The 229,541-nt window shown below is 66.8% G+C and carries 206 protein-coding genes, 1 CRISPR repeat array and 1 riboswitch (1 of these 208 cut by a window edge); of the genes, 100 read left to right on the forward strand and 106 right to left on the reverse strand.

The window, feature by feature from the left end:
• Nucleotides 1-204: 204 nt before the first annotated feature.
• The 13 genes from NET02_RS07270 to NET02_RS07325 all read right to left on the reverse strand — a co-directional run bounded on the left by NET02_RS07270 (nt 205) and on the right by NET02_RS07325 (nt 16,727).
• Nucleotides 205-1,551 carry a hypothetical protein gene (locus NET02_RS07270; protein WP_284056721.1) on the reverse strand — a complete coding sequence of 449 codons (1,347 nt, stop codon included), beginning with the start codon at nt 1,549-1,551 and terminating at the stop codon, nt 205-207.
• Nucleotides 1,552-2,083: 532 nt separating this feature from the next.
• Nucleotides 2,084-3,172, reverse strand: coding sequence for a L,D-transpeptidase family protein (locus NET02_RS07275; protein WP_284056722.1), 1,089 nt, complete (start codon nt 3,170-3,172; stop codon nt 2,084-2,086).
• A 447-nt stretch (nt 3,173-3,619) separates the two neighbouring features.
• Nucleotides 3,620-4,246 carry an orotate phosphoribosyltransferase gene (gene pyrE / locus NET02_RS07280; protein WP_284056723.1) on the reverse strand — a complete coding sequence of 209 codons (627 nt, stop codon included), beginning with the start codon at nt 4,244-4,246 and terminating at the stop codon, nt 3,620-3,622.
• Between the two features lie 51 nt (nt 4,247-4,297).
• Nucleotides 4,298-5,344 carry a calcium/proton exchanger gene (gene cax / locus NET02_RS07285; RefSeq protein WP_284056724.1) on the reverse strand — a complete coding sequence of 349 codons (1,047 nt, stop codon included), beginning with the start codon at nt 5,342-5,344 and terminating at the stop codon, nt 4,298-4,300.
• Between the two features lie 11 nt (nt 5,345-5,355).
• Nucleotides 5,356-8,601, reverse strand: a complete 3,246-nt coding sequence (carB, locus tag NET02_RS07290) for a carbamoyl-phosphate synthase large subunit (RefSeq protein ID WP_284056725.1) — start codon at nt 8,599-8,601, stop codon at nt 5,356-5,358.
• Nucleotides 8,602-8,603: 2 nt separating this feature from the next.
• Complete coding sequence (carA, locus tag NET02_RS07295; protein WP_284056726.1) at nt 8,604-9,773, reverse strand: glutamine-hydrolyzing carbamoyl-phosphate synthase small subunit; 1,170 nt, start codon at nt 9,771-9,773, stop codon at nt 8,604-8,606.
• The gene (locus tag NET02_RS07300; RefSeq protein ID WP_284056727.1) at nt 9,733-11,175 is read right to left on the reverse strand and encodes a dihydroorotase; all 1,443 of its coding nucleotides are present in this window, start codon (nt 11,173-11,175) and stop codon (nt 9,733-9,735) included. The genes carA and NET02_RS07300 overlap by 41 nt, the downstream gene beginning before the upstream one ends.
• 100 nt (nt 11,176-11,275) lie before the next feature.
• On the reverse strand, nt 11,276-11,617 hold the full coding sequence (locus NET02_RS16570) for a 4Fe-4S dicluster domain-containing protein (RefSeq protein WP_347711014.1): 342 nt from the start codon (nt 11,615-11,617) through the stop codon (nt 11,276-11,278).
• Nucleotides 11,596-13,353, reverse strand: a complete 1,758-nt coding sequence (locus NET02_RS07305) for an FAD-dependent oxidoreductase (RefSeq protein ID WP_284056728.1) — start codon at nt 13,351-13,353, stop codon at nt 11,596-11,598. The genes NET02_RS16570 and NET02_RS07305 overlap by 22 nt, the downstream gene beginning before the upstream one ends.
• Nucleotides 13,350-14,174: an ABC transporter permease gene (locus tag NET02_RS07310; protein ID WP_284056729.1), complete on the reverse strand. Its 825-nt coding sequence runs from the start codon at nt 14,172-14,174 to the stop codon at nt 13,350-13,352. The genes NET02_RS07305 and NET02_RS07310 overlap by 4 nt, the downstream gene beginning before the upstream one ends.
• Nucleotides 14,164-15,249 (reverse strand): ABC transporter substrate-binding protein, encoded by a 1,086-nt coding sequence (locus tag NET02_RS07315; protein ID WP_284056730.1) that lies wholly within the window; start codon nt 15,247-15,249, stop codon nt 14,164-14,166. The genes NET02_RS07310 and NET02_RS07315 overlap by 11 nt, the downstream gene beginning before the upstream one ends.
• Nucleotides 15,250-15,419: 170 nt before the next feature.
• Nucleotides 15,420-16,181, reverse strand: a complete 762-nt coding sequence (locus NET02_RS07320; RefSeq protein WP_284056731.1) for an ABC transporter ATP-binding protein — start codon at nt 16,179-16,181, stop codon at nt 15,420-15,422.
• Nucleotides 16,182-16,196: 15 nt separating this feature from the next.
• Nucleotides 16,197-16,727, reverse strand: a complete 531-nt coding sequence (locus NET02_RS07325) for a DUF4242 domain-containing protein (RefSeq protein WP_284056732.1) — start codon at nt 16,725-16,727, stop codon at nt 16,197-16,199.
• 712 nt (nt 16,728-17,439) lie between these two features.
• On the opposite strand from NET02_RS07325, the gene NET02_RS07330 reads away from it, so the two are divergent.
• A complete protein-coding gene (locus NET02_RS07330) occupies nt 17,440-18,495 on the forward strand; it encodes a M42 family metallopeptidase (RefSeq protein ID WP_284056733.1) in 1,056 nt (351 codons plus the stop codon).
• On the opposite strand, the gene NET02_RS07335 is transcribed toward NET02_RS07330, so the two are convergent.
• Nucleotides 18,480-19,190, reverse strand: a complete 711-nt coding sequence (locus NET02_RS07335; RefSeq protein WP_284056734.1) for an SDR family oxidoreductase — start codon at nt 19,188-19,190, stop codon at nt 18,480-18,482. The two genes, NET02_RS07330 and NET02_RS07335, sit on opposite strands and share 16 nt — an antisense overlap.
• A 171-nt stretch (nt 19,191-19,361) precedes the next feature.
• Between NET02_RS07335 and NET02_RS07340 the strand changes: the two genes are divergently transcribed.
• The gene (locus tag NET02_RS07340; protein ID WP_284056735.1) at nt 19,362-20,438 is read left to right on the forward strand and encodes an ArsR/SmtB family transcription factor; all 1,077 of its coding nucleotides are present in this window, start codon (nt 19,362-19,364) and stop codon (nt 20,436-20,438) included.
• Between the two features lie 344 nt (nt 20,439-20,782).
• On the opposite strand, the gene NET02_RS07345 is transcribed toward NET02_RS07340, so the two are convergent.
• A complete protein-coding gene (locus tag NET02_RS07345; RefSeq protein ID WP_284056736.1) occupies nt 20,783-21,424 on the reverse strand; it encodes a cysteine dioxygenase family protein in 642 nt (213 codons plus the stop codon).
• A gap of 121 nt (nt 21,425-21,545) precedes the next feature.
• Complete coding sequence (locus NET02_RS07350) at nt 21,546-21,773, reverse strand: hypothetical protein (RefSeq protein ID WP_284056737.1); 228 nt, start codon at nt 21,771-21,773, stop codon at nt 21,546-21,548.
• 579 nt (nt 21,774-22,352) lie between these two features.
• Between NET02_RS07350 and NET02_RS07355 the strand changes: the two genes are divergently transcribed.
• The 3 genes from NET02_RS07355 (at nt 22,353) to NET02_RS07365 (ending at nt 24,494) form a co-directional block, all read left to right on the forward strand.
• Nucleotides 22,353-23,306 carry an acetylxylan esterase gene (locus tag NET02_RS07355; RefSeq protein WP_284056738.1) on the forward strand — a complete coding sequence of 318 codons (954 nt, stop codon included), beginning with the start codon at nt 22,353-22,355 and terminating at the stop codon, nt 23,304-23,306.
• A gap of 104 nt (nt 23,307-23,410) precedes the next feature.
• A complete protein-coding gene (locus tag NET02_RS07360) occupies nt 23,411-24,355 on the forward strand; it encodes an acetylxylan esterase (protein WP_284056739.1) in 945 nt (314 codons plus the stop codon).
• The gene (locus tag NET02_RS07365) at nt 24,336-24,494 is read left to right on the forward strand and encodes a hypothetical protein (protein ID WP_284056740.1); all 159 of its coding nucleotides are present in this window, start codon (nt 24,336-24,338) and stop codon (nt 24,492-24,494) included. Before NET02_RS07360 ends, NET02_RS07365 begins: the two co-directional genes overlap by 20 nt.
• 89 nt (nt 24,495-24,583) lie before the next feature.
• Here the strand turns inward: NET02_RS07365 and NET02_RS07370 are convergent, their stop codons facing one another.
• The 7 genes from NET02_RS07370 to NET02_RS07400 all read right to left on the reverse strand — a co-directional run bounded on the left by NET02_RS07370 (nt 24,584) and on the right by NET02_RS07400 (nt 27,334).
• Nucleotides 24,584-24,898: an SPW repeat protein gene (locus tag NET02_RS07370; RefSeq protein ID WP_347711021.1), complete on the reverse strand. Its 315-nt coding sequence runs from the start codon at nt 24,896-24,898 to the stop codon at nt 24,584-24,586.
• Between the two features lie 84 nt (nt 24,899-24,982).
• Nucleotides 24,983-25,186 carry a hypothetical protein gene (locus NET02_RS07375; RefSeq protein ID WP_284056741.1) on the reverse strand — a complete coding sequence of 68 codons (204 nt, stop codon included), beginning with the start codon at nt 25,184-25,186 and terminating at the stop codon, nt 24,983-24,985.
• Nucleotides 25,183-25,350 (reverse strand): hypothetical protein, encoded by a 168-nt coding sequence (locus tag NET02_RS07380; protein WP_284056742.1) that lies wholly within the window; start codon nt 25,348-25,350, stop codon nt 25,183-25,185. Before NET02_RS07380 ends, NET02_RS07375 begins: the two co-directional genes overlap by 4 nt.
• A 76-nt stretch (nt 25,351-25,426) precedes the next feature.
• Nucleotides 25,427-26,002, reverse strand: coding sequence for a TetR/AcrR family transcriptional regulator (locus tag NET02_RS07385; RefSeq protein WP_284056743.1), 576 nt, complete (start codon nt 26,000-26,002; stop codon nt 25,427-25,429).
• Between the two features lie 213 nt (nt 26,003-26,215).
• Nucleotides 26,216-26,881: an MFS transporter gene (locus tag NET02_RS07390; RefSeq protein ID WP_284056744.1), complete on the reverse strand. Its 666-nt coding sequence runs from the start codon at nt 26,879-26,881 to the stop codon at nt 26,216-26,218.
• A 6-nt stretch (nt 26,882-26,887) separates the two neighbouring features.
• Nucleotides 26,888-27,139, reverse strand: a complete 252-nt coding sequence (locus tag NET02_RS07395) for a hypothetical protein (protein WP_284056745.1) — start codon at nt 27,137-27,139, stop codon at nt 26,888-26,890.
• 3 nt (nt 27,140-27,142) lie between these two features.
• The gene (locus NET02_RS07400; RefSeq protein WP_284056746.1) at nt 27,143-27,334 is read right to left on the reverse strand and encodes a hypothetical protein; all 192 of its coding nucleotides are present in this window, start codon (nt 27,332-27,334) and stop codon (nt 27,143-27,145) included.
• A gap of 258 nt (nt 27,335-27,592) precedes the next feature.
• Between NET02_RS07400 and NET02_RS07405 the strand changes: the two genes are divergently transcribed.
• The gene (locus NET02_RS07405; protein ID WP_284056747.1) at nt 27,593-28,528 is read left to right on the forward strand and encodes an LLM class flavin-dependent oxidoreductase; all 936 of its coding nucleotides are present in this window, start codon (nt 27,593-27,595) and stop codon (nt 28,526-28,528) included.
• Between the two features lie 680 nt (nt 28,529-29,208).
• Nucleotides 29,209-31,071, forward strand: coding sequence for a peptide ABC transporter substrate-binding protein (locus NET02_RS07410; RefSeq protein ID WP_284056748.1), 1,863 nt, complete (start codon nt 29,209-29,211; stop codon nt 31,069-31,071).
• Nucleotides 31,072-31,306: 235 nt separating this feature from the next.
• Here NET02_RS07410 and NET02_RS07415 read toward each other — a convergent pair whose 3' ends face one another.
• The 3 genes from NET02_RS07415 to NET02_RS07425 form a co-directional block, all read right to left on the reverse strand.
• On the reverse strand, nt 31,307-31,597 hold the full coding sequence (locus NET02_RS07415; RefSeq protein ID WP_284056749.1) for an antibiotic biosynthesis monooxygenase family protein: 291 nt from the start codon (nt 31,595-31,597) through the stop codon (nt 31,307-31,309).
• A 242-nt stretch (nt 31,598-31,839) separates the two neighbouring features.
• Nucleotides 31,840-32,703, reverse strand: coding sequence for a dTDP-4-dehydrorhamnose reductase (rfbD, locus tag NET02_RS07420; RefSeq protein WP_284056750.1), 864 nt, complete (start codon nt 32,701-32,703; stop codon nt 31,840-31,842).
• A gap of 303 nt (nt 32,704-33,006) precedes the next feature.
• Nucleotides 33,007-33,480, reverse strand: coding sequence for a YggT family protein (locus NET02_RS07425; protein WP_284056751.1), 474 nt, complete (start codon nt 33,478-33,480; stop codon nt 33,007-33,009).
• A 284-nt stretch (nt 33,481-33,764) separates the two neighbouring features.
• On the opposite strand from NET02_RS07425, the gene NET02_RS07430 reads away from it, so the two are divergent.
• From NET02_RS07430 to ada, 3 genes are all read left to right on the forward strand, one after another.
• Nucleotides 33,765-34,160: an arsenate reductase family protein gene (locus tag NET02_RS07430; protein WP_347711015.1), complete on the forward strand. Its 396-nt coding sequence runs from the start codon at nt 33,765-33,767 to the stop codon at nt 34,158-34,160.
• A 113-nt stretch (nt 34,161-34,273) separates the two neighbouring features.
• Nucleotides 34,274-35,143, forward strand: a complete 870-nt coding sequence (locus NET02_RS07435) for a deoxyribonuclease IV (protein ID WP_430981074.1) — start codon at nt 34,274-34,276, stop codon at nt 35,141-35,143.
• A 111-nt stretch (nt 35,144-35,254) separates the two neighbouring features.
• On the forward strand, nt 35,255-36,487 hold the full coding sequence (ada, locus tag NET02_RS07440) for a bifunctional DNA-binding transcriptional regulator/O6-methylguanine-DNA methyltransferase Ada (RefSeq protein WP_284056753.1): 1,233 nt from the start codon (nt 35,255-35,257) through the stop codon (nt 36,485-36,487).
• Here the strand turns inward: ada and NET02_RS07445 are convergent.
• The 12 genes from NET02_RS07445 to NET02_RS07500 form a co-directional block, all read right to left on the reverse strand.
• Entirely contained in the window at nt 36,464-37,498 is a 1,035-nt protein-coding gene (locus tag NET02_RS07445) for a dimethylarginine dimethylaminohydrolase family protein (RefSeq protein ID WP_284056754.1), read from the reverse strand. The two genes, ada and NET02_RS07445, sit on opposite strands and share 24 nt — an antisense overlap.
• Nucleotides 37,499-37,614: 116 nt before the next feature.
• Entirely contained in the window at nt 37,615-39,054 is a 1,440-nt protein-coding gene (locus NET02_RS07450; RefSeq protein ID WP_284056755.1) for an aldehyde dehydrogenase family protein, read from the reverse strand.
• 69 nt (nt 39,055-39,123) lie between these two features.
• Nucleotides 39,124-40,539, reverse strand: coding sequence for an aspartate ammonia-lyase (locus tag NET02_RS07455; protein WP_284056756.1), 1,416 nt, complete (start codon nt 40,537-40,539; stop codon nt 39,124-39,126).
• A gap of 170 nt (nt 40,540-40,709) precedes the next feature.
• Nucleotides 40,710-41,141: a NuoI/complex I 23 kDa subunit family protein gene (locus NET02_RS07460; RefSeq protein ID WP_284056757.1), complete on the reverse strand. Its 432-nt coding sequence runs from the start codon at nt 41,139-41,141 to the stop codon at nt 40,710-40,712.
• Between the two features lies 1 nt (nt 41,142).
• Nucleotides 41,143-43,635: a molybdopterin-dependent oxidoreductase gene (locus NET02_RS07465; protein WP_284056758.1), complete on the reverse strand. Its 2,493-nt coding sequence runs from the start codon at nt 43,633-43,635 to the stop codon at nt 41,143-41,145.
• Nucleotides 43,636-43,964: 329 nt separating this feature from the next.
• Nucleotides 43,965-44,549 carry an HDIG domain-containing metalloprotein gene (locus NET02_RS07470; RefSeq protein ID WP_284056759.1) on the reverse strand — a complete coding sequence of 195 codons (585 nt, stop codon included), beginning with the start codon at nt 44,547-44,549 and terminating at the stop codon, nt 43,965-43,967.
• A gap of 213 nt (nt 44,550-44,762) precedes the next feature.
• Complete coding sequence (locus NET02_RS07475; protein ID WP_284056760.1) at nt 44,763-45,449, reverse strand: metal-dependent hydrolase; 687 nt, start codon at nt 45,447-45,449, stop codon at nt 44,763-44,765.
• 30 nt (nt 45,450-45,479) lie between these two features.
• The gene (locus NET02_RS07480; protein WP_284056761.1) at nt 45,480-47,075 is read right to left on the reverse strand and encodes an amidohydrolase; all 1,596 of its coding nucleotides are present in this window, start codon (nt 47,073-47,075) and stop codon (nt 45,480-45,482) included.
• A 62-nt stretch (nt 47,076-47,137) separates the two neighbouring features.
• Nucleotides 47,138-48,748, reverse strand: coding sequence for an amidohydrolase (locus tag NET02_RS07485; RefSeq protein ID WP_284056762.1), 1,611 nt, complete (start codon nt 48,746-48,748; stop codon nt 47,138-47,140).
• Nucleotides 48,749-48,751: 3 nt separating this feature from the next.
• On the reverse strand, nt 48,752-49,156 hold the full coding sequence (locus NET02_RS07490; RefSeq protein WP_284056763.1) for a DUF4267 domain-containing protein: 405 nt from the start codon (nt 49,154-49,156) through the stop codon (nt 48,752-48,754).
• A 114-nt stretch (nt 49,157-49,270) separates the two neighbouring features.
• On the reverse strand, nt 49,271-50,500 hold the full coding sequence (locus NET02_RS07495) for a C39 family peptidase (RefSeq protein ID WP_284056764.1): 1,230 nt from the start codon (nt 50,498-50,500) through the stop codon (nt 49,271-49,273).
• Nucleotides 50,501-50,639: 139 nt separating this feature from the next.
• Entirely contained in the window at nt 50,640-51,512 is an 873-nt protein-coding gene (locus NET02_RS07500; RefSeq protein ID WP_284056765.1) for a polysaccharide deacetylase family protein, read from the reverse strand.
• Nucleotides 51,513-52,083: 571 nt separating this feature from the next.
• Between NET02_RS07500 and NET02_RS07505 the strand changes: the two genes are divergently transcribed.
• Entirely contained in the window at nt 52,084-52,590 is a 507-nt protein-coding gene (locus NET02_RS07505) for a DinB family protein (protein ID WP_284056766.1), read from the forward strand.
• A gap of 262 nt (nt 52,591-52,852) precedes the next feature.
• Here NET02_RS07505 and NET02_RS07510 read toward each other — a convergent pair whose 3' ends face one another.
• The 3 genes from NET02_RS07510 to NET02_RS07520 form a co-directional block, all read right to left on the reverse strand.
• Nucleotides 52,853-54,031: an aminotransferase class V-fold PLP-dependent enzyme gene (locus NET02_RS07510; protein ID WP_284056767.1), complete on the reverse strand. Its 1,179-nt coding sequence runs from the start codon at nt 54,029-54,031 to the stop codon at nt 52,853-52,855.
• An 84-nt stretch (nt 54,032-54,115) separates the two neighbouring features.
• On the reverse strand, nt 54,116-55,321 hold the full coding sequence (locus NET02_RS07515; protein WP_284056768.1) for a trans-sulfuration enzyme family protein: 1,206 nt from the start codon (nt 55,319-55,321) through the stop codon (nt 54,116-54,118).
• Between the two features lie 186 nt (nt 55,322-55,507).
• Nucleotides 55,508-56,347: an LLM class flavin-dependent oxidoreductase gene (locus tag NET02_RS07520; RefSeq protein ID WP_284056769.1), complete on the reverse strand. Its 840-nt coding sequence runs from the start codon at nt 56,345-56,347 to the stop codon at nt 55,508-55,510.
• Nucleotides 56,348-56,483: 136 nt separating this feature from the next.
• Between NET02_RS07520 and NET02_RS07525 the strand changes: the two genes are divergently transcribed.
• Nucleotides 56,484-57,200, forward strand: a complete 717-nt coding sequence (locus NET02_RS07525; RefSeq protein ID WP_430981076.1) for an endonuclease III domain-containing protein — start codon at nt 56,484-56,486, stop codon at nt 57,198-57,200.
• Between the two features lie 100 nt (nt 57,201-57,300).
• Here NET02_RS07525 and NET02_RS07530 read toward each other — a convergent pair whose 3' ends face one another.
• Entirely contained in the window at nt 57,301-59,352 is a 2,052-nt protein-coding gene (locus NET02_RS07530; protein WP_284056771.1) for an Ig-like domain-containing protein, read from the reverse strand.
• Between the two features lie 334 nt (nt 59,353-59,686).
• Here NET02_RS07530 and NET02_RS07535 point away from each other — a divergent pair, with 334 nt between their 5' ends.
• Nucleotides 59,687-60,067 carry a hypothetical protein gene (locus NET02_RS07535; protein ID WP_284056772.1) on the forward strand — a complete coding sequence of 127 codons (381 nt, stop codon included), beginning with the start codon at nt 59,687-59,689 and terminating at the stop codon, nt 60,065-60,067.
• Nucleotides 60,068-60,093: 26 nt separating this feature from the next.
• On the opposite strand, the gene NET02_RS07540 is transcribed toward NET02_RS07535, so the two are convergent.
• Entirely contained in the window at nt 60,094-60,597 is a 504-nt protein-coding gene (locus NET02_RS07540) for an iron-sulfur cluster assembly scaffold protein (RefSeq protein ID WP_284056773.1), read from the reverse strand.
• Between the two features lie 121 nt (nt 60,598-60,718).
• On the opposite strand from NET02_RS07540, the gene NET02_RS07545 reads away from it, so the two are divergent.
• The 13 genes from NET02_RS07545 to NET02_RS07605 all read left to right on the forward strand — a co-directional run bounded on the left by NET02_RS07545 (nt 60,719) and on the right by NET02_RS07605 (nt 71,547).
• A complete protein-coding gene (locus NET02_RS07545) occupies nt 60,719-61,126 on the forward strand; it encodes a Fur family transcriptional regulator (RefSeq protein WP_284056774.1) in 408 nt (135 codons plus the stop codon).
• Between the two features lie 128 nt (nt 61,127-61,254).
• On the forward strand, nt 61,255-62,043 hold the full coding sequence (gene sufC, locus NET02_RS07550; RefSeq protein WP_284056775.1) for a Fe-S cluster assembly ATPase SufC: 789 nt from the start codon (nt 61,255-61,257) through the stop codon (nt 62,041-62,043).
• A 52-nt stretch (nt 62,044-62,095) separates the two neighbouring features.
• On the forward strand, nt 62,096-63,508 hold the full coding sequence (sufB, locus tag NET02_RS07555) for a Fe-S cluster assembly protein SufB (RefSeq protein ID WP_284056776.1): 1,413 nt from the start codon (nt 62,096-62,098) through the stop codon (nt 63,506-63,508).
• A gap of 90 nt (nt 63,509-63,598) precedes the next feature.
• Nucleotides 63,599-64,936 (forward strand): Fe-S cluster assembly protein SufD, encoded by a 1,338-nt coding sequence (gene sufD / locus NET02_RS07560; RefSeq protein WP_284056777.1) that lies wholly within the window; start codon nt 63,599-63,601, stop codon nt 64,934-64,936.
• Entirely contained in the window at nt 64,933-66,195 is a 1,263-nt protein-coding gene (locus tag NET02_RS07565) for a cysteine desulfurase (protein ID WP_284056778.1), read from the forward strand. Before sufD ends, NET02_RS07565 begins: the two co-directional genes overlap by 4 nt.
• Before the next feature lie 16 nt (nt 66,196-66,211).
• A complete protein-coding gene (gene sufU / locus NET02_RS07570; RefSeq protein ID WP_284056779.1) occupies nt 66,212-66,592 on the forward strand; it encodes a Fe-S cluster assembly sulfur transfer protein SufU in 381 nt (126 codons plus the stop codon).
• Between the two features lie 13 nt (nt 66,593-66,605).
• Nucleotides 66,606-66,923 (forward strand): metal-sulfur cluster assembly factor, encoded by a 318-nt coding sequence (locus NET02_RS07575; RefSeq protein WP_284056780.1) that lies wholly within the window; start codon nt 66,606-66,608, stop codon nt 66,921-66,923.
• 397 nt (nt 66,924-67,320) lie between these two features.
• A complete protein-coding gene (locus tag NET02_RS07580; RefSeq protein ID WP_284056781.1) occupies nt 67,321-67,947 on the forward strand; it encodes a polysaccharide deacetylase family protein in 627 nt (208 codons plus the stop codon).
• A gap of 354 nt (nt 67,948-68,301) precedes the next feature.
• Entirely contained in the window at nt 68,302-68,742 is a 441-nt protein-coding gene (locus NET02_RS07585; RefSeq protein ID WP_284056782.1) for a cupredoxin domain-containing protein, read from the forward strand.
• Nucleotides 68,743-68,998: 256 nt separating this feature from the next.
• Complete coding sequence (locus tag NET02_RS07590) at nt 68,999-69,847, forward strand: TIGR03560 family F420-dependent LLM class oxidoreductase (RefSeq protein WP_284056783.1); 849 nt, start codon at nt 68,999-69,001, stop codon at nt 69,845-69,847.
• An 87-nt stretch (nt 69,848-69,934) separates the two neighbouring features.
• Nucleotides 69,935-70,585 (forward strand): thioredoxin family protein, encoded by a 651-nt coding sequence (locus NET02_RS07595; RefSeq protein WP_284056784.1) that lies wholly within the window; start codon nt 69,935-69,937, stop codon nt 70,583-70,585.
• Between the two features lie 179 nt (nt 70,586-70,764).
• The gene (locus NET02_RS07600) at nt 70,765-71,271 is read left to right on the forward strand and encodes a hypothetical protein (protein ID WP_284056785.1); all 507 of its coding nucleotides are present in this window, start codon (nt 70,765-70,767) and stop codon (nt 71,269-71,271) included.
• Between the two features lie 3 nt (nt 71,272-71,274).
• Entirely contained in the window at nt 71,275-71,547 is a 273-nt protein-coding gene (locus NET02_RS07605) for a hypothetical protein (protein ID WP_284056786.1), read from the forward strand.
• Nucleotides 71,548-72,266: 719 nt separating this feature from the next.
• Here NET02_RS07605 and NET02_RS07610 read toward each other — a convergent pair.
• The gene (locus tag NET02_RS07610) at nt 72,267-72,944 is read right to left on the reverse strand and encodes a cyclase family protein (RefSeq protein WP_284056787.1); all 678 of its coding nucleotides are present in this window, start codon (nt 72,942-72,944) and stop codon (nt 72,267-72,269) included.
• A gap of 103 nt (nt 72,945-73,047) precedes the next feature.
• On the opposite strand from NET02_RS07610, the gene NET02_RS07615 reads away from it, so the two are divergent.
• The 6 genes from NET02_RS07615 (at nt 73,048) to NET02_RS07640 (ending at nt 79,528) form a co-directional block, all read left to right on the forward strand.
• Nucleotides 73,048-74,328 carry an MFS transporter gene (locus tag NET02_RS07615; protein ID WP_284056788.1) on the forward strand — a complete coding sequence of 427 codons (1,281 nt, stop codon included), beginning with the start codon at nt 73,048-73,050 and terminating at the stop codon, nt 74,326-74,328.
• Between the two features lie 72 nt (nt 74,329-74,400).
• Entirely contained in the window at nt 74,401-75,633 is a 1,233-nt protein-coding gene (locus NET02_RS07620; RefSeq protein ID WP_284056789.1) for a hypothetical protein, read from the forward strand.
• Nucleotides 75,634-75,814: 181 nt separating this feature from the next.
• The gene (locus tag NET02_RS07625; RefSeq protein WP_284056790.1) at nt 75,815-76,264 is read left to right on the forward strand and encodes an arsenate reductase/protein-tyrosine-phosphatase family protein; all 450 of its coding nucleotides are present in this window, start codon (nt 75,815-75,817) and stop codon (nt 76,262-76,264) included.
• Nucleotides 76,265-76,386: 122 nt separating this feature from the next.
• Complete coding sequence (locus tag NET02_RS07630; protein ID WP_284056791.1) at nt 76,387-76,875, forward strand: SRPBCC family protein; 489 nt, start codon at nt 76,387-76,389, stop codon at nt 76,873-76,875.
• A 400-nt stretch (nt 76,876-77,275) separates the two neighbouring features.
• Entirely contained in the window at nt 77,276-79,102 is a 1,827-nt protein-coding gene (gene recN / locus NET02_RS07635) for a DNA repair protein RecN (RefSeq protein ID WP_284056792.1), read from the forward strand.
• Between the two features lie 117 nt (nt 79,103-79,219).
• On the forward strand, nt 79,220-79,528 hold the full coding sequence (locus tag NET02_RS07640; RefSeq protein ID WP_284056793.1) for a YbaB/EbfC family nucleoid-associated protein: 309 nt from the start codon (nt 79,220-79,222) through the stop codon (nt 79,526-79,528).
• Here NET02_RS07640 and NET02_RS07645 read toward each other — a convergent pair.
• Entirely contained in the window at nt 79,488-80,348 is an 861-nt protein-coding gene (locus NET02_RS07645; RefSeq protein ID WP_284056794.1) for a serine hydrolase, read from the reverse strand. The genes NET02_RS07640 and NET02_RS07645 overlap by 41 nt on opposite strands.
• 847 nt (nt 80,349-81,195) lie before the next feature.
• On the opposite strand from NET02_RS07645, the gene NET02_RS07650 reads away from it, so the two are divergent.
• Nucleotides 81,196-81,546, forward strand: coding sequence for a hypothetical protein (locus tag NET02_RS07650; protein WP_284056795.1), 351 nt, complete (start codon nt 81,196-81,198; stop codon nt 81,544-81,546).
• 61 nt (nt 81,547-81,607) lie between these two features.
• Here the strand turns inward: NET02_RS07650 and NET02_RS07655 are convergent, their stop codons facing one another.
• Both NET02_RS07655 and rlmD read right to left on the reverse strand, forming a co-directional pair.
• Nucleotides 81,608-82,276, reverse strand: coding sequence for a Maf family protein (locus NET02_RS07655; protein ID WP_284056796.1), 669 nt, complete (start codon nt 82,274-82,276; stop codon nt 81,608-81,610).
• Nucleotides 82,273-83,463, reverse strand: a complete 1,191-nt coding sequence (gene rlmD / locus NET02_RS07660) for a 23S rRNA (uracil(1939)-C(5))-methyltransferase RlmD (RefSeq protein ID WP_284056797.1) — start codon at nt 83,461-83,463, stop codon at nt 82,273-82,275. Before rlmD ends, NET02_RS07655 begins: the two co-directional genes overlap by 4 nt.
• Before the next feature lie 144 nt (nt 83,464-83,607).
• Here rlmD and corA point away from each other — a divergent pair, with 144 nt between their 5' ends.
• From corA to NET02_RS07760, 20 genes are all read left to right on the forward strand, one after another.
• A complete protein-coding gene (gene corA / locus NET02_RS07665) occupies nt 83,608-84,585 on the forward strand; it encodes a magnesium/cobalt transporter CorA (protein ID WP_284056798.1) in 978 nt (325 codons plus the stop codon).
• A gap of 250 nt (nt 84,586-84,835) precedes the next feature.
• Entirely contained in the window at nt 84,836-86,131 is a 1,296-nt protein-coding gene (locus tag NET02_RS07670) for a hydroxyacid-oxoacid transhydrogenase (RefSeq protein WP_284056799.1), read from the forward strand.
• 106 nt (nt 86,132-86,237) lie between these two features.
• Entirely contained in the window at nt 86,238-86,675 is a 438-nt protein-coding gene (locus NET02_RS07675) for a hypothetical protein (protein ID WP_284056800.1), read from the forward strand.
• 683 nt (nt 86,676-87,358) lie between these two features.
• A complete protein-coding gene (locus NET02_RS07680; RefSeq protein WP_347711022.1) occupies nt 87,359-88,900 on the forward strand; it encodes an acyl-CoA carboxylase subunit beta in 1,542 nt (513 codons plus the stop codon).
• Nucleotides 88,901-89,270: 370 nt separating this feature from the next.
• On the forward strand, nt 89,271-91,058 hold the full coding sequence (locus NET02_RS07685) for an acetyl/propionyl/methylcrotonyl-CoA carboxylase subunit alpha (RefSeq protein WP_347711016.1): 1,788 nt from the start codon (nt 89,271-89,273) through the stop codon (nt 91,056-91,058).
• 533 nt (nt 91,059-91,591) lie between these two features.
• Nucleotides 91,592-92,020, forward strand: a complete 429-nt coding sequence (mraZ, locus tag NET02_RS07690) for a division/cell wall cluster transcriptional repressor MraZ (protein WP_284056803.1) — start codon at nt 91,592-91,594, stop codon at nt 92,018-92,020.
• A gap of 70 nt (nt 92,021-92,090) precedes the next feature.
• Nucleotides 92,091-93,077, forward strand: coding sequence for a 16S rRNA (cytosine(1402)-N(4))-methyltransferase RsmH (gene rsmH, locus NET02_RS07695; protein ID WP_284056804.1), 987 nt, complete (start codon nt 92,091-92,093; stop codon nt 93,075-93,077).
• Nucleotides 93,078-93,181: 104 nt separating this feature from the next.
• Nucleotides 93,182-93,583, forward strand: coding sequence for an FtsB family cell division protein (locus NET02_RS07700; RefSeq protein WP_284056805.1), 402 nt, complete (start codon nt 93,182-93,184; stop codon nt 93,581-93,583).
• Nucleotides 93,583-95,313 (forward strand): peptidoglycan D,D-transpeptidase FtsI family protein, encoded by a 1,731-nt coding sequence (locus NET02_RS07705; RefSeq protein ID WP_284056806.1) that lies wholly within the window; start codon nt 93,583-93,585, stop codon nt 95,311-95,313. Before NET02_RS07700 ends, NET02_RS07705 begins: the two co-directional genes overlap by 1 nt.
• 93 nt (nt 95,314-95,406) lie before the next feature.
• A complete protein-coding gene (locus NET02_RS07710) occupies nt 95,407-96,810 on the forward strand; it encodes a UDP-N-acetylmuramoyl-tripeptide--D-alanyl-D-alanine ligase (RefSeq protein ID WP_284056807.1) in 1,404 nt (467 codons plus the stop codon).
• Nucleotides 96,807-97,847 carry a phospho-N-acetylmuramoyl-pentapeptide-transferase gene (gene mraY / locus NET02_RS07715; protein ID WP_284056808.1) on the forward strand — a complete coding sequence of 347 codons (1,041 nt, stop codon included), beginning with the start codon at nt 96,807-96,809 and terminating at the stop codon, nt 97,845-97,847. The genes NET02_RS07710 and mraY overlap by 4 nt, the downstream gene beginning before the upstream one ends.
• A gap of 9 nt (nt 97,848-97,856) precedes the next feature.
• Nucleotides 97,857-99,278: a UDP-N-acetylmuramoyl-L-alanine--D-glutamate ligase gene (gene murD / locus NET02_RS07720; RefSeq protein WP_284056809.1), complete on the forward strand. Its 1,422-nt coding sequence runs from the start codon at nt 97,857-97,859 to the stop codon at nt 99,276-99,278.
• Between the two features lie 2 nt (nt 99,279-99,280).
• The gene (gene ftsW / locus NET02_RS07725) at nt 99,281-100,636 is read left to right on the forward strand and encodes a putative lipid II flippase FtsW (protein ID WP_284056810.1); all 1,356 of its coding nucleotides are present in this window, start codon (nt 99,281-99,283) and stop codon (nt 100,634-100,636) included.
• Nucleotides 100,633-102,024, forward strand: a complete 1,392-nt coding sequence (gene murC, locus NET02_RS07730; protein ID WP_284056811.1) for a UDP-N-acetylmuramate--L-alanine ligase — start codon at nt 100,633-100,635, stop codon at nt 102,022-102,024. Before ftsW ends, murC begins: the two co-directional genes overlap by 4 nt.
• On the forward strand, nt 102,021-102,962 hold the full coding sequence (murB, locus tag NET02_RS07735) for a UDP-N-acetylmuramate dehydrogenase (RefSeq protein WP_284056812.1): 942 nt from the start codon (nt 102,021-102,023) through the stop codon (nt 102,960-102,962). Before murC ends, murB begins: the two co-directional genes overlap by 4 nt.
• Nucleotide 102,963: 1 nt before the next feature.
• Nucleotides 102,964-104,082, forward strand: coding sequence for a D-alanine--D-alanine ligase (locus NET02_RS07740; RefSeq protein WP_284056813.1), 1,119 nt, complete (start codon nt 102,964-102,966; stop codon nt 104,080-104,082).
• A complete protein-coding gene (locus NET02_RS07745) occupies nt 104,073-104,816 on the forward strand; it encodes a cell division protein FtsQ/DivIB (protein ID WP_284056814.1) in 744 nt (247 codons plus the stop codon). The genes NET02_RS07740 and NET02_RS07745 overlap by 10 nt, the downstream gene beginning before the upstream one ends.
• Before the next feature lie 379 nt (nt 104,817-105,195).
• Nucleotides 105,196-106,299 (forward strand): cell division protein FtsZ, encoded by a 1,104-nt coding sequence (ftsZ, locus tag NET02_RS07750; RefSeq protein ID WP_284056815.1) that lies wholly within the window; start codon nt 105,196-105,198, stop codon nt 106,297-106,299.
• 82 nt (nt 106,300-106,381) lie between these two features.
• On the forward strand, nt 106,382-106,855 hold the full coding sequence (nrdR, locus tag NET02_RS07755; RefSeq protein ID WP_284056816.1) for a transcriptional regulator NrdR: 474 nt from the start codon (nt 106,382-106,384) through the stop codon (nt 106,853-106,855).
• A gap of 4 nt (nt 106,856-106,859) precedes the next feature.
• A complete protein-coding gene (locus NET02_RS07760; RefSeq protein WP_284056817.1) occupies nt 106,860-108,005 on the forward strand; it encodes a hypothetical protein in 1,146 nt (381 codons plus the stop codon).
• A gap of 53 nt (nt 108,006-108,058) precedes the next feature.
• Here NET02_RS07760 and trxA read toward each other — a convergent pair whose 3' ends face one another.
• Nucleotides 108,059-108,385 carry a thioredoxin gene (gene trxA / locus NET02_RS07765; protein ID WP_284056818.1) on the reverse strand — a complete coding sequence of 109 codons (327 nt, stop codon included), beginning with the start codon at nt 108,383-108,385 and terminating at the stop codon, nt 108,059-108,061.
• Nucleotides 108,386-108,874: 489 nt separating this feature from the next.
• Between trxA and NET02_RS07770 the strand changes: the two genes are divergently transcribed.
• Genes NET02_RS07770 through NET02_RS07780 form a run of 3 tightly spaced genes read left to right on the forward strand, consistent with a single transcriptional unit; the run spans nt 108,875 to nt 111,768 of the window.
• Nucleotides 108,875-110,023, forward strand: coding sequence for a glycosyltransferase family 4 protein (locus tag NET02_RS07770; protein ID WP_284056819.1), 1,149 nt, complete (start codon nt 108,875-108,877; stop codon nt 110,021-110,023).
• The gene (locus NET02_RS07775) at nt 110,020-111,159 is read left to right on the forward strand and encodes a glycosyltransferase (protein WP_284056820.1); all 1,140 of its coding nucleotides are present in this window, start codon (nt 110,020-110,022) and stop codon (nt 111,157-111,159) included. The genes NET02_RS07770 and NET02_RS07775 overlap by 4 nt, the downstream gene beginning before the upstream one ends.
• A 30-nt stretch (nt 111,160-111,189) precedes the next feature.
• On the forward strand, nt 111,190-111,768 hold the full coding sequence (locus NET02_RS07780; protein WP_284056821.1) for a flavin reductase family protein: 579 nt from the start codon (nt 111,190-111,192) through the stop codon (nt 111,766-111,768).
• Nucleotides 111,769-111,804: 36 nt separating this feature from the next.
• On the opposite strand, the gene NET02_RS07785 is transcribed toward NET02_RS07780, so the two are convergent.
• Complete coding sequence (locus NET02_RS07785; RefSeq protein WP_284056822.1) at nt 111,805-112,593, reverse strand: MqnA/MqnD/SBP family protein; 789 nt, start codon at nt 112,591-112,593, stop codon at nt 111,805-111,807.
• A gap of 89 nt (nt 112,594-112,682) precedes the next feature.
• The gene (recG, locus tag NET02_RS07790; RefSeq protein ID WP_284056823.1) at nt 112,683-115,163 is read right to left on the reverse strand and encodes an ATP-dependent DNA helicase RecG; all 2,481 of its coding nucleotides are present in this window, start codon (nt 115,161-115,163) and stop codon (nt 112,683-112,685) included.
• Nucleotides 115,164-115,546: 383 nt separating this feature from the next.
• Between recG and NET02_RS07795 the strand changes: the two genes are divergently transcribed.
• Nucleotides 115,547-115,999, forward strand: a complete 453-nt coding sequence (locus tag NET02_RS07795; RefSeq protein WP_284056824.1) for a low affinity iron permease family protein — start codon at nt 115,547-115,549, stop codon at nt 115,997-115,999.
• 7 nt (nt 116,000-116,006) lie between these two features.
• On the opposite strand, the gene NET02_RS07800 is transcribed toward NET02_RS07795, so the two are convergent.
• From NET02_RS07800 to NET02_RS07810, 3 genes are read right to left on the reverse strand one after another with little or no spacing between them, the layout of a single operon-like run.
• A complete protein-coding gene (locus tag NET02_RS07800) occupies nt 116,007-116,876 on the reverse strand; it encodes a DegV family protein (protein WP_284056825.1) in 870 nt (289 codons plus the stop codon).
• Entirely contained in the window at nt 116,821-117,726 is a 906-nt protein-coding gene (locus NET02_RS07805) for a DegV family protein (protein ID WP_284056826.1), read from the reverse strand. Before NET02_RS07805 ends, NET02_RS07800 begins: the two co-directional genes overlap by 56 nt.
• A 9-nt stretch (nt 117,727-117,735) precedes the next feature.
• A complete protein-coding gene (locus NET02_RS07810) occupies nt 117,736-119,436 on the reverse strand; it encodes a DAK2 domain-containing protein (RefSeq protein ID WP_284056827.1) in 1,701 nt (566 codons plus the stop codon).
• A 264-nt stretch (nt 119,437-119,700) separates the two neighbouring features.
• On the opposite strand from NET02_RS07810, the gene rpmB reads away from it, so the two are divergent.
• On the forward strand, nt 119,701-119,892 hold the full coding sequence (gene rpmB, locus NET02_RS07815) for a 50S ribosomal protein L28 (protein WP_284056828.1): 192 nt from the start codon (nt 119,701-119,703) through the stop codon (nt 119,890-119,892).
• 154 nt (nt 119,893-120,046) lie between these two features.
• Here rpmB and prmC read toward each other — a convergent pair whose 3' ends face one another.
• The 4 genes from prmC to thpR form a co-directional block, all read right to left on the reverse strand.
• Complete coding sequence (gene prmC / locus NET02_RS07820) at nt 120,047-120,898, reverse strand: peptide chain release factor N(5)-glutamine methyltransferase (RefSeq protein ID WP_284056829.1); 852 nt, start codon at nt 120,896-120,898, stop codon at nt 120,047-120,049.
• A gap of 3 nt (nt 120,899-120,901) precedes the next feature.
• Nucleotides 120,902-121,990 (reverse strand): peptide chain release factor 1, encoded by a 1,089-nt coding sequence (gene prfA, locus NET02_RS07825; protein ID WP_284056830.1) that lies wholly within the window; start codon nt 121,988-121,990, stop codon nt 120,902-120,904.
• Nucleotides 121,991-122,112: 122 nt separating this feature from the next.
• Nucleotides 122,113-122,601, reverse strand: coding sequence for a TIGR00725 family protein (locus NET02_RS07830; RefSeq protein WP_347711023.1), 489 nt, complete (start codon nt 122,599-122,601; stop codon nt 122,113-122,115).
• Entirely contained in the window at nt 122,601-123,185 is a 585-nt protein-coding gene (thpR, locus tag NET02_RS07835; RefSeq protein ID WP_284056832.1) for an RNA 2',3'-cyclic phosphodiesterase, read from the reverse strand. The genes NET02_RS07830 and thpR overlap by 1 nt, the downstream gene beginning before the upstream one ends.
• A 338-nt stretch (nt 123,186-123,523) precedes the next feature.
• On the opposite strand from thpR, the gene NET02_RS07840 reads away from it, so the two are divergent.
• The 8 genes from NET02_RS07840 to NET02_RS07875 all read left to right on the forward strand — a co-directional run bounded on the left by NET02_RS07840 (nt 123,524) and on the right by NET02_RS07875 (nt 131,710).
• Complete coding sequence (locus NET02_RS07840) at nt 123,524-124,459, forward strand: CBS domain-containing protein (protein ID WP_284056833.1); 936 nt, start codon at nt 123,524-123,526, stop codon at nt 124,457-124,459.
• Between the two features lie 449 nt (nt 124,460-124,908).
• A complete protein-coding gene (gene pheA / locus NET02_RS07845) occupies nt 124,909-125,769 on the forward strand; it encodes a prephenate dehydratase (RefSeq protein WP_284056834.1) in 861 nt (286 codons plus the stop codon).
• Between the two features lie 37 nt (nt 125,770-125,806).
• Nucleotides 125,807-126,397, forward strand: coding sequence for a 16S rRNA (guanine(966)-N(2))-methyltransferase RsmD (gene rsmD, locus NET02_RS07850; RefSeq protein WP_284056835.1), 591 nt, complete (start codon nt 125,807-125,809; stop codon nt 126,395-126,397).
• Nucleotides 126,394-126,903: a pantetheine-phosphate adenylyltransferase gene (coaD, locus tag NET02_RS07855; protein ID WP_284056836.1), complete on the forward strand. Its 510-nt coding sequence runs from the start codon at nt 126,394-126,396 to the stop codon at nt 126,901-126,903. The genes rsmD and coaD overlap by 4 nt, the downstream gene beginning before the upstream one ends.
• Nucleotides 126,904-126,909: 6 nt before the next feature.
• Complete coding sequence (locus tag NET02_RS07860; protein ID WP_284056837.1) at nt 126,910-127,404, forward strand: ATP synthase subunit B family protein; 495 nt, start codon at nt 126,910-126,912, stop codon at nt 127,402-127,404.
• A 505-nt stretch (nt 127,405-127,909) separates the two neighbouring features.
• On the forward strand, nt 127,910-129,694 hold the full coding sequence (locus tag NET02_RS07865; RefSeq protein WP_284056838.1) for an ABC transporter substrate-binding protein: 1,785 nt from the start codon (nt 127,910-127,912) through the stop codon (nt 129,692-129,694).
• A gap of 199 nt (nt 129,695-129,893) precedes the next feature.
• Nucleotides 129,894-130,835, forward strand: coding sequence for an ABC transporter permease (locus NET02_RS07870; RefSeq protein ID WP_284056839.1), 942 nt, complete (start codon nt 129,894-129,896; stop codon nt 130,833-130,835).
• Nucleotides 130,835-131,710 carry an ABC transporter permease gene (locus NET02_RS07875; protein WP_284056840.1) on the forward strand — a complete coding sequence of 292 codons (876 nt, stop codon included), beginning with the start codon at nt 130,835-130,837 and terminating at the stop codon, nt 131,708-131,710. Before NET02_RS07870 ends, NET02_RS07875 begins: the two co-directional genes overlap by 1 nt.
• A gap of 48 nt (nt 131,711-131,758) precedes the next feature.
• Here the strand turns inward: NET02_RS07875 and NET02_RS07880 are convergent, their stop codons facing one another.
• Nucleotides 131,759-132,613: an MBL fold metallo-hydrolase gene (locus tag NET02_RS07880; RefSeq protein ID WP_284056841.1), complete on the reverse strand. Its 855-nt coding sequence runs from the start codon at nt 132,611-132,613 to the stop codon at nt 131,759-131,761.
• 171 nt (nt 132,614-132,784) lie between these two features.
• Complete coding sequence (locus tag NET02_RS07885) at nt 132,785-134,638, reverse strand: protein kinase domain-containing protein (RefSeq protein WP_284056842.1); 1,854 nt, start codon at nt 134,636-134,638, stop codon at nt 132,785-132,787.
• A gap of 390 nt (nt 134,639-135,028) precedes the next feature.
• Between NET02_RS07885 and NET02_RS07890 the strand changes: the two genes are divergently transcribed.
• The 5 genes from NET02_RS07890 (at nt 135,029) to NET02_RS07910 (ending at nt 139,552) form a co-directional block, all read left to right on the forward strand.
• Nucleotides 135,029-135,958: a PLP-dependent cysteine synthase family protein gene (locus tag NET02_RS07890; RefSeq protein ID WP_347711024.1), complete on the forward strand. Its 930-nt coding sequence runs from the start codon at nt 135,029-135,031 to the stop codon at nt 135,956-135,958.
• A gap of 31 nt (nt 135,959-135,989) precedes the next feature.
• A complete protein-coding gene (locus tag NET02_RS07895) occupies nt 135,990-136,268 on the forward strand; it encodes a ubiquitin-like small modifier protein 1 (RefSeq protein WP_284056844.1) in 279 nt (92 codons plus the stop codon).
• Nucleotides 136,265-136,762 (forward strand): M67 family metallopeptidase, encoded by a 498-nt coding sequence (locus NET02_RS07900; protein ID WP_284056845.1) that lies wholly within the window; start codon nt 136,265-136,267, stop codon nt 136,760-136,762. The genes NET02_RS07895 and NET02_RS07900 overlap by 4 nt, the downstream gene beginning before the upstream one ends.
• Nucleotides 136,763-137,072: 310 nt before the next feature.
• Nucleotides 137,073-138,473 (forward strand): GTPase ObgE, encoded by a 1,401-nt coding sequence (gene obgE / locus NET02_RS07905; RefSeq protein ID WP_284056846.1) that lies wholly within the window; start codon nt 137,073-137,075, stop codon nt 138,471-138,473.
• A gap of 41 nt (nt 138,474-138,514) precedes the next feature.
• Nucleotides 138,515-139,552, forward strand: coding sequence for a zinc-dependent alcohol dehydrogenase (locus NET02_RS07910; RefSeq protein ID WP_284056847.1), 1,038 nt, complete (start codon nt 138,515-138,517; stop codon nt 139,550-139,552).
• Between the two features lie 309 nt (nt 139,553-139,861).
• Here the strand turns inward: NET02_RS07910 and guaB are convergent, their stop codons facing one another.
• The 3 genes from guaB to NET02_RS07925 form a co-directional block, all read right to left on the reverse strand.
• Complete coding sequence (guaB, locus tag NET02_RS07915) at nt 139,862-141,397, reverse strand: IMP dehydrogenase (RefSeq protein ID WP_284056848.1); 1,536 nt, start codon at nt 141,395-141,397, stop codon at nt 139,862-139,864.
• Between the two features lie 91 nt (nt 141,398-141,488).
• Nucleotides 141,489-142,292 carry a ParA family protein gene (locus NET02_RS07920; RefSeq protein ID WP_284056849.1) on the reverse strand — a complete coding sequence of 268 codons (804 nt, stop codon included), beginning with the start codon at nt 142,290-142,292 and terminating at the stop codon, nt 141,489-141,491.
• A 476-nt stretch (nt 142,293-142,768) separates the two neighbouring features.
• Nucleotides 142,769-143,731, reverse strand: coding sequence for a mechanosensitive ion channel family protein (locus NET02_RS07925; RefSeq protein WP_284056850.1), 963 nt, complete (start codon nt 143,729-143,731; stop codon nt 142,769-142,771).
• Nucleotides 143,732-143,933: 202 nt separating this feature from the next.
• Between NET02_RS07925 and NET02_RS07930 the strand changes: the two genes are divergently transcribed.
• The 3 genes from NET02_RS07930 (at nt 143,934) to speE (ending at nt 146,793) form a co-directional block, all read left to right on the forward strand.
• Nucleotides 143,934-145,298 (forward strand): NAD(P)/FAD-dependent oxidoreductase, encoded by a 1,365-nt coding sequence (locus NET02_RS07930; RefSeq protein WP_284056851.1) that lies wholly within the window; start codon nt 143,934-143,936, stop codon nt 145,296-145,298.
• A 210-nt stretch (nt 145,299-145,508) separates the two neighbouring features.
• Nucleotides 145,509-145,859 carry an adenosylmethionine decarboxylase gene (speD, locus tag NET02_RS07935; RefSeq protein ID WP_284056852.1) on the forward strand — a complete coding sequence of 117 codons (351 nt, stop codon included), beginning with the start codon at nt 145,509-145,511 and terminating at the stop codon, nt 145,857-145,859.
• Nucleotides 145,852-146,793, forward strand: a complete 942-nt coding sequence (speE, locus tag NET02_RS07940) for a polyamine aminopropyltransferase (RefSeq protein ID WP_284056853.1) — start codon at nt 145,852-145,854, stop codon at nt 146,791-146,793. Before speD ends, speE begins: the two co-directional genes overlap by 8 nt.
• 158 nt (nt 146,794-146,951) lie before the next feature.
• Here the strand turns inward: speE and NET02_RS07945 are convergent, their stop codons facing one another.
• The 3 genes from NET02_RS07945 to NET02_RS07955 all read right to left on the reverse strand — a co-directional run bounded on the left by NET02_RS07945 (nt 146,952) and on the right by NET02_RS07955 (nt 151,671).
• Nucleotides 146,952-148,226 (reverse strand): ATP-binding protein, encoded by a 1,275-nt coding sequence (locus tag NET02_RS07945; RefSeq protein ID WP_284056854.1) that lies wholly within the window; start codon nt 148,224-148,226, stop codon nt 146,952-146,954.
• 132 nt (nt 148,227-148,358) lie between these two features.
• Nucleotides 148,359-149,336 carry an efflux RND transporter periplasmic adaptor subunit gene (locus NET02_RS07950; protein ID WP_284056855.1) on the reverse strand — a complete coding sequence of 326 codons (978 nt, stop codon included), beginning with the start codon at nt 149,334-149,336 and terminating at the stop codon, nt 148,359-148,361.
• Nucleotides 149,329-151,671 (reverse strand): ABC transporter permease, encoded by a 2,343-nt coding sequence (locus tag NET02_RS07955; RefSeq protein ID WP_284056856.1) that lies wholly within the window; start codon nt 151,669-151,671, stop codon nt 149,329-149,331. The genes NET02_RS07950 and NET02_RS07955 overlap by 8 nt, the downstream gene beginning before the upstream one ends.
• 359 nt (nt 151,672-152,030) lie before the next feature.
• Here NET02_RS07955 and NET02_RS07960 point away from each other — a divergent pair, with 359 nt between their 5' ends.
• Together NET02_RS07960 and NET02_RS07965 are read left to right on the forward strand one after the other, a co-directional pair.
• A complete protein-coding gene (locus NET02_RS07960) occupies nt 152,031-153,026 on the forward strand; it encodes a TerC family protein (RefSeq protein WP_284056857.1) in 996 nt (331 codons plus the stop codon).
• Between the two features lie 77 nt (nt 153,027-153,103).
• Nucleotides 153,104-153,991: a universal stress protein gene (locus tag NET02_RS07965; RefSeq protein ID WP_284056858.1), complete on the forward strand. Its 888-nt coding sequence runs from the start codon at nt 153,104-153,106 to the stop codon at nt 153,989-153,991.
• Nucleotides 153,992-154,001: 10 nt separating this feature from the next.
• Here NET02_RS07965 and NET02_RS07970 read toward each other — a convergent pair whose 3' ends face one another.
• Nucleotides 154,002-156,026, reverse strand: a complete 2,025-nt coding sequence (locus NET02_RS07970; RefSeq protein WP_284056859.1) for an APC family permease — start codon at nt 156,024-156,026, stop codon at nt 154,002-154,004.
• 181 nt (nt 156,027-156,207) lie between these two features.
• Here NET02_RS07970 and NET02_RS07975 point away from each other — a divergent pair, with 181 nt between their 5' ends.
• On the forward strand, nt 156,208-157,095 hold the full coding sequence (locus tag NET02_RS07975; RefSeq protein ID WP_284056860.1) for a cytochrome c oxidase assembly protein: 888 nt from the start codon (nt 156,208-156,210) through the stop codon (nt 157,093-157,095).
• A 45-nt stretch (nt 157,096-157,140) separates the two neighbouring features.
• Here the strand turns inward: NET02_RS07975 and NET02_RS07980 are convergent, their stop codons facing one another.
• The 3 genes from NET02_RS07980 to NET02_RS16575 form a co-directional block, all read right to left on the reverse strand.
• Nucleotides 157,141-157,473 carry a DUF5615 family PIN-like protein gene (locus NET02_RS07980; RefSeq protein WP_284056861.1) on the reverse strand — a complete coding sequence of 111 codons (333 nt, stop codon included), beginning with the start codon at nt 157,471-157,473 and terminating at the stop codon, nt 157,141-157,143.
• Entirely contained in the window at nt 157,466-157,762 is a 297-nt protein-coding gene (locus NET02_RS07985; RefSeq protein WP_284056862.1) for a DUF433 domain-containing protein, read from the reverse strand. The genes NET02_RS07980 and NET02_RS07985 overlap by 8 nt, the downstream gene beginning before the upstream one ends.
• A 177-nt stretch (nt 157,763-157,939) precedes the next feature.
• Nucleotides 157,940-158,119, reverse strand: coding sequence for a protein NO VEIN domain-containing protein (locus NET02_RS16575; RefSeq protein WP_347711017.1), 180 nt, complete (start codon nt 158,117-158,119; stop codon nt 157,940-157,942).
• Nucleotide 158,120: 1 nt separating this feature from the next.
• Between NET02_RS16575 and NET02_RS07990 the strand changes: the two genes are divergently transcribed.
• Entirely contained in the window at nt 158,121-158,381 is a 261-nt protein-coding gene (locus NET02_RS07990; protein ID WP_284056863.1) for a DUF4383 domain-containing protein, read from the forward strand.
• A gap of 433 nt (nt 158,382-158,814) precedes the next feature.
• Here the strand turns inward: NET02_RS07990 and NET02_RS07995 are convergent, their stop codons facing one another.
• Together NET02_RS07995 and NET02_RS08000 are read right to left on the reverse strand one after the other, a co-directional pair.
• Nucleotides 158,815-160,167 (reverse strand): FAD-dependent oxidoreductase, encoded by a 1,353-nt coding sequence (locus NET02_RS07995; protein WP_284056864.1) that lies wholly within the window; start codon nt 160,165-160,167, stop codon nt 158,815-158,817.
• Between the two features lie 243 nt (nt 160,168-160,410).
• Complete coding sequence (locus tag NET02_RS08000; RefSeq protein WP_284056865.1) at nt 160,411-160,752, reverse strand: ArsR/SmtB family transcription factor; 342 nt, start codon at nt 160,750-160,752, stop codon at nt 160,411-160,413.
• A 282-nt stretch (nt 160,753-161,034) separates the two neighbouring features.
• Between NET02_RS08000 and NET02_RS08005 the strand changes: the two genes are divergently transcribed.
• From NET02_RS08005 to NET02_RS08015, 3 genes are all read left to right on the forward strand, one after another.
• Nucleotides 161,035-161,940 carry a PHP domain-containing protein gene (locus tag NET02_RS08005; protein ID WP_284056866.1) on the forward strand — a complete coding sequence of 302 codons (906 nt, stop codon included), beginning with the start codon at nt 161,035-161,037 and terminating at the stop codon, nt 161,938-161,940.
• Nucleotides 161,941-162,228: 288 nt separating this feature from the next.
• On the forward strand, nt 162,229-163,863 hold the full coding sequence (locus NET02_RS08010; protein ID WP_284056867.1) for a thiamine pyrophosphate-dependent enzyme: 1,635 nt from the start codon (nt 162,229-162,231) through the stop codon (nt 163,861-163,863).
• A 273-nt stretch (nt 163,864-164,136) separates the two neighbouring features.
• Complete coding sequence (locus NET02_RS08015) at nt 164,137-164,358, forward strand: hypothetical protein (protein ID WP_284056868.1); 222 nt, start codon at nt 164,137-164,139, stop codon at nt 164,356-164,358.
• 124 nt (nt 164,359-164,482) lie between these two features.
• Here NET02_RS08015 and NET02_RS08020 read toward each other — a convergent pair whose 3' ends face one another.
• From NET02_RS08020 to cas3, 13 genes are all read right to left on the reverse strand, one after another.
• Nucleotides 164,483-166,165 carry a cbb3-type cytochrome c oxidase subunit I gene (locus tag NET02_RS08020; RefSeq protein ID WP_284056869.1) on the reverse strand — a complete coding sequence of 561 codons (1,683 nt, stop codon included), beginning with the start codon at nt 166,163-166,165 and terminating at the stop codon, nt 164,483-164,485.
• A complete protein-coding gene (locus NET02_RS08025) occupies nt 166,162-166,629 on the reverse strand; it encodes a cytochrome c oxidase subunit II (RefSeq protein ID WP_284056870.1) in 468 nt (155 codons plus the stop codon). The genes NET02_RS08020 and NET02_RS08025 overlap by 4 nt, the downstream gene beginning before the upstream one ends.
• A 2-nt stretch (nt 166,630-166,631) precedes the next feature.
• Nucleotides 166,632-166,799, reverse strand: a complete 168-nt coding sequence (locus tag NET02_RS08030; protein WP_284056871.1) for a hypothetical protein — start codon at nt 166,797-166,799, stop codon at nt 166,632-166,634.
• A 3-nt stretch (nt 166,800-166,802) separates the two neighbouring features.
• Complete coding sequence (locus tag NET02_RS08035) at nt 166,803-167,243, reverse strand: hypothetical protein (protein ID WP_284056872.1); 441 nt, start codon at nt 167,241-167,243, stop codon at nt 166,803-166,805.
• Between the two features lie 249 nt (nt 167,244-167,492).
• Complete coding sequence (locus tag NET02_RS08040) at nt 167,493-168,002, reverse strand: hypothetical protein (RefSeq protein ID WP_284056873.1); 510 nt, start codon at nt 168,000-168,002, stop codon at nt 167,493-167,495.
• Nucleotides 168,003-168,238: 236 nt separating this feature from the next.
• A CRISPR array of direct repeats spans nt 168,239-171,072; the repeat unit is 29 nt; unit sequence CGGTCCACCCCCACGTGCGTGGGGATGAT.
• A 73-nt stretch (nt 171,073-171,145) separates the two neighbouring features.
• Entirely contained in the window at nt 171,146-171,454 is a 309-nt protein-coding gene (cas2e, locus tag NET02_RS08045; RefSeq protein WP_284056874.1) for a type I-E CRISPR-associated endoribonuclease Cas2e, read from the reverse strand.
• The gene (gene cas1e, locus NET02_RS08050) at nt 171,451-172,401 is read right to left on the reverse strand and encodes a type I-E CRISPR-associated endonuclease Cas1e (RefSeq protein WP_284056875.1); all 951 of its coding nucleotides are present in this window, start codon (nt 172,399-172,401) and stop codon (nt 171,451-171,453) included. Before cas1e ends, cas2e begins: the two co-directional genes overlap by 4 nt.
• A 4-nt stretch (nt 172,402-172,405) precedes the next feature.
• Nucleotides 172,406-173,140, reverse strand: coding sequence for a type I-E CRISPR-associated protein Cas6/Cse3/CasE (cas6e, locus tag NET02_RS08055; protein WP_284056876.1), 735 nt, complete (start codon nt 173,138-173,140; stop codon nt 172,406-172,408).
• The gene (gene cas5e, locus NET02_RS08060; protein WP_284056877.1) at nt 173,100-173,870 is read right to left on the reverse strand and encodes a type I-E CRISPR-associated protein Cas5/CasD; all 771 of its coding nucleotides are present in this window, start codon (nt 173,868-173,870) and stop codon (nt 173,100-173,102) included. Before cas5e ends, cas6e begins: the two co-directional genes overlap by 41 nt.
• A complete protein-coding gene (cas7e, locus tag NET02_RS08065) occupies nt 173,867-175,054 on the reverse strand; it encodes a type I-E CRISPR-associated protein Cas7/Cse4/CasC (protein WP_284056878.1) in 1,188 nt (395 codons plus the stop codon). The genes cas5e and cas7e overlap by 4 nt, the downstream gene beginning before the upstream one ends.
• Nucleotides 175,055-175,108: 54 nt before the next feature.
• Nucleotides 175,109-175,663 carry a type I-E CRISPR-associated protein Cse2/CasB gene (gene casB / locus NET02_RS08070; RefSeq protein ID WP_284056879.1) on the reverse strand — a complete coding sequence of 185 codons (555 nt, stop codon included), beginning with the start codon at nt 175,661-175,663 and terminating at the stop codon, nt 175,109-175,111.
• Nucleotides 175,656-177,236, reverse strand: coding sequence for a type I-E CRISPR-associated protein Cse1/CasA (gene casA, locus NET02_RS08075; RefSeq protein ID WP_284056880.1), 1,581 nt, complete (start codon nt 177,234-177,236; stop codon nt 175,656-175,658). The genes casB and casA overlap by 8 nt, the downstream gene beginning before the upstream one ends.
• Complete coding sequence (gene cas3, locus NET02_RS08080; RefSeq protein ID WP_284056881.1) at nt 177,223-180,096, reverse strand: CRISPR-associated helicase Cas3'; 2,874 nt, start codon at nt 180,094-180,096, stop codon at nt 177,223-177,225. The genes casA and cas3 overlap by 14 nt, the downstream gene beginning before the upstream one ends.
• 291 nt (nt 180,097-180,387) lie before the next feature.
• On the opposite strand from cas3, the gene NET02_RS08085 reads away from it, so the two are divergent.
• Both NET02_RS08085 and NET02_RS08090 read left to right on the forward strand, forming a co-directional pair.
• Nucleotides 180,388-180,921, forward strand: a complete 534-nt coding sequence (locus tag NET02_RS08085; protein ID WP_284056882.1) for an NAD(P)-dependent oxidoreductase — start codon at nt 180,388-180,390, stop codon at nt 180,919-180,921.
• Nucleotides 180,922-180,927: 6 nt separating this feature from the next.
• Nucleotides 180,928-181,299: an NAD-binding protein gene (locus NET02_RS08090; protein WP_284056883.1), complete on the forward strand. Its 372-nt coding sequence runs from the start codon at nt 180,928-180,930 to the stop codon at nt 181,297-181,299.
• Nucleotides 181,300-181,360: 61 nt separating this feature from the next.
• On the opposite strand, the gene NET02_RS08095 is transcribed toward NET02_RS08090, so the two are convergent.
• The 3 genes from NET02_RS08095 to NET02_RS08105 all read right to left on the reverse strand — a co-directional run bounded on the left by NET02_RS08095 (nt 181,361) and on the right by NET02_RS08105 (nt 186,156).
• Complete coding sequence (locus NET02_RS08095) at nt 181,361-183,280, reverse strand: S8 family serine peptidase (protein ID WP_284056884.1); 1,920 nt, start codon at nt 183,278-183,280, stop codon at nt 181,361-181,363.
• A gap of 173 nt (nt 183,281-183,453) precedes the next feature.
• Complete coding sequence (locus tag NET02_RS08100) at nt 183,454-185,322, reverse strand: nitric oxide reductase activation protein NorD (protein WP_284056885.1); 1,869 nt, start codon at nt 185,320-185,322, stop codon at nt 183,454-183,456.
• A gap of 3 nt (nt 185,323-185,325) precedes the next feature.
• Nucleotides 185,326-186,156: a CbbQ/NirQ/NorQ/GpvN family protein gene (locus NET02_RS08105; RefSeq protein WP_284056886.1), complete on the reverse strand. Its 831-nt coding sequence runs from the start codon at nt 186,154-186,156 to the stop codon at nt 185,326-185,328.
• Between the two features lie 139 nt (nt 186,157-186,295).
• On the opposite strand from NET02_RS08105, the gene hemW reads away from it, so the two are divergent.
• The 4 genes from hemW (at nt 186,296) to NET02_RS08125 (ending at nt 191,010) form a co-directional block, all read left to right on the forward strand.
• A complete protein-coding gene (hemW, locus tag NET02_RS08110; RefSeq protein ID WP_284056887.1) occupies nt 186,296-187,486 on the forward strand; it encodes a radical SAM family heme chaperone HemW in 1,191 nt (396 codons plus the stop codon).
• A gap of 17 nt (nt 187,487-187,503) precedes the next feature.
• Entirely contained in the window at nt 187,504-188,619 is a 1,116-nt protein-coding gene (locus NET02_RS08115; RefSeq protein ID WP_284056888.1) for a cation diffusion facilitator family transporter, read from the forward strand.
• 319 nt (nt 188,620-188,938) lie between these two features.
• Entirely contained in the window at nt 188,939-190,108 is a 1,170-nt protein-coding gene (locus NET02_RS08120) for a baeRF10 domain-containing protein (protein ID WP_284056889.1), read from the forward strand.
• A complete protein-coding gene (locus NET02_RS08125) occupies nt 190,105-191,010 on the forward strand; it encodes a diacylglycerol/lipid kinase family protein (protein ID WP_284056890.1) in 906 nt (301 codons plus the stop codon). Before NET02_RS08120 ends, NET02_RS08125 begins: the two co-directional genes overlap by 4 nt.
• A gap of 32 nt (nt 191,011-191,042) precedes the next feature.
• Here the strand turns inward: NET02_RS08125 and NET02_RS08130 are convergent, their stop codons facing one another.
• Both NET02_RS08130 and NET02_RS08135 read right to left on the reverse strand, forming a co-directional pair.
• Nucleotides 191,043-191,897, reverse strand: a complete 855-nt coding sequence (locus NET02_RS08130; protein WP_284056891.1) for a helix-turn-helix domain-containing protein — start codon at nt 191,895-191,897, stop codon at nt 191,043-191,045.
• A gap of 45 nt (nt 191,898-191,942) precedes the next feature.
• The gene (locus NET02_RS08135) at nt 191,943-192,908 is read right to left on the reverse strand and encodes a hypothetical protein (RefSeq protein WP_284056892.1); all 966 of its coding nucleotides are present in this window, start codon (nt 192,906-192,908) and stop codon (nt 191,943-191,945) included.
• 469 nt (nt 192,909-193,377) lie between these two features.
• Between NET02_RS08135 and miaB the strand changes: the two genes are divergently transcribed.
• Both miaB and NET02_RS08145 read left to right on the forward strand, forming a co-directional pair.
• Nucleotides 193,378-194,730, forward strand: coding sequence for a tRNA (N6-isopentenyl adenosine(37)-C2)-methylthiotransferase MiaB (gene miaB / locus NET02_RS08140; RefSeq protein WP_284056893.1), 1,353 nt, complete (start codon nt 193,378-193,380; stop codon nt 194,728-194,730).
• Nucleotides 194,731-194,914: 184 nt separating this feature from the next.
• A complete protein-coding gene (locus NET02_RS08145; protein WP_284056894.1) occupies nt 194,915-195,814 on the forward strand; it encodes a tetratricopeptide repeat protein in 900 nt (299 codons plus the stop codon).
• A 191-nt stretch (nt 195,815-196,005) separates the two neighbouring features.
• Here NET02_RS08145 and NET02_RS08150 read toward each other — a convergent pair whose 3' ends face one another.
• From NET02_RS08150 to mobA, 4 genes are all read right to left on the reverse strand, one after another.
• The gene (locus NET02_RS08150; RefSeq protein ID WP_284056895.1) at nt 196,006-196,266 is read right to left on the reverse strand and encodes a hypothetical protein; all 261 of its coding nucleotides are present in this window, start codon (nt 196,264-196,266) and stop codon (nt 196,006-196,008) included.
• A 133-nt stretch (nt 196,267-196,399) separates the two neighbouring features.
• Nucleotides 196,400-197,215: an SAM hydrolase/SAM-dependent halogenase family protein gene (locus NET02_RS08155; protein ID WP_284056896.1), complete on the reverse strand. Its 816-nt coding sequence runs from the start codon at nt 197,213-197,215 to the stop codon at nt 196,400-196,402.
• A gap of 33 nt (nt 197,216-197,248) precedes the next feature.
• Entirely contained in the window at nt 197,249-198,880 is a 1,632-nt protein-coding gene (gene ggt / locus NET02_RS08160; protein WP_284056897.1) for a gamma-glutamyltransferase, read from the reverse strand.
• 37 nt (nt 198,881-198,917) lie between these two features.
• Nucleotides 198,918-199,556 (reverse strand): molybdenum cofactor guanylyltransferase, encoded by a 639-nt coding sequence (mobA, locus tag NET02_RS08165; RefSeq protein ID WP_284056898.1) that lies wholly within the window; start codon nt 199,554-199,556, stop codon nt 198,918-198,920.
• A gap of 310 nt (nt 199,557-199,866) precedes the next feature.
• On the opposite strand from mobA, the gene NET02_RS08170 reads away from it, so the two are divergent.
• Entirely contained in the window at nt 199,867-200,139 is a 273-nt protein-coding gene (locus NET02_RS08170) for a hypothetical protein (RefSeq protein WP_284056899.1), read from the forward strand.
• A gap of 278 nt (nt 200,140-200,417) precedes the next feature.
• Nucleotides 200,418-201,203 (forward strand): class I SAM-dependent methyltransferase, encoded by a 786-nt coding sequence (locus NET02_RS08175; protein WP_284056900.1) that lies wholly within the window; start codon nt 200,418-200,420, stop codon nt 201,201-201,203.
• A gap of 7 nt (nt 201,204-201,210) precedes the next feature.
• On the opposite strand, the gene NET02_RS08180 is transcribed toward NET02_RS08175, so the two are convergent.
• Nucleotides 201,211-201,474, reverse strand: coding sequence for a hypothetical protein (locus NET02_RS08180; RefSeq protein ID WP_284056901.1), 264 nt, complete (start codon nt 201,472-201,474; stop codon nt 201,211-201,213).
• A gap of 8 nt (nt 201,475-201,482) precedes the next feature.
• Nucleotides 201,483-201,812, reverse strand: coding sequence for a cyclic-di-AMP receptor (locus tag NET02_RS08185; RefSeq protein WP_284056902.1), 330 nt, complete (start codon nt 201,810-201,812; stop codon nt 201,483-201,485).
• A 160-nt stretch (nt 201,813-201,972) separates the two neighbouring features.
• Between NET02_RS08185 and NET02_RS08190 the strand changes: the two genes are divergently transcribed.
• The 3 genes from NET02_RS08190 to NET02_RS08200 are packed head-to-tail and all read left to right on the forward strand — an operon-like array spanning nt 201,973 to nt 205,213.
• Nucleotides 201,973-202,779, forward strand: a complete 807-nt coding sequence (locus NET02_RS08190) for a creatininase family protein (RefSeq protein WP_284056903.1) — start codon at nt 201,973-201,975, stop codon at nt 202,777-202,779.
• 41 nt (nt 202,780-202,820) lie between these two features.
• A complete protein-coding gene (locus NET02_RS08195; RefSeq protein WP_284056904.1) occupies nt 202,821-203,468 on the forward strand; it encodes an MBL fold metallo-hydrolase in 648 nt (215 codons plus the stop codon).
• 23 nt (nt 203,469-203,491) lie between these two features.
• Complete coding sequence (locus NET02_RS08200) at nt 203,492-205,213, forward strand: CapA family protein (RefSeq protein ID WP_284056905.1); 1,722 nt, start codon at nt 203,492-203,494, stop codon at nt 205,211-205,213.
• 72 nt (nt 205,214-205,285) lie between these two features.
• Here NET02_RS08200 and NET02_RS08205 read toward each other — a convergent pair whose 3' ends face one another.
• On the reverse strand, nt 205,286-206,650 hold the full coding sequence (locus NET02_RS08205) for a polysaccharide deacetylase family protein (RefSeq protein WP_284056906.1): 1,365 nt from the start codon (nt 206,648-206,650) through the stop codon (nt 205,286-205,288).
• 334 nt (nt 206,651-206,984) lie between these two features.
• On the opposite strand from NET02_RS08205, the gene NET02_RS08210 reads away from it, so the two are divergent.
• The 3 genes from NET02_RS08210 to NET02_RS08220 all read left to right on the forward strand — a co-directional run bounded on the left by NET02_RS08210 (nt 206,985) and on the right by NET02_RS08220 (nt 213,068).
• Nucleotides 206,985-208,595 (forward strand): thiamine pyrophosphate-binding protein, encoded by a 1,611-nt coding sequence (locus NET02_RS08210; protein WP_284056907.1) that lies wholly within the window; start codon nt 206,985-206,987, stop codon nt 208,593-208,595.
• A gap of 512 nt (nt 208,596-209,107) precedes the next feature.
• Nucleotides 209,108-210,718: a citramalate synthase gene (gene cimA, locus NET02_RS08215; protein WP_284056908.1), complete on the forward strand. Its 1,611-nt coding sequence runs from the start codon at nt 209,108-209,110 to the stop codon at nt 210,716-210,718.
• Between the two features lie 466 nt (nt 210,719-211,184).
• A complete protein-coding gene (locus tag NET02_RS08220) occupies nt 211,185-213,068 on the forward strand; it encodes a peptide ABC transporter substrate-binding protein (RefSeq protein WP_284056909.1) in 1,884 nt (627 codons plus the stop codon).
• Nucleotides 213,069-213,160: 92 nt separating this feature from the next.
• On the opposite strand, the gene asd is transcribed toward NET02_RS08220, so the two are convergent.
• A complete protein-coding gene (gene asd / locus NET02_RS08225) occupies nt 213,161-214,216 on the reverse strand; it encodes an aspartate-semialdehyde dehydrogenase (RefSeq protein ID WP_284056910.1) in 1,056 nt (351 codons plus the stop codon).
• A 309-nt stretch (nt 214,217-214,525) separates the two neighbouring features.
• Between asd and NET02_RS08230 the strand changes: the two genes are divergently transcribed.
• The gene (locus NET02_RS08230) at nt 214,526-215,527 is read left to right on the forward strand and encodes a homoserine dehydrogenase (protein ID WP_284056911.1); all 1,002 of its coding nucleotides are present in this window, start codon (nt 214,526-214,528) and stop codon (nt 215,525-215,527) included.
• 26 nt (nt 215,528-215,553) lie between these two features.
• On the opposite strand, the gene metX is transcribed toward NET02_RS08230, so the two are convergent.
• The 3 genes from metX to fusA form a co-directional block, all read right to left on the reverse strand.
• A complete protein-coding gene (gene metX / locus NET02_RS08235; RefSeq protein WP_284056912.1) occupies nt 215,554-216,669 on the reverse strand; it encodes a homoserine O-acetyltransferase MetX in 1,116 nt (371 codons plus the stop codon).
• A 186-nt stretch (nt 216,670-216,855) separates the two neighbouring features.
• Nucleotides 216,856-216,958, reverse strand: a riboswitch (SAM riboswitch).
• 293 nt (nt 216,959-217,251) lie between these two features.
• Complete coding sequence (locus NET02_RS08240; protein WP_284056913.1) at nt 217,252-217,674, reverse strand: reverse transcriptase-like protein; 423 nt, start codon at nt 217,672-217,674, stop codon at nt 217,252-217,254.
• Between the two features lie 108 nt (nt 217,675-217,782).
• The gene (gene fusA, locus NET02_RS08245; RefSeq protein WP_284056914.1) at nt 217,783-219,858 is read right to left on the reverse strand and encodes an elongation factor G; all 2,076 of its coding nucleotides are present in this window, start codon (nt 219,856-219,858) and stop codon (nt 217,783-217,785) included.
• Between the two features lie 168 nt (nt 219,859-220,026).
• On the opposite strand from fusA, the gene NET02_RS08250 reads away from it, so the two are divergent.
• Nucleotides 220,027-221,142, forward strand: coding sequence for a M42 family metallopeptidase (locus NET02_RS08250; protein WP_284056915.1), 1,116 nt, complete (start codon nt 220,027-220,029; stop codon nt 221,140-221,142).
• Nucleotides 221,143-221,147: 5 nt separating this feature from the next.
• Here NET02_RS08250 and NET02_RS08255 read toward each other — a convergent pair whose 3' ends face one another.
• Entirely contained in the window at nt 221,148-221,885 is a 738-nt protein-coding gene (locus NET02_RS08255) for a metallophosphoesterase family protein (RefSeq protein ID WP_284056916.1), read from the reverse strand.
• A 70-nt stretch (nt 221,886-221,955) separates the two neighbouring features.
• Nucleotides 221,956-222,756 (reverse strand): type III pantothenate kinase, encoded by an 801-nt coding sequence (locus NET02_RS08260; protein WP_284056917.1) that lies wholly within the window; start codon nt 222,754-222,756, stop codon nt 221,956-221,958.
• A 291-nt stretch (nt 222,757-223,047) separates the two neighbouring features.
• On the opposite strand from NET02_RS08260, the gene ppc reads away from it, so the two are divergent.
• On the forward strand, nt 223,048-225,819 hold the full coding sequence (ppc, locus tag NET02_RS08265; RefSeq protein WP_284056918.1) for a phosphoenolpyruvate carboxylase: 2,772 nt from the start codon (nt 223,048-223,050) through the stop codon (nt 225,817-225,819).
• Between the two features lie 53 nt (nt 225,820-225,872).
• Here the strand turns inward: ppc and queG are convergent, their stop codons facing one another.
• From queG to rseP, 4 genes are all read right to left on the reverse strand, one after another.
• The gene (gene queG, locus NET02_RS08270) at nt 225,873-227,090 is read right to left on the reverse strand and encodes a tRNA epoxyqueuosine(34) reductase QueG (protein WP_284056919.1); all 1,218 of its coding nucleotides are present in this window, start codon (nt 227,088-227,090) and stop codon (nt 225,873-225,875) included.
• On the reverse strand, nt 227,087-228,061 hold the full coding sequence (locus NET02_RS08275) for a carbohydrate kinase family protein (protein WP_284056920.1): 975 nt from the start codon (nt 228,059-228,061) through the stop codon (nt 227,087-227,089). The genes queG and NET02_RS08275 overlap by 4 nt, the downstream gene beginning before the upstream one ends.
• Before the next feature lie 26 nt (nt 228,062-228,087).
• The gene (ispG, locus tag NET02_RS08280) at nt 228,088-229,248 is read right to left on the reverse strand and encodes a flavodoxin-dependent (E)-4-hydroxy-3-methylbut-2-enyl-diphosphate synthase (RefSeq protein ID WP_284056921.1); all 1,161 of its coding nucleotides are present in this window, start codon (nt 229,246-229,248) and stop codon (nt 228,088-228,090) included.
• Nucleotides 229,249-229,373: 125 nt separating this feature from the next.
• Nucleotides 229,374-229,541, reverse strand: partial view of an RIP metalloprotease RseP gene (gene rseP, locus NET02_RS08285; protein ID WP_284056922.1) — the final stretch only. The gene runs 1,158 nt beyond the window's last position; only the last 168 of its 1,326 coding nucleotides appear in the window; its start codon lies off the right edge, out of view; it ends in the stop codon at nt 229,374-229,376.

Below are 229,541 nucleotides of genomic sequence, written 5' to 3' on the forward strand. Positions count from 1 at the left end.
ATGCGGACATCTGCTCAGAACACAGCGTGAAAGGCTATTTGCGATTTTAATGTCATATGGTGACCATGTCAAGCGGTTTTGTAACATAAGACAGCCCATGCTGGCGATCCATCGTAGCCTCACGCGACTTGGACGCTGGATTGCGTGTGCGGCCCTGCCTTCTGAACTCTTACCCGGAGACGCTGAAACTACGTGCCTTTGCTACTACGGGGCTGTAGTGGGACTCTCCTGCGTGAAGGCCTGGGCGAGGGCCAGCAGATCCTCCTGCGACCAGCTCCCCGGCTCGGCCTCCAGGACGACCAGGTGGTAGCGGCGCCGCCCATCGTCCCAGACCGCCGCCTGCGGCCACCCTCCCCGCGGGTCGTCCTGCCAGCACATCGGCCCGATGCCCGCTGCGCCCTCGACGCACCGGGTTGCCCCGGCCAGCTCTAGGGGTCCGGGGCCTGAGAGGCCCACGCTCAGCCGGATGACGAGCGACTCGTTCCACAAGGCCAGGCGTACCTGGTCAGCACCGGCGCGAAATGCCGAGAGGACGATCAGCCCGCGCGGCAGGCTCTCCTGGGGGGGCAAGGGGAGCACGTCATCGGGTGTGCCAGAGATCGCCTGGAACACGATCACCTGCTGAAAGTCGGCACCATCGATCTGGATGGCGTAGCAGCCAGGGCCGGGAACGATGACCGCGACCGGCCAGGTGGTCCACCCGGCGGCGTCGGTCGTCGCTTCGCCCTCGAGCGCCGGTGGCAGAAGCAGCTCGTCCCTCGCCGCGCTCGATTTATCGTCTGCCAGGAGCAGGGTGCCCGAGCCGTCGATCTGGCGGCCGCGAATCAGCAACGGACCGCTGTAGTCAGGGCCGACGAACCAGGAGGCGCTCCAGCGGGAAGTGCCGTCTTCCTGCTCGGAGGCCATCGGCCCACCGAGATTGACCACGCTGTCAGGCCCGATCGTAACGTAGACCGGGCCTTCGCCGATCGTTAATCCAAACGCCCAGGACGACCGCGGGCAATCATCGTTCGGCTCCAGCTCGGGCAGCCGGAGCGGACGCTGGCGTAGTGCCCCTTCGAGCACGCCGGTGGGATCCTCCGGGATGACGTTGGGGGCCGAGTCTCCGACGCTGAGACCGAGGATCAGTCGATCTGGGCAGGAGAGTCGGAACTGGGCCAGCACTGGGCGCGCCAGGAGATCTCGGGCCTGCCGAAGCAGCGCGACGGTCACCGAGACCTGTTCGCCGCCGGTACGCGCGGTTCCGAGCGCGTGGATATCGACGAGCTCCAGCGGCTCCAATCGTTCCTCTTGCGCGTGTCGCTGAGCGACATAGCGGAGATAGTCTTCAGGCGTGGTCGCAAAGGTGCCGGTGGTGACACCAGCCTCGTCACGTGCGACCACCGCGTACCAGGAGGTGGTCGTGGGCGTTCCAGCGCTCGCAAACAGCCGGCGCAGGCGGTCTACATCTCCCAGATTGAACGACGAGAGATACTCGTCGAGAAGCCGGCTCACCTCCTCGACCGAGCAACCGGCCGGCAGGGCGACTGGGGTCAACGATGGAGTCGGCATCGGATAGATCGTCGGGGTGGGCGACGGGATAGGCGTGGCGGTCTCGGCTGAACGCGCAGGCGGGGTCGGTGCCGGTGCAGGGAGTTGCGTCCCTGGTCCCGGCTCATCTCGGGACGGACAGGCGATGGCGATAGTCGTCAAAACGATGAGCGCGATCAGGATGCGAACTCGGCGGGCCACGCGTTCCTCCGGGCCATGCGTGCGGCACGACCTGCCGGGCGACAGCCTACTACATCCCGTTCATTTCAGAGGGCTCGCTCCGGCGCGATCGGCCTGCGATGCCACCTCGAAATAGGCGAGCGGGACGCGGAGGCGCAATTCCGTTGTCCCCGGCAGAAGATCGACGTGTTCCGGTTGGAGAGGGTTCGGGGAGCCGATCGAGTCCGGCAGCGTTGTCCCCGGCGAGAATGTGCCCATCGTAGCCCGTAAGCATTCAGGGATGCCGGCTGGCCCGACATCCCAGGCTGTCGCGCACCTGCGCCGGGGGCTGCTCTGCCGGGCGCCGCGTGAGACTGGCCATGCGCTGACTCGCTTACGGGTGGATCCAGACCAAGGTCCCGACGGGCGCCCAGCTATACATCCACTCCGCTGCTCCCAGCGGCAGGTTGACACAGCCGTGGCTCATCACTCTCCCGAAGTTCTTGTGCCAGTACGCGCCGTGGATGGCATAGCCTCCGTAGAAGTACATCGTATGCGGCACGTTGGGCAGATCGTAGTAATCGATGCCAGGGGTGCCGCCGCGCATGCGCTCGTAGCGCAGCTTCGCGTAGATCCGGTAGGTGCCGGGCGGCGTCGCGTACTGGGGCAAGCCCGTCGAGACGTACGTCCCGAAGACAAGCCGGTTGTTCTCCCAGGCCCGTAGATACTGGTCCGAGAGGTCTACCTCGATCCACTTCGACTCGTGGACAGGTGCGCCCGCCAGCGGTGACGTGACGCTGGCTGGACCGATCTGCTGCCAGAGTCCGGGATCGTAGTTCGGGACGCCGGGGACCGGAGCCAGCGGCGCCCGGTCGACCCCCGCGGTCTCTGCGACAGCCAGGCCCAGGTGGCCGAGCTGCACCTCGTAGGGGGTGCCAGCGTGCTCGGGGTGATACTCGAAACGCGCCCGCTCGAAATACTGGACGATGAAGCCGTCCTCGACAAATTCCTCGCTCAGCGGGTAGCCGAAGATTCGCAGGCCACCGTGCTGTTCCCAGTATGCCCGGAAGCCGTTGCACAGACGGTGCCCGGTCTCCGGAAAGAACGTGCAGTGAGCGTCGCTCGACGCGTCGATGCGCCGGAAGGCCAGCGCGTTGGAGCCGCTCCCGGCCAGCTCGGCCCCCAACCGTCGGAGCTGCACTTTCCAGCCGTCAGGCGCATCGGGGCGCCACTCGAACACCGCGCGCTCGAAGTACTGGACGGTCACACCGTTCTCGGTCAACTCCTCGGAGATCGGGTAGCCGAAGATCGCCAGGCCACCGTTGTGCCGCCAGTAATCGAGAAAGGCGTTGCTCAGGTAATGGCCGGTTTCGGGGAAGTAGACCCGCGTGGGACCTGTGTCATGGTCGGCGCGAGCAAGCTCGGGCGTGCCGAGCGCCAGCGTAACCAGCGCGAAGAGTACCACCAGAACTCGATACCACATAGTCCCTCCCATCTACGATCGCTCGCGAGGTCTGTGGATTTCGCGCCGGTTCGCGTCTCCAATACCCCCATCACCTGAGTGGGGCCAACCAAACCGTAGGCGAATGATCGGTAGGATCTCGGCGAACGATGCGCTCTCCTGCTCGTCAGCTCCCTAGTAAATGTTGTACTCTCGATGATTGGGTTCTAACGAGACCATTCTCGCCCGATGCGGGCGATGTGTCAAGACGCTCCGGTAGCCGGCTACCCGTGCCTGAACGCCGGGTTCCGGAACGGCTGGCCTATTTGAAACAGACCGCGGACGCGCGGCCCGTAATCAACGACGCTGGAGATGGCTGATAGGTTCCCACTCGCACCCCACGATGCCAGGGAAGCGAAACCCGGCTACGATTCCGCGCGCGATGCCGGATACGAGAGCCACCCGAGCAGGAGGGCGAGTGCGGGAACGCTACGGCCTCTCGGGCGATGTGCCTGCGCGCTGGCTCGCTGCGCGTTCCGGAGCTGAGGTACCCGGCTTGACCAGCGGCGTCCCCCGCTGGCACAGGGGGCACTCGGCGGCGTCCCAGCTCGCGATCTCGAGCCGGGCCAGCGCGATCAACGGCACACCGAGGTCTACCGGGGTTGTGCTCCGATCGACCAGCACGGCCGCGCCCAGAACGGCGACAGGGTATCCCCGCAGCGCTGCCAGCGTCTCGCGTACCGAACCGCCGGTCGTGAGGATGTCGTCGACGACCAGCACCCGCGCGCCTTCTGGGAACGTCGTGCCCCGGCGGAACACGCGCTGCGCCGCTCCGGCCTCCGCCCGCTCGGCGTAGGCCGCTCGCACGCCGAGTTGGCGTGCGAGCTCGTAGGCCAGCAGAATGCCACCGGTCGTCGGGCCCGCGACGACATCGATCTCCCGCCAGGGCAGCCGGCGGAGCAGCTCGGCACAGGCCGCTTCGACCAGCCTCGGACGGCGCAGCAGCTCGAACTTTTCCACGTAGCGATCGCTGTGACGGCCGGAGGCGAGCAGGAAATGCCCGCTCCGTAGCGCGCCGATCTCCTCGAGTACCGGTTCCAGCATGAACTCGCTCACCTCGCGAACCTCCCGCACCGCTGGTGGCGTTGTCGGACAACCACCGAGCTATCAGGGTAGGAAGAAGAACCCCAGCCCGAGGGCGATGTAGACGACCAGGAGCTGTGCGCCCTCGAGCCAGTTCGATTCCCCATCTGCCGCGATCAGCGACGAGATGAGCGCCGCGCCGACCAGGGCGATCAGCTCGTACATGTTGAAGACCAGCGTCATCGGCTGCCCGAGCGCGAGACTGCCGAAGACCAGCAGCGGCGCCACCAGCAGCGCGATTTGCAGGCTCGATCCGTAAGCGATGCCCAGGCTGAGATCCATCTTATTATCGGCTGCCACTTGCACGGCAACGAAGTGCTCGGCGACGTTGCCGACCAGCGGAATCAGCATCACCCCGAGGAAGAACTCGGAGATGCCGGTGGCGGCGATGACCGGCTCGACGGCCGCGACGAGCAGCTCGCTCATGATCACGACGCCGATCGTGGACCCGATGAGGACTGCCAGTGCGGTCCTCGGGCGCCAGTGGACGCCCGCCTCCTCGGCCGGAGCCGCATGCGGTACCTCTTGCTGATGGCGAATGCTGTAGAGCAAATAGAGCCCGTAGATGACGATCAGCACTGCGGAGACGGTCAAGCTCAGGAACTCCACTGAGGCACCCTGGATCGGTTGGGGCCCGAGGATGAACAGCCCGGGAACCACCAGCACGATCACTGCGAGCGTCATCATGGTGGCGGAGACGCCGGCGATATGGGGATTGAACCGCTGGCGTCCGTGTCGTAGGCCGCCAACGAGCAGGCTGGCGCCGAGGATCAGCAGCAGGTTGCCTAGGATCGACCCCGAGATGCTGGCCTTCACCAGTTCCGGTAAACCGGCCCGGATGCCAGCGAAGGCAATGATCAGCTCCGCGGCATTGCCGAGCGTCGAGTTCAGCAACGCGCCGACCCAAGCCCCAGCGTGCGCCGCGAGCGCCTCCGTAGCCCGGCCGAGGAGGGCAGCCAGCGGGATCAATGCCACTGCTGAGACGATGAGAATCAGCAGCGGGCTGGCGTGTAGGAACTCGAGCGCGATGGCCAGCGGGATGAGTGCCAGGAGCGGCACGATCCAGCGCATGGCGGCCGTCCTCAGCCGGTGATTGGGGCCGGCACCGCCCGGCGGTACAGCGGCAGTGGCTGGACGGTGAATGTGTCGCCGCCGAGGCTCGCGGCCTTGACGACGGCCCTCGCGGTGTCGAGCGAGGTGATGCACGGGATGCCGCGCTCTACCGCTGCCCGGCGAATCTTGAAGCCGTCCTGAACCGTATAGTCATCTCGCCCTGGGGTGTTGATCACTGCCCGGACCGTACCGTCGAGGATCAGATCCAGCACGTTCGGGGAGCCCTGGCCGATACGCTTGGGCACCATCTGGACCGGGAGACCCTGCCGCTCGATGGCCGTTGCCGTCCCCTCGGTCGCGTAGATGCGGTGACCCATCTGCACGAGCGTTTCCACGATATCCATCGCGGCAGCCTTGTCTTGGTCGGCCAAACTCACCAGCACGCCGCAGCGCGGCGGCAGCGCCAGCCCGGCCGCGATCAGTGCCTTGTACAGCGCCGGCGCAAAGCTGCGATCGATACCCATCGCCTCACCGGTGGACTTCATCTCGGGTCCCAGATAGACCTCGGCGCCGCGCAGCTTGGACATCGAGAAGACCGGTGCCTTGACCGCGACCAGAGGCTGGCGTGGCCAGAGCCCACCTTCGTATCCCTGCTCCCGTAGGGAGCGGCCCAGCAGCACGTTGGTCGCCACCGGCACCATCGGCACCCCAGTCACCTTGCTCAGGAACGGGACTGTCCGGCTGGCGCGGGGGTTGACCTCCAGCACGTGGATACGCCCGCAGTGGATCACGAACTGGATGTTGATGAGCCCGATCGCTCCTAAGGCCAGCGCGATCCGGGTAGTGTATTCGACCAGCTCATCGACCTCTGACGGGTCGAGATGGACTCCGGGATAGACCGCGAAGCTGTCGCCGGAGTGGACTCCAGCGCGCTCGATGTGCTCCATCACGCCGGGGATCAACACCTCTCGCCCGTCGCAGATGGCGTCGACTTCGACCTCCTTGCCCTCCAGGTACTTATCGATCAGCACTGGACGGCCGTTGGCGAAGGCGCCCGATGTCATCAGGTAGCGCTCGAGGTACTCCGGGCTGTGGACGACCTCCATCGCGCGCCCGCCGAGCACGTACGAGGGTCGTGCCAGAACTGGGTACCCGATACGCTCGGCTGCCTCCAACGCCTCGCGCAGCGAGGTCACGCCGGCGCCCGGAGGCTGGGGGATCCCTAGCTCTGCCAGGAACCGCTCGAACCGGCGACGATCCTCCGCGATATCGATCACCTCGTCCGAGGTGCCCAGGATCGGCACCCCGAGCCGCGCCAGCGGTTGTGCCAGGTTGATCGCCGTCTGCCCGCCGAACTGGAGGATTACCGGGGGGAGCGCGGCAGGAACCTGGCCACGGGTCTCGTGGCGCAAGACCTCGTAGACGCTCTCCTCGTCCAGTGGCTCGACATAAAGACGATCCGAGGCGTCGAAATCGGTCGAGACCGTCTCCGGGTTGTTGTTGAGCATGATGGCGGCAACGCCCGCCTCGTGGAGCGCTTGGGCGGCTTTGACGCTACAGTAGTCGAACTCGATCCCCTGGCCGATCCGGATGGGCCCGGAGCCGATCACTGCCGCCTTCGGGCCGGGGAGCGGTGACGCTTCGTCCTCGTCCTCGTAGGTGCTGTAGAAGTACGGGGTGGCGGCCTCGAACTCAGCGGCGCAGGTGTCCACCATCTTGTAGACCGGCACGAAGCCTGCTTGCCAGCGCCGGTGCCGGATCTCTTCCAAAGGGACGCCGCTGAGCGCGCTCATCGTGTGGTCGGCGAAGCCGGCCCGCTTGGCTTCCCAGAGGAGCGCATCGCTCAGCGGCTCTTCGGCGATCCGTCGCTCCAGGGCGACGATGTTGCGGAGCTTGCGCGTAAACCAGGGATCGATGCCGCTCAGCTCGCTCAGCTCCTCTGGCGTGTAGCCGCGCCGGAGCGCGGCCGCCAGGGCCCAGAGCCGGAGATCGTTCGGGCGCCGCACGGACTCGAGCAGCCGCTCGGGGTCGTCCCAGGCAGAATCTTCCCACAAGAGATCACGCTGGTCGGTCTCGAGCGAGCGCACAGCCTTCTGCAGGGCAGCCTCGAAGGAGCGGTCGATCGCCATCACCTCGCCGGTGGCCTTCATCTGGCTTCCCAGCGTGCGGTCGGCCTGGCGGAACTTGTCGAAGGGCCAGCGCGGGATCTTGACGACACAGTAGTCGAGCGCTGGCTCGAACGCGGCCGACGTCTGGCCGGTCACCGAGTTCATCAGCTCGTCCAGCGTGCGGCCGACCGCGATCTTGGCCGCCACGCGAGCGATCGGGTAGCCGGTGGCCTTGGAGGCCAAGGCCGAGCTGCGGCTGACGCGCGGGTTTACCTCGATCACGTAGTACTGCGACGACTTGGGATCGAGCGCGAACTGGATGTTGCACCCACCCTCGATCCCGAGCGCGCGGATGATCTTGAGCGCCGCCGAGCGCAGCATCTGGTAGTCGCGGTCGCTGAGCGTCTGGCTGGGCGCTACCACGATGCTGTCACCGGTGTGGACGCCCATCGGGTCGAAGTTCTCCATGTTGCAGATGGTGATGCAGGTATCGTTGCTGTCCCGCATCACCTCGTACTCGATCTCCTTCCAGCCCAGCAGCGAGCGCTCGACCAGCACCTGGCCGATCGGGCTGGCATTGATGCCACTGCGGACGAGGGCCTCGAGCTCCTCCAGGGTCGTCGCGACACCCCCGCCGGTGCCCCCGAGTGTATAGGCCGGGCGGACAATGAGCGGGAGCGGTACCTGGCGGGCGAAGCGGCGCGCCTCCTCGAACGAGTAGGCGATCACGCTCTCGACCACCGGCTCGCCGATCTCGATCAGGAGTTCCTTGAAGAGCTGTCGATCCTCGGCCTTGCGGATCGCGTCCAGTGGCGTGCCCAGCACGCGCACCCCGTAGCGGTCGAGGATACCGGCCTCGGCGAGCTGCACGGCCAGGTTGAGCCCCGTCTGCCCGCCGAGCGTGGGCAGCAGCCCGTCAGGCCGCTCGCGAGCGATCACCCGGTGCAGCACCTCAACGGTGAGCGGCTCGATGTAGACCACATCCGCGACGTCCTCGTCGGTCATGATGGTAGCCGGGTTGGAGTTGACGAGGATCGAGCGGACGCCTTCCTCGCGCAGGGCCCGCAGGGCCTGAGACCCAGAGTAGTCGAACTCGGCTGCTTGGCCGATGACGATCGGCCCGGAGCCGATGACGAGGACGTTCGAGACGTTCGCCCGGGAGCCCACGGCTACTCACTCCCTCCGGTGGATGCCTGGGCGGCCAGGCCCACGCTCGCGGCCGGCTGGCGTCGCTCCCAGTGTGCCCTGACGAGCGCGAGGAACTCGTCGAAGAGGTACTGGTTGTCCTGCGGCCCCGGAGACCCTTCCGGGTGGTACTGCACCGACATGACCGGCAAGCGCTGGTGCCGCAAGCCCTCAACAGTGCCGTCGTTGACGTTGACCATCCAGATCTGCCAGCCCTGGTCTACCGGCAGGCTCTCCGCATCCACCTGGTAGCCGTGGTTCTGCGAGGTCATGTGCACCTGGCCGCTGAGCAGGTCTTTGACCGGGTGGTTCCCCCCGCGGTGACCGAACTTGAGCTTGCTCGTCTGCGCGCCGGCCGCCAGCGCTAGAAGCTGGTGACCGAGACAGATGCCGAAGAACGGGAGACCGCTTCGCGCCAAGTCACGGACGGTGAAGACCGCGGCGGCTGCGTTGACCGGGTCGCCCGGCCCCGGCGAGGTCACCACGCCGTCGGGGCCCAGCGCGAGGATCGCCTTCGCCGTTGTGCCGTAGGGCACGACGGTGACCCGTACCTCCCGCCGGAGCAGTGACTCGATGATGTGCTCCTTGACGCCGAGGTCGATGAGGACAACGTGCGGGGCGTCCTTCGGCCCCAGCGCGCGGAAATCGCCGGCTACAGCCGGCACGACATCGGCAGTGTTCGGCGTCCAGGCCTTCCCAGCCAGCTCGCGCAGCTCATCGTCGCTGCGGCCGGCGCGGTCAGAAACCAGCACCGCCCGCATCACCCCGCGGGTGCGGAGGTGCCGGGTCAAAGCCCGGGTATCGACCGAGTGGAGCGCCGGGATGCCGTGGCGCGCGAGGTACTCGCCGAGCGTGCCGGTCGAGCGCCAGTGGCTCGGCTCGTCGCAGTACTCCCGTACGACCATGCCGGCGATCCAGGGCCGGCGCGACTGGTCGTCTTCTGGGCAGACCCCGTAGTTTCCGATCAGCGGGTAGGTCATGCAGACGATCTGCCCGTAAAACGAGGGATCGGTGGCGACTTCCTGATAGCCTGTCATCACAGTGGTGAAGACCGCTTCCCCCTCGGCATCGGTCTCAGCGCCGAAGGGCACGCCGGGGAAGATCCGGCCGTCCTCAAGGACCAGCGCGCCAGGCAACTGCGTCCGTATCGACATACACTACCTTCCCGTCCACCATCGTGAGCACCGCCTGTCCGTGGAGCTCCATCCCCAGGAGCGGGGTGTTGCAGCTCCGCGAGGCCAGCGTCGCTCGCTCGACCTGCCAGGTTGCTTCGGGATCGAACACCACTACATCGGCCGGGGAACCCGGCCTGAGTGTTCCCCCTGGCAGGCCGAAGAGGGCAGCGGGTCGGGTGGAGAGCACGTCGATCAGCTCCGGTAGCGACAACTCGCCGCGGGCGACCAGCCGGAGCATCAGCGGCAGCGCCAGCTCCAGGCCGATCATGCCGAACGCGGCCCGGGTCAGATCGTCCGGCTTATCTCGCTCGCTGTGCGGGGCGTGGTCGGTGGCGATGATGTCGATCGTGCCGTCGCGCAAGCCGGCGAGCAGGTCGCGGGCGTCGGCCTCGGTGCGCAGAGGTGGATTCACCTTGGCGTGAGGGTCGGGGCAGGGGCCGGTGAAGACGCGGTCTTCTCCGACGAAGCGGCGTCGCCCGGCTACCCACTCGTCGGTCAAAAGCAGGTGATGAGGCATCACTTCGGCCGTGACCCGGACCCCCTCGAGCTTGGCGGCGCGCACCAGCCGTCGCCCGCGGGCCGTGGTCAGGTGCAGCACGTGCAGCCATCCGCCAGTGAGGCGCGCCAGCTCCAGGTCGCGTAGCAGGATGATCTCTTCGGCGGCGGCCGGGATGCCCGGCAGTCCCAGCTCGCGTGAGACCGCTCCTTCGTGCATGACGCCGCCCGCTGCTAGCGCGCGATCCTCGCAGTGCGCCATGATCGGCCGGCCGGAGCGGGCCGACCAGGCGAGCGCTGCTCGCATCACCCGGCTGTCGCGCGTGCTGTCGCCGTCGTCCGAGAAGCCGATGGCTCCGGCCTCGGCCATCCCCCCGAGGTCGGCCAGCTCCAGCCCCTGGCGACCGCGCGAGATCGCGCCGATCGGGTAGACGCGAACCGGGAGGCCACGCGAGCGGGTGATGACGTCGGCGACTCGTTCCGGCGTGTCGAGCGGTGGTTCCGTGTTGGGCATGCAGCAGATGGCGGTGAAGCCGCCAGTGGCGGCAGCGACCGCACCGGTTTCCAGCGTCTCCTTCTCCGGGAAGCCGGGATCTCGCAGGTGGACGTGGACATCGACCAGGCCGGGGGCCACGACGAGATCCCGCGCGTCGAAGACTGCTGTGCCGTGTGGCGCAGCCAGCTCAGTGCCGATCCCCGCGACGCGGCCGTCGATGACCAGGAGATCGGCTGTCTGGTCGAGCCCCTGCGACGGGTCGACGACCCGGCCGCCGCGGATGAGGAGCGCCGGGCTCTGAGCCCATGAAAAAAGCCTCTGGGTTCGGCCTGAACCCAGAGGCCGCGCGCCACACTCTATGACAATTCCCGGGTTTTCCGGTCCTCGCACGCTGCTGCCCTGAGTGTCCGTACACACACGTGCTCGTTGCATTCCCGGCTAGTATACGGATACGGATGAGCCCCGTCAAGAGAAACTGGGATGAGGCTCGTTATCCAGCCAGCCGGTGGCCGGGCGCTGTGGTACCGCTGGTCCCCTCACGCAGTAGTGCGGTCGGGAGCGATGTTCCCCGGGCTGCTGCGGTGTCGCTCGGCGGCCAGACCGCGTGTAGGGGGCTTCGATCCGGGCTCACATACAACGCGTCCGTCGGGCAATAGATCTCACAGAGGAAGCAGCTCTGGCATTCCTCCGGATAGGCGATCACCGCCTTCGACCTGCCCGACGTGTCCAGGGCCATCCGAAGCACGTCCACCGGGCAGACCTTGACGCAGAGGGTGCAACCGATGCAACGGTCAGCATCGACTCGCTCGATCACGCGGCGCCCTCCTCGCACGCTGTGGCACGAAATGCCTCAGGTTCGTCCAGCTCGACCGGCCAAACCGTGAAGTCCGGCAGGCGCTCTCCGGATGGGTCGCTCGTGGGTTCCGCCACGAGCCAGACCTTTTCCAACGCTGGGTCTCTCTCTGGATAGTCCAGGCGGCGATGCCAGCCGCGCGTCTCCTGCCGTGCGAGCGCGCTGTGGAACATCGCCCGCGTCGCGAGCATCATCGCCCGCAGCTCATACCATCTTCCCAGGTTATGCCAGTCGTTGACAGTTGTACTGTGTAGTCGCTCCCAGCAGGCATCGAGCTGCGCATCTGCCTCCTGTAGCCGCTCGGGAGTGCGGAAGAAATTTCGCTCAGGGTCGACGGCTAGCATCTGCGTGTGCCGCAGGAGCTGGTCCAATGTCCCGGTCTGAGCAGGCGCCGGCTCGCAGAGCGGCCGCACGGTAGTCTCCAGCAATCCACGCAGCAGCTCATCAACGCCGGTTGCGGATAGCTCCTCTCCAGCTGCGTGCCGTGCTGCAGCCAGTCCTGCCCAGTGCCCGCTCACCAGTGCCCAGGCGACGTTGAGGAAGGTGATCCCGCTTCCCGCGCCCACGAGCGCTAACCGTGCAGCTGCATCCCCTGCCGCGAACAGCCCCGGAACCTCCGTTGTGCCAGCGAGATCAAGCGTGCGAACTCCGCCGCCGCCAGCGATCGAGCCGGTAAACCCGGGTAGCCACACCACGGGGTGTTCGAAGATGTCGACGCCCGTTCGATGCAGGCCGCGGGCAACGAGGTGAAACTGCGTCTCCCAGTCCTCCCGCGCTGCAGGAGGTACACCCCGCAGATCGAAATGGATCGGTCCCCGGCCAGCACGCAACTCCGTGAGCATCGCGAATGCTGTGAGATGCGGCGGTGCCGGATGCTCGATCCCGTGGCGCTCAAGGATGTCCTCGCCCACACGGTTGCGCAGGCGCCCACCCAGCGCGGCGAGTACGTCTTGTCCATGTGTGTCGAAGAGGCTGCAGGTCGCCAGATAGCTCGTGCAGAATTCCATCCCCAGAAAACGTGCCCCGGCGTCTAGTCCGAGCGCCAGCCCCTCACCGAGCACGTTGTGCTGGCCCATGTGCGCGCCGCGCCAGGAACAGCCACCTGCAGCCAGGACCACCGCCTTCGCGCGAATGGCCACCAGCATCCCCTCCTGGCGCCGGAAGCCGACGGCCCAGAAACCGCCGTTTGGGGTGCGCTGCAAGCGGGTAATGATGGTCTGGTCCAGCACGCGTGCGCCGGCCCGCAGCGCCTCCTGGCGGAGGAACCGAGCGAGTTCCGTGCTTGGGAAGCCGAGCCGTGGGACGTACCGCCGCCCGGCTGCTGGTAGCCAGCGCCGGCGTGGCCGTCCCTCAGGGGTACGCTCAACCGGCGCGCCGGCATCGGTGAGTTCGCCGAGCAGCTGCATATTGGCCTCTGCGACTCTCCGCACTGCCTCTGGATGGGAGAGTCCTTCGGAGAGCCGCGAATGCTCGATCTGGAAAGCCTCCCGGTCATCTTCAGGGAGCAAGTACAGCACCACGCCGCCCGCGAAAGCGCTTACTCCGTCGGCGCCAGCGAAGCCCTTTGAGACGACGAGCGTGCGCATGCTTTGCCGGGCGGCCGCCCGCGCCGCCAGTAATCCGGCGAATCCGCCACCGATGATTAGGACGTCGCAGAAAGCCTGATCCAGCGAGTAACCGTGCCACGTCCCCGCCTGTCGCCAGTGCCGTGTCATCGCCGCGCTCCTGGGAGCAAGAGTGCGAGCGCTCGGATAGCAGTATCGAGTGCCAGGCCGATCAGGCCGATCGCCAGGATCACCGCCATCAGTTCGGAGTAAGCTAGCCGGTCACGCGTGTTAAGAAGCCAGTAGCCCAGCCCGCTGGTTACGCCGAGCATTTCCGCCGGAACCAGCACCACCCAGGCCAGACCGACTGCCACCCGCATCCCGTTCACGATCTGTGGTAGCACGGCGGGAATCGCCACGTGGAACAAAATCTGATGACGCTTTGCTCCCACGCTCCGCGCCATCATCACCCATTCGCGATCGAGCTGGTGAAGCCCGCCTAGCGTGCTGAACAGCACCGGCCACACGGCGGCGATAGCGATCAGGAAGATAACTGCCAGGTCACCGATACCCAGCAGCATGATCACCAGCGGCATCCAGGACAGCGGCGAGACGGTGCGTACCACATGAAGCGCCGGTGCCACCGTACGCTCGGCCAGCCGGCTCGATCCCAGAGCCAGCCCGAGCGTGACTCCGACGATGCTGGCGAGCGCGAGGGCAAGCAGCACACGGCGGATGCTGATCCATCCCTGCTCGATGAGCACTCCCTGCGAAAGCAACTGGACGAACACGGGGAAGGTCGCCTGGGGCGTGAAGCTGGAGAGTACTGCCCGCGGCCCGAACCACGGCTGCGCTGTCACCGCCCACCATGCCCCAAGTAAGACGACGACGCTCGCCAGCGGTACCGAGCCGTGCGCCCAGCGCGAAACCCGCCGAGTGGCACTGCGCTGGGGCAATGCATAGCTCGTAGGGATGGAGAGCTCAGGCTGCATCGATCTCCTCCTGCCGCTCCCAGTTAGGAGGTTGCGAAAAGGCCGTCGGGCCGCCGTGCGCCTCGATCGCCTCGCGCACGAAGCGTTCGTCCACGAGATCCTGCGCGACATGGTCCGGTTCCAGGGCAGCGAGAAATCCGGTGTCCCCTTCGACCGCGGTTTGCTTGAGCGCCTCGACGAGCGCCCGTGTAAACGACGGATACGGATATGGCTGGAAATCGATCCATTGCGGATGCCAGTGCAAATGGTGAACCGCGCCGGTCTCAGCGTACGAATCGAGGGGTGTAGTGAACACCCGCGCGATCGCCTCGAGCGGTTGAGGCAGATAGGTCGTCAGGACCTGCGCCGCGTCGGCACCGTGCTCACGGAGCCAGAGCTGTGCCCGCACCACCGCGTTGACCACCGCCTGTGCCCAGTTCGGCCGCTGGGCTAGATCCTCCTCGCGCATCACCACCACGCAGCACGCGTGATCACGCCAGATGTCACCGGTGAACCGGAAGATGCGCCCCTGTTTCCGGATCTCAGCCAGCGCATTGAACGGGTCAGCAACGATATACCCGGCAATCCGACCGCTGGCCAGCGCCGGGAGCATGTCCGGCGGTGCCATGACGAGCAGCTCGACCTGGTTTGGTCCGGGCTGCGCGGCACTGCCCAGGACGGGCTCCAGACTGTTGGCCCGTAGCAGCATCTGCAGGGTCACATTGTGGATGGAGTACCAGAACGGCACTGCGATCAACTTGCCGCCGAGCTGAGCCGGCTCGGTGAGCGAGGTCGCAGTCGTGAACGCGGAGCCGTTCAGATGGTTCCAGGCGACGACCTTCGCCGGGAATTGCCGGCCATAGCGCAACCAGATCGCAAGCGGCATGAGCAGGTGGACGACATTGACCTGGCCGGCCTGGAACGCCTCCGCGATCTGTGCCCAACCGCGGAAAAGCACCGGTTGCTCGACTGCGAGTCCTTCTTCCTGATAATATCCGAGCGCATGCGCGACCAGGAGCGCCGAGGCGTCAGTGATCGGCAGATACCCGATCTTCAGCGGCTGCGTGTTGAGTTGACGGGCAGGGCTCGCCTGCACCGCCGGCGTCCCCACGGCACCTGGCGTAACAAGGGAGGCTGACCTCGACGATGGGTTTGGAATAGCACCCGAGTTCTCCGAGGCACAAGCGCTCAACAGGCTGGCACCTAGGGCAAGTCCCCAGCCCAGAAACCTCCGGCGGTCGAGCTTCTGCTTCATATCTCCCTCCATCATGTTAGGATTGCGGTTGTGCCGAGCGCCTCCAGCGTGGCGAGGATCTCGTCCCGCAGGCGAGCCCGCGCAGGGGCACTCGCCGGCACCGCGAACTCGCGCGCGAAGGTGCCTACCTCAGGTGCCAGCACCAGGATCCGATCGCCCAGCGCCAGTGCCTCGTCGATGTCATGTGTGACGAGCAGTACGCCCACGCCGTCGTTCAGCGCGAGTTCCCGCACTGCTGCACCAAGTTCCCGGCGCGTCGGCATGTCGAGATTGTTGAACGGCTCATCCAGCAGCAGGAAGGTGGGACGCCTGATGAGAGCGCGAGCCAGCGCGACGCGCTGTGCCTGCCCGCCTGAGAGTTGCGTGACCGGCTGATCGGCGAGATCGTGCAGCCGCACGCGTTCCAGCACGACGAGCGCCTGCTCTCGGCTCGTCTCGACGCTGGGCAGGAAGCGAGCGCCGAACATGACGTTCTCCCAGACCCGGAGCCAGGGGAGCAGCAGTGGTGACTGGAACATCACACCTAGCCGCGGGCTACCGGCCACCACCGGGACTCCATCCAGCAGTACCTCGCCGGCGTCCGGGCGCTCCAGCCCCGCCATGACGCGCAACAGCGTGCTCTTGCCGGCGCCGCTAGGGCCGATTACGCAGGCGACTTCCGCGGTGCGAATCGCGAAGTCGATACCGCGCAGTACATGCAGCCTGCGTCGGCGATGCACGTAGCTCTTCCAGACCTGCCGGGCTTCCAGCAAGCCTACACCGTTTGTCACCATGCTCGCCGAGATCCGCTACTCGACAGGCTGAACCCGGGTCACCGCATCGACCGGGGCTTCGACAGCCTGCCGAGCCCGTAGCACGTCACCCTCGCTGTCCGCGTCGTAGAAGCACAAGCACTTCGACATGTCCTCGCAGACGTATGTCCGGAGGAAGGTAACTTCCGGCACCAGCGCGTACTTCGGGCTGTTGGCCGCCTTGCGCTGCAGGTACCGCTCCATCGTCAATCCGGGTGGGAAATTCCACTCCACGACGTAATCGACGCTCTTTCGACTTGCCTTCACCTCGTCCAGCGACTGGCCGACGAGCCGGACTTCCTTGACCTGCACCAGATCGAGTTGAGCCGCTTGGGCAGCGGCCATCGCCGCTTCCCTAGCTTCCGCCTCGATGATCGCGAAGAGCCTTGAGAAATCGCTCGCGACCTGGGCTTCGATCAACTCACCAGCTCGCTCTCGCGCGGCGCTGGCGAGCCGGCCCAGCATGGCCTGAACCTGGGGCTGGTCAGTCCCGGACGGTAGCGCGCTCTCAACCAGGAAAAGTGCCATGATCAAGCCTCCCCTGTTGAACTAAGCATAACGACTACCCAGCGCCAGTTGCGCTGGCTACTGCTACTCGTGCACTTCGCGAGGAAGCGTCGCCTGTATGGCTTGCTGCGGGAAAGGCAAAAGCCGGCTAGCGAGGCGGGAGTCGCCTAGCGCAGTAGCCGGCCCCAATTACACTCGCAGATGCGGGGCCAGAAGGAGAAGACACCGATCATCGCCGGGCATGGCGCGACGGCGGGAATACCAGGGTTCGCCTTGCGAGAGCGCCAATCCACGCTGTGCATGTATCCACGCTCCACAGCCGCGTAGCACCAACCACGGCACACGCGAGGCAGCAACACATATATAGCCCAGGGGAATCGACCCGTCAAGGCGCGATGATTCTGTGACTGTCCACGGACGGTGGGCGAGTCTGGATAAGGGGCACTCGGCGCCTCCGGGAGTGCTGGTTCTGCCCCTGATTCTGCGCCTGGCCGATCGCATGCACCACGTGGCGGGCAGCGCCAGGACAGGCACCTGGCACGCTTGCGGGACGCCGAGCGCGCTGACGCGCCAAACGGTTATAGCCAGTGGAGCGCGGAGTTCGATCTCCGAAGTCCTCATTCGGACGTCAACCGAACCTGCCTCGCCCCGCTGACTCGGAGCGAGAGGTGTAGTAGGCTGCGGAAGTGCCTCAGACCCGAGACGAGGAGAGATGTACGAGGAGCGGTGGCCAATGGACGATCGGAGCTTCGAGATCCTTCGAGCGCTGCTTTCGCTGCCCGGGCCGACCGGCCAGGAAGGGGCGGTGATCGACTGGCTCGAGGCACGCTGGGCGCCGCATGCCCAGCGGATCTGGCGCTCGCGCGTCGGCAACCTGGTCGCGCACATCGGCGGGCGCGGGCCGCGCCTGCTGCTCCAGGCCCATGCGGACGAGATCGGGTTCGTGGTCCGCAGCATCGACCCCCAGGGATTCCTCTGGCTCACGACTGGACAGGTGCGGGGCGAGCCGGCAGATCGCTTCCCGGTGGGTCAGCCGGCGCTGGTGCTCGGGCGCCGAGGGCCGATCGAGGGGCTCTTCGCCGTGGCGACCGGCCACGTGGTCCCGGAGAGCCAGCGCGGCAAGCCGGTCTCCTACGACGACCTCTTCGTCGATATCGGTGCCAAGTCGCGCGCCGAGGCAATCGAATGGGGCGTCCATGTGGGCGCCGGCGTGATCTGGAATCCGCCGGTGCGACGGCTGGGCACCCGGATCTACGGCAAGGCGATGGACGATCGCGTGGCACTGGCGGTGATGACGCTCCTGCTCGAGCAGCTCGACCGCGACGCCCTGGCGTGCGACCTCTACTTCGCGGCGACGGTGCAGGAAGAGAACGGCGTCCTTGGCGCTAGCTCGCTGCGTCATGAAGTCGATGCCGACTTCGCGATCGCGCTCGAGGTCGGGCTGGTCGGCGACCTGCCGACCGTGGGCGAGCGGGCCATGCCGACGGCTCTGGGGCAGGGGCCGCAACTGGTGCACAAGGATGCCTCGGCCCACTACGACTACCGGCTGACCTGGCGGCTCGCCGAGATCGCCGAGGAGGCCGGCGTGCCGGTACAGCATGCGGTGTTCGAGCGCTTCGGGAGCGACGGCGCGGCCTTGATCCGCCAGGGCATCCCGACGGCGCTGCTCGCCGTGGGCACCCGGTACACCCACGCCGCCTTCGAGATGATCGACGAGCGCGACCTCGAGCTCACGCTCGCGCTGCTCTCCGCAGTGGTTCGCTCGTCGCTCGCTCAGAGCTTGCCGTAGATGGGGATCACGGCACCGTTGATGGCCTCAGCCTCCGGCGAGCAGAGGAAGAGCAGCAGCGCGGCCACCTCCTCGGGCTTCACCCACTTCGTGGGGTCGGCCTTGGGCATCGTCCTCCGGTTCGTCTCGGTGTCGATCGTGCTCGGCACGATGCAGTTGATCGTCACGCCGGTGCCGCGGAGCTCGCGCGCGAGCGACTGCGTCAGCACAATCACCGCCGCTTTGGACGCCGCGTAGGCGGGGGCGCCGGCCGAGGGCTCCACTGCCTGCCGAGCCCCCACGGTGACGACCCGGCCGCTGCCACGTTCGACGAGGTGCGGCAGAACGGCATGCAGGGCGAGCAGCGTCGGCCGCAGGTTGAGCGCGAGCATCTGTTCCCACAGGTCGATGCCCGTTTCGAGGAAGCGCCCTCCAGCGAAGCCACCGGCCAGGCAGAGGAGGTGATCGATCCGGCCGTGGCGCGCGAGCGCCTGCGCAACCGCGCGCTGTACTGTTGCCTCGTCGATCAAGTCGGCATGCAGGCCGTCGACTCGGCTCGTCAGCGGGCCGAGTTCGGCCTGGAGCTCTTCCCATTTCCCTGGGGTGCGGTAAGGCACGACCACCTGAGAGCCGGCCTCTGCAAAGCGTCGCACGACCACGCGCCCGAGCTGGCCAGTCCCGCCGGTGACCATCGTCACACTGCTGCTGAAGCTCATCGCCGCTCTCCTTTCCTGGCGCTACCAATGCAAGCATGCCTGAGCCCGCCTGCCCGGCGCAGGCGTGACACCACCCTCGAGCAAGAGGGAATGCTTGGGGGCTTGACAGGCCCCGGAGACGCTGCTATCGTAATATCGTCATAAGCGAGAGAGGCCCAGGCCGGCGCGCAGATGGGTGAGTTGCTGGTGGGCCGGCCGGCGCTCAAGCTGGAATTTGCCGTTTCGGTTCCGCTCGATCTGACCTCGGTGATCTCGCTCGTCTATCGAGCGGCCGACCCGCGCCGGTTTGATCGCTGGCTGGTCGAGGCGCGACAAGCACTCGGGGAAGATGGGCAGCACGAGCTCGATACCCTTCTGGGGTTCTCGGGGCGGCTGCTGTATTACATCGAAGAAGTCTTGATGTCGTTCGATCCCCTGCAGCCGGAGCGCCTCGAAGCCGACTTCGAGACCTACATCGCGCATCTGCGTCGGCTTTCACCGTGGGCCTACCGGAGCATGGCGATCCAGTCGATGCTCCGGATCTACGCAGACCGCGGCGTGAGCGAGGCGCCGCCCGAGACGGACGACCCGTCGGCCTGGCGGGCGTTCTTCGAGCCAGGTATCACGCGAGCCGATCTCGACGAGGTCGTGAGCCTGGTGCTGGCACCTGAACAACTGAAAGCGCGAACCGTCTCGCTGCTGGAACGCTTCTGGTACGAGTGCTACGAGCACGAGTACCGGCGGGTATTGCCGGAGATGCGCCGGGCGATCCGGCAGGCACGAGCCACGACTTACCCGGGAGTGGCCGTCGCCTTCGAGGAGTTGAGCGGCCACCGGCTGCCGGAGGAGGTACAGCTCGCGCTGCCCCGTGTCGAGCGGGTGACGTTCTGCCCGTCGTACCACCTGGGCAACTTCGTCCAGTTCATCCTTTACCCGCCGGAGCTGATCCTCTACTTCAACTGCCAGCGGACGAGCGCGGTGACGCAGCCGGAAGCTGGCTCCATCATCTCGCCCGACCTGTTGCCGGGGCTGCGCGCCCTGGCCGATGGTACCCGGTTGCGGATCATCGAGCTGCTCCGCGGTGGCGAGCGGTACGCGCAGGAGATCGTTGGCCAGCTCGGGATCAGCCAGTCCGCCGTCTCGCGGCATCTGGCGATGCTGGAGGCGGCAGGGATCATCAACGTGCGGCCGGCCAACGGGATGAAGTATTATTCCGTGAACGCCCAGCGCCTGCGGCAGATCGCTGAGGAGCTGGAGCGTATTGGGTAGCGACCGGTTAAGCTGGTCGAGCAAAACTCAATAACCGGTGGGTCAACCGCTTCCGGCCGAGGACTGCCACCTGACCCCGCCGTCGGGTCAGGCCCGGCATCACCTCTGAATAACCTCTCAGGTGATCCGCTTCGGGATCGCCTCCTCTCATGACCCACACCCGGTCCGGTCGGATCGGCCACGGTCGGATTGGGCTGACCTCTGTGCGGTTGACCCGGCGTCGTGATGGGGACGCGTTCGGTGGTCCCCATCATTCTTTCCAGTGACGGCGAGGGCCTCGGGATAGTCCCCGGGGCCCTCGCTCTCTTCATCCCCGTTGGATCTCGCTGGCGGATACGGGACGATCAACGGTCCTCGGGTGGGCAGGGCGCGTTGCTGTAGCCGGAGCGAAATGGGGAGCTGACCCCGCGCTCTGGCTCGAAACGGTGTCGCACAATACAGCCGATGTCGCCGCCCAACAGGTGGATCGACACGGAGGGCTCCGCGGATACGGTCGTCACCCGGTGGATATCGTCCTGGGGCGGTAGCAGCGGGTAGAACTCTCCGGGCCGGATCGTTCGCACGGTGGCCAGCCGCAGCCGCACCGTTCCGGCGTCCGGATCGCCCTCGACTAGCTCGTACACCTCTTCCCGCTGCTCTCCCCGGTAGAGTCCTACCAGGCCCCAGGCCAGATGGTCGTGCACCGGCGTGCTCGCCCCAGGCGGCACGACCAGCGAGAAGAGGCTGAGGGAGCGGTCGCCGGCTCGGAACAGCAAGTACTGGCCGATGCCGCTTCCCATGCCGCTGGTCGTGTCCGGCTGCATGAACCTCTCCGGCAGCCAGCCCTCGCTCTGGAGCAGGCGCGAGAAAGCCGGCTTCAAGCGCTCGACCCGGCGAGCCGGATCGGCCTCCTGGGCGATTGTCTTGCGTACCTCAGCGATGAAGGTTCGGAGATCGTACGTCTCGACCAGATACTCATCGTTCGGGTGGCTGACGAACCAGACCATGACCTTCACTCCTCGGATCGCGCGGAGTCATCGGCAGCATCTTACTACGTGAGTTGCAGAGAAATGGGGCCGTCAGCGACGGCCCCGGGTACAGGGAGGGAGGGAGAAGTGTTCGAGTGAATCAGTTCAGCCAGCGCCCACCGTGCGCGAGGGTCGTTAGCTGGCGGCGCAGCAGGCGGGACACCTGGTGTCCTGAACGATCGAGCTGCACGTTCCCCGCTTTCGGCGCTTGCAGGGGAACGGTCACCTGCCGAATAAGTCCGAGTCGCGCGAGCCGGAGGTCGACGCGGTGGCAGCGTGCAGCCCGACAGCGAGTGATCCGGTCGAGGCGTTGCGCTGTGCGTGACATCGTGCCTCCGTCCTGCTTGTACGTACACCGTGCCCTCATTGTACGTACACGCAGTGCGGTTGTCAAGTACCCAGAGGTACCGATTTCCGACCGGTTGCGGGATCGCAGTGGCGTCGTGCGTCTCGCGTCTCCACGGGGTGCTAGGGATCGCTCGGCGACACGAGAGCGACGCGCCGGAGGCTGTTCGGTCGCGGGTATGGTAGTATCGCGCGACGGAAGAGAAGAGCGAAGCGATGGTCTGGCGCGTGGTCGAGCAGCATACCGACCGGCCTAAGACCAGGCGTTGTCGCGGGCGCCCCGCTCCATCTTATCCGAGGCGGACTGCCTGGCGCATGCGACAACCGACCACGCGCGGGCAGGCAAGCGGAACGGTGACGTCCCGTGCGTCGTGGACGCCACGGGGAGACGGGCTACTGGACTCACGGGTGCCGGATGGGCGGCTGCGTCCGCTCGCTCGTTATGCCGGCACCGCGCGTGCCCGGTAAGTAAGCGAGCAGGGCATCCACCGGTCGAGAACCGAAGAGCAGCACCCAGGCCTGCTCTAGCAGCACCGGGGAGTGGAGCGAAGGAGGGGGAGTGATGCAGCGGAGGCGCGGACCGGCCGACCAGTACGGTACCAGCACCGTGCGGCCACCGGACTTCGACCAGTTCTGGGCCGAGGTCATGGCCCAGGCGAGCGAGATCCCGCTCTATCCATCGCTCGAACATGTGCCGATGCGCTCGACCGAGCAGGTAGACGTCTACGAGATCGGCTACGATAGCCTCGATGGGCTCCGCATCGCCGGCTGGTACTGCGTACCGAAGGAGAGCTACATCCCGCCGCCCTATCCTGGCCTGTTGATCGTGCCCGGCTACATCTCGGAGCCGACCTTGCCCAAGAGCTGGGCACGGCTCGGTTACGCCGCCGTCGGGGTGGCTCCGCGCGGCAAGCTGCGCTCTAACCGCCACTTCAACCCTGGCTATCCTGGGCTGCTCGTGCACAACATCGTCGACCGCCACACCTACGCCTACCGTGGCTTCTACATCGACGCTTGCCGGGCGGTCGACTTCCTGCTCAGCCGGCCTGAGGTCGACCACAGCCGCATCGGCGTCCATGGCTCCAGCCAAGGCGGCGCGCTGACGGTCGTCACGGCGGCGCTACGAGCCGACGTCATCGCCTGTGGCGCGGCCGGTGCCCCCTTCCTCTGCGGCTTCCTCGACGCGATCGAGTTGACCCACTCCTACCCGTACGAGGAGATCTCGGAGTACCTGCGTCGCCATCCGGAGCGCGAGCCGCTGGTCCGCGAGACGCTGATGTACTTCGACGTCATCAACTTCGCGCCGATGGTCCGCTGCCCGATGCTGGTCTACATCGGCCTGGCCGACGACGTCTGCCCGCCGGAGACCGGCTACGCGCTCTACCACGTGCTGTCCTGTCCCAAGGAGCTGCTCGCCTACCCGCGCTGCGCCCACGACGCCGGCAGCTACTGGGCCATGCCCAAGGTAAAGGCATTCCTGGCCGAACACCTCGAGCCGGCCGGCTTGCCGGGGTGATCGCGTTCACAGCCGTCAGCGCTCGATCGATCCGCTGCCGGTTTGCGGGAATGGGAGAGCAGGGCGAAGCTGAGCCACGATCCAGGGAAGGGAGCACGGCGGCGATGGTGGAAAGCGTTCGACCGGCCGACTTCGCAGCCTACTGGGCGGCAGTGGACGATGAGCTGGCCCGCTATCCGGCTGCGCCGGAGATCGAGGAGCTGCCGCGTCACTCCACTGGATTCAGCACCGTCTACGCGCTGAAATTGACGAGCATCGGGCCATACCGCATCTTTGGCTACTACTGCGTGCCGCGTGGGGAGGGGCCCTTCCCAGGGCTGCTCTACACCCCGCGCTACGGAAGCGTCAACCACGTCCCATCGTACGAAGACCGCGAGCGCTATGCGGTGCTCCAGATCATGCATCGGGGCCAGCGGCTGGCCGATCAGCCCTTTGCAGCGGCCTACCCCGGGCTGCTGACCCACAACATCGATGATCCCGGCCGCTACATCTACCGCGGGATCGTGGCCGACTGCGTCCGCGGGCTCGAGTTCCTGCTCTCGCGGCCAGAGGTGGATCGGCAGCGCATCGGGGTGGTCGGCGACGATCTCGCGCTGCTCGTCGCCGCGCGCCGGCCGGCAGTGACGGCGGTGCAGGCGAGCAACCTGTTGCTCTACCGCCTCTTGGAGGCTGCGGAGCGGACCGACGAGTACCCGGTAGAGGAGATCAACGACTATCTCCGTGCCTATCCCGAGCGGCGCGAAGCGGTGGCGCGCGCGCTGGCCTACGTCGACCCGCTGCACCACGCGCCAGATATCCGCGCGACCACGCTGCTGTGTGTCGGCGATCCAGGCGCGCTCGGCGGCACCGAGTGGCTGGCGCCGCTGCGGGCGGCTCTCGGCGGGCCGGTCGAGGAGTACCGGCTGACGCACGAGGGCGGGGTCGACCGGGACTGGCTGGATGCCTGGCTGGCCCGGCGGCTGGGGGCCGAGCCTCGGCCGCTCATGTGGGAGATCGGGGGTGAGGGCCAGCGGGGGAGGGCGTTTCGGCATGATCTTCAACACACCTGAGCGGGTGGCGACGCTGACGCGCCGGTACCAGGGCGAGCGATTCCCCGACGGCCGGCCGCACGTGCCGGGCGACCTGCTCGAGCGGATGTGGCTGGTCACGACGAAGGAGGCGTGGGCCGTGTTGAGGAGGGGACGGTGAAGAACGAGTGCTCTCGCAGCAAATGCCCAACCGGCTGCAGGGCATACAGCCGGCCAGGCATGGGAGATGGGGGTGGTCCACTGGAACGTTCAGGCTGTTGTGCTTACCCTTCTGACGTCGAAGATGGCCCAGAGAGCCAGGCCAGCGACCAGTACGCGCACGATCCAGGCGTTCCAGGCGGCCTCAGCCAGATCCGTGAAGCCGAGAAGCCATGGCGCGACGAAGAGCCACGCAGCGAGCACGACGTTGATTCTCTCAGCAAGCTGTGACGTCGGGGCGGCAAGGGCCCAGAGGGCCACTACTGCCACGCCGAGTCCTACCAGCCATGCGTTCCAGGCGTTCGACGAGTCGTCTGTCGTTCCCAGGATCCACGGCGATAGGAACAGCCATACCCCGAGAATCAGATTGCCCCAGCCTTACCAACGGCGCCATGCCCTGAGGGTAACCATGGTTCTTACCTCCAGTCTCGGGCTGCCTTGCTTCTCGCCCTAGTGCCTACCGGCCATCGGGGAAGGTGAGACCGCCGATGGGCCTTTCTCTCGGCCGGCTTCTCGCAGTAGCGCCGTGCCCACGCCGATAGGCACCAGCGAGAGCAGGGTGATGAGCGAGCCGACGAAGTAGCCGGCTGCCTGGATGTAGCCACCGACTTGCGCGAACAGTGGCCCGAACAGCGTGACCCATCCCCTTATCATTGGCGCTCTGCCTCCGGCGGCAGCGTAGCCGGGTTCACGCTCGCAGGATAGTCCGCGAGCCAATTCCCCCAGCTCGGCACCACCAGGAGCACGGTAATCCCGGCGGCGAGGAGGATGAGCCCATACGTAAGTGCAACGAAGCCTGGCGCGCGTCCGAACCTCATCTCGGTACCTCCTTGATCGCTGCCAGCCGATCCAGTCGGCTGTGTCCTCAGAGACCGCGCGCGAAGTGCCGACCAGTCACTGTCGCCTCCCTTCCAAGAAGCCGTCCACGTGCGCCTCGAGATCGAGCGTGATGCTCACGCTGAAGACGCCAGTCAGGAAGAAGCGGGCCACCAGCGGCCCGATGAAGGCGACCGCCAGTTGCTCGGGCGTCTCGGCACGGCGGAGAGCGCCTCGCTCCTGGTAGCTTCGGAACAGGCTGAAGACCTGGCTCATGACGCCAAGCAGCCCGGACGGTGGCTCGGGATGGAGATCGGGCCAGCGAATGAGCTCAGGCATGAGCCGCAGGATGAAGCCCCGATGGGACTCCACAAACTCGTGATACGCGGTCGCCAGGGCCAGCAGGTCGCCTCGCAGATCCCCCGACGGAACCGGGATGGCGATGTGCGGGGACAAGGCGCGTATGGCAGCCTGGAACAAGGCGAGCTTGGTCGGAAAGCGCCGGAAGAGCGTCACCTCGCTTACGCCCGCGCGCTCGGCGATCGCTCGCGTGGTGGCGCCGTCGTAGCCGCGTTCGACCAGCAGCTCCAACGCGGCTGCACACAAGCGCGCCTCCATCGGGTCATCGATTGCGAGCCGGAATGGGATTGTCATCGTACCTCGTCCCTCTCATCGGTGAAGTAAGTACTTACTTACATTATACGGCCGTTCGGCTGCGTGTCAAGCGGTGCTCCGAACCGGGATGGCTGGGCAGCGCAGGCTCTCGCGTGCCGGCTGGGCGAGCTTCCTCGAGCTCTGGTCCTTCCATGCAGATCCAGATGCGACGGGCAGCGGTCTGTATGAGTGTTACTCCAAGGGGTATCAGGCTCAGCGCCGGCTTTGCGGCAGGAGCAGCAACGCCAGGATGGGCGCCAGGGACAACAAGCCCAACCCGGCAGTGATTCCCAACCATCCGGCGGCAAAGCCGATCAGCGGCGGTACACCGACGTTCACCGGCGTACCGAGCACGACAGAGAGCGCCTGCACCATGCCCGACCGCCCCGGTAGCATCCGGTATGCCTCGCCCTTCGCGACCGGGTACCAGCTCGCGGCGCTGAAGCCGACCACGAACAGCGCTGCGGCCGCCCCCCAACCCGAGTGAGCTGCCAGCAGCCCCAGCAGGCCGGCTAGCGTCGCGAGCGATGCCCAGCGGAGAAGGCGCGCCGGGTCGACGCGTGAGACCAGCCGGTCGAGCACCAGCAGCCCGAGCATGCTCCCCGCCAGGCCCGCTCCCAGCGCCAGGCTGACCGCGGCCGGCGCCAGTCCCACCGCGTCGCGCAGGTAGAGACCGGCGAAGCTCAGGAAGATCTCGTCGAGCAGCGAGGCCAGCAGTGCCACTGCCAGCCAGCGGAGCAGCAGGGGCTTCCCCAGCGCAGCCCTCAGGTTGCCCCGTACCTCTTGCCAGGGAGTTCGGGAGGTAGCACCAGGTGCACGCTCCACTCGCGGGAAGCGCTGGTGCCAGAGCAGTGCAGCGAGGCCGAGCCACAGGGCCATCGCCAGTCAGAACAACGGCCTCCAGCCGAGGCCGGCTGCAAGCACAGACGCAACGACCACTGGCCCCAGCAAGTCACCGATCGCGGCGCTGATCGTCCAGCGGGTCATCGTCCGAGCGGTGTCCTCGGGATAGATATCGACCAGTGTGGCTTGTGCCAGACCGACTGCCGCGCCGCCCGCTGGGTAGATGACCGCCATCGCCAGAAAGAGCAAGCCAGGCCCGGGTGCCAGCGCGATTAACCCGAAGCCGAATGCCAATAACTATGTCCCGGCGAGGACGGGCAAGCGCTTAGAGCGCCGGTCGCTCAATACGCTGATCAGGGGCTCCAGGACCAGCGAGGAGAGCTCGCCGACGGTGAACAACAGGCCCGCCTGAACGTAGCTCAGCCCCAGCTCGTCTCGGATAAGCGGCAGCGCCAGCACCGGGAACCCGGTCGCCAGCTCATCGAGCAAGGGAGCGCTGAGCAGGATCAGTCGGAGAGACCGTTAGGTGTGGCTGCTCACGATATCCCCCTAAGCATCGACCATAACCCCCCCGAAAGCGCGCTCGAGCACCTGGCTGCCGCCGGGCTAGGCCTCGCTCGAGCAAGCGCTTCCCGATTCGAACGCGCGACAAGTATAGTCTCCCAGCGCCTTGCTCACCATGGATTGGGCAGCGACAATGCCGCCCAGATATCCAGGCAGCTCGCTTCGGAGCGTGGGGAGTCCCTGATGGAGACGATACCGCAGCGGCCACTAAAGGTCGGGATTCTCTTGCCGGTCGCCGAGTACCGATTCGCTGGGCGAACGCCCCGCTGGAGCGACCTCCTGGCGATAGCGCGGGTGGCAGAGGATGCGGGGTTCGACTCGCTCTGGGTCGTGGATCACCTGCTCGTACGGGCCCCGGGCCAGCCTCCGGAAGGAGTGTGGGAGTGCTGGTCGCTCGTCTCGGCGCTGGCCGCCAGCACCCGCCGGATTCAGATCGGCACGCTGGTGACCTGCACGAGCTGGCGCAACCCGGCGCTGCTGGCCAAGATGGCCGAGACGGTGGACGAGATCAGTGACGGCCGTCTGATCGTAGGGGTGGGAGCCGGGAACACCGAAGACGAGTTTCGTACCTTCGGCTTTCCCTGGGAAGCGCGGGTGAGCCGGTTCGCCGAAGCGATCCATATCCTCCACGCGTTGCTGCGCCAGGGGCGCGTCGACTTCGAGGGGCGGTATTACCAGATGCGCGCCTGCGAGCTTCGCCCGCACGGGCCGAGGCCCAGCGGTCCGCCGGTTCTGGTCGGTGGTTACGGCCAGCGCATGCTCGAGCTCGCTGCCCGGTACGCTGATCTGTGGAATACCTACTACTCCCACACGGGGAACCGGGCGAGCGGTCTCGCACCGCTCCTGGCCGCCGTCGATGCTGCCTGTGCTGCCGTAGGGCGAGACCCTGGAACGCTGAGCCGAACGGCCTCAGTGCTGGTAGGCCTACCCGGGCACGGCCCGATCTGCGGGGTGGCGGCGCCACCGCTTACGGGCTCGGCGGAGGAACTGGCAGAGGAGTTCCGTGCCTACGCGCGGGCGGGGATCTCGCACTTGCAGCTCCGGATCGAACCCAACACTCCAGCCGGGATCGAGCAGATAGCGCCAGCGTTGGCGCTGCTGGATCGAGCCGACGGATGACCGGCGCCGGAGCAGCAGGCTGTCATCGAGAAGAGGGCCGGGCAGGCTCGGCACGAGCAGGAGACTGGGACCTACTGCCAGTTCTAGCAGGGGCCGGTCGTTTCGGATGCGCTGAGGGCCACAACCGGAGTCACGGGCCGGTCGAGGCCAAGCGGTTCGCCGATACGGCGGGCGGTTTCAGGCTGTGGTGATGCCTGTTGGCGAAGAACCGGAAGGGGCATAGTCGAGCGCCGGCGGCGCCGGGTACGATCCGCGGAGAGCCCGACCCGAAGGTTTCGCGGCGATTCTTGTCTCAGCATTCGGTACCTCCTTCGGGTTAGATCACCTCTGGCCCGGCCGGCGCGGGGCCTGGCTCCTCGTGGAGTCTCGTTAGAGATTATGTTCATCATAGCAGACACAGCGCCGGAAGTGTATCCTGGAAGATCAATTAGACGAGCATGCCCGAGGTCGATTGGATCGCCGGGCACAACCAGATAGACGTGGAAATGCGCTCGATTCGCGCGCTCCACACTCGCAGGCATTTCTGGAACGGCTTGCGAAGCGGGGCCGATTCGAGTAGTCTATCGCTGATTACACGGGTCGAAAGGGTGGCACGAAGGGAGGGTATCAGGGAAACGCCGGCTAGGTGTCCTCGCGTGAGGCAGTGAGCGCTGGTTCACCGTTGAGGAGGGAGATCGTTCATGGCGCAGGATACGCTGGATCAGCTCCGCATGGATGTGCTGGAAGGCCGGGTTTCCCGGCGAGCTCTGCTCAAACGGGCGGCTGCGCTCGGTCTGACGGCGCCCGTTGTGGCCTCGCTACTGGCCGCCTGCCAGCGCGAGGAGGCGACCCCGGAGGCGACGCAGGCGCCAGCCCCCGGAACGACGCCGGCAGCGCCGGCTGCGACACCAACGGAAGCGGCTGAGGAGACGCCGTCCGGCGAAGCGGCCCAGCGCGGCGGCGGTGGCTTGCTCCGCCTGCTCTGGTGGCAGGCGCCGACGATCCTCAACCCGCATCTCGCTCAGGGAACGAAGGACTTCGATGCCTCGAGCGTCGTGCTGGAGGCGCTGGCCTACTTCGACTCCGACGGCAACCTCATCCCGCGCCTGGCGGCGGAAATCCCCGAGCCCTCACCCGACGGCCTGAGCGTGACCTGGAAGCTGCGCCAGGACGTTAAGTGGCACGACGGCACGCCCTTCACGGCCAAGGACGTGAAGTTCACCTACGACTACATCATCAACGAGGCCACGACCGCCACCACCTACGGCTCCTACGAGCCGATCGAGAGTGTCGAGGTGGTCGACGACTATACCGTCACGGTTACGTTCAAGGAGCCGAACCCAGCGTGGTTCGTGCCGTTCTGCGGCAGCTTCGGCGGCCAGATCCTGCCGGAGCATATCCTGAAGGACTTCGTCGGTGAGCAGGCTCGCAACGCGCCGTTCAACCTCAATCCGGTCGGTACCGGACCCTTCAAGGTACGGGAGTTCCGGCCCGGTGACGTCGTGCTCTATGACCTCAACCCGGACTACTACATCCCCGGGAAGCCGTTCTTCGACGAGATCGAGCTGAAGGGCGGCGGCGACGCCACCAGCGCGGCCCGAGCGGTGCTGCAGACCGGCGAGGTCGACTATGCCTGGAACCTTCAGGTCGAGGCGCAGGTGCTTCAGCAGCTCGAGCAGGCCGGCAACGGCAAGCTGGTGATTGTGCCCGGCGCGAGCGCAGAGCGTATCATGGTTAACTTCGCCGACCCCAACACCGAAGTGAACGGCGCGCGCAGCGAGCCGACGACCCAGCACCCGCTCTTCAAGGAGCTGAAGATTCGCCAGGCGCTGGCACTGGCGATCCAGCGCGACGTAATCGCAGAGCAGCTCTACGGCCCGGCCGGCGACGCTACCGCCAACAACCTCAATGCCCCGGAGAAGTACAAGCACCCGGATCTGAGCTGGGAGTTCAACCTCGAGAAGGCAGCAGCGCTGCTGGACGAGGTGGGAGCAGTGGATTCCGACGGGGACGGGGTGCGCGAGTTCAACGGCGTGCCGTTCAACATCCGCTACCAGACCTCGATCAACCCGGTGCGCCAGAAGACGCAGGAGATCGTCAAGAACGCGCTCGAGCAGATCGGGTTCCGGGTCGAGCTCAAGAGCGTCGACGCGGCGGTGTTCTTCTCGTCCGATCCAGGTAACCCTGACACCTACGGGCACTTCTATACCGACATCGAGATGTACACCAACGGGCCGGGCAACCCGTACCCGGTCGACTGGGCTCGACGCTATCACTCCGAGCGGATCGCCCAGCAATCGAACAACTGGGCGGGGGAGAACATTACCCGGTACAAGAACCCGGAGATGGATAAGGTGATCGACCAGCTCCAGACTGAGCTGGATCCAGATAAGCAGACCGAGCTGTTCCGGCAGGTCAACTGGATCAGCGTTACCGACGTGGTCGAGATCCCGATCGTCCACCGGGCCGATGTCGGAGCACGGGTCAACGCGCTGGCGGGCCTCAACCCCTCGACTTGGGAGTCCGATCTGTACGATATCGGCGCCTGGAAGCGCGAGGGGTAGGCGGTCACGAACCGCCCACCCGAGGCGCGAGACCTGTCGCTGCGCGGAGAGCAAGCTCCACAGTGCGCATAGCCGGGGGCGGGTAACCCGCCCCCGGCCTGCATCTTCGTTCGCTGGCCGGCGAGCGCTGCAATCTTCCCCGATCCGAAGCGATCGGCACAGCGCGGCGTGCGCACCATCGTCAGGCACCTCTCACCCCTGGCACGCGCGATGGCTCGCCGGCGTCCGGTGCCGGCTAGAACTGGCCTGTCACCTCGTAGGTCTCGATGACCGGTTGTTGCGTGGCACCCAGCGCCTGGATCACTCTGTCGCGGAGTGGCGAGATGGCTGTCGAGCTGGCCTCCATAACCTCTTCTGACTCCCAGAACGTGATCGTCATCGCCTTCCCGGTCTTGTGGTCGAAGAGAAAATATGCGCCCTCGAAGCCGTCGATCTCTTCGAGGCGATCGCGAGCCTCCTCGAATCGCTTAGCCGGCTGCTCAGCCTGCCCAGGCCTGCCCTGGTAGGTCGTGACGCGCGCGAACATCGCTTCCTCCTTTGTCGGGGCTGACCGCGTCGAGGTGCCGTCGCTACAGTATGAAGGGTTCTGCCCCGACGAGGAAGGTCACTCCCTGGCCAGATGGTAGCCACTTGGTGCTCACGGCCCCCGGTCGTTCTGGTGTGACAGCGCCTGGCGGCCCGGGGGGCATGACCCGAGCCAGCGAGGCTACGCTCCGAGCCTTCGACCAGATTCCATGCTCGGCTGTCACGACTCGACGGAGCGAGCGCTCAAGCGGTACCTGGTGGCTCTGGCAGTCGCGCCCGGCGATCGAGGTTGCGCTTCAGGGCGTCCTGCCAGGGCCGTAAGGTGATGCCCAGCGCGGGCGCGGCGAGGCTGGCCAGGACGCCGTTCCGTGGCGGGCGCGCCAGGCGGGTGTAGGCGCTGGCTGGGATCGGCTCGACCGGTGTCGACAGCCCCGCCAGCCTGAGCGTCTCGCACGCCCAGTCGAACCAGGAAGCCTGCCCGTCATTCACCAGGTGATAGGTGCCGTAGGCGGGGTACCGAACGAGACGCCAGATCGCCTCAGCGAGGTCAGCCGCATAGGTCGGGTTTCCGAACTGATCGGCGACGACCCTGAGTACCGGGCGCTCGCAGGCGAGACGGAGCATAGTGTTGACGAAGTTGCGACCGGTCTCGTCGTAGAGCATCGCCGTGCGGACGATGTAGTGCCGGGGGAACAGCGCCCGCACGATCTCCTCGCCGGCGAGCTTGGTTTGCCCGTAGATGCTGATCGGGTTCGGCCGGGCGAACTCGTGGTACGGCTCCTCGGCTTCGCCGTCGAACACGTAGTTGGTGGAGATATAGACCAGCCGGGCCCCGGCCTCTACCGCCGCCGCGGCGACGTGCTGGGTACCGAGCGCGTTGACCTGCCAGGCGCGTCGCGGGTCCCGCTCACAGCCGTCGACATCGGTCATGGCCGCGCAGTGGACGATCAGATCCGGCCGGTGCGTCTCGACAGCCGCGCGCACCGCCGCTGGATCCGTGACGTCGCACGCGTGCGAGCCGAGGGCAATGACCTGTATGCCGGCAGGCGCGAGCCGGGCGAGTGCCCGTCCCAATTGCCCTGTTCCACCAGTTATCAAGGTGCGCATCTGCGTTGCCCCACCCTCCCATTCCGACCCCGTGGCCGGCACCTGGAGGCCGCTTGTGATCTTGCCGAATGGGGATGGGCAGAGCAAGAGCCTCGATCGGCTGTAGGGAAGGTGGCGCGTCTCGCCCAGCATCGCCTCCGTGGCTGCCGGGGTCCAGCCACCTGAATTCTGGCCCAGTATTCCCTTGAGTCCGCGAGCGGCTGGTGCCCGGCAGAGAGCGGGGCTACCGAGCCAAGGCAGCCCCGCTCGTGTGGCGTATGTCCAGCCGGCTCGCGAGGTATCAGCCCCTTGCTCCAGCGATCGCTAGACCTCGTCCTGCCGCGTCACGGTGCGATCCACGCGCGAGACGCTCCGGGCCGAAGACCGGGCGAAGAGCACCCACAGGAGACGTACGATGGCCCAGGCCGCCAGCGCGTAGACGATCATGGCGATAATCGCCGCCACGTCCAGCTCGACGGACCCACTCGTGGGGTTGGCGGTAATGCCAACGAACGGAGCCACGAAGAGGTCGGTGATGTCGTAGACGATGCGTACGAAGGCGTTGCCAGGGTTCGCCGCGATCAGCTTGAGCAGAATCCGCAGGGTGATCAATCCCAGCAGAATTCCTGTGAGCGTCCAGATAAGCTGCGCGATGCGCGCTACCATCATGTTGTGCTCAGCCGCGACATCCTGCACGACGTGTTCGTAGTGCTCACGCTCCTCCCCACCCGCATACGCGGCAGGCCCCTCGCGGTACTCGCGCACGGTCTCGTGGCGCTCATGCGGTGTCTGTGCCATTGACGCTCTCCTCTTTCACTCCCAGCGGGGCCGCGTGTTCGCCCCGCTGCTCAGCCCATTGATTCGCTCGAACGTCGAATCGCCGGAAAGCTAAGCACAGGTGAGGAAATACTGTCAAGTTTCGTGTGAGCAGGGTGCCTGCGGGGCTGCTCGATGCGGACTCGAGCACGAGCACGTCCAGGGATGACGGCAAGCCTGGTAGTGGCTACACTCCGATGCTGTTGGCTGGTCCGGCAGGCTATGAGCCCTGCGCTGCGATCCAGGCTGGAGCGAAGGGAGCCGAGATGGCCCAGAGGGACAGCAACCAACTGGAGGTGGTCGAAATCTACGTGCACCCGACCTGAACAGGGTGCCGGAAGACTGAGGAGTTCCTCAGAGAGCAGAGCGTGCCCTATCGTCGTCGGGACTACTTCAGCCAGCGCTTCACACGCGAGGAGCTGGTGGAGCTGCTCCAGCGCACGGGTCTCTCGCCCCGTGACCTGCTCTCGACGCGCAGCCGGGCCTACCAGGCGCTCGGCCTGGCTGAGCGCGAGGTCAGCGAAGATGAGTTGATCGACCTGATGGTTCAGGAGCCGACACTGCTGCGTCGTCCGATCGTTCTCATCGATAACCAGGTTGTGGTCGGTTCGGACCGGAAGCGGCTCGCTGCGGCGCTCCATGGCGCGAGCAGGGTGCGCTGATCGAGAGGCCTGTTGGCAGGAAGCCGGCTACGCTGGTCGCCGCCGTTAGGGGACGGCGAGGATTGCCCTGAGTCCGCTTCCGTTCTTACCGGGCCAGGTGGGCGATAGGTGTGATGTGTAGGAGGAGTTGGGCAGTGCTGTTCGGCGCGCACATGTCGATCGCTGGCGGGTTCGACAAAGCGGTTGACCGCGCAGTCCAGGTCGGTTGCGACGCGGTGCAGATCTTTACCAAGAGCAGCAACCAGTGGAGGGCGCGTCCTATCGCGCCCGACGAGGTGGAGCGCTTCCGTGCTAGGCTCCAGGAGGCCGGCATCCGATCGGTGGTCGCGCACGACTCCTACCTTATCAACCTGGCCAGCCCGGACGACCAGCTTTGGGAGAAGTCGATCGCGGCGTTCCGCGAGGAGCTGGAGCGGTGCGAGCTGCTCGGCATCCCGTACCTGGTCACTCACCCGGGTTCCTGCGGTGAGGCCGGCGAAGAGGCCGGGATCCGCCGCGTTGCCGAGGCGCTCAACCGGCTGCACGACGACTTGCCGGGCTACCAGGTGAAGACGCTGCTCGAGGTCACGGCCGGCCAGGGTACGAGCCTGGGCTACCGCTTCGAGCAGCTCGCGGCAATTACCGAGCGCGTCCGGGAGCCGGAACGGGTGGCCTACTGCTTCGACACCTGCCACGTCTTCGCCGCTGGTTACGAGCTGCGCACGCCGGAGGGCTATGCCGCTACGATGGAGGAGTTCGACCGCGTTCTCGGGCTCGACCGGCTGCTCGTGTTCCACCTCAACGACTCCAAGCGCGACCTCGGCTCGCGCGTCGATCGCCACGAGCACATCGGCAAGGGAAAGATCGGTCTCGACGGCTTTCGCCAACTCGTGAACGACCCCCGCTTCCGCGAGCATCCCGCGCTGCTGGAGACCGAGAAGAGCCCGGATCTCCACGAAGATGTCGAGAACCTGCGCGTCTTGCGCAGCCTGGTGGCCGGATAGTATCGCCGCACAGGCAGCCACTTTTGATGCGCAACCTTCCGATAGCGCTCGCGAGGTCGCCGCGCTAGGCTTCGAGGTGTGAACGGGACGAGGCCTGAGCGAGGTGACACGATGGCGAGATCGATGCGCGCGTCCGGGACGAGTGTCCCCGCTTCCCGGGAAGCCGGCGACGGGACTGATGAAACGCGCGGTGCGGCTGAAGCCCGGGACATAACTGACCAGGCACGCCTGTGGCGCGCGGTGCTGGAGCGAGATCGCCGGTTCGACGGGCGGTTCGTCTTCGCGGTGCGCACCACTGGAATCTACTGCCGGCCTTCCTGCCCGGCGCGGCGTCCCCGGCGCGAGCATGTCTCGTTCTTTGCTCGTCCCGAGGAGGCGGAGCGCGCCGGCTTCCGGCCATGCCGTCGCTGCCACCCCAATCAGGCCAGATTACCCGAACCGAACCTGGAGCTGGTCGCGCGTGTCTGCCGGGCGCTGGAAGAATGGGATGGGGAGTTGCCCACCTTGAAGGAGCTGGCCCAGCAGTTCGCCGTCAGCCCCTTCCACCTGCATCGCCTGTTCAAGCGGATCACCGGCGTGACGCCGCGCCAGTACGCCGATGCTTGTCGGCAGGAACGTCTCCGCCGCGAGCTCCGCAGCGGCGACTCGGTGACCGGCGCGCTCTACGGCGCCGGCTACGGTGCGAGCAGCAGCTTGTACGAGGAGGTGGGCATGACCCTCGGCATGACGCCCGGGACATATCGGCGAGGCGGTGGCGGCGCCACGATCGTTTACTCGGTGGTGCCATGCCCCCTCGGCTACCTGCTGGTGGCAGCGACCGAGCGGGGGATCTGCGCCGTCCGGCTGGGCGACTCCGAGCTCGAGCTGGAGGACGCGCTCCGGCGGGAGTTCCCGGCCGGGCAGATCGAGCGCGACGAAGCCGCGCTGGGCCGCTGGGTGCGGGAGCTGCTCGACTACCTGGAGGGCAACCAGCCACATCTCGATCTGCCGCTCGACGTCCAGGCCACGGCCTTCCAGCGCCGGGTCTGGGAGGCACTGCGAGCGATCCCTCGCGGTTCCACTCGTTCCTACCGGCAAGTCGCCGAGGCCATCGGCCAGCCGTCGGCGGCGCGGGCGGTCGCGCGTGCCTGCGCGGCTAACCCGGTCGCGCTGGTCGTCCCCTGCCACCGGGTGGTGCGCGAGGATGGCGGGCTCGGCGGCTACCGCTGGGGGATCGAGCGCAAGAAGGCGCTTCTGCAGCTCGAGCGCCGGGGCAGCGCGCCCGAGCTGGGTGCGTACGACGGGTCGCGCGACCGCCCGCTGGATCACGGCCTGGCCGGGCTACGGGTCACGCACGAGCGGTAAGGTGGAGCAGTGGATCCCTCCACCGTTCTTGTGCACCTCGTCGTAGGGGATCTCGATCGTCTCGATACCGGCCCGGTGCAGGCGTTCGACCGTTCGCGGGCAGCCAGCGGCGATAATGACCCGTCCGGGACGGACGGCCAGGCAGTTGACCGCCTTCTGCTCCGTTGGCCAGACGTGAATCACCTGGATCCCGAGCTCCGTCAAGAGGTCGAGGAACCAGTACGGCAAGCGCGTGACGTTCACGATCGCCTTGTCGTAGTCGACCATGACGATGCAGCCGTCGAGGTGCAAGGAGTGGCCGGTCAGCGGCACGCGAACGAGGCGGACACCCTGTTCAGCTAGCACCTGCTCGATCTGCCGGACTCCGGCCTCGTTCTGGCGGAACGACATGCCGACGGCGGCCGTGGTTTCGTTCAGGAAGCAGAACGATCCGCCTTCGAGCAGACCCGTGCCGTGGATCGTGCGCAAGATCGGCATGCCGAGACCCGCGATGAGGCGCGTCATATAGGCTTCCTCGCCACGCCGACCATACCCCGGCCGGCTGCCGACCGGCCCCATACGACAGATGACCGCTCCCCCTTTGACGGCGATCGCCTGATCCCGAGTAAAGACCGCCTTCGGGTCGCCGGGCGGCCCGTCCACGTAGACGACCTCGACCCCTTCGCTCCGCAACGCCGCGACCAGCCCGTTGTGCTGGGCCTGCATCCGGGCGATGTCGGGTCCCTGCCGGTCGCGCCAGTACCACTGCTCGTCGTCGTCGATCAGGGCGGCGATCGTCGAGTCGTACTTGCGTGGGTCGATGACCGTCATCTCGTCGCCGGGACGGTGGACGACACAGAGACGTAGCCGTCCGACGTCGTTGTGCACGCCCCAGGTGCGTCCCCAGACGCGCTCCTGCATCTCCTGCGCTTCGAACGCCGGCTCGGCTCGCGGTGGGATGCGCTCGAGCACGACGTGGTAGTAGGCGTCGCTGTTTCGCAGCTCTTCATCCGGGGGCATCCGATCGTCCACGCGCCTCCTCCATCCCTTTGCAGCCCGTCTCGCGAGATACTGGACTAGATGCGGACGCCCGGCGCGCGGGGTTCCGGGCGCCGGGCACGGACAGACCGAGCGAGTTCGGGCGCGAATCAGGCGAACGTGTCAGGCACGCGATTAAAGACGAGAAGGCGCGGCTCGGTCATGTCCTCGATCGCATAGCGCAGGCCCTCGCGGCTCAGCCCCGAGTCCTTGACGCCGCCGTAGGGCATGTGGTCGACCCGGAAGGTCGGAACGTCGTTGATGATCACGCCGCCGACTTCCAGCACTTCGAAGGCGCGCAGCGCGTGCTCCAGGCTCGAGGTGAAGACGCCCGCTTGCAGGCCATACACCGAGTCGTTGACCTCGGCCAGCGCCTCTTCGAAGTCGTCGAACGGCCACAAGTTCACGAGCGGCGCGAACGCCTCGCGGCTGCACACGAAGCTGGTCTTGGGCACGTCCACCAGCACCGTCGGCTGGAAGAAGCGCCCCTCGGCCTTCCCGCCGATCAGCATCTTCGCGCCCTCGGCGACCGCCGACTCCACCCAGTCCTGCGTGCGCCTGGCCGCCTTATCATCGATCATCGGGCCGAGGTCGGTTGACTCGTCCAGCGGATCGCCCATCTTCATCTGCCGGACTTCGGCCAGGAAGCGCTCGACGAACTCGTCCCAGCGCGAGCGGTGCACGTAGACGCGCTGCACCGAGATGCAGACTTGTCCGGCGTAGGCGAAGGCGCCCACGCGAATGCGAGGCACCGCCACGTCGAGGTTGGCCGTCCGGTCGACGACCACGCCCGCGTTGCCACCGAGCTCCAGCACCACCTTCTTCTTGCCGGCACGCGCCTTCAAGTCCCAGCCGACGTCGGGCGAGCCGGTGAACGTGAGCAGCTTGAAGCGGTCGTCGGTGACCAGCCGGTCGCCGACCTTGCGGTCCATCGGCATGATGCTGACTGCGCCCTTAGGTACGCCCGCCTCTTCCACGATCTCGGCGAAGGTGAGCATGGTCAAGGGATCGCGACTGGGCGGTTTGAGGACGATCGTGTTGCCCGAGGCGATGGCCGGGGCGATCTTGTGGAGCGCCAGATTGAGCGGGAAGTTGAACGGCGAGATACCGGCGATCGGGCCGATCGGGAAGCGGCGGGTGATCCCGAAGCGGCCCTGGGAGTACGGCATCAGGTCGAGCGGGATCGTCTCCCCGCCGATCCGCTTGGCCTCCTCGACCGCCGTCTGCAGCGTGAAGACTCCGCGGGCGGCCTCGACCCGCGCGTCACGGATGGGCTTGCCTGCCTCCATCGCGATCAGCCGGGCGATCTCCTCCTGCCGCTTGCGCAGGCCATCGGCCATGCGCTGCAAGATCTCGGCCCGCTCATAGCCCTGGAGCTTGCGCGTGACCTCGAAGGCCCGCTGCGCGGCGACGATCGCGTCTTCCAGATCCTGGTCGGTCGCGTTGTAGGTCACGCCGACTAGCTCGTCGTTGTACGGATTGCGGATCTCCAGGCGGTCGGACGAGGTGCGCCACTCACCGGCACAGTAGAAGGGGTATTCGCGCGCCATCGCTGGCCCTCCGTTCGTCTGGACGTGGGATGACAGGTCTCGCTGTCCCCGATGATAACCGATTCCCTCTCAGCAGCGGTTGGCGTCCGGATCCTGCGGTAACGCCATCCGGACGGGGTCGAGGATCTCGGCGGCTTCGGCTTCGCTCAGGATCCCCTCCTCAACGACCACCTCGCGCACGGTCTTGCCGGTCTCCCAGGCCTTCTTGGCAATCTCGGCAGCCCGGAGGTAGCCGATCTGGGGCGTGAGGATGGTTGCCAGCGCGATGCTCCCGTGGGCCAGCTCGCTGAGACGCCGCTCGTTCGCCTGGATGCCCTCGATGCAGCGCGTGCGGAACACGGTGAGCGCGTTGGCCAGGATGTCGTTCGCCCACAGCAGGTTGTAGACGATCAGCGGCGTCATCACGTTGAGGTCGAGCTGCCCCGCCTGGACTCCTAGCGAGACCGCGTGGTCGTAGCCGACGACCTGGAAGGCCACCATGTTGACCATCTCGGCAATCGAGGGGTTGACCTTGCCCGGCATGATCGAGGAGCCAGGCTGGACCGGCGGGAGGACGATCTCGCCCAGCCCGGCGCGTGGCCCCGAGCCGAGCAGCCGGATATCGTTGGCGATGCGGATCACCTCCAGCGCGGCGTTACGGATCGCGCCGGAGAGATGGGCGAAGTCGGCGTGGCTCTGGGTAATCTCGAACGTGTTGTGCGCCGGCCGCAGCTCGAAGCCGGTGATCGCGGACAGCTCGGCGGCCACCTGTGCCCGGTAGCCCGGAAATGCGTTGATCCCGGTGCCGAGGGCGGTTGCCCCCAGGTTCAGCTCGGTCAGCGCTCGCCGGGCCTCGGCGACGCGCTCGGCAGCCCGGCGCATCGCCGAGGCGTAGCCCGAGAACTCATCGCCCAGCCGGATCGGCACGGCGTCCTGGAGGTGCGTGCGGCCCGTCTTGGTCAGGTTGCCGAACTCCTGGGCCTTGCGGCAAAGCGCCTCGCCGAGGAGGCGCAGCGCCTCCACCAGGCGCGGGGTGGCCCGCAACAGGGCTAGCCGGCTAGCCGTCGGGATTACGTCGTTGCTCGACTGGCCGAGGTTGACGTGGTCGTTGGGGTGGACTGGCCGGTACTCGCCGCGCCGGCCGCCGAGGATCTCGTTGGCCCGGTTGGCGATCACCTCGTTGGCGTTCATGTTGTGGGAGGTACCGGCGCCGGCCTGGTAGGGGTCGACCACGAAGTGCTCGTGCCACTGCCCGTCGAGGATCTCCTGGGCTGCCTGCTCGATTGCCCGGGCCTGCTCAGCGGTGAGCCGGCCGTTCCGGTAGTTGACCCGCGCGGCCGCCAGCTTGACCTGGGCGGTCGCAACGATCAGGTCGGGGTGAGGCCGGAGCCCGCTGATCGGGAAGTTGGCCACTGCTCGCGCCGTCTGCGCGCCGTACAGCGCGTTGACCGGCACCGGTACCTCGCCCAGCGAGTCCCGCTCAATCCGCACATCCGCCACCTGCATCGCTCTTCCCCCTCCGCGTTTCGCTCAGCCCCGGTCTCTCAGCCACATCCCCCGATGGACGCTTGCGGGCGGGACGCCCTCGGCCCCTTGCCTTCGGGCCAGATGCAGACCAGCCGTTCCGTCCGGGGATCGGTCTCCTGCCACGGCGCGAGCAGCTCCCGCCGCGCGGCTCAGGCGGCATCCCACCAGGTGGGACGCTGGGAGCCGATGGCCGCCAGCTCGGTCTTGACGTAGATCAGCCCCTCGCGATCCATCACCGACTGCTCGTACTCGCCGCTCATGGTAATGGCGTCGACCGGGCACACCTGCGCGCAGAGACCGCAGAACATGCAGCGCCCGGCCCGCAGGATGAACTCGCCCAGCTCGCGGTCGCCCTCCTCGGAGGGCACGACGTGCATCTCGAGGCAGCTTGTGGGGCAGATGCGGGCGCAGAGACCACAGGCGACGCAGAGGGCCTCGCCGGTCTCGGGATCGGAGCGCAGCGCCGGCAGGCCTCGGAAACGGGGCGCCATCTGGCGCTTCTGCTCGGGGTACTGGATGGTCACCTTCGGCTTGAAGAGGTGGCGGAGGGTGACTAGGAAGCCCTTGATGTCGTCGAGCATCTCAGCGCTCCTCGTCCGTGCGGGTTGCCTGCTCGGCAATCACGAAGCGCACGCGCTCGCGGGAGAGCCCGTCGTCGAACTGCAGTGCGCTCTCGACCCCGCCGAACGCCTGCTCCATCCAGATGGCCCAGCCGCCGCCGGGGACGGTGGCACCGAGCCGCACGGCGCCCTCGGCCGGCCCGGCCAGCCCGCGTACCGGCCAAGTCAGCGGGCCGCGCTCCAGCCGCGGGAAGATGATGCCCCGGTAGATCGGCGTGAGGTGGGTGACCTCCTGGAGTACCAGCGACGGGTGGCTGAAGGCCAACTGGTAGCCCAGCCGGCGGGCGATCTCCTGGATCAGCCACCAGCTCGGTCGGGCATCCCCCGGCGGGTCGACTGCGAGCCGGAGGCGCTGTACGGTGCGGTCGGCGTTGGTGAAGGTGCCGTCTTTCTCCATGAACATCGCGGCGGGCAACACGATGTGCGCGCGTTCGGTGAGCGGGCTCGGGAAGCACTCTTCGACGACCAGGAACTCGAGCTTCTCGAGCGCCGAGAGCAGTCTCGGCTCGATCGGCGGCGCGAACTCGTGACTGGAGCCCGCCACGTACATCGCCTTTATCTGGCCGGCCTCGATCGCCTCGATCATCTGCTCCAGGCTCGAGCCGGGCGTGGCCGGCAAGGCCCGCAGCGGCTCGAAGCCGTCCACCACCGTAGCGCTCCAGCGCGGCAGCCAGGCCGCTTCGAGTTGCCGCCGGGCCTCGCGGTCGCTCACTGGCCGGTAGCCAGGCAGGAACGCTGGGTGGCACCCCATATCCAGCGTGCCCTGGGCGTTCGCCGGGCCGCGGAAGGCGATGACCCCCGCCCCTGGCCGCCCGGCGTTCCCGGTCAAGAGCGCCAGGTTGTTGAGCGCGACCGCAGCCGCGTAGACGTCCCCGTCCTGGTGAGCGAGCGTGTGGTAGATGACGCTGGGCGGGTATCCCTCGTCGCCCGGCGTCCCTGGAGTGCCGCGGCCGCCAGTGGCGTACAACAGTGCCGCGCGCCGGATCTTCTCGATGGGGATGCCCGTGGCTGACGCGACTCGTTCGGGCTCGTAGTCGCGCAGCGAGGCGACCCACTCCTGGAAGGTGGAGCTCTGGACAGCGGGCCGGGCCAGCCCCTCGTCGAGGATGACCCGCGCCATCGCGTTGATCACCGCTGCCTCGGTGCCCTCAGGTGGCCGGATCCAGACCTCGGCGCGGTGGCACAGCGGGTAATCGTCGCGGCTGATGACGACCGTCTTAGTCTCACGGTAGTTGCGCGACCAGTAGAGCCAGTAGCTGGCTACCGGCGCTCTATCGCCGATGCTCGGGCCCACCACCAGCGCGCAGGCCGAGTGGGTGAACATCTCCTGCACCGAGTTGGTGCTGACCGGAAGCCCGAAGGAGTCGAGCAGCGCCCGGTCGACCGCGCCCTGCGACCGTGTCGCCAGCCGGTCGATGTTGTTGGTGCCCATCACCGCGCGGGTGAAGAGCTGGAGCAGGTAGTTCTCCTCGTTGGTATTGTCCGGCGAGGCGAGGGCCGCGAAGCGGTCGCCCTGGTACCGGCGCAGCCGCTCAGCGACCAGGTCGAGCGCCTCGTCCAGCGGCACGGCGACGAGCTCGTCGCCTCGCCGCACCATGGCCGTCTCCAGCCGGTCGGGGTGCTGCACCTGCTCGTAGCCCCACTTGCCGCGGACGCAGGTGTAGCCGTAGTTGACGCCCCGCTCCCAAAGGTGGGTGACGCGCCGCACCAGGCCCCGGTTGTGCTCGACGTTCAGCGTGCAGCCCACGTCGCAGAACCCGCAGACCGTCTCGGTGGCGTCCAGCTCCCAGGGGTGATGCGCGAACTTGCGGTCGGTCAGCGCGCCGACCGGGCAGACCGCGATGCACATGCCGCAGGAGGTGCAGGTGGTATCGCGCAAGTCCATCCCGTAGGCCGTGCCGATCTCGGCTTCGAGCCCGCGCTTCAACACCTCGATAGCGGTGACGCCGATCACCTCGTCGCAGACGCGGGTGCAGCGGGAGCAGATGATGCAGCGCTCCCACTTGTAGTCGATGAGGTCGCTGAGGTGCTTGTACGGGCCCGCGATCTTGGGCCGCCGGTAAGGGTTGGCGTAGACGTTGTGGTAGTAGGTGTTGTCCTGCAGATAACACTCGCCCGACTTGTCGCAGGTGGGGCAGTCGAGGGCGTGGTCGACCAGGTACATCTGGAGCACGAACTTGCGCGACTCTTCGCAGGCCGGCGAGTCGGTCGAGATCTCCATGCCGTCGCGCACCTGCGCGGCGCAGGATTCGACCAGACCGCCGCGGCGCCCGAGGATCTCGACCGTGCAGATGCGGCAGGAGCCCCAGGGGCGAAGGAGCGGCTGGTAGCAGAGGTTGGGCACTTCGATGCCGACCATCCGGCACGCCTCGAGGATGGTCATCCCTTCGGGCACCGTGTACTGCTGCCCGTTGATCGTGACGGTCACCAGGCGTGCTGGGCTTCCTACAGCCATACGCTCGCGGTCCTCTCCGCAGCCGTCAACGCTGTCCTCGCGATCCCGCAACTTCGATGCGGTCCACAAATTTGAAGCGTCACGACGATCCGGCTGCACCCGCTGGATTGATCAGAGGTCACTCGCTCAGCCAATGAGCGGGCGACCGAACCACGGAGCCCGCCGGCCGTTGCGAGGCGCGCACCGCTCGGCTCTCATCCTGGCTGATCTTACCACATATTTGCGCACAGCTTCACAAACTGTGCGCATGGCACCGATGTAGTTGAGCGTCAGGGTGTGACGAGCGCAGATGAGCCCGGGAGACCTCGGCCGCGACGTGGCAGTGCTGCTCAGGCCTGCACCGGCTGGCGTTCCAGGCCGAGCTCGCTCGCGATCTCCTTCATCGCATCGAGCACGGTTTGGATGTGCTCGTCGAGCGGGACGCCGAGCGCGGCCGCCGCCGCCTCGATCTCGGCTCGATCGACGGCCGCGGCGAACTCCTTCTGCTTCCACTTCTTCTTGACGCTGCGCACCTCGACATCGAGGATGCTCTTGGTCGGCCGCACGAGCGCGACTGCCACCAGGAAGCCGGTCAGCTCGTCGACGGCCACGAGCGCGCGCTCCATCAGGCTCTCGGGGTGGATACCGGTGACCTCCGGGGCGTGGCTGAGGATAGCGCGGATCACCTCCTCGGGGTAGCCGCGCTCGCGCAGGATGCGCGAGCCCACGACCGGGTGCCCTTCGACGCTGATGTTCGGGTAGCGCTCGTAGTCGAAGTCGTGGAGCAGGCCGACCAGCCCCCAGAGCTCTGGATCTTCGCCGAACCGCCTGGCATAGGCGACCATCGCCGCCTCGACCGCCAGCATGTGGCGGATCAGGTGCGGCTGCGTGGTGTACTCGGTGACGAGCGCCCAGGCTTCATGACGGCTCGGCATGCTCCAGTTCCTCCTTCGCGGTCTCGGTCTTGCATGGGCGGTCGGATAAGGCGACCGGCAGCCCAGTGACATATCGTACCCGCTCCCGCGGCCCCGCGTCAGCGCTGCCGGGCATCGACGGCATCGTGGCCGGCTGCGGTGAGCGAGCCGGCACTGCCCTGGGACAGGCCGCGCGGTCTGCCCCAGGGCAGCCAGCAAATCCCACTGCTCGTCTCACTCCAGGACGAACTGCTCTCCAGGCTGGAGCACGACGCAGCGCGCGCTGGTCGTAGCCTCGACCTCGCGCTTGAACGCCTGGGGATCCTGCTGGATCGGCGGGAAGGTGTTGTAGTGGCAGGGGATCACCACGCCGGGCTTGAGCAGCTTGACCGCCTTCACGGCGTCGGCCGGGCCCATGGTGTAGAAGTCGCCGATCGGCACGACGGCCAAGTCGAGTCCCTCCTCGCCGATCAGAGCCATATCGCCGAAGAGGCACGTATCGCCAGCGAAGTACATGGTCTTGCCGCCGAACCGCACGACCAGACCGGCCGGCACGCCCGGGGCGAGGAACCGCTCGGTGTGACTCGAGGTGTGCCAGGCGGGGACGAGCTTCACGCTCCCGCCGTCGAAGGCGACCGTGCCGCCGTGGTTGGCGGCGATGGTCTGCGCGCCCTGCTGGGCCAGGTAGGTGCCGAGCTCGAACGTGGCGACGATCGGTGCTCCGGTGCGCTTGGAGATGGCGACCGAGTCACCCACGTGGTCGTCGTGGGCATGCGTGAGCAGGATGGCTACCGGGTCGAAGTCCTCAGGCTTGGCGGTCGCCGTCGGGTTTCCGGTCAGGAAGGGGTCGATCAGCACCTGCTTGCCTCCGGCCTCGAGCGCGAAGGCCGCATGCCCCAGGTAGCGAACCGTGACTGCCATGCTGCACCTCCCTCCACGTCATGGGCCGTCCTACGCTTCGTAGACAACCTTGCCGTCGATCATCGTCAGCTCGTTCCGGATCGCATGCAATTCTTCCGGGGCGACTTCACGGGGGTCGCGGTCGATGACGATCAGGTCGGCGAGCTTGCCCGGCGTGATCGAGCCCTTGATCCGCTCCTCGAAGGAGCCGTAGGCCCCGTTGACCGTGAACATCCGCAGCGCCTCGTCGACACTCACGCCCTGCTCCGGCCCCATGCGCTGGCCGTCCTGCGTCAGTCTGGTCACCGCCGACCGGATGTTGACCCAGGGATGGGCTGGCACGACCGGCGTGTCGGAGCTACCGATCGCCACGATGCCCCGGTCGAGCCAGGCCCGGCAGGGGTACGATAGCGCGAGCTGGTCCTCGGTGAAGTTGCGCAGGTAGGAGTCGCCGAGATAGTAGACGAACGACGGCTGGGGCACGGCCAGCACGTTGAGTCGCTGCATCCGGTCGAGAAGGTCGGGCCGCAGGAGCCCGCAGTGCTCGATGCGCCACCGCGGGTCGGGCTGGGGATACGCGGCGAGCGCGCGCTCGTAGGCGGTCAGGATCATCTCGATGGCGCGGTCGCCGATGGCGTGCGCCGCTCCCTGGCAGCCGAGCCTGGCCACGCGCAGGAAGGCCTCGTCGAGCTGCTCCTGCGAGTAGACAGCGATGCCGTAGTTGTCGGGCTCGCCGGGGTAGGGGACGCTCATCAGCGCCGTGCGGCCGCCGCCGCTTCCGTCCTGGAGCAACTTCAGCGGGCCGATCCTGAGCCACTCGTCGCCTAGTCCGGTGCGCAGGCCCAGCCGCTCGATCGGCTCCAGCGTGTCGTCGATCAGCATCATCAGGTAGGTGCGGACGGGCAACGTCTCCTCGCGCCGCAACTCCTGGTAGGCTCGCAGTTCCTCAGGCTTGCTGATGCCGGCTTCGGCCACGCTGGTGATGCCCATCGCCAGGAACTGCTTGCCGGCGGCCACCAGCGCACGCTTGATGTCCTCGACAGTGGGCTCCGGGATGAGCCGGCGCACCAGCTCCTGGGCGCGTTCCTGGAGCAGGCCGGTCGGCTCGCCGTGCTCGTCGCGCACGATCCGGCCGCCCTCGGGGTCGGGCGTGTCGCGGGTGATGCCGGCGAGCTGGAGCGCCTTGCTGTTGACCACGCTCATGTGGCCGCAGGTACGGGTGAGGATGGCCGGGTGATCGCCGGTCACCGGGTCGAGATCCCAGCGGGTAGGGTGGCGCCGCACGTCGAGCCGGGTGTCGTCGTAACCGCGTCCACGGAGCCAGGCGCCGGGGGCCGCGCTGCTGGCGGCCTGGCGAAACCGCTCCAAGATGTCGGCCAGCTTGGCGGCCACCGAGGGCGAGGCCTCGACCGCTTCCAGCGCGAAGCCATAGCCCATCGGGTGACAGTGGTTGTCGTTCAGGCCGGGCAAGACCGTCTTGCCGCCTAGGTCGATGACCCGCGTCGCTGGGCCAGCCTCGTCTCGAACGGCGTCGTTGTCTCCCACCAGGAGTATGCGGCCTCGCCAGACGGCGATCGCTTGTGCCCGCGGCCGCGCCGGGTCCATGGTCAAGACATTGCCGTTGATCAGCACGACGTCGGCGGCCAACGCTCCCTCCCTTCGCTCAGAAGCCTCCGCCGGTATCCTACCGCAGCCCGGAGCGAGGGGTGCTAGCGAGCTCCGGGCCGCTGGTAGACGATTTCCCCTTCGACGACGGTGAAGTCGACGCGCACCGAGCCCAGCGCCTCCGGCTCGACCGCGCGCAGGTCGGTCTCCAGGACGGTCAAATCGGCCAGCTTGCCCGGCTCGATCGTCCCCTTGACGCGCTCCTCGAAGGTGGCATACGCGCCGTTATAGGTGTAGGCGCGCACCGCCTCCTCGAGCGAGACGCACTCCTCCGGCCAGAGCACGTGGCCGGCCGCGTTGCGGCGCGTAACCATCGTCTGGATGCCGAGCATGGCGCTGGTGGCGCAGACAGGCGCGTCGGTGCTGGCCGCCGCGATGATGCCGCGGTCGAAGAACGTACGCATGGCGTAGGCGTAGCGGAGGCGCTCACGGCCCAGACCAGTGAGATACGCTTCCTGGAAGTCGTGGAGGAAAGTCGTGCCCGGGATCGGGACGACGCCGAGCCGCTGGATGCGCTCGATCAGGTCGGGCCGCAGGATACTGCAGTGCTCGATGCGGTGGCGGTGGTCGGTGCGCGGGTGCTGGCGCAACGCCTCCTCGTAGATGTCGAGCAGCAGCTCGATGGCCGCATCGCCAATCGCGTGGGCGCAGCACTGGAAGCCCGCCCGGTGGGCCGCGAGGAGCTTCTGCTTCATAACCTCCGGCTCTTCCATCCAGAGGCCGCAGGTCTCCGGCTCGCCGAGATATGGCTGCGACATGCGCGCGGTGCGCCCACCGATGCTGCCGTCGAGGAACAGCTTGGCCGGGCCGATGCGAAGCCACTCGTCGCCCAGGCCGGTCTGGACGCCGAGCTCGAGTAGTGGCTCCAGCGTCTCGCCGATCATCATCATCAGCGTGGTACGGACGGGCAGCCTGCGCTCGCGAGCCAGCCGCTGGTACGCTCCTAGCTCTTCCGGCTTGCGGATCCCAGCCTCAGCCACGCTGGTGACGCCGTCGCTGAGGAACTGACGACCAGCGAGTACGAGCGCCTCGGCGATCTGGTCTTCGCTGGGCTCCGGCACTCGCTGGCGCACCATCTGGAGCGCGGTCTCGCGGACGACGCCGGTCGGCTCGCCGTGCTCGTCGCGGTCGATCGTGCCGCCGGGCGGGTCGGGAGTGGTGGCGGTGATGCCGGCGAGGGCGAGCGCCCGGCTGTTGGCCACGCCGATGTGCGCGCAGGCGCGGATCAGGACGACGTTGTGCTCTGGCGCTGCCTGGTCGAGGTCGTGGCGGGTGGGATGCCGGCTCTCGCGGAGGCGGGCCTGGTCGTAGCCGCGGGCCACGATCCAGGTGCCGGGCGGCTGCTGGCGGGCGCGCTCGGCGATGCGCTGCACGACGTCGGCGATCGACTCGTTCGGCGGGGTGCGCGCGTCCACTTCCTGCAAGCCCAAGCCGACCGAGATCGGGTGGCAGTGGGCGTCGTTGAAGCCGGGCGTGACGGTGCGCCCACGCAGGTCGACTACTTCGATCCCCGGGCGGCGCCAGCTCAGAACCTCGGCGTCGGAACCGACCGCCGCGACGCGCCCGTGCCAGACGGCAATGCCGGTGGATGGCCGGCTCTCGCCGAGCCGCCCGGTCATCACGTGGCCGTTGACGAGGATCAGATCGCCAGGCATCGGTCACTCCCTCTCCTGCATCGACACACGCAACAGATACGTGCCCAGCGCGAGCACGACCGGAATCGCGGCGAGGTGGGTGAGAACGGCCCACCAGACGTCGCTCCCAGGCGTCGTCACCACGATGAGGAAGTCGGCTGCTGGGATAAACGCAGAGGCGAGCAGCAGGATTCCCACTTCTCGATAGGCGCGCAGCAGTGCGAGCAGCGCGAGGACAATCCCAGCGTACAGCTCGCGCACGCCGGCGACGTAGTGGAAGGTGTAGCGCGCACCACCCTCAGCCCGAAGGCCGTACAGCCGCTCCGCGAGGCCAGGGTCGACGAGCAGCAGGATGCCGACGCCGCAGAGCGCCATGCCGAACGCGAACGCCACCCAGACCACGCGGTGCCTTGTCGCTGGTGCCTGCATCGTGCCTCCGCGACCACGCCGCGCCCAGCATAGCGGTTGAGCCGGTCGCGTCAAGCCTGGTCGAGGTAGGCACTGGCCAGGTTGATGGGGCGGATTGCGGGGTCGGCGGGCACGCTAGGGCGCTGCTCCCAGCCGCGCCAGCGCCTCGCGGGCCACGGACAGGTTGGCATCGTCCCGAAGAGCGCGGCGGTACTCGGCGATAGCGGCGTCGAGGTTGCCCATCGCCTCGAAGGCCCGGCCGCGCTCGTAGCGCATCTCGCCGAAGGTGCCAGCGGTCGCGATCTGAGCGGTCGCGAGTTCGAGCGCGCGCTGGTGGTTGCCGATGTTGTTGTAGGCCGCGACCGGCCAGAACTGGTACCAGAGCATCTTGGGCGGCAGGCCGATGGCCTCGGCGCGCTCGTAGGCCTGGACGGCAGCCTGATAGTCGCCGAGCAGGAAGTAGCTGGTGCCGATCGAGAACCAGACGTAGGCGTCCTCGGGCCGCTCCTCAGCCAGCCGCTGGAACAGCGCGAGCGCGCGCTGGTAGTTGCGCTGAGGGTCGGCGTCCTCGCCCAGGATCGCGAGCACTCGCGGCTCGTCCTCCGGCCGGTAGACGGGCAGGTAGCGGTAGTTGAACGCCCGCCAGAGCTCCTCGAACTCGTCGTATGGGATCAGAACGTCGGGGCCGAGCATCGAGTCGTTGACGATGAGTCCGCCGCGGTTATCGTCGTAGCCGCGTACGACGCGGTAGTGGCCGATTGCGTCGGGCTTGTGGTCGAGCCACTGCGGGGTGATGACCGGGAAACCGGCGGCGACGAGCCGCTTGACGACCTCGATCGACCCGCCCTCGACGATCCGCGTCTGTAACCCGTACTGTGGGAAAAAGGCGACGAGCTGAGGCGGTTCGACGTGCTTGTCGTCGGAGTTGGGACGGAAGATCGGTCCGAGCTGCTGCTGCGTCATAGTGATGCCGTAGTAGCTCAACACCATGGATGTCGAGACCGCCGCACAGTTGTTCCAGGTCTGGTAGGCGTGCGTCATCGGCTCGAGATAGGCCGAGGGTGGCAATGGTTCCGGCGTCGGGGTCGGCGTCGGTGTGGGTTCGGTGGTTGGGGTCGGTTCGGGTGTCGGCGCAACTGTGGGACTGGGCTGGGGCGAGGGCGTCGGCGTCGCTGCCTCTTGCGGCGTGGGGGTAGAGCTCTCAGGGGTCGCAACGACCGCTTCGGCCGTGACGGTGGGCGCCTCCGGCACGGCACCCGCGCTAGGGTTGGTGCCGCAGGCACTCAATGCCAGCGCCATGACCATAAGGCCGGAGCCGATCAGCGTTCCAGCCTGCATCGCCCGGGTCCGCTTGCTTGTGGTCATCGGGGCACTCCACTCACCGAAGTCGACCGTGCGGCAGATAGCTCACCTTCCTTGCGAAACGGAAGGTGGCTGTTCCGGAGGCAGGGCAAGTGTACGTCACGTGACCCCCTCGGTGACAAATCGATGTGAGTGGGCGGCGTCAGCTCGGGTTCTCTTCCGCGAGGTCGCGCTCGCGCTCCTGCCACCAGAGCGCCACGTGGTCGGCGCGGGCAATCCAGACGTCTCCGAGAGCGATAGCGTAGTCCAGGAGCTGGGTGAGCGCCCGCGAGGGACCGGGCCGGCCACCCACCCACGGGTGTAGCGTCAGGCACATCAGCTTGCCCTCGGCACGCAGCACATCCAGGTCGTCGCGCCACAGCTCGAACGCGTGACGCGGCGGCATCACCCAGTCCACGAAGAAGCTGTAGTCGTCCCACAGTCTAGACGGTGGCAACTGGATCACCGGCGGGAGTTCGGGGTGGGGCCGCATCGCGACAGGCAGGTCGCCAGCCGCGATATCCATGTTCCAGCGGAAGCCCAGTTCTTGGAGGAGCGGCACCGTGTGCTCGTTGAAGCGCCAGAAAGGCGACTTGTGTCCCACCGGCGTCGAGCCGGTGATGCTCGCGAGCACGTCGCGCGTGCGGATCAAGTCCTCGCGCTGCTCTTCACGTGACATCGATGCATAGGTGCGGTGATCCCAGCCGTGCGTGGCAATCTCGTGGCCCGCCCGGTGGGCAGCCAGGACTGCGTCGGGCCGGTCTTCAGCGGCCCGCCCGACCCAGCAGAAGGTGCCTTGGACGTCGTAGTCGGCCATGATCTCGAGCAGGCGCCAGACGCCTGCCTCCAGGTCGTAACGCGCCTGGGCGCGCCAGTACCAGTCGTCCGCGCCGTGGTGGGCGATGACGCCGTACTCGCCGTCGACATCGATCGAGACGATCAGCGCTGCTCGGTGGCCAGCCGGCCACACCGGTGGCTGGGGGCGGCGCTGTCCTTGGTCGCTCGGCATGCTGTCCCCGTCTCTCGGCGTCTGCATCGTCTGCCTGGTGATCCTCGCAGGAGGCTGCGATTAGCCGTCCGTGCGAGCCCATTCTACCCCCTGGGCGCTGCTCAGTCGTTCGCACTGCTGACCTTAGCGGCCGAGGCTGCTGGATCGTCCGCGAGTGCCCAGTGTCCCGAGGGACGGGGAGCCGGCGCCGACGAGCAAGCCGAAGTCGTACCAGTTCCCGGTGCGGACGGCGTCGTAGACTGGCTGCGCGCTCCAGGCCCCGAAGACGTGGGCGATGAGCACGATCCAGGCCGTCGGGCCGTTCCAGAAGCCCCAGACTAGATCTTGCCGCTACATGGCCGGCTCTCCTCTCACGCTGCACCGGTCTAGCGGAAGAGCGGGACAGGCCTCGGGACGACTCCAGCGTAGGGATGCAATCGATCAGACGCGACGACGCCACGCGCGCGGCGGCTCGTCCTCACCTCGGCATCGCGTTCGCCGTGCAACAGGACGGACGACGGTGCCCGCGCCAGCGCGGGTGACCGGTTCAGGGTATACTCCTCACCCTCCGGGTCGGGTTGTTCACCAGCCGGTTGCTGGCATCCGAGAGGGGGAGAGCGTGAACGACGGACTGGTCGACGCCTTTCGCCATCACACCTGGGCAACGCGTGAGCTGATCCGTATCTGCCGGGGGTTGACCGAGGAGCAATTGAGTGCGACGACTATCGGAATGTACGGCAGCATCATCGATACCCTGCGGCACATCGTGTCGTCCGATGCCAGTTACCTCGTCCGCCTGACCGGCGTGGAGCCGAGCTGGGATCGCCGCGCTGCTGAGCGGCCAGATCTCGACACGCTGGCGGAGCGCACCGAGGAACTCGCCGCTCGCTGGGAACGCTTCCTGGCCGAGCCGTTCGACGCCGAGCGGGTCCTGGTGATCCGCTGGCCCGACGGTACCGACTACAAGGTGCCTGCTGGTGTCGTGCTGGCCCAGGCACTGCACCACGGCAGCGAGCACCGTGGGCAGATTTGTGCCATCCTGACATCGATCGGCGTGACGCCGCCGGAGTTGGGCGTGTGGGAGTTCGCCGAGGCGACTGGACGGGTCCAGCCACGCCAGGCCTAGCGCGAGGGTCTTCCGGGCGATCCCGGACAGACGCGGCGCGAGCGCAGCGCGGTGATCTCCCAGAGGTGAGCGGACGCTCCAGTGCGCGGCTTCGTGCGTGGCAGGCTGGCTAAGGGGGAGAATCGAGCCTTCCAGCGATGCTGTTCCCGGTCTGACAGCGCGAGGGCATCCTCGCCTCGTGCGCGACCCCAACGTTCTGGGACAACTCGCGGAGTGGGGGGAGGCGAGCGCTCCCCCCATCACCACCGACGGCCCGACGCACTCACAGCTCCCGGCAGATCTCGGCGATCGCCTGTACCAGGCGATCGATGTCCTCCTCGTTGTTGTAGAAGCCGGCGGAGAGCCGCGCGCACGGCGGATGCGGGATCGAGCGGATGATGATGTTGCGCTCCCAGAGCTTCTGGACGAGGGTCGGAGGGTCGATCCTCTCGACGGTGAAGCTCACCAGGCCGGCCATCCGATCGCGGGGAGTGAGCACGGTAACGCCGCGCAGCTCGCTGAGCGATTGCCAGGCGTACTGCCCTAGCTCCGCGATGCGGCGGTAGGCCCACTCGTAGCCGACGAACTCGCGGATCCAGGCCAGGCTCGCCGCCTGGCCGGCGATCGCTGGCAGGTTGACGCCACCAGCCTCGAACCGCTCGGCAGTCGCCTTCGGCAGCAGGTAGCCGCCAGTGATCTCCAGCCCGCCCATCGCCAGCGATGCATAGCCGACCACGGTCAAGTTCAGCACGTCCATCGCCGCGTCGGAGACGTAGACCGCCCCGGTTCCCTCGGGCCCGCAGAGCCACTTCTGGCCGGGGATGGCGTAGACGTCGACTCCGAGCGCGGTCACGTCCACCGGGATCGAGCCGGCTGACTGGGCTCCGTCGACAGCCACCAGGATCCCCTCGCGGTGCGCTAGGTCGACCACCTCCTCCAACGGGAGTACTGCCCCGGTGTTCCAGGTTAGGTGGGAGAGGACGACCATGCGGGTTCGCCGGGTCAGCAGGCGCGCGATTGCGTCGGCCACGTCTCCCGAGCCGTCACCCAACCGCGCCGTTCGGACGACCACGCCGTAGCGGCGGGCGACGTTGAAGACCGGGCCCTGGCCGCCCGGGTGCTCCATGTCGGTGGTGACGATCTCGTCGCCCGGCTGCCAGTTGAGCCCCATCACCGCCAGATTCATGCCGTCGGTGGTGTGGCGGGTGAGGGCGATGTTGCGGGCGTTGCAGCCGAGCAGGCGAGCGACCTCTTCACGGGCCTGCTGCTTGATCTCTACCGTCCTCGGGTAGCGCTCGGGAACGATCCGGCCGTCGGCGAGCTCTTCCTCCTGCATGGCCCGCATCGCCTCGACTGCGACCAGGGGAAGGGGGCCGTAGGTGCCGGTATTGAGGTAGACGTGCCGGGTGACCGCCGGCATCGCCTCTCGGATCTCCGCCACCTTGCTCGCCGTTCCCGCCATCGCTTCGCCCTCCTCACGCAGCCCGAACTCCAGCGCCCTGCTGATAGCACGGCTCTGCGAGGTCGTCAAGCGGAGCGCGGCCGTTCACACCTGTGCGAGGGCCTGCTCGAGATCGGCGATGATGTCGTCGGGGTCCTCGATGCCGACCGAGATACGCACCAGCCCCTCGCCGATGCCGATCGCTTGCCGCTGCTCGGGCGAGAGACCGCGGTGCGAGGCCATTACCGGGTACAGCACCTCGGTATAGACGTCCCCCAGCGTGGTCGCCGGCACGATCAGTCGGAGCCCCCGGAGAAACCGGAAGACGCGCTCCCGGGTGCCGTCGCGGATGTCGAAGGCGACCATCGCGCCGTAGAGGCCGTTAGGGAAGAGTTCCCGCGCGGTGCGATGACTCTCGTGGATCTCCAACCCAGGGTAGTAGACCCGCTCGACCGCCGGATGCTCCGCCAGCCACCTGGCGACGCGGGCGGCGTTCTCGCACTGCCGCTGCATCCGTAGTGGCAGGGTCTTGATGCCGCGCAGGATCAGCCAGGACTCGAAGGGCCCGAGGATGCTTCCGATCGCCTTGTTGATCTCGTTGAGCTCCCAGCGGCGATCGGCGGTGGTGGCGACCACGCCTCCGGTGACGTCACCGTGCCCGCCCAGGTACTTGGTGGCGCTGTGAATCACGTAGTCGGCGCCAAGCGTACCGGGACGCAGGAGGTACGGCGTGGCGAAGGTGTTGTCCACGGCCAGCCGGGCACCGTAGCGATGCGCGAGCTCCGCCAGCGCCGGGATGTCCGTCACCCGGAGCAGCGGGTTGGAGATGGTCTCGCAGAGCACCAGCCGGACGCGGCCACGGGCCAGCGCGTGCTCCACCTGGTCGAGATCGAGCGCGTCGACGAAGGTCGTCTCGACACCCAGGCTGCTGTAGATAGCATTGAGCAGCGTGATGGTCTGGCCGTAGAGGTCGCGCGAGGCGACGACCCGGTCGCCGGCCTCAACGCTCGCCAAGATCGTGACGTTGAGCGCCGCCATGCCCGAGCCGAGGGCCAGGGCCGCCTCTTGCTCCTCCAGCGAGGCGACCGCAGTCTCGAGCGCCTGGGTGGTCGGGTTGCCGTAGCGGGTATACACGAACACGCCCTCTGCCCCGCCGAGCGCGGCGTCCATCTGGTCGAGGTCCTCGTAGATGAAGGTGGATCCAGGGTAGATCGGGGTAACGACGGGGACGAAGTCGCGCGGGCCTGGCCGCTCACCGGCGTGGACAGCCCGGCTGGCGAGCTTCAAGTGCTGGCGGCGCGTGTCTGCCACGTTCCTCTCCTCCCTGCTACGAGCCACTCGACTGCGGCGACGCGCTGCGCCCTGGTTCGCTGTGCGGATCGCTGGACGGCGGTCTGCATCGGTTGAAGCATACGACCGCGGCGTGGCGTTGCCTATGGCTGGAGGCAGCCGCGCCGGATCGCGGGGTGTCACACGTGCGGTTTCACAACCCCTCACTCAGTCGATGCGGGGCGGGCCCTGGCGGATGCGGCGGAGCAGGTCAGGCGGCTCGTTGGGAGGCAACCACCGCGACTCGATCCACCACGTCGCGCCCGCCTCGGCGAAGGGCCGGACGATGCTCGCTGCCTGTGCCGGGTCGTCGCCCGGCGACATGCCCTCATGAATGATCTCGAACGGACTCTGCTGGCCACGGCGCGCCTCGACGTAGTTCCGTATCGCGCGGATCGTCTCCGGGGTCACACCGGGCAATCCTTCCGGGGTAGCGCCGATCGCGGCAGCCAGCAGCCCGTCGTAGCGTAGCGCGCGGTCCATCGAGCGGCGACTCGGCCAGGCGCCTACGACCCAGATCGGAATCCGCGGGCGCTGCACCGGCTGAGGCAGGAAGGTCATCTCAGTGAAGCGATAGAACTCACCCTGGTAGGCAAACGGCTTCCCGCTCCACAGGCCAACCAAGATCTCGAGGCTCTCGTCCAACATACGCGCTCTTACCCGCCGATCGGTTGGCTCGCCGACCTTCGAGAAGCCGCCGTCGTCGAGCGCGCCGAGGCCGACCGCCAGCACCAGCCGGCCACCTGAGAGGTGATCGAGCGTCAACGTCTCGCGCGCGAGCTTCCACGGGCGCCGGCGGGCCGGTGGGGTAACAATCGCGCCGATCCGTACCTGCTCGGTCTTCATTGCCATGGCAGCCATCACGACCCAGGGATCGTATGTCTCGAAGTCGCCGATGTAGATGCCGTCCCAGTAGAAAACGCCGTCCCATCCGGCCAGCTCCGCCTCACTTGCTAGCTCGGCGATTGTCAGCGGATCGCCCGTCGGGATCAGGAAGCCGTACTTCACGCGACGCTCCTTCCTGTCTGGGAGCACAACGCGGGCGAGGGAGAACTGACGATCCTGCAAGTGTACCGACGGAGTCCGGCTCGTGCCTGCGATCATCTATACTGACAACTGGCATCTCTTCACTGGCAGCCGGCATATGCCATCGCCGGGCAATCGAGAGCCAGGCATCGCGAGGCGCACTGTGTCGGCGACCAAGCGACCGTTCGATATCGACGAGGCGATGAGCCGCATCCGAGAAGCGGTGCGGCCGTTTCCCCCGGCGGCGCTTTTCCAGCTTGCCGAGGAGGGTTTCGACAGCCCCTTCGAAGTGCTGGTCGCCTGCATGATCTCGATACGTACCTTCGACGAAGTCACGGTGCCGACGGCCCGGCGCTTCTTTAGCCGGGCGCGCACGGCGCGAGACGTGGCCCATCTGACTCCGGCCGAAATCAACCAGTTGATCCTCACGACGACCTTCCACGAGCCGAAGGCGCGACAGATCCATGCCATTGCCCGCCGGCTGGCCGCCGACTATGACGGTGAGCTGCCCTGCGACGAGCGGCTCCTGCGCTCGTTGCCTGGCGTCGGTCCCAAGTGCGCTAACCTCGTACTCGGAATCGCCTGCGGTATTCCGCGGATTGCGGTGGACGTCCATGTCCACCGGGTCACGAACCGCTGGGGCTATGTGCGCACCCGAACGCCCGAGCAGACCATGACGGCGCTGGAGGAAAAGCTGCCGAAGCGATACTGGGTCGAGATCAACCGGCTGCTGGTGCCTTTCGGCAAGCATGTGTGTGCCGGGCGAGCTCCTCGCTGCTCGGTCTGCGTCGTGCTCGATATGTGCCAGCAGGTGGGGGTGACAACTCATCGCTGAGCGATTGCGGCCGGCGCCATGCGGCGGTGTCACTCGCCGTAACTCGCGTATCCCTGCTCCCCACTGAGGGGGCCGGGCGCGGGAAGGCCTGGCCCCGATATCAGCGCTGGCGCCAAGGACGAGCGGGCGATTGGCGCACGGTAAGGAACCGGCCGACCAGAAGGGCGGCGATCAGAAGGGCTGCCGCCGCGGGGAGTCCAAGAAGCAGCGCGACGTCCAGAACGGTGAACAGCGCGAACTCCACCGAGAGCGGGCCATCGACCACGATCGTCCTCGTCGAGGCCAGCAGCGGCCCGTCGATGATGACCCGGTATTCTCCAGGCGGAAGCTCGATCGTCGCCTGTCCCCGTAGACCGGTTGTGAGTGCGGTGAGATGGCCATCCGGGGATTCGATGGCCATCCTCACCCCGGCGAGCGGCGAGCCAACCAGTCGGTCAGCGACCCGGAACCGGACGCGGTGCAGCTCCAGGACAATCTGCCACTCTCGTTCCCGGCGCGGTGTGAAAGTCGTCTGGCCCGGAGCGAGCACGTTCTTCCCGTCGACGATGACTTCCTCCACGGTGTAATGAAGATCCTCTTCGGATACTGTCCCGTTCCCGAAGACGACCTGGCTGGATGCCAAATCCTGTGGCTCGCGGAGCTGCTGGGCCGTAAACACAAGGCGCTCGCCTTGGCTATTGCGGAGCGTCATCGATTGGATGCGCTCCAGGTTCACCGGAGTGCCGGCACGGTCGAGAAAGGACCAGGTGACGGGCACCTGCGCAGAGACTACTGCTGGCTCACTTTCCGGAGAACGGTTGCCGGCTGCGTCGCGTGCACGTACGGTGTAGGCGTAAGCAGATCCCTCGTCGACGCTCAGGTCAGAGTACGTGGTTGTCGTATCGGTGGTGGCTACGAGTACCCCGTTGCGGTAGATCTCATAGCCCGTGACACCCACGTTGTCGGTCGTCGTGTTCCAGTTGAGGTCGACGCGGTTAGGCCCCACCCGGATCGCGGCCAAACCCTGCGGCGCTTCCGGCACGCTCGTGTCGGCCTGCTCGGGCCGGCACGGGACCGAACCCGAGTCGAGCACGTGGCCGTTCACGTTGATGAACTCGAACCGGGCGCCGTCAGGGTTAAGCTCCAGCCGGAGCGCGCCGAAGGCGAGCGGCACGGCATCGATTCCCTTCGCCAGCCGATCGTCGTGAGCCGCGAACGCCCGGATGCCGTGTCCTCCGGTGCCGACTACGAATTGAGTCACCCCAGTCGGCGAGGGGTTTCCCGAGCTGTCGAGCGGAACCCAGCGCTGGTAATTGTGGTCGTGCCCGCTGAGGACCAGGTCGACGCCGTGCAGCACCAGCAGCGGCCAGAGTCCCTCCACCCGCAAGCTACTTCCTTGTGTCCCGATGCTGTAGATGGGATGGTGCAAGAACACGATCGTGCAGGGCACAGGATGATCGCGCAGCTCCTGCTCGAGCCAGCCGTACTGCGGAGAGCCGGGCGTGACCTGCTTATTTGAGTTCAGGCTGATGATGCGCCATCCGGCTACTTCGAAGCGATAGGCGTCGGGAACTGCGCCCCAGTAGTCGTAGTAGCCCGGGGCGACACCCCCCTCGTGCTCGTGGTCGCCGACTGTCGGGTTGGTGATCTCGCGAAAACGCCCGTAGAACCGATCGCCGACGCCGTACCAGTTGTAGAACTCGACCGGCGTGCCCTCTTCATAGACGTCTCCGAGATAGAGCAATAGATTGGGATTCCATGACGCGATCAGATCGGTGACCTGCTGAGCGGCGGTCTCACCGCTGGCCCCGTCGCCGACAGCGGCGACGATGACCGGTCGACCAGGCTCCGGCGGCCGCCCGGTCGTGGGTGTGAAGGGAGCTGGTTGAGTCTCCGGGGGTTCAGTGATGCCGTTCTGGAAGTGCACGGTGATCGCCGCGCGGTTCGATACGAAGTCGTCGCGCAGCAGTGCCTGGGTTTCCAGGCGATGAGGCCCATCGACGAAGCGATCCGTGGGGAGGAGAAACTCGTAGGGAGCTTCGTAGTCGGTCAGCAGGTACGCTCCATCGAGGTAGAATGTTACGCGCCGGACCCCCGGGTCGGAACCGGACGCCGTGACATTGGCTGAGATCGGGCGTACGCCTTCGAGCGTTGTGCCCGCAGCAGGCTCCACGATGCAGAGCTCGATCTGGTATCCCCCTTGAGGCGGAGAGCTCGATGCGCAGCTTTCTGCCTGCGCGAGGACCGGAATCCCGGCAGGGAGACCAGCGAGGCATACCAACAAAAGTAGTATTCCTAATCTCCAGGAGAGCAAACCGCTGCGCATCATCCCAACTTCACCGTTCTGGGGTGCCTAGGGTTAGCTGAGATTTTACAGAAGCGCGAGCCTGCTGCGACACCTTGCACCTCGCGTGGTCAGATGCGCAGCACTGCTGGTCGTCGGGTAGGATTGAGGTCGTTCGCTGGCGGCCAGGAGCCGGAAACCCAGGTCGATCAGGAGCCTGCTGATGAGCGAAGCGTCGCCGTATACCCCTTCTGGCAATGGCACGACCCAGGCCGAGCGCGAGGCACTGAGCGATGAGATGGCCCGCACGGCGTTCCAGCGCAAGGTGGTCACCCACGCGGCGGCGGAGGATGTCCTCGCTGACGCGATCGAGTTCTTCCGCGCGCGTGGTTACCGCGCCGGTCGAACCGGCCGCCCGAACCAGGTGTACGTGCTGGGAGGCCGAGAGGGGATCCTGCCGCGGGTGACCGCTGAGATCTCGATACAGCCGAATGTCGGCAAGGCGCGCGCAACCCTGGTGACGATCAGCGGCTTCGGGCCACGGCTTCAGGAGCACCTGCGCGCCTTCGCCGAGCACGTTCGCGCGAAGCGCCGCGACCGCTGAAGAGCCCGGAGGGGTGGGGAGCCCAATCAGCCAGACTCGCCGCGCCGCGGCACCTCGCCCGCAGTTCCGGAACGGGAATCGCGGGCTGCCTCGCCGGTGACGATGCCGAACTGCTCGTTCTCGCTCGTGACACGGTCGAGTCCGGCTTCTTCCCGAAGCCGATCTCGCTTGTACTTGGTCACCGCGGCCTTGAGCGTGCCGAGCGCCAGGGTGGCGCAGCGTGGCCGCAGGCGAACTGCCTCCTCGCCGATCAGCTCCTCCATGAGGTGATAGTCAGTCTCCAGGACCTCGTCGAGCGTCCAGCCCTCCTCGTTGACGAGCTCCAGCAGGATATCGGCCGCTGCCTGGCTGATGGTGCAACCCTCACCCTCGAACGATGCCTCGGCAATGACCTGGCCATCATCGCCGACCTTCAGGTAGATCGTTACGATGTCGCCACAGCCTGGGTTGCCGCCGGGCATGGTGACGTCAGCCTCGGGAATCGCGTAGCGGTGCCGGGGGTGCTTGAAGTGGTCCAGAAGGATTTCCATCTGCTCCTGGCGATCCATCGTCACCTCGCAGTAGTCTGGGTTGACGAATTCCGATCCATCGGGTAAGGTATAGCACAGGTGAAAGCGAGAATCATTCTCACATGGGAGCAAGTCGCAGGAGATGCTTGAGACCGGATTCCGCCTGACACCACAGCGATTGGCGATCCTCGCCGAGGTGCAGAATGCCGAGCGGCATCTGACTGCGGGCGAGATCTTCGAGCGCGTGCGGCGCAAGTATCCGACGATCGCGTACGGCACGGTTTACCGGACGCTGCATCTCCTGGCAGAGCGCGGGCTGATCCAGGAATTCCCGTTCGGTGACCACGCCACGCGGTTCGACCGGCGTACTGATCGACATGACCACGTTCACTGCGTCGTTTGCGGTGAGCTGGTCGATGTCGATGTGCCGATCGCGATCTTGGCCCGGCAGGTGGCCGAAGAGCAGACCGGCTACGAGATCCATGACCATCAGACTGTCTTCTCGGGGATTTGCCCCACCTGCCAGGAAGCCGGACACCGCCTTCGATGAGAGAGGAGGTGCCGGCACCGGAGGATTCGTCTGCTTGCGCGCTTTCGCAACCTGTGGGTATAGTAACATCGTACGTAACGCGAGCCAGTCGTGGACGAGGCGAGTGAGAGATGGAGGGATCGAACGCGATGACGCCTGAGGCTACGCCGCTCTTCACGATCGAGAACCTACATGCCGGGATCGAGGGTAAGGAGATCCTGCGCGGCCTCGATCTGACGGTCAACCGTGGCGAGATTCACGCGCTGATGGGCCCCAACGGCTCCGGTAAGAGCACCCTCGCCTACGTGATCGCCGGCCACCCGAACTACGAGGTATACGAGGGCCGGATTCTCTACAAGGGCGAGAATATCCTGGAGATGACGCCGGACGAGCGCGCGAAGCTGGGGCTCTTTCTCGCGTTCCAATATCCGACCGCCATCCCCGGAGTGACGGTGGCCAACTTCCTGCGGCTCGCAGTCAACTCGGTGCGCAAGGCACGCTACGGCGAGGACAAGGCGCTGAGCCCGCGGGAGTTCCGCCGGTTGATGCGCGAGAAGCTCGCGATGCTGCGCATGGATGAATCGTTCGCCACGCGTTACCTGAACGAGGGGTTCTCCGGTGGCGAGAAGAAGCGGGCGGAGATCCTGCAGATGGCGCTGCTCGAGCCCGAGTTCGCCATTCTCGACGAGACCGACTCCGGGCTCGACATCGATGCCCTGCGCACGGTGGCCGACGGCGTCAATGCGCTGTTCAACCCGAACATGGCCATGCTGATCATCACGCACTACCAGCGAGTGCTGTCCTACATCAAGCCGCATTTCGTCCACGTCATGCTCGATGGCAGAATCGTCGCCTCCGGCGGCCCGGAGCTGGCCGAGGAGCTCGAGGCCAAGGGCTATGACTGGCTGAAGGCGGAGTTCGCCGAGGCAGCGTCGTGAGGCGGGACTGAGTCGACGCCTCGCTGCAGACCACTGGAGAGGGGTCGAGACCATGGCAACTGAGGCAGAACTCGAACTGCAGCGACTAGGAACCGAGTACAAGTACGGGTTCCGCGACCCGGAGCAGTACGTCTTCAAGACCCGCAAAGGGCTCGACCGGGAGGTCGTCGAGCAGATCTCCTGGATCAAGGGTGAGCCGGACTGGATGCGGGAGTTCCGGCTGAAGGCGCTCGAGTACTTCCAGCGGCGGCCACTGCCGACCTGGGGCGCGGACCTGAGCGAGCTGAACTTCGACGACATCTATTACTACGTCAAGCCTACCGAGAAGCAGGGCCGCTCCTGGGACGAGGTGCCGGAGTACATCAAGCAGACCTTCGAGCGCCTCGGAATTCCGGAAGCGGAGCGGAAGTTCCTGGCCGGTGTCGGCGCGCAGTACGAGTCGGAGGTCGTCTACCACTCGCTGCGTGAAGATCTTGAGCGCCAGGGAGTCATCTTCGTCGACATGGACACCGCAGTCCGGGAGTACCCGGATCTCGTCAAGCAGTACTTCGGCACCATCATCCCGCCCAACGACAACAAGTTCGCCGCGCTCAACTCGGCGGTGTGGTCGGGCGGCTCCTTCGTCTACGTGCCGGAGGGCGTCCGAGTAGAGATCCCGCTCCAGGCCTATTTCCGGATCAACGCCGAGAACATGGGACAGTTCGAGCGCACGCTGATCATCGTCGAGCCGGGCGGCTACGTCCACTACGTCGAGGGCTGCACCGCGCCGATCTACAGCACGGCCTCGCTGCACAGCGCGGTCGTTGAGATCATCGTCAAGGAGGGCGCTCGCTGCCGCTACACGACCATCCAGAACTGGTCGAAGAACGTCTACAACCTGGTGACCAAGCGGGCCGCGGCGTACCGCGACGCGACGATGGAGTGGGTCGACGGGAACCTCGGTTCCAAGGTGACGATGAAGTACCCGGCGGTCTGGCTGATGGAGCCGGGCGCTCGTGGCGAGGTGCTCTCGGTCGCCTTTGCCTCCGATGGACAGCACCAGGATGCTGGCGGCAAGATGGTGCACGTGGCGCCCTACACCTCGTCGCAGATCATCTCCAAGTCGATCTCCAAGGGCACCGGCCGGTCCAGCTACCGCGGGCTGGTGAAGGTGCATCGCGGCGCTCACCATGTGCGCGCCAACGTGGTCTGTGATGCGCTGCTGCTCGATGAGCAGAGCCGGACTGACACGTATCCGTACATGGAGATCGAGGAGGAGCAGGTCTCGATCGGTCACGAGGCCACGGTGAGCAAGGTCGCGGAGGAGCAGCTCTTCTACCTGCAGAGCCGAGGGCTCTCCGAAGCTGAGGCGATGAGCATGATCGTCAACGGCTTCATCGAGCCGATCACCAAGGAGCTGCCACTCGAGTACGCGGTGGAGCTCAACCGGCTCATCCAGCTCGAGATGGAGGGCTCGGTCGGTTAGTATCCCGGCCGGGCGTGGATGGGAGAGGCGGGCCGGCCGTGGTGAACGCCACCTCGGCCCGCCAGGCAGCACGCGACACGGAAGGGGTCTATGAGCACGACCGTTCAGGAAATCGCACGGGGGTTCTCCCGCCGGGCAGTCGAAGAGCTCTCTTGGAAGCGCGGCGAGCCGGAGTGGGTTCGCGCTCGGCGGTTGGACGCCTGGTCTGTCTACGAGGCGACGCCCATGCCCAGCCGTACCGACGAGGAGTGGCGGCGCACCGACATCCGTCGCCTGCCCATCGACCAGGTCTACCCCTATGCTGGGCTCGACCGGCGTGCTGGGTCGCTCAGCGACCTCCCGCCAGCGCTGGTCGAGAGCCTCGGTGAGGCGGCGCTGCGGTCCGGTCTGCTCGTGCAGGTCGATGCATCGACGGCATACGCTGAGCTTGATCCGGCACTGGTGGAGAAGGGGGTAGTCTTTACCGACCTGGCCACCGCGATCGAACGTTACCCGGACCTGGTCCAGCGCTACTTCATGACCGAGGCCGTGAAGCCTTCGGACAACAAGTTCGCCGCCCTGCACGCTGCCTTCTGGAGCGGCGGCGTCTTCGTCTATGTACCGGCCAACACGCAGGTGGCATTGCCGCTCCGCAGCCACGTCTGGGCAGAGACCCCGGGGGCAGCGATCTTTGCCCATACGCTGGTCGTGGCTGAGGAGGGAGCCTCGGTCGTACTGATCGATGCCTGGGCCTCTCCGACGTCTGATGAGCCGGTGATCGCGTCCAACGTCGTCGAGATCATCGCCGGCGAGGCGGCGCAGGTACGGTACATCCAGCTTCAGGACTGGGGCCGCAACGTGTGGAACTTTACGACCCAGCGCGGCCTGGTCCAGCAGGATGCGGTGGTGAACACGCTCAACGTCGGCCTCGGCTCCCGGCTCAGCAAGGCGTTCATCGCGAGCCACCTGGTCGGGCCGGGAGGCACTGCCGAGATGCTGGGACTCTACTTCGCTGACGATGCCCAGCACCTGGATCATCAGACCCGGCAGTGGCACATCGCCCCCTATGCGACCAGCGACCTGCTGTTCAAGGGCGCGCTGAAGGACCGGGCGCGCACCGTCTTCTCCGGTCTGATCAAAGTGTTCCCACACGCCCAGCGAACGGACGCCTACCAGGCGAACCGCAACCTGATTCTCTCGCCGACGGCTCGCGCAGACACGATCCCGAACCTGGAGATCGGCGCGAACGACGTGCGCTGCACGCACGGCGCGACTGTCGGTCAGGTAGAGGAGGAGTACATCTTCTACCTGATGAGCCGCGGCATTAGCCGCACCGAGGCGGTGAAGCTCATCGTCGACGGCTTCTTCGACGAGGTGATCGAGCGGGTTCCGGTCGAGGAGGTTCAGGCGGACGTTCGCGCGGCGATCGCGCGAAAGATCGGGCTATGAGCACGCTACACGCCCATACCCGCCAGTTCGACGCCCGCGCGCTGCGCGAGGAGTTCCCCATCCTCCAGCGGCTTGTCCGTGGTGGCAAGCCGCTGATCTATCTCGATAGCGCCGCTACTTCGCAAAAGCCAGCCGCTGTCATCCAGGCGCTGGAGGACTTCTACCGTACGACGAACGCCAATATTCACCGTGGCGTCTACGAGCTGAGCGAGGCTGCAACCCTCGCCTACGATCAGGCAAGGGCCAAGGTCGCCAGGCTGATCAACGCGCCCGACCCGCGGGAGTGCATCTTCGTGCGCAACACCACGGAAGCGATCAACCTGGTAGCGCAGTCGTGGGGGCGAGCCAACCTCGGCCCGGGCGACATCGTGGTACTGAGCCTGCTCGAGCACCACAGCAACATCGTGCCCTGGCAGCTCATCGCGCGCGAGCGGGGCGCGGAGCTGCGCTATATCGACATCGACGAGAGCGGCCGGCTGCTGCTGGAGCAGCTCGACGAGTACCTGGCTAGCGGCCGGGTCAAGCTGGTAAGTGTCACCCACGTCTCGAACGCGCTCGGCACGATCACCCCGGTGGCCGAAATCGTCGAGCGCGCGCACGCCGCCGGTGCGGTCGTACTGGTCGACGGCGCCCAGAGCGTGCCGCACTTGCCGGTGGATGTGCAGGCGCTCGGAGTCGACTTCTACGCGTTCTCCGGCCACAAGATGCTGGGCCCGATGGGCATCGGTGTCTTGTACGGACGGCGCGAGCTGCTCGAGGCGATGCCGCCGTTTCTCGGGGGCGGGGACATGATCCGCACGGTCACGCTCGAGGAGTCGACCTGGGCCGACCTGCCGGCCAAGTTCGAGGCCGGTACGCCGAGCGTGGCCGACGCGGTGGCGCTCGGCGTCGCGGTGGACTATCTCCAGCGACTGAGCATGCCAGCCATCCGCCAGCACGAGATGGAGCTGGTGCGGTACGCGCTCGCTCGCCTGGACGAGATCCCCGGCGTGACCCTATACGGTCCGGTGGGCGAGGATCGTAGCGGGGTCGTCAGCTTCACGCTGGGCGATGTCCATCCTCACGACATTGCCGGCATCCTCGACAGCGAGGGTATCGCCATCCGGGCCGGCCATCACTGCGCTCAGCCGTTGATGCGCCGGCTGGGGGTGGTGGCCACTGCGCGCGCGAGCGTCTACCTCTACAATACAGAGGAGGACATAGACCGGCTGGTGGACGCGCTCTTGATCGTCCGGCAGCTCTTCAACATCGAGGACTGAGCGCGGAGAGTGGGCGGTGTCTGACCTGTATCGCGAGCATATCCTGGATCACTACCGCAACCCGCGCAACTACGGGACACTGGAGCCACACGACCGGAGCTTCGAGGACAGTAACCCGCTGTGCGGGGATCGGGTCCGGATCGATCTGCGGCTGGACAACGGCACGATCGCGGACATCGCCTTTTCCGGCCGCGGCTGCGCGATCAGCCAGGCTTCGGCATCGATCTTGACGGAGATGGTCAAGGGGCAGAGCCTGGACTTCGTCAAAGCGCTCACGGCCGACGACCTGCTGGATGAGCTTGGTATCCCTATTAGCCCGGCTCGGCGCAAATGCGCGCTGCTGAGCTTGAAGGTGTTGAAGGCAGCAGCCTACGGACTGAACGAGTGGCCGGAATAGGAGCGTGACAGCGATGCCACACTTTACAGAAGACGATGTCCGGGAGCGGCTGAAGGCGGTCTACGATCCCGAGATCGGCATCAACGTCGTCGACCTCGGTCTGATCTACGGCATCGACCTCGAGGAGCGGGACGGCAAGACCGACGTTCTGATCACGATGACCTTGACCTCGATGGGCTGCCCGCTGGGGCCGATCCTGATGGAGGAGGTCAACCAGGCACTGAGCGACCTGCCCAATCTGGGCGAGGTCGACGTGAACCTGGTCTGGAGCCCGCCTTGGACACCTGATATGATGAGTGAAGAGGCGAAGGACGAGCTCGGTATCTGGTAGCGTCGATGCGCCGGGCGATGAGATAAGACCGCCTCGAGTGCAGAGGCGGTCGTTTTTGTGACACGCGTCTGCCAGCGAGCGAGAATCGGAGGGCGTTGTGCGCCGCTCGTGCCTGCTGCTCCTGCTCTTGGTGGTCCCACTGGTCGGGTGCTCCGGGCCGCAAGCCTTCCCGTCGACGCCCACTCCAACTCCGTCTTCACCGACGGCGACCCCGACCACAGCTCCGGCGCCGAGTACGCCGAGCGTCCCGGTGGCAACCCCCACGAGCCGCCCGGAGCCGCCCCCGTTGCCGACGGCGACGCCGATACAGGAACCCACGGCAACAATCCCTCCACCGGTCCCGACGCAGCGGCCGGCACCCACCCCGACCACAGCACCTTCCGGGGAGGCGATGGTTGTGGAGCGGGTTCAGACCGATGAGCCCGTCATCGCGCTCACGTTCGATGCCGGAGCGGACCGCGGCTATGCCGAACAGATCCTGGATACGCTCGCATCGGAAGGCATCAAAGCCACCTTCGGGATGACTGGACGCTGGGCTGAGGATAACCCGGATCTCGTCCGGCGGATGGTGGAGGAGGGGCACCAGCTCATCAACCACACCTATAGCCATCCATCCTTCACTGGCCGCTCGACCGGTCAGCCGCCACTCTCGACGGAGGAGCGCCTGGCTGAGATCCGGCGACTGGAAGAGGTCGTGGCTGAGGTCACGGGCAGCCAGGAGACGATGCGGCCCTATTTCCGACCACCCTACGGTGACTACGACGAGTCGGTTCTGCGCGATCTGCCGCTGGCCGGCTACACGGTGGTGGTCATGTGGTCGGTGGACTCGCTGGGCTGGAACGGGCTCAGCGCCCAGGAGATCACCGATCGATGCCTAGCCGGCGCCGAGCCGGGCGGAATCATCCTGATGCACGTGGGCGCGCAATCTGCGGATGCTCAGGCACTTCCCGGGTTGATTGCCGCGCTCCGCGCGCGCGGCTACCGCTTCGTCACCGTTGCCGAGCTGCTTAATCTGGCCGGTTAGCCAGTCACGGAGGCGGCGCCCGGCGCGGCGGCGACCCGATTGCCGGCTGGGTGCTTGATGAGTTGATCCAGGCTCCTTCTTGAACCTGGCCGGCTCGTCGAATCGCATACTACAGCAATTGCTCAACTGTAAAGATCAGGCCGGGCATCGGTAGGACTGAATGATAGGAATGTCGGGAAATGTTTGACACTTTGGGGGGAAATCTGACCGCGTTACGAAGATGTTGCTATACTCGCGAGGTGGTGTGGTTCCGGAGAAGTTCCGACCGGAGCCAGGCGATCGTGGATTGAGTCGGAGCGCACCCATCAGTGGCGGGTGCACGGAAACGGGTTGCGAGCTGAACAGGAGGCACGCATGGCTGAAACACGAGGAGCCCGGCTTAGCGAGAAGTCGCTGGCTGCTCCCCTGACGCGCCGGGCCCTGCTCCATCGGAGTGCATTACTGGCGCTGAGCCTGCCTGTCGTCAGCGCCGCGCTGGCGGCTTGCGGCGGGGGCGGTAATGGGGGTGGCGGCGGCGAAGGTGGCGGTACGACGATCCGGATGTCGGAGTACCAGTTCAGCCCCAATACCCTTACGGCGAGTGCTGGCCAGGAGGTGAAGGTCACGCTCCGGAACGAGGGCTCGCTGGAGCACGACTTCGTGATCGACAACGTGATCACCTCGGACCTGGTTGCGCCCGGGAAGTCCTTGGAGGTCACGTTCACCGCTCCGAGCCAGCCCGGCCAGTACGAGTTCTACTGCTCGGTTCCGGGCCACCGCGAGCTCGGTATGGTTGGGACCCTCACTGTCCAGTAGTGAGACACATCGAGAACGACTCGCGTGCAGGAGAGCCGGCCCGAAACCGGGCCGGCTCTCGGCTCTTCATCGGGTTTCCCCAGGGTCGTGACTCCCTTGCCCGGGCGGGCTCCAATGCCCGATGCGCGACAGGCAGATCTCTCCTAACCCATGCTCGACAGCGGCGCACCGGCTCGGGCATCGCACGCAGGGACGCGTTGGCTGCTGGCCGCCTTGGTACACTGACCGTCGAGCAAGGAAGGCAGGGAGGACGGCGATGGGGTTTCCACTGCGGTTCGGCATCGGTACCGGCAATCGGCGACCTTTTTCGGAGCTGGCGCGCCAGTGGCAATGGATCGAAGAGCTGGGCTTCGATACCGCCTGGGTAGTGGATCACTTTATGGCAGGAGACCACGAGGACGTCCCGTACTTCGAAGCCTGGACGCTGATTGCCGCGCTCGGAATGCGCACCGAGCGCATCCGCTTCGGTGTCGTGGTGAGCGGGAATACGTACCGGAATCCGGGCCTGCTCGCGAAAGAGGCTGTGACGATCGATCATGCAAGCAACGGCCGCGTGGAGCTCGGCATCGGCGCCGGCTGGTGGGAACGGGAACACCGCGCCTACTCGTTTCCGTTCCCGAGCGTCGGTGATCGGATTGCCATGCTCGAAGAAGCCGTTCAGGTAATCGATAGCCTGATGACCCGGCCCAGGACGACGTTCCAAGGCCGCTTCTACCGGTTCGAAGATGCTCCTTTCGAGCCGAAGCCGGTGCAGAAGCCGCGCATCCCGATCATGATCGGTGCCTTCAAGCCGCGAATGCTCCGGCTCGCTGCTCGCTATGCCGACATCTGGAATACGCGGGGTGAGCCAGAAGAGGTCGCCCCGCTGGCCGAGCAGGTGCGCCGGGCCGCGATCGAGGCCGGGCGCGATCCGGACGCGATCCGCTTCTCCGTCTTTACCTGGCGGCATCCCTTCCAATCGGAGAAGCATTTCTACGAGCTCGTGCTGGCGTATCGTCGCGCCGGCTTCACTGACCTCATCTTCCCGATGCCTCCGGAGGAGGCCTGGCCGGTGCTCGAACGGTGCGCTCGTACCGTCATTCCGGAGCTCCGCCATATGGAGTGAAGCGGAATCCTGGCTGGAGGGTGGATGCCTGCCCGCCCGTGTTGTCGATGCACGCGAGCGGGAATGCAGGTGAAGTCAGGGGTGTTGGTGACTCAGATAATGAACGAGCCAGTCGAGCAGAAGGGGGTGGAACGAATGACGCTGGCGGCTGATCGTTGGGAGCAGGCAATGACGCCTGACGAGTATATGAGCCAGATGGTCGAGAATCGCGAGCGATTCGAGTCCAACATCGCGCGGACCAGAATCATGCCCGGCGATTGGGCGGCGTTCGGACAGGAACCAGTGCGCATCCTGGTGCTCACGGAAGACTGGTGCGGCGATTCGGCCCAGTTCGTTCCCATGGTCGTCAAGCTGGCGCAGGAGATCCCCACGGTTGAGGTCCGTATCCTCCGCCGCGACCAGCACACGGATCTCGCGGACCGCTACCGGCGCAAGGATGGATACCAGGCCATCCCGGTCTTCATCGTGCTCGACAGCGAGATGCATGAGCTGGGGGCATTGATCGAGCGACCCGAGCGTGCCACTGCCGAGATAGTGGAGGAGCGGAAGCGCTTCCTCGCGGCCCATCCGGAATTGCCTGGCGCCAACCGCGCCTTCGACCGCATGCCGGAGGAGACCCGCCAGGCGCTCAAGGAGCACATCGCCGGCTGGAGGGACGGGCAGTTCGATCGTTGGACTCGCTATCTGATGGAAGACCTGGCGGAAATCACCAGGAGCGTCCGCACCCGGGCGGCCTGAGGCTGCCCAGGTACCAGGTGTCCAGGAGGGGCGGCCGCACGGCTGCCCCTCTGTTTGACAGCCCCCTTGCCGGCCCGTAGGATCAGCGCTGGTGGACGTCATGAGTTGACAGGCCGGCATGGCACATTGGCCTGGCCCAAAGCCTGGCCCGAGCCCGAGATCGGAAAGAGGCAGCGTCGATGGCCGAGACCAGAGAACCCGGCGTGCGGCAGACCACGTACAAGCAGCCGGGTGGCTACGTGCCCACGGAGGCGACCGAAGCGTTCTCAGTTCAGGTCGACCGGGTCGAGGGGCAGATCGTCATCCTTCGACAGAGCGAGGCTGATCAGGTGACCGGCGACCGGGTCAGCATGGAGCAGTCATCCGCCCTGACCGTTGAGGCCAAGAGCGCGCAGGTCGACCGCAGCGCGGTGCGAGCGCTGGAGGCTGAACGGGCGGTCACCCAGCGCAGCCGGATCGGCCGACTGGTTGCGGGTGAGTTGCGCTTGGTCAAAAGCCAGGTGTTGGCGCTTTCGGCTGAGCAGGCTCATCTCGAGGACGCGCGCGTACTGCTGTTTGCCGGGAAGGCGGAGGGCGACGTCAGGCCGCTCCTGAACTTCCCGGGTGCTTTGGCACTCGGCGCTGGGCTCGGCCTGGCCCTGGGTCTGGTCGCGGCAATCGCTCGAGCAGTCGGCGGACGGAGGTAGGTCATGGCAGCAGGCTTGGCCCGAGTCGTCAGATTCGTTGCCGGGAGCGCGCTCGGCATCGCAGCCGGTGCCGTCGTCGCGGCTACGTTCTCGCCGGAGCGGCGGCGGGCGATCGAGGAGCGAGTCCGTGCCCGGCTCGCCGAAGCCCGCCAGGCTGCAACCGAGGCCGAGTCGCGGACCGAGAGCGAGCTCTGGGCGCGCTTCCGCCAGCTTATCGGTCTGCAATCTCCGGATGGGCTACCAGCCCCACCTCGACCCCAAGGAGAGGGACGCTGAGCCCGGCCGCGTCTCGCGCCCGGCGCGGGGATCTGGTGCTCGGCATCTCTAGGGCATGAGCCCTCGCACGGGCAAGCGCGAGCAGGGCATGGACGGTGTGACCGCACGAGCGAGCACCTCGCCCAGCTCGTCGATCGTGGGCCCCTCCGCCTGGAGCGCCATGGACGCCACCGGTATTACTGCCTGGCCGGTCCGGAGATTGCTTGTCTCCTCGAGGCGATGGATACCGTTGGCTCCTCGTCGAGCAGGGAGAGCGCGGGAGCGAGCGAGCCGCCGGTTGGGCTCTATTTCGCGCGTCTGCTATGACCACCTGGCGGGCTGGCTCGCAGTGGCTATCCGATCTGCCTTGATCAGAAAAGGGATACTGGTCGAAGACGGCGCTGAGCATCGCGTCACGTCGACGGGTGAGGCGTGGCTGAACACACTCGGCATCGACCTCGACCCTGCCCGGCGGGCGCGCCGCTCCTTTGCTCGTCGGTGTCTCGATTGGAGCGAGCGGCGCCCCACCTGGCGGGCGCTCTGGGCTCCGCCCTGCTGCAACGGCTGCTCGAGCAGGGCTGGATCGTGCGCATGCCGGGTGAGCGTACCGTGGAGCTTATCGCTGCTGGCCGGCGTCTCCTTGCGCGCGAGCTTAATCTCGAGGTGCCCTCTGCGTCGATCTCCGCTGGCCGCGCCTTTGACGCCCATGGGGCTAGGTAGAGCTGAGGGCGCTGGGCAACTCAGCGTTCGATGACGACGGCATAAGCGCGCACCGGGATCGAGGAGCCACCAGGAATCGGCAGCGGCGCCGCGTGGAAGCGGAAGCCGCGTCGCGGTAGCCGCTCCAGCCCGCGCAGGTTCTCGATAATCGGTATTCCGTGGGCCAGCAACCGCGAGTGGACAGGCCGGGCGAGGTCTGCTACGTCATCCACGTTCCACGAGTCGATCCCCACCAGTGCTGCCCCGGCGGCGACCAGCACCTCGGCGGCCTCACCAGTAAGGTACGGATTTGCTGCCAGGTAGTCCGGCGTACCCCAACGGGCATCCCAGCCAGTTCGGATGAGGACGGCGCAGCCGGTCATGTCCAAAGCCGTGAACCGCTCGGGACCGATTGCTAGGCGCCCGGCGTCGACCTCGCTGGCCACGTCGACCATGACCCCTGGAAGATCGGCGGTTCGGTCCAGGGGCAGTGAGGCCAGATCCGGGCCATCTTCATACCGGTGATACGGTGCATCCAGGTACGTGCCGCTGTTCCCGATCAGCCGGTAGCGATGGATGACAAAGCTAACGCCCGGAGCGTAGCGCTCGCCCGATGCCTCGCGGCTGAGAAACTCTTCGATCTCCGGGCCCGGAAGCCCTGGGAACATCGGAATCGCCGGGCCGAGCGGGTGCGTGAGATCCACGATCCGGGGTCGCATCGCATTCTCCTCTCACCGTCTCCTCGGCTAAACGATAGCGTAAGTGCTGTGGCCAAAGTGGAAGCTGTACCGCAATAATCAGCGAGGCGAGGGAGCGGGCACAGTGGCACAGTGGATTCCAGCCCGGATACGGCAGTGGACGCTGGACCAAATTCTCCGTTACCCCCGTCCACTCTGGCTTCTGGCATCGGCCAATCTGGTGCTCTTCACAGCGCGGGGCATGGTGCTCCCCTTCCTGGTCATCTTTTTCGGCCAGGTGGTCGGGCTAGGGGAGGGGCTCGTAGGTGCCGGCCTTGCGGTTGCGGCCACCTGCGGGGTCGCCTTTACCTTGTTGCTGGCCGGGACGATCGACCATTTCGGGCCGCGGCCAGTCCTGATCGCCACTGTAGCGGGGCTCGGCCTTGCCTATATCGCTTTCCCCTGGGGGACCACCCCCGAGCGGTTCCTGGGGCTGATGGTTCTCTTCGGGCTGTTCGGTAACCTCTACTGGCCTGCCTCCGATGCGCTGGCGACCTCGTTCTTGCCGCCAGCTCGTGCCGGAGAAGTATTCGCCCTGCTCCGAGTGGCCAATGCCACTGGTATCGGTGCTGGCGGCTTGATCGGCGGAGTACTGGTCTCTGGGGGAGGGCTCCCGGAATACCGGCAGCTCTACCTGCTCAGTGGTGGCCTCGTGTTCCTGGCGGCCGGTCTGATTCTCGTGCTCGTGCGCTCCTCAGGCAGAGCGGCCAGGGCAAAGCGAGAAGATGCTCCCGCGCTCCTCGGCTGGCGGGAGGTGATGCGTGATCGCTGGTTCATCCTGAGCCAGGTCATCCTGTTCATCCTGGTCACGGCCTTCACCCAGATCCAGGTCAGCGTTCCTCCTTATCTCCGAGAGTCTGCCGGCGTCGAGGAACGGGTGATCGGCGGGCTCTTCGCCGTCAACACCCTGATCGTCGTTGTCGCCCAGGTGCCGGTCGCCCGGTCCCTCTCCGGGCGGCGCTACGGCCTGACCTTCGCGCTCGCCGGTGTCATCTGGGGCCTCAGCTATGCGCTGTTCGCGTTGAGCCCCTGGCTCAGCGAGCTTGCGTTCCTAGCGATGATCGTCTACACGCTGGCCGAACTCCTCTTTATGCCGGCCTCCGGAGCGATCATCGTCGAGCTGGCGCCAGAAGGCCTGCGTGGTCGTTATCTGGCCTTCAGCAGCGTGGTCTGGGGGCTGTCCTGGGGTAGCTCTTCATGGGCGGCTGGCCTGGTGCTCGAGTCGTCGCGCCCCATCCTGCTCTGGCCGGGGCTCATAGCTCTGCTCCTGATCGGAGCAGCGATCAGTCTGCTGCTCGACCGCCGACCGAAGCTGCAGCCGGCGGACGCCCCGGCTGAGGAACCGGTCGCGGTTGGGCAGGAATGACACGCCGCGCCAAAGGCAGCTCGGGATACAATGGCGCCGGCGGCACTTCCACACTGTAGGTGAGACCGGGGCATGAAGGGCTCGATATTTCTTTTCGCCACCGACCTGCACGATGAAGGGCTGGAGGCTGTCCTCGACAACATTCAGGGACGCGCCGGGCTGGACGGGGTCAGTCTGGCCTGTGCATATCATCACGCCCGAGATGTGTTTCCACACAACCCAGTGCGCAAAGTTCGCTACCTGGAAGGAGGCACGGTCTTCTTCCGCCCCGATTCCCAGCGTTACCAGGATCTGCGCATTCGGCCACAGGTGAGCCAGCTTGCGGAGCAGGTCGGCATACTGGAGGCGCTGGTAGAAGTCGCGGGCCAGCGCGGGCTGGCCGTGCGCGCCTGGACGGTCTTTCTCCACAACACCAGGCTGGGCTCGCTTTATCCTGACTGTGCCATGCAGAACGCCTTCGGCGACCCTTACATTACCCAGCTTTGCCCGGCCAACCCTGAAGTGCGGGCCTTTGCGGCAGCGCTGGCGGCAGACATCGCCCGCTACGGGGTGGACGCAATCCTGGCCGAGGCGCTCTGCTACCTGGGGTTCGACCACGGCTATCACCACGAGCGCTGCTTCGTGCCGCTGAGCCCGATGGCCCGTTGCCTGCTCGGCCTCTGCTTCTGCCGGCACTGCCTGGAGACGGCTGGTGAGGCCGGCGTCGACGGCGAGCGCGTTCGCGATCTGGTCCGCCAGGTGCTGGAGGAGGCACTGGCGGGCTCGCCACCTGCCTGGCTCGCACTGGAGCTCACCTGGGACAACGTCGCCGGGCTGGCTGGAGGGGAACTCGGCGGTTACCTTCTGGCACGGATGGGGGCTGTGACGACGCTCGCCCGAGCGGTGAGCCAGGCAGTGAAGCGAATACGGCCCGAGACGACTGTCTACTTCATGGACATGTCCGGTGCAGCCAAAGGTTACGCGACAGGCGAGCCCGCCGGCGAGCCTGCGCCGAACAGTGCCTGGCAGGACGGGGTAGATGTCGCGGCAGTGGCTCGCGCGGCTGGTGGCCTGGAGGCGATCGGTTATGCCCGCAATCCCGAGCGCTTGCGCTTCGACCTCACTGCCTACCGCGAGCTGCTCCCCGAGGCGACGCCCTTCTCCGTCGCGCTGCGGCCGATGCTGCCGGACTGCGACACACCGGCTAACCTGGCTGCCAAGGTAGCGGTGGCGAGCGAGGCGGGCGCCGAGTGGGTAGACTTTTACCATTATGGGCTGATGCCACTCGACCGCCTGGACTGGATCCGCCAGGCGCTCCACGGCTAGCCTGCCGGGGGACAGGGAATGGTTATGGCGACGTGGGCTCTACCCGGCGCCGCTAGTACGTCCCGACTCGTCGAGAGAGCCGGGCAGCCCCATGTCGTCGTGAGCTGCCCACGCCGCCACTGTACGCGATAGCCCTTCCGGGTCGGCTTCGGAGTGCCCAGCGGGTAGGGGAGGGATAGCGATGCAGAGAGCGGATGGAGTTACATCCGTCCTCTTCGTGTGCCGCGGGAATACCTGCCGGAGCCCGATGGCGGCGGCGCTTGCTCGGAAGGTGCTGGGATCGGAGATCGAGATCCAGAGTGCCGGCATCGAGGCCTGCGACGGTGCTCCGGCTGCTCAGAACGCGGTCGCGGTGATGGCCGAGAGGGGGATCGACCTCAGCGGTCACCGCGCTCGCCGCGTCGACGCCGCTGGTCTTGCCTCCTTCGACCTGGTCGTCGCGTTGGATTCGGGTATCGCGGCGACGCTCCGGGCGTTGGGCGTAGACCCGGTGAGACTCGTTACGCTGGATGTCCCCGATCCGTTTGGCCAAAGCGTTGAAGCGTACCGAGCAACAGCGGAGCAGATCGCTCGGGCGCTCGAGGGGATCTTCCGGCCGGGTGGCCACATCGATGAGGAGGGAGGGACCTGAGCCGATCCCGCACGTGTCGAACCGATCCGTCACCGGTGCTCGCGCCTGCGGTGTGGGCCGGCCTGTCGCCGTTAGGGAGTGTATCTTTCGCATGCTGCAGTGCACATAGCCGGGAGGCACCCATGAGCGACTATGCCTTCACGACGCTCTGGCTCGTCGGAGCGCCGGCGGATGCCGTCTGGGAGGCGATTTGTCATCCAGAGCACTGGCCGGTGTGGTGGAGGGGAGTCGAGCAGGTTGTCGAGGTCCAGCGTGGCGATGATCGCGGGGTGGGCAGCGTTCACCGCTACGCCTGGAAGAGCAGGTTGCCGTACCGGCTGACGTTCGACATGCGTACCGTGCGTGTCGAGCCGCCGGTGATCCTAGAGGGCGCGGCCAGCGGTGACCTGGAGGGCACCGGCCGCTGGTACCTCTGGAGCGATGCTCACTGGACGGTTGTCAGGTACGACTGGCAGGTGCGGACGACGAAGCGGTGGATGAACCTGGTCTCCACGCTCGCCCGGCCGCTGTTTCGCTGGAATCACGATGTCGCGATGAGATGGGGAGCGCAGGGGCTAGCGAAGCGGCTAGGCACGCGGGTCATCGAAGGGCGCGAGCTCGGGAGAGCGTAGCTTGGCTCGCCCAGCTCCCACGTCTACTCGAGAGCCTCTTCTCGGGTCTCCCCGTACGCCGAGATGTGGTCCGAGGCAGGGACAAGAGTTACCGACAACTGTGCCTCAAGATCGTACTCGAGGAGGTCAGTGAAGCGGCGCAGCGGCAGCTCGTTTCTCCCTCAGGTCGGTTTGCCGCGCGGCGCGGGCGTGTACTGGCCCACTGTGCGGCAATGACCCGCATCCTGGTCAGGCCCTTGGAATCGAACCGGGCCAGGCGGCCTGTCCCAGAGGCCATCATCGGTCATGGTGCGGCGACGCGCGGTCGATCAAGCGCTATCTCCAAAGGTTGCTGGCGGGGGGTCGAGGTTCCTGCTTCGATCCTGGCGCTCTCGTACAATTGCGTTGAGCGGATCGAACGGTGGCTCTGGGCTTGCATGCCGGGCTCGCTACGCCGGCCGGCTGGTTCGCAAGTAAACGAGGCAGCATGCTCCTGGAACTGGCAATCCGTGACCTCGCGATTATCCGCGAGCTGCGCCTGAGCTTCGAGCCGGGGCTCAACGCGCTGACCGGCGAGACTGGAGCCGGCAAGTCGATCATCATCGATGCGCTCGGCGCCGCGCTCGGCGCGCGTGCCTCGGCGGATCTCGTCCGGACTGGCGCCAGCAAGGCCTGGGTCGAAGCTGTGTTCGATGCCCGAGACCTGCTCGGGCGCGAGGACTTCCGAGCATTACTCGAGGAGGCTGGCATCGAGCCAGAGGATGGGCTCCTGATCCTGGCCCGCGATATCAGCGCCTCTGGACGCAGCACCGCGCGGGTGTGCGGGCGGACCGTGCCGATCTCGGTTCTCACCGAGATCGGTCGCCGCTTGGTCGATATCCACGGACAGAGCGAGCACCTCTCGCTCCTCCGGCCCGAGACCCAGCTCGACCTGCTCGACCGTTTCGCTGGCACCTGGCCCGAACGGCAGGAACTGGCGGAGCGGGTTCGCGAGTACCGCCGCGCCTGGCGTGCCTACACCCAACTGGTGAGCGAGGAGCGCGAGCGAGCGCAACGAGTCGACTTGCTCCGTTTCCAGGTGCAGGAGATCACGGCTGCCCGGTTGCAGCCGGGCGAGGAGGAGGCGCTCGTTCGCGAGCGCTCTCTTCTGGCCAACGCCGAGCGCCTGGCAAGCCTGGCCCAGGAGGCGTATAGCTTGCTGGCTGGTGGCGACGGAGAAGGCGGGCTCTCGGCTGTCGACGCGCTGCGGCTGGCCACTGTGCGGCTGGAGGAGCTGTGCCAGCTCGATTCCGAGCAGCGCGCGCTGGCCGGCCAGGTGCTGGAGGCGACCTATGCGCTGGAAGAGGCGGCGCGCGAGCTGCGGAGCTACGCTGAGTCGGTCGAAGCCGATCCTGAACGGCTGGCCGCCGTGGAAGACCGGCTGGCGCTGATCAAGCAGCTCAAACGCAAGTACGGATCCACGATCGAGGAGGTCCTGGAGCACGCCCGCCGGGCGGCGGCGGAGCTCGAGCGGCTCGACACCAGCGAAGAGGAAGCAGCTCGGCTACGGTCGCAGATCGATGAGCTGGCCGCGGAGATCCGGGCGCGAGCAGAGCGCCTTTCACAGCGGCGGCGCGCGCGTGCGGCGGAACTGGAGCGCCAGGTCGAGGAGGCAATGCGCCTGCTCAACATGGGCCGAGCTGAATTCGTGGTGGCCTTCCGCACGTCGAGCGAGGACAACGCTGGTGGCGACCGGCTCGGCGTGGACGAGACCGGCGCGGATCGGATCGAGTTCCTGATCGCTCCCAACGCTGGCCAGGAACCTCGACCGCTGGCGCGCATCGCATCGGGTGGGGAGACTGCCCGGCTCATGCTAGCGATCAAATCGATCCTCTCCGAGGTCGACGAGACGGCGACGCTGGTCTTCGACGAGGTCGATGTAGGGATCGGTGGCCGCAGCGGGCAGGTCGTCGGCGAGCGACTGTGGTCGCTGACCGACCGCCATCAGGTCATCGTCATCAGCCACCTGCCGCAGATCGCTGCTTTCGCCGAGGCGCACTTCCGAATCGCCAAGGAAGAGGTGCGGGGCGTTGCCGAGACCCGGGTCACGCGCCTCAGCGAGGAGGAACGGATCGACGAGCTGGCCGCGATGCTCGACGGCCTGCCGGTCACGCCGCAGTCGCGCGCCAACGCTGAGGCCATGCTCGAGCGCGTGCGGCACCTGAAGGCCCGGCGAGCACCGCTGGCGGCCGCGCGGAGCCGGCCGTAGGGCCGGTGAATCCCTCGACCTGGACGGGGCTGCTGCCGAGCCCGCGTGCTCATCAGTGCTATACTCCAGCCGTTGCGAGCGGAGCGGCGAGAGAGCATCGCTGAAGGAGCGTGCGCGATGCAGCCCAACCTCAAGATGATCCAGCAGATGCAGGCCCGGCTGGCCCAACTTCAGGAGGAGCTGGCAGCGACTGTCGTCGAGGGAACGGCCGGTGGCGGCGCCGTGCGGGTCGAGGTCAACGGGCTGCGCGCCGTGCAGCGGGTCAAGATCGATCCTTCCGTGCTCGATCCCGACGATGTCGAGCTGCTGGAGGATATGATCGTCGCCGCGATCAACGAGGCGATGAAGCGAGCCGAGGAACAGGCGTCCCAGAAGCTCGGCGCGATCACCGGCGGGCTAGGGTTGAAGCTTCCGGGCTTGATGTGAACTCATGTTCGCTTCCGCGCTCTAGGCCACCCTCGATCTCGGTACTCGGGTTGAAGTAGGCGTAGACCGCGGCCGAGAGTCGAGCGATCGGCTCCGATTGCCAGGCTGTCTCCGAGAGCACGACGATCACGTAGGTGGCGCCGGGCGAGTACACGATCCCGGCGTCGTGCGTGGCGTTCTCCCAGTTGCCCGTCTTGTTGGCCACGATGACGCTCTCCGGCAGCAGGGCCGGCAGGCGATCCCGCACACGCTGCCGGGTAAGCAGACCGATCATCTCCCGGCTGGCCTGCTCGTCAACCGCTCGACCGCAGGCCATCCGTTCGAGCAGCCGGGCCAGGTCTGCGGCAGTCACCGGCAGCGCCGGGTCGTTGACCCGCATCGAGCGCAGGCCCAGCTCTCGCAACCCCTGATCGACGTTGTGCCAGCCTACGAGATCTGCCAGGAGCACTGCCGAGGCGTTATCGCTGACCGTGATCATCGCCTCGACAGCCTGGCTCACCGTGATGACCGAGCCGGCCGACCAGCCGAGCAGCGCCAGGGTCCCGAGATCCTGCTCTGCTGCCTCCTCGGTGATCGTGAGCGACTCGGAGAAGGCGAGGCGTCCTTGGCGCTCCTGGCGGTAGACCTCGTAGAGGACAGCGAGCTTGTACAGGCTGGCAGCATAGAAAACCTTGTCCGGCTGCACGGCGGCTTCGGTGCCGCTGGTCAGATTGCGGACGACGACCCCGTACCGGCCGGCATCCGGCCCGAGCGCCTGCTCGATCAATGCCTCGAGCTGGGGATCGTACCGGAGCTCGGACGGTTCCCAGCACCGCGCCATGGGCAAATCCGCCATGAAGGCCGGTCTGGGAGTCTCCGCAGGGATCGCTGGAGTAACCGTTGGCGATGCTGTTGCCGGTGAAGGCTGGGTCGATCGACCGGCTGCCCACGGCACTGCGGTCGGTGCGGGTGCCGTAGAGGTGGCGCTGGGCGTCGGGGTTGGAATCACGGCCGATATAGGAGTGATCGCCGGATCGGCCTCGGGTGAAGGCCCAGGCGATCGCGAGCCTTCCAGCGAAGGAGGTGTAGGGGACAGCGGCTGGGGCGTTGCGAGTTCATCAGCCCCCTCGACGTTTCGCTCAACCTGGCTTTCGAGGGCGAGGAGCAGCGGTGGCAGCAGCGCCAGGATGAGGAATAGGGCAAACCCCAGCGCTACCCAGCGAGCGCCTCTTGCACACTTGGATGAAGAGAGGTCTGACCGCGGGCGCATGACCACCTGGCGAAGAGATATTGGAAACGCCGCGCCGATACAGTACCTCGCCGATTCCGCCGATAGCACCCAGGGCGAGGCGTGTTGGCTCGCGGGCCCCGACCATGCCGCTCCCTGACCAGCCAGGCTGCAAAGGCCGGCGTCGTCGCTCATCCAAGTAGCAGCGCCGGTCCCCTCGTCGCTCGCCGGGCTATGCGAAGGATACCGCGGGTGCCGGAGAAATGGGGCCCGGCGACGTGCGGGCCACAGGCGGATCCTGCCGGCGCTGGCTACGCTCCTGTTCCCCAGCGGGGGTTCTCCTGGGCATGGAGTTGCGATCGCGGACGGCCATTGCCATAGCTCGGTCACACATCCATAATGACCTCTGACGGGAGTTCAGGCCCGTCGGATCCCGCATTCGTCAGAGAGGTCGCCGGCTATGGCGGGAAAGCCAGTCCAGTCCAAAACCTCGCCAGCGAATCCCGACATCCAGCAAGAGATCGGCCTGCACATGGATGCTCTCCGCGAGCTCGGTCCGGGTTACAGCGATGCGGTCGCGGCCTCCTTGCTGGAGCGTCTCGAGCCGCTCATCGAAGCCAAAGTCGAAGAACGGCTCGCCCAGCGAGGCACGCCGGGCCGGCTCGACCAGCGACAGGTCGGCGCCCTCGCGATTACGCTCGGTTTGGCCATCCCCCTGACGGCCATCGCTGGAGGAATCGCTGGTCTGACCGGCATCGCCGTCGTCTGGGCAGCGATCCTGTTCATCCTCTGGCGCGTGCGCGTCCTCTGAAGCGGCGACCGGCATCGAGGCAGGCTGTCCCGCTGTTTGCGCAACCGGACGATCGGCGACCTCAGGATCCCGTATCCAGCCCGCGCCTGGAGCGTACGCTCGCGAGCAACGGGCAGCAAGTGCACTCGGGTGGCAGGCGCTCTGGCGATGGGCACACAGCGATTCCTGCGCGCCTGAGCAGGTCGATTACCGTCCCGAGCGGCAGGCCGACGACGTTGCAGTAGCAGCCGCGGTATTCGGCAACTGGATGGAAACGCTCGTCCTGGATGGCATAGGCGCCGGCCTTGTCGAAGGGGTCGCCGCGAGCGATCGAAGCTGCGATCTCGTGGTCGCTGTACTCGCGCATCCGCACCCAGGTCACGGCGTGACCGACCCAGATGCGTCGACCTCTCGCGACTGCGACCGCGGTGATGACCCGGTGCCAGCGGCCGCGCAGCTCCCGCAGCATCGACCAGGCCTCGGCCTCGTCCACCGGCTTGCTGAGCAGCCGGCCGCTGCGGACGACGACTGTGTCGGCGGCCAGGACGGGGAGCGCCGGGTAGCGAGCCGCCACGGCGAGCGCCTTGGCGCGCGCCAGCCGGCGAGCGACGCGCTCCGCTCTCGAGTCCTGAGCGGGCAACTCCTCCGGGATGCCGGCCGGGTCGACGTCGAAGGCCACGCCGAGGCGGCCGAGGAGCTCGCGCCGCCGCGGCGAAGCCGAAGCCAGGACGAGGACAGGAGCGCGTCTCACGCCAGCTCCAGTGTGGCTACGGACTCGATGTGGTACGTCTGCGGGAACATGTCGAGCGGCGTGACGTCGAGCAAGCGATAACCGTCGTCGCAGAGCCGCCGCAGGTCGCGTGCCAGGGTCGAGGGGTCGCAGGAGACGTAGATCAGCCGCCGTGGCCGCAGCTCGAGGACGGCGTCGAGCGCGCGCGGATGGCATCCTACCCGGGGCGGGTCGAGGATCACGACGTCGGGCGTCACCTCGAGCTCGCCGAGCACGTCCTCCACCTTCGCGCACACGTACTCGATGTTCTGGAGCCCCTGCATGTTGTGCTGAGCGTCCTCGGCCGCCGAGGGGGACTCCTCGATCGCGACGACTCGTCGAACCGAGGGGGCGAGGAGCACCGCAAAGGTGCCGACACCGGCGTAGGCGTCGACCACCACCTCATGGCCCTTCGGATCGATCCGCTCGCGCACGAGTTCGACCAGCCGCTCGGCCTGGCGGGTGTTCGTCTGAAAGAACGAAGAGGCCGAAATGCGAAACCGCCGCCCGAGCAGCTCCTCCTCGTAGAACGGTTGCCCGGACGGGATATCGGGTACCAGGTGCGTCAGGTCGGGCTGAACCAGAAGCTGGCCAGTGTGTACCCCGTAGCGGATCACGACCTGATGCTTCACCTGTGCCTTGCCCTGGATCGCCGCCAGCACCTCGTTGATGGCCGGGTGCATGATCAGGCAACGATCGATACGCATGAAATGGCGGCCCTGCCCCGCTCGCGAGACGAAGCCGAGGTTTCCCTCCCGTCTGACCGTGAAGCGCGCCTGGTTGCGGTAGCCGTAGGGCTCGGGCGAAGGGACGGTCGGTGAGACCGGCGGGTCGTCGAACTTACCGATCCGCCGGAGTTGCTCGCGCACGATGTGCCGCTTGAACTCGAGTTGCTGCTCGTAGGCGATGTGCTGCCATTGGCAGCCACCGCATTCGCCGAAGTAGGGGCAGGGCGGCTCGACGCGGGAAGCCGCGGGCACGTGCACGGCGACGACTCGTCCCTGGCTGTAGTCACGGCGTTCCCGCTCGACCTCGACGACGACCTGCTCGCCGGGGATGCCGAAGTCGGCGAACACGACACGACCATCGGCTCGCCCGATGGCCGCACCCTGAAAGGCGATGTCGGTCAGCTCGACCTGGATCTGGGCGCGTTGTCGTGACTCGGCCATCGCTCCTCCATTCGGTCTGCTAAGTGTAGGAGCGCGGCAAGCGACCGCCAAGGCGAGCGCGGCCCGCTTGAGAGCGAGGGAGCGAACGGCTATGCTTGCGTTCGCGCAGAACGCCGGAGGAAATGACCGGAGGCGAGGGCAGCCGTGATCCGGCTGGAGCTGTTGACGGGCAACGAGCGACGAGCAGGGGAAGTTTCGCTCGACGATCTCGACGCCATCGTCGCTGATCCGCGCCATCTTCTCTGGATCGACCTGCAGGACCCGACAGAGCGCGACTTCGAGCTGCTCCGGCGCGAGTTCGGATTCCACCCGCTCGCGCTCGAGGACGCGCGCCGGCGCCACGAGCGTCCGAAGCTCGACCTCTACGAGGACTATCTCTTCCTGGTCTTTTACGCGGTGCGGGCCGGCGGAGAGGGGCAACTCTTCGCCACGCAGGAACTGTCCCTGTTCATCGGCAAGAACTATCTCGTCACCGCGCACCATGAGCCGTGCCCGGAGATCGAGGCGATCGCTGAGCGCTGGCGCGAGCAGGCTGACCAGATAGCGGAGTCGAAACAGCGTGTCGCGCTGCTTCTCTACACCCTGCTCGATACCATCGTCGACAACTACTTTCCCATCCTCGACACGCTGGCCGACCGTACGGACAGGCTGGAGGAGGCGATCTTCCAGGGCAATGATCCGCAGGCGCTCGAGGAACTCTTCCAGCTTCGCAAGGGCTTGCTGGCGCTGCGCCGGGTCGTCGGGCCGGAGCGCGATGTGCTCAACCTGCTCACCCGGCGCGATATCGAGCTACTCGGGCCAGACACCGCCGTGTACTTTCAGGACGTCTACGACCACATCCTGCGCGTAACCGACGCGATCGATACCTACCGGGACTTGTTGGCCAGCGCGCTCGATGCGTATCTCTCGGTCGTGTCGAACAATCTCAACAAGGTGATGCGAACGCTGACCGCCTGGAGCATCATCTTGATGTCGCTCGCGCTCATCGCCGGCATCTACGGGATGAACTTCCATCTAACTCCCTCCGAAGACTGGCCCCTGGGTTTCGAGTTCGCGACCGCGCTGATGGTGGTGCTCGGGGTGTCCTTGTTCACCATCTTCAAGGCGATCGACTGGCTCTAGTGCCGGGGCCTGCCAGTCTAGGTGATCGACGCCTGTCACCTATGGGTGCGAGACTCGTGGACAGCACGGCTCGGCCCGAGCCACGCGCCTGGGCCACTGGATGGGCCAGTGGTGAGACGTCTCGATCGGCTGGCGAGTTCCCGAACTGCGGTACACTAGGGCAGCAAGCAATCCCAGGCTACTCCGCCGAGAGACGGCCGCGCGCATCGAGCGGCCAAGCCGGCGCCGCCGGCAGGAAAGGGGAAGCACCATGCCGCGCGACAGCTTGATCCCGACCGAGACTGTCATCGCGCTCGACAGTGTGCCCATCCGTTTCGGGCTCGGCGCCTCGCAAGAGCTCGGGTACGAGCTGAACCGGCTCGGCGTGCGCCGCGCTCTCCTCGTGGCCGATCGCAATCTGCGGCAGTTCGGCTTGGTCGAGAAGCTGGAGCGGATCGTCCGCGACGCTGGGGTGGAGCTCGACGTCTACGATGACGTCCATGTGGAGCCGACCGACCGATCGATCAACGAGGCGATCGCCTACGCTCGCAAGACCCAGCCCGAAGCGTTCATCTCGCTCGGCGGCGGCAGCACCATCGATACCGCTAAGGCGATGAACCTCTTCTCCACTCACCCTGGCGAGCTGATAGACTACATCAACAAGCCGATCGGCCAGGGGAAGCCGGTGCCAGGCCCGCTCAAGCCGCACATCGCTCTCCCGACCACCTCCGGCACCGGGAGCGAAACGACGGCCGTCATCGTGCTCGACCTGCTGCAGCTCAAGGTCAAGACCGGCATCTCCCATCGCTACATCCGCCCCACGCTCGCCATCATCGACCCGCTCAACACGTTGTCCTGCCCACCCATGGTCACTGCCTGCGCCGGCTTCGACGTGCTGTGTCACGCGATCGAGTCCTATACCGCGCGGCCGTACAACGTGCGGCCGGCGGTCGAAAACCCGGCTGAGCGACCGATCTATATCGGCTCGAACCCCATCTCGGATCTCTGGTGCCGCCAGGCCATCGAGTGGTGCGCTCGGTACCTGCGCCGGGCGGTATTCAACCCGCTCGATCTCGAGGCGCGCAGCTACATGGCCCTGGCCAGCACCTTCGCCGGCATCGGCTTCGGGAACTCAGGCGTGCATATTCCGCACGCCATGTCGTATCCAGTGGCGGGTATGGTGCGGGACTACTTCCCGCCGGATTACGACGTGGACGAGCCGCTGGTGCCGCATGGCCTCTCGGTGATCATCAACGCGCCGGCCGCCTTCCGCTTCACCGCCCCGGCCTGGCCTGAGCGCCACGCGGAGGTGGCAGCGATCCTCGGCGTGGAGACTCGCGGTATGCCGGTGCGCGAGGCGGCGGATGCGCTGGCTGATGCCATCAAGCAGCTTATGCGCGATCTCGGCATTCCCAACGGCCTGGAGGAGCTTGGGTACAGCGAGCGTGACCTGCCAGGGCTGGTCGAGGGGACGCTCAAGCAGCAGCGCATCCTGGTCGGCTCGCCTCGACCTGTCGGCGAGAAGGAGCTCGGGGAGATTTTCCGCGCCGCCATGCGCTACTGGTAGGCCATCTTAGGGCAATCCATACCCCCGGATCGATCCTCGATCCGGGGACAGTGCGACCGGCGGCGAGGGGAGGGAGCAACGGGCGACAGCGGACGGAGGCCGGAGGATGACGCCACGGGTGCATACTGGTCTTCGGGCTATCGGCTGGGTCGTTCTGGCCTGGCTCGGCTACCACGCGGTGAGCCTGGTGCGCGTGCTGCCGCTGGAGGTCTACGAGTGCGGCGAGTGGCGCGGGCGCGAGCTGGCCCCCTTCATCGTCATCCTCGACTTGCCCCTGCTGCTTGCGGGGTTGCTCCTGCTGCTCGGTGTCCGCCGTCCCTGGGCCTACCTCCCCAGCCCGCTCGCAATCGGGCTCGTGTACGCCCGGCCTGAGCTGCACTACCTTCGGCTGATCGGGCTGACCGCGGTGCCGTGCGCGCTCGGCATTCCGCGCTGGGAGTGGCTTCTTCACCTGAGTGTCGGCATCGACGCGGCCATCGCGGTGCTGTGCCTCGGGTTGGCGGGCTGGTACTGGCGTGGCTGGCACCTCCAGGTGAGCCGGTAAGGTGAGAACTTGCTTGGCCCGGATGGAGGTGTGCGGTTTCGGTGGACCATCGTGGAACGTTGCTGCGCCTCGCCGGGGGGCCGCCTGCCTGGTCGTGCTGGCGCTTATCGGTTGGGTCGGCTTGGCTACGGCCGGTCACCTGCTGGTGGGATGGGCGAGGCGCTCGTCGCCGCACGCTGGTACGTGATCGGGCTGGGCGGTGCGGGGCTCGTCTATGCGCTCGTCGGCGCGTCGCTGGTGACGCGCGGGCGCTCGCGGCGCTGATTGCTCGCGCTCGCCCTGCTCGCGGGCGCGATCTATGCCGCCCTCGCCGCGCTCGTGCCTACCGGCCTGGTGCCGCGCTTCGATGACCCGGTCTCGCTCAGCCATTTCGGGCTGGGCCTGCTGGCCTTCGTCTGCCTCGCGCTCGCGCTGTACTACTGCTGCCACGGGCGAGAGCAGCCGCCTGATGCCGAGGCCCCCGGTGCCGGCTCCGCTCCCGGCTCCCCCGCGAACGCTCCAGGCGGCCCGAGCGCTCGACCTACGGCGGCCGGAGGAGTGAACGCACGGGAGTCGCTTCGAACCGGCGGAGCGAGGAGCTGGGCGACGGCGTTGACGTTCCGTCGCGTCGCCGACGGGCGCTGCTATGATAGGCGCGAGCGCGGCACAGGGGGCCTGCTGGAGGGTGGACGACGTTGCGGGAGATCGGCAGCAAGCGGGAACGCCTGGAGGCGATCCGGGCGGAGATCGCGGCGCAGGAGGCGGAGGCGGCGCGCCGGCAGCACGAGAGGGGCAAGCTCACTGCCCGGGAGCGGATCGAGCACCTGCTCGACCCTGGCTCGTTCATGGAGCTCGACGCGCTGGTCCAGCATCGCTCCACCTTCTTCGGGATGGAGCGTCGTCGCCCCTACGGGGACGGCGTGGTCACCGGCTACGGCACGATCGATGGCCGCACCGTGGCCGTCTTCTCGCAGGACTTCACCGTCTTCGGTGGCAGCCTGGGTGAGGCCTTCGCCGCCAAGATGGTGAAGGTGATGGATCTCGCGCTCAAGATCGGCTGCCCGATCATCGGGATCAACGACTCGGCCGGTGCCCGGATCCAGGAGGGGGTCGAGGGGCTGGCCGGGTACGGTGAGGTCTTCTACCGTAACGTCCAGGCCTCGGGCGTGATCCCTCAGATCTCGATCATCGCCGGTCCCTGTGCCGGCGGAGCGGTCTACTCGCCGGCCATGACCGACTTCGTCTTCATGGTCCGCGGCATCTCGCAAATGTTCATTACCGGGCCGGACGTGATCCGCACGGTGACTGGCGAGGAGGTCACCCACGAGCAGCTCGGCGGCGCGGAGACGCACACCAGCTTGAGTGGGGTGGCGCACTTCGCTGCCGACGATGAAGACGAGCTCTTCCAGCAGGTGCGTGCGCTCCTGAGCTTTCTGCCGTCGAACAACCTGGAAGACCCGCCATACGTGACGCCGAGCGACGCCCCGGAGCGCGAAGACCCGGCACTCGACGACCTGGTGCCCGAGATCAGCAGCAAGCCCTATGACATGCACGAGGTCATCGCCCGGATCGTGGATGACGGTGAGTTCTTCGAGGTGCAGCCGGCCTGGGCGCAGAACATCATCATTGGCTTCGCTCGTCTGGATGGCCATCCGGTCGGCATCGTCGCGAACCAGCCTCGGGTGCTGGCCGGCACGCTCGACATCGATGCCTCGGTGAAGGCGGCGCGGTTCGTGCGCTTCTGCGACGCCTTCAACATCCCGCTGATCACGCTGGTGGACGTGCCGGGCTTCCTCCCTGGCACTCAGCAGGAGTACGGGGGGATCATCCGCCATGGCTCCAAGCTGCTCTACGCCTACTGCGAGGCCACGGTACCGAAGCTCACTGTGATCACTCGCAAGGCCTACGGTGGCGCCTACGTGGTGATGGCGTCGCGCGCGCTGCGCTCGGACTTCAACCTCGCTTGGCCGACTGCCGAGATCGCGGTGATGGGCCCGGAAGCAGCGGTAAACCTGCTCTTCCGGCGCGAGCTGGAAGCCGCCGCAGATCCCGAGTCTCGCCGGCGGGAGCTGGTCTCCGAGTACGAGCAGCAGTTCGCCACCCCATATCAGGCCGCGGCTCGCGGCTTCGTCGACGACGTGATCCTGCCGCGGCAGACCCGCCCCTGGCTGATCCGCGCGCTGCGGGTCGCCCGGGAGAAGCGAGTGAGCCGGCCGGCCCGCAAGCACGGGAACATCCCGCTGTGACGGAGCAGCGCTGGATGACGGTGGGAGACACCGAGCTCAGACTTCGTGTCCAGCCGGAGCCCGAGCCGGTCGAGCTGGCTGCTCTGCTCGTGGCGCTCCGTCGTCACCGCTCGACTAGGGGCGTGAGCGCGGGTGCAGCGTGGTCGGCCGAGCGCTGGCGGCGTGAAGGCCGCGTGGCCAGCCGGTGGCGGCCGACCGCCGGGTGGCGAGAGGTCGCTCGATCGGAAGGGGTGGGCTCCAGTCATGGTTCGCTCTAGGCGTGAGGGCGTCACTCCGAAGGGCCAGTGAACCGGGTGGAGATGGACGTGCTTGAACTGTCGAGATCGGGAAGGGGAGGGCGTTCCGTGCCCGCGCGTGTATGCCGGAGAGCATGAGCCGGGTGACGAAGCTGCTGGTGGCCAACCGCGGGGAGATCGCGCTGCGCGTCATGCGCGCCTGCCGCGAGCTAGGTATCCGCTGCGTGGCCGTCTACGGCGAGGGCGAGCAGCAGGCTCCACACGTGCGCTATGCCGACGAGGCCTGGCGCATCCCCTCGGTGGCCCCGCTGCCGTACCTCGACATCGAGGCGCTGCTGGACGTGGCCCGGCGGGCTGGTGTTGATGCCGTGCACCCAGGCTACGGCTTCCTAGCCGAGAATCCGGACTTCGCCCGAGCCTGCGCGGACAGCGGGTTGGTCTTCGTCGGCCCGCCGCCAGGGGCGATCGCGCTGATGGGGGACAAGGTCGCGGCGCGCCGCGTGGCGGCTGAGGCGGGGGTGCCGGTCGTTCCCGGGACCAGCGGGCCGGTGACGGTCGAGGAGGCGCGGGCGTTCGGCGACACTCACGGGTACCCGATCGCGATCAAGGCCGCAGCGGGCGGCGGCGGGCGGGGTTTCCGGGTGGCCTGGGGGCCGGACGAGGTCGAGGCGGCCTGGCTCGGTGCGAGTGGAGAGGCGGAGCGCTATTTCGGCAATCCTGCTGTCTACACCGAGCGCTACTTCGAGCGTCCGCGGCACATCGAGATCCAGGTGTTCGCCGATGCGCACGGCGCGGTCGTGGCGCTCGGCGAGCGGGACTGCTCGATCCAGCGCCGGCACCAGAAGCTGATCGAGGAGGCGCCCTCACCGGCGCTCGGCCAAGAGACCCGCGCGCGCATGTGTGCCGCCGCCACGCGGCTAGCGTGCCAGGTGGGCTACGTCAATGCTGGGACGGTCGAATTCCTTTACCAGGACGGCGAGTTCTACTTCCTGGAGATGAATACCCGCATCCAGGTGGAGCATCCCGTGACCGAGGAGATCACCGGCATCGACCTGGTCAAGGAGCAGATCCTGGTTGCGCTGGGCCGGCCGCTCTCGTTCAGCGAGCCGGTCGGCTTCACCGGGCATGCCATCGAATGCCGGATCAACGCCGAGGATCCGGCCCACGCCTTTGCGCCTGCTCCCGGAACGGTGGCCGCCTGCCGGCTGCCGGCCGGTTTCGGCGTGCGGGTGGATGGCGCGGTGGAACCAGGTTACGAAGTGCTGCCGCAGTACGACTCGCTGCTCGCCAAGCTAGTCGTATGGGGGCGAGACCGCGATGAAGCGCTCGCCCGGCTGCGCCGGGCGCTTGCGGATTTCTCGGTCGAGGGATTGCCGACGACCCTGCCGTTTCACGCGCGCGTCGTCGAGCACCCGACCTTCATCGGTGGTGACTACGACACGGGCTTTCTGACACGACACCCGGAGGTGTTGGATGGGCTGGAGCAGCGCGTAGGGGGCAGCGATTCCCGGTCGCAAGATCATCACGTCGGCGAGTCCTATATCGTCGAGGTTGCAGGCAGGCGCTTCGATGTGCGTATCTACGCGCCATCCTCTGCTAACCCGGTCCCGTCCCGGCGCGCGCGGCTACCGTCGACCCGACCGGCAACCCTGCGGTCCGGAAGTCGCGACGAGGTGCGAAGTCCGATCCAGGGCACTGTGCTGCGCGTGGCGGTGGAGCAAGGGGCTCGGGTCGAGGCCGGCGCGCTCCTCTGCGTGATCGAAGCCATGAAGATGGAAAACGAGATCACCGCTCCCCACGGCGGGATGGTGCGAGCGGTCGAGATTGTGCCAGGGCAGACGGTGCAGCCGGGCGCGCTCCTCGTGGTCATCGAGCCGGCTGGGGAGGCTGGCTCGGAAGCTGCAACCGGGCGCGGCGGATGAAGCGTGGAGATCTGATCCTGCGCTGGCGCGGCCGGCCAGCCGGCGTTGTGCTCGCCCTGAGGATCCAACGGTTTCACGCAGTGGCGACGCGCTCTAGCAAGGTGCCGGCCGCCACGAGCAAACCGGAGCAGCGCGCAAGGAACCGCGTGTGATGTGCCCTCAGGTACCTGCCCCCTGACGCTCTCTCCCGGCTGTTTCGCTTTCCCCTCTCCGGGGCGGATGCCTGGTGGCGGAAGCCGCCGGGTGTCCGGACGCTTTGTACGAACACCGATGAGTTGACAGAAGATCATTGCGCCGGGGGGTGTACGTATGTATCATTGTGGACAACGGTGGGGGAAGGTGGGGATAAGTGGGGACCACTGTGGAAAACAGGGTGGCCGGGTGGGGGATGGGCCTCCTAAGACCGGGTGTCTCCTCGCTGGCATTCCCGATCTCCTCACCGCGCGGGCGAACGATGCTCCCCGCGATCGGGCCGGCATGGACAGATGCCTCGCGGTACCAGCGCCGGGCAGACGAACGGGACTCGACCTGCGATGTTTCTCGGCCGCTATAGCCACACGATCGACGAAAAGGGCCGTCTCGCGATTCCGGCCCGGTTTCGCGACCTCTTCGGAGGCGAAGCTGTCCTGACTCGCGGTATCGACCGCTGTCTCACGCTCTATCCGATGGCTGCTTGGCGCCCGCTGGCCGAGAAGGTCTCCGCGCTGTCGATCAGCGATCCGGACGCCCGCACCTTCCGGCGCATGGTCTTCGCTGAGGCGACCGTAGTCCAGTTCGACCGCCAGGGGCGCATCCTGCTTCCCCCGGAGCTGCGCGATTACGCCGGGCTGGAGCGCGATGCCGTCGTGGTCGGCGTGAACACCTACGTCGAGATCTGGAGCCCGTCCGCCTGGTCGGCTCAGGCGGAGATGATCGAGCGCGAGGGTGCCTCGATCGCCCAGCGCCTGGCAACGCTGATCTAGCGTGCGGCACTCGGCGGCCGGGAGATCCTCGGCTTCCGCACCTTCCCCGGCAACAGCACGGAGCAGGACGATGCGCGAGAGGGTCATCACCACAATCTACCCTGAGGCGCCGCGGGCCGGGTCAGGAGGATCGTCGCTCCACCGGCCGGTGCTGCTCCGACCGGCGATCGAGCTACTGGCCGTGCGGCCTGGAGGGCGCTATATCGACGCGACGTTCGGTGGGGGAGGGCACACTCGGGCGATCCTGGAGGCCAGCTCCCCGGACGGCGTAGTACTGGCGATCGATGCTGATCCCGAGGCGATCGCGCGGGCCGAAGCGCTGGCGCGCGAGTTCCCAGGCCGGGTCGTTCCCTGCCAGGGTAACTTCGCCGCGCTCGCCGAGCTGGCGCGCGTCCGCGGCTTTGTCGAGGTCGATGGGATACTCTTCGACCTCGGTCTCTCCTCGTTCCAGCTCGCCGCCCCCAGCCGTGGTTTCTCCTTCCAGCTCAGCGGGCCGCTCGACATGCGCTTCGACCCCACACGCGGCCAGCCTGCCTCGGTCATCGTCAATACTTGGCCTGTCGATCGGCTGGCCGAGTTGCTTACCAAGTACGGGGAGGAGCCACGAGCGCGCCGGATTGCTCGGGCCATCGTAGAGGCGCGGCAGCGTGCGCCGATCGAGACGACCGGGCAGCTTGCGGAGATCGTGAGCCGCGTCGTGGGCCGTCGCCGCGGTATCCATCCCGCGACGCAGACCTTCCAGGCACTGCGAATCGCGGTGAATCAGGAACTGGAGGCGCTGGAAGCGGGTCTCGCCGCGTCAGTCGAGCTCCTTCGACCGGGCGGCAGGCTGGTGGTGATCTCCTTCCACTCGCTCGAGGATCGGCTAGTAAAGCAGTTCCTGCGGGCGGAGGCGCAACCGTGCCGCTGCCCACCTGGTGTGCCGGTCTGCGTGTGCGGGCAACAGCCGCGGCTGCGGATCCTCACCCGCAAGCCGGTGCGACCGGATCCCGAGGAAGTTCAGGTCAACCCACGGAGCAGGAGCGCGCGCCTGCGAGCAGCGGAGCGACTGCCATGAGTACAACGGTAAGGCCGCGAGCGAGCATGGGGACCGCTGCGTTTCGGCCAGCGCGCGAATCCCGCGCCGCGAGGGCCGTACGGGCGGCCGGGGGATTGAGCAACGTGGCGATCGCGGTCATCGTAGCGCTGGCCCTCGGCGGGTTGAGCGTGCTCTATTTGATCCAGACGAGCCAGGTCGTGCAGCTCGGCTATCAGCTCACCCACCTTCAGGACGAACACGATACGCTGGTTCTGGAGAACTCGCGCCTGCGTTACGAGATCGCTCGTTACCAGTCGCTGGACACGATCGAGCGGATGGCGCGGGACGAGCTGGGCATGGTGCCTGTTCGACGAACGCTGTTCCTCGATGTCGAACGGCCGCCGCAATCCGAGTCAGAACCCGCTGCCGGGCCCGCAACGGGTACAGTATCTCGCTGGCAGCGTCTCTGGGACCTGATCTGGGGTATCGGACGGGCGCGCGATCCTGAGGACCGGGCGCCAGCGAGCGGGCAGGGGGGCGGGTGATGCATCGCCCAGGAGGGACCTCTTCGCGGCGAATCTACCTGCTATACGCCTGCTTCGTGCTCTTCGCGGGCGCAGTAGGCTATCGCGTCTTCTCCTTCCAGGTGATGCAGGGGCCGGCGCTCGCTCAGCGCGCTGAAGAGTTCCGTTACCGCGAGGATCTGGTTCCGGCGCACCGGGGCGACATCCTCGATGCCCGCGGCCGCGTGCTCGCCACCGACGTGCCCGCCGACCGGATCTCAGCCATCATCCAGGAGGTGGAAGATCCCCGAAAGACGGCTCAGTTGCTCGCGCCGCTGATCGGTCGAAGCGAGGATGACATCTTCGCTGCTTTGACCCAGCCCGATAAGGAGTGGGTCGTGCTGCAGCGGCGGCTCTCTTCGGAGGCGTCCCAGCGGATTCGCGAGTTGAATCTCCCCGGGATCGTGCTCGCTCCCGAGCCACGCCGTGTCTATCCGATGGGCAGCTTCGCGGCGCAGGTGATCGGTTTCGTGAACTGGGAGTACGCCGGAGCCTACGGGATCGAGGCGGCCTACGACGACGTAGTCGGTGGTGTCCCCGGGCAGTTGATCGGTGAGCGAGACGCCGCGGGTAACGTGATCGCGCTGGGTCAAAGCGTCTGGAACCCACCCCGCGATGGGGCCACGCTGGTGCTTACGATCGACAGCGCCGTGCAGCGCATCGCCGAGCAGGCGCTCCGCGAGGCGGTCGAGGAGCAGGAAGCGGCCGGCGGGACGATCATCGTTCAGGACCCGAAGACCGGGGCCATCCTCGCCATGGCGAGCCTGCCATCGTTCGACCCGAACCACTTCGAGGATGTCGAAGATCCGGGGCCGTTCGGCAACCCGGCGGTGTCGGCCGGCTACGAGCCGGGTTCGACGTTCAAGATCATTACCATGGCGCTCGGGCTCGATGCCGGCGTGGTGACGCCCGGCACCACCGTGGATGGCGGCGCCTATCGGGAGCTGCCTGACGGAACCCGCATCTACAACGCGTTGCACCAGGAGTTCGGCATCGAGACGATGACCGAGGTGCTCGCGCACTCCAGCAATGTGGGCGCGATGTTCGTGGCGGACCGGCTCGGTGCCGAAGCGTTTTACGAGGGTGTTCGCCGCTTCGGGTTCGGGGAGCCGACCGGTGTCGACCTTCCAGCCGAGTCGGGGGGCATCGTCCACGCTCCGGATAGCCCGCTCTGGTCGCTCACCACGTTCTATACGAACGCCTTCGGTCAGGGAGTGACGGTAACGCCGATCCAGCTCGTCAACGCGGTGTCTGCCATCGCCAACGGTGGCACCTTGATGCGCCCCTATGTCGTCCAGGAGATCCGCGATGACGAGAAAACGACAGTGACTCATCCGGAGCCGGTACGACGGGTCGTTCGCCCGGAGACAGCAAAGCAACTCACTGACATGCTGGTCCAGGTGATGGAAACAGAGTATCGAGGAAAGTTCGATATCCCTGGGTATCGGGTCGCCGCCAAGACGGGCACTGCCGAGATCCCGTCGCCGGCGGGTGGCTATGAGACCGGGGACGGCTCGACGATCGCCTCGGTGGTTGGGTTCGGGCCGGTGGAGGACCCGCAATTCACCGTGCTGGTCAAGATCGACCGGCCGAAGAAATCGCCCTGGGGCGAGCGGGCGGCCGGGCCAGCCTTTCGCAAGGTGTTCCAGGAGCTGTTCTTGCTCTACGGTATCCCACCGAGCCAGCCGGCTGAGCTGGACGGTGGATCGTGATGTTTTCAGCGGTCATACTTGGCGTTTGGGAGTGGGGAAGCGCTGACTGTCCGATGTGCAGGGCTTCGACTCCGGGAATGGAGGGCGACACCCGTGATCTCGCTACGCGACATCCTCGAGGGGAGCGGAGGCGTCCTCCGCGGAAACGCGCATCCCGATCTTCTCCTGCGGCATATCCGGCATGACTCGCGAGAGGTCGAGCCGGGTGACCTCTTCGTCGCGATCGTGGGCGAGCGGCACGACGGTCATGACTTCGTTTCGGACGCGCTTGCGCGGGGCGCTCGTGCGGTCATGGTCGACCGGCAGCACGCGCCGTCACTCGAGGAGTTGTCGGTCCCAGTGATCGTGGTCGACGACACCACGGCTGGATTGCAGCGCCTGGCGTCGTACTGGCGCTCACTGTTCGATGTGCGGGTTGTCGGGATCACCGGGAGCATCGGCAAGACCAGCACGAAGGAGGCGGTGGCGTCGGTGGCGTCGCAGCGCTACCAGGTGGTCCGTACCCGGCGGAGCTACAACACCGATATCGGCGTTTCCCTGGCGCTGCTGGAGATTACTCCGGATACCGAGGTCGTCGTGCTGGAGCTGGGTGAAGCCTATCGGCTGAACGAGGTGCGCGAGCTATGCCAGCTCGGCCGACCATCGATCGGGGTCGTGACCAACGTCAGCTACTCGCACCTGGGCCGGATGGGCACGCTCGAGGCGATCGCCGAGAGCATCGCCGAGCTGCCCGAGTCGCTGCCGGACGACGGTGTGGCGGTGCTCAACGGCGATGACTTCCGGGTTCGCGCCATGGCGGAACGATGCCGTTGCCCGGTGGTGCTCTATGGCTTGGCTCCGGATTGCGACGCTCGGGCGGAGGCGATCGAGAGTCACGGGCTGGCCGGCATCTCCTTCGATCTGATTCTGGACGGCCAGCGCAGCCGCGTGCGACTACCACTGCTCGGCAGGCACAGCGTCCACACCGCCCTGGCCGCGATCGCCACCGGTCGTGCCCTGGGCATGACGCTCGACGAGATCTTGCCCGGCTTTACTGACCCGACGGTACAGGTCAGGCTGCTGACGGTGCCGGGCATCAACGGCTCCACGATCCTCGACGACACCTACAATGCCAATCCGACGTCGTGCTTGGCAGCGCTGAGCTTGCTGGGAGAGATCCCTGCTAGGCGGCGCATTGCCGTCTTCGGCGACATGTATGAGCTCGGATGGTACGAAGAGGAAGGGCATCGGCTGGTCGGCCGGCGTGCCGCCACGATCGTGGATCGGCTATTCACGCTCGGGCCGCGCGCTCGACTGATCGCCGCCGAGGCAGTCAACGGCGGCCTGCCCGCGGTCTCGGTGATCGCGACCGAGGATCGGCGAGAGCTCATCGACCTCTTGCGCGATACCCTGGAGCCGGGTGACTTCGTGCTGATCAAGGGAGCACGGGGGATGCGCATGGAAGAGATCGTCGAAGCGTTGCGCGCCCCCGATCAGCAGGCGGAAGGGGTGAAGTGAGCGAGCTTCTCGGACTCGTTACAGGCACCTGGACGCTCTTTCGAGCGCACAGCGTGCTCCCGCGTGATCCAGGGGAAAACCTCGCGCTGTCACTGGCGCTCTCCGGGGTGGCGTTCATGGTGACTGTGCTGGTGGGTGCTCCCTACATCCGGTGGTTACGCCGGCACAACATCGGCAAGCGGATCCGCATCGAGGGACCGGAGGGGCACTTCTACAAGATGGGCACACCGACCATGGGCGGCTTCATGATCACGGTGCCCGTTATCCTCCTGACACTCATCTTCAACCTCGCGGGCCGTCTCTCTATGCTCCTCCCGCTCGGCGTGCTGATCGGCACTGCCACGCTCGGGGCCATCGACGACCGGATGAATCTCGTGGGCGGCTCGCGTACCGGGATGACGGCACGCTTCAAGATGGCCTGGCTCTTGCTCTTCTCGATCATCAGCGCGCTGATCCTGCACTTCCCGCTCGGGCTGCGCAGCATCTATATCCCGGTATTCGGCAAGTACGATATCGGCCTCCTCTATATCCCGATCGCGGTGATCGCTATCGCTGGCACGGCCAATGCGGTGAACCTGACCGACGGGCTCGATACGCTGGCTGGCGGGACTGCAGCCGTTGCCTTCACGGCCTATGGGATCATCGCCTTTCTCCAGGGGCAGATTCAGGTAGTGACCTTCTGCTTTACCATGGTGGGCTCGCTGCTCGGCTTCCTCTGGTATAACGCGCATCCGGCCCAGGTATTCATGGGGGACACTGGCTCGCTTGCGCTCGGCGCGGCGCTCGCGACAGCGGCGTTCATGACCGGCCAGTGGCTGCTCCTGCCGTTGATCGGCATCGTCTTCGTCGCCGAGGCGGTCTCAGTCATGTTGCAGGTCGCCTACTTCAAGCTGACTGGCGGCAAGCGACTCTTCCGGATGACGCCGCTGCACCATCACTTCGAGCTGCTGGGCTGGTCGGAGACGCAGATCACCCTGCGCTTCTGGCTGGTCGGCATGATGGCTGGCCTGCTCGGCATGGCCCTGGCCCTCATCTAGAGGTGTCCCATGAGTGAGCGATCGACACCGCTGGATCTTCGAGGCAAGCGCGTGTTGGTGATGGGCCTCGGCACCCGCAGCGGCGGGTTGGGAGTGACCCGCTGGCTCGTGGCCCAGGGAGCCGAGGTCACGGTGACCGACCTCAGGCCGGCGGATGCGCTCCGACCGAGCGTCGATGCGCTCGCCGATCTGCCGGTGCGCCTGGTTCTCGGCGAGCACCGGCGCGAGGACTTCGAGCAGGCCGAGATCGTAGTCCGGAACCCGGCCGTGCCAGTGGACTCGCCGTGGCTGGCGCTCGCGCGGGCGGCCGGCGCGCGAGTCGAGATGGAGATGTCGCTGTTCTTCCGCGCCTGCCCAGCGCCGATCATCGGGGTGACTGGCACGAAGGGCAAAACGACCACCGCCACGCTCTGCGCCGAGATCTTGAAGAGCTGGCGCCCCGATACGGTTCTGGCGGGCAACCTCGGGCGCTCAGCGTTGGAGACGCTGCCGGCGATCACGCCAGAGACACCGGTCGTGCTGGAGCTCTCGAGCTGGCAGCTCGAAGGACTGGCTGAGCACGCCATGAGCCCGCACATTGCCGTACTGACGATGATCAGCGAGGATCACTTAGATCGCTACCCCTCGATGGAGGCGTACATCGAGGCGAAGTGCCACATCGCGCGCTTCCAGGCACCGGTTGACTGGTTCGTCGTCAACCAGGAGGAGCCCCGGGCCTGGAGCTGTCGTCGCGCTGGGGCCGGCACCGTGGTACCGTTCGGCCCTGACACTGGAGACTCGACTGGCGCTTTCCTGGTGAATGACCGGCTGGTCTGGCGCTTCGCCGGGAAGGAGCACGAGATCTGCCGGCGGGACGAGCTGCCGCTCCCCGGAGACCACGTGGTGCCCAACGCGCTGGCTGCCATCGCCGCGGCTTGCCTGCGCGGCGCTGGCCCGGAGCATGCCCGGGAGGGCCTCTTGCGGGCGCAACCGGTGCCTCACCGGCTAGAGCACGTCGCGACCGTCAGTGGGGTGGACTTCGTCAACGACTCGGCGGCGACGGCTCCAGCCGCGGTGCTTGCCGCTCTCGCGACGTACCGGCAGCGCCCGGTCGTCCTGATCGCGGGGGGAGCCGACAAGGGGGTCGACCTGCGCCCGCTCGCGCAGGAGATCGCCGCGCAGGCGCGCGCGGTCGTCCTGCTCGCCGGTACCGCGACGCCGGCCTTCCACGACGCTCTGCGCGCGGCCGGGGCCGGTGTCTACGGCCCATGCGGGTCGATGGACGAGGCGGTCGAGATCGCGGCCCGGCTGGCCCGTGCCGGGGACGTGGTGTTGCTCTCGCCCGGGTGCGCCAGCTTCGGTCTCTTCCGAGACGAGTTTCACCGTGGGGAGTCCTTCCGAGAGGCGGTGCGGCGGCTAGCGATGGCCGCGACTGCGGGGAAGGAGACGTGATCTTGGGGCGCCTGCTGGTGCGACCATTCGTGGCCCTGCTTCGCCCGCCCGGAGAACGGCGTCGCCTGCACGAGCCTGACCTGTGGTTGCTGGCGACGCTGCTGGTGCTGGTCATGTTCGGCACGGTCATGGTGTTCAGCGCCAGCTTTGCCCTTGGGGTGCGCCAGCCAGGCAGCAACGGCTACAGCTACCTGATTCGCCACCTGCTCTGGCTCGCGGTCGGGCTGGTCGGCATGACGGTGGCCTATCTCATCGACTACCGCGTGTGGCGCCGCGTCTCGCTGCTGGGGATGGTGCTGGCCCTGGGGCTGCTGGCCCTGGTGCTGGTACCAGGGATTGGCGTCGAGATCTGGGGCGCGCAGCGGTGGATCCGCATCGGGCCGCTCTCCATCCAGCCGGCTGAGCTGGCCAAGCTGGCGCTGGTCATCTACCTGGCCGACTGGCTCGCCCAGAAGGGGGTGCGGATTCGACAGTTCAGCTACGGGCTGGTGCCGTTTACCCTGCTGATTGGCCTGCTCGTCGGCCTCGTGATGCTCCAGCCTGACCTGGGTAGCTCGACCATCCTCGCTGTCATCGGAATCAGCATGTTCTTCGTGGCTGGCGCGCCGCTGTTCCAGTTTGCCTTGCTGCTCGTGTCGGGAGCAGCCGCGTTCCTGATGCTCGCGCTGAGCGCGCCGTACCGGAGAGACCGCCTTCTGTTGTTTCTGAGCCCAGATAGGGATCTCCTCGACCCGGAAAGCAAGCTTCTCGGCTTGGGCTGGCAGATCGCCCAAGCGCGGCTCGCGTTCGGCAGTGGAGGACTGTTCGGGGTAGGCCTGGGAGCGAGCCGGCAAAAGTTTCTCTGGCTCTTCGCCGCCCATAGCGATGCCATTTTCGCAGTTATCGGGGAGGAGCTGGGGTTGGTCGGCTGCCTTTTCGTGATCGGGCTCTTTCTCTTCCTCGCCTGGCGCGGGTACCGGGTTGCCCGCAAGGCGCCCGATAGCTTCGGCTCCCTTCTGGCTGTCGGGATTACTACCTGGGTGATTGCCCAGGCCGCTATCAATATCGGCGGGATCACCTCGACGATCCCGTTCACGGGCATCCCGCTCCCGTTCCTGAGCTACGGTGGATCCTCGCTCGCAGTAACCCTCATCGCGATGGGTATTTTGTTGAACATCTCGCGAGCGACGGTTCGGACCCGCGAGCGCGAATCATCCGAGGGAGCTGCCGTGCTGCGGCCGGAGAGAGTCCCCGCCGGTACCCAGGCATGGCCGGAACCGAGCGGAGTGCCTGTCCATCGCGGCGCGGCGATTCGCGGCACGTTCGGTCGCGGCCGGCGTGCGCGTTCACGCCGCTGGGTACGGAGTGCCGGGCCATGATGCTGCGCTGGCCGCCGAACCTTGCCCATCTCCAACCTCCAGCTCACGTCCACTTTATCGGCCTGGGCGGGATCGGCATGAGCGGACTGGCCCGCATGCTGGCGCAGCTCGGGTACCGGGTTAGCGGTTGCGACGCGGCCGACTCACCGCTGCTCGAGACGCTGCGAGCCGAAGGGATCATCGTCCACCTGGGTCACGACCCGGCACATGTCCAGGACGCGGATCTCGTCGTTATAACCTCCGCCGTTCATGCTGCCCATCCTGAGGTCACTGCGGCGGTCACTCGCCGGCGACCGGTGGTTAAGCGGGCTGCACTGCTGGGCTGGCTGACCGCCGGCACAACCTGTGTCGCGGTGGCGGGAACACATGGGAAGTCCACTACGGCCGGGATGATTTCCCTGATTCTAGAGCGAGCGGGATTGTCGCCGTCTTTCGCGGTCGGCGCCGAAGTGCGCGACCTCGGCGCGAATGCGCGGCTCGGTAGCGGAGCAGCCTTCGTCGTCGAGGCGGACGAGTACGACTACAGCTTCCTGCACCTCGAGCCAGAGGTCGCGGTGGTACTGAACATCGAGCATGACCATCCTGACCTCTTTCCTACGCAAGCGGCCGTGGAGGCTGCCTTTCGACGCTTCCTAGAGCGCGTTCGGCCGGGCGGTTCAGTCGTCCTCTCTCGGGATGATCCCGGCGGTCGACGCCTGGCGCACGCGCTGGCCCGTTGCGAGGTGCGCACGGTGACGTTCGGGACGAGCGAGCTGGCCGACTGGCGGGTTACCGGTGAGGTGAATCCTGTCCTTGCCGGGCCGGGTGGGAGAAGCTGGAACTTGGGGCTTCGAGTGCCGGGCTGGCACAATCGTTTGAACGCGGCAGCGGCGGTAGCGGCGGCTGCTGCGCTGGGCGTCGATCCGGAGACGAGCCTCCGGGCGCTGGAAGCGTTCTCCGGCGTCGGGCGCCGGTTCGAACTCTGGGGACAGGGCCAGGGGATTGCGGTGATCGTCGATTACGCTCATCACCCGAGCGAGATACGCGCCACAATCGCGGCGGCCCGAGAGCGCTACCCCGATGCCCGTCTCTGGGTGATCTTCCAGCCGCATACCTATAGCCGTACCCGCGCCTTTTTCAGCGATTTCGCAGCCGCGCTGGGACTGGCCGATCAGACGATCCTGACACCGGTGTACGCGGCCCGTGAGGCGGATCCTGGCGATGTCTCGCTCGAGCGCCTGGCGCTCCGCATCGAGCCAGGACCGGCGCGGTTGGCCGCGAGTCCCCAGGCGGCTGCCGAGCTCGTGGCCGAGCTGGCGGGGCCAGGGGATGTCGTGCTGGTCCTCGGGGCTGGCGATGTCTGGAAGGCCGCCCCGGCCCTGCTCGAGTACCTGGGAGGAAGCGCGTGACCGAAGCCATCAGGGTGCCCACTGAGCGGGGGGTGCTCACGATCAAGCGTGACCAACTGATGTCGCTGCACACGACGTTCCGCATCGGCGGGCCGGCTGACTTCCTGACGCGGGCCGGATCCGAGCCGGAGCTGCTGGCAGCGATCGACTGGGCCGAGCGCCACGATCTGCCGGTCACGGTCATCGGTGGTGGCAGCAACCTGCTCGTGGGCGATCGAGGCATCCGTGGACTGGTGATCCTGGCGCGTACGCCGGGGAGTGCCCTCGACGGGCACGTCGACCTCGCCGTGGAGGGTGAGCGCGCGCGGCTGACGGTGCCGGCCCAGGCGCCGATCTCCTGGCTCGGGCACTTCACCGCCTCGCGCGGGTGGGCTGGGCTCGAGTGGGCCGCTGGTTTGCCAGGCGTGGTCGGCGGGGCGGTGGTCAACAATGCGGGTGCTCATGGCGGGGAAATGGCCGATCACCTCACCAGCGTAGAGCTGCTCGACCTTGCGGAAAGGCGGGTCACGCGTTGGAGCCGCGAGCAGCTCCAGGCGCGCTACCGGTACACCGTGCTCAAGTTCGAGCCCCGCCCGCGGCGCTGGGTCGTGCTCCGGGCGACGTTCGAGCTACCCCCGGGCGAACGGGAGGAACTCACCGCCAGGGCGGCCTCGTACGCGCAGTGGCGCCGGCAGGCCCAGCCCTCCGGCGCGTGCGCCGGATCGGTGTTCACGAATCCTCCGGGGACATACGCTGGCTATCTCATCGAGCAGGCCGGGCTCAAAGGGCGCCAGGTCGGCGGCGTGCGCGTCTCGGAGCTCCACGGTAATTTCTTCATCAACACCGGAAACGCCACGGCGGCCGACGTGCGAGCGTTGATCGCGCTGATCCAGGAGGAGGTCTTTCGCCGGTTCGGCATCGAGCTCGTGCCGGAGATCGAAGAGATAGGAGAAGCCTGACATGGCACGCAGGATTCGCGTCGGCGTCATCTTCGGCGGTCGATCTGGCGAGCACGACGTCTCGCTGCGGTCGGCGCAGGCTGTCATGCGGGCGATCGACCCCGAGCGGTTCGAGGTCGTCCCCATCGGGATCACGCGCGAGGGGCGCTGGCTGGTCGGTGGAGACCCGCTCCGTGCCCTGGCTGCGTGCTCTCGCCTGCCGTTGGAACTGGAGCCGGGCGAGGTAGAGGAAGTCGAGAAGACGACGCTGCCGGCGAGGTTGGACTCGCAGTCGCTTGCGGTAACCGAGCCCACCTGGGCACGCACCGTGGATGTCGTCTTTCCGGTGCTGCACGGGCCGAACGGCGAAGATGGCATGGTGCAGGGGTTGCTGGAACTGGCGGACATCCCCTACGTTGGCTGTGGCGTGCTCGCCTCAGCCGTAGCGATGGACAAGCCGACAGCGAAGCGCCTGTTCGCTCAATCCGGCCTGCCGATCGCCCGCTGGTTCGCTTTCACCTGGCGAGAGTGGGTGCGCGAGCCGCGAGCGATCGCTGAGCGCGTAGAGCGGGAGTTCGGCTACCCGTGCTTCGTCAAGCCGGCCAACCTCGGCTCGAGCGTCGGCGTGACCAAGGTGCATGCTCCTGAGGAACTCCCAGCGGCTATCGAGGAGGCGAACCGCTATGACCGCAAGATCGTCATCGAGGAGGCGATCGACGCGCGCGAGCTCGAAGTCAGCGTGCTCGGGAACGACGACCCGATTGCCTCGATCGTCGGCGAGATCGTGCCGTCGCGGGAGTTTTACGACTACGAGGCGAAGTACGTGGACGACCGGTCGCAACTGCTGATACCGGCGCCGATCACGGAAGAGCAGGCGGAGACGGCGCGTTCGATGGCCGTGGCTGCCTTCAAGGCGATCGACGCGGCCGGAATGGCGAGGGTCGACTTCTTCCTGGAGCGGCCGACCGGGCGGATCCTTGTCAACGAGATCAATACGATTCCCGGCTTCACGGCCATCAGCATGTACCCCAAGCTCTGGGAAGCTAGCGGGCTCTCGTTCCGTGACCTGGTCACCCGGCTCATCGAACTGGCGCTGGAGCGACACCAGGAGCGGGCAGCCCGGTGCCAGACATGGACGTAGGTCATCCCATAGCCGGCAGAGCGCGTCGGCGCTCGCGCGGTCGGTTCAGTCGCTTCCTGCTCCGCGGAACCGTCACTGGTCGCTTGCCTGCCTTCCTGCTGGCAGTCGGGCTGAGCGTGCTGGCAGCCGGCTTCTTGGGTGCAGAGGACTACACCGTCCGGTCGGTCAGGGTCTATGGAAACCAGCTCGCGTTCGTGGACACGATCGTGGCGAGCAGCGGGGCTCTCGGGCAGCCGATCTTCTGGCTCGATACCGGGGCGGTCGCGCAGCGCGTTGCCGAGCATCCGGCCGTGGCTGCCGCGGAGGTGCGGGCCGAGTTTCCGGATCAGCTCGTGATCCGGCTGCGTGAGCGCGAGCCAGCGGTCGTCTGGCGCCAGGGTGAGCAGACAGTGCTCGTAGATCGAGACGGGTGGGTGATTGCCACCGCGGATCGGCCGGAGTTGCCACACATCGAGCAGGTCGACGGCCGATTACCGTCTCCAGGTGAGCGATTGCCTGCCAGTATCGTGCAGGCGGTCACCGTCCTGCGCGAGCGGCTCGGTGGGCAGGCGCGGGCGTTCGAGTATTCAGCGCGAGCCGGGGTCAGCGTCTATCTGACTGATGGCCGGATCGTTCATTTCGGCACAGCCGAGCGCTTGCCGGAGCAGATCCAGGTATTGAACGCGATCGAGCAGGCGGGGGTGAGCTGGGGCAATCTGGATCTCCGTGACCCGGAGCGGCCTGTGCTCTGGTGAGCGCAGCGATCACAGAGGGGCTGGGGCAGATGAGCACAGCTACACGAGGAGGGAAAGCCCAGTTTACACCCGCGGAGTCTGTGCTATACTGCGACATATACCACAGTGGCGGGATGGGAACGAGCGGGAACCGGTCGCACCGTACAGTCAGCGCTTGCCGAAACTGGTTCCAGGATCTGCTGGTGGGCGAGGGAGACACGTGCCACCTCGTTCGAACATGGTTCGCGAGCGACCGGAACCGGGGATGGGAGCGAGGATCCGGGGCCAGGTAGGGTGTGCCTGAGCTGGCCGTGAGGCGAAGCCCGACCGCGCACGGCCACGGTGCGGTAGAGTGTTGGGCGGGGAGCTGGGGCGCGTTCGAGGCTAGTGGAGGTTGGGCATGTTCAGCGCGCACGACGAGGAATTCACCTCGAACAACTTCGCGCGGATCAAGGTCATCGGCGTTGGTGGTGCTGGGGGCAACGCCATCAATCGGATGATCGAAGCCGGTCTCGATGGCGTGGAGTTTATCGCGATCAACACCGATGCACAGGCGCTGTTGAATTCGTTGAGTCCGCTGACCATCCGGATCGGCGACAAGCTCACCAAGGGTCTGGGTGCCGGAGGGCGGCCGGAGATCGGCGAGCGGGCGGCTGAGGAGAGCGCTGATACCCTTGCTGAGGCCGTTCGCGGCGCGGATATGGTGTTTATCACCGCCGGCATGGGTGGCGGCACGGGTACGGGCGCCTCGCCGATCATCGCCCGCCTGGCTCGTGAGGCCGGCGCATTGACCGTCGGTATCGTGACCAAGCCCTTCGACTTCGAAGGGGCGAAACGGCGCCGGATCGCCGATGAAGGCATTGCGGTGCTGAGGGAGCACGTAGACGCGCTGATCACGATCCCCAATCAGCGACTGGTTACCTTCGTCGATCCCAAGACGCCGTTCTCCGAGGCGTTCCGGATCGCCGACGATGTCCTCCGGCAGGGTATCCAGGGAATCTCCGAGCTGATTACCAAGCCAGGATTGATCAATCTGGACTTCGCTGATGTCAAGACAATCCTGCGCGATGCCGGCTCGGCGTTGATGGCCATTGGCCGCGGGACAGGCGAGAACCGCTGTGTGGATGCGGCTCGTGCCGCGATCGAGAGCCCGCTGCTGGAGCTGGGCATCGACGGAGCCACGCGGGTGCTCTACAACATCACTGGTGGCCCAGACCTCTCGATGGCTGAGGTGAGCGAGGCGGCGGAAGTCATCCGCGCGACCGTCGATGAGGAAGCCGAAATTATCTTTGGCGCTAACCCAGATGAAGCCATGGGACGCGATGTGACGATCACCCTGATCGCGGCGGGTTTCACTGGAACCGGTCAGCAGCGGCGGACTCGACCGACCGAGCGGCGCTTCCGCTCGGAGATGGCTCGCACGCAGGCCCCGCCGCGCACCCCGATCCTGCCGGACGACGAGTGGTCGGAGCCGTCAATTTTGCGTTTCCTGCGCGACCGGTGATGCGTGCGTGGATTCTTCGGGTGGGATACCGCTGAGCATGGCGCCGCGTCGCACGCGAGGAGCATGAGTCGAGGAAAAGGCTGTGCGCTGTCCCTACTGCGGTGCTCGAGACAGTCGCGTCATCGACTCCCGTGAACTCGGGGCCGGTGACAGCATCCGTCGCCGGCGAGAATGCCCTACCTGCGGCCGGCGCTTTACCACATACGAGCGGGTCGAGCCGAGCGGGCTCATGGTCATTAAGCGAGATGGGCGACGGGAGGAGTTCGACAGCCGCAAGCTGCGAGACAAGCTGCGACTAGCGCTGACCAAGCGCCCGGTTTCCCAGGAGGAAGTCGACCGCATTGTCGCGACCGTCGAGCGCGAGCTGCTCGCAATGGGCACGGTCGAAGTTCCGAGCACGGTGATCGGTGAGATCGTGCTTCGCGAGCTGAAAGAGCTGGACGAGGTGGCATACATTCGTTTTGCCTCGGTCTACCGGCGCTTCGCTGACCTCGAAGACCTTCGCCGGGAGATGGAGGCGCTCGGCGGGCGGCGCAGCGAAAGCGTCAGCTCGTGATCTCATGCTCTCGCTACGCGTGCTAACCGGTGATGGTCACCCGGTAGAACGCCTCCTCTACTGCAGCGAGCGCGGCGGTCGCTTCTCCTACCGGCCACCACGCCTCCAGGTCCTGGCACAGCTACACGATCCCCGGGCTGAAGGCGCACTCCGCTACCGGCTGTCACTCCCCGTGGGCTGGCTGGCATTGCCGGACCAGCAGCTCAGCACATTCGGGGACCGGCCAGTAACCTGGCTGGTTTTTCCCCAGGGAAATCCTCAGGGATTCCATCTCAGGATCTCGGTCGCGGTCTTCGATCGTGGACGGTCGATCGCGCGGGCGGAGCGGCTGCTCGGCATCGAGCTGTACGGCGAGAGTCCGTTCGACCCGGCGCGCGACCGGCTCCCCTGGGCGAACCGCGCGAGTGAGTTCGGCCAGGTCAGGCCGGACGAGCGGTATTTCCGGGCAACTTATGACCTGGCGCTGTTCCCGGAGTCGTTCCGGCGAGGCCTGTATAGCGCGGTCGTGCGCCTGGGCGATGCCCGGGAGGGCGGGGGCGTCTGCAGCGGCATGGCGCGGGCAGCGCTGGCGTGTAGCCTGGGCATGCTGCGCGCTGAAGGCGAGGATCTGCGCGATCAGGTCATCGTCCTCCATGGTCGCCAACTGACCGACCGTGCTCTGCTGGCTGGGATACCCCAATTCCTCTGGCCCAGCCCGCGCCGGGCATACCGGCGGTTTGTCGGCGATCTACTGCGGCGCGGCTGGAGCGATCTCTGCTTCGACGTGAACGTTCCGAAGCCTTGGAGACGAGACGTGATCCGGGCATTGCTGGGCCAGGGGCACACTGTGGTCCCGTACGCCTTCCGGCAGCGCGCGCCGGATCAGGCCGAGGTGCTGGTCTGGGATCCGAGTCGTCCGGAGGATGCCGGGGAGACGGTGATCACGTTCGACCTCCAACACGACCGCTATCGCTACCCCCCGCTCGTCGACTACGAGGACGCGGTGACGATCGTCGCCGTGCGGCAGCACGCATACCTCCGCGGCCGAACGGCGTTGCTCAGCAGTCTAGCCAGCCTCGTGCTGTTCTCTCCCCGGGCGCGGCAGGCCCTGATCGGCGGCGTCGTGAGCCTAGCCCTGGGTTTGGGAGTGCTCAAGCTCGCCCGCAGGTAGCGGCCCAGGCGATCCGAGCAGGATATCCGTTTGTCCTCGCTGAGTGCTTTTGCTTAACTGAGATGCTTCTCGATCTGCTGCAGCAGGCGCTGCTTCGGCTGAGCACCGATAATCCGCTCCACTGGCTGGCCGTTCTTGTACAGGATCAGAGTGGGGATGCTGCTGATGCCCAGTTGCATCGCGACGCGCATGTTCTCGTCGACGTTGACCTTGGCGACCTTCAGTGCCTTCGATTTCTCTTCGGCGATCTCTTCGAGGATGGGGGCAATCATGCGGCAGGGCCCGCACCAGGCGGCCCAAAAGTCGACCAGGACGGGAATGTCGGACTGGAGTACCTCTTCCTCGAATGTCTCATCGCTGACGTTCACCGGCTTGGGCATATCCTCGCTCCCTCCGTCCGCCTCCCACGATGAGGCTCGGCCTTCACTATACGAGAACACTCCCATTGACGACAATGTTCCCGCTTGCGCTTCGGCGATCTCCGAGCGACATCCGCCGCGGTGTCGACCGAGGTATCTATTCTCCGGAGCCCGAGCCCGCTCGGTGCTCGATCGCCGGAGCCGTCCGTGTCCTGCGGCTCCTGTTGCGCTGGCAGGAAGGGAAGCGACGCGAAGACTTCCCCAGTAGCTGTTCAGGGAGGACCTGGCCGCGGCCTCGTTGACCGCCACCGCGGGCAGGGGGATGGCGCCCGGGCGATGGTTCACCCCGGAACGCGGGAAGCGCCGAATCCATCCGGTGTACACGTCGTCCGGGGCTAATAACCTTCACGCGGCCGACCCAGGGCATGCGCACGCGGGGGGATGGCAGGAGTATCCTGGGCGATATCGCCTTCGGTGGCTGCTATACTCCCGCTTTGGCATGGAGGGGGCATGGAGCACGCCCTGACCATCGCGCTCGACGGTGCCTTCAGCCGGGAACCGCTGACCGGCAGCGGCCAGTACACGCTCGGGCTGTGGAACCAGTTCTCGGCCGGGGATGCCTGCTGCCGGGTCGTGCTCTTGCTCCCCGGGTCGGACAGTTCTGGCCCACCGAAGCCGTTTCGTACCGGCAAGCTAGCCAAGCTCTGGTGGGAGCAGCGTGGCGTCGTCGAGGCGGCGCGGGCTACAGGCGCGACGCTCCTGCACGTGCCCTATTTCGCCGGCCCGCTACGGTCACCGCTCCCGCTCGTCGTCACCGTGCACGATGTCATCCCCTTCCTCTTCCCGGCCTACCGGGCCAGCCTCGCGATGCGACTCTATCTTCGACTGGTCAGCCGCGTCGCCCGCCGGGCTCACGTCGTCATCACCGACTCCGAGCACTCCAAGCGCGACATCGTGCGCGTGCTCGGCATACCCCCCCAACGGATCGTGGCAATCCCGCTGGCCGCTGACCGGCGCTTCCGTCCAGCGGCCGATCCGGGGCGCCTGGCTGAGCTTCGGCAACGCTTCGCTCTGCCCGGCCCGGTCATCTTCAATGTCGGCGGGCTCGACGCGCGCAAGAACCTGCCCGCGCTGGTCGAGGCTTTCGCGATCGCCATGCCTGAACTCGACTCCGACACGCGGCTGGTCATCGCCGGCCGCCCACATGCCGAGAACTCGCGGCTCTATCCGCCGCTCGAGCCGGTCGTGCGTCGCTTCGGGCTGGAGCGTCACGTCGTTCTGACTGGCGCGGTGAGCGAGGAGGACAAGCTCGGCCTCTACCAGCTCGCAGATCTCTATGTCTACCCTTCGCTCTATGAAGGCTTCGGCCTCTCGCCGCTGGAGGCGATGGCATGCGGGACTCCAGTGGTCGCGGCGAACCGGTCGAGCCTGCCCGAGGTCGTGGGCGAGGGCGGGCTGCTGGTGGAGCCGGATCCACGCGAGCTGGCGGCCGCGATCCGCCGGGTGCTCCTCGACGACCGGTTGCGCCAGGAACTCGCGCGCCGGGCGCTCGACCAGGCGGCGCGCTTCTCGTGGGAGCGCACCGCGAGGGAGACCCTCGCGGTGTACTATCAGGTATTGGGAAGCCACGCAGAGGACCGGAGGGCGGGCGGCCGGTGAAGGTCCTGATGCTGTCGAAGGCCCTGGTCAACGGGGTCTATCAGAAGAAGCTCGAAGAGCTGGCAAAGCTGCCAGAGATCGAGCTGCTGGCGATCGTCCCGCCCTACTGGCACGAGTCCCGCGTAGGCGTGGTACAGCTCGAACGGCGCTACACCGAGGGCTATGAGCTGATCGTAGAGCCGATGTGGTTCAACGGGCACCACCACGTCCACTGGTATCCTGGCCTGGCCCGGCACGTGCGTCGATTCCGGCCAGATATCCTGCACGTCGACGAGGAGCCGTACAACCTGGTGACGTTCCACGCTGCGCTGCTCGGTCGCGTCTACGGGGCGCGGGTCATCTTCTTCACCTGGCAGAATCTCCATCGCCGCTATCCGCCCCCGTTTTCCTGGTTCGAGCGGATCAATTACCGGCTCGCCGCGGCTGCTGTCGCCGGGAGCCAGGAGGCAGCCAGCGTCCTTCGCCGCAAGGGCTACCGCGGTCCGTTGGAGGTCATCCCGCAGTTCGGCGTCGACCCCGAGCTCTTTCGCCCGATGCCCGTCGAGCGGTCGACGCTGCCGACTATCGGCTTCGTTGGCCGGCTGGTACCGGAGAAGGGGGCCGACGTGCTCTTGCGCGCGCTCGCCCGCATGCGGACGCGCGCCGCTGTCCAGATCGTGGGCAGCGGCAGCGAGCGCTCGCGGCTCGAGCTCCTGGCGACTAGCCTGGGCGTGCGCGACCGCGTGACCTTTCGTGGCAGCGTCGCTCCAGCTATGATGCCGCAGACGCTCAACATGTTCGACGTGCTGGTAGTTCCCTCGCGCACGCGCCGGAACTGGAAGGAACAGTTCGGTCGGGTGATCATCGAGGCGATGGCGTGTGGCGTGCCGGTCGTCGGCTCTGACTCCGGCGAGATCCCGCAGGTCATCGGTGAAGCGGGGCTGGTCTTCCCGGAAGACGACGCGACGGCGCTGGCCCAGGCGCTGGACATGCTGCTCGGGGATCCGGCGCGCCGGCAGGAGCTGGGCCGCCTCGGACGACAGCGCGTGCTGGAGCTCTTCACCCAGGCTCGGGTGGCCGAGCGCTACTACGAACTGTATCGCTCGCTCGGATCAACGTGGCGATCGTATGCCACGGTAGGCAGGCTGGGTCAGTGAGCGAGCGGGGATCTTGGAGCGGGTGAGGAAATGCCGAGCAAGTCGCCGCGTGACTCTCGCCAGGCGGCCCGTCTGCTCGAGCCTGGGCCGGTCGTGCTGGTGACCGCACAGTTCCGATCCCAGCCGAACGTCATGACGGCCGCCTGGGTAATACCGCTAAGTCTCGATCCGCCGCGCGTGGGCGTGGCGATCCATCCCTCGCGTTTCACGCACGAGCTGGTGACGCGCGGTGAGCTCTTCGTCCTAAACGTGCCGACGCTCGAGCTGATTGACGCGGTGCATCGCTGCGGCATCGTCTCGGGACGCGAGTTCGACAAGTTTCTCCAGGCTGGCCTGCACCCGGTCGACGCCCTGGCGGTCGACGTGCCGGTCATCGAAGAATGTGCCGCCCACATCGAGTGTGGCCTCGTCGAGCGGCTAACGCTGGGCGATCACGACCTGTTCGTGGGCGAGGTGCTGGCCGTCTCCGCCGACGACGAGCTGTTCACCGATCGATGGCAGATTTCGGACGACTCGCCGCTGATCCACCATGTGGCCTTAGACCTCTACGCTGGCCTGTCCCGGCCCTATACTGCCCGTCCAGAGCGGGAAGAGGACGAAGAGGACTGAGGACGTCACAGCGTCCTAGATCAAGCTGACGATGACCTAGCTCAAGCTGACGATTTCGACCGCGTCTATGCTGGGTACGCCGAGATCGCGGCCGGTACGGTGGAGCAGCTCCCGTAACCCGCTGCGCGCGCGTTGGGTCAGCCTGTGGGTCTGATCGGCCAGGAGCGCGTTCACGCGCTCCCGGTTCAGCGCGTGCTCGCCCATGAGCTGTTCCAGCAGCTCTCCCGGCCGCGCCATTGCTGCCTCGCGAGCGGCGTGCAGCTCCCTCACCAGGAGCCGGAGCGCCTCCTCTTGCTCGGCGAGCATCCGTCGGGGTGCCACCAGGACATGGCTCGGGAAGGGGAGGGAGGACAGGATGAACCACGCCCGGCCCAGGTCGTGCATCCGTTCGGAGAGCGGCTGGGCCAGCGCCTCGTCGTCTTCGAGTATCGTGACCGGGCCGTGCTCGGAACTTCGACTCCAGGCCGTCACGCCGATCCCGTAGAAGGGCGTCACCGTCGCTCGGGCCAGCGCTTCGGCTGTCAGGCTGACACTGTCCAGGGCCACGCTGACCTCGTCGAGCGTGTCTGGCCGCCCGCTCGTCTGCATCGCCACGCCACTCGTGTGCTGGCTTACCAGCGCGACATCGGCGATGACGACGAACTCGTTCGCGAGCTGCGTGGCCTCGACCGCGTCCAGCAGGGCGGGCAGGCCGCGCGAGCGCACGACCTCGGCGGTCAGGTACCTCTCGAGCATGAAGCTCGTGGTCGGCTCGACCCAGCCCTGCGCGATGGGTAGGGAGTAGACGGCAGTCGTGACGCTCTGTTCGATGAAGCAGTCCGGCATCTCATGAGCCCTTCCACGGAGTGAAGCTCTTCGGCTCGGCGAGCGGGCTACCAGCGCGGTTGGGGCGAATTACTGGCTCGCCGCTCGGATCAGCTCAGATCGCCCGCGCCGGACTGCCAGAAGCGCCGCACCTGCTCGCGGAGCAGGCGATGCTCCGGCCTGCGGAGCTCGGGATCGATCTCGATGATCCGCTCGGCCTCGCGTCTGGCCTGCTGGAGCGTGACCACGTCGGCCAGGCTGGCGAAACGGAGATCGGGCATGCCGCTCTGGCGAGTGCCCAGGAACTCGCCGGGTCCACGCATCTGCAGATCGATCTCGGCCAGCCGAAAGCCATCGAAGGTGTGCACCAGAGCCTCCAGCCGGTCACGGGCCTCCTGGCCCTCCGAATCCGAGATCAGGATGCAGTACGACTGGGCCGCGCCACGCCCTACCCGGCCGCGGAACTGGTGCAGTTGAGCCAGGCCGAATCGATCCGCTCCTTCGATAAGCATCACGGTCGCGTTCGGCACGTCGATCCCAACTTCCACCACAGCGGTCGAGACCAGGATGTCCAGCTCGCGGTCGCGGAACGCGGTCATCACCGCGTCCTTCTCGGCCGGACGCATACGGCCGTGGAGCAGCCCGAGCCGGAGGTCGGGAAACACCTCCCGTTGTAGCCGTTCGAACTCGACTGTAGCGGCGCGGGCGTCGATGGCCTCGGACTCTTCCACCAGCGGGTAAATGATGAAGGCCTGGTACCCCTCGGTCACTTGCTTGCGGATGAACTGGTACACGCGCTGGCGCATGTCGCTCTTGACGGCATAGGTCTGGACTGTCTGTCGTCCCGGCGGCATCTCATCGATGATCGAGACGTCGAGGTCGCCGTGCAGCACGAGAGCTAGGCTGCGCGGGATCGGCGTGGCGGTCATCACCAGCACATCGGGATTGTCCCCCTTTGCCCGCAGGGTGGCTCGCTGGAGGACGCCGAAGCGGTGCTGCTCGTCGATGATCGCTAGGCCGAGCCGCTGGAACTGGACCCAGTCTTCCAAGATGGCATGAGTCCCGATCAGGAGCTGAATGCTCCCGTCGCGAAGCCCCTGTTCGATCTCCTGGCGGGCACGCTCAGGCGTGCTGCTGGTCAACAGCGCCACGGCCGGGCGGGCATCCGCGGGGAAGCCAGCATAGAGGCTCCGGAAGCTCTGGGCGTGCTGCTCGGCGAGGATCTCGGTCGGCGCCAGAACGGCGACCTGGTAGCCACTCGCGCTGGCCGCCAGCGCGGCGGCCGCCGCTACGACCGTCTTGCCCGACCCGACGTCGCCCTGGAGCAGCCGGCTCATCGGCCGTGGCTGAGCCATATCCTCCAGGATCTCGTCGAGCGCGCGGGCCTGCGCGTTCGTGAGGGCGAAGGGCAGGCTACGCAAGAAGGTGTCGATCCTGGCCCGGTCGATGGGGATGGCGTTACCTGGCTGGGCCTGCCACTCGGCCTTGCGCCGGACCAAACCGAGCTGCAAGGCCAGGAACTCGTCGAAAGCCAGGCGCCGGCGAGCGATCTCAGCTTGCTGGCTCGATTCCGGGAAGTGGAGCTGGCCGATCGCTTCGGGCAGCGAGGGGAGCCCATAGCGCTTCCGAGTATCCTCGGGCAGCGGATCGATGACGAGGTGCAGTCCCGCGTCGAGCGCGGCGCGAGTAAGCTGCCGGAGCTGCTTCTGATACAGGTTCCGGGTCAGCGGATAGACCGGCACGATCCGCCCGGTGTGCAGCAGGTCCTCATCGGCCGGCTCCCACTCAGGGTTGCGGAAGCAGACGATGGCTCGCTGGCGCTCCAGCCGCCCGCTCAGCGCGATGCGCATGCCGGGGCGAAGTTGCCGAGCGACATAAGGGTTGAACCAGATGGCTGGAATCGTGCCGGTTGGATCGCTGATCTCCGCATGGACGAGGCGTCGCCCGCTCGCGGTCTCTCGCTCCGACACCTCGGTGACCTCGCCGATGACTGTGCAGCGGATCTCCTCACTTCCGGTGCGATAGAACAGGTGGGCGATGCGGCCGATCGGCTGGACCTGCGTGTAGTCCTCGTAGCGGCGGGGGAGAAGATACAGCAGGTCGCGCACGGTGTACACCCCCAGCGCCTCGAGCTGGCGAGCACGCTGCGTGCCCACACCCGGCAGGATGGTCACCGGGTCGTCGAGCGAGGAAATCGCCGGCGCGCGCAAGGTCTTGGCCGGCTGGCTGTTCTGGCGCCCGTCGCGACGCCGGGCTTCGATGGCGTGCTGGGCGTGGCCGGGATCGCGATGGCGTTGGACCGGCGTGATCCGAGCAGGCGCAGTCAGAAGCTGCCGCGCGGCCGCGATGCGCCGGGCCCGTTCAGCCGGGGCTAGTGCCGCGTAGTCGTCCAGCAGTTCCGAGAGCCGCCGGAGCGTCGCAGCGAGCGCCGGCCTGGCGGTGAGCCAGGTTCCGGCGTTGCGAGCCAGCAGCGCGGCCAGCCCACCCGTGACTGCGGTGTCCTGAAAGCCCTTGCGCTCCTCCAACGCGAAGACCTTTTCGAGGAGCAGCGCCGGGTCTTGCCTGTCCACGTCGGATGAGCGCACCGTCATCCCCGTTCTCGACCGAACGCGCCGCCATCCAAGTGAACTGGCCGGTCAGATGGCTGTCAAGCGCGGATAGCTCGTCGTGCCCCACAGAGGGTGGAGCGGGATCCCGAGCGAGTTCAACAGGAACCAATCGCCATATCAGTACCGGAGCGGACCTGACGCAGAAGCTCAGGCAACGCTAGCCGCCTGCAGCGTGCTCCATCCGCGCGATACCCGGCGGCTTCTCACGGCTGGTCGCCGGCGAACACGCCAGGGGCAAGAAGCGACGCGCGGGCATCGGCCGTCGAGGCGCCGGCACGGTCGCGCCGGCCATTAGGATTAGGTCATCGGATACCGGCGCGTAGCAGCGATGACTCGCTGCTGTCCGACAGGAAAGGAGCGCGGGCGTGTATCGCGGTTCGCCCTTCACTCGATTCGCCAAGTGGACGTCTCATGCTGCCGGGCATCCCGCTGCCTTTGCAGTCGCCGTGCTCATCGTCGGCGCCTGGGCGCTGACTGGCCCCATCTTCGGCTTCAGCGATACCTGGCAACTGGTCATCAATACCGGAACCACGATCGTGACGTTCTTGATGGTCTTCCTTATCCAGAACACCCAGAATCGGGACAGCACTGCGTTACAGCTCAAGCTGGACGAGCTGATCCGCGCGCTCGAAGGCGCGCACAATGCGATGCTCGATCTCGAGGAGCTGGAGGATAAGGAACTGGAACAGATACGCCAGCGATACGAAGAGCTCGCCCGGCGAGCACGGTCGGAGATGCGCCACGGCCACAAGGATACCGACGTGGAGCAGGTGGAAGTCGGCGACGCCACGAGCGAGGGAGATGTCCGGCGGCCGTGAGACGGTCTCAAGACCCAGACCGAGCCGCCTGAACCAGCCCCACGAAGCCGAGAGCGCCGGGGCCGGCGTACGTGCCGACGACCGTTCCGATCTTGGAGAGAGGGATCTGGAGTTCCGGTTGTAGGGCCTGAAGCTGGTCGCGGAGCTCGCGTGCTGGCCCCTCGGAATCGAGGTGCAGCACTGCTAACCGGTCGAAAGGCGCGTGCTCCCGCGCGAGGTCGAGCAGGCGCTCAACGCCGCGCCGAAACGTGCGCACGCGCTCGACCGGCTCGACCGCTCCGTCACGGACGGTTATGATGGGCTTAACCTGCAGCGCCGAGCCGAGGAACGCCGCCGCCCGGCCGATTCGCCCGCCCTTCTGCAGGTATTCGAGCGTGTCCAGCATCGCGAAGAGCCGGACGTGCTGCCGGCGTCGCTCGAGATACTGAACAATTGCCGCTGCCGGCTGGCCGCTCGCCGCGAGTTCGGCGGCCTCGATGACCAGCCAGCCCAATCCCATCGAGACGGAGCCGGTGTCGCAGAGGTGGATGCGATCTGAACCGAGCGCCTGGGTGGCGGCACTCGCGGAGTTGAGCGTTCCGGAGAGCGTCGCGGCGATATGGATCGACACGATCTCGTATCCCTGGTCGAGCAGGTCTTGATAGACCTCCTGGAAGGCACCGGCCGGAGGCTGTGACGTGCGTGGCAGCACGCCCCGGCGAAGCTTTGCGAGAAACTCGTCCGGGCTCAGATCGACGCGATCCCGATAGCTGCGTCCCTCGATCTCGACGATCAGCGGTACAACGGTAACTGGCATTCCCTCGATCAGCCCGGGAGGGAAGTCAGCCGTGCTGTCGGTTACGATCCAGGCTGGTCGCGAGGGCGTCGACATCTCCATCGGTCTCCTCCTCTGATCCCCCCATGCTGGCATCGATCGCCATTCCCACAGCCTCAGGGCCGAACCAGCTCATCAGCGCCGCCGAGAACGTCGTCTCCAACCGTCGCGTGGGCGGACAGATCGACCACAAGAGAGCATCGAGCTCAGTCTCCCGAAGCTCCGGGCTCCGGATCACTGCCAGGCGCTCGATTCGTGGAAACTCTGTCGCCAGCTCGTAGAGCTGGCTGATTCCGTGCGGGCGAGCCCAGGCTCGGGTGACCGGGACGACGACCCCTTCAGACATGGTCAGTAGTGGCCTGATCCCGAGCACGTCGGTCAGCAGGCCGGCAGCCCATCCGATGCGGCGGCGTTGCCGTAACGGCCCAGTGCTTCCAAGCAAAAAGAAGACCGAGACCGATTCGGCAGCGAGCTGGGCCGATGCCACGACCTCTCCTAGTGACGCGCCGGCCAGAGCTGCCTGGGCGGCCCGTAGCGCAACGAAGCCGAGACCCATCGAGACGGAGCCGGAGTCGAGCACGCGCACAGCCACCTGAGCGCTCACGGCTCGGCTCGCTTCGAGCGCGCTGTGGAGAGTTCCACTTAGACGTTGAGAGAGGTGAATCGAGACAATGGCCTCATGCGCTTTGCCCAGTTGGCGGTATGTTTCGACGAAGCGGCTGGGTGGAGGGTGGTACACGCGCAGCCTTTCCGAGGTGGACGACCGCGCGATCGTCAGCGCCAGTTCCGGCCTGTCGTCGAGGACTTGCCCGTCGTGCTCGATCGACATCGGGACGACCGTGATCCCGTATCGATAACACAGGGAAATCGGAAGATCGGCCGTGCTGTCGGTGACGACCGCGACGCGCGGCATATGGCCCTCTCACTCTAGTGACAGCAGGAGCGGATAGTGTGGCTGGCCACCGGCCACGATCTCGATCTCCAGAGCAGGCCAGCGTGCTCGAATTGTCTCGACCAGTGACTCGAGCTCGGCTCTTGCCGTGCCTGCTCCGGTGAAGATGGTCAGGAGCTCGAACGAGGAGGGGTCTGCCTGATCTAGCAGCGCGGTCACCGCACACGAGAGGTCGTCAGTCGCAACGACCAGACGGTCGTCGAGCAGGCCGATATACTGGCCCCTCTTGACCTCCACACCGTCGATGGCGACGTCCCGCGTTGCCTGCGTTACCGCCAGCGAGCGCACCCGCTGGAGCGCTTCGCTCATCGCCTGGACGTTCTCCTCCAGGTCTTCGGCGAAGCTCAGCGCTGCCAGCGCGGCGATGCCCTGCTGCACGCTGCGTGACGGCACGACGCAAGCCTGCTTGTGGGTCAGCCGAATCGCCTGCTGGGCGGTAGGTATGATATTTGGGTCGTTTGGGAGCACGATGACCTGATCCTGCGGGAGGCGTTCGATGGCTGAGAGGATGTCCTCCGTGCTCGGGTTCATCGTCGGCCCGCCAGGCACGACGGTCGCCCCGAGCCCCTCGAAGGCTCGAACCAGCCCTTCGCCGCGAGCCACCGCGACGACGCCGATCGGGCTGACCCGAGCCCGCTCTCGGGCCGCTTCGCGCTCGGCCAGCAACTCGCGCGTCTGCACGTTCATGTTGTCGATGCGCACGGCGTGCAACTCGCCGAAGGTGAGCGCCGCTTCGAGCACGAGCCCCGGCCGTTCGGTATGCACGTGAACTTTCAGCGTGCGGCGGTCGCCGACAATGACTGCTGAGGCGCCGAGTTGTTGAATCCGCTGTCGGAACTCGTCCAAGGGGATGTCTTCGCCCATGAGCACGAAGTTGGTGCAGTAGCCGAATGCTTCCTCACCATGGAGCTCGTCGAGTCGGTCGAGAAACGCCATCGACTCGGCGATTCGTCCCGCCGCCAGCGGCATCTCCGGTAGCTCGATCAGTGGTTCTGAACCGGTGGCGAACGCGGCCAGCGCGTCGACGATGACCGCGAGCCCCTGGCCACCGGCATCGACGACTCCCGCCTGGCGCAAGATCTCCAGCAGCTCGGGAGTACGTCGAACCGTCTGGATGGCTGCCTGGCGCGCAGCCAGGAGCGCGCTGGCGATCCTCGTGTCGGATTGCGCTGCCTCCGTCGCGGCCTGCCCCATCTCTCGCAGGACGGTCAGCATCGTGCCCTCGACCGGGTTCAGAACAGCCTGATATGCCAAGCGAGTGCCGGCAGTAAGACCGCGTGCCAGGGCGGCGCCGTTGATCGTCCATTCCCCGATGGCCCCTTCGGCCAGACCGGCGAAGACCTGGTAGAGAATGACGCCCGAGTTCCCACGCGCGCCCATGAGTGCCCCGCGGGCGGCTTCTCGCAAGAGCTCGCCAGCGGTCTGTGCCCGGGAACCCTGGGCCGCACGCACGGCTGCCTCTAACGTGAGAAGCATGTTGGTGCCGGTGTCGCCGTCAGGAACCGGGAAGACGTTCAGCGCATTGATGCTCGGGACATGAGGCCGGAAGCGTTCGAGCGCGGCCTCGAGCGCGCCGACGAGCAGCGGGGCTGACCAGGCCGCATCCAGATGACCTTCGCTCGACCCCGCTGACTCTCGTGGTAATCCGCGTGCTGGTTCACGGTGCTTCACAGGAGACCTTTCCGGTCAAGTCGTTCAACCTCTCCGTTTGTACCCAGCGCAGGATACCAGTTCGCCGCCGCTCGGGACTGCGACTGGTTGCGCGCCGGGTACGAGGAATCGGCCGCCGTTGGCAGCGCCGCGATGCCTGTGCTAGGCTTGCTGCGATGCCGAACGCGGCAGGCGAGAAGGGAATTGCGACAAGTTCTCATCAGGATCATTGTAACTGAACGTACGTCTGCATGCGACTCGACGACCTGGGTGGAGGAGTGACCAGTGGCAACCTGCGAACTCTGTGGGAAAAAGCCGGGGTTCGGGCATAACGTCAGCCACTCGAACCGCAAGACCAACCGCAAGTTCAAGCCGAACATCCAGCCTGTGACCATCCTCGTAGACGGTGTAAGGCGGCGGATGCGGATCTGCACGCGGTGCCTGCGCACGCTGCACAAGCAGGCGAGAACCGCGTAACCTCCGTGCTCCCTTCCAGGGAGCCAGCGAAAGCCGTATGTAAGGGAGTGACTCACCTAGTCGCTCCCTTAGCCGTGTCTGTTCCTGACTCACCGGTTCCCGATGCGGGCCATCCCCCTGTCTCCTCTCCGGTACTCTCGGGCGTCCGCGTGTTCTATGCCAACTCGATCGTAAGGTAGCGGTCCAGCCCGGCCAGATCAGGCAGGATCTGGACGCGCGCCGCCGGGAGGAGGGCCTGCGCGGTCTCCCGCGCGAGCTGGCGCTGGCCAGGGTCGATCTCGCAGATGATGCCCCCGTCAGGACGCAGGAGCGCGGCGGCCTGATGCAGCAGGCGGCGGTAGAGCGCGAAGCCGTCCTCGCCGGCGTAGAGTGCTTGTGGTGGCTCGAACGCTAGCCCGCTGTGGGCCTGGTCGGGCCGGAGATAGGGGAGATTAGCGGTGACCAGGTCGAGCGGCCCACGGCACCAATCCAGCAGGTCGCCACAGATGAGCTCGACCTGCCGGGGCGCCAGCCGATCCCGGTTCACCCGGGCGACCTCCAGCGCTCGCCGCGAGATATCGCTACCGACCAGCGTCCCTTGCCAGGCCGGCCCCAGCGCGTGCGCTAGCGCGACGGCAACGGCGCCGCATCCGGTTCCCACGTCGACGCAGATCGAGCGCCGAGCGCGCTGGCGAAGCCGCTCGGCGGCCCAGGTGACCAGGAACTCGGTCTCCGGTCGAGGGATCAGGACGGCTGGCGTCACGAAAAATTCGAGCCCGTAGAACTCGCGCCGGCCCGTCAGGTACGCAACCGGCTCACCCCGCGCACGCCGCTCGACCAGTTGGAAGAACCGGTCAGCAGCCTCAGGCGAGACCGGCTCCCGCAGGTTGCGGTAGAGCCCGGCACGATCTTGTCCGAGCACGGCCATCAGCAAGATCTCGGCGTCCAGCCGCGGAGTCCCGATTCCAGCCGAGCGCAACCGCTCCGAGGCCCGCCGGAGCAGTATGCTGATCGTCGGTCGAGCCATCGCTCACTGGATACCGGCTGCGCGCAGCCGCTCGGCCTGCTCCAGGGCCTGTAACTCGCTGATGAACGGCTCGAGTTCACCGTCGAGCACCGCCGGGAGGTTACTGACGCTCAGCTTCAGCCGGTGGTCGGTGACCCGATCCTGCGGGAAGTTGTAGGTTCTGATCTTCTCCGAGCGCTCGCCAGTGCCCACTTGCGAACGGCGCATCCCGGTGCGCTCCTCTTCCAGCCGGCGCCGCTCCAGGTCGTAGAGCCGGGCGCGCAGCACGGCCATCGCCTTGAGCCGGTTCTTGAGCTGTGAGCGCTCGTCCTGGCAGGTTACGACGATGCCGGTGGGCAGATGCGTGATGCGCACAGCCGAGTCGGTGGTGTTGACGCTCTGCCCGCCATGACCGCTGGAGCGGAACACCTCGATGCGCAGGTCATCTTCGTCGATGTGGACGTCTACCTCTTCGGCCTCTGGAAGCACGGCCACCGTGGCAGTCGAGGTGTGGATCCGCCCTCCCGACTCCGTCACCGGCACGCGCTGAACACGATGCACGCCGCTCTCATGCTTGAGGTGGCTGTACGCGCCTCTCCCGCGGACCTCGAAGATGATCTCCTTGAAGCCGCCCAGTTCAGTCGGGCTGCTCGAGAGGACTTCGACCTTCCAACCCTGCCGCTCAGCGTAGCGGGAGTACATCCGGAACAGGTCGGCGGCGAAGAGCGCGGCTTCCTCCCCGCCTGTTCCGGCGCGGATTTCCACGATGACGTCCTTCTCGTCGTTGGGATCTCGTGGGGCCAGCCGCGAGCGCAGATCCTGGTAGAGATGGTCACGGAGCTTGCGCAGCCGTTCCAGCTCTTCGGCGGCCAGTTCGGACAGGTCGGGATCTGGCCCGTCCAGGAGCTGTTCAGCTTCCAGGATCTCCTGGTCCGTCTGACGAAGTTGCCGGTAGAGCTGGACGACTTCCTCGAGTTCAGCCCGCTCGCGGGCGAGCTGGGCTAGCCGCGGAGGGTCGCTTACGACTTCGGGATCGGCCAGCAGGTGATCGAGCTCGATATAGCGCTGCTCGAGATCGTGCAGTTTGTCGAGAACGCTCACTGCCTTCGTCATGTCCATCACGCTCCTCAAGGTAGCGACATGAAGTATGGGCGAGCAACAGTTCTCTGGCCACCCGGCCCACGCGTGCGGGCCGGCGGCGTATGGCGGAGGAACGCGGTGCTGGTCGTGCTCGGCTAGGTAGGAGAAGCCCTCGAAACCCCGGCGAGCGCTAGCTCGATGGCCTGGTCCACGGTCACCGCCTGGCGGTAGAGTTGTTGGGCTTCCTGGCGGGCCAATCGCTGGTCCTCGAGTGCCCAGCTTCCCAATGAGACGACGCGCTTGCCGAGCTTGAGCGCGAGCGCGATCTCCGATAGCGTACCGAGCCCGCCACCCACGGCGATCACGACGTCAGCGGACGCCACGATGATGGCGTTGCGGGCCTCACCCATCCCGGTGCAGATCGCGTAATCGACCCAGGGGTTGGCGGCGCGTCGATCGTATCCCGGCAGCACGCCGATGGTGACACCGCCTGCTCGCTTGGCCCCTCGGCACGCCGCCGCCATCACTCCATCCCGTCCCCCGCAGATAACGGCACACCCCCGGCGAGCCAACGCCTCGCCGACGGCCTCAGCCAGCTCGGCCTCTTCCGGAGTCGCCTCGTTGGGCCCGCAGACGGCGACCATCATCGGCCGGCCTCCAGAGCGAAGGTGTCGACGACCGAGTAGATCGCTCCGGTTGGGCGCAGCTCGCTGCGGTAGAGCGTGAGCGCGCGAACCGGGATAGGGAGCGATGGCAGCGTCGCAAGTCGCGCCACCTGGCGCTCAAGCCCGCGAAGCGAGGAGAGATCCTCCGGACGAAAGCGAGCGAGTGTCAGGTGCGGGTGATATGGCCGCTCCTCGGTCGAGAACCCGAGCTCCACGCTGAGCTCCTCGACGCGCCGCTGTAGCCTGGCCAGAGCTTCGACCTCGCCACCGACACCGAGCCAGAGAACGCGTGGTCGACCCAAGCGCGGGAAGACGCCGGCTCCTGCGGTCTCCAGCGTGAAGGCCGGCAGATCGGACACGCCAGCACGTAGCGCTTTCCGAAGTTGGCCCACTGCCTGGAGCGGGACCGAGCCGTAAAACTTGACGGTAAGGTGGCTTCCCTCCGGGTTCACCCACTTCGCCCGCCAGCCGAGCCGGCGCAACCGCTCGATCTCTTCGCCGATTCGCTCCCGCACTGGCTCGGGTAACTCGATTGCTGCAAAAAGCCGCCACTGTTCATTCATGGCGGCACTCGCTCCCCACTGTCGCATTGCCCGCATACAAGTATACCGCTTCAATCCCTTCTCCGTATCCAGATACCGGCACGAACTGAGCTACCTGTGATCCGTGTTCGGGAATTCGACAGGTGGCGCTGTGAGTAACGTGTCTTTGCGGCATGGTGAACATTCTCGGCCTCGCACGCATGGTCCGGAAGATGGCTCGCGCGCAGCAGGCGACGGGCTAAACTGCCCAGAATGTGTTATCAACTGTCAAGCCGCGTGTTATTGTCTACAAGCGGAAGGGGTGAGCGCTCCCTCGGTCTCTGACCGACCCGGCTACAAGCTTGGAAAGGAGAGGGGTTATGAGTTCGGAGCGGCTCTGGGTTCAGCCGGGGATGAACGTGTTCGGCGCTGACGGTGAATACGTCGGCCAGGTCAAACAGGTGCGCGAGCGAGATTTCGTCGTGAGCCGGCCCCGGCATCGTGATATCGCTATCCCGCGCGATGCCGTGCGCGAAGCGCTCACTAGCGAGCAGCGACTCGAGCTGGGTATCTCGAGCAAGGAGGTGGACCAGATGGGTTGGGAAAACGAACCGACCAATCCGCCGGCCGGTCATCTGCCCTCCGGGCAGGAAACGATCGCGGAGGGGCGCCGGGTTGCTGACCTGATGGTCCAGGCGCTCGATGTGGTGTCGCCTGATCAGGCTGTGCGGACGGCGCAGACCCGACTGGGCGGCGAGGCGCGGCTGTCGCTGATCGTCGTCGAGGGAGAACGACCGGTCGGGATCGTGCGCTGGCGGGAGATCATGGGGCTGGCGGGCGAGGATGCGGAGCGGCCGGTACGGGAGTTCATGGTCCGCGAGTTCCCGCACCTCACGCCCTCGCAGACGATCACGGAGGCGCTGGCGCATCTCAACGAGTTCGAAGACCAACTCTCGGGAATCGACTACTTGCCGGTGGTCGACGAAGAGGAACGACTCGTCGGGGAGATTCCGGCGATGGCGCTCGCGCATGCCGAGCAGCGCGCCGTCGTCGTGGAGGAGGCCGCGGATCTCGGGTTGCGTTCGGGCATGACGGTCGTCGGTGCTGCTGGGAAGAAGCTCGGCACGGTGTCGGAGCTGATTCGCGATACGATGACCGGCGAGCTTGCTGGCTTCGTCGTGGCGCATGGCCTGCTCGGCCGCAAGCATAAGCGTCTCACCCCAGAGGTAATCGATCGAGTCGAGGGCGACACCGTGGTGCTCAAGATCGACGCGCGCGAGTTCAATTTGCTGACCGACATCGAGGCGCAGAGCTGAGATGCGCCGTCATCGCTGCGAGGAGGCGCGAGTGCCTGACCGGGCACTCGCGCGCCTCGCATTGATCGCTTCTAGGCCATGTAAGGTGGCGGTATAGTTGACTGTGGGCAAGCATCGCGCGGTCGGGCTTGTTCGACCAGGTGGGGAAACGGAGACGGATGCTGGGGGAGCGACAGCCCCTCCTCGAGTGGCTGCGCGGCCGGAGAGTCTATTGCTCGTGTGGGGAAGTCCTGGGGATCTTCCGGCGCAGGCGCTTCTACCCACTCGTCGATCCGCTGCTCGCGGATGGCGGGGAAGTCGTGCTGCGGTGTCCCGCCTGCGGGAAAGCGCAGCGCCTGCGAGATCTCGTGAGGGAGTGGGAACGCCGGCGTTGAAGCCGCGAGAGTTGCTCGAGACTGCGCGGGCAGCCTATACTGCCGGGCGTCGTGGGTTGGAGAGGGTAGCACGACGTGCGGCTCGCCTACCTGGGTCCGGCAGGGACGTTTAGCGAAGAAGCTGCGCTCGCTCAAGCGGCGCGCGACGGGGCGGTGCTGATACCGCTGAGCTCGATCCCGGCGCTGGTCTCGGCTGTCGAGACCGGCCTGGCCGATCGAGCCATCTTGCCGATCGAGAACTCCATCGAGGGGACGGTGAGCGCCACCGTAGACCTCCTGATCCACGAGACGTCGCTGCAGATCTGTGCGGAGCTCGTCTTGCCGGTTCGACACTTCCTGCTTGCCCGGCCCGGCACGACGCTCGGGCAGATCCGAGCAGTGAAGTCGCATCCCCAGGCACTGGGGCAGTGTCGTCGTTTTTTGGAACGATGCCTGCCGGCAGCAGAGCAGATCGCGTCGCTCAGCACCGCGGCGGCGGTGGCCGAGATGATGCAGAGTGGGGACGATTCGTGCGCTGCCATCGGCACTCTGCGAGCCGCTGAGTTGTACGGCGCTGAGGTGCTGGCCTGGGATATCCAGGACCACCGCACGAACATGACACGATTCATCGTCCTGGCCGCGCACGATGCCGAGCCGACCGGCCAGGATCGAACGTCGCTCTGCTTCACGGTGAAGCGGAACGTCCCGGGTGCGCTCGTCGAGGTCTTGAACGAACTCGCAGCCGCCAACATCCAGATGACCAAAGTGGAGAGCCGTCCGATGAAGTCAGCGCTGGGTGACTACTATTTCCTCGTCGACATCGAGGGGCACCGGCGCGATCCGCACATCGCCGAGGCGCTCGCGCGCATGGCGGAGAAGGCGGCGGAGCTGAAGATTTTCGGCTCCTATCCCCGCCACGAGATCGGGATAGAGGAAGCTCGCATCCCGCGCCGGTAGCCGGGGCACTGGCGATGCGAGAGCGAGGCGACCGGGCATGCGGGTAATCGGCGGCACCGCGCGCGGTCACCGGTTGAAAGCGCCGCGAGGCATGCGCACGAGACCGATGGCGGACAAGATCCGGGAGGCGTTGTTCTCGATGCTGGATTCGTTAGGCGTGCGCCCGCGGCGGGTGGCCGATCTCTATGCTGGCAGCGGGGCGATCGGCATCGAGGCCCTCTCCCGTGGTGCCGAGTGGGTGGACTTCGTCGAGCGAAGCCCGGCTGCCTGTGCGGTCATCCGGGAGAACCTGGAGCATACCGGATTCCGCGACCGCGCGGCGGTTCACTGCACGACGGTTACCTCGTTCCTAGCTCGGCGGGGCGCGGTCGACGTACCGTATGACTTCATCATCATGGACCCGCCGTATGCCGACCCGCAGATCCTGACGATGATGGCAGCCGTTGCCCGCTGGCCCGCCGCCTCGGATGGAGCTGTGCTCGTGGTGGGCCACTCCCCGCGTGTCGCTCTCCCAGAGACCCTGGACGGGTTGGAGCGGTTGAGGGACCGATGTCACGGTGATAGCTGCGTGGCGATCTACCGGTTGCAGCGAGGGGCGGCGAGCGGAGCGTCAGCGATGGAGACATGAGCGTGAAGCACATCGGGCTGTATCCGGGAGCTTTCGACCCGATCACGAACGGTCATATCGATGTTGCCCAGCGGGCGGCCCGGCTGTTCGACCTGCTGATCGTCGGGATCTACGCGGGGGCCGACCGGCTGGACAAGCCCCCGCTCTTCAGCCCGGAGGAGCGCCGGGCGATGGCGGAAAAGGCCCTGGCCGGGCTGCCCAATGTTCGCGTTGACATCTTCAGCGGGCTGACCGTAGACTATGCGCGGGCAGTGGGGGCGCAGACGATTGTCCGCGGACTACGGGCGGTCTCGGACTTCGAGTATGAGTTCAAGCTGGCCCACATGAATCGCCATCTGGCCCCCGAAATCGATGTCGTCTGCCTGATGACGAGTTCGCAGAACTCCTTCATCAGCTCTAGCCTGATCAAGGAAGTCGCGCGGTTAGGCGGTGACGTCTCTGGTCTCGTTCCAGAACACGTCGTCGAGGCACTAGCGCGGAAGTTCGAAACGCTCTTCGCGGAATAGCGCAGGATGGCGATGGTAAGCGTGGATGACGTACGGGGATACCCAGCAGCAGAGCCGGTCACCGACCTCAACGAGCTGATCGAGCGGCTGGAAGAGGTGATCACCCGAGGCTCGCGCGTGCCGCTCACGAACCGGGTGATGGTCGAAGAGGCAGAGGCGCTCGTCCTCATCGAACAACTTCGGCGGTCTTTGCCACGCGAGCTGATCCAGGCTCGGCGAGTCCTCCAGGAGCGACAGAAGATCATCCTCGAGGCGCAGATGGAGGCGCAGAAGATCCTCTCGACGGCTCAGGAGCGTGCCCAGTACATCATGAGCGAGCAGGGGATCGTCAACGAAGCCAAGGCGCGCTGCGAGGAGATGCTGCGGCAAGCCAAGGACCAGGCCAAGCGTGCCAAAGGCGAGGTGGACCTGTACGCGCTGGAGCTGCTGTCGCGTGTTGAGGAGGCCCTGCAAGAGAGCTTGAGCCGCATCCAGCACGTGAAGGATCAAGTAACCCGCTGATCTCTCAGCGGTGATCGTCCTGCGTTCCCGTATGTCTCCCGGGTTGCTCTCCTGGTTGGCGTCGCAACGCGGTGTACTTTGCGTGCGCGCGAAACCAGGAACGTAAAGCGACAGCTCGCTGCTCTGGCCGCCTTCGCTCTCCACACTCGAGAAGTTAGTGAAACGTTGCGGGGTCCAGGACCCAGCGTGCCATTGTCCTGCCCTTGCCTTCATCCCGATGCATTGGCAAAGCCAGCCGCGCTGGTGGATCGCTCCCCGCTGGTCATCCAAGTTGCAGGTGCCCCGAATTGCCGGTAAGATCTCGCCAAGTCGTATCGTGCCCGTGACGGCTCGCTCCGCGTTCCGGCCCGACCTCGCCGGACGGTACGCCGAGCTCCACCGCGTCGCCGAGATGCTGCCGTCAGGCGTCGACCCACCCCAGCGTTCCCGAAGAGAAGCCTCGCAGCATCGGAACAGAACTCAGGTCGGGCGCGCGGCGGGCGGCCACTGTGAGGAGGAGCGAAGGATGAAGAACGAACGCGCGTTCGAAGGCTGGTTGCGCACCCTGATCGAGGGGCGCTCCACGCGCCGGGATGTGCTGCGCCGTGGCTTGCTGCTCGGCATGGGCGCTTCGGCCGTCGGCCCCCTGCTCGCTGCCTGCCAGCGGGAAGAGCCCGCGCCGGCTCCCGGCGGCGCAACGCCGCCGCCTGAGAGCCCGGCGCCGGGTGCTGGAACTCCGACGATGACGGGGACTCCTGAGGCTGGTACGCCGCCACCGGCTGAGCGCCAGGTGCTCAACTATGGCGCCAATGCCGCGGACATCACAACGCTCGACCCACATTTCGCTGCCGCTACACAGGATCGCAACATCGTCGACATGGTGTTCAACGCTCTGATCCGCTATAAGCCGGGCGATAGCTCCGAGTTCGAGCCTGATCTCGCGGAGGAGATCCCAGAACCTGAGGAGACGGCCGATGGCAAGCAGGTCTGGACTTTCACGCTGCGCCGGGGCGTCATGTGGCACGCGGGTCCGCAGAACGAGTCCTACGAGCTGACGGCTGACGATGTCGTCTACTCGCTCCAGAAGTCGGCCAACAAGGATCGCTCGGCCTACTCGGCCGACTACGCGGGGATGACGTTCGAGAAGGTCGACGACTACACGGTTCGGATCACGGTAGATCCCCCGCTCTCGCCCACACTCTTCCTGCCGAAGGTCGCCAACTACAACGGCGGCTTCATCGTCAGCCAGCGAGCCGTTGAGGCGATGGGAGACGAGGCAATCAAGACCCATCCGATCGGTACCGGCCCCTTCAGGTTCAAGTCCTACGCGTCGAAGGATCGCGTGGAGCTGCAAGCGAACGACGACTACTTCCGCGGCTCGCCCAGGCTAGCGGGGGTCCAGGTGCGCTTTATGAGCGATCCGACCAGCCGGGAGCTCGCCCTCAAGTCCGGGGAGATGGACGTTGTCGGGGGTGTCGCCGACTCGACCTGGGTACAGAAGATCAATGAGGAACCGAACCTGCAGGCGGACGTCTTCGGGGTGGGCGAGGTCGCGTTCCTCAACCTCAACATGGCACGGGAGCCGTTGAATGACATCCGCGTGCGGCAGGCGATTCTCTACGCGATCGACCGCGAGGCGCACCTGGCGGTCTTCGGCGGCCCACCGGTAGCGGAGAGCGTGTTTTCGGTCGTGCCGGCTCAGTTCATGCCTGGTGGGCTGACCCAGGAGGAAGCCGAGCAGGCCGGGGTTGCTTATGGCCGCGACCTCGACCGCGCGCGCCAGTTGCTCGCGGAAGCTGGCCTCGGTGATGGGTTCTCGCTCACGTTGGTGACGTCGGAGATGGATGCCTATCGCAAGAACTACGAGGTGCTTCAGGAAGAGCTGCGCGAGATCGGGATCACGGTAGAGCTGGATGTGGTGGATCACTCGACCATGCACCGGCTAATCCGCGAGGATGTCAACCCGATCGTGATCTACATCGCGTTCCGCCCGAACGCCGATGTCTACCTGACGCAGTTCTTCCACTCGGACTCGATCGTGGTTACCGGTCCGAGGCCGAACACGAACTTCTCCCACTACAACCAGATCGATGACCTGATCGAGCAGGCGCGCGTCGAGACCGATCCCGAGCGTCAAGAAGAGTTGTGGAAGCAGGCCAATATCAAGATTCTGCAAGACGCCGTAGGGTTTCCGCTGCACTACATCAATCAGGTCTATGGCCGGTCCAAAGCAGTCGACTACGGGCACGAGGTGAAGTCCAGCCTGGCTCTCTACCCTGGCTTCACCGAGCAGACAACCGTTCAGCGGTAAGGGGAGCACTCGACCCGGAATGCGTGTTCAACGGGTAGCGGCCCAGTAGTGAACACAACCCCACTTCTCGCCTGAAGCGCCGGGCACACCCAACAGTGGCCGCGCTACCCGCGTTGAAGGACACGGAAGGGCAAGTCGTGGACGCATCCGGCCCGATACCCGTGAGGATGCTGAGGAAGAACGATCGGGGACGCTCTCCGTGGTACGCTACACCGTCCGCCGGCTGCTGCTCGCGATTCCGACGCTGCTGGCAGTACTGACGATCATCTTCGTTATCGTCCGAGTGGCACCGGGCGACCCGGCGACCGCTGCGCTCGGCGACTATGCCTCGGAAGAGGCTGTCCAGGCCCTTAGACAGCGGATGGGCCTGGATCGGCCGCTCTGGGTCCAGTACGTGCGTTTCCTGGCTGACCTCGCTCGTGGCGATCTGGGTCGATCGCTGATCACCGGACAGCCCGTGATCGACCAGATCCGCCACGTCCTGCCTTATACCCTCGAGCTCACGGCCGCGGCGATCCTGGTGGGACTGGTGATCGGTGTCCCGATCGGGATCGTAACGGCGGTTCGCCGGAATACCGCCGTGGACTATGTCGGGCGGGTGGTCTCGCTCGCTGGACTCTCGGTGCCGGCGTTCTACCTGGGCATCCTGCTGATCTACTTTTTCGCGGTCAGGCTGCGGCTGTTCCCGGCCCTCGGCGCCGCCGAGTTCTCGAAGCCAGGAGCCCATCTTCACGCCCTGGTGCTCCCGGCGCTCAGCCTGGGGCTGATCGAGGCGGCCTACGTTACCAGGATGACGCGCTCGGTGGTGCTGAGCGTGCTGAACGAGGACTATGTGCGCACCGCGCGGGCCAAGGGGTTACCGGAGCGCGTCGTTCTCTTCGGCCATGCCCTGCGCAGCGCCATGATCCCGCTGGTCTCCCTGATCGGGCTGTTTGCGATCTCGTTGATCGGCGGCTCGGTGCTGACCGAAGAGGTGTTCGCCCGGCCGGGGCTGGGCAAGCTGATGATCGGCGCGATGAAGCAGAAGGACTACACGATGCTGCAGTCGATCATGGTCGTGTATGCCTTCATCATCGTGCTGATCAACCTGGTGACGGATCTGCTCTACGGCGTGGTCGACCCGAGGGTACGGTACGAATGATGGCTGTGGCGCGAGAACTGCCGGTCGCAGGGGTACGCGAACGTCGCTGGCGCGGCGTGCAGGCGTTCGCACGGAACCGTACTGCGCTGGTTGGGCTGGTGATGGTCGCGCTCCTGCTCCTAATCGCGGTCGCCGCCCCGGTCTTTGCGCCGCACAGCCCGATCGAGCAGAGCACGATTCACCGGCTGGAACCGCCGTCACGCGAGTACCCGTTCGGGCGCGATGACTTCGGACGAGATATTCTCTCGCGCGTGATCTACGGGACGCGCATCGCGCTGCTGGTGGGACTGCTCTCGGTCGCACTCGGTGGGATCCTCGGGACGGCAATGGGTGTCGTTGCGGCGTTCCGAGGAGGCCGGACCGAAGCCTGGCTGATGCGTCTCACTGATGTGCTGCTCGCCTTCCCGGACCTGATCACTGGGCTCCTGATCTTGGCAGTGCTCGGCCCGGGCCTGTGGAAGATGATCATCGCCATCGCGCTGACGATCACCCCGCGATTCTCCCGGATCGCCCACGGCCCGGCGCTCTCGATCAAGCGGCGAGACTTCGTGGAGGCGGCCCGCGCCATCGGGGTGGGAGATGCTCGGATCCTCTTCCGGCATATACTCCCCAATATCGTCGGTGAGCTCCTGGTGCTGGCGAGCCTGTGGACGGCCTCGGCTATCCGGCTAGAGGCGAGCCTCAGCTTCATCGGGCTCGGCGTGCGCCCACCGACACCGACTTGGGGTCAGATGATTCGCGACGGGACCGTGCACTTGACCAATGCGCCCTGGTTCTCGCTCTTCCCGGGCCTGGCGCTGCTGTTGACCATCCTGGCGTTCAACCTGGTGGGTGACGGCCTGCGTGACGCACTCGACCCGAAGACCCAGGCATGATTCCCGGCGTGCCGCCGGCTCTGGCTGGCCAGGCAGGGGAGCTGGAGGCTATGGCATCGAGGTAGATGGGCGCGCTGGGCGATCGACGGCTTCGAGCGGGATGCGTAGCTCCCGGGCGCTGAACCGCAGCGTCACTCGCCGACCTGGATCGAGCGCGAGCTCGTACTGTGCCTCGATCGGCACGAAGTCGCTGGGACGTCGTGGCGATGGGCGGGCCAGGAGCGGTACGGGACCGAGTTCACCGGGCGGCTGCCGAAGCGTGACCAGCAGGTGACTGCGCGCGATCGTGCGCCAGTGATCTGCGTTTCCTCGTGGGGCGTCCACTACGCCGATCTGTACCTCACCGAGGCGGATCGAAACGTGCCCACCGCGGGCTTCGCGGCCATCGGGCGCCGGGTACAGCACGAGCCAGACCGTTTCCGACAGCTCCACGCGCTGCGGCTCGGCTACGAAGGTGACCGCTACTCCGCGCCTCTGGGCCGCACGCTCGAGCGCGGTCCAGGCCGGCTCGTTGCCGGGAAGGCCGAGCACGGCAAGTCGCCGCACCCGACCACGCGTCACCAGCTCCAGGGCGCCGGGAAGATGCTGCTCATCCCAGGCGGGCACGACCAGCAGGTCGATCTGGCGATCCCAGGGGAGCGTCGAGCGATCGACGAAATCGACGAGGTCGGAGCGTGAACTCCCGCCGCCTATCACGATCCGCCGGCCATCCAGTTCCAGGAGCACGCTGAGCTCCTGGCCCGTCCCCCCGATGACGAGCCGATCGCCGGGCGACCACTGCGAGAGCAGCCAGCCGGCGACCAGTCCCAGCGCCAGGCCACCGGCCAGCAGCAGCGCGCAGCGTATCGGCGCGAGCGACCACAGGCGGGAGTGCGGGGCTGAGCGGGTATGCTCCTCGCTCACCTGGGCGGTCGCCTTCGACGCGGGCGAGGACACCGTCGCCACCATGGCCCGAGGCCTGCCCTGCGCATCACGGAGAGCGGAACCCGGGCCGCCCCTCGGGCGACGGCCCCGCTGGGGTGACGACCCGACAACGCGCCGCTCAGTGGCCCTTCCACACTCCCATGCTGGAGGTCAGTCCTGGGCCTCGCGATCATAGTAGGCAATGTCGATGGCCGAGCCACGCGGTACCCAGGAGTTCCACTGCAGTGTCCCGCTGACGACACCGCCGTCGGGGAATCTCTGGCAATCGAACGATGGGTCCTGGCTCCGAATGTACTGGCAACTCTGGGGCGTTACGCTGCGAACCACCAGCCCTGCCTGCTCGAGCTGCTGCCTCGCCTGCTGGTAAGGGACTCCGAAGACATCGGGAACGCGAACCTTGTCACCCACGCTGACGTAGACGGTGACTGTCTCACCGCTCCGCACCTGGCCTGACGGCTCAGTCCGGATGACCAGCCCCTCAGCCACGTCACGGCTGGGCTCCTCGACCCGCTCGTAGTTCAACCCCAGTTCCTGTATCTGGCGGATGGCGTCGGTGAATGGCTGGCCGGTCAAATTCGGCAACGTGACGAACTCTGGCCCCTTAGAGACCGTGACGCGGATCTCGGAACCCTTCGGCAGCGGAGTGCCCGCCTGTGGATCCTGCTCGAAGATAACCCCAGCCGGCGTCACGTTGTCGAACACCTCCTCGACCACGAGCTGGAAGTCGCCCACGGCCGCCGCTGCCTCGGCCTGCTCGAGGGTCGAGCCGAGCAACTGGGGAACCAGCGCTGTTTCGGGCGTCGGCGAAGGTGTTGGCGCCGGTGTGGGGGTGGGAGTGGGGGATGCGGTGCGGGTCGGTGCCGGCGAGGGGGTGCCCGAGCCGGGGGTGGCTGTTCCCACTCCTGCGACGACTTCAGTCGGTGTCGGCGATGGTTGGGTGCCGGTGCCCAGAGGGTTGAGGTCGACCATCCGGAAGGCCAGCAGCACCAGTGCCACGATGCCGATGAGGATCGCCGAGCCGATCAACCAGGTCGCGCAGCCGAGCTCGTCGCCGCGTGAGAGAGCCCGAGGTGGGGGAGGGGGAGCGCCTTGCACGCGCGCCGGCCGGGCTCGAGGGCCCATCGCTCTCGTCGCTTCGCTCGAGCCTCGGCCTGCCGGTGGAGGAAAGGCAGCGCCGGCCGTTGCCGGCTGCTGGTGCCAGCGGGACAGCGCCTCGGCGAGTGCCCCGGCACTGGGGAATCGCTGGGCCGGGTCCTTGGCCAATGCGCGGAGCACGATCGCCTCTACCTGCGAAGGGAGATCGGGGTTGTACTGCCGCGGCGACGGCGGTGGCGCGTTGACGTGCTGCATGGCCAGGCCAATCGGGTTGTCAGCGTCGAAGGGAAGGCGGCCGGTCAGCATCTCGTAGAGGACTACACCCAGTGAATAGATATCCGAAGCTGGGGTGGCCGGTTCGCCTCGCGCCTGCTCAGGGGACACATAGTGCACTGTCCCCATGCCGATGCCCGCCTCGGTCAGGCTGGCGTCGGTGAGCCCCTTGGCGATGCCAAAATCGGTGACCTTTACCGTGCCCTGCTCGTCGACCAGGATGTTTTGAGGCTTGATGTCGCGGTGCACGAGGCCGTGCCGGTGGGCGTAGTCGAGCGCGGCGGCGACCTGGCTGACGACGTACGCAGCCTCTTCGACCCGGAACGGTGCCTGGCGCAGGATCAGGTGCTTCAGGGTCTGGCCGCGCACATACTCCATGACGATGTAGTGGACGCCGTTGTCGTGACCAACATCGTAGACATTGACGATGTTCGGGTGAGCGAGGCGAGCGGCGGACTGGGCCTCCCGCTCGAAGCGGCGGAGAAAGCTGGCATCGCTCCCATATTGGCCGCGCAGGATCTTCACAGCTACCGGCCGGTTGAGGGCGAGGTCGTAGCCGCGGTACACCACGGCCATCCCCCCCTCACCGATCAGTTCTTCCAGGCGATATCGTCCATTGAGGACTTTCGTCTGCACCCGCGAGCGGCCTCTCCCACTGCCTCAACGCCCGGCGCCGGAGCCCATTCCCTCCCTGGCCCTTCCGGCAGCCGCCTCGATCCGAGGTTATCGTACTATGCCCGCTGGGATCGAACCCAGCCGCCACCGGAAGACGGCTCGACAATAAAGGTTGCTCGTCGTGGCGTACGGAGCAGTTCTCTCGGGTATCGTGCATTGTACCCTCATCCAGCTCGAGTGGCCCCGACCACGCCATTGGGAATAGGCGGTTACACCCCGGGGTTAGAGGTGATGCCGGAGGCGACAGCGGTCTTCGAGCCACGTACTCCGCCACCCAGTTTGGCTCTGGATCTGCGCGACGCAGCCTGGACGCTTCTGGCATCATTGAGGCCGGTACAGTGGGTAGGGGTCATGGGATCGCGAGCGCATTGCATCAAGGGTGAGCAACTCACTGAGCGCATCGGCCGAACACCGTTACTTCGCCTTGCGCGCGTGCCCGCGCAGCTCGGGGTAGGCACTGAGGTGCAGATTCTGGCTAAAGCCGAGTGGTTCAACCCTGGTGGCTCGGTCAAAGATCGCGCCGCGCTCCGGATCGTCGAAGACGCGCGCCGCGATGGCCGCCTGCGCCCGGGCATGACCCTCCTCGATGCCACGTCCGGGAATACGGGCATTGCCTATGCGATGATCGGCGCGGCGTGGGGCTTCCCGGTGACGCTGGTCGTCCCGGCGAGCATCGGAGAGGAGCGGCGCCGTATCCTGCTCGCCTACGGTGCCAACCTTATCTTCAGCGACCCGTACGAGGGCACCGACGGCGCGATCCGGCTAGCCCGCGAGCTAGCCGCCCGCGAGCCGGATCGGTACTTCTATGCCGATCAGTACAGCAACCCATCGAACTGGCTAGCGCACTACGATACCACCGGTGTCGAAATCCTCGAGCAGACCGGTGGTGAAGTGACCCATCTGGTCGCGGGGCTCGGCACGACGGGCACTATGATGGGAACTGGGCGGCGGCTGAAGGACGCCAACCCGGACGTCGTCCTGATCGGCGTGCAGCCGGACGACGCCTTCCACGGGCTTGAGGGGTTGAAGCACCTGCCGACGGCGATGCTGCCGGCGATCTACGATCCTTCGCTGGTCGATCGGATGGAGCTCGTCAACACCGACGAGGCCTTCGCCATGGCCCGGCAACTGGCCCGGGAGGAGGGCCTGTTCGTCGGCCCGTCGGCGGCCGCGGCAATCGTGGCGGCCATCCGGGTCGCTCGTGAGTTGTCGAGCGGGTGTGTGGTAACGATCCTACCGGATGGCGGAGTAAAGTATCTAAGCACGCAATTGTGGCAGTAGGCCGTAGCGAGGACGAGGGAGAGGAGCGAGAGTGGCGGTCACAGTCTTGATCCCGGCGCCCTTGCGCCGGTTCACCAACGAGCAGGCATCGGTGCAGGTCGAGGCGGGGACGGTCAGCGAGGCGCTGGCGAAGCTGGACGCGCAGTTTCCCGGCATCCGCGACCGGATCTGCGAGCCCGACGGTCGTCTCCGACGCTTCGTGAGCGTCTTCGTCAACGGCCGGGACGTGCGCTCGCTCGAAGGGCTCGACACGCCGCTGCGCGAGGGCGACGAGGTCGGCATCATCCCGGCGATGGCAGGGGGCCGATGATCCGCCTGCCTCGGCCTCACTACGAGGCGATCGTCGCGCATGCCCAGCGGGAAGCGCCCCGCGAGTGCTGCGGCCTCCTAGCTGGCCGAGGCGACCTGGTCGAGCGTGTCTACCAGATCGCGAACCGGGCCGATCAGGCCGCGGATCTCTTTGCCGAGCGCGACCTGATGCCGCGGGTGGGGGCCGATCCGGTCCTTCTCCCCACCGAGCGCTACTTCATGGATCCGGAAGAGTTGTTCCGCGCGCTACGCGATATCGAGGCACAAGGGCTGGAGCACATAGCAAACTATCACTCGCATCCAGCGACACCAGCGAGGCCATCTCGCACGGATATCGAGTTCGCGGCCTACTGGCCCCACGTCTACCACCTGATCTGCTCGCTGGCCGACCCTGAGCGGCCCGACCTCCGGGCTTTCCGCATCGTGGACGGTCAGGTGACCGAAGTTCCGATCGTGGTGGAAGACACGTCCGGTGGCCGTGTCGCGAACCTGTGACAGGACAGCCGGGGAGTCATACCGCCTCCGTGATCGCTGCTCATAACCTCTGGCGCAGTGTAAGCGGACCCAGACCGGTGCCGCGGACTGACCTCTTGATCGGCGGTCGATGCTGCGCCGCGACATGGAGCGCTTCGCCAGATGAGCCCCGAGATGGCGAGCGGCCGCGCGTCCTCTTCGGCGTGATTCTTCCGGTGTCGCATCCGTACCGGCTGGTGCTCCCATCGGGTAGCAGGCACTGCCAGGAGGGCATGTCCTGGCACAGCCGGTATCATTGCCTCGAGCACCGAAGAACGACGACGAGGGAGCGATGTTCTACGACCGGGCGAAGATCTACGTCAAGGCAGGGAATGGAGGCAACGGGGCGATCAGCTTCCGGCGCGAGAAGTACGTGCCCAAGGGCGGGCCCGATGGCGGCGATGGCGGGCGCGGCGGCAACGTCTACCTGCGGGTCGACCCGCAGGTGAACACGCTGCTCGCCTTCAGCTACCAGCAGCACTTCCGGGCCGAGTCCGGCGAGCCGGGGCGTGGGAAGAAGCAGAGCGGGCGAGACGGGGCTGATCTGGTCATCGACGTGCCGCCGGGTACGGTGGTGTACGACGACGCGACCGGGGAGCTGCTGGGCGACCTGGTGGAGCCGGGGGAGACGCTGCTGGTGGCCCGCGGCGGCCTCGGCGGGCGGGGGAACCAGCACTTCGCGACTCCCACGCGCCAGGCGCCGCGGCTGGCGGAGAAGGGGGAGCCGGGAGAGGAGCGGTGGCTGCGGCTGGAGCTGAAGCTCCTGGCCGATGTCGGGTTGGTTGGGCTTCCCAACGCGGGGAAGTCGACCCTGCTGGCGGCCTCCAGCGCGGCCCGGCCGAAGGTCGCCGATTACCCCTTTACCACGCTGGAGCCGGTGCTGGGCGTGGTGACGATCCCGGGCCGTGACGGCGGCTCGTTCGTGATGGCCGATATCCCCGGGCTGATCGCTGGCGCGGCGCAAGGGGCCGGGTTGGGGCACGAATTCCTGCGCCATGTGGAGCGCACGCGGCTGCTGGTCCATGTGCTCGATGGGTCGGGGGGCCTCGAGGGGCGCGACCCGCTGGCGGACTTCCACACCATTAACGAGGAGCTGGCGGCGTACTCGGCCGAGCTGGCGGGCAAGCCTCAGGTGGTGGCGATCAACAAGCTCGACCTACCGGAGGCGCAGGCGAACTTGCCGCGGCTGCGAGGTGCGTTGGAGCGCCTGGGCTACACGGTCTTTCCGATCTCGGCGGCTACGGGTGAGGGAGTAGGGGAGCTACTGCTCTATCTTTGGGAGCGGCTGCGATCCCTGCCGAAGCCGCTGCCGGCCGATGAGCCACGGCGCCGGGTCTACACCTTGGCGAGCGAGGATGCGGGCGCCTGGGAGGCGGAGCGGTTGTCGCGCCACCACTTCGCGCTGCGGGGGCGGCGGATCGAGCGGCTGACGCAGATGACCGACTTCGGAAACGAGGAGGCGGCCGATCGCTACCAGGCACTGCTGCGCAAGTGGGGGATCACGCGCAAGCTGGAGGAACTGGGGATCCAGCCAGGGGACGTGGTCCATGTGGCTGGCCAAGAGCTGATCTGGGACGAGGCGGTACTGGAGGCGGAGCGAGAGGCCGAGCGGCGTCGCCGGCGGACCAAGCGTGAGCGCTTGGCGCGGAAGCTTGGCCTGGAGGAGCCGGCTGAGGGCTCGGACGAGGGGTAATGCAGCGTGGGCAGGAGCGAGGAGACGATAGGAACGCGTCGATGAGAGCGTTAGTCTACGAGGCACCCCGAACCTTGCGGGTGCGCGACGTTCCAGCTCCGGAACCCGCCCCGGGCGAGGTGATCGTCCGCGTGGCGTACTCGGGCATCTGTGGATCCGAGCTCAGTGGTTATCTCGGCCAGAACGAGCTGCGCCGGCCGCCCCTGATCTTCGGCCATGAGTTTTCCGGGTGGGTCGCGGAGGTGGGACACGGGGTCGAGGGGCGCTTCTCTACTGGCCAACCGGTGACTGTGAATCCGCTGATCGGATGCCAGGAATGCCGGCTCTGTCTCAGTGGCCGGCCGCACCTTTGCCCACGCCGGCGCCTGCTGAGCGCCTCGCTGCCTGGCAGCAATGCCGAGCTCGTGGCGGCTCCGGCCAGCGCGGTCTACCCGCTGCCGCCCGGCATGCCGCTCGATCGGGCCGCGTTGACCGAGCCCACGGCGTGCGCCATCCGAGCCGTACGGCAGGCTCATCCGCTGCCGGGGCAGACCGTGCTCGTCGTCGGCATGGGGCCGCTCGGCCTCCTGATGCTCCAGGTGCTCCGTGTGTATGGCGTCGAGCGACTGATCGCCGTTGAACGGAACCCTCATCGTCTCCGTTACGCTGAAGAGATGGGCGCTGTGGGGATCGTCCCGAGCGCCGATGTGGCTCAGCAGGTGCGCGAGCGCCTGGGCGAGGAGGGGCCAGCTATCGCGATCGATGCGGTGGGAAGCACAGCGACGCGCCGGCTGTGCCTCGAGTCCGTCGAGCCGGGTGGACGCGTCGTCTTCTTCGGCCTCCACGAGCCCGAGTCTTTGCTCCAGATCAACGCGATCGTGCGCCGGGAGATCGAGTGCGTCGGTTCGTTCGCGTACACTCCCGAGGACTTCGCCACCGCGCTGCGCTGGCTGCACCAGGGGAAGGTATCGCTTCCGGGGCGAACAGTCACTGCTCCCCTGGATGACGGGGCGATCTGGTTCGAGCGCCTGCTCGAGTGCCAGGACGACGTGGTAAAGGTCTTCCTGCAGCCGTCTCCGGACGCTGAACGAGCGCTGTGATATCCGGGGCGTTCCCTAGCCGCCGTTCAATCACGGCAGGGTCGGCGCGGTGCGGGGCCCACTCGTCCCCTGGGCTATTCCGCGCGGATGCGGGAATGGTTCAGAGCGCAAAAGCATTCGCCCTCGTATTGGGTGAGGCTGCGGGCATGGGGACGAGGCGCTCAGCGAGGCAGATAACGGAAAACAGCTCTTGGCACCGGCGGTGAACGCCTGCCGGACAACGCAGGGGCGCGTCGCGACGCGCCCCTGCGCAGGGAACTGCGGTCACAGGTGCGCGTGAGGGCGAATGATTAATCGTCCTCACACCAACTAGCGAGTCAGCCGGTAGTTCGGCGCCTCTTTGGTGATGACCACGTCGTGCGGGTGGCTCTCTCGCAACCCCGCGCTGGTCATCTGGATGAAGCGCCCTTTCTCCTGAAGCTCTCGGATGGTTGCGGCGCCGCAGTAGCCCATCGCAGCCCGCAAACCGCCCACGAGCTGGTACACGATGTTCGCCAGCGGTCCCTTGTACGGCACGCGGCCCTCGATGCCCTCGGGCACGAACTTGGACAGGCTCTCGACGTCCTGCTGGAAGTAGCGATCCTTGCTGTACGACCTGGCTTTCATGGCGCCGATCGAGCCCATCCCGCGGTACTCCTTGAACCGCTCGCCCTGGTAGAGGATGACCTCGCCGGGGCTCTCGTCGACGCCAGCTAGCAGGCTGCCGAGCATGACCGTATCGGCCCCGGCGGCGATGGCCTTGGCGATATCGCCGGAGAACTGGATGCCGCCGTCGGCGATGACCGGCACGTCGTAGGCGTGCGCGACCCGCGCCACGTCCATAATGGCCGTGATCTGGGGCACGCCGACACCGGCGACGATGCGGGTCGTGCAGATCGAACCTGGGCCCACACCCACCTTCACCGCGTCGGCACCAGCTTCGATCAGGGCCAACGCGGCCTCGCCGGTGGCGATATTGCCGGCGATCACTTCGACGCTCCAGCGTGACTTGACCGCTCGTACCATCTCGATGACGCCGAGCGAGTGGCCATGCGCGGTGTCGATGACCAGCACGTCGACACCTTCCTCGACCAGCGCCGCGGCCCGCTCGAGCGCGTCCGGGCCGACCCCGATGGCCGCGCCGACCCGGAGCCGTCCCTGCGAGTCTTTGGTAGCGTTGGGGTACTGGATGCGCTTCTGGATGTCCTTGACCGTGATCAGCCCCTTGAGGTAGCCGCGCTCGTCCACCACGGGGAGCTTCTCGATCTTGTGCTGGTGCAGGATCTCGCGCGCCTCGTCGAGCGTCGTGCCGACCGGAACGGTGATCAGGTTCTCCTTGGTCATCAGCCGTTCGATCGGCTGATCGAGGTCTTCCTCGAATCGCAAGTCGCGGTTCGTCAAGATGCCGACCAGCTTGCCCTGCGCATCAGTGATCGGAACGCCGCTGATGTGATAACGCTCCATGACGGCGAGCGCGTCTCGCACCCGGTCGTCCGGGCGCAGGGTAACCGGCTCGACGATCATGCCGGACTCGCTGCGCTTGACCTTGTCTACCTCGGCGACCTGTTCCTCGATCGAGAGGTTGCGGTGGATGATGCCGATACCACCCTCGCGCGCCAGCGCGATAGCCATTCGCGCCTCGGTCACGGTGTCCATGGCAGCGGACACGATCGGGATGTTGAGCCAGATGGTGCGCGTGAGGCGCGTCCGGGTATCGGCGTCCTTCGGCAACACGGAGGATTCGGCCGGGATGAGCAGGACGTCATCGAACGTCAGGCCGCTCCCGACCAGCTTCTCGTCAATGACTGTCTCGAGCGCGGGGACCTCCACGATTTTGGGTTGTGCCGGATCCTGTGCGATTACCATCGCTGCTCACCCCCTGACGATTTTCGACTCTCCACGTGCCGCAGCTCTGTGCCCTGCGAGGGCCGGCGCTGCACCAGCAGCTGCACGTCTTTCAATCCGAGCCAGCGGCTACGGTACCAGCCGAGGTGGAGAGCGCCAGCCGTTCCAGCAGCTCCCGCCCCAGCTCGGCGTAGGCCTGGGCTGCGCGAGACGAGGGATCGTATTCGAAAATGGCCTTTCCGTAGCTCGGTGCCTCGGCTAGGCGAACAGTCCTCGGAATGATGGTCCGGAACATCCGCCGGGGAAAGAAGCGCCGTACTTCCTGCACGACCTGCGCCGCCAATCGCGTGCGCGCGTCGAACATCGTCATCAACACGCCGAAGACGTCGAGCGGCGGGTTGAGCCGCCGCTTGATCAAATCGAGCGTGTTGACGAGCTGTACCAGGCCCTCGAGGGCAAGGTACTCGCATTGGATCGGGATGATCACCTCCCGGGCCGCAGTCAACGCGTTCACCGTCAGCAAGCCGAGCGAGGGCGGGCAGTCGATCAAAATGACCTCGTATTCACTGCCGATTGGCTCCAGCGCGTCCCGCAGCCTGAATTCCCGCCGGGGCGCGCTGACCAGCTCGACTTCTGCGCCCGCGAGCGTACTGCTGGCCGGGAGGAGATCGAGACCCGGCCTCACATCCCTCAGCAGGCAATCGGTGACTGGCCGTTCACCGGCGAGCGCGTCGTAGACCGTCTCCGGGAGCGCGAGCTTGTCGATGCCGAGGCTGCTCGTTGCGTTGGCCTGAGGGTCGATATCCACCAGGAGGGTGCGGTGACCCGAACGGGCCAGAAACACACTGAGATTGACGGCTGTAGTCGTTTTGCCGACGCCGCCCTTCTGGTTCGCCAGTGCCAGGACCCGCCGCAAGCCGCCGCCCCCTGCCTCCGCAGGCCGATGTTAATTGTTACAGTCTAGCATCTCGACACGTGCGAGACAAGGGCGTACGTTCTTAGGGTTGTTGCGATCTTGCACACCCTGGGCGCGCGTGCTGGCATCGCCCGGCGTGGAAGTTGAGATTCCGAGTACGCTGAAGCGAGCTCGCTATGCCGCCCCGCGAAGACGCATCAGCCTGAGCAGCGAAGCCGAGTTCAGCCGGCCATGCTGCGTGAGACTGGGCTCACTCCCCGCGCAGGGCGACGGCGGCAGGCCGGAATGGCAGGCGAGGAGCCGGATGTGATCGACCCTGAATGTACGTTCATCGCGCCGGCAAACGGCAGTGCGAGCTTGGCTAGTGGCTGCGCACGCAACGGTCACCGGCGTGAACCCCAGTGGACCGCGATCGGATGGGCTCCTTGCCTGTCCGGCACGCAGCCCTGCTGGACTTCGAGCCGAAGACAGGTTCCCTACGCTCGTCGTTCTTGAGTGGGCTGTTGCTGGGCCTGGCTGGGTGATGGGAACTCGGTAGCTGGCTGAACGATGGTCACGTTACGCGGATAGGGGATCGTAATTCCCGCTTGCTCGAACGCCGTCTTGATCCGCTGGCGCAGGGCCCGCGCAACCCGCCACTGCTCCATCGGTCGCGTCTTGACCATGAGTCGTACCGTGGCGTGCGAAGGGCTGAGCGCCTCGACGCCGAGGATCTCGCCTGGCTCGAGAATGGCATGCGCGAGCTCGGGATCCTGGTCCAGACCGCCCAGCACCTCTTGCAGCACGGCCATGGCCTTGCCCAGATCCTCCTCGTAGGCGATATCGACATCGATCACGGCTCGAGCCCAGTCCTTGGTCAGGTTCGTAACGGTGCGGATGTCGCCGTTCGGCACGATGGTGTATGACCCATCGAGCCCGCGCAGCGCGGTGTAGCGCAAGGTGAGCTGCTCAACCAGCCCGCTCGGGCCGCTGGTGTTGTTGACCTGGATGACGTCGCCGACATGGTACTGGTCTTCCAGGACAATGAAAAACCCGCCGATCAGGTCACGGATCAGCGACTGGGCGCCGAGGCCGATTGCGAGGCCGGCCACGCCTGCGCTGGCGAGCAGCGGTCCGATCGGGATGCCGAGCGTGCTGAGAACCGTCATGCCGGCAACGATCAGGACGACGAACCGGACGGCCGACTCGATGATGCTCGCCAGCGTGTTGAGTCGTACGGCGATCTCGCGCGGTGCCTCGCCGCGCCGCTCGAGCACCCGGCGGATCGTTTGCCGGATCGCTCCGCGCAACATCCGCAAGACGAGCCAGGCCAGGCCGACGGTGATCACAATGGAGGGCAGCGCGGTGAGGATGCGGTCACCGAGCGCCTGACCACGATCCACAAGCGTGCCGGTTACGGTCGCGGTGTTGGTAGCCGCCTCGAGGATCCACCTGGGCACGGCATTACCCCTCCTCTCCCGGAACCCACGACGCTTCGGCGATCAAGGCTAACACTCTCGCTTGCGTCGATGCAGCTTTCCGGCTACCTGCGGTGGCCGGGTTGAACTTGTGAATTCTGATACAATCTGGTTGAAAAACGTTAGCTGATCGCCTCCCCGCTTCACCGTACCCGGGTCAGCGACGGAGGGAAAGGACAGCACAATGGAGTGGCTTCGTCCAGGTGAGCAGCAGCCCCCGCGCATTCTGATCCTCGGCGGCGGTTTCGCTGGCGTCTATACCGGTTACGAGCTTCAGCGCCGCCTGCGCCGTAGCCAGGCTGAGCTCGCGATTGTGAACCGGGAGAACTTTTTCGTCTTCTATCCGCTGCTACCCGAGATCATCTCCGGCTCGATCGCCGTCGAGGCGATTCTCACTCCGATTCGGCTGGTGGTGCCGGCAGCCATGCTCTATGTCGGTGAAGTGACCGAGATCGACCTGGCCGAACGGCGGGTGACGATCCGGCATGGACTGTACCAGCATCAGCAGGCGCCACGTTCACTCTACTACGATCACCTCGTGCTCGCGCTCGGAGGGGTGCCCGCGACGTTCGGCATTCCGGGGCTGGCCGAGTACGCCTTCGATGTTCAGCGGCTGAGCAATGCGTTCGCCCTGCGCAACCACCTGATCGACGTGCTGGAGCAGGCGGACATCGAGACCAACCCGCTGGAGAAGCGAAGGTTACTGACCGTGGTCGTGGTAGGGGGTGGTTCGACCGGCGTCGAAGTCGCTTCGGAGGCCTGGAGCCTGTTCACCGATGCTGCTCGCTACTATCGGAACATCGAGCCAGAGGACTTCCGGGTCGTGATCGTTCAGGCCACTTCGCGGCTCATCCCCGAGTTCCCGGAGAAGCTCGGCGAGTACGCCGCCCGGTTGTTGAGGAGGCGGGGTGTCGAGGTCTTGCTCGACCGCAAGGTAGTGCGGGTCGAGCCCGAGCACGTCGAGCTGGACGACGGGTCGATCATCCCGGCCCACACCATCATCGGGTCGGTTGGGGTGCAACCGAACCCGCTCATGCAGAGCCTCGGAGTCGAGGTGGATCGCCGGGGTCGCGTCATCGTGGATGAGTTTCTCCGCGTGCCGGGCCACGACAATGTCTGGGCGCTGGGCGACAACGCGCTGGTGGTCGATCCGGTCACTGGTCAACCGTATCCACAGACGGCACAGCACGCGGTACAGGAGGCGAAAGTCGTAGCGCATAACATCGCCGCAACCTTGCGCGGCCGGCCCTTGAAGCGCATGGAGTACCGGACCCGCGGCATGCTGATCTCGCTCGGGCACCGGTCGGCTGCCGCCGACATCCGCGGCTGGACGTTCTCCGGCTTCTTCGCGTGGTGGCTGTGGCGCACCTATTACTTGCTGCAACTGCCTCGCTGGGAGCGCCGGCTCCGAGTCGCATTCGATTGGACGCTCGATCTCTTCTTCCCGCCCGAGCTGGTGCAGCTTAAAGTGGGCCAGCCGGCTCCGGCCGCGCGGCGTCTCGTCCACACTGCGCTTGGCCGGCGTGAGCCTGAGCCGGTCCGCGAGTGAGGCTACGCCGCGCGGTGCGCGCCGGTAGAAGAGCTATGGCATGCATGCCGCCCGGGCTGCGGCCCGAGCGTGGCCGAGCGCTTCGCCGAGAGCGTCAGGTCTTGTGTTCTGACGATGTCCTTGGTACACTCGTACGTCGTTCACGCCCGGACGGAACATGCATGGGCGTTGGGGGGTGATTCACTTAGCAACGCGGAGGTACATGGGGGAGTGAAGAGCCTGGGTCGACATGTCATTGTCGAACTCTGGGGATGTAAGAACATCGACTCCCTGCCTGTAGTCGAAGAGGCGCTGCGTGACGCCGTCGCTGCGACGAACGCGACTCTGCGCGACCTTCAAGTCTTTCCCTGGGAACCGTACAACGGCGTGAGTGGTATCGCGATTCTGTCCGAGTCGCACCTGAGCATCCATACCTGGCCGGAGCTCGGGTATGCGGCGGTTGACATCTTTACCTGCGGCGACCACACACAGCCGGAGGCTGCGGTTCCAGTGCTGCGGGAGTACTTCCGCCCCGAGCGGATGGAAGTGATGCAGGTGAGTAGGGGGTTGATCGTTGATTGACGGAGGGCTGTGGCACACCGATGACCCGGAGGTACCCAGCCAGCGGGTCATGCTCCAGGTGCGCGAAGAGCTGTACCGGCGGCGATCGCAGTTTCAGGAGATCGCCATCCTGGATACGGTGCTCTTCGGGCGCGCGCTGATTCTGAACAACATCCTGCAGACCGCCGAACGGGACGAGTTCTGCTATCACGAGATGCTCGTCCATCCGGCAATGCTGGCGCACCCCGCTCCTCGCCGAGTCTTGATCATCGGTGGTGGCGACGGAGGGGCACTGCGCCGGGTACTGGAGCATCCGGTCGAGCGCGTGACGATGGTCGAGATCGATCGCGAGGTCGTCGAAGCCTGCCGCGAGCATTTGCCGGCGATCCACGGCAACGCGTTCGACGACCCGCGGCTCGACCTCCGCTTCGAGGACGGGTTCGCATATGTCGAAGCCCGGCCTGAGAAGTTTGATGTCATCATCGTCGACGGGCCGGATCCGATCGGCCCGACGCCGGGAACCGTCCTGTTCGCGCGAGACTTCTACCGCGGGCTGGCCGACATGCTGGAAGACGGTGGCCTGGTCGTCCAACAGACCGAATCGCCGATGCTCCTGCCGGCGCAGACAGCCGCCACGCACCTGCATCTCCGCGATGTGTTGCCGATCGTGCGTACCTATCTGACGCATGTCCAGTCGTACGATGGGTGGTGGAGTTTTACCGTCGCTTCGCGGACGACCGACCCGGCTGCAGTTGAGCTCGACGTGCTGGCCCAGCGGATGCGCGAGCGTGGCATCGATCAGTGCCGGTACTACAGCCCGGAGGTACACCGCGGCGCGTTCGAGCTGCCGGTCTTCCTCCGGCGTTACCTCGAGGAGTCGATCGCCCTCGGGCGACCTGCCGATACGCACCCGCTCATGCCGGAAGTCAATGCCCGGCTTGCCCAGACGTCCTGATCCTCGAGCTGTGCATGGCAGCCGCGGGCCACAACCCGCGGCTTTTTCGTCTCCGCCAACGATCTGCTGCGCGCGTGGGGCGGTTTCGGCCCGGGAGCGAGGTGGTCAGCCGGCGCCCGGCCCCGGCTTCCCGCGCGGTTCTGACCTCGTGCCTGTGACTACGGGTCGACGAAGTAGCTGTGGCAGGCTCGGTCGATCAACTCCGGCGTCAGCCGCGGCTCCTGGCCCAGGTAGCGGGCTGCCCCGACGAGCGCGCGCAGGATGTCCCGCGGATGGCAGGCCCGGAGCTCGCGCTTGTTCACATAGTAGGTCCGGAGCAGGTAGGCCAGTCCTTGCTGGTCGAACGGGATGCCGAGCATCTGGCACTGGCGCTGGAAAATCAGCGCGAACTGGCGCACCGAGGGATTGCCGATATGGATCTTGTTCGGGATACGGCGCAGGAAGGCCTCATCGACCAGATCGGTCGGGCGGAGGTTAGTCGAGAAGATCAGCAGGCCCTCGAAGGGGATCTCGAGCTGCTTTCCGGTGTGCAAGGTCAGGAAATCGACCCGTTGCTCCAATGGGACGATCCAGCGGTTGAGTAGTGCCCGCGGTGAGATCTGCTGCCGGCCGAAGTCATCGATGAGCAAGACGCCGTTGTTGGCTCGCATCTGCAGCGGAGCCTCGTAGACGCGCGCGTGAGGCTCGTAAATCAGATCGAGTGCTTCCAGAGTCAGCTCGCCGCCGACCATGATCGCCGGCCGCTTGCACAGGACCCAGCGACGATCGGCATTCGCGTGAGGCGCGCTGCCCACCGGGTGGTGATGGTGCCGGTCGAAGACGCGGATGATTTGCCCATCGGCGATGACTGCGTACGGGATCAGTACCTCCCCGCCGAACATCTCGGCCACACGCTGGGCCAAGGCTGTCTTGCCGTTGCCCGGCTTGCCGAACAGGAAGATCGCTTGCCCGCTGTTCAGCGCCTGGCCGAGCGCGTCGATAACCGATTGGTCGAGCACCAGCTCGGCGAGGGCGCGGTGGATATCGGCCGGCGTGACCCGGCGGCCACGCAGGCTTTGCTGCAGGACCACCTCGCGATAGGCCTGGATGGTCACCGGTGCGGGTCCGACATAGCCGTTGCGCTCGAGCATCTCCTGGGCGCGGGTCAATCCCCTGGCCGTGAGGGCGAAGCGATACGCCAGCTCGCCGATTCCGTTGCTCCCGGTAATCTCTACCAGCTCCTCGCGTTTCGCCTGTGTCAGGGCGCGCTCCAACACCCCCACGTAGGGCAGGCAAAGTTCCTCGACCAGGTCTCGAGCCAGCATCGAGCCACGCGCGTACAGCGTCTTGAGCAGGAGTTCGGTAATCAGGCCGAGATCGAGCCCTGTCTCTTCGATCGACGTCGCTTCAGCGATGACGGGAGGGTTGAGCATCGATCGCGCCTGCGCCTGCATCGTTCACAGCCTCTCGCTCTCAAGCTGCGCGCGTAGCTCCTTCCGTTGTAGTTATCGTCCGAATCGGCGCGAAGATTAGATGCCGAAGGGTCCTGAAATCGCGCGGGCCAAAAGTCCGGCCGGGTGAAGCGGTTACTCCCGTAAGATGACCCGCTCCCCCTCTTGTAGTCCCGAGGCCACCTCTACCATGCCCCCGCTGCGCAGGCCGAGTTGCACCTCTCGCTCTTCCTGGCCGCGCTCGGTCACTACCGTTACGAAGGCGCGTTCGCCGACTGTCCGCACGGCCTGCTCCGGTACGACGAGGACACCGCTGCGGAGCACCGCGCTCACGCGCACAGTCGCGGTCATCCCTGGCCGAAGCGCCAAACCTTCAGGGGTATCGAGCGCGATGAAGGCAGGGAAGCTCGTCACTCCGGCGGCCTGCTGGGCCACCGTGGCGAGCGTCGCTATGCGACCTGGGATCTCCTGACCCGGGAAGGCATCGACGCTCACGGTCACCGCGGTGCCCGGCTGGACATAGGCCAAGTCGACCTCATCGAAGCCGGCGCTCACGCCGAGATCGCGAAGATCGGCGAGCTGCGCGACCACCGTTCCGGCGCCGACCGGCATTCCGCTCGTCACCGGGACTTCCAGGACCACGCCCTCGATCGGTGCCAAAATGAAGGTCTCTGCCAGTGCCCGCTGCGCCTCTTGGTACGCTTCCTCGGCCTGGCGCAGTCGCTGCTCAGCAACGAGCCGATCCTCGAGCGCTGCTTGCTGTCCCGAGCGATCCAGCATAGCCACCGCAACCTCTGTGGCCAGGAGCTGGTCTTCCACCTGGCTGAGCCGTGCCTCTAGCGGGGCTGGATCGAGCGTGACCAAGATATCGCCCGCCTGCACGCGATCGCCCACCTCAACCGCGATGGTCTCCACCCGGCTCTCCACGGCGCTGCGCACGGCGACCGGGTGCGCCGGCGCGATACGTCCGCTCACCTCGATCGTTCCCTCGATGTCGCCTCGCCGCACCGTCCAGGCCTCCGGCTGACCGTGTCGTTGGCTGTTCAGGATCAGGACGATGACCACGAGGAGCAGGACGCCGAGCGCGATGACCGCAAGCCGGCGCCTATTCATAGCGCAGTACCTCGACGGGACGGAGCCGTGCTGCAAGCAGGCCCGGCACGCTGCTTCCGATCGCGGTTGCCAGCAGCGCTAGCATGAGGGCCAGAATGAAGGTGCCGGGGGAAAGCGTGAAGGAGAGCCGGAAGAGCTGGTGACCGGTGAGATCGACCAGGTAGCGGGCCAGCGGGTACCCCACAGCCAGCCCGGTGGCATAGCCGATGGCAGCGAGACCCAAACCCTCGTTCACCACCACGGTGAAGACCTGCCCAGCGGCAGCGCCGAGCGCGCGGAGGATGCCGAATTCCCGTCTTCGCTCAGCGAGGTTGAGTAGAAGGGTATTGGCGATCCCGAACAGCCCGACCAGCGCGACGATGATCACGACACTGCGGAGGAGAAGAGTCAAAATAGCGATGACCTGCCGGGCAACCTGCTGATCCTGGTAGAAGGCGAGCGTCAAGGGACGGAACGCGCGATAGCGCTGCTCGAGCTGGGCCAGCGCCTGGTCCACCGCGGCTGGCGCGCCGTCGCGAAGCTGGAGCCCGAACAGCGATGCCCGCCCGTTTTGCCCGCGGAGACGCTGCAAATCCTCGAAGCGCATGAAGACTTTGCCGGTCGTCGTGGCACCGAGGTACGTGCTCTCGTCGTCGACGATGCCGACCACCTTGACGAGAACCGCGCGGTCGTCAATATCCAGTCTACGAATGCTCCCGACCTGAGCGTCCGCTCGCTCGGCCAAGTTCCGGGTAAGCACCGCCGGTATGGGCCGATCCGCTCGTAACCAGTGGCCGGCCACCAGGCGCGGCCGGTAGATCTGGCTTGCCGCCGGTATTCCCCAGATATCGGTGCGGACGCTCCCGAGCGCTCCGGAGGCGCGTGCCCACGGCTCGGCCGCGACGACGCTCGGAGTAGCCTCCAGCTCGCCCGCGAGGGCGGGATCGGCCGGGCGGTTGAAGAAGATCCAGCCATCGGCCCGGTAGCGGGCGTAGAGCTGGTCGACCGTGAGGCTGACGGACTGGGTGACAGCCTGGCTCGCGACGAAGGCAGCCACCGCCACAGCGACGACGCTGGCGGTGATCCACGTCCTGGCCGGCCGCCTGGGAAGGTTACGCCATCCGAGCAGGGCGATCAGGCGCCAGCCGGTAGCCCGTGCTCCCAGCCGGTGCAGGAGACCGCGCCGCGCTTCGACAAGGATGCCGGGGGTGGCGAGCGACTGGGACGCGGGCAGGCGCACGGCGCCCCAGGCCGGCAGTAAGGCGGCGCCGAGACTCACGATCAAACCGCTGCTGAGCGCAAGGGCGAGATCGGCCCACCGGATGGAGAAGGGCGGCAGCACAAGCCCGGTGAGTCCGGCGAGGTAACTCGTGATCGCCTGTCCCCCGAACACGCCCGCGAGCAGTCCACCGGCTGCGCCGAGCAACCCGAACGTCAGAGCCACTGGGAGATACACCAGCAGGATATCGCGACGCCCGGCGCCGAGTGCCTTGAGCACGCCGATCTGTCGTCGCTCCTCGATCATGATGGCCGCCATCGTGTTGGCCACCAGAAAGGTGCTGATCACGATACCGAGAACCGAGAACGCTTCGAGGAGTACGAGCAGCGTGGTCAGCTCGCGGCTTCCCACGAACGCCTCGGGGTCGCGGACCGTCCACCCGCTGCTCGCGACGCCGCGGCGAGCCAGAAAACGCTCGATCTCGTTGGCGGTCGCGCTCGCGAGCCCGGGGTCGAGCGTCTTGATCAGTACGGCATTGTCGTAGCGTGAACCGATCGCACGGCGAACATCGGCTGCCGGGGCGAAAGCGAGCGCCTGATGCCCGATGGAGGCGTCGAGCGTGGCTGGCGCTCGGGCAAATCCGCTGACCCGGCTATAGGTCGTCGCATCCGCGGCAGTGGGCTGGAGCGCGACGATGTCACCGACCTGGATACCCAATTGGTTGCGAGCCGTGACGTCGAAGACGACCTCCCCTCGCTCGGGCCACCGGCCCTCGATGAGCGTCGGGACATCGAGCTCGATGTCGTGGAAGTCCTCGACTCCGATCAGCTTGGTGCTGACCCAACCCCGGCCGTTGCTGGCCCGCGTGTACTGGATCGCCCGGCTATCGACCGCGGCCACGTTGTCGCGCCGCTCGATCACGCTGAGGAGAGACGGCGACGCCTGCGCCACGAAGGCGGTAATGTCTGGCTGCGAGGTCGAGGCATGGGTCGCGCGCTGCGCTTCCGCCAGCTTGTGCCCGGTCGCATTGATCGAGACGAGCGCAGCCACGCCGAGGGCGATCCCGCTGATGGTGAGCAGGGTGCGGAGCGGGCGGCGCGTCAGATCACGGATGGACTTGGTGAAAGCGAGCTTCATCGTGGTCGCTCTTACGGAATTGTGGTCCCCTTGCGATCATCTGGTCACCCGCTGCCAATTGTAGCGGGTTAGGGACAGCCGATCTGCTGAACGGCAAAGCTTGTCGCAGGACGAGATGGCAGTGATCGACTGGTACGGAGTGTCGCTTGCAATTCGCTAGTGCCTCGAGCATACTGAGCCCGGGTGGGGAGTAGCCTACCGGTCGGGCCGAGAGGCCCGCCGGTCCGGCCAGTCGTCAACACGGGGGCCGTGTGGTTCCTCGGCTGGTCGGGGCTCTCGGACAGGCGAGACCACTACGGCACACGCGTGACGTAGCGGCTCGCCGTCGTCGTTGGCGAGCCTCGGCTAGGAGGAAGTGAATGACGGTTCCCTTGTGGGCTTGGATCCTCTTCGTCGCGGTCATTCTCGTCCTGCTCGCAATCGACCTCGGAGTGTTCCATCGCCGAGCCCATGCGGTCAGCATGAAGGAAGCCGGCATCTGGGTGTCGGTGTGGGTGACGCTGTCGCTCCTCTTCGGGATCGGCGTGTGGCTCGTGCGAGGATCGGAACCGGGCCTCCAGTTCTTCACCGGCTACCTCATCGAGCTCTCGCTCTCGGCCGACAACATGTTCGTGTTCGTGCTGATCTTTACCGCCTTCGCGGTGCCGGCGGCTTACCAGCACCGGGTGCTCTTCTACGGCATCCTCGGCGCGCTGGTGATGCGCGCGGCGATGATCCTCGGCGGCGCGTGGCTCATCGAGCAGTTCCACTGGATCCTGTACCTCTTCGGGGCCTTCCTGGTCTTTACCGGCATTCGCATGGCGCTGGAGCGCGAAGAGAAGGAAGTCGATGTCGAGAACAACATCGCGATCCGGTTGGTCTCGCGCTTCGCGCCGATCGTGCCGCAATACCGGGGTGAGCACTTTCTGGTTCGGGAAGGCGGCCGGCTCTTTGCTACGCCGCTCCTCGTGGTGCTGGTGCTGGTCGAGCTGACCGATCTGGCGTTTGCCGTCGACTCGATCCCGGCGATCTTCGCGGTCACCCAGGATCCGTTTATTGTTTTCACCTCCAACGTGTTCGCCATCCTCGGGTTGCGCTCGATGTACTTCCTCCTAGCCAACCTGGTGCAGCGGCTGGTGTATTTGCGGCTGGGCCTGGCCGTCATCCTGACATTCATCGGCGTCAAGATGCTGATCGCCGACTTCTACAAGGTTCCGACCCTGCTCTCCCTGGGGGTCGTGATCACCACGCTGCTCATCACCATCGTCGCTTCGCTCATCGTCGCGGAGCGTCGTGGAGTTGCGCGGTCGGTGGCCGAGGCCGCCGCGGCGGCGCGCGAGCGCCCGCATGCGCCGACCAGCGAGCCCGGGTCGTGAACTACGCGGTTGGCTGCGCGGAAAAAAGCGATCCGTGACTGCGACCGGAAGCGGTCGGAGGACGAAGAGAGGACAGAATGCCGACGATTATCGTGCCGCTGCTCTGCGACCGGACGAAGGCTGATCCCCACGGCGTCAGCGAACGCGCGCTGCCCTGGGCGCGCGGGCTAGCAAAGCAGCTCGCCGCCGAAGTCGTCCTGCTGACCGCGCTGGATATTCCGCCGGGGCTTCTGGCGATGGCCGATCAGGCCCTGCTCAGACAGCTCCTCGACGACTGGCGGGCGGAGTGCCTGACCTATCTCGAAGAGGTCGCGCGTACCTTCGACGGTCGCGTCGTCTCGCTCGAGGTCGACGAGGGCGACCCGGCTTCGGCCATCGTTCGGATTGCCAGTCAGGTCAACGAGCCGCTGGTAACGATGGCCAGCCACCTACGCACGGGTCTGAGCCGGCTCGTGCTCGGCTCGATCGCCATGCGGGTGGTGTCGTTTATCGAGTGCCCCGTACTCATCGTCGGCCAGCGTGTTCCGGCTCCCCTCGAGACAGCGGCGGTCGAAGTGTCGCGCGTGCTCGTCCCGCTCGATGGCTCATCGCTCGCCGAGCAGGCGCTCGATGCACTGTCTATTGCGGGGTTTACGGGACTTCACGTCATCTTGCTCTACGTGACGGAGCCGGGGGCTCGTGACCGCGTCGGCGAGCGCGATCTCCGACCGGACGCCTACCTTGCAGATGTCGCCGCGCGGCTCAAAGAGCGTGGCTTCACCGTGGAGACGTCGGTTCGAGAGGGCAAGCCACCAGCGGCGATCGTCGCGACAGCCGGGGAGATGCGAGCTGACCTGATCGCCATGACCACACACGGGCGGAGTGGCCTGCGCGCAGTGCTGATGGGCTCGACGGTCGAGCAGGTGCTCCACGGGGCGAACACGCCGGTGTTGCTCGCCCGCCCCCGAGGCGAATCGAGTGGCTAACCGCGGCGTCTCATTCTTCCAGGTGGTAGGGAACACCGGTGACCGCCAGATCCGGGACGTGGGCCAGCGCTCGCTTCAGGCGCCAGGCGGTCTGCGTATGCAGTAATCGCTCCCACCAGTGCGCTGGCACGAACTCGGGGATCACGACCGTGATGTACGGGCATCCCTTTTCGAGGTGGAGTTTCTCGATGATCGCCACGAGCGGGCCGATGAGCTCGCGGTAGGGCGACTCCACGATGACGAGCGGTATGTCCAGCTCGGCCTCTTGCCAGCGTTTAAGCAGGACATCGTCGCTCTCCGGCTCCGTAGACACATGCACTGCCGTCACGTCGCGGGCGATGGAGCGCGCGTATTCGAGCGCGCGGAACGACGCGCGGTTGAGCGAAGCGATCGGCACGACGGCGGCGACGGTTCGTGGCACTGGCCGCCGCCGGCGGCGGATCTCGACCGGGCTGAGCCGGAGCTGGTCGGCGACGTGCCGGTAGTGCTGGTTGATGGCGAGCATTACCCCGACCAGAAGCGGAATCAGCAGGATCACGATCCATGCGCCGTGGACGAACTTGGTGGTGGCGATCACGAGCGTGACGACGGCGGTGGTTGCCGCGCCGACCGCATTGATCGCCAGGCTCGCCCAGGGGCGTCTCCCCTCGCCTAGCCGCCACCAGTGCACGACCATGCTCGACTGCGACAAGGTAAAAGCGAGGAAGACGCCGACCGCGTAGAGCGGGATGAGCGCCGAGACGCTGGCGCCGCGCGCGATGACCAGTAAGCTGGTCACCACCCCGAGCACGATGATCCCGGCGGAGAAGGCCAGGCGGTCGCCCTGGAAGCGGAACTGGTGCGGGAGGAAGCGGTCGCGGGCCAAGAAGTAGGCCAACCGCGGGAAATCAGCGAAGGCGGTATTGGCTGCCAGGAAAAGAATGCCGGCGGTCGCGGCCTGCACGACATAGTAGAACGGAGACCCGTCGACGAGCGTCCGCGCGAGCTGGGAGACGAGCGTCTCCTCTTCCGTCGGTACCAGGTGGAAGTGATAGGCGAGCACGGTGATACCGAAGAAGAGGCTGCCGAGGATTAGCCCCATCCAGGCGAGCGTCGTCCGGGCATTCTGGGCCTCTGGCGGCTTGAAGGCGGGCACACCGTCGGCGACCGCCTCTACGCCGGTCAGCGCCGCGCTCCCCGAGGAGAATGCGCGCAGGACGAGGAACAGCGTCAGCGCATGTGTCGGCTCGGGCGCATGAGTGGCGACCGGGTGAGGGGTGACGCCCCAGCCCAGCCACGCCGCGGCCCCGATCGCGAGTAGTGCATACATGCTGGCGATGAAGGCGTAGGTGGGCAGCGCGAAGATCGTGCCGCTCTCGCGCACCCCGCGCAGGTTCGCGATCGTGAGCAGGGTGATCGAGACCACCGCCAGCTCGACCCGTAGTGGCCGGAGTTGCTCGAAGGCCGACGTCACCGCCGCGACGCCGGCGGAGGTACTGACCGCGACGGTGAGCACGTAGTCGGTGAGCAGCGCCGCCGCCGCGACCAGGCCCGGATATGCTCCGAGATTGTCTTTCGTCACGATGTAGGTGCCGCCACCGCGCGGGTAAGCGCGGATCGTCTGGCGGTAGGAGATCACGACGATCGCGAGCAACAGGACAACCGCGAGCCCGATCGGCAGCACGAAGGCGTAGGCTGCCATCCCAGCTAGGATGAGGACGCGCAGGATCTCCTCCGTCGCGTACGCAGTCGACGACAAGGCGTCCGAGGAGAAGACGGCGAGCGCCTTAACCTTGCTGAGGCGCTCATGAGCCGCCTCGGCGGTCGACAGTGGCCGGCCGATGAGTAGCCGCTTGATGGCATACCATGCTCGTCCGATCGAGTCCTCAGGCTGCGTCGGCTCGGCGATGTACACGTTCTTGCCGGCGGGCTTGAGGGGCAGATCGGCTGCGGGAACCAGGCGTATGTAGCGATCTCCGGGGTGGGTTCCCGGGACGGTCGCGCCCGGGGCGAGCTGAGGTGAGGGCTCTGACTCCTCTGGCGTGATCGGCGTCATCGAGAGCAGTAACCTCCTCATGGCGCTTTCGGCGCCGTGCCGGCAAGCCGGCGCGACCGCGCATAAGTATACTCCTCGCCCTTGTGGCGACGTGGCCTCTCGCCGCCAGCACCAGCCCCCTGTGGTAGGCTTGTGACAGACTGCACGGAGCGGGCCTGATGCTCTGGAGCAGAACGGCGAGATGGTGAACCTGTTGCCCCTTCTCCACGGTGACGCCAGCGGCCCATTCTGGGCTGCCTGGAGCTGGAATCCTCCGGTGCTCGTTCTCCTGCTGAGCGCAGGGCTGGTCTACGGAGCGGCCCTGCGGTATCTGGGCCAGCGTGGCAGACCGCTTCCACCTGCCTGGCAGCCGATCGCCTTCTATGCTGGGCTGACCTCAGCGGCGCTTGCATTGATGGGCCCGCTCGACCTGTACAATGACGAGCTCCTCACGATGCACATGCTCCAGCACCTCGTGCTGATCCAGGTGACTGCCCCGTTGATCCTGCTCGGTAGGCCGGTGCAGCTCGTGCTCCGCGGCTTGCCTCCGGAGCGGCTGGGAGCTGCGCTGCGCGTCGCGCTGCGACCGCAGTGGGTTCGGACCACCCTGACCGTGCTGACCGCGCCGCTGACGGTGACGCTGCTGGCCAACGCCGCGCTCGTCTTCTGGCACTTCCCTCGTTTCTACGAGGCGGCACTCTACAGCACCGCCGTGCACGACTTGGAACACCTGAGCTTCTTCGTCACCGCCCTGCTCTTCTGGTGGCCGATTATCGACCCGGTGCCTCGTCATCATAAGCTGCCGGCCCTCTGGGCCATCGCCGCGATCTTCGCGACGCTGGTGGTCAGCATGAGCATCGGGGCCATCATCACCCTGGCCGATCGAGTCATCTACCCGTTCTATGCTGGCGTGCCGATGCCCTGGGGCATGGCGGCGCTGACAGATCAGCAGGTCGCCGGGCTGATCATGTGGGTCGGTGGTGGGTTCCTCTACATGGGCGCTATCCTGGCGCTACTGGCTCGCTGGCTGCGCCAGGAGGAGCGGCGGCAGGCCACGCTCGCCGAGCAGCGCGCCCGTCACGCGCTCTAGGCTTACCCATTTCCTCGCCGATTAGGCGCGGCGTTTTCCGGTCGCTCATAGGAACTCCACGTGGTTCACCATATCCTCCGGCCCCAACACGTCGTGGATCAACATCAGGCCACGGATGATGGCCCCGATCGGCGTTCCCTGCGGGGCGTAGACGATGCCGGCGTGCGCACGTCCCGCCGCGTGCAGACGGAGGAAGTCCGCGTCCTGGGTAACGACCACGCGACCCTCTCGCAGCGCCAATGCCAAGTGCTCTTCGTCAGCCGCTTCTAGCATGCCGGCCTCCTGGGCACGTAGCACATCGATCCCGCGGCGGCGCAGCCCTTCAGCGACCGCCCGCGGTACATGCTCGTCCAGATAGAACGTTAGCTGCTCAGCCACCGAGCTTGGCCCTCACTTTGGACGGGGTCTCGCGACGGAGCTCGGCGACGAGGGCTTCGTCGGCCCTGATGGCCTGGTCGATCTCCTCGCGGTGGTCGTAGTAGTAGGCGAGCGCCGCATACACGTCGGCCAATGAGAGGCCGTACTCGCTGGCAATCTCGTCAGCGCTCAGCCCGAGTCGCTCATGCCAGACCACGATGTCCTGCACGGTGATCCGGTGCCCGGCGATGCGCGGCTTGCCGCCCGCAACCCCGGGGGTAACCACAATATGGCTCGACACGGTGTCCATCACGACCTCCAATCGGCACAGCGGTCAACTCGTAGCCGCGGCCTTCCAATCTCGGATCATGTACCGGACGACCTTGACCACCTCTTCGGGCGCGAGCCGTGCGGCCGGATCTTGGATCGTGGAGAGCTGTGGAGTGGTGGCTGCTTGGTCGACGACGTAGAGCCAGCACTCGGCGCCTCACCATTGGGCCATCAGCCACTCATTGGGGGTTAGGGCGATAGGTCCAGTGCGGGCCCGCGGCTTGACCTCGATGCAACGGACAGACTCATCCGGTGCCTCTGAGCAGATATCATAGCCGAGCGGCTCAGCGGAAACATCATACGGCGTCCGGCCCGCGCCGCTCGTACTCGAGCGCAACTTGTACGCCGATGGCCTCGATCGCCGGATCGGGCACCAGATTCTGGTCGGCAGCCTGGCGGAGGGCTACGTCTACACGGTGAACCGCGTGCTGGCGGTGGTCTTCCTGCTGCTCTTCGTCGGTGGCTTCATCCCGGCGTTCGTGGACCTTCTAGCGATCAACGCTGCCGATACGATCTTGCACCTCCTGAGCGCCCTGCTCACTGGATACTGGGGCTTCATCGCTCCGCGGCAAGTCGCACCAGCTCGTCCTCGAGTATGAGGCGCGTGCCGCCGTCTAGGCAGCGGAGAAGCAGACAAGGCCCGGCCGGCTAAACCGGCCGGGCGCGCTGTGTCTCGTTGGCGTGCTGGGTTCAGCACGACGAGTAGCAGGGGCTTGAGAGTTCCGGAGCCAGCCCGCACGAGGATGGCTGACCGGCGATCCAGCCGCCGAGGGGCACGAGCGCCTCACCCAGTTTGCGGCGCAGCGATCCAGCGTGCCGTGCATCCTGTTGTAGTGGTGAGTGATCATTCGCCTCTACGAAGCGCAGCCATCGCCCCCAGGCAGCGCGTTCGCGCCGCTCAGCGAGATAGCTCTCCACAATCAGGTCGGAGAGTAGGGGATTCCAGTCCATCGTTCTCTCTCCCTTCGTCAATTCCGGCGATCGGCTGGGCACAGACCAGCCATCGGGTCGAGCGGTCCCGCAGGCGTCGCCTCAGCAGCAGGCGCGGCTGCGCACGGCCGGCCGGATGAGTACCGGCTCCGGCCTGGCCGCCGGTTCGCAGCAAGCCGCCTCGCCATCGGCGGCGACCGGGCCGCTACAGACGCCGGTGTGCGGCAGGACCAGTTCCACCCGCTCGGCGGCCTCCCAGTCCCCCGTCAGCGCCGCGACGACCGAGCGCGCTTGCTCATAGCCGGTTCGCATCAGGAAGGTGGGTGCCCGTCCATAGCTCTTCAGCCCGAGCAGGAAGAATCCCTCCTCGGGGTGTCGCAGCTCCTTGAACCCGTGCGGCGGCACGGTGCCGCAACTGTGCACGTTCGGATCGATTAGCGGTGCCAGCTCCACGGGCGCCTCCGTGATCGGGTCGAGGGAGAGTCGCAGCTCGCGGAGCGGAGCGAGATCGGGCCGGAACCCAGTCGCCGCCACGATCTCGTCCACGGGGGCCAAGCTGTGCCCCTCGCCGACGGCGACGAGCCCATCCGGCGTCTCCTCGATCCGGGTCAACCGGAAACCGGTTACCAGCTTGACCAGTCCCTGCTCGACGATCGCCTGCGCTCGCTGGCCCAGACGGCCACGCTCCGGCAACTCGTCGCGCTCGCCGCCGCCGAACCGCCCCGCGAGCGAGTCCCGCCTCACTGCCCACATCACGCTCGTCCCAGGTTCCTCTGCGGCTAACTGGACGAGATCGAGGAGCACGTTGAAGGCCGAATGCCCGGAGCCGACGACGAGCACGCGCCGGCCGGCGTAGCGCGCTCGGTGCTGCCCGAGCACATCGGGGATGCCGTAGAAGATCCGGTGGCGCATTGCCTCCTCACCGATCGCCGGTAGCCCGCTGGCGCCGAGCGGATTCGGCACCGCTCCCGAGGCGTCGATGACTGCCCGCGCGAGTATGTCGGTCTCGCCGAGCGGCGTCTCGACGCGTACCACAAACGGGGCGGCTGAGCGGCCGGTCGTCAACAGCCGGTCACGCCCCTGGCGCGCGACCGCGAGCACGCGGTGCCGAAGGCGAAGATGCGGCGCGATCGCCGGGTGTGCGGCCAATGGCTCGAGATACTGCTCGACCAGTTCTCCACCCGTGGGGTGCGCATCGGCCAGTGGAGCCACCCATCCGGTCCGGCCGAGTAGCTCGGCCGCCAGCGGGTCGAGGTTGTACTTCCAGGGAGAGAAGAGGCGGACATGCTGCCACTGCCGGGCCGACCAGCCGACTGCTGGCTGCGCCTCCAGCAACAGGAACGACTGGCCGCGCGCGGCGAGGTGCGCGGCCGCGGCCAGCCCGACTGGCCCGGCCCCGATCACGACGACCGGTAACGACGATCTACGCGTTGCGTTGGATCCCGTGTTTGCCATCTCGAAACTCCTGATGACTCGCCAGCGACATGCTCACACCCGGTGAAGATGATCGCCAGGCGGTGCGCGGCCGCGAGACCTGGTGCTGTCACTGGTCGAGGCGGGCGCGTTGCAGTCAGCATCAACGCCGGACCGCTCGCGCCGTTGCACCTGGCACGGGGCCATCGGCTCGATGGCGCCTATATCGATAATGATCGATATAAACGGCTGCATGAAGGCTCCTCCTCACAGGCGCGAGCGAGATCAGCGGGTTGCAGGCTCCAGCATCAGGTGAGAGAGCGCGTGCAGCGCGGCACGGCCGAGCTCGGTCGCCTCGTAGTAGGCCCAGGTCCCCCGTCGCTCGGTGACGACTAGCCCGGCCTCGCGCAGGATCCGCAGGTGATGCGAGACAGTCGGCTGGCTCACTGGGAGGCGGTCGGTCAGATGGCAGACGCAGAGCGGCTCGCGATTGGCGGCGATCATTTGGAGGATCGCCAGCCGAGTCGGGTCGCAGAGCGCGCGGGCCAACTCGGCGAGCCGCTCGAGCCGCGCGACATCGCCGGGGGCGAGCGGTGCGTCTTCGATACCACAGCATGACCGGCTCATCGTCGTCTCTCCTTCACTGGCGCGAAGGGTAACATTTTCATCGAAGGATGTCAATATATGCTGTACGCACGTCCCAACAGCGACTAGGCGCTGTTGGGGAAATTGTCTGGCTGGGTCAAGTCATGCGCAGGCGATCGCGTGTCGCTCAGGGACACCGACGTGCGCCGGTGAGGTAGCCTGGCATCCGCGTCACGGGATGCACGCAAATTCAACCCCGGGCGGCCATGCGGCGGCTATCATGGACTAGAGGCGTACGAGTTTGGCCCCAGGAGGAGGGTATCGATGAGCCAGCTCCCGTTCGCCCGGCCAGGCCGCTTCTTTCGCGGGAACCTGCACGCGCATTCCACCAATTCGGACGGGCAGGCGACTCCAGAGCAGATTGTCGAGGCATATCGCCGGCAGGGCTACGACTTCATCGCTCTGACCGATCACTTCCTCGAGCGCTACGGCTTTCCCATCACCGATACCACCGCACTGCGCACGGCTGGATTCACCACCTTGCTCGGAGCCGAGCTGCATGTGCCGGCGCTCAGCAACGGCGAGCTGTGGCACATCCTGGCCGTCGGCCTGCCACCCGACTTTGCGCCACCGCATCCAGGCGAGTCAGGCCCCGAGCTGGCCGCGCGAGCCGCTGAGGCCGGCGCCTTCGTCGGGCTGGCGCACCCGGCCTGGTACTGCTTAACCATCGACGAAGCACGAAGCGTCGAGGCGGCCCATGCTGTCGAGGTCTACAACGAGACCTGCGCGATGGACAACGACCGCGGCGAGAGCTGGTACGTCGCCGATCTGCTGCTCTCGGAGGGGCGGCGGCTGACGGCGTTCGGGGCCGACGATACTCACCTGAAAGACGACCGGCCGGACGCTTTCGGGGCCTGGGTCTGGGTGCGAGCCGAGCGGCTCGAGCCGGATGCGCTGCTGGAGGCGCTCAAGACGGGGGCCTATTACACCAGCCAGGGCCCGCTGATCCACGATATCGAGCTCGACGATCGCGAGCTCGCGATCCGGTGCTCGCCGGTGAGCTCGATCTTCGTGAGCGGTGCGGGACGAAAGACCATGCACGTGCACGGGTACCGGCTCACCGAGTGGCGGTGCTCGCTCGAGCCGTTCCTCGGCTCGTACTGCCGCGTGACGCTGGTCGACGCCGCTGGCAAGCGCGCCTGGTCCAATCCGATCTGGCTCGACCGGTGAAGTTCGGCAACCCCCGCATGCTGGTACGGGCACTCGGCGATGCGGCGAGCCGGGCATCCGCCAGCTCGGCGTGCCTGCAGTACCCGAGCGGCCGGCGTGGAAGCGCGGTAGAATGACCGGGGTACACCGAGATGGTCCGCATGGCGCGTCCCACGCTCACCGCGGCGGTGAGCGGAGGGTGGATCGGTACCAGGGCCAGCGCAATGGCGCGCAAGAGTTGTCCCGGCTGCGAGCCGGGCGTTCTCACGTGTCGATACCGCAGAGATCGCCGTTGAGAGGAGTGGGTGCATGCCTCAGATGACTGGTGGCCAGGCGCTGGTCGCGCAGCTCCTGCGCGAGGGGATCGAGGTCGTCTTCGGTTTGCCGGGCGTTCAGCTCGACTGGGCCTTCGACGCGCTCTACGACGCGCGTGACCGCATCCGGATCTACCACACGCGGCACGAGCAGGCGACGTCCTATATGGCAGACGGCTACGCCCGCACGACCGGCAAGGTCGGGATGTGCCTGGTCGTACCCGGCCCGGGCCTGCTCAATGCGATGGCCGGTCTCTCGACGGCCTATGCCTGCAATTCGAAGGTACTCTGCGTGTCGGGCCAGATCCCCTCAGAGCACATCGGCAAGGGGCGCGGGATGCTGCACGAGATCCCGCATCAGCTCGAGGCCGTGCGCTCGGTCACCAAGTGGGCGGCCCGTGCCATGCGGCCCGAAGAGGTTCCGGGCCTCGTCCGCGAGGCGTTCCGCCAGCTTCATACCGGACGGCCCCGACCGGTCGAGATCGAGATCCCGCCCGACGTCTTGATGAACACGGCCGAGGTGACGTTGCTGGACCCGGAGCCAGCCGAGCAGCCGGAGGGCGATCCCGACCTGCTGGACCAGGCGGCCCGTGCTCTCGGGCAGGCCGAGCGGCCGATCATCTTCGCGGGCGGCGGAGTGCTCGCCGCTGAGGCCTGGGAAGAGCTGCAGGCGCTGGCCGAATTGCTTGAAGCGCCGGTCGTGATGTCGATGGACGGTAAGGGGGCATTGTCCGACCGGCACTACCTGGCACAGAACATGATCGCCGCGCGCGAGCTGACACCGCAGTCCGACGTGATCCTGGTGGTCGGCACACGCTTCCTGCAACCGGCGACCTCGGACTGGGGGCCGAACGGGCAGGTCGTGATCCAGATGGACATCGACCCGGAAGAGATCGGGCGCAACTACCCGCCAGCGATCGGGATCGTGGCTGACGCCAAGCGTGGGCTGGCGGCGCTGGTCGACCGTGTGCCGAAGCACAATCGCAAGCGCGCCTCCCGCAAGGAAGAGCTGACCGCCTTGAAGGAGCGCATCGAGGATCTGCTCTGGGAGGTTCAGCCGCAGGCGGCCTACGCGATGGCGCTACGCGAGGTCTTACCGGACGACGGCATCCTCGTGAGCGAGAGCACGCAGGTGGGGTACTGGACCTGGAACGCGTTCCCGGTCTACCGGCCGCGGACCTTACTGACCTCCGGTTACCAGGGCACGCTGGGGTACGGCTTTGCGACCGCGCTCGGGGCCCAGGTAGCGAACCCCGACAAAGCGGTCATCTCCATCAACGGCGACGGTGGCTTCATGTACAACGTCCAGGAGCTCGCGACCGCTGTCCAGCACCGGATCAACCTGGTGACGGTGGTCTTCAACGACAACGCCTACGGCAATGTGCGTCGCATCCAGAAGGAGCGGTTCAACGGCCGGCTGATTGCGTCGGATCTGTACAACCCCGACTTCGTCAAGCTCGCAGAGGCGTTCGGCGTGGAGGGGATTCGAGCGGAGGGGCCGGAACAGCTCAAGCAGGCGCTCGAGCGCTCGCTCGGCGTTGGGCATCCGGTACTCATTGAAGTGCCTGTCGGGGAGATGCCGAGCATCTGGAGCATCGTCATGGCAGGTCGCCGACAGCAGGCGGTCTAGCTGGCCGGAGCTCGAGCTCGGATACCGACCCTGGCTGGGGGGCGTGGGTTCGCCGGGGGCGAACTCATGGTCGCGGGCTTGCTGTGAACCTAGGCGCCCGAAGTGGTAGGCGCCTAGAGGCGCTGGGTCGTGGCCTCAGGTGGACAGGAGAGGGTCGTTCGCTCCTGGTCAACTGGTTCGGCCAGGACAGAATACTAGCGCGTTTCTTACAGTTGGTTATAATGAGCGTGATCGTACGCACTTTCGCTGGTGTATAAGATGGGAGACTGCACGATGCCGAATGTAACGGTTCGACTGTCGAAAGAGATGTACTGGCGTCTTCGTGAGCTTTCGATCCAGCAGGGGATACCTTTGGAGCGATTTATCGTCTCGGTCCTGCACAGTGCACTGGTCACCAGCATGGTGCCGCCGGAGGCGGGATCGGTGGCTGCGCAGCCTGGAGTGGCGCTCGACAGTCTCTCCGTCGAGCAGGAGGCTCGGCCAGTCTCGTCGTAGCGCGCGATGGGGGGCGGAGAGGCGGAGGTGATTCCCCTCCCCCGCGCACGGCTAGTGTCCTCCGCCTCTTGCCCCGTCGTCGATCGAGGTGCCGTCGCGCAGGTTAGCCTCCCGGTGTTCCCGTTCAGTACACCCGAATCGGAGGTGAGACTGGGTTGAGCGGCAGGTACCCGAGGATCACTGGGACGTAGGCCACGACGGCCAACCCCACCGCGATCAGGAACCAGAGTCCGAGCCTGTCGAACAGCGGCCAGCTCTCCCGCGCGCCGTGGACGGTCTCGGCCACCGGGATCTCTACCGGCGCGGCGAGCGGGCGGGAGAAGAAGAGCGTCCGGAGCATAACGATGAAGAAGAGCAGGCCGCTCGTCGTCATCACGATGCCACCGATCGCCGTCAGCCAGTTATCGAGCGACCACTGGAACAGATCGAGATACGCGGCGTCGCCGATCGCCGTCCGGCGAGGCATGCCGCTGAGGCCGCCTGCGATCTGCCCGCGCGCGAAGACCAGCATCCCGATCGCCCACAGCCAGGCTTGTGCCAGCGCAAGTCGCCGCCCCCAGAGCTCGCGCCCGGAGAGAAACGGGATCAGCCAGTAGCAGATACCCATCGCGGTCAGCGCCACGGCCGTACCGACCGTCATGTGGAAGTGGCCGGGGACGAACGCCGTGTTGTGGACGACGAGGTTGACGCTGTAGCTCGCATTGACAATGCCGGTGGCCCCGCCGAGGGTAAAGACCAGCATCGCCAGGAGCTGAGCGTTGACGCTCGGATCCTTCCAGGGCAGTGCCCGGATCCAGCCCAGGAGTCCTCGCCCGCCCCGCGCCCGGCCACCCGATTCCAGCGCGGCCATCACGGTGAAGGCCGTGATGAAGCTCGGATAGACGACTGCGAAGGTGGTGAAGAGGTGGACTGTCTTCATCACGGTAGGCATGCCGGGGTCGGTGAACTGGTGGTGTAGCCCGGTTGGTGTCGACAGCACGAGGAAGAGCAGGAAGACGAAGCGTGTCAGGCCGTCGCTGAAGAGCCGGCCGCCGACCTGGGCCGGGATCATCAGATACCAGGAGACATAGGCTGGCAGCAGCCAGAAGTAGACGATCGGGTGACCGGTGAACCAGAAGAGCAGGCGGTCGAACTGCGGATCGACATGGCTCAGGATGCCGAGCGACCACGGCAGCAGGAACACGACGACGAGGATCGCCACGCCCACGGAGGCCAGATCCCACATCAGGTAGGGGACGACCGAGACGAAGCCGAGGAGGGGAATAGGCTCCTCCGGGTGCTCGCGACGCCAGGCCCGGAGAGTGAGAAGCTGGTTCGCCGAGGTGAGCCAGGTCGACAGCACCAGGAAGACGGCGCCCAGGTAGAACAGCGAGCTCGCCTTCAACGGCGCGTAGAAGGTGAAGAGCACTGTCGCCTGGTTCGTGAGGATGGCGAAGGCGGCTAGCACGGTGCCGGCCAGCATCGTCCAAAACGCCCCCTGAGCGAGCCAGGTGCTGGCGAGCGGGCGCTCGAACCCGCGGATGGTCGTGAGCGAGAGAAAGCTGTTCGAGAAGGCGAACGTGAACAGGAAGGCCAGCAACACGCCGTGGATCGTCAGTCCCTGGTAGTAGCTCTTCAAGAAGTGCGCGGAATACAGATCGATGCCGATCCGCTCCAGCGCCTGGAGCAGGCCGAGATAGCCGCCGACCGCCAGGCCGAGCAGCCCGAGGTAGAGCTGGCCGCGGATAGGCCAGAGCTGCTCGGCCAGATAGATCGTCTCCGCCGGCCCGCTGTACTCCATGCCGGTGGTTCGCGCGATGCTGCTCATTCGACGATCACCTTCCCGAACATCTGGTGATGCCCGAACCCGCAGTACTCGTGGCACAGGAACACGTATTCGCCCGGTCGATCGAAGCGCGCCGCGACCTCGGCCACTTGCCCGGGGATCACCATCACGTTGATGTTCGTGTTCTCGACCAGGAAGCCGTGGATGACATCGGCAGAAGCGACGCGGAAGCGGACGGTCGAGCCGCGGGGAACGCGGATCTCGTTCGGCTCGAAGGCCCAGGCTCGCGCGATGATCACGGCCTCGTACTCGCCTGGCGCCACCTCACGGACGCCTGGCTGGTCGAACGGCGCTGTCCGGCGGATCTGCCGGGGATCGACCCGCCCGGCTGGCGCGGGCAGGTGAACCTCGGCAGCGAACACCCCTACCCCGATTGCGGCCAGCGCGGCGAGGAGCACGACGAGCGTGAGCGCCATGAAGATCTTCTCGTACCGTTCGATGCGCATCGCTAGCCTCGCTCCAGCATCGTGAGGTACACCGTGCCCCAGATGGCGATGACGACGATCAGGTACACGAGCAGAAGGAACAGAGTGCCGTACGGATGCCTCTCTTCGGCTGGGTCGGCGCGCTCCTCTGGAGCACGTACGGGACCGAGCTGCTGCCGCTGCGGATGCATGCCTCACCTCCTGTCCCGGGCGTATTCGGCTCTCGTCATCCAGCGCTCGAAAACGCGTTTGCACCATGCGAGCAGAGCCAGCAGCACGACCAGCGCCGAGAGCGCCAGCGCGACCTGTCCCCCGCTGGCGCGGCCCTCTAAGGCGTCGTTGAGGGTCATCCAGACGTAGAGCGCTGCCAGACCGCCGGTGATCAGGACAATTGACAGGACGGCGATGACACGCGACATCGAGCTGTCCTCGGCATTCCTGGGCCGGGGCGGTCGGTCCCGCTCGCCTGAGGAGGCGAGCCGGCCCTCGACACCAGTCGACTGCTTCTCGCGCCGCCCTGGCTGGCCGACGTGCGAGGCCCGCGCCTCGACGAACCTTCCGGCATCAGCATTCGGGGAGGCTGGATGCCTAGCCCACGGCTCCACTGTGCGGACTCGTCCTGCCTGCTCGCTCATCGCTCGATGCCTCCAGCGACACCTGCACTCCAACGTCGAGAGCGCGCCATCATCAACATTCCCACCGAAAGATGCGCGGAGGGTCGTGACGAATCCACACCCTCTCGGATAAGTTCGAACCTACCCGATCGGGTAGGTTCCCGCGTGAGCTGGAGCGCACTCGCTGAACAGACCAGTTCAGGCGTGGCGCGCGAGGAGGCCGACCGGAGCGCCGGCGGGTGACAGGTGGGGATCTGTGCCGTGAACGAGCTACAAGGTCTCGGATGATGATGGGTCGAGCTTGGATGTGCCCGGCTGCCGGGAGCGCAGAGCGCGCAGGCCCTTGCCGGCCAGGCGTCCGGCGAGGCGCGCGCCCTCGCTCGCGAGCTGGCCGGCACGCTCCGCGCCGAGGGCGGTCAACTGAGCGATCGTTGCGCTGAGGGCCTGGATATCGGCGTCCACCTGCTGGCGGGTCAGCCCGACGGCGGCGAGGTGCTCGTCGATGACTGCCGGCTGGGCTTGGTGAAGGAGCGTCTGCAGGAGCCGGAGGACGCGGAGGAGGCGGCGAGCAGAGAAGAGCAGGGCGGCTGCTCCAGGCGCGAAGCGGAAGAGCGTCGCGTTCATCGCCAGCCCGTCGAGCAGCGAGGGGTGACGCGCGGCCAGGCGGGCGTCGTTCGCTAGCCGAGCGGAGAGCTCGACGTACTGCGGCGCCCGCTCCGCGATAGACGCGAACGTCTGTTGTGCTTGCCGCAGCGTCTCGCCCAAGTTCGACGACGTCATCCGAGCATTCCCCGATCGGTTCGCGTTTCCTGCCTGACAGGATACCATGTGCGAGAGTGGGTCTCGCCCGCGAGCTCGGCGCGATCAGGGGCTCGAACCATCGGCGTCTCGCGTGGAAACGGCGCGGTGCGCGACGGGGCGGTGCGTAGGCGAGGACAGTTTATGCTGGCCTGGTTCGTCGGCCCCTCGTTCCGTGGGGATCATTGCCGAGGGCGACTGGAAGTCGGAGGCGCACTTGGTCCACCCCCACGTGCGTGGGGATGATTACAAGCGGCGCGGCTGGGCCGAGTACCGCACCGGTCCACCCCCACGTGCGTGGGGATGATATCGCCGGGTCGCGCTGGCGGCGCAGCTCCGCCGGTCCACCCCCACGTGCGTGGGGATGATGCCCACTTGAACAAGGTGGTCTTCGGCCCCCACGGTCCACCCCCACGTGCGTGGGGATGATGAATGGGAGCTGTTGCTGAAGAGGAGCCCTTCCGGTCCACCCCCACGTGCGTGGGGATGATGCCTGCCCAGCGTACGCGGGCCGAGTCCCTGCGGTCCACCCCCACGTGCGTGGGGATGATAGCCAATGCCCGCAGGTCGAGCAGACATCCGCCGGTCCACCCCCACGTGCGTGGGGATGATGCAGCCGGGCTGGGAATACAAGGCAGTCTACCCGGTCCACCCCCACGTGCGTGGGGATGATTCCAGCTCTCGCATCACCTGGGCCGCACGCCCCGGTCCACCCCCACGTGCGTGGGGATGATTCCAGCTCTCGCATCACCTGGGCCGCACGCCCCGGTCCACCCCCACGTGCGTGGGGATGATTGCATCAGCGATTACGACTCCGTGCTGTAGTACGGTCCACCCCCACGTGCGTGGGGATGATAACACCTCGACGGAGAGCGGGATGCCCAGCACCGGTCCACCCCCACGTGCGTGGGGATGATGAGACGGGCAACGCCAGGGCGGCGGTGATCCGCGGTCCACCCCCACGTGCGTGGGGATGATGGCCGTGATCCGCGCCTGGGAGCGCCGCTCGTCGGTCCACCCCCACGTGCGTGGGGATGATAGACGATGGCGATGAACTGGTGGACGCGGCTCCGGTCCACCCCCACGTGCGTGGGGATGATGCTAGGCGACAGTAGGAGCCCGGGAAGCACATCGGTCCACCCCCACGTGCGTGGGGATGATGACTGCAACGTCGCGTTCCCGCCCGCCGAGGGCGGTCCACCCCCACGTGCGTGGGGATGATGTCGCTGCGCCGGCGCCGGCGCTCATCCTCGTCGGTCCACCCCCACGTGCGTGGGGATGATGACTGGGCGACCGACGAGATGGCCGCCCGGAGAGGTCCACCCCCACGTGCGTGGGGATGATGAGGTCAGCCCCGAGCGCGTAGATGCGGTCCGCGGTCCACCCCCACGTGCGTGGGGATGATCACGAGCTGATGGACTCGGTCTACGGCGAGCACGGTCCACCCCCACGTGCGTGGGGATGATGCGGTGGTCCGCTGGTGCGAGCGCAACGGCGTCGGTCCACCCCCACGTGCGTGGGGATGATCGGAGGAGCGCCTTCCATGCGTCGTCGTACTCCGGTCCACCCCCACGTGCGTGGGGATGATAGCTCCCAGTTGTCGGGATGCGGACGCACGTCCGGTCCACCCCCACGTGCGTGGGGATGATCCCAGGCTGGTGACCGTATGCTCGAGCAAAACCGGTCCACCCCCACGTGCGTGGGGATGATGCGAGGAGCGCCTTCCATGCGTCGTCGTACTCCGGTCCACCCCCACGTGCGTGGGGATGATATGCCGAGAGCGTAGACCGTCGCGTTGTACGTCGGTCCACCCCCACGTGCGTGGGGATGATCTGACGCGGTCGTCCCGAGATGAGATCCAGGTCGGTCCACCCCCACGTGCGTGGGGATGATGGCCGTCTCAGGGCTATATTCTTCAATGGTATCGGTCCACCCCCACGTGCGTGGGGATGATTTGACCGTGGTCGTCAGCGTCACCTCGATGTGCGGTTCACCCCCACGTGCGTGGGGATGATATCGTATGACGGTGGCGCGCTCTGGACGGCCCCGGTTCACCCCCACGTGCGTGGGGATGATGTGCCGGTGCTGACCAAGGGCATGGGTATCCTCGGTTCACCCCCACGTGCGTGGGGATGATCGGCGGGATTCTCGAGTAGGCGCGTACCTACGCGGTCCACCCCCACGTGCGTGGGGATGATAGCTCCCAGTTGTCGGGATGCGGACGCACGTCCGGTCCACCCCCACGTGCGTGGGGATGATACCGCATCCGCAGCGCGCTTCAGGGCGGGAAACGGTTCACCCCCACGTGCGTGGGGATGATATCGTCCACATCCGGCCGCGCTGGCTGCTCCTCGGTTCACCCCCACGTGCGTGGGGATGATGGGTGAGCGGACGCGGGCGTGGCGCGGCAAGGCGGTTCACCCCCACGTGCGTGGGGATGATGTGGGGCAGGGGCGGCTAGAAGTCGTTACGACAGGTTCACCCCCACGTGCGTGGGGATGATTTCGTTGTCGCACAAGATCAGCGCATTCCCGACGGTCCACCCCCACGTGCGTGGGGATGATAGGGAACCCGGTTCATCGGGGTGGACCGGGGCCGGTCCACCCCCACGTGCGTGGGGATGATACCGCATCCGCAGCGCGCTTCAGGGCGGGAAACGGTTCACCCCCACGTGCGTGGGGATGATATCGTCCACATCCGGCCGCGCTGGCTGCTCCTCGGTTCACCCCCACGTGCGTGGGGATGATGGGTGAGCGGACGCGGGCGTGGCGCGGCAAGGCGGTTCACCCCCACGTGCGTGGGGATGATGTGGGGCAGGGGCGGCTAGAAGTCGTTACGACAGGTTCACCCCCACGTGCGTGGGGATGATCGCGAGGGTGAGCTGCAGCTCCGGCTCGTGGGCGGTTCACCCCCACGTGCGTGGGGATGATCCATTGACCGAGAGACCCAGCACCGAGACCGCCGGTTCACCCCCACGTGCGTGGGGATGATCCATTGACCGAGAGACCCAGCACCGAGACCGCCGGTTCACCCCCACGTGCGTGGGGATGATACTGTGTCGTCTCAACGAAATCGGCCCCAACACCCCTCGATAGTCTCTTCCTCCCTCCGTAAACAGGTCATACTCAGGTGCTCGACGGCTCGGGCGAAGCGCGCTGCTCCAGCGGCACGCGTACCAGCCACAGCCCTTCGTACTCCACGATCTGCCGCCCGGTCTCCCCGGCCGATCGAAGCGCGAACCCCTGTTCGGTGTTCGTGGTGTACACCAGGAGCGCCGCCCCTCCACGCAGCGACCGGCAGGCCTTGTCCCACAGCCGGTCGCGCACCCGCGCTGACACCGTGCCCACGAAGACGCCGGCTTTCGGCTCGATCAGCCACCGGGTCAGCTCGCCACGCAACCCCGGCGGTACTCGCTCCAGGATCAAGACGATCATGCTTCATCCTCGCCAGCTTCTCTCTCATCGGCCCAGTTCACGCCTCCCGCGACCTCGCCCTCGGGATCCCAGAGGCCGCCGGGAGCCGCTACGTCGTCGTCGAACATGGCTCGCTCCTCGGGCGGTCGATCCATGCCGAGGGCATGGCCGATGTCCGGTATGATCCGGCTCAGGAGCCGGCTCTCCCGAAACGCGTCCCGGCAGGCGTGACGGACGCGCATCTCGAGCCCCTCTTCGCCCTCGCTCGCGACGCGAAAAGCGATTGGGATGCTGATCTCGGTCTTGTACAAATCGGCGATGTCGTACACGAACGAGAGCATGCGTCCCGTGTGGATGAACCCGATCGCGGGCGAGAAGCCGGCCGCGACGATGGCCGCGTGGCAGATGCCGTAGAGACAGGAGTTGGCGCAAGACAGGGCGCGGTTCACCGGGTCTGCCGCGCGCCAGTCGTTCCGCTGGTAGGAGCGTCCATACCAGGGCACGCCGGTCTCGCGGCTAGCCCGCTCGTAGGCCCAGCGCACGCGCATCCCCTCGCGGCCGCGGAGCTGGCGCAAGGTGAGATTGGGCGGCAGCGGCTCCGCGAACCGCATGCGGTACATGCGCATGACCACGTCCAGGCGCCGCGCCGGGTCTGCCCACTGCCAGGCCTGCCACAGCACGTTGCGCGAGGAGCGCGTCTCGCCCAAGCCCTGCGCGTAGCAGCGCACGCCCTCCTCGCCGGCCCAGATCACGAGACACCCGTTCTCCGCGAGCGCGCGCACGGCGGCGTGCGTGATGCTCGTGCCCGGGCCCAGTAGGAGCGTCATCAACGTGGCGCACGGAACCGGCGTCTTGCCCCGCTCGTCGATCAGCGCGATGGCCTTGCCTTCCTGCTCTATCCGGCAGTGCTCGACATAGAGATAGCTCCAGCTATCGCGAATTGTCGGCAAAAGGTGCAGGTCGTCCATTACGCTACTCCGGAGGGCGCATCACCGAGAGGAGGCCGAAGCCATACGCCTTGGCCGGGCCGACACCGCCGATGAGCGCGTCGCGAAACCGTGCCGCGTCGGTGACCTGGAGGAGTCCCTCGTAGACGACCGCGGCGAAGGTAAGCCGTTGGACTCCTCCGCGATCCTCCCGCCAGCCGGTCACGCGGCCGGCGGGACGCGGATCGACGCTCGGCGGGTTCGGCAGGAGCGTGACCGTATCTCGCCGCAGCTTCACGTTGAGCAGGCGGAACCCGTGCTGCTCCCCTTTGCGCACGATCCAGGCGATCTGGTCTTCTGCTCGCCGGAGCTCGACCCGTCGCCCGTTGGGCCGGTAGCCCTCGCGTCCTTGCCAGCTATCGATCTTCTTCGTCGGGTTGGCACGCAAGCGGAAGGCGAGTATCGTCCCAGCCGTGATGTGATCGTACGCCTGCGCGACGGGCTTGCTCTCCGGGTTCGGGGGGGCCCCACCGGTGTCCAGCAGGTATCCCTCTGGCAGGGCCGCCCAGGCGGGCGGCACGAGCGACTGCACGAGCAGGGTGTATCCCCTGCGGGTGTCCGCTTCCAGCCGGTAGAGCACGCCGAGGCGCGCGCGTGCGTCCTCCCGATCGGGCACGTCGGGGAAGAGCGACATGACCCGCTGGTGGAGCCTCTGGCAGTCGGCCAGGTCGCGCTGGACGTCACGACTGCGCGGATCGAGAATCAGGCGCGAAAGATACATCGTCGGACTCCTCTCGTACTGGCACATCAACGCCGAGGCGCCAGAACTCGGTGCGGGTGTACCGCAGGCCGAAGCGGCGCGTGGCGAATGCGGCGCCGAGCGGCTGGTCGAGCTGCGCGTAGTCGGCGCGCTCAGGGTTCGGCTCCTCGAGCACGACGCGCAGAGCCGGAGGCGAGGGCATGGGCCGCCGCGCGAGTCGCTCCGCGCTGGGCCACGGCTCGCTGCGGAGCGCTGCTTCGAGATCGACACCGGGCTTGATGCCATCCGGTATCCAGACAGGCGAACCGGGCACGAACGACTTGCGGCCGAGGTAGAGCGGCCAGCGCGGTTGCTTGAGTGCCTCGGCGATCTGCTCGAGTAGCGGCAACGGGCCGGCGAGCCCCACCAGGAAATCGGCATCAGCCAGGTAGTACCGGTTCGAGGGTACGGGTCGCAACCCTTTGCCATCCACGGTGACGACGCCGTACGGCTGGCCCGCCCACCGGCCGACGCCGGCCGTGTGGTAGTCGCGGGAAAGGATGCCCTCGAGGTCGACGCGCACCCCCATGCGCAGCTCCGCCAGGTCGTCGACAGACTCCTCGCGCGGCCGGCCGAGTGCGGCGCAGACGAGCCCGATCACCCCGCTCTTGGTCGGCTCGCGCGCGGTGTCTCGCACGGTGAAGCGGCTCTGCACGCCCCACGACTGCATCGGGCCGGCCAGGCGCATCAGGAGCGTACCGCTTGCGGTCATGCCGGGGCTCCCTTCTGCTGGTGCGAGTCTGCTCCGAACGCGGCGGACAGCGCCTGCTCGATGACATGACTCACGGTCTTCACGGGATGACAGGGGGCCGAGCGGAGCGCCTGGAGCTGATCTGGCTCGTGAGTCGCGACCCAACCACCTTGGATACCGTCAGCACCGTACATGCCAACCAATCGACCCCAGTAGGTGTCGAGCTTGCGGATCGATTCCTGGACGAGGTCACGGCCGTCTCGCGGGCGTGCTGGCTCGACGAACGCGTTCGCGAGTGACCAGAGACCGCGCTGGCGGACGACGGCGAACACGAGCGAGGGCGGGTTTTGGGCGGCGAAGCTGTTCTGCTTGCCGGTCGGGATCGCGGAGACCGCGGCCTGCAGGAGCGCGTGGAGCCCTGCCTTGGCCAGATCGGTATCGCCCTGAAGGTTGCTGACGAGCTGTTCGGTATCCACGTTGAGGTAGCGGTAGTAACAGGCGCTGTTGAATTCGACCGTGCCGATCATATCGGCCCCGGCCGTCTCCTCAGGGAGAAGGTCGTCGACGGCGGTGTAGTAGTCGAACTCCATCGTGACGCGGTTCGTCGAGATGGCGTGGGCCACCTGGCAGGCGGCATCGATATTGCGCTCTGGCAAGTCGGCCAGCATCCGGCCGAACAGCGCGAGGTCGACGGCCTTGCCGCCGTCCAGGATCTGGTGCGCTGCCCGGGAGATCTCGCTCGGGATTCCGCTCCTGGACTTCTTGCGCTGTTGCTCGCCGGAGCGAGCATCGTCTACGGCGACCAGTGCGTCCCATGCCTCTGCCGCCAGATTAGCGAGCCTCTCGACTTCGTGCCGACCAAGGAACACGAGGTATTCGGTCTTCTCCGGCTGCCTGGTTGCCAGGGCCAGACCCAGGCTCTCGATCAACCGCTGGGCGACCGCCAGTGCCTGTTCCCTGTCCTTGCCCGCCGCCACCAGTCTATCGGCCAGTTCCCCGAGGAGGCGCTTGGTGCGGATCGCCTGGTGCTCCGGGGAGAGCAATTGCTCGCGCTGGAAGGTGGTGCGGATCGCGCGCTTGATGCACTGGCTGGAGATGCGGGCCCGCCGGACGCCGCCGAACTCGCAGTCCTTCGGCGCGCCGGTGTCGTCCCGGTTGAGGTTCGAGGGCGCGAAGTGCTGGATCACGTGTAGCTCTACGAACATGTCCGTGTCCTCCTGTCCGATCCTTGACCCGACTGACGAGCTGCCTGGTTAGCCTCAGCTTCCGCTCACGGTTGCCTCCTCTCCGCTTCCGAGCGTGTCGTAATAGGCCCTAGCCCACTGTCGCTGCACGCGCAGGTCGTCGTGGCTCCAGCCCTGGATGTCTCGGAGGAGCCGTCCCCAGTCGACCGGCACAGCGTGAGACCTGAGCAGGCCGATCGCGTGGCGAAGGTGCTCCCCGAGTTCATCCTCGTGGGCCAACAGCAGGTGGAGGAATCGGCGCGTGACCCCCTCGCGGTTGCTCGACCGCTGAGCCAGCAGCGCGAACGACGCACCGAGGTTGGTCAGCCGCCGCCCCCGCTCGTCACCCTCCCAGCCCAGCGGGTGGAGCGCGAACAGCGAGGCGACGAGATAGCACGCTCGTTCGAGCCGCCAGGAGGGGTTGCTGGGTAAGAGCGGTACGACGTAGGGGAACATCTCCGGCGCGGTGCCGGGAGGTTTGCCGAGACCCCGGCGCAACGCTGCCAGCGCCGCGCGGTCGTCTCGCTGCGCCAGCTCCGCCAGTGCCTGCGCGAAGCGATCCTCGAACTGGATGGGCATCCTCTCAGCCATGAGCTACCTCCTCCACAGGTGGGTCAAGGAACACCCTCAACGTCTTGTGCAGGCGAAGAGTGAACCAGCGATGGTGCTCGGCGATCGCGAGAAACGCGCGAGGGGACTCTTGGAGCGGCTCGATCGCCTCGTCGAAGGCCCGCCGAGCCGCGTCGCCGACGTGCTTGGCCCAGGACGCGAGCGCTCTGCGAGTAGAGGCGTCATCGTCTCGGGTCTCCGCGAGCTGCTGTACTGTCTGGTAGAAGGAAATCTCCAGCGCTGGCCAGTACGATCGCTCTGGCCCTAGTGCCGCGGTCAAGTTCGCGGCATCGCGCGAGCCGTCGGGCAGGGTCGCGCGGGCAATGTCTCGTACGGCCTGCCGCAGAGTCTCTCCCGCCGACTCGGCGACATCGAGGATCTCCTTGACCCGCGAGACGAGCTGTTGGTTGTCCAAGATCGCGGCTGGCAGCGGGAGGCGCTCGTGTCGCCAGAAGCGCACGGCCGCCTGATCGGTCGTGAGGCCATAGATGTCGATCGGGAAAGTCGTTCGGCGGTCGAATGCCCCGAACTCGACGAGCTCCGTCAACCAGTCGATGAGTCTCGGCGGTTGGAGCGATTCGTCGACGCGCGCGCGAGCTGTCTGCATGAGAGCCAGGCTGTCGCGCCAGAGCGCCCGGTCTTCGCTCAGCGCGAGGGGAAACGGCGGCCTGTCCCTGACCTTGCGGAACGGCACCATCGTCTCGCCTTGCCAGAGTTCCCAGTCATCGGGGAATTGCTCGCCCTTCATGATCACCACGCCAGGCACGACGTCCGTGCCGTCTGGCCTCGTCTCCGGGAGCAGGAGGATCCGGCGCGGCTGCCAGGTGAGCAGGTCGAGGTAGCCATCGGGACGGCGGTCGGCCGGCTTCGGCCCCTGATTGCGCTCCCAGGCTGGACGGTCATCGCCACGGAACTCGAAGGGCTTGCCCTCCTCGGGCTCGTAGGCGACCAGGTTGAGCATGAGCGTGCGGAACAGGCTTTCGCCCTTGGCCAGGCAGACCGCGGCCTTGCAAAGGGGCGCCGCGTCGGCGTATTTCTCGTCACCGACTCCGGAAACGAGCCCGCCCACTGCAAAGGCCTGGTGGGCGACCAGGTACCGCGCAGCCTGGGCGGGGGTAAGCAACATCTGTCCGGGCAGCGTGTGGTCGAACAGCGATACCGGGTTCACTGGCGATGCGAGCTCGTGGGTCAGCTTGGTGATCGGTGCCGCGTACCGCTCATCGACCTCGTAGGACTGGTAGAACGGGCGCTCCTCGGCGAACAGGTCGAAGCGGTGGCGCCACCGATCGAGGTAAGCGGAGACAGCGTCGGCATTCCAGGTTCCTGCCTCCCACCACTCTCGCCACTGGTCGACGTCTCTCGGGCCGTTCAGCGCGCGGTGGAGGACGGCGAGCAGGAGCCGGTGCAGCGCAACGGTCACCGTCGGTGCAGGGTCTACGATCTCGCGCACGTCTCGGGGCCTGGTGAGCGCCTCACGCAGGCTCAGCTCCGTGAAGCGCCCGTCCACCGTGAGGCACGGGATCCACGGTCGGTCTACGAGGTCAAAGCTCGGCACCTGTGCCCTCCTTCGCGTCGATCACCAATCCAAGCTCGGGGTCGAGTCGTGCTACCCACCTCCCTCCGTCGAGCGCGCACTGTCCCCGTTCGTCTAGGAACAACGGCCGGGCATTTCGCAGCAGCGGCGATTGCTGCCACCCTGTCGGGACGGCGGTCTCCCGCTGCAAGAGCGAGACGTTCCGCCGGCCGGTGACGACGACGGAACGCTCGAGCAGGCTGCGGGTACGATCCAGGTCGGGCTTCAGCCGCAGGTCGAGCGCCTCCTCATCGCCGGGCTCCAGCCGTGGGAACTCCGGCGACCCGTAGAGCAGCACGACAGTCAGCGACGGCTCGGCCAGCCTGGTCAACGCCTGGTGGGACGCGTGGAAGTCGGGTGCGTCCTCTTCTTTGAGATCCCGAGTGAGTTCCCAGAGTCCGCCACGGTGCGACGGCCGGCGCAGCCAGCGCTTGGCCGCTTCGTTCTCGTCAGCCGCGAGTTGCGCGTCGAGCTCCGCGCGCGTCCGCGCAAGCTCGGCTCGCAGTCCCGGCGATAGCTCGCCGGGCCAGTCCCGCTCGTCGTAGACGAGCCCGATCAGGCCCTCCACGTCATCGGGGACGACGATGCGCTCGCGCGTCCGTAGCGCCAGCCAGGTGCGGAGCAGCAGGTGGCGGTCGTAGATCCACTCAGTTCCGCTGCCGAAGCGTGGGATGCCGTGCTCGTCTAGCTCAGGCGCGAGCAGCCAGAGCCTGGGCTCGGTGAGGCGCAGCGGGCGCTCGGTGCGCCGGTGCCGGTGGAGCCTGCCGGCGCGCTGGAGCACGAGGTCGACCGGAGCGACGTAGGTACCCATCAAGTCGAAGTCGAGGTCGAGACTCTGCTCGATGACCTGGGTGGCGACCAGGACGGCCCGGTGCGGTCGTCGGACGGGCGTCACCGTGCCGTCGGGCAAGGCCACGGTGCCGCCGGGCTTGCCGAAGCGCTTCAGCACCCGGCGCTCCCGCTCTCGACGGTCGAGGAAGCGAAAGCGAGCGTGCAGGAGGTCGAGCTCCGGCAGGCCGTCGTCGGCGAGCCCCGGGAAATGAGGCTGGAGCGCCCGGTACAGATCCTGCGCCTGGCGCACGGTGTTGCAGACGACCGCGGCGCAGCCCCCGCCGGTGAGTGCCGCGCGTAGCCGGTCGGCGAGGATTTCGGCCGGATCGCCGTCCTGGCTGGTGGCGCTGATCCACTCGAGCTCAATCGTTCTGCTGCCGGTACTCGAGGCTGCGACGTGCTCAGCGCCGGCTTCCGTGGCGGTCACCCAGGTGACGCGAGGGTACGGAGCCTCGGGCACTGCCGGCGGTTCGTGGAGGCCGGTCAGCCCGCGAGCGTACGCCTGAGCTAGGCGCCGGCGGCGCTCGGACGGGAGGGTGGCCGAGAGCACCACGACGCTCGTGCCCAGCGCCCCGAGCCACTCCAGCAAACGTTCGAGCAACGTGGACATGTAGGTGTCGTAGGCGTGAGCTTCGTCGATGACCACCGTGCGCGCAGCGAGGCCGAACAGCCTGACGAAGACGTGCCGCACGCGGAGCACGCCGAGCAGCGCCTGGTCGACTGTTCCCACGCCGAACGGTGCCAGCAAACCACGCTTGCGGTGGGTGAACCACTCGCCGGCGATCACCGCGCCGGCTCCGCCTACGGGTCGCGTCTCGTCGCCGACATTGGGCTCCGGCAGGCCCCCTGCTTGCCCGCGCAGAGCGGCGAACTCGGCCGACAGCGAGGCATGCCCGTGCAGCAGTTGGAGCGCCACGCGGCTGCGGTCGTCTGTCGCGCCGTAGCGGTGCTCCAGAAAGGTGCGCACGCGGCCGAAGAGGCCGTCGCTGGTAGCCTGGGTGGGCATGGCGACGTAGACCCCGCGCTGCGCCCCAGCGATAGCCCAGCGGTCTGCCAGAAGCCAGGCTGCCTCTGTCTTTCCCTCACCAGTCGGGGCCTCGATGACGACGAGCGCGGGATGCGTGTCACCTAGCCGGTCGGCCAGCGCGTCGACTAGGCGCTGCAGCTCGTTCGGCTCGGATATCCCAGGGAACAGGGCGGCGAAACCGGCCGGTGGTTGCCTGGGCGGCGCGCGCCAGTCGATCGCATCGAGCGCTTGGCGGGCCTGTCTGCGTGCGGCTGCGACATACTCGGCCGGATCGATCCGACTCTGGGCCCCCAGCTCGGCCGCGTGCGGGAAGTGCGGCGACTCGATCGAACCGATCCAGTCGGCGACCGAGACCAACCCTGCCAGCAGAGTCGCGGACGCGGTGGGGAGCGTGCCAGCCGGAGGCGAGATCGCCGAGACTCCAGTGACCGCGGCGAGAGGCTCGGCCAACTGGCGCCGGGCATCGGCCCACGGGCCAGCAGATGGCACCTGGGGATCCACGTTGAGGACGTCGGTGGCAGTGGGGAATGCTCCGTGATGTCCGCCGACCGCGTACGCGACGGCGCGAGCGAGGTCTGGCGAGTGCGCGAACTCCTCGACGAGGAGCGATTTCAGCACGCAGGCCGTAACCGTGCCGTGCGGGGCTGGCTGCACCGTGGGCATACCGCGCGGGAAGCCGGCAGCGAGTACCTGCCGTGTCGCCGCCCGTTCGATCGGCGACCCTTGCTCGCGGATCTGAAAGCCTGGAAAGGCCTTGCCCACGTCGTGCAGCCCGGCCCAGAAGGCGAGCCAGCAACGCGCTTCGTCCTCGCGGAGGCCCAGCGCGTGCGCCAAGAGCTGCCGCGCTCCGGACGTGAGTCCGAGTTCCCAGAGCGCCTCGGTCACGCACGCGACGTCGATCAGGTGGCAGATCAACGGGTGGTAAGTGTGGCGGTCGGGCTCTCGCGGCAACTTGGCCCAGAGCGTTAGGATATGGTCGTCCACGGTGAACGATCCCCTTTCCCCGCGTGTCAGAGCGTTTAGTCCTAGGATGGAGGGCCGGTGAGAACCCTGTGGTTCCCTCCCTATCCGTCGCTCGCGAAACCGGTGAGCATTCGCAGCAAGCTTCAGGTCGGGACTGCACCTGGTCAAGAGAGACGGACGTACCGCTAGCGTTGGCGGGTGCTTCTCGTTGGCAGAGAGTGTGACGGTACTATTCGAGGTGGGCGTGGTGCCGCGTCCCCACGCTGTGCGTGGGCCCTGCCTGCAGCCAGGCGTTACCGGAGGGAGCGAGGGATGGACGTCGGATTCGTCGGCCTAGGAAACATGGGGCTGCCGATGGCGCGCAACTTGCTGCGCGCCGGCCACCGGGTTCGGGGCTGGAACCGCGACGCGTCACGCGTCGCTGAGCTCGTCCGGGAAGGCGCCGTGCGCGCATCCACGCCGGCCGAGGCAGCGCGGGCTGGCGTCGTCTTCACGATGCTCGCCGACGACGCCGCCACGCTGGCCGTCGTCGAGGGGCCGGACGGTGTCCTGGCCGTCCTGCCGGCGGGTGGGATCCACGTGGCGGCTAGCACTCTGGGTGTGCCGTTCTCCAGGCGGCTGGCCGAGCTGCACCGGGAGCGCGGCCAGCAGTACGTCGCCGCGCCGGTCTTCGGCCGGCCGGCGGCCGCCGAGCAGGGCGAGCTGCGCGTGGTAGCCGCGGGGCCTGGCGAAGCGATCGGTCGCGTCCGCCCGCTGCTCGAGTCGCTGGGCACGCAGGTGTTCGTCGTCGGTGAAGAGCCGTACCTCGCGCACGCGTTGAAGCTCGCGGGCAATTTCGTGATGTAGGCCATGATGGAGGCACTCTGTGAGGCCTTCGTCCTCTCGGCGAAGACAGGGGTCGAGCCCGGGCGCTTCGCTGAGGTGCTGACCGCGGTGTTCCGCTCGCCGCTGGTGGAGAACTACAGCCGGCTGCTCCTCGAGCGGCGCTTCGATCAGCCGGCCTTCCGGTTTCGGCTCGGCCTCAAGGACCTCAGGCTCGCGCTGGAGGCGGCAGAAGAGACCAGCACGCCGTTGCCGCTGGCCGACCTGATCCGGCAGCATGCGCTCGAAGGGATGGCGCACGGGATGGGCGAGCTCGACTTCACGGCGCTCCTGCAGGTCGTCGAGGCGCATGCTGGCCTGCGCTCGCTGCCGGCGCCCGACGGCCTGGCAGAGGCTCCGTGAGTCCCGCACCGTTGCCGAGCTGCACAGTATCCCCGGTCGCGCATATCCGGCGCTGGGCCGACTACCGACCTCGGACTGACGTCGCCCGCATCACGGGGAGCGTGCCGCTGACGCTGTTGTCCGCGGGGTTCCGATCGCCGGCTAGCGTCGCCGTGGCCGTAAGCCGGTACGACCCGGGCGCCGTCTGGCTGCCGGTGCGCCAGGTGAAGCGCACGGTCTTCGACTGTCCGGGATCGACAGTCACCTGGACGCGCAGCGTGCCAGCGGCCGGGTTCGACGGGTTCGAGGTGAGGCTCACCGGTACAGTCTCGCGCGCGTTGCCGCGGTTGGTGACCGTCACGTAGATCGTTGCCTGCTGCCCTTGCCGGACTGAGCTCGGAAGACGCAGGTTGCTGAGCGAGACGTCACGGATCGGCCCAGACTGCGCGTTGACAGTGACGCTGGCCTGGCGACTATTGTCGGCTGGATCGGCATCGGTCGCGTCGATACTCGCGGTCGCGACGAGCGTTACGCTGCCGGCAGCCGCCGGCTGCCAGGTAAAGCTCAGGGACTTGGACGCGCCCGCGTCAAGCGAGACCGTTTGGGTCGAACCGACGGCGCTGCCGTTAGCGGTCAGCGAGACGCGCGCGTTCTCAGCGGTGGTGCCCTCGTTGCGGACGGTGACCTGCACGCTCACCGCGCTCCCCGCCGTGACTGTTCCCGGCACGCTGAGGCCGGTGACGGCGACGTCGTGGAGCGCGTCGCTCGGCGGCGGAGCCTGGCCTGAAGAGCCGACGTTGACGAGCGGCTGGGAGCCCCAGCTTCCGGACTCACCGCTGCTGACCAGCCAGGAGCGCACTTGGGCTGGTGAGGCGCCAGGGTTCGAGGCCAGGTAGAGCGCAGCGGCCCCAGTCACGTGCGGCGTCGCCATGCTGGTGCCGCTCATCAGCGCGGTGCCGCCACCAGGGTAGGTCGAGAGGATGCGCACGCCCGGCGCATAGAGATCTACGACTGAGCCGTAGTTGCTGAACGAGGCGCGGGTGTCGTCGTTGCCATAGGAGGTACCGGATCCGAGCCCGCCTGGCTGCCCATCGGTGTCGACGATCGCCCCGACGGCGATCGCCTCGGGGTAGGCGGCCGGGATCGTGTTGCTGGCATCCCGCCCGTCGTTGCCCGCCGCGACGATGAAGGGCACGCCGGCTTCGACCAGGCGGCACACGGCCTGGTGCAGGGGATCGGTTCCCTGGCCGCAGTTGGCCGTATTGCTTCCGCCCGCGCCACCGCTGAAGTTGGCGACCTCGATCGTCGAGGCGCGCTGGACGACCCAGTCGATGCCGCAGATGAGCCAGGAGACGTACCCTGAGCCGTTATCGCTGAACACCTTCACGGCCCAGAGCCGAGCGCCCGGCGCGACGCCGACCACGCCGCTCCCGTTGTCGCGCGCGCCGATCGTCCCGGCGACGTGCGTCCCGTGGCCGTTGCCGTCGTCATAGCTGCCGCTGCCAGTGCAGTCGTAGCCGCCGACGACGTTCAGGTCGGGGTGATCCACGTCGATGCCGGTGTCGAGCACCGCGACGTCGACAGAGAGCGGATCGTCGACGCCGTCGATATTGGCTGTGCTGTTGCTCAGCGTGCCGATCCGCTTCACCCCCGTCGGCACCGTCTGGGCGGAGACGCTCGTCGGCAGGTCGGGCACGATGGCGGCGACCTCGGCTCGGGCGAGCAGCGCCCGCACCTGGCCTGGCTTCAGCTCGGCGGAGAAGCCCTGCACGGCGCGGGTATAGACCCGCTCCGGTCGAGCCGACACGGCCTGCGCGAGCAGGTCGACGGCGGATCTGACCGTCTCGCTCTGGGCGCTGACCTGCTGGGCCCGCAGGAGCACGATGTAGCGAGCAGGCTGCTCAGCTTGCCCGGCTGCAGCCGCCGGCAGAGCGCCGAGCGCCAGGCTGAGAGCAGACAGCACCGCCAGTATGAACCGCGATCCCCGATCCCTGCCGCTCACGATCCCGTCCTCCTCACAGCGACGCGAGAGGTACCACGCGTGCCCTCTCACTCTCGTTCTTCGGGCGGGATCGAGCCGGGCGACAGCGCTCGTTGTTCCCAGAAGGCTGCGTCCAACGGTACTGCTACGGTATGAGAGATCAGGGGGATGCCAGTGGCCTGAGAAGACGACGGCTAGCGCACGGTGAGGCGCCGGTAGACCTCTGCCAGCTTCACCGCCAGCGCTGGCACGTCCTCCACCACCACGTAGTGGTAGGGGCCGAACATGTAGGGCATGTAGTCGCGCGCCTCCGCGTCGATGGTCAGCGCAAACGTCGCCAGGCCCCGCTGGCGTGCTTCGAGCAGCGCCCGGCGCGTGTCCTCGATGCCGTACCGCCCGCCGTAGCCGTCGAAGTCGTTCGGTCGGCCGTCGGAGATCAGCATGAGCAGCCGCACGCGGGCCGGCTGCCGCGAGAGGATGCCGCCGACGTGACGCACCGCTGGGCCGATGCGGGTGTAGGCCCCGGGTGAGAGGCCGGCGATCCGGCCCTTGACCTCGGCCCCGTACGGCTCGTCGAAGCTCTTGATCACCCGGATCTGGCACTGCTTACGGGTGGTTCCGGTGAAGCCGTAGATGGCGTACCAGTCTTCCAGCACGCTCAACGCCTCGCAGAGAAAGACAAGCGCCCGGCGGGTGACCTCGATCACCTGCTCGTTGCGCGGGTCGTCGTCGATCCAGGCTCCAGTCGAACCGCTGAGGTCGACCAGGCAGGCCAGCGCTATGCTCCGCTCGCGCTCGAGCGTGCGGCTGTAGAGCTTCTCGCTCGGGCTGAGCCCGGCGTGCTGGTCTGCCGTGGCATCGACGATGGCGGCGAGGTCGAGTTCGTCGCCGTCGAGCTGGCGTGTGAGCCGGAGGCGCTCTGGCCGGAGCGCCTCGAACTGCTGCTTGAGGTGCTGCACCAGGGGTCGGTGCTGGCGCAGGATGCGCTCGACGAGCTCGAAATTGCCGCCGCGGGCACGCGTCTCCCGCACGGCGCACCACTCGGCGAGGTAGGAGCCGGAGTAGTAGTCCCACTCGGGGTAGAGCGCGGCGCCAGCTTTCTCTGCCTCGCTCAGCGGGGTCAGCCGGGCCATCGTCGGCGGTGCGTCGCGGTCACCCAGGCTGAGCTGGACAGCCTGGCGGCCTCCCCGGCTCGATCCCCGGGCTCGCCGGGGCACCTGAGCCGGGCCTCGTGCCTCGATGACCAGCGGGTCGCCGCGCCGCGGTGCTGGCCGACCGGACTGCGCCGCGGATGGCCGATCGGGTAGCTCCACTGCCTCGAAGAGGAGGTGGCGGGCCAGAAGTTCCGGTCTGATGCGTGCGCGGTACGCTGGGAGCTCCAGCGGCCCGCTGACGGGAACGCCGCCCGCGAGCTCCAGCGCCAGCGCCCGCAACGGCTCGGGTTCGGCGCCACCGAGCGCAGTCACGAGCCGCTCCCACAGCGGCCCGGCGAGCGACGCGGGCGGAGCGTCGCGAGGGACAGCGAGCGCTGCCGAGGACGCTAGAGGCATCCCCAGCAGGTGAATGACGGCCTGCTCCAGCGGATCCTCGCCCGGCTGCCGCCTTGCCAGCCGGGTGGCCAGCTCTTCCCGGCGTAGCTCCGCGAGGACGGGCGCCAGGCCCGGCCACTCGCGGGCCACCCGCCGGTCGATCCACTCGCCCTGGAGCAGTTCGTACCAGGCGAGCGCGCTGGCCGGCCACTCGGGCGGCAAGGGGGCCTGCTCCAGGCAGCCTGTCCGGGCCTGGAGCACGGTCCAGGCGGCCATCAAACGGTAGCGACGCCGCGCTGTTTCCGGCGATGGGTTCGCGGGCAGCGCTGGGGGCAAGAAGACTGTCCGCCCGTCGGTCGCGGGGCTGCGGGCTCCCGACGGCCCGGCCGCGATCCGGAGCGACCCGGCAGAGAGCGCGCGCACGTAGAGGCTGAGCACAGCTTCCAGTTCGGCCAGCTCAACCGTGGCTCTCTGTTCCGGCGGGTGGTGGGGCAGCTCGGGCGCGCGCAGGCGCTTGAGAAAGGAGCGCAGCATCGCTCACTCCGGGAAGACGGTCGCTACCAGGTCGAGCACTGCCTCCCGCACGGCCGGGTCGTCGCTGATCGGGGCGGCGATGGCCAGCTCGCAGGCGCGGCGAGGCGCGATGCCGGAGTGGATCAGCAGGCCAGCGTAGACGAGCAGCCGGGTGCTGGCCGGCTCGTCGAGCCCGGCGTCCCGCAAGTTGCGGATCAGACCGCCGAGCTGCACCAGTCGTCGGGCTGTCTCCCGGTCGACACCGCTCTCGTGGGCAACGATCTCGACCTCGAGGTCGGGCGGGGGGAAGTCGAAGTCGATGGCGACGAAGCGCTGGCGCGTGCTCGGCTTGAGGTTTTTGGTCAGGCTCTGGTAGCCGGGGTTGTAGGAGATGACCAGCATGAACTCGGGCGGGGCGACCAGCAGCTCGCCGGTCTTCTCAAGCCGCAGTCGGCGGCGGTCGTCGGTGAGCGGATGGATGACGACGGTGGTGTCCTTGCGCGCCTCGACGATCTCGTCCAGGTAACAGATCGCCCCGATCCGCACCGCGTGGGTCAGCGGCCCGTCGATCCAGACCGTCTCACCGCCCGTGATGAGGTACCGGCCGAGCAGGTCGCTGGCGGTCAGGTCGTCGTGGCAGGCGACCGTCACCAGTGGCCGACCCAGCCGCCAGGCCATGTAGCGCAGGAAGCGAGTCTTGCCTGCCCCGGTCGGCCCCTTCAGCATCACCGGGAGCCGGCGCGCATAGGCCGCCTCGAACACGGTCACCTCATCGCGCACCGGCAGGTAGAACGGCTCCTCGCTGACCTCGGCGACCTGAGCGTCCGTCCAGCGAGCATTGACCGGAGACTCCACGTCGACGTCCTCCCTCGCGCCCTGATCATCTCCGCCGCCCCCGGCTCTAGCCGAGGACCCGGCGGTGGATGCCTGAAGCATACTTGGAGAGATGAAGGACATGCGCTGCCCTGACAACGGAAGAGGCTCGAGACCGGCCATGCGCGCGCCACTCCCGCACGACGCGCCGCTAGGGCTCTACATCCACATCCCGTTCTGCGCGCGCGTCTGCCCGTACTGCGACTTCAACGTCTACGCCCGGCAGGAGCGCCTGATCCCCGACTACGTCGAGGCGGTGGTGCGCGAGATGGATCTGCTGCGCGAGCGATTGGGCCCGGTCGCCGTGACGACGATCTACTTCGGCGGCGGGACACCGTCGCTACTGCCTCCGGAGTCCGTGGCCCGGCTCGTTCAGGCGGCGCGCGAGCGCTTCGCGGTGGCGCCAGACGGCGAGATCGACCTGGAGGCCAACCCGGAGTCGGCACGGGAGGACAACCTCGCTGGCTACCGCGCGGCTGGCGTCAACCGGCTCAGCATCGGGGTGCAGACGCTCCAGGCGCGGGGGCTCAAGGTGCTGGGCCGGGCCCACAAACCACACGTGCCCGAGCAGGCGCTGGCCGCGGCCCGCTCGGCCGGCTTCACCAACGTCAACCTCGACTTCATCTACGGCTGGCCAGGGCAGACATTGGAGGACTGGGAGCGCGACCTCGATACTGCGCTCTCCTGGCAGCCGGAGCATCTCTCGCTCTACGCTCTGACGCTCGAAGCCGGCACCCCGATGCAGCGGGCGGTCGAACGTCGCATCCTCACGGTGCCGGACGATGACCTGGTGGCCGAGATGGCCGAGCTGGCCGAAGCGAAGCTGGCAGCCGCCGGCTGGGTGCATTATGAAGTCTCCAACTGGGCCCGGCGGCCCGCGCTGGCCTCGCGCCACAACCAGATCTACTGGAAGAACGGGCGGTACATCGGTCTGGGCGCCGGCGCTCACGCCTACCTGGGGAATACCCGCTCGAGCAACGAGCGCCTGCCGGCCCGCTACATCGAGCTGGTAAGAGAGGGGCGCTTGCCGGTCGTCTTCGAGGAGACGATCGATCCACCGACCGAGATGGCCGAGACGATGATCCTGGGGCTCCGGCTGCTGGAGGAAGGAATCTCCGCCGAGGCCTTCGCAACACGGCACGGCCGGACGCTCGAGGAGGTCTATGGGCAGGAGTTGAGGGCGCTGGCCGAGCGCGGGCTTCTGGAGTGGGACGGCGAGCGAGTGAGGGTGAGCCGGGATCGCTGGCTGCTCGTCAACGAGATCGCAGTGTGGTTCGTGCCGGAGACGGTCACCAGCTGGCCTGCCGGGTGAGACAGGGAGCCAGGAGCATGAGCGAGGACCGGCGACAGGACGGCCAGCGGCATCAGACAGAGCCGGAGATGGCCGCGGAGCCGAGCCGTCCTGACATGTCCACCCATGCCGGGCCGCACGAGCACCACAGTGCTGAACACGAAAGCGTGATAGGCCGGGTTCGGCACTGGCTCGCCCACTTGGGACACAGCCACGAGGTCGGCGCGGCCATCGACCCGGCGCTGGCCGGGAGCGAGCGGGGCATCTGGGCCCTCAAGGTCTCGATCGCTGGGCTCGGCCTGACAGCGTTGTTCCAGCTCGTCATCGCCCTGCTCTCGGGCTCGGCGGCGTTGCTCGCCGACACCGTGCACAACATCGGGGACGCCGCGACCTCGATCCCGCTGTGGATCGCCTTCTCGCTGAGCCGGCGCCGGCCCACGCCGCAGTACCCCTATGGCTACGGCCGCGCTGAGGATCTCGCCGGAGTGATCATCGTGCTGGTGATCCTGGCTTCCGCGGTCATCGCCGGGTACGAGTCGGTCAGCAAGCTCCTGGATCCCCGGCCGATGACTCACCTCTGGTGGGTGGGTGCTGCGGCGATCGTCGGCTTCCTGGGGAACGAGGCCGTCGCCGGCTATCGCATCCGGGTGGGGAAGCAGATCGAGTCAGCGGCGCTGGTCGCTGACGGCCAGCATGCCCGGATCGATGGCCTGACCAGCCTGGCGGTGCTGGGAGGCGTCATCGGCACGGCGGCTGGGTTCCCGATCCTAGATCCCTTGATCGGGCTCGGTATCACGGTGGCTATCCTCTTCATCCTGAAGGACACGACCGTCTCGGTCGTCCGACGGCTGATGGACGCGGTGGAGCCGGAGATCAGGGCCCGGCTGGAGCGGGCGGCTGCCGGCACGCCCGGCGTCCACGACGTGCACGACCTGCGGGTGCGCTGGCTCGGTCACACCTTGCACGCCGAGCTGCACATCACCGTGGACGAAGACCTGCCGACCCGGGAGAGTCACCGGATCGCCGAGGAGGTGCGTCACCGGCTGCTCCACGCCGAGCCACGGCTGGTCGCGGTCTTCGTCCACGTCGACCCGTGTGGCCACGGGGGCCGAGACCCTCACGACATCACCGCTCACCACCAAGGAACACGGTAGCCACCGCCCAGCCACCGTGCTGGGCGCATCGAGTTGGAGCCAGGCACGGCCGGCTGGCCTTGTGCGCTGTGGTATGCCGGGATGGGCGTGGTAGACTGGACGCGCGAACGAGAAGAACATGGATCGTGACTGAGCTCAGGGGCACAGGGAAAGGACGAGCTGCATGGCGCGTAACCTGGTCAGAGGCATCTTGAGCCTGGTGCTTGCCGCGGCGGCGACCTGGTTGGCGAACTACATCGTCGAGCGGATCTTCGGGCCCGAGGAGTCGCTCTAGCTCCTTTCCGACGATCGATGGCGACGAGAGCAGCGGGAGGCCAACGTGCACATCACGCGACAAGCAGTCGAGCGCCTGGCCAGCTATCACAGTCCCGACTGGCCGATCGTCAGCCTGTACCTGCGAGTCGATCGAGAGCACATCACCGATGATCACTACTCGATCCGGCTCAAGAACCTGCTCAAGCAGGTCTCGGATAATCCCGGGATCGAGCTGAGCCGCGCCCAGCTCGAGGCAGTCGAAGCCGATCTCGACCGCATCAGGGTCTTCTTCCGTGACCACGGCGACGAGTTCGGGCAGGGCGTCGCGCTCTTCGCGAGCTCCGCTGCCAACCTCTGGGAGGTGTACGAGACACCCCGCGAGGTCGGCAACCACGTCGAGGTCGACTTCCGGCCGGTCATCGCGCCTCTGGTGCGGGTGCTCGAGCTGTGCGAGCCGTTCTGCGTCTGCCTGGTCTCGCGCGACCGGGCGCGGATCTTCATGGGGCATATGAGCGAGTTCGGGGAGCGAGCGGTTCGGCTCGACCAGGAGGTGCCCGGCCAGCACGAGCAGGGCGGCTGGTCGCAGGCGCGCTACCAGCGGCACATCGAAGAGCACGTCCACCAGCACTTCAAGCGCCTCGCGGCCGATCTCTTCGCCCTGTTCGAACAGGAGCCGTTCCGCTTTCTGATCCTCGGCGGCCCCCACGAGGTGGTGAGCGACTTCCTCGACTACCTCCACCCCTACCTGCGCGAGCGCTATATCGGCACCTTCTACGTGTTAATGGAGGCGACCGCCAAGCAGGTGCGGGAGGAGGCGGCGAAGATCGTCCGCGAGTGGCTTCGCCAGGAGAAGCAGCGCTACCTCGATCTCCTGCGCAACGAGGCGCTGAGCAACGACATGGGGGTAACCGGCCTCGAGAAGGTTGTCGAGGCCCTGCAGATGGGCAATGTGCTGAGCCTGATCGTCGACGATCGGCTCGAGGCACCGGGTTCGTCGTGCCTCCACTGCGGCGCGGTGCAGCCCCCGGCTGCTGAGCAGCCCGATCGCTGCCTCTACTGCGGTGGCCCGGTTCGCAGGCACGCGAATATCGTGCCGAACGTGTACGCCAACGCCTACCGCCAGAAGGCTAACCTGGTCTTCTTGACCGAGCGCGAGCTCCAGGAGCAGCTCGCTGAGCTCGGCGGTATCGGCGCAATTCTTCGTTTCCGGGTCACCCCAGCCCCTGGGTCATGAGCGAGCGCTCGCCAGCGGTCATGATCGTGAACCCTCGCGCGGGCCGGCTCCGCGCGGGATCGGTCGATCGCCTGGTAGCGATCCTCAGAGAGCGCTACTCGCTGGTCGTGCTCGAGTGCGGGGATCTGCGCGAACTGGCCCGTACGGCTCGGGAGGCCACCGGGCGGGCCGATACGGTGATCGCTGTCGGTGGTGATGGGACGGTGAGCCGTGTCGCCACCGGGATCCTCGGGACTGAGGCCAGGCTGGCTGTTTTGCCAGGAGGTTCGACGAATCACATCGCCCGATTACTGGGGATGCCTACGAGTCTGGTCGCCGCGGCTCGCGCCTTGGCTGGGCCGACCCGGCTGCGGCGCCTCGACGTCGGCTGCGCCGGGCAGCAGGCGCTGCTCTTTCTCGGTGGGGTGGGGGTCGACGCGCTGATCGTGCGCGACGCACCAGCCACGGTGAAACGGTTCCTGGCCTGGGTGGGGTATATCCCTCCCGGGCTACGTCATCTCCAAGACGGCCCCTGGCACGTGCAAGTTTCGGTCGATGGCACGGTTGTCGAGGTGACCGCGCGCACCGTGCTGGTGGCCAACGGCTCGTTCCTGGTTCACCCGTGGTTCCGGGTAGGCCGGGACATCAGCCCGGACGACGGCCTGCTCGACGTCTGCATCTACTCGCCTGCCCGCTTCGTCGACTGGGTGACCATCGGCCTTTGGATGCTGGCCGGCCAGATACATCGCTCGCGGCACGTCCGCCAGCTCAGGGGACGCTCGGTCGCGATCCGGACGAGCCCTCCAGCTCCCGTCGAGATCGACGGCGACTACCTCGGCGAGGGCGATCTTTCGATCACCATGTGTCCGGCGGCGCTCACGGTGGTGGTACCGGCCGGCGCGCGTGGCGTGGGCGAGGACTAACCGTTGGCGTGTCTCATCCTGGGCCGGACGCGCTACTGGCCGCTCTCTCGCGGGAAGGTAGCCTCGTCATCCCACTGAGCGCCGAGCAACCCCTGGTCGACTCCGTCGACGATCACGCGGACGAGCGGCGCGTTGCCGGAGACGACGTGAAGTTGGGTTCCCCTGAAGGAGCGTCGCTCGCCTGCCGCGAGGATCTCGGAGAGGACGACCTGGCCGTCGACCGTGGCCTGAACCCAGACCCGATCCATAGCGATGATCTCGAAGGTGTGCTCCTGGCTTGCTGGCGTGGCAGTAGGAGCAGGCTCCGGCGTGCTGGTCGGCGCTACCCCGGTGGGTGTGAGACCGGGCACGGGCGTGCTCAGGGCCTCAGCCGGGGTGCTGGCCGGGGCCGGCGCGACTTGTGTCCCAACAGTCGGAGCGCTCGCCGTAGGCACGGGGCTCTCGAGGGCGAGCGAGCTCGGGGTCTCGGTCTCGACCCGGGTCACCGGGGGGGTGGCGGGCATGGTCGGAGGGGCGAGGTAGGCGCTGTAGAGCCAGGCGAAGACGACGGCAGACATGACAACCATGAAGGCGATGATAGCGAAGTTGGGAGCCCAGTGCGTGGGAGCCTGGATCGGTTTGACCGCCGGGACCACCCGGAACCCCCCGCTTCGCTGGCCGTGCGCGTTCTCGAACATGGCCAGCACGCTGACCGGGTCGAGACCCAGGTATTGCGCGTACGTGCGGACGATACCCCTGGCATACGTGAGCGGTGGCAGCTCGTCGAAGTTTTCCTGCTCGAGCGCCGCGAGATACCGGCGATTGATCCGGGTCGCGCGCTCCACGTCGCGGAGCGTTACCCCCTTGTAGGCGCGGGCGTTTTGCAGGAATTCTCCGAATTCCCCCATGTCCCTCCCTGCCCGATTGCTCCGGCTCTGAAGCGGGTAGATCGGCTAGGAGCCGACCCGACGGCGCCGGGTGGCCTCCTGCTCGGCCTGCAACTGCCGCAGGTACTCGTCGACGTTGGGCGTCGGCATTCCGTGATGGCTGATATCCGCCTGCTGCAGCCACCAGTCGTCGCTCGGCAGCCACCACGACCCCAGGGAACTGTAGCAAGCGAGGTCATCGGCAGACACCCGGGTGCGCTCTGGGAAAGCGTAGGGATTGCCACACCAACCCTGGCTGCCATCGCCGATGGGTCGGTAGTCGCGGCATGTGCGGCAGCACTGCGGGATCGAGGGCAGCCCCGTCCCCGTTATCTGCACCGGTGGCTCCTCGCTCGCTCCGTCCCAGTCTCCAGGCACGCCGGGCGGCTCGTCCTGCCGCGCGGTCGCCGCCCCTTCAGGCAGGTAAAACGGCTCGGTCTCGCCACTCTGGTGCCAGCCGTGCCTTGGCGCTTCCATAGCGGTTTCTGGCCCCTTCACGACCGCTGCTGGAGGCTCGTGCACGCCCGTGGCCGCGACTCCGGTGGGCTTTGACGCACGTGGCTTTTCGCCAGCGTAGCTGGCCCCCCGCGGGCGCTCGCGCTGGGGGCGAGCGTGCTCACCGCGCGTGGCTGGCACGGCTGGCTTCGGGCGCTTGACCTCCGCTGCAGGCAGGACGTCCGGCTCCGTGGGCACGGCAGCAGTGCCGCTGTTCGCTGTCCGTGGGGCGGGCTCCATCCGATCCACGTCCCGGCGTGGCGGCGTCCCTGGCTGCCTGGTCTCCTGGGCCGCCTGGGCTGCCGTTGCCAGCGGTCGTGGCGGGCTCACTGTCTCTTCTTGCCGTGTGAGCGGTGCTGCCGGTGTCTCGGTCGCCAGCGTGTCTTCACCCGCGACGAGCGACAGGTGAGGTCGCTCGCGTTCAGGGGTTCTCGGTTCCCAGTAGTCTTCGTCCCAGCCGGTTCGGCAGGCTAGTTCGCTCTTTCGAACCAGGACCATGTGCTGGAGATCTCTGCGCTGCGGGTGTCGGCACCAGCCGGAGCCGGCGATCGCTCCTTCCTCGAAGTAACGGCAGGTTCCACACCGGCGCTGCGACACGCCTTCCCCTCCCATCATGGTGTGACTCCGAAGAGCGGCCAGCCGACCCGGAAGGTTGCGACCTCTCGCCCTCGGAGCCGGAAAACACCATCGATGAGCTATGGTAGCACAGGCGGGCGGGGCGGGTCAGCACCCGGTCGGCCCGCCCCGCAGAACGAGATAACGCGCCAGTTCAACGTGAACTGGCGCGTCATCCCGGGCCACGGCTCTTGCCCCATCGTGCAAGCCCGGGCCTCCCCTCCCCCTGGCGCTATCCCCCATTCTTGTCAAACGACCATGGTAGCAATCGGTTGCGGCTTGCCCCTGAGTCATCGGCTATACTTTTGCGTTGTACGTCATCCGCCGGGTTCGCGGAGGGCCAGGAGTGTCCATGCTCGTGCAACCGCAGGTCGAATCGGTGGCGGAGCCAGACATCGGCATCAAGCGCTTCCACATCTGGACGATCGGCTGCCAGATGAACGAGGCCGAGTCCGCGAAGGCCGCGGCCCTCTTGCGCCAGGCTGGCTACCTGCCGACCCAGGTCGAGGAAGAAGCCGACGTCATCATCGTCAACACTTGCGTGGTGCGGCAGCAGGCCGAGGACAAGGCGGTCGGCCATATCGGCTCCCTCGCACGCCTGAAGCGGTACAAGCCGGGCCTTCGCATCGCTGTTACCGGATGTCTGGTCACCGGGCAGCAGGCAAAGCTCGCGGAGCGCTTTCCGTACGTCGACCTTTTCTACGGCCCGTCCGAGTTCGAGCGTTTGGTCGAAATTGCGCCCGAACTGCGGGAAGTCGACTTCGACCTGGCCGAGCTGCCCCACTACTACGACGAGGGGCAGTCCGACCCGGACGTAACGGCGTTCGTTCCGGTGATCTACGGCTGTAACTTCGTGTGCTCGTACTGCATCGTGCCGTACCGGCGCGGGCGCGAGCGAAGCCGCCCGATGGAACAGGTGCTCACCGAGGTGCGCCGGCTCGCGGCTCGCGGCGTCAAGGAGGTGACCCTGCTCGGCCAGACGGTCAACGCATACGGTCACGATCTGCCGGGGCAGCCGGATCTCGCGGATCTGCTCGCCGCGGTGCACGAGGTCGAGGGAATCGAACGGATCCGCTTCTTGACCTCGCATCCGAAATACTTCAGCGACAAGCTGATCCAGACGATCGCTGACTTGCCGAAGGTCTGCGAGCACGTGAACCTGCCTGTGCAGGCAGGGGACAACGAAGTTCTGCGCCGGATGCGGCGGACGTACACCGTCGAGTACTACCGGGAGCGGATCCAAAAGATCCGTGAGACGATCCCTGGCGTGACGCTCTCGACGGATATCATCGTCGGGTTCCCGGGGGAGACGGACGAGCAGTTCGAGGCGACGTACCGGCTGCTCGAAGAGATCCAGTTCGACAAGGTGCACGTGGCGATGTACTCGCCTCGACCGGGGACGCTGTCGGCGCGGTGGGAAGACGACGTGCCGCGCCAGGAGAAGTGGCGCCGCCATCGGGCGATCGAGACGCTCCAGGAGCGGATCTGCCGCGAGCGGAACCAGCGCTACTTGGGGACGACGGTCGAGGTGCTGGTCGACGGTATGGCGAAGGGCCGGTGGCGCGGTCGGACGCGAGGGAATACGCTCGTGTTCTTCGATTCCCCTGGGGAATGGAAGGGGCGGCTGGTCGACGTGCGGATCACGGAAGCGAGCCCGTGGTATCTCCTCGGCGAGCCGGTCGGCCAGCCAGCGGCGCCACTGTGATCGTGAGCGTCTACATTCACCCGAAACCAGTCGGTGCAGCGGTCGGGGCAGTCTTCAGCCACCGCTGGCAATGTCGAAGTCACGGCGCCTGGCTGGACGAGAACGATGACGAGTTGGGATCCATTCCCTGGGCAAGGGAGCGCAAGACGACGTAACGAAGGACATTCAGGAGGAGACAGCACGGATGGCATCGATTCCAGGCCAGGTCAATCAGGAACGGCGGCTCGTCCGGCGGCTCACCGCCGCCGCGAAGCAGCTCGCGCTCGAAGGGCGCTGGGCCGAGGCCGCCGAGGTGAACCGGCGGATTTTGGAGCTCGCGCCGCGCGACGTAGCGGCGCATAATCGCCTGGGCCGGGCGCTGGCCGAACTCGGCCAGATCGCCGAGGCGAAGGAGATCTACGGGCGCGCGCTGGAGCTCGACCCGAACAACCAGATCGCGCAGCGCAACGTCCACCGTCTGGAGTGGCTGAGCGGGCAGCCGGTCGAAGCCGGCGCGGCGCCCAGCGCGACAGCGGTTCGGCCGCGTGCCGACGTGTTCGTCGAAGAGGTCGGCAAGACCTACGTTACCGACCTGGTACGCCCATCGGCTCCGGGCCTCCTCGCCCGGCTCTTTCCTGGCCAAGAACTCGAACTGCGTGTCGAGGACGACGCCGTGCAGGTGTACGACCTGAGCGGCGTACGCCTGGGCCAGCTCGAGCGCTGGCTGAGCCTGCGGCTGATCGAGCTCATGGGGCTCGGGAATCAATACCGTGCCTATGTGATCTCTCTGACCGGCGACACCCTGCGGGTCATTCTCCGCGAGGTCTACCGCCACCCGGATCAGCTCAACCGCCCGTCCTTCCCGCGGCAGGCCAAGATCGCCGCTCCGCGACCGTACCTCCGCGAGGCGGAGTGGCTCGGGCGCGAAGAGGAAGTGGAGGAGCTGCTGGAAGAAGAGGAAGAGGTGGAGGCGGAGACGCTCGCCGAGGCCGAAGAGGAAGAGCTGGTCGAGGAAGAGGACGAGGAGGTCGCCGAGGATCTGCTCACCGGCGACGAGCCGATTATTTCCGACCTCGACCTCGACGAGGAGTCACCGTTGGGCTGACCCGGATCCTCGGCAGCCGCGGCTGTTTGCCCTCCAGCCGAGACAGCGATTGCCGACACCGGCCCGCGCTCTGCGCTCGGGCCGGTTCGCTGTTCAGCGAAAGGGCACGGCTACGGCGAGCGCCAGCTCGACCGTATGGCCCGGTCACACGATTGCGACAGGATCTCGGCAGCGCAGGGTAGCCTTGCCGTTTAGCGCAGGACGACGGTTAACGCCACCAGCAGCAAGAGGATGAGCAGGGTAATCAGGAGAAGCCGTCTGAGGTCCGCGCGGATGATGGCGTATTCCTCATCGACGCGACCCCACGGCGAGGCGATGGTTCCCTGGCTCGACGGCTGGGCGGCGCGTGGAGCGACCGCAGCGGTCCTCTTCGGCTGCGCGTTGGTCGACGGCGCGGTCCGGCGCTTAGGTGGCCGGCGATGGGGCATCTGTCGCTGTTGGCGTCGTGCCATAGGCTGCGCGTATCCTCGCCATTACCTGGTTGTGCCGGTAGCGTCTCGGGAAGGCGGGCGCTCCGATACGCTCACCCCCGCGCCACAGTATACATGCCACTGGCGGCGGGACGCTCGGAGCTCTGACGGCGGCTCAATCCGGCGCCAAGACCTCCACCAGCGAGCCGCGTGCGATCTCCCAGGCGCGCGCGGCGTTGCCTTCGCGTACGGCGATCTCCAGCCCTCCGTGACTCCCGAACAGCGCCAGTGTCCGGCCCGGGGGCACATCGCCGAACGCGCGCACGATGCCCCGGATCGAGAGCGCGCCGCAGCGAACGAGCACGCGCTCGGGCGGTGCCGGCAGGTGCTCGGGCCGGATCAATGTGCGGCAGTTGCCGAACCGGTCGATGGAGACGACGGGACCCGTCGTGCGGTCGCCGAGCTGGCGCACGGGCTCGACGTCGAGCTGGACGAGGGTAGCCGGCTCGATCAGGCTGCCAACCTCCGCGGGCTGTCGCCCCAGCGCCAGCCGGGCGGCTACCGGCCCGAAGAGATCGCGGCCGTGGAAAGTGCGCGCGACCGGATGGCGAAAGTGCTCGGGGCGATCAAGCGTCACGGCGATCTCTACGGGATGGTGCTGGAAGACTAGCGTCCCCAGGCCGTTATCCGGCAGAACGAAGCAGTGCCCGCCGGCGAGACAGGCTACCGGCCGGCGCTCGGTTCCGACGCCGGGATCCACAACGGCGAGGTGGACAGTTCCCGGGGGGAAGGCTTCCCAGGCAGTTGCGAGCTGGAAGGCTCCCTCGAGCACGTCTTGCGGCGGCACCTCGTGGGTCAGGTCGACCAGCCGAGCCTGCGGCGCGAGGCTCAGGATCACCCCTTTGACCTGCCCGACATAGTTGTCGTGCAACCCGAAATCGGTGAGGAGGGTGATGATCCCGCTCGGTTGCCAGGGTTGATGGCGAGCCATTGTCTCGTCCTCCCGGGCCGCCTGGCCGCTCGCTCACCACGCCAACGCGTAGGCGTCCGATCGAGGGTCGGCGGCGGCTTGGAACACGCAACCGGCCAGGTCTACAGCTACGGCCTGGCAGGAGCCGATCGGCCCCCACTTGCCCAGCCGCACGACCCGGTGACCGCGCGCCTGCAAGCCCTCGATCGTCTGGTTCGGCATGCGACCTTCGACGTGTAGCTCGTCGCGCTCGCCGTGCGGCCAGTTCGACTCGTGGCCAGGCGCGAAGCTGCGCCAGCGCGGCAGCTCGATAGCCGCCTGGAGCGCGAGGCCATAGTCGAGCACGTGCACCAGCACCTGGAAGATCGTCTGAACCTGGCCGTCGCTGCCCGGCGTGCCGATCGCGAGCGCGTGAGTGTCACTCAGCATGAGCGCCGGGCTGATCGTGTGGCGCACCCGCTTGCCTGGCTGGAGCGCGTTCGGATGGCCTGGATCCAGATGCCAGTAGGTCATGCGGTTGTTGAGGAGCACCCCGGTGGAGCCAGCGACGAAGCCGGAGCCGAACGCCATGTTGATGCTGGCGGTGACCGAGACCACGTTGCCGTCACGGTCCGCTACCGCGAAGTAGGTCGTGTCGCCCTCCCGCTCGGCTCCAGCCGGGACTTCCGCCCGGGCGCGCTCGGGATCGATCAGTTGCACGCGCTGGCGGGCGTACTCGGAGCTCAGCAGGAAATCTGGAAGCGGGCCGGAAAAGCGCGGGTCGCCGTTGTACGCCTCGCGGTCGGCGAAGGCGAGCTTCTTGATCTCGACCATCAGGTGAATGAGTTCGGCCGAGAGCGGCCGGTAGCGCGCCGGCTCGAAGCACGAGAACATCAGCAGTTCCTGGAGCAGCACATGTGCCGACGAGTTCGGGGGAGGGGCGAACACCTGGTAGCCCCGGTAGGAGATGGACAGAGGCTCGACCACCTCGGCTCGGAAGGCGTTGAGGCTGTCCTCGTCCAGCAGGCCGCCGGCAGCGGTGCAGGCACGAGCAATCTCCTGCCCGACTGGCCCGCGGTAGAACGCGTCGTGTCCATCTCGTGCCAGCAGCTCGAACGTCCGGGCCAGATCCCGCTGGATCAGCACCTGGCCTGGCCTCGGAGGTGCACCGCCGGGCAGAAAGACGCGGCGGCTCGTGTCGAACTCCGCGAGCAGCGGCTGATGCGCCTCGAGGTAGGCCGAGAGGTTGTGGCTCACCGGGAAGCCCCCGGAGGCTAGGCGGATCGCCGGGCCGAGCACCGACGCGAGGTCGAGCCGTCCCCAGCGCTCGAGCATGACGATCCAGCCCGAGAGCGCGCCCGGCACTGAGGCGCTGAGCGGGCCACGCTCGGGGATTCCCTGGGCGAAGCGGTCGATTGTCGCCGCCCGCGGGGCTGGCCCGGTACCGTTCACCGCGTAGACTCGTCCGCTCCCGCCTTCGTAGACGAGGGCGAACAGGTCTCCGCCCAGGCCGGACATGTGTGGCTCTACGACGTTGAGCGCCGCCGCGACCGCGACGGCCGCGTCGACCGCGCTTCCGCCTCGCTGCAGGATCTCCAGCCCGGCGAGCGACGCGAGTGGATGCCCGGACGCAACCGCGCCTCGCCGTCCCATCACCACTGGTCGTCCTGCCTGCTCGGCGAAGATCCGTACTGGCCGGCTCGCCATGTTTCCTCCCGCTGATCCGGCTGGCCTCTTGTCGCCTTCAGTCCTCTAGATTCTGCTGCATTTCACTCCGGGCACGTTCGAGCGCCCAGGCGAACGATTCGGGTGTGTTGGCATTGAAGAAGGAGAGCAGCTCGGGGTCGTGCTGCCGGATCACCTCCTCCGGTATCCGGCGAACCCGGACATCAGGGAAGAACCCGATGACCTTCAACTGGCTCGCTCGTAGTCGCCGCTCGATCGCAGGCAGGCAGGAGCGGGCGTAAATCGCGTGCAGGGTCTCGAGCGTCTCCTGGCCCCCTTGTTCGCTACGCTCCGCGGCCAGTGCCGGGATCAGCACATCGTAGTCGAAGGGTTGCTCGCGCATGAACCGGAGCAATCCCGGGTTCACGAACGGCAGGTCGCAGGCCAGTACCAGGCAGCGCTCGAAGGCTGCCTCGGCGATGGCGGTGTAGATACCCCCGAGGGCGCCGGCGCCCGGGAAGCGATCCGCAACGACTCGCACGCCGAACCGTTCGTACTCCGGCCGGCCGGTCGCGACGATAAAGAGGTCGTCGGTGAGCGGACGCACCCGCTCGAGCACGCGTTGGAGCAGCGGCTCACCGAGGAAGTCGAGCAACGCTTTGTCGCGACCCATCCGGCGACTCTGGCCACCGGCGAGGACAGCGATACTGAGTCTCAAGGCGTGCTCCGTCGACCGCACTTCCCGCGCCCTGTCGCTCCATTGTACCGGCACTCCGTTCGGTACTGGAAGCGGTGTAGAGGCCTGCTCATTGTTGACGAGCGGGCCCTGAGGTATACTGGCGGTGACATCTCCCGGGTGTGAGCGAGAGGACGCCGGCCATGAACGGCCGTCCACAAGAGGGAGCGAGCGGGTGAGTGAGCACCAGGCCGCGCGATGCCTGGTGCTCATTCGTTTTGGAAGGTCTGCGTGCAAAGGGCGTCATCTGGTGACAGGAGATCCGAATTGACTCGTGAAAGGAGAGGCTCCGATGAATTCGGCGCTGATCGGCAAGATCGAGAAGGCCCGGCGCTACGCGGCCGAGCCGCACCGGGCCCAGCTCCAGTCGCTCCACGTTCGCTTCCGCGGCGAGCATGATACCTACGACGTTCGTTTCCAGGACAAGCAATGGACTTGCACCTGCCACTCCTTCACCGCGCTCGGCCTGGGCACCTGCAGCCATATCATGGCCCTAGAGCGCATCCTGGCGCCGATGATCCCTGACGACGTGCCGGCCAGCGGCACGCAGCCGCTGTATAGCTGACTCCGATCCCTCCTGCCCGCTCGCCGGTCAGCGATCTGGATCGCATCGCTGCCGGCACTGGGTGAGCTGTCGATTGCTGGAAACCTGGTCTCCTGCCCGGCTCCTGGTAGCCGGGCAGGTCGTGCTGCCGAGCGCTGGCAGCAGGTATGCTGTCCGGTTGCCGGCAACGGCTTTCCGTCCCTCAAGCAGTCGCGGTAGCCGGTCGGCGAGGGATCGATGGGCATCTGCCCGCCGACCTGCGACGAGCGACGTCGTATCCGAGCGCAGGGGAGTGTGCGATGAGCGAAGGTGACCGGTCGAATGAGGTGGTGCGCGCGTGGGAGGAGCTCGCGGCTTGGTACGACGAGAAGATGGGGGAGGAGGGCGATCTCTGGCACCGCACGCTGATCGACCCAGGTCTGCTCCAGGTGCTCGGCCAGGTAGCCGGGCTGGAACTGCTCGATTTGGGCTGCGGCAACGGATACCTCTGCCGGCGCTTCGCCCGCGAAGGAGCGCGAGTGACCGGCGTGGATGCGTCGGCCCCGATGATTGAACGCGCCCGCCAGCGGGAGGTTCGCGAGCCGCTCGGCATCACCTACCACATTGCCGATGCGGCTGATCTCTCCATACTCGGCGATGCCTCGTTGGATGTCGTCGTCTCCAACATGGCTCTCATGGACATAGCGGATGCTGCCGGGGCGATCCGGGAAGCAGCCCGGGTGCTGCGCCCCGGTGGGCGACTGGTGTTCAGTATCTTGCATCCTTGCTTCGACCTGCCGGGTGGCGCCTCTGGCTGGGTGATCGAGCGATTCGATTTCACCAGCACGATCTGGCGCAAGGTGAGCCGCTACCGCGAGCAGTTCGTCGCGCCGGTCCCTTGGCAGCTCGACGGTGGCCGGTTGGCCTACACGCCCGCCTACCACCGGCCGCTCTCGTGGTACGTGCGCACGCTGCGCGTGGCAGGCCTAGTCGTGACCGCCTTCGAGGAGCCCGCTCCCACCGAGGAGTTCCTCGCCGCTTCCCCGCAGGGTTCCTGGATTGCGGAGATCCCGCTCCACTGCGTGATCGAGGCCCGGAAGGAGTAGATGGGGCTCAGTTCGTCCAGAGCTGTACAGGCTGCGGGGCATCGACAGGCAAGGTGAGGACGAGCCGCTGTCCAGGGGTGAGGATGAGCTCACCCGCGTGCCAGCCGTTCTCGTCCAGCCGTGGATCGCTCATCCACAGTTCCAGGTGACGGTGGTAGAGCCATCTCGGCTGGGGCGGGGCCGGTCCCCAGAGCAGCTCGAAGGCGAGCACGCTAGCTGCCAGGTAGTGCCGGAGCAACCGTGTGCCAAAACGGGAAATCGACTTGGCCATCGATATCGTCACTGGAACCGATCGAACCGCTCGACTGGGAGCATGAACACGGTGGCGCCGCCGACGACGACCTCGATCAGGTTCGGGGGATACCATTCGTGCAGGTCGCCGACGATCTCCGGTGGCACGACTTCCGTTCGCTGGCGGCAGTTCTCCTCGATGATGCGGAGCACCTGGTGCACCGATGGGTCGTCCACGCCGATGAGCAGGGTGGTATTGCCCATGCGCAGGAACCCGCCGGAGCTCGAGATCCTGGTCGCCCGGAAGCCCGCGTCGCTGAGCGCGGTCAGGAGCTGGTTGGCGTCATAGTCCTGGACGATGGCGATGAGGAGCTTCATGAATCCTCTCTCTACCGGCTCTGTGCGGTCACGCCGGAGCGCACGCCAGGGACTATAGCAGCCTGCTCAGGGCTCACGCCAGAGGGTGAACCGAGAGGACGCTTGACAGTGGCGCTCGCTTCGCTAGAGTGACCAAGAGAGGACTGCGCCGGAGGGTATCGTGGCACCGCTCTCGCTGGCCGAGTTGACGTGGCAGGAGGCGGCCGGCCTGCTCGGGCAACGGCCGGTTGGCTTGCTGCCAGTGGGGGCGATCGAGGCACACGGGCCGCATCTCCCGCTCGATACAGACGTTCGGATCGCCGGCGCGATGGCGCTCCGCGCCGCACAGTTGCTGGAACGCGATGGCCTTCCCGTGCTCGTCCTCCCGCCGATCGTCTACGGGGTTAGCTTCGTGGGCACGTGCTTTCCTGGTACCAGCCCAGCCGATCCGGATGCCCTCGAACTGTACCTGCGCAGTGTGCTCCTGCACCTGTGCGAGCAGGGCTACCGCGCGCTCGGCATCTGCAACGCTCACCTGGAGCCGGCTCACGTCTCGGCTGTGCGCGCGGCCGCCGACGCGGCGCAGTCGGCGACTGGGGTACCGATCGCCTTCCCAGACAAGCGCGAGCAGCGATGGGCTGTCCGGCTCTCAGAAGAGTTCCAGCGAGGGGCTCGCCACGCTGGCAGCTACGAGACGTCGCTGCTAATGGCGATCAGTCCCGAGGCAGTGCGCGTGGTCGCGCTCGAGGACTTGCCGCCGCTCTGGATCGACCTGCCAGCCCAGCTTCGAGCGGGAGCGCGGACGTTTGCGGAGGCCGGCAGTCCTCTGGGCTACTTCGGCGACCCGGCCCGGTCGAGCGCTGAGGAGGGAGAGCGGCTCTTGGCTGCCCTCGCGGCGATGGTGCGCGAGGCGGTGCTCGAGGCCCTGGCGTCCCGCGGGGGCGTCACGCCGCCAGCCGAGCGCGACCCGCGCGGTCGACCTTCCTGACGGGCGAGCTCGCGTCCGAGCAGAGAGCGAGGAGGTGGGTCGTGGAGCCTGAAATCGTCTGGTATGCCCAGTCAGCGTTCCGCATCGAAGTAGATGGGTTGCGCATCTACCTCGATCCGTACCATCTGCCACCAGGCCAGCCGCCGGCCGACGTGCTGATGATAAGCCACGACCACGGCGATCACCTGTCCGGCGAGGACATCGCTCAGATCCGGAATGCCGACACAGTCGTGTTCGCGAGCCCGCCGGCGGCAAAGAAGCTCGCCCCACCGGTCACGACCTTGGCCCCCGGGCAGAGTGCGCGGCACGGCGGGCTCACCGTGCGGGCCGTGCCGGCGTACAACGTCAACAAGTTCCGCAGCCCCGGAGTACCGTTCCATCCGCGGGAGGGCCAGCACGTCGGATTCGTGTTCGAGATCGGCGGCCTGCGTTTCTACTTCGCCGGCGACACCGACGTCATCCCGGAGATGGCTGAAATCGGGCCGGTCGACTACGCTTTCCTGCCGGTCAGCGGCACGTATGTCATGACAGCCGAAGAGGCAGCAGAGGCCGTGCGGCAGATTCGCCCGCGGGTCGTGATCCCGATGCACTACGGGAGCATCGTCGGCTCGGTTGAGGATGCCCACCGGCTCGCGCGGCTCGTCCCGGAGGGGGTCGAAGTGCGCATCCTGACCCCGATAAGCCGCTAGGCGCCGAACGGCGAGGCTGGGCGATGGCTCACCTGTTGAGCCGGCGCCGCTTGCTGGCCTCGCTGGGTAGCGCGCTTCTCGTGGCCTGCCGCGTCCGCGAGCCGCCTTCCCCAGTGCCCAGCCCTAGCACGACGCCGACGCCAGCGGTTGTTCGCCGCCGCTCTGCCCAGCTAAAGCGCGGCACGGTAGGTGCGTCTCGGGAGCTGGGCATCTGGATCGAGCCGGAACTTCCGGCGGCGTTTGCTCCTCGGGCAGCGAGCTTCGAAGCGTTACTCTCTGCTGCGCTTCCTCCTGGGTGGCAGCTAGTGCGCGTCGATGCGCCGGAAGAGGCGAGCGTGCGGGTTCGGCGAGCGCCCGGCTCAACCAGCCCGCTGACCCTAGCTGAACGCCCCTTGGTGCCGGTTACGTCTCACTGGAACCTGGTGAGCGCTATCTCGGGCCATGCGCTCAGTGGGCTGCTGGGCGGGACGATCTCGGACTGGCAGGCGCTGGGTTCGCCGGAGCCGCTCCCGGTGGAACCGGTAAGCCTCCGAACCGGCGGCCTGCAGCTTGCCGGCGCTGTCCACGAAGCGAGCGATCCACAGTCCTGCGCCCAGTTCCTCCTGGTGAGGCCTGGGGCGCTGGCAGTGGTCGAGCCAACGGGACTCGCACCTCAGATGCGCGTGCTAGAGGTCGACGGGAACGATCCACTCGCTCTGCCGCCGGAGGAGCTCGAAAAGGTCGGCTTGGCAGATCGTCTAGTGGTCGAGGCGAGCGACGCTCTACAGGGTGTCCTCCAGCGGGTGATCGGCCAGTTACCGCAGCCGGTGCGGGAGCCGCCTTTTACGATAGCCGTAGCTGGCGACATCATCCTCGGCAGAACCGTGCACCGCATCATGGAGCAGAGTGGCGACTGGGCCGCGCCGTTCAGGGCCGTCGCGCCGCTGCTCGCCGAGGCCGATCTGACGATTGCTGACCTCGAATGTGCGCTGACTGGCTCGTTTGCGCCGCCGGACGATCCTTATACGATGCGGTTCATGACCTATCCGCAGGCTGTCGAGGGGCTGCTACTGGCCGGGATCGACGCGGTGTCACTCGCGAACAACCACAGCATGGACTTCGGCGCACAGGGCATGCGCGACACGCTCAAGACCTTAGAAGGCCGAGGGATCGCGCACTGCGGGATCGGCGAGACGCTCGCGGAGGCTAGGCAGCCTGCGCTTCTGCAAGTTGCCGGCACGACGATTGCCCTTCTCGGGTACGACGGCATCAGTGCGGCCTGGTACGGGGCCGGCGTGGACTGGCCGGGGACGGCCCCACTCGATCCTGAGCTGGTCACGGAAGACGTGAGCGCGGCTTCTAGCCTCGCGGACGTCGTGATCCCGTTCTTTCACTGGGGCATCGAGTACACGTTGCTCCCGACGGACGAGCAACGCCAGATCGCGCGGGCGGTGATCGATGCCGGCGCGACGCTGGTGCTCGGCTCGCACCCGCACTGGCTGCAAGGGTTCGAGTTCTACCGCGGCAGGCCCATCTTCTACTCGCTCGGCAACTTCGTCTTCGATCAGGAGTGGTCGCAAGAGACGAAGCAAGGGGTGATTCTGCGGTTGCGGTTCGAGGGCCCCCGCCTGCGCGCGTTCTCGTTCCAACCGGTGCTGATCGAGGACTACCACCGGCCGCGCCCGGCCAATGACCAAGAGCGCGTCGTCATGATGGGGCGCATCCGATCGTCGTCGCTGGAGCTTCTCGCCTCGTCCGGCGGGTAGGATCAATGCCTGCATTCGCCGGGAACCGAAGCGGGGCCGGCGCTGGCTCGTGCCCCAGACAGGTGGCGTCACTTAGAACTGCTCGACGTACCAGCCAAACTGCTCCAGGCTGATGAGCCCGGAGACCTCGACGCGCGGCTCTGCCCAGCGACGCTCCGGTGAGCATCTGGTTCCGCCCCAGGCGGCGAGCGCCCCGTCGTATCCTGCAGCCTGCACAGCCGCGATGACCCGCGCGTCGTACTCGCCCCCGGGATAGGCGAAGTAGCGGATCGGCCGCCCGGTGATCTCCTCGAGTCGAGCCTTGCTGAGCGACACCTCAGCCCAGAGCTGCCCGTCGGGAACGAGTCTGAGGTTGGGGTGGTGCAACGAGTGCGAGCCGATCTCGTGACCCTGCTCCGCGAGCGCGCGGATCTGCTCGTCACTGAGCCCGCTACGGCCTGGTACTACGAAGAACGTGGCCACCATCCCGCGAGCGTTGAGTGCCATTGCCGCCTGCCACTGTCCTGGGCTTCCGTCATCGAAGGTGATGGCAACTGGCCGTTCCGGCAAGGGGCCTCCACGCAACAGCGCGTCGAACATCTGAGACATCGTAATCGTGGTGTAGCCGTGAGCCAGGAGCCAGTCTAACTGCTGCTCGAACTTCCAGAGCGGGATGCGGTAACGACCGGCTGGTTCGCCCACCTGGTGGTACATCAGGATCGGCATACGGAAACCGCGCTTGAAGAGTTCGGGAGAGTACTCGGCTACGCCCTCCTGGCGACCGACCGGGTCAGTGGCGATACCCTCGCGAAGCGCGAGGGATGCGCCGAGGAGCCCGAGCTGGACTTCGTACGGCGTTCCCGCGAGCTCAGGGTGCCATTCGAAGCGAGCACGCTCGAAATACTGAACGGTGAAGGCCTGGCCAGTGGCATCGACCTCGGTGAACTCCTCGGAGATCGGAAATCCGAAGACGGCGAGCCCGCCATGCTGCTCCCAGAAGCGCTTGAACCCGTAAGCCAGCGTGTGGCCAGTCTCCGGGAAGTAGCGGCGGTCAGGAGCCGAGTTAGCGGAGGGGTCGAGGACAAGTGGCGCAAACGCCGGCTCAGTCCGGCCTTGGGTCAGCACGGCGCCGACTCGCGTCAGCAGAACTCCGCACGACGGGCCGCAGCCCGGGTGGTGCTCGAAGCGAGCGCGCTCGAAATATTGCACCGTCAGCCCGCTGGCGGCATCGACCACCGGCTCGCTAACTGGATATCCGAAGATCCTGATACCGCCGTGCTGAAGCCAGAAACTCAGGAAGGGCTCGCTGACGTGGTGGCCGGTCTGCGGGAAGTAGACGATCGAGGGGGCGGCCGAGGCACTCGCCCGAGGAGAGAGGCTAAGCGATGCTGCCAGCACCAGCAGGACGGTGGATACCAGCCGGAAGAACCACTGTCCGAGCGATCGGCTCTCGCGCACGGTTGCAATCCCTTCTCAAATCCCGTGATCAACGGCTCGGCAAGAAATAGGCACAGGCCACGAAATCGGTGAGGCCCGCGCTCCGTGCGAAAGAGCCGCCGTTGAGCGACAGTCCGTCTGGGAGACGGAAAACGACCGCCTCTACGAAACGTAACGTTCAAACACGCCATTGGCTTCGCCAAGGAGTCTCCGCGCCTCGCTGGTGCGCTGACTCGAGTCCGAGCCATCGAGGGAGACAGGAGCTATCGCGACGTGTGCGCTGCAAAGGTGGCTCGTGGGTATAATGCGCGGGGTCTCGGCCGGGCCAAGGGCTGTGAGCGAGGAGGATGCGAGCGTGTCGAAGCGGATCAAGGGTGGGCAGGCGGTCGTCGAGGCGCTGGAGCGCCTCGGTGTCGAGGTCGTCTTCGGTATTCCCGGGGTGCACACGCTGGAAATCTACGACGCGCTCTACGACTCGTCCATCCGCCACGTGCTGGCACGGCACGAGCAGGGCGTCGGGTTCATGGCCGACGGCTACGCGCGCGCCTCTGGCCACCCGGGAGTCGCGATCGTCATCACTGGCCCGGGCGTGACGAATATCGCTACGCCGATCGGCGAGGCGTATGCTGACTCCTCACCGGTGCTAGTGGTGGCTTCGAACGTCGCACAGCCGTGGCAGGGGCGGATGCTCGGCTACCTGCACGATCTGAAGGATCAACTCGGCGTCATGCGGGCCGTGACCAAGTGGTCTGGCCAGGCCCGTCGGGTCGAGGAGGTGCCGAGCCTGCTGGCGGAGGCATTCTGCCAGATGCGGCATGGTCGCCCGCGGCCGGTCTACGTCGAGGTACCCCTCGATGTGCTGGGTGGCTTCGGCGAGGTCGATCTCGATTCGATCGGCCCAGTCCGGCCGGAGCGGCCGGCCCCGCCAGCGGCCGCTGTACGGCTCGCAGTTGCAGCGATCGAGCGGGCGAGCCGGGTGGTGCTGTACTGCGGCGGAGGCGCCGTGGCCAGCGAGGCGAGCGCTGAGCTGGTCGCGCTGGCTGAGCAACTCGGAGCCCCGGTCATCACCAGTATCCAGGGCAAAGGGGCCGTGCCGGAGGATCATCCGCTCTGCCTCGGCACGCTCTGGGAGCCGGGCAACGCGGTGGATCGTTTGCTGCGGCAGGCTGACCTGGCGCTGGTGTTCGGCTCAAAGCTTGGCGCCCAGGATACCGGGGACAGGCAGCTCCCGCTGCCGGACACGATCGTTCGCGTCGATATCGATCCCGAGGAGATCCTGCGCAGCTATCTGCCGGCGCTGGCGATCGTCGCCGACGCGCGCGAGACGGCCAGAGCCTTGCTGGAGGCGCTGCGGTCGCGCGGGATCCGGAAGGAATCCTGGCCGGTCGCCGAAGTCGAGGACGTCAAGCGGCAGGCGCTCGCTGGGGCCTGGGGGCATGAGCACGCGGCCTACGTGCAGGCCCTGCGCGCGGCCATCCCGCGTGACGGGATCCTGGTCAACGACATGACCATGATGTGCTACGTTGGCAACCGGCACTATCCGGTGTATCAACCACGCACCTATCTCTTCCCCACCGGCTACGGGACGCTGGGCTTCGCGCTGCCGGCGGCGATCGGGGCCAAGATCGCTCGGCCGGAGGCCGCCGTGGTGGCGGTTGTCGGCGACGGTGGCTTCCAGTACACGATGCAGGAGCTCGCTACGGCCGTCCAGTTCCGGCTGGGCATACCGATCGTCGTGTTCGACGACTCGACCTACACGGCGGTCAAGGAGGCGCAGGCGCGAGAGTACGACTGTCGCTTCATTGCGGTGGATTTGGTGAACCCGGACTTCATCGAGCTGGCCGCATCCTACCGGATCCCGGCGGTACGAGCGAACTCGCCGGAGGAGCTCTCTGGAGCGATCGAGGAGGCGTTCACGCGCGACCTGCCGACGCTTATCGACGTTCCGGTCTGCTTCCCTGTCTAGCGTGAGGAATGCCTCGCATGCCGGGTGAAGGGCAAGGAGATCGAGTGCTCGCGCCGGCGTCGTTACGAGTGGCTGCTGCTGTCCCCGATGGGTAGCACGCTCGCCGTGCGGATGACCAGTGCCGCGGCGCACTCGTTTCGACGGGGTGGTCGAGATCGCAGGTATGGCCGCAAGGCCTGGCAGTTTGCGTTCGGCCCGTTGCCGCGGAGTTGCGCTTGACGCGTGAAACGCCCGTGTAGTAGCCTACCAGCAGCGGTCGGAACGGGGGTAGGGTGACCGTGGGCAGCGAGTATCCCCAGTCTTATGAGCATCCGCGCCTGGGCCGTGTGAGCCGGGGCGCAGCGATCATTATCGGGATTATTCGGCCCCGCGTGGCGGGGCTTTCGGCGCTGGGGAGGGGCTCGCCCAGAATAGGTTGACCGTACGACCAGGACATGAATGCGGTTGGAGCGGCCTCCCCAGAGCGGGGAGGCCGCCAGCGTTTGGTGCGCTCGATGGATGGGAGGCAGGCGGTGGACGGGACAGATGGGCGCCGGAGGGTTGCGATCTACGACACGACCCTGCGCGACGGATGCCAGGGGTCGGGTGTCTCGCTGACGACCGAGGACAAGCTGAAGATCGCTCGCGCGCTCGACCGGCTGGGCGTCGCCTACATCGAGGGTGGTTGGCCAGGTTCCAATCCGAAGGACATTGCATTCTTCGAACGGGCCGCGCGCGAGACCTGGCAGCACGCTCGCATCGCGGCCTTCGGCAGCACTCGCCGGGCCGGGGTGCGCGCCGACGAGGATCCCAACCTCCGGCTGCTCGTCGAAGCTGGAACCCCGACCGTCACGATCGTCGGCAAGGCTTCCCCCTTCCAGGTGCAACACGTGCTGAATACCACCCTCGATGAGAACCTGCGTATGGTGGCCGACTCGGTCGCCCACTTGAAGCAGGCTGGCAGGGAGGTCTTCTTCGATGCAGAACATTTCTTCGATGGCTACTCCGAGGATCCGGAGTATGCCGTGGCAGTACTGCGGGCCGCCTGCGAGGCCGGGGCTGATGCGGTCGTGCTCTGCGACACCAACGGCGGCACGCTCACTGGCCCGCTAGCCGAGGCCGTGCGCCGGGTTGTACGAGCCGTGCCCTGCGCGGTCGGTATCCATACCCACAATGACTGCGAGCTGGCGGTGGCGAACTCCATCGCGGCAGTCGAGGCCGGGGCGATCCAGGTGCAGGGGACGATCAACGGGCTGGGGGAGCGGGTCGGCAATGCCAACCTGTGCTCGCTGATCCCGGTATTGGAGTACAAGCTGGGCTACCGCTGCCTGCCGCCGGGGCATCTGGCACGGCTTACCGAGGTCTCGCGCTACGTGGCGGAAGTGGCGAATCTGGCGCATGATCCGAAGCTCCCGTTCGTCGGTGCTCAGGCATTTACCCATAAGGCCGGGTTGCACGTGCACGCGGTGGCGAAGACGCCCGCCGCGTACGAGCACATCCCGCCCGAGGTGGTGGGGAACACGCGCCACATCCTGGTGTCGGAGCTGAGCGGCCGGAGCAACGTGGTCGTGAAGGCGAAGTCGTTCGGGATCGACCTCGGCGGGCAGCCCGACATCGTGCGGCGACTGGTCGAGCAGATCAAAGAGCTCGAGTTCCTGGGCTTCTGGTTCGAGGATGCGGATGCTTCGCTCGAGCTGCTCATCCGCCGGGCACTGCCCGGCTACCAGGCGCCGTTCGAAGTGCTGGACTACACCGTGCTAACCGAGTACCGCGGCGGGCGTGGGATGCTGGCTGAAGCGACTGTCAAGCTACGTATCGGCGACCAGGTGTTCCACACCGCTGCTGAGGGGAACGGGCCGGTGAACGCGCTCGACCAGGCGACCCGAAAGGCGCTCCAAGGCTTCTACCCCCAGATCAGCGAGGTGCGATTGGAGGACTACAAGGTGCGCGTGCTCGACGACCACCACGGCACCGGTGCCAAGGTTCGAGTGTGGATCCGCTCGGGTGACCACCAGCGGAGCTGGAGCACGGTCGGCTGCTCGACGAATATCATCGAGGCCTCCTGGATGGCGCTCGCCGACAGCCTGACCTACCCGCTAGTGGTACCGGTCACCGAGACAGTGATGCGAGCCTTCCCCGGCTGAGACAGCGTCCTCGAAGCGGTGGCGCCTTTCCCCGGGCGTATCCTCGCTGTCGCCGAAGGCATCTCAATCTTCTGATCGTCCCCACCTAACGGGTAGCGGGCTGAGGTTGTCGAGCTTTACAGGCTGCGCGCCCCGATGCTGGGACAGCATCGGCGTGCTCGAGCCCCGTGCCGCCTTCATCTGAACATTGTCACCTCTCGAATATTTACCTCTCCAACCCAACCGTGTATACTGCGCGGTGATATCATCAACCACTTCTTCTCGAAAGATCGGGTTCGCAAAACCGGTGAGCGAGCGCGACCTGCGCGCTGGACGGCGATTCCGCCGTACCGGCGCACCGATGAGCATTCGGGTTCGAGCCCTGCGTCCTGTTCTCTGCGAGCGGCCGGCTCGAGGTCCTCCTCGGGACCGCTAGGTCGTTGCGCCGGTCTAGCGTTGGATGCTCTAGGAAGCAGGAGGAGAAGTGATGCGGGACCGATCAGCGTTCGACGAGCTTCTGGAGGCAGCGAGTGAGGGGCGGCTGACCCGGCGCGATGTGTTGAAGCGGGGAGCCGCGGTGGGACTGAGTGCCTCGATGCTCGCCACCTTGCTGGCGGCTTGCGCCCGCGAGGAAGCTGCACCGACCCAGGAACCGGCTGGGCAGACGCCCGTGGCTGCCCAGACGCCGGCAGCCGCTCAGACGCCACAGGCGGCTCCGACTGAGCAGCCTGCGGCGCAGCGCGGCGGCGGCGGCGAGCTGCGACTACTCTGGTGGCAGGCACCGACCATCCTGAATGCTCACCTCTCGAGCGGGACGAAGGATTTCGATGCCTCGCGCGTCGTCCTCGAGCCGCTGGCCGATCTGGACATCAATGGGAACCTGATCCCGATCCTCGCCGACGAGCCACTGCCCAGCCTCGAGAACGGAATGGTCTCACCGGACGGTCTGAGCGTGACCTGGAAGCTTCGGCAGAGTGTGAAGTGGCACGATGGCACGCCATTTACTGCCCGGGATGTCAAGTTCACATTCGACTACCTCTCGAACCCTGAGACCGCAGCTACGACCTTCGGCACATACGACCCAGTCCAGTCGGTCGAGGTGGTAGACGAGTACACCGTGAAGGTCAACTTTAAGCAGCCGTGGGCGGCGTGGTTCGAGATCTTCACTGGGCCTGATGGGATGATCGTGCCGGAGCACGCCCTGAAGGACTATGTCGGGGCGAAGGCGAAGGACGCGCCGTTCAACCTCCAGCCGATCGGCACCGGGCCCTACAAGGTGAAGTCGTTCACGCCGGGTGACGTCGTGGTCTACGAGATCAACCAGGACTACTGGGAACCAGGCAAGCCGTTCTTCGACACCATCACCCTCAAGGGCGGTGGGGACGCGGCCAGCGCGGCGCGAGCTGTGCTCCAGACCGGTGAGATGGACTATGCCTGGAACATCCAGGTCGAGCCGACGATCCTCAAGCAGATGGAGGCCGCTGGTCTCGGAAAGATCCAGTCGACCTTCGGTGGTGGCACGGAGCGAATCGAGATCATGCATGCCGATCCTCAGACTGAGGTGAACGGCGAGAAGGCGCACTATACCGTGCCACACCCGCACTTCAAGGAACTGAAGGTACGCCAGGCGCTGGCCCTCGCGATCCAGCGGGACGTGATCGCCGAGCAGCTCTACGGCCCCGGCGGGAGCGCTACCGCGCTGACGCTCAACGAGAACAAGCAGTTCATGCCGCAGGATCTCACCTGGGAGTTCAACCTGGAGAAGGCCGCTCAGCTCCTCGACGAGGTCGGAGCCGCACCTGGCCCAGATGGCATTCGGGTTCTCAACGGCCGCCGGATGGACTGGCTGTGGATGACCTCGATCAACGCGGTGCGGCAGAAGACCCAGGAGATCGTCAAGGCGGCGCTGGCCCAGATCGGGATCAACATCCAGATCAAGGCGGTCGATGCCGCGGTATTCTTCTCCGGTGACCCCGGTAACCCGGACACCCTCAACCGCGGCGAGTACGACCTCGGTATGTGGACGAACAGCTCCGGTCTCTTCCCGATCATCTGGTACAAGCGCTATCTCTCCCGCAATCCTGAGACCGATATCGCCCAGCGATCCAACGACTGGCATACCCCCAACGTGATCCGTTACCAGAACGAGGAGTTCAACCGGCTCTATACCCAGGTCGAGCAGGAGATCGACCCGGACAAGTACACGCCGCTCTTTCTCGACATGCAGCGGCTCGTGGTCAACGACGTCGCGGAGATAGGCATCATCGCCCGGAACAGCGTCGCGGTCGTGTCGAATAAATTGACCGGAATCAACCCGACGCCGTACGCGTCCGACCTCTGGGACGTCAAGAACTGGAGACGGGAGGGATAGCGAGTCCGGGAATCGTTGCGAGTTATCCGAGCCGCGGGAGGCCCGGCAGGGGCTCGGGCTTCGGGCCCCTGCCGGGCGCATTCGGTCCGACTTCAGTCGAGCCAGCCCTCGCGGAGGAGCAGCTCCGCATTCAGCACCGACGCGCCAGCCGCGCCGCGGATGGTGTTGTGACCCAGCACGACGAAGCGGACATCGAAGACGGGGCAGGGGCGCACCCGGCCAACGACCGATGCCATGCCTCGCTCGACGTCGCGGTCGAGCACGGGCTGTGGCCGGTCTAGCTGATCAAGCACCACGACAGGTCGCGCCGGCGCCGTCGGCAGGCCGAGCTCTTGCGGCCGAGCGCGGAACTCGGCTAGCACCCGGGCGACCTCGTCCGGTGAGGCTGGCTGCGCCAGCTTGAGGCTGACCGTCTCGGTATGCCCATCGCGTACCGGTACCCGATTGCAGTGCGCGCTCAGCGTAATGGGCGCATCCAGGAAGCGGCCGTCTTCCCAGCGTCCGAGAATCTTGCGCGACTCGCTCTCGATCTTCTCTTCCTCACCGCCGATGTAGGGGATCACGTTGTCGATCAGGTCGAGCGAGGGCACACCAGGGTAGCCGGCTCCTGAGGCGGCCTGCAGCGTGGTGACGATTCCCTGCTCGATGCCGAACGCATCCTGGATCGGCTTGAGTGCCAGCACCAGGTGGATGGTCGAGCAGTTGGGGTTGGCGACGATAAAGCCGTCCCGCCAGCCGCGCTCGCGGCGCTGGCGCTCGATGGCGGCCGCGTGGTCTGGGTTCACTTCGGGGATCATGAGGGGCACATCGGGGTCCATCCGGTGATCGCGAGCGTTGGTGAACACGCGTTTGCCTTCGGCCGCCAGGCCCTCCTCGATCGGGCCGGCCAGCCCGCCGGGGAGGGCCGAGAAGACGACGGTGCTGTGCAGCGGCTCCTCGTAGTGCTTGACCTTGAGTCCACGCACCTCGTCCGGCGGGGCGCTACTGACTCGCCAGTCGCACGCTTCCCAGTACGGCTTGCCAGCCGAGCGCTCGCTGCCGACCAGCTCGGCTATCCTGAACCAGGGATGCCCGGCGAGGAGCTGCACGAACCGTTGCCCCACGCTGCCTGTCGCGCCGAGAATCGCGACGTCGATCCGATCGCTCACGGGTTTTGTCCTCCTTCCCGGCCGCGGCGACCGGCCGCTGGCCAAAACAAAACCGGCAGAGGCGCTCACCTCTGCCGGCGTACTGCCTATCGGGACTCAGCGCATCAGGTGGCGCCGCCCGCCCGTACGCCGGCGGGCGTAGTAGTCATCTCGAACCCGGTGCGCTGCGCGGGATGCCACACGGCCTATCCGCTCTCCCTGCTTGCCTACGGCGCCGCCAGCCCGTACGCTGTCAGCGCCTCGCAGACACTCTAGCAGGGCACCGGAGGGGCGTCAAGTGGCTGAATCGGGACATGGGAGGGGGAAAGCATGACGAACCGGGAGGTCGGAATCGCGCTGCTCGGAGTCGGTACCGTCGGCGGGGCCGTGGCCAGGACGATCGCTGAGCAGCGCGATGTGATCGAAGCGCGCTCGGGCATCCGCCTGGTGGTGCGGCGGGCGATGGCCCGCTCGACCGAGCGCGTGGTTCAGGCTGGGCTGCCTGTGGAGGTGGCGACGACGAAGATCGAGGAGGTGATCGGCGACGACGGGGTGGACGTTGTGGTCGAAGCGATGGGGGGCGAGGAGCCAGCCGCGACCTACATGCGACTGGCCCTAGAGTCGGGAAAACACGTCGTCACCGCGAACAAGGAGGCGCTATCCAAGCATTTCGCCGGCCTCGTTGCCACGGCGCGGTCGTCCGGCCGGGCGCTGCTGTTCGAGGCTAGTGTCGGAGGCGGCATCCCGTTGATGGCTAGCTTGCGCCAGATCCTGGCGGTCAACCGAATCACCCGGATCCGCGGCATCGTCAACGGCACCACGAACTACATTCTGACGCAGATGGCTGAGCGGGGAGCCACCTACGCCGAGGCTCTTCGGGAGGCCCAGCAGCTCGGCTACGCTGAGCCCGATCCGACAGCCGATGTCGAGGGTTACGACGCGGCCTACAAGCTGGCCATTCTGGCCTCGCTGGCGGCCGGGAGGCACATCCGGCCTGAACGGGTCGACCGGACCGGGATCACAGGGGTGACACCGGAGCAAGTGGCCGAGGCGGGGGCGCGGGGTGGAGCGATCAAGCTGATCGCGGGCGCGGAGCTGGACGCTGAGGGGTGGCGGCTGCGCGTCGGGCCGGAGTTCGTGCCCGGCGATCACCTGCTGGCGCATGTGCGCCTCAACTACAACGCGATGGAGATCACCGGCGATCGTGTGGGGCCGGTAGTGCTCTACGGCCAGGGGGCCGGGCCTCAACCGACTGCCAGCGCGATCGTCAGCGACATCGTCGACGCCGTCCGCTTCGGGGCGGTCCTCACACCTGAGATCGCACCGGAATAGCCAGCGGTCGCCCCGGATGAGCGAGGTCAAGGCTGGTCGAGGAACTCCTGGATGACCGGGCCGATCTGGTCGAAATCCTTGAGGAAGGCGTCGTGCCCGTTCGGCGAGTCGAGCTCCCAGTACTCGGCGTCCTTACCGAGACGTCGCAGCCGCTCGACCAGGTCGCGCACCTGGGCCGGCCAGAACAGAATGTCGGAGCTGATCCCGATACCGAGCAACCGGGCTCGAATCCGAGCGAGCCCGGCGTCGTACCCACCGCGGCCTCGACCGAGATCGTGAGAGTCCATAGCCCGAGTCAGGTAGAGGTAGCTGTTGGCGTCGAAGCGACGTACCAGCTTCTCGCCCTGGTAGTGGAGGTAGCCCTCGACATCGTAGCGGCAGAGGAATTCCGGCCAGGCCGTGTAGCGCGCCTCCTCGCGCCGGTTGAAGCGGGCGGTCATGAGCTCGTCGGACTGGTAGGTGATCACGCCGAGCATCCGGGCAATGGCCAGGCCGGTCGCCGGCCCCTCGCCGTCCTCGTACTCGCCGTTCTTCCAGGCTGGATCGAGCATGATCGCCCGCCGCTGCACCTCGTTGTAGGCGATGCCCTGGTCGCTGAAGCGGCCACCGACCGCGATCGGGATCACGCGCTCCACGCGCTGCGGGAACATCGCCGCCCACTCCAGCGCCTGCATGCCGCCGAGCGAGCCCCCGAGCACGGCGTGCAGCCGCTCGATGCCGAGGTAGTCGAGGAGGCGGGCCTGCGCGGCCACGATGTCGCGTACGGTGATGTACGGGAAGCGGAGATTGTAGCGGTGACCTGTCTGCGGGTCGATCGAGCGCGGGCCGGTGGAGCCGTAGCAACTGCCGAGGATGTTGGGGCAGATCACGAAGTACCGGTCGGTATCGATGGGACAACCCGGGCCGACCATAGGATCCCACCAGCCCGGGGTGTCTCCGGGAAAGTGCGGCGTAACGTGGCTATTTCCGGTGAGCGCGTGAGCGATCAGCACCACATTGTCACGCCGCGGGCTCAGCGTGCCCCAGGTCTCAAAGGCGATCTCGACCACCGGGAGCACTGCCCCGTGCTCGGTGACGAAGGGGTGCTCCGGCGTGGCGATCCTGGCGATCTGAACGGTACAGGGGGCGGTGGTTACGGTCATTCGTTCGACCCTCCGGCTCCGTGGCGGCCTCCCCTGGCCGCGCGTCTTTCCCTAGGAAAGCCATTCTTTGCGTGAACGCTCTCCCCCGAGCGGCGCACCGTCGCGCCGCTCTCGAAGGCCGCTCAGTTGTCCGGTGTGGAGGGATCAAAAAACCTCCACGCAAGGTGGAGGGCTTCTCACTTACCGCGCTCATCGTGCGGAGCTCCGCTCCGCCGGCATTGGCACCTGGCGCATGCGCGCTGGTTGCCGGGCTTCCTCGGGCCGTTCCCTCCACCACTCTGGATGAGCGCCGGCGTTCTCTTGCGTTGTTGCTGCCGAAGATAGCATCTTTTCCGGCTCGTGTCAAGGGTTTTCACGGCGATGGGAGCGACAGTCTTGCTCGTTGTATCGCGTCCTGTTCCATCGCCGCTAGCAAGCGCGGAACCAAAGCCCCGCGCTCAGTTCGAACGCTGGCAGAAGCTATCTCGGGAACCATCTCACGGCCGGGGCAGTAGAGAACGACGACCGGGCGGCAGTTTCGGGGCTGGGCAAGGACCGGCCGACTCGCACTGGCAAGAAAGGATTCCCGCCCGCACTTCTTGGCTAGTGGCCGAGCACGGCGACGATCTCCCGGCGTGGCCTCCAGGAGATCTCGACCCGGCCGAAGCGCTGGAGCAGGGCGCGCGCCCGCTGGTACAGCGGCTTGAGGTGAGGCTGGCGAACCCTCCATCGCCCGCTCATCTGCTCGGCCATGAGCTGGCTATCGGTGACGATGGCGAGCGAAAGCCGTTCTGGCGACCAGCCGTGCTCCAGCGCATGGGCTAGAGCGGCTTCTAGGGCTGCGATCAGCGTACGGTATTCGGCCTGGTTGTTGGTGACCTGGTCGCCGAACTCCAGCCGCACGATCTCCTCGTGCCCCTCGCGATCGGCGAGTCGAAAGCTCCCGTAGCCACGACCGGGGTTGCCGAGCGAGCCACCATCCACGAGCAGGCTCAGATCTGCTCGAGAATCCGATCTCTCCGTCATCACAGGGATACCCTTCGTTCGACGCGCAGCCGCCTGCGCAGACTGCGCAGCAACCGAACGGGCGCGGAGTGCCCGCGCCCGGTGAAACGAAAGCAGGAGTCGCGCCGCTCAGCTCGCGGCCGCCTGGCGCGCTTTGGTCTCAGCGATGACCTGCTCCGCGAGGTGCTGCGGTACTGGCTGGTAGTGACTGAACTCGACCGTGAACGTCCCGCGGCCTTGCGTCAGCGAGCGCAGATCGGTGGCATACCGCTGCAGCTCGGCTGCCGGCACCAGGGCCTCGATCGTGGTCGTGCCCTGGCCTCCCGGCGTCATGCCCTGCACCTGGGCCCGCTTGCCGTTCAGATCACTCATGACATCACCGGTGAACTGGTCGGGCACGGTCACGCGCAGCCGCATGACCGGCTCGAGCAGGATCGGCTTGGCCTGGAGCGCCCCCTTCTTGAACGCCTGGGCGGCCGCGATCTTGAACGACATCTCCGAAGAGTCGACGGAGTGATACGAGCCGTCGACCAGCGTCACCTTCACGTTGACGACTGGGTAGCCGGCCAGCACACCTTCCTCCATCGCCTCCCGGACGCCCTTCTCGACCGCCGGGATGAACTGCTTGGGCACGACTCCGCCGACGATCGTCTCGTGGAACTCGAAATCTGCGTCCGGCAGCGGCTCGATGTCGAGGAAGACGTGCCCGTACTGGCCATGGCCGCCGGTCTGCTTCTTGTGCTTGTACTCCACCCGCCGCACCGGCACTGAGATGGTTTCGCGGTATGGGATGCGCGGCAGGCCGAACTCGACGTTGACGCCGAACTTCCGGGACATCCGCTCGAGCGCGATCTGGACGTGCGACTCGCCCAGGCCCGAGATCAGCGTCTCGCCGGTCTGCGGTTCGCGACCGATGTGGAGTGTCGGGTCTTCATCGAGCAGTCGCTGGAGCGCGCTTCCCATCTTGTCCAGGTCGCTCTTGGTCTTGGGCGCGACCGCGACGGTGTAGGCAGGGGCCGGGAACTGGATACCCGGTAGAACGATCTGCCGCGTCGGCTCGCAGAGCGTCTCGCCGGTGTGCGCGTGCTGCAGCTTGGCGACTGCGCCGATCTCGCCTGCCGGGAGCTGGCCGACCGGGATCTGCTCCTTGCCCCGCACGACGAAGAGCTGGCCGATCCGTTCCGTCTCGCCACGCTGGGCGATGAGTACCTGTGAGTCAGAGCGCATCGTCCCGGAGTAGACCCGGAAATAGGACAGCTTGCCGACGAACGGGTCGGCGATGGTCTTGAAGATCAGAGCCGCCAGCGGGCCATTCGGGTCGGGCCGCAGCTCGATCTCTTCCCCGCCGGGGGAGGCTGCCGTTACCGGCCGCGGGGCCGGGAAGTAGTCGACGATGGCGTCGAGCAAGGGCAGTACACCCTTCAGGCTGGTTGCTGCGGCGACGAACACCGGCGTGAGGTCGCCGCGGCCGAACGCCGTGCGGATCCCGGCCCTCAACTCCTCGACGCCGATCGCCTCTCCCTCGAGGTACCGCACCATCAGATCGTCATCACATTCACACACGCGCTCGATGAGCTGGGTACGGTACGTATCGACCGCATCTGCCAGCTCGGCGGGGACATCGGCCGGCTGGAGGTCGCCATTACTGCCGAAGAGGTAGGCCTGCCCGCTGACGAGATCGACCAGCCCGCGGAAGTCTTTCTCCTGGCCAATCGGCATCTGTACCGGCACGACGGAGGCGCCGAAGATCTCCTGTGCCCGGCTCAGGCTGGCAGCGAAGTTGGCGTTCTCACGATCCAGCTTGTTGACCAGCAGTGCCCGGGGCAGCCCGGCCTCGGCGGCGTACGACCACATCTGCTCGGTGCCGACCTCGACACCGGCCGACGCGTCCATCAGGATTAGAGCCGCGTCGCTCACGCGCAGTGCCGCCTTGACTTCACCGAGGAAGTCGAAGTAGCCGGGGGCGTCGAGGATGTTGAGCTTGTGCTCGCGCCACTCGATCGGGATCACGCTGGTCGAGATCGAGATGCCGCGGCGGTGCTCATCGGGGTCCCAGTCGGAGACAGTCGTGCCGTCCTCGACCCGTCCCATCCGGGAGATGGCACGGGTTGCGAACAGCATCGCCTCGGTCAACGATGTCTTCCCGGCTCCGCCGTGGGAGAACAAGCCAACGTTGCGCAATCGATCAACCGGATAGGTCTTCACGACAACCCCCCGCCTAGCCCATACCGGCTCGGCCGCCCGCCTGGGCGGCTACGGTTAGCCTCTCATGGGGTGACCGCTTCCTCCACACGTCTAACCCCTGATGCTTCGCAGCCTGCACCGCGTATTATAGCCCGCTGAGTGGCGGCGGCGACGAAGAGGGAACAGAGGATGGGAGAAGAGACGGTGGCACTCAAGCGGCGAATCCGCGATCTTACGCTCGAGCTCGCCGCGATCGACGGGGTCTCCGGCCATGAGCAACCGGTTGTCGCCCGGCTCGTCGAGTTGCTCCGGCCGCTGGTCGACCGGCTCGAGGTGGATAGCTACGGGAATCTGTTCGCCACGCGCATCGCGCGTGAGCCGGCGCCCCACCTGATGGTGTCAGCGCACTCCGACGAGATCGGCCTTCTGGTCAAGAGCATCGAACCCGATGGCTTCCTCCGCTTGGAAAAGGTAGGCGGGGTAATCGAGAGCCTGCTGGTCGGCCGGCACGTGCGCGTGCGGGGATATCGGGGCGTCATCGGCGTGAAGGCGGGCCACTTGCAGACGCCCGAGGAGCGCAACCGGGTACCCGGGCTGCGCGAGCTATACGTCGACCTGGGTTTCGACACCGCCGAGGCGGTGCGCGCTCTCGGCATCCGCGTGGGCGACGCGGTAGCCTACGACGAGCCGGTCGAGGAGCTGGCAAACTCCGACCGGATCTCAGGCAAGGCGCTCGACAACCGGGTGTCCTGCGCTGTGCTCGTGCTCCTGTTGGAGCGGCTGGCCGGCGTTGAATTGCCCTGCACGCTGACGGCGGTCGTTACCGTCCAGGAAGAGGTGGGGCTGCGCGGCGCGCAGATGGCGACCTACCGTCTGGCTCCCACGGCTGCCATCGTGGTGGACACGATCCCGGCGGGTGGAACACCCGACGTCGACTATTATCGGGATCTCGGGATCAAGATCGGGGCTGGGCCGGTGCTGGCACTGGCGAGTGGCATGGGGAGCACGCATGGCCACCTGGCCAACCCGGCGATGCGCGACTTCCTTCTGGGTGTGGCCGAGGAAGCGGGGGTACCGATCCAACCAGCGCTCTTCCCTAGGAGTACCTCCGACGTCGCCGCCGTCCATCTGGTACGGGGAGGCATTCCGGCCGGGGTGGTGAACATACCGCGCCGCTACGCGCATAGCCCGGTGGAGACGCTGGACCTGAACGATGTGTCCGCGACGCTGGCCCTGCTCGAGGCTGCTGTCCAGCGCTTCGACAGCGAGGTGAGCCTCGACTTCCTGGCAAGCGAGTGGGGCTAAGCCTGTCAGAGGGTCTCCCAATCGGCTGCCCACCACTCGGCGTGGGGCATACCGCTGGCGAGGGCTGCTGCAATCACGGTCCTCGCGTCGACGGGCACGCGGCGCAGCTCGATCCCCAGCGCTCCGGACTGCCAGCGGATGAGCGCGTACTCGGCCCAGGCTGGGTTACGTACCGTACCCGTCTGCCGGTCGACCTGGAAAGGCAGGCCGACGCTGCCCGGGTTGAGCAGGATTAGCTCGCCGAAGCGGCGCAGCAACTGCTCGTGCGTGTGCCCGCAGGCGACGATCGTTGCCTGGACTCTGTCGAGCATCGCGCCGAGTTCGGCGTCTGGCGTGGCCGAGCGCATCGCCTCCGTGTTGGAGCGGGGCGAACCGTGGCAGCAGAGGAGCACCGTCCGCTTATCGAGCGGGATCTCGATCGTCGAGCGGAACCCGCGCAGGTAGTCTAGATGCTCAGGGCCGAGCTGCTCCCGACACCAGGCGTCGATCTCCTCGATCTTGGCGGTCACTTCGTCCGGGTTCGGGGAGAACTGCGGTGTCAGCAACCACTCGTCAGCGTTGCCCAGGACGACCGGGCAGCCGGTTGCCCGCAGCAGCGCGATGGCCTCGCGTGGCTGCGGCCCGGTGGCTGCCACGTCTCCGAGGCAGACGACTCGATCTGGTCGCTCGCGCTCCAGCTCTGCCAGTACGCGCTCCAGCGCGACCGCGTTGCCGTGAATATCGGCGATGAGGGCGATCAACAACGTCTGCCCTCCTCGCATTGCGCAAGCCGAATCCTGGCAACGGCGAGCGGCTGCCGGGGAGCCGCGCCGGCTAGCTCCGGGCCGCTACTGACCCGCTCGCCCGCTGGGCAGCCACCCGATCGTGGATGAGCCTCAGGCCGATCAACGTCAGATCGGGCTCGTAGCGTTCGATCTCCGGGATTAACGGGGCCATCAACTGGCCGAGCCCGCCGGTGGCGACGACTCGTGGCGGCGATGGCAACTCGGCGCTGATACGACGGATCAGTCCCGAGACCAGGTCGGCGTAGCCGAGGACGGTGCCGGCTTGCAGGCACTCGATCGTGTTCCGCCCGATCGCTCGTCGCGGTGCTTTCAGCTCGACGCCCACTAGACGGGCCGCGCGGCTGACCAGCGCGTCGAGGGCGACCGCCACGCCCGGCGCGATGGCCCCGCCGATGTAACCCCCCTCCGGGCCGACGACGTCGAAGTTGGTACCGGTGCCGAAATCGATCACCACCGACGGCGCGCCGAAGAGTTCGAAAGCCGCGACGGCGTTGCAGATCCGGTCGGCGCCGACTTCGGCCGGGTAGTCGGCCAGGATGGGGAAGCCGAAGTCGAGCGCTCCGTTGACCACTAGCGGCTCGACGCCGAGCCGTGCCCGCGCCATTTCGGCCAGCGCGGTCGTCAGCGGGGGCACGACGCTCGCGAGCGCGATCGCGTTCACCTGGCGCAGGTCGAGGCCCTCGTCAGCGGCGAGCGTCGTCAGCACCGCCCACCACTCGTCCGGCATCCGGTCGCGCACGGTTGCGAGGCGCCAGCGGGCACGGATCTCGTCGCCCGCGAACAGGCCGAAGACGACATTCGTGTTGCCCACATCGATCGCCAGGAGCACAGCGGCCCTCCAGTGTCCGAGGTCATGGGCACAGGCTGGGACTTCCGCTTTACGGCCCGGAACGACACAGCTCTGCCTGCATTGTACTGGAGATTCAGTCCCGCGTGCCGCTGCCACTTTGCCCGCGCTTTGTCGCCGGATGGCCTGAGGTGGTACGCTCGTCGAGCACACCACAACGGCAAGAGTTCTGTGCCGCCGGGAGACGAATCGACTTGCGCTTCACATGCGATCAAGGGTGGAATGGTGGAGAAGGAGAGGGGAACAGGCTCCAGCCAGGCGCCCGTGCCCAGAGTGGCAGCCCAAGACGGGCCTGCGGCATCGCGTGCCGAGCCGATCGAAGGCCTGCGGCAGAATGTGAGCCTGTTGGGCTCGCTGCTCGGTGAGGTGCTGCGGGAGCAGGGGGGTGAGGAGCTCTTTGCGGCTGTAGAGCACCTGCGCAAGGCGACGATCGCGCTGCGGTCGGGCAGCGTCGGCCATCGGGCTGATTTGGCGGATCTCCTGGCCTGGGCCGAGGCACAGCCGACCGAGCGGCTGCTGCAACTGGTACGAGCGTTCAGCGTCTACTTCCACCTGATCAATCTGGCTGAGCAGCACCACCGTATCCGAACGCTGCGTGAGCGCGAGCGGGTCGATCCGCCGCTGCACGAGTCGGTTGAGGCGGCGCTGGCGACACTGCGCGAGCGAGGGGTCGAACCCGCGGCAGTTCAGGCTGCGCTGCAGCGCCTCCAGGTCTACCCGGTCTTCACGGCACACCCATCGGAGACCCGGCGACGCACTCTGCTGCACCACCTCGAGCAGGCAGGGAGGCTAATCGCCGCCCTCGACGATCGCCGGCTCACAGAGCGCGAGCGTAGCCGGCTACTGGAAGAGCTGCGTGCCCGGATCACACTGATCTGGCAGACGGCCGAGGCCAGGGCGGAGCGCCCCAGCGTGCTGGACGAGGTACGCAGCGTGCTCGCGGTCCTCGCCGGCCCGATCTACGAGATGGTGCCCGCGTTCTGGCGCGCACTAGAGACTGCTCTGGCTCGGGGCTACCCGGAGGTCGGCCCGCTCGAGGCTCCCGGCATGCTTCGCTTCGGATCATGGGTGGGTGGTGACCGCGACGGCAACCCGGCGGTGACGCCCGCGGTCACCCGCGCTGCGGTGCAACTGGCGCGTGCCGCGATTCTCCGCCGCTACCAGGATGAGGTGCAGCGTCTGGGGCACGACCTGAGCGTCTCGCAGCGGCTGGTGGGGGCCTCGTCTGAGCTGCTGGAAGCGATCGAGCGAGATCGAGATGCCCTTGGCCTGCAACCGGTGCGGGCCTGGGCCGATGAGCCGTATCGGCGCAAGCTGGGGTTGATCGCCGAGCGCCTGCGCCGCACGGAGCTCGGGCAGCCTGGCGCGTACGGGTCCCCTGAGGAGTTTCTGGCGGACCTGCGCCAGGTGCAGCAGAGCCTGGAAAGGCACCGGGGAGGGCGTATCGCCGCCGGCGGGCTGCGCGACCTGATCCGCCGCGTCGAGCTGTTCGGATTTCACCTCGCTGAATTGGAGGTGCGGCAGCACGCCACTCGGCATACTGAGGCGGTGGCGGAGCTGCTCGGGCTGGCCGGCTTCCCCGGCTACCTGGCGCTCGACGAGAAGAGCCGGCAGCGACTCCTTGTGGAGTGGCTGGCAGCGCCGCCGCTGGCGCTGCCGCGCGAGGCGCTCTCGCCGGAGACGCGTGAGGTGCTCGAGACCTTCGAGACCATCGCCGAGATCCAGCGCTTGCACGGTCTGCGTGCCTGCCAGACCTACGTCATCTCGATGACCCGGGCACCGAGCGACGTGCTCAACGTGCTCTTCCTAGCTCGGGCGTGTGGGCTGGTCGGCTGGGAGGGCGGACGAGGGCGGGCCTGGAGCACGCTCGACATCGTCCCCCTCTTCGAGCAGATCGAGGAGCTGGATCGCTGCGGGGACGTGCTCGCGTGTCTTCTGGCGATCGAGCCCTACCGGGCCGCGCTGGAGGCGCGCGGTGCCCGGCAGCAGGTGATGGTCGGCTACTCTGACAGCAACAAGGACGGCGGCTATCTCGCCTCGAACTGGCGCATCTACCGTGCTCAACAAGCACTGGCCCAGGTCGCCGCGGCCGCTGGGGTGGAGCTCATCATCTTCCACGGTCGCGGTGGGGCGATCGGGCGCGGTGGCGGGCCAATGGGTCGAGCGATCCTGGCACGGCCGCCCGAGGCACGCTTGCTCACGCTGAAGGTCACAGAGCAAGGAGAGGTCGTCTTCTCCCGCTACCTCGATCCCGCGATCGCCGAGCGGCATCTCGAGCAGGTCGTCCACGCACTGCTGCTCTCCGCACTCGAGCGCGATCGGCCCCAGCCACCAGGCGAATGGGTCGAGGTGATGGAGCGGCTAGCTGGGGTATCCCAGCAGGCCTACGAAGAGCTCGTCAAGGGGACGCCGGGATTTCTAGAGCTCTTCACCCAAATCACGCCGTTCCCTGAGCTTGGGACGCTGAACCTGGCCTCGCGCCCGGTGACGCGCTCGTTTGGGCGGGACAGCGGGCTCCGGCTAGAGGACTTGCGTGCCATCCCCTGGGTCTTCAGTTGGACGCAGGCACGAATCAACCTGCCTGGTTGGTTCGGCCTGGGCACGGCACTCGGCGCCGAGATCGAGTGTGGGGGGCTCGACCGGCTGCGCGCGATGTACCACGGATGGCCGTTCTTCGCCGCCGTGCTGGACAATGCGCAGATCAGCCTGGCGACGGCCGACCTCTCGTGCGCGCGCCTGTACGCGACGCTTGCCGGCGATGGGCGGGCCCTGTTCGAGCGGATCGTCTCCGAGTACCACCGGAGCGTGGCTGCGATACTGGAGATCTCCGAGCAGCGCTCCCTGCTCGAACGTGCGACCGTCCTTTCACGGCTCATCAAGCTGCGCAACCCCTACGTCGATGCCCTTCACCTGGCCCACATCGCGCTGCTGCGTCGCTACCGGTCGCTCCCGCCTGAAGGGTCACCCGCTGAGCGTGCCCGCCTGCTCGACGCAATCCATCACAGTATCAACGGCATCGCTGCTGGGCTGCAGGTCACTGGCTGAAATGGCGGCCGGTGCGCAGGATCAGGTTCGCCGCCTGGGCACGCTGGGGACACCTATCGAGCGGGAGCCGGTGAGCGGCGCCTGAGGAGACGGACGGGCTGGACGGTGAACGGAGGCCTAGGGTCGCGGGGCGGCGGAGGTGCTTCGATGGCTTGCCGGATCTCGTCTCGGACGTACGGATCCGTCTCGCGCTCCAGCGCAGCCAGGAGCGCAGGGCGGGCCGCTCCGGGGTCGATCCGGGCCATGGCCCAGGCCGCATGGCCACGAACGAGCGGCAGGTCGTAACGGGTAAGCGTCTCTTCCAGGATCGCGAGGTCGGAGGGCCGCCCGATGTTGCCGAGCGCGACCGCGGCGTTGCGGGCCAGGCCGGAGCGCTTGGCGCGCAGCACGGCCCGGCCGCGATAGACCTCGCGGAACTCCTCCTCGGTCATCCGCAGCAGCCAGTCGAGTGCCGGGAAGCAGTGCTCGATACGTTCGGGTCGAAAGTCGGGGTCGGCCACGGGGCGCGCCGCGACGGTGTACGGGCAGATTTCCTGGCAGAGGTCGCAGCCGAAGACCCAGTTGCCCATGAGCGGACGGAGCTCGCGCGGGATCGGGCCGCGGAGCTCGATGGTCAAGAACGAGATGCAGCGTGGGGTGTGCAGTGTGTAGGGCCCGACCAGCGCGCCCGTAGGGCAGACGTCGATGCAGGCGGTGCAGCGGCCACACCGCGGGCGGAGCGGAGCGTCCGGCTCGATCTCCACGTCGACGACGAGCTCCCCTAACATGACCCACGAGCCATAGCCGGGCACCAGCACCATCGTGTTCTTGCCGTACCAGCCGAGGCCGGCGCGGGCGGCCGCGGCACGGTCAACGATGCGGGCGGTGTCGACCAGGAAGCGAGCTTCGATCGGCCGGCCTAGCTCGGCTTCGAGGAGCGCGTGCAGCCGCTCCATCCTCGCGCGCAGCGTCTTGTGATAGTCGCGTCCCCAGGCATAGCGGGAGATACGACCACGCGGCACATCGTCCTGAGGGGGTTGGATATCGGGCTGCCAGTACGGCACGCCGACGCTGATGATGCTCCTGGCGGTAGGGTGCAGATTGCGCGGATCGGCGGAGAAGCGCGCCCGGTCCTCGGTGAACCAGTCGAGACCGGCCATGTGGCCCTCGCGGATGCGCTCGACGAGCACCCCGGCGGTCTCCGGAAAGGCGTCGGCCGTCGTGACAGCGCTGACGGCCAGGCCGGCCTGGCGGGCGAGTTCCTGGAGCCGATCCCTCGTGAGCGCCTTCATCGTGGGCTCCTTGCCTCCGAGGCCGCGATGAAGGCTTCCACTTCGGGGAGCGTCGGCAAGCCGGCTCGGGCGCCGAGCGCGCGCACGGCCAGCGCGCCCATCGCGTTGGCGAACTGCCCCAGGCGCGCCGGCTCCCAGCGACGCAGCAGCCCGTAGACGATGCCGGCCGCGAAGGCATCACCAGCACCCGTGGTGTCGACCACCGGGACTTCGAAGGCGGGGACGGGAGTGATGTCACGGCGCGTCACAATGACGCATCCCTCAGCTCCCCGGCTAATCGCCGCCAGGCGAGTCACGTGGAGCGGCATGAGCGCCCGCAGACGCTCGATGGCCACGTCTAACTGGTCAGTTCCGGCCAGATAGCACAGCTCGTCGTCGTTGCCGACGATGACGTCATGCTGAAGGGCCAAGCGGAGCCCCTGCTCCGGCTGCAGTTCGGTCAGGTAGACCAGCGGGCCGATCATCTGCGTGCGAGGTGCGACATGCGCCGGCAGGTCAACGAGGAATTGCCGCAGCTTCGGGTCGTCGACATCGACGACGACCAGGTCGTGCTGAAAGAGCTCGTCGATCGGCAGCGGGTCACCGAGCTGGAGCCGGGCACCTTGCTCCCACAGGATGGTGCGGTCGGTTCCGTCCTCGCCGGGAGCGACCAGGATAAAGCAGGCGTCGGTGGGGATGCCCTGTTTGACCCGCACATGGCGGACGTCGCAGCCCTCTGCTGCCAAATCCTGGAGCAGGATCTGCCCCTCGGCGTCGTCGCCGACGGCGGCTGCTAGCGTGACGGAGACACCGAGCCTGCAGAGCGCGGCGCAGAGGTTGCTCGTGGTGCCGCCGGATTGCTCCTCGCGGTGGGTGACGATAGCGTAGGAGCCAGGCCGCGGGCTACGGTCTAGAACCAGGAAGCGGTCCCAGGATGCCAGGCCGATGGCGGCGACGCGATCGGTTCGATTTGACGACCTCGTGGGTTCCATGCCGCCCTGCCATGGCGAGACCAGGCTCACGCGTCAACGACCGGCACCGAGATCCGGCGATGACCCGTTTCGACTGCCGGCACACCTGCCGCCCGCTCCGCGAGGACGAGCTGGATCTCTTCCTTGAGCGCTGGGACGATCTCCTGCTCTTCGACCTTTCGCACAATCTTGCCTTTGCGGAAGATGACGCCCTTGCCGCGGCCGGCAGCGACGCCGACATCCGAGTCGCGGGCCTCTCCCGGTCCGTTGACGACACAGCCCATCACCGCGACCTTGATCGGCTCCTTGATCGTCTTCAGGTACTCGTCGATCTCGTTGGCCAGCTTGAAGAGATCGACCTCGACGCGGCCGCAGGTGGGGCAGGCGACGAGAGTGGCTCCGTGCTGCCGCAGGTCGAGGCTCTTGAGGATCTCGTAGGCGACGTACACCTCCTCGACAGGATCGGTCGCCAGCGACACGCGAATCGTGTCCCCTATCCCCTCAGCGAGCAGTGTGCCGATACCGACCGCCGAGCGGATCGCTCCCGCCTTGGGGGTGCCCGCTTCGGTCACACCGAGATGGAGCGGGTAATCCACCAGACGGGCCATCCGCCGGTATGCCTCGACCATCACCGGAACCTCGAATGCTTTGAGCGAGATGACGATGTCGCCGAAGTCCAGGTCTTCGAGGATTCGCACGTGTCCCAGCGCGGTGCGCACCATGTGCTCCGCAATGAGCTCGGTATGCGTGGCGTTCTGCGCTGCCATCTCGTCGACGAATTCACGGGTCATCGGTGGCAGCGAGCCGAAGTTGACACCGATCCGGATCGGCACGCCCCGCTCTTTCGCCTTGCGTACCACCTCGCGAACATCCTCGGGCTTGCGGATGTTGCCGGGGTTGAGGCGAAGCTTGTGGATCCCTGCGTCCAACGCCTTCAGTGCCAGGGTGTGCTCGAAGTGGATATCCGCCACCAGTGGCACGGGCGAATACGGGACGATCTCCGGTAGCGCTGCCGCCGCCACCCGATCCGGCACGGCGAGCCGGACGATCTCGCAGCCGGCGTCGGCAAGCTCGTGGATCTGTCGAAGCGTCGCCTCGGGATCGCGCGTATCGGCCGTCGTCATCGACTGGACGACGATAGGTGCGTCCCCGCCAATCTGCACATTGCCGACCCAAACCGGTCGAGACTTCCTTCGCTGGTATGCCATCGCGCGCATGTCCTCCCAAACAGGTTACGCCGGAGTAAGTTTGCCCTGACCAGGAACGGCTGTCGAGTCGGGCTACTGTGTTTTCTCACCAGGGTGGTAGAGAAATAGGCGCCGCCTGGCAGGCATCAGCGGATGAGAGGCTCACCGCTGATCAGGCGCCCGATGTCGACGAACGCGATCACGAACATGAAGGTGAGGAGAAGAACGAATCCGATAAGGTGCACCAGCCCTTCCTTCTCCGGCGCAATACGTCGACCGCGGATAGCTTCGATCAAGACGAAGAGCAAGCGGCC

The sequence above is a fragment of the Thermalbibacter longus genome (assembly GCF_023806485.1).
Classification (GTDB): domain Bacteria; phylum Chloroflexota; class Chloroflexia; order Thermomicrobiales; family Thermomicrobiaceae; genus Thermalbibacter; species Thermalbibacter longus.

Bases quoted from the DNA above. Each gene is read 5' to 3' on its own strand.
- NET02_RS07270 (WP_284056721.1), bottom strand. From the start codon at position 1,551: ATGCCGACTCCATCGTTGACCCCAGTCGCCCTGCCGGCCGGTTGCTCG.
- NET02_RS07275 (WP_284056722.1), bottom strand. From the start codon at position 3,172: ATGTGGTATCGAGTTCTGGTGGTACTCTTCGCGCTGGTTACGCTGGCG.
- cax (WP_284056724.1), bottom strand. From the start codon at position 5,344: ATGCGCTGGATCGTGCCGCTCCTGGCACTCATCCCGCTGGCCATCGCG.
- carA (WP_284056726.1), bottom strand. From the start codon at position 9,773: ATGTCGATACGGACGCAGTTGCCTGGCGCGCTGGTCCTTGAGGACGGC.
- NET02_RS07305 (WP_284056728.1), bottom strand. From the start codon at position 13,353: ATGACACGGCACTGGCGACAGGCGGGGACGTGGCACGGTTACTCGCTG.
- NET02_RS07310 (WP_284056729.1), bottom strand. From the start codon at position 14,174: ATGCAGCCTGAGCTCTCCATCCCTACGAGCTATGCATTGCCCCAGCGC.
- NET02_RS07320 (WP_284056731.1), bottom strand. From the start codon at position 16,181: ATGGTGACAAACGGTGTAGGCTTGCTGGAAGCCCGGCAGGTCTGGAAG.
- NET02_RS07325 (WP_284056732.1), bottom strand. From the start codon at position 16,727: ATGGCACTTTTCCTGGTTGAGAGCGCGCTACCGTCCGGGACTGACCAG.
- NET02_RS07330 (WP_284056733.1), top strand. From the start codon at position 17,440: ATGGACGATCGGAGCTTCGAGATCCTTCGAGCGCTGCTTTCGCTGCCC.
- NET02_RS07335 (WP_284056734.1), bottom strand. From the start codon at position 19,190: ATGAGCTTCAGCAGCAGTGTGACGATGGTCACCGGCGGGACTGGCCAG.
- NET02_RS07340 (WP_284056735.1), top strand. From the start codon at position 19,362: ATGGGTGAGTTGCTGGTGGGCCGGCCGGCGCTCAAGCTGGAATTTGCC.
- NET02_RS07345 (WP_284056736.1), bottom strand. From the start codon at position 21,424: ATGGTCTGGTTCGTCAGCCACCCGAACGATGAGTATCTGGTCGAGACG.
- NET02_RS07350 (WP_284056737.1), bottom strand. From the start codon at position 21,773: ATGTCACGCACAGCGCAACGCCTCGACCGGATCACTCGCTGTCGGGCT.
- NET02_RS07355 (WP_284056738.1), top strand. From the start codon at position 22,353: ATGCAGCGGAGGCGCGGACCGGCCGACCAGTACGGTACCAGCACCGTG.
- NET02_RS07360 (WP_284056739.1), top strand. From the start codon at position 23,411: ATGGTGGAAAGCGTTCGACCGGCCGACTTCGCAGCCTACTGGGCGGCA.
- NET02_RS07365 (WP_284056740.1), top strand. From the start codon at position 24,336: ATGATCTTCAACACACCTGAGCGGGTGGCGACGCTGACGCGCCGGTAC.
- NET02_RS07375 (WP_284056741.1), bottom strand. From the start codon at position 25,186: ATGATAAGGGGATGGGTCACGCTGTTCGGGCCACTGTTCGCGCAAGTC.
- NET02_RS07380 (WP_284056742.1), bottom strand. From the start codon at position 25,350: ATGAGGTTCGGACGCGCGCCAGGCTTCGTTGCACTTACGTATGGGCTC.
- NET02_RS07385 (WP_284056743.1), bottom strand. From the start codon at position 26,002: ATGACAATCCCATTCCGGCTCGCAATCGATGACCCGATGGAGGCGCGC.
- NET02_RS07390 (WP_284056744.1), bottom strand. From the start codon at position 26,881: ATGGCCCTGTGGCTCGGCCTCGCTGCACTGCTCTGGCACCAGCGCTTC.
- NET02_RS07405 (WP_284056747.1), top strand. From the start codon at position 27,593: ATGGAGACGATACCGCAGCGGCCACTAAAGGTCGGGATTCTCTTGCCG.
- NET02_RS07410 (WP_284056748.1), top strand. From the start codon at position 29,209: ATGGCGCAGGATACGCTGGATCAGCTCCGCATGGATGTGCTGGAAGGC.
- NET02_RS07415 (WP_284056749.1), bottom strand. From the start codon at position 31,597: ATGTTCGCGCGCGTCACGACCTACCAGGGCAGGCCTGGGCAGGCTGAG.
- rfbD (WP_284056750.1), bottom strand. From the start codon at position 32,703: ATGCGCACCTTGATAACTGGTGGAACAGGGCAATTGGGACGGGCACTC.
- NET02_RS07425 (WP_284056751.1), bottom strand. From the start codon at position 33,480: ATGGCACAGACACCGCATGAGCGCCACGAGACCGTGCGCGAGTACCGC.
- NET02_RS07435 (WP_430981074.1), top strand. From the start codon at position 34,274: ATGTGTAGGAGGAGTTGGGCAGTGCTGTTCGGCGCGCACATGTCGATC.
- ada (WP_284056753.1), top strand. From the start codon at position 35,255: ATGGCGAGATCGATGCGCGCGTCCGGGACGAGTGTCCCCGCTTCCCGG.
- NET02_RS07450 (WP_284056755.1), bottom strand. From the start codon at position 39,054: ATGGCGCGCGAATACCCCTTCTACTGTGCCGGTGAGTGGCGCACCTCG.
- NET02_RS07455 (WP_284056756.1), bottom strand. From the start codon at position 40,539: ATGCAGGTGGCGGATGTGCGGATTGAGCGGGACTCGCTGGGCGAGGTA.
- NET02_RS07460 (WP_284056757.1), bottom strand. From the start codon at position 41,141: ATGCTCGACGACATCAAGGGCTTCCTAGTCACCCTCCGCCACCTCTTC.
- NET02_RS07465 (WP_284056758.1), bottom strand. From the start codon at position 43,635: ATGGCTGTAGGAAGCCCAGCACGCCTGGTGACCGTCACGATCAACGGG.
- NET02_RS07470 (WP_284056759.1), bottom strand. From the start codon at position 44,549: ATGCCGAGCCGTCATGAAGCCTGGGCGCTCGTCACCGAGTACACCACG.
- NET02_RS07475 (WP_284056760.1), bottom strand. From the start codon at position 45,449: ATGGCAGTCACGGTTCGCTACCTGGGGCATGCGGCCTTCGCGCTCGAG.
- NET02_RS07485 (WP_284056762.1), bottom strand. From the start codon at position 48,748: ATGCCTGGCGATCTGATCCTCGTCAACGGCCACGTGATGACCGGGCGG.
- NET02_RS07490 (WP_284056763.1), bottom strand. From the start codon at position 49,156: ATGCAGGCACCAGCGACAAGGCACCGCGTGGTCTGGGTGGCGTTCGCG.
- NET02_RS07495 (WP_284056764.1), bottom strand. From the start codon at position 50,500: ATGACCACAAGCAAGCGGACCCGGGCGATGCAGGCTGGAACGCTGATC.
- NET02_RS07500 (WP_284056765.1), bottom strand. From the start codon at position 51,512: ATGCAGACGCCGAGAGACGGGGACAGCATGCCGAGCGACCAAGGACAG.
- NET02_RS07510 (WP_284056767.1), bottom strand. From the start codon at position 54,031: ATGGCGGGAACGGCGAGCAAGGTGGCGGAGATCCGAGAGGCGATGCCG.
- NET02_RS07525 (WP_430981076.1), top strand. From the start codon at position 56,484: ATGCCATCGCCGGGCAATCGAGAGCCAGGCATCGCGAGGCGCACTGTG.
- NET02_RS07535 (WP_284056772.1), top strand. From the start codon at position 59,687: ATGAGCGAAGCGTCGCCGTATACCCCTTCTGGCAATGGCACGACCCAG.
- NET02_RS07540 (WP_284056773.1), bottom strand. From the start codon at position 60,597: ATGGAAATCCTTCTGGACCACTTCAAGCACCCCCGGCACCGCTACGCG.
- NET02_RS07545 (WP_284056774.1), top strand. From the start codon at position 60,719: ATGCTTGAGACCGGATTCCGCCTGACACCACAGCGATTGGCGATCCTC.
- sufC (WP_284056775.1), top strand. From the start codon at position 61,255: ATGACGCCTGAGGCTACGCCGCTCTTCACGATCGAGAACCTACATGCC.
- sufB (WP_284056776.1), top strand. From the start codon at position 62,096: ATGGCAACTGAGGCAGAACTCGAACTGCAGCGACTAGGAACCGAGTAC.
- sufD (WP_284056777.1), top strand. From the start codon at position 63,599: ATGAGCACGACCGTTCAGGAAATCGCACGGGGGTTCTCCCGCCGGGCA.
- NET02_RS07565 (WP_284056778.1), top strand. From the start codon at position 64,933: ATGAGCACGCTACACGCCCATACCCGCCAGTTCGACGCCCGCGCGCTG.
- NET02_RS07575 (WP_284056780.1), top strand. From the start codon at position 66,606: ATGCCACACTTTACAGAAGACGATGTCCGGGAGCGGCTGAAGGCGGTC.
- NET02_RS07585 (WP_284056782.1), top strand. From the start codon at position 68,302: ATGGCTGAAACACGAGGAGCCCGGCTTAGCGAGAAGTCGCTGGCTGCT.
- NET02_RS07590 (WP_284056783.1), top strand. From the start codon at position 68,999: ATGGGGTTTCCACTGCGGTTCGGCATCGGTACCGGCAATCGGCGACCT.
- NET02_RS07600 (WP_284056785.1), top strand. From the start codon at position 70,765: ATGGCCGAGACCAGAGAACCCGGCGTGCGGCAGACCACGTACAAGCAG.
- NET02_RS07605 (WP_284056786.1), top strand. From the start codon at position 71,275: ATGGCAGCAGGCTTGGCCCGAGTCGTCAGATTCGTTGCCGGGAGCGCG.
- NET02_RS07610 (WP_284056787.1), bottom strand. From the start codon at position 72,944: ATGCGACCCCGGATCGTGGATCTCACGCACCCGCTCGGCCCGGCGATT.
- NET02_RS07620 (WP_284056789.1), top strand. From the start codon at position 74,401: ATGAAGGGCTCGATATTTCTTTTCGCCACCGACCTGCACGATGAAGGG.
- NET02_RS07625 (WP_284056790.1), top strand. From the start codon at position 75,815: ATGCAGAGAGCGGATGGAGTTACATCCGTCCTCTTCGTGTGCCGCGGG.
- NET02_RS07630 (WP_284056791.1), top strand. From the start codon at position 76,387: ATGAGCGACTATGCCTTCACGACGCTCTGGCTCGTCGGAGCGCCGGCG.
- NET02_RS07640 (WP_284056793.1), top strand. From the start codon at position 79,220: ATGCAGCCCAACCTCAAGATGATCCAGCAGATGCAGGCCCGGCTGGCC.
- NET02_RS07645 (WP_284056794.1), bottom strand. From the start codon at position 80,348: ATGGCGCGGTGCTGGGAACCGTCCGAGCTCCGGTACGATCCCCAGCTC.
- NET02_RS07650 (WP_284056795.1), top strand. From the start codon at position 81,196: ATGGCGGGAAAGCCAGTCCAGTCCAAAACCTCGCCAGCGAATCCCGAC.
- rlmD (WP_284056797.1), bottom strand. From the start codon at position 83,463: ATGGCCGAGTCACGACAACGCGCCCAGATCCAGGTCGAGCTGACCGAC.
- NET02_RS07670 (WP_284056799.1), top strand. From the start codon at position 84,836: ATGCCGCGCGACAGCTTGATCCCGACCGAGACTGTCATCGCGCTCGAC.
- NET02_RS07675 (WP_284056800.1), top strand. From the start codon at position 86,238: ATGACGCCACGGGTGCATACTGGTCTTCGGGCTATCGGCTGGGTCGTT.
- NET02_RS07685 (WP_347711016.1), top strand. From the start codon at position 89,271: ATGAGCCGGGTGACGAAGCTGCTGGTGGCCAACCGCGGGGAGATCGCG.
- mraZ (WP_284056803.1), top strand. From the start codon at position 91,592: ATGTTTCTCGGCCGCTATAGCCACACGATCGACGAAAAGGGCCGTCTC.
- rsmH (WP_284056804.1), top strand. From the start codon at position 92,091: ATGCGCGAGAGGGTCATCACCACAATCTACCCTGAGGCGCCGCGGGCC.
- NET02_RS07705 (WP_284056806.1), top strand. From the start codon at position 93,583: ATGCATCGCCCAGGAGGGACCTCTTCGCGGCGAATCTACCTGCTATAC.
- murD (WP_284056809.1), top strand. From the start codon at position 97,857: ATGAGTGAGCGATCGACACCGCTGGATCTTCGAGGCAAGCGCGTGTTG.
- murC (WP_284056811.1), top strand. From the start codon at position 100,633: ATGATGCTGCGCTGGCCGCCGAACCTTGCCCATCTCCAACCTCCAGCT.
- NET02_RS07740 (WP_284056813.1), top strand. From the start codon at position 102,964: ATGGCACGCAGGATTCGCGTCGGCGTCATCTTCGGCGGTCGATCTGGC.
- NET02_RS07745 (WP_284056814.1), top strand. From the start codon at position 104,073: ATGGACGTAGGTCATCCCATAGCCGGCAGAGCGCGTCGGCGCTCGCGC.
- ftsZ (WP_284056815.1), top strand. From the start codon at position 105,196: ATGTTCAGCGCGCACGACGAGGAATTCACCTCGAACAACTTCGCGCGG.
- NET02_RS07760 (WP_284056817.1), top strand. From the start codon at position 106,860: ATGCTCTCGCTACGCGTGCTAACCGGTGATGGTCACCCGGTAGAACGC.
- trxA (WP_284056818.1), bottom strand. From the start codon at position 108,385: ATGCCCAAGCCGGTGAACGTCAGCGATGAGACATTCGAGGAAGAGGTA.
- NET02_RS07770 (WP_284056819.1), top strand. From the start codon at position 108,875: ATGGAGCACGCCCTGACCATCGCGCTCGACGGTGCCTTCAGCCGGGAA.
- NET02_RS07780 (WP_284056821.1), top strand. From the start codon at position 111,190: ATGCCGAGCAAGTCGCCGCGTGACTCTCGCCAGGCGGCCCGTCTGCTC.
- NET02_RS07785 (WP_284056822.1), bottom strand. From the start codon at position 112,593: ATGCCGGACTGCTTCATCGAACAGAGCGTCACGACTGCCGTCTACTCC.
- recG (WP_284056823.1), bottom strand. From the start codon at position 115,163: ATGACGGTGCGCTCATCCGACGTGGACAGGCAAGACCCGGCGCTGCTC.
- NET02_RS07800 (WP_284056825.1), bottom strand. From the start codon at position 116,876: ATGGAGATGTCGACGCCCTCGCGACCAGCCTGGATCGTAACCGACAGC.
- NET02_RS07805 (WP_284056826.1), bottom strand. From the start codon at position 117,726: ATGCCGCGCGTCGCGGTCGTCACCGACAGCACGGCCGATCTTCCGATT.
- prmC (WP_284056829.1), bottom strand. From the start codon at position 120,898: ATGGCTCGACCGACGATCAGCATACTGCTCCGGCGGGCCTCGGAGCGG.
- prfA (WP_284056830.1), bottom strand. From the start codon at position 121,990: ATGACGAAGGCAGTGAGCGTTCTCGACAAACTGCACGATCTCGAGCAG.
- NET02_RS07830 (WP_347711023.1), bottom strand. From the start codon at position 122,601: ATGGTCGCCGTCTGCGGGCCCAACGAGGCGACTCCGGAAGAGGCCGAG.
- thpR (WP_284056832.1), bottom strand. From the start codon at position 123,185: ATGAATGAACAGTGGCGGCTTTTTGCAGCAATCGAGTTACCCGAGCCA.
- NET02_RS07840 (WP_284056833.1), top strand. From the start codon at position 123,524: ATGAGTTCGGAGCGGCTCTGGGTTCAGCCGGGGATGAACGTGTTCGGC.
- rsmD (WP_284056835.1), top strand. From the start codon at position 125,807: ATGCGGGTAATCGGCGGCACCGCGCGCGGTCACCGGTTGAAAGCGCCG.
- coaD (WP_284056836.1), top strand. From the start codon at position 126,394: ATGAGCGTGAAGCACATCGGGCTGTATCCGGGAGCTTTCGACCCGATC.
- NET02_RS07860 (WP_284056837.1), top strand. From the start codon at position 126,910: ATGGCGATGGTAAGCGTGGATGACGTACGGGGATACCCAGCAGCAGAG.
- NET02_RS07865 (WP_284056838.1), top strand. From the start codon at position 127,910: ATGAAGAACGAACGCGCGTTCGAAGGCTGGTTGCGCACCCTGATCGAG.
- NET02_RS07875 (WP_284056840.1), top strand. From the start codon at position 130,835: ATGGCTGTGGCGCGAGAACTGCCGGTCGCAGGGGTACGCGAACGTCGC.
- NET02_RS07890 (WP_347711024.1), top strand. From the start codon at position 135,029: ATGGGATCGCGAGCGCATTGCATCAAGGGTGAGCAACTCACTGAGCGC.
- NET02_RS07900 (WP_284056845.1), top strand. From the start codon at position 136,265: ATGATCCGCCTGCCTCGGCCTCACTACGAGGCGATCGTCGCGCATGCC.
- obgE (WP_284056846.1), top strand. From the start codon at position 137,073: ATGTTCTACGACCGGGCGAAGATCTACGTCAAGGCAGGGAATGGAGGC.
- NET02_RS07910 (WP_284056847.1), top strand. From the start codon at position 138,515: ATGAGAGCGTTAGTCTACGAGGCACCCCGAACCTTGCGGGTGCGCGAC.
- guaB (WP_284056848.1), bottom strand. From the start codon at position 141,397: ATGGTAATCGCACAGGATCCGGCACAACCCAAAATCGTGGAGGTCCCC.
- NET02_RS07930 (WP_284056851.1), top strand. From the start codon at position 143,934: ATGGAGTGGCTTCGTCCAGGTGAGCAGCAGCCCCCGCGCATTCTGATC.
- NET02_RS07945 (WP_284056854.1), bottom strand. From the start codon at position 148,226: ATGCAGGCGCAGGCGCGATCGATGCTCAACCCTCCCGTCATCGCTGAA.
- NET02_RS07950 (WP_284056855.1), bottom strand. From the start codon at position 149,336: ATGAATAGGCGCCGGCTTGCGGTCATCGCGCTCGGCGTCCTGCTCCTC.
- NET02_RS07955 (WP_284056856.1), bottom strand. From the start codon at position 151,671: ATGAAGCTCGCTTTCACCAAGTCCATCCGTGATCTGACGCGCCGCCCG.
- NET02_RS07960 (WP_284056857.1), top strand. From the start codon at position 152,031: ATGACGGTTCCCTTGTGGGCTTGGATCCTCTTCGTCGCGGTCATTCTC.
- NET02_RS07965 (WP_284056858.1), top strand. From the start codon at position 153,104: ATGCCGACGATTATCGTGCCGCTGCTCTGCGACCGGACGAAGGCTGAT.
- NET02_RS07970 (WP_284056859.1), bottom strand. From the start codon at position 156,026: ATGACGCCGATCACGCCAGAGGAGTCAGAGCCCTCACCTCAGCTCGCC.
- NET02_RS07975 (WP_284056860.1), top strand. From the start codon at position 156,208: ATGGTGAACCTGTTGCCCCTTCTCCACGGTGACGCCAGCGGCCCATTC.
- NET02_RS07985 (WP_284056862.1), bottom strand. From the start codon at position 157,762: ATGGACACCGTGTCGAGCCATATTGTGGTTACCCCCGGGGTTGCGGGC.
- NET02_RS07995 (WP_284056864.1), bottom strand. From the start codon at position 160,167: ATGGCAAACACGGGATCCAACGCAACGCGTAGATCGTCGTTACCGGTC.
- NET02_RS08000 (WP_284056865.1), bottom strand. From the start codon at position 160,752: ATGAGCCGGTCATGCTGTGGTATCGAAGACGCACCGCTCGCCCCCGGC.
- NET02_RS08005 (WP_284056866.1), top strand. From the start codon at position 161,035: ATGAGCCAGCTCCCGTTCGCCCGGCCAGGCCGCTTCTTTCGCGGGAAC.
- NET02_RS08010 (WP_284056867.1), top strand. From the start codon at position 162,229: ATGCCTCAGATGACTGGTGGCCAGGCGCTGGTCGCGCAGCTCCTGCGC.
- NET02_RS08015 (WP_284056868.1), top strand. From the start codon at position 164,137: ATGCCGAATGTAACGGTTCGACTGTCGAAAGAGATGTACTGGCGTCTT.
- NET02_RS08020 (WP_284056869.1), bottom strand. From the start codon at position 166,165: ATGAGCAGCATCGCGCGAACCACCGGCATGGAGTACAGCGGGCCGGCG.
- NET02_RS08025 (WP_284056870.1), bottom strand. From the start codon at position 166,629: ATGCGCATCGAACGGTACGAGAAGATCTTCATGGCGCTCACGCTCGTC.
- NET02_RS08030 (WP_284056871.1), bottom strand. From the start codon at position 166,799: ATGCATCCGCAGCGGCAGCAGCTCGGTCCCGTACGTGCTCCAGAGGAG.
- NET02_RS08035 (WP_284056872.1), bottom strand. From the start codon at position 167,243: ATGAGCGAGCAGGCAGGACGAGTCCGCACAGTGGAGCCGTGGGCTAGG.
- NET02_RS08040 (WP_284056873.1), bottom strand. From the start codon at position 168,002: ATGACGTCGTCGAACTTGGGCGAGACGCTGCGGCAAGCACAACAGACG.
- cas2e (WP_284056874.1), bottom strand. From the start codon at position 171,454: ATGATCGTCTTGATCCTGGAGCGAGTACCGCCGGGGTTGCGTGGCGAG.
- cas1e (WP_284056875.1), bottom strand. From the start codon at position 172,401: ATGGACGACCTGCACCTTTTGCCGACAATTCGCGATAGCTGGAGCTAT.
- cas6e (WP_284056876.1), bottom strand. From the start codon at position 173,140: ATGTATCTTTCGCGCCTGATTCTCGATCCGCGCAGTCGTGACGTCCAG.
- cas5e (WP_284056877.1), bottom strand. From the start codon at position 173,870: ATGACCGCAAGCGGTACGCTCCTGATGCGCCTGGCCGGCCCGATGCAG.
- cas7e (WP_284056878.1), bottom strand. From the start codon at position 175,054: ATGTTCGTAGAGCTACACGTGATCCAGCACTTCGCGCCCTCGAACCTC.
- casB (WP_284056879.1), bottom strand. From the start codon at position 175,663: ATGGCTGAGAGGATGCCCATCCAGTTCGAGGATCGCTTCGCGCAGGCA.
- NET02_RS08085 (WP_284056882.1), top strand. From the start codon at position 180,388: ATGGACGTCGGATTCGTCGGCCTAGGAAACATGGGGCTGCCGATGGCG.
- NET02_RS08090 (WP_284056883.1), top strand. From the start codon at position 180,928: ATGGAGGCACTCTGTGAGGCCTTCGTCCTCTCGGCGAAGACAGGGGTC.
- NET02_RS08100 (WP_284056885.1), bottom strand. From the start codon at position 185,322: ATGCTGCGCTCCTTTCTCAAGCGCCTGCGCGCGCCCGAGCTGCCCCAC.
- hemW (WP_284056887.1), top strand. From the start codon at position 186,296: ATGCGCGCGCCACTCCCGCACGACGCGCCGCTAGGGCTCTACATCCAC.
- NET02_RS08115 (WP_284056888.1), top strand. From the start codon at position 187,504: ATGAGCGAGGACCGGCGACAGGACGGCCAGCGGCATCAGACAGAGCCG.
- NET02_RS08125 (WP_284056890.1), top strand. From the start codon at position 190,105: ATGAGCGAGCGCTCGCCAGCGGTCATGATCGTGAACCCTCGCGCGGGC.
- NET02_RS08130 (WP_284056891.1), bottom strand. From the start codon at position 191,897: ATGGGGGAATTCGGAGAATTCCTGCAAAACGCCCGCGCCTACAAGGGG.
- NET02_RS08135 (WP_284056892.1), bottom strand. From the start codon at position 192,908: ATGGTCCTGGTTCGAAAGAGCGAACTAGCCTGCCGAACCGGCTGGGAC.
- miaB (WP_284056893.1), top strand. From the start codon at position 193,378: ATGCTCGTGCAACCGCAGGTCGAATCGGTGGCGGAGCCAGACATCGGC.
- NET02_RS08145 (WP_284056894.1), top strand. From the start codon at position 194,915: ATGGCATCGATTCCAGGCCAGGTCAATCAGGAACGGCGGCTCGTCCGG.
- NET02_RS08150 (WP_284056895.1), bottom strand. From the start codon at position 196,266: ATGGCACGACGCCAACAGCGACAGATGCCCCATCGCCGGCCACCTAAG.
- NET02_RS08155 (WP_284056896.1), bottom strand. From the start codon at position 197,215: ATGGCTCGCCATCAACCCTGGCAACCGAGCGGGATCATCACCCTCCTC.
- ggt (WP_284056897.1), bottom strand. From the start codon at position 198,880: ATGGCGAGCCGGCCAGTACGGATCTTCGCCGAGCAGGCAGGACGACCA.
- NET02_RS08170 (WP_284056899.1), top strand. From the start codon at position 199,867: ATGAATTCGGCGCTGATCGGCAAGATCGAGAAGGCCCGGCGCTACGCG.
- NET02_RS08175 (WP_284056900.1), top strand. From the start codon at position 200,418: ATGAGCGAAGGTGACCGGTCGAATGAGGTGGTGCGCGCGTGGGAGGAG.
- NET02_RS08180 (WP_284056901.1), bottom strand. From the start codon at position 201,474: ATGGCCAAGTCGATTTCCCGTTTTGGCACACGGTTGCTCCGGCACTAC.
- NET02_RS08185 (WP_284056902.1), bottom strand. From the start codon at position 201,812: ATGAAGCTCCTCATCGCCATCGTCCAGGACTATGACGCCAACCAGCTC.
- NET02_RS08200 (WP_284056905.1), top strand. From the start codon at position 203,492: ATGGCTCACCTGTTGAGCCGGCGCCGCTTGCTGGCCTCGCTGGGTAGC.
- NET02_RS08220 (WP_284056909.1), top strand. From the start codon at position 211,185: ATGCGGGACCGATCAGCGTTCGACGAGCTTCTGGAGGCAGCGAGTGAG.
- NET02_RS08230 (WP_284056911.1), top strand. From the start codon at position 214,526: ATGACGAACCGGGAGGTCGGAATCGCGCTGCTCGGAGTCGGTACCGTC.
- metX (WP_284056912.1), bottom strand. From the start codon at position 216,669: ATGACCGTAACCACCGCCCCCTGTACCGTTCAGATCGCCAGGATCGCC.
- NET02_RS08240 (WP_284056913.1), bottom strand. From the start codon at position 217,674: ATGACGGAGAGATCGGATTCTCGAGCAGATCTGAGCCTGCTCGTGGAT.
- NET02_RS08250 (WP_284056915.1), top strand. From the start codon at position 220,027: ATGGGAGAAGAGACGGTGGCACTCAAGCGGCGAATCCGCGATCTTACG.
- queG (WP_284056919.1), bottom strand. From the start codon at position 227,090: ATGAAGGCGCTCACGAGGGATCGGCTCCAGGAACTCGCCCGCCAGGCC.
- NET02_RS08275 (WP_284056920.1), bottom strand. From the start codon at position 228,061: ATGGAACCCACGAGGTCGTCAAATCGAACCGATCGCGTCGCCGCCATC.
- ispG (WP_284056921.1), bottom strand. From the start codon at position 229,248: ATGGCATACCAGCGAAGGAAGTCTCGACCGGTTTGGGTCGGCAATGTG.